Below are 229,870 nucleotides of genomic sequence, written 5' to 3'. Positions count from 1 at the left end.
GTCGCTGCCTGGTCCTCGTCGAGGGTGACCTTGCCACGGTTCTCGACCTCTTCGAGGAGGTCCTTGACGGTGTCCTCGTCGTCGACGAGTTCGGCGTGCTGGGCCGCGAGGGTGCGCTGGGTCTGCTCCAGGCCGTAGCGCTCCTTGCGGGCCTCCTCCAGACGGGCGGAGAGCTCGGCGATCTGGGCCTCGAGGACCTTCAGTTCGTCGTCGGCGTCAAGGATGTCGGCTCGACGCTGCTCCAACTCGTCGACGCGACGCTGCGAACCGTCGGTGTCGATGTCGTCGAAGCGGACCAGCACCAATGCTTCGTAGGCGGTGCGGCGCTGCTGCAGGACACGCTCGGAACGCTCGACCGCGGCCACGGCGGCGTCGATCTCCTGGAGTTCCTTCTCGATCGCCTCGAGTTCGGCATCGGCCTCGGCCACGGCCTCCTCGTTGGAGAAACCGATGATGTTGCGGATGTCGTTGCGACCGTGGGCACCGCGCGCACCGTTGCGGGTCTGGCCGGCCAGCGTCACGCGGAAACCGTCGCCGCGCAGGTCGTCGGCGGTCTCGACGCAGAGCGCGTTGCGTTCGGGGGAACGAACGAACCACTGCACCCAGCCGGTGAACGGGGAGTCCTTGTGGATCAGCTTGCCGGCGATCCGGGCCGGGTCGCCCTGACCCTGCTCGGACATGTTCAGCGGGACGCCCTCGAAGGTGAGGCGGCCCCGCAGACGCAGACCGTCGATCGCGGCGGAGAACTGGTCGAGCTTCTCCTCGGGCACCAGCATCAGACGCGCGGCACCGCCCAGGACCGTCTCGACGGCGTTGCGCCACCGGACGTCCTCGGGGGCGACGTCGATCAGTTCAGCGACGAACGGCAGCTCGTCCACGCCCAGACCGGACGCGGCCGCGACCTCCTCACGGAGCTCGTGCATGCGCGCCGGCACCCGACCACCGGTGTTCTCCAGCGCCGCACGCTCGCGACGGACGTCGGACTGACGCTGCTTGACCGGGTAGAGACGGTCACGGACCTCGTCGCGGACGCCCTTGAGGCGCGCCTGCTCGGCCGGGAGGGCGTCGAGCCACGCGGAGGCGTCGGCCTGCAGGCTCGCGAACGCTTCAGCGTCGGCGAACGCCGCGGCGAATCGGTCGGCGCTGCCGGTACCGGACTCCAACAGCGGCAGGACCCGCTGCTCCACCTCGGTGCGACGACGGCGACGCTCCTCCAGGACCGCCTCCTCCTGCGCGATGGAAGCAGCCAGCGACTCCAGCGTCGCGCCACCAGCAGCGCGGTGCGCGGCCTTGGCGTTCTCGACGTCCACCTCGAGGGCACGTTCGGTCCCGACGCAACTGGCCAGCGTCTCAGCGGTGTGTTCGCGGTCGGCCTTGTTGCCGGCCAGCGACTTCTCCAGCAGACGCAGGTGCGTGCGGTAGAGCCACAGACGCAGCGGGGTGTCGCCCTCGGACGTCACACCGTAGGAGTCGAGAGCGTGACGACGACGACGCGCCTGCTGCTTGCGCTCGTTGAGGTCGACGATCGGGCCGAGCAGTTCGAGCTTGCGCTCCTCGGTCCGCATCGCGGTGTAGGCGGCATCGAGGTCGTCGAAGTGCTCGACAGCACGGTCAGCAGCCGCATACGTCGCGGGCCGCTCCAGCACCATCTCCTTGTAGAGCTCGTCGACACTGCGGACCTGGTTGCCGGCCTGGATCCGGGCCAGCAGACGCAGCGCCTTCGCGCCGTCGCCGTTGGCACCGATGCCGAGGCGCGCGTGCAGGACGGCGGCGAACTCGGCGTAGGTGCGGTGCACCCGGATGCCGGGGAACAGCTTCTTGAGGGTGTTGGCGTGGAAACGCTCGGCCACCGCGAGCTCGGCGTTCTCCAGGGCCAGCGGGCCCTCGAAGGTCGTCAACTGCATCTGGACCTCGCCGGAGCGGGTCGCACGACGCGGCACGTAGTAGGTGCGCAGCGCGGTGAACTGGCCGCCCTGGTCGTTGACGAACGTCATCGCCACCGCACCCCAGGTGTCGGCGCCCTTGCCGCGCAGCAACTTCTCCACCGGACGTCCGGTGCGGGGGTCGTCGACGACGTCGACCGCGCCACGCAGGTAGGAGAGCAGGTTGCGCTGACCGGCCGAACGGGCACGACCGGCGACGGCGTCGTTGGAAGCACCGTTGAACTTGGTGTCCGAGGTCATCATCAGCGCGGTGTAGGCGTCGAGGATCGTCGACTTACCGGCGCCCGAACCACCGGAGATCATGGTCGCGTCGCCGCCCAGCGGCACTCGGGTCAGGCCGGAGAAGCCGCCCCAGTTGACCAGCTGCATGAGATGGGCGCGCCACTGCATGGTGTCGTCGGAGGGGGTGGCGACCACGGCGGAGTCGAAGAGTCCCTCGCCCTGCTCGGCCGCGATCTCGTCGGAGAAGGTGGTCTCGTTCTCGCCCACGCTCATCGCGTCTCGTCCTTCGCGTCGTCAGTGTCGGTGCCCGTGGCGGCGTCGGCGCCGGACGGGGTGCCTTCGACGGTGTGCTCGTCACCGAACAGGTCGTCGATCTTCTCCGGCTCGACCGGCACCGTCTCGTTGGCCCGCTGAAGTGCGGCGAGCAGTTCCTTGAGCAGCTCCAGCGGCAGCAGCGGCTCGACGGCCTCGCTGATCTCGAACCGGTCGTCGGTGCCGGTGGAGATCAGCAGACCTGCCTTGGCGACGGCGGCCACCGCGTTGCGGGCCCGCTTCTCGTCGCCGGCCGGGTCGGTGGCGTGCAGCGGGCGGAAGCTCTCGACGTAGTCGAGGACGTCGTCGGTGTCGACGAAGACCTTGCTCTCACCGCTGGCCAGACCGGCGCGGAGGCGGTCGCGCAGGTGCACCAGGACCAGGGTCTCCTCGCGCGACCACGCGGTGTCGTGGAGCAGCGTCGGGAACTTCGCCGCGGTCTCGGAGGTGGCCTGACGCTTCCAGGCGACCTCGCGCTCGCGGTCGACCTGCAGTTCGAGGAAGAGGTCGTTGAGGCGCGAGCGCAGCAGGCCCTCGTGCTCGACGAGGGTGCGCCAGTCCCGCGGGTGGGTGCGGGCGGAGATGAAGCGCTGCTTGAGCAGCGTCACCAGTGCGTGCCGCTGGGCGACCTCCAGGGTGCCCTCGTCGCCCTCGAACAGGGAGACCGAGGCGGAGTCGTGGGCGAACTCGTGGCTGGCCACGCCGTCCTCGTCAGGGCCGGACTGGGCGTCGGGGTCGATGGCGTCGTCGAGGGCGCTCTCGACGGGCTCCATCACGTCGTCGGGGGTGAGGTCGTCGTCGCTCATGAGTCACTCTCGTCACGGGTCGGGTCGGGGGTCGCGTCAGGGGCGAGGTCAAGGTTGACGTCGGGGGCGACATCAGGGGCGGTGCCGAGCTCGGTGCCCAGTTCAGTGCGCGGCACCTCGAAGACCCGCGTCGTGCCGTCGGGACGTCGGGTCACATAGGTCTCGAGGTCGTCGCCGCCGCTCCAGCCACGCTCTGCGGCGAGGTGCAGCAGGCCGAAGATCTCGACCGGACGACGCATCGACTCCTCCAAGGAGTCGAAGACGCCGCCGAGGGTGCCGGTGGGGACGAGGCCGGCGAGTGCTGCTTCAAGACGTTCGCGCAGGTCACCGAGTTGCGGACCGCCTTGGGCGCGGACCGCCTCGAGCGAGAGCCTCGGGTTCGCCTCGGGGGCCTCGTTGGTCCCGATGCGTTCTGGCAGGACGTCGTCGGCGGGGTCGTGGAAACGCTCACGCAGGTGGTCGACGACGACGCGTGAGGGCAGCAGGCCGACGTCGTGGGAGGCACGCGGACCGGTCCTGGCCATCCACGTCATCATCTCCGACTCGACCGCACGCAGGGTCTGCTCCAGTTCGCGGTCGCGGGCCGCGTCGTGGGAGACGATGTACTCCTTGAGCGTCGCGGTGACGCGGGAGCGTTGGGTGAGCACCCGGTCGAGACCCTCACGGACCAGCTTGACGGTGCCGCGCAGTTCGGCGCGGTCGGCGTCGTGCAGGATCCGGTCGGCAGTGGGGTGTTCGAGCAGATCGTTGAGGTCCTCGCGGAGCTGGGAGACCAGGCCCTCGTCGCGCAGCAACGCGAACGCCCCCTCGAAGGCGCGACCCTCGTGGGTGGCGGTGATGAGCGCGTCGGCTCGTTCCAGGTAGGTGTCGATGACGTCACCGGCGGGGCGGTCGTCTGCGCGGAACGCGGTAAGGATCTCGCCGCGGATCTGGGCGAAACGCTCCTCCACGCGGGCGAAGTCACTGGGCAGCGCCGAGATCAACGACAGCAGTTCGGTGAAACCCTCCGACATGTAGTCGTCGGTGGCGGTGACCAGGTCGGCGCCGCCGAGGAGACGGTCCCGTTCGGCGGTCATCCGCGCGATCTCCTCGTCGAGGATCGTGACGCGCGCGGACCGGTCGGGGTTGGCCTCGGAGTTGAAGCGGCGCACGGTGCCCAGGATCGTCGCGATCCGGTGTTCGCTCAGCGTGGCGCGTTCGCGGGTCATGTTCTTGACCAGTTCGAGCGCCTGCTGGGCGTGCGAGGTCAGCGTGTAGACCTCCTGGCCGCGCTCGTCGAGGGAACGGACCAGCCACTGGTCACGCATCCACTTCTGGCACAGGTCTCGCCCGGGGGCGGACGGGACGTCCTTCTCCCCCGCGACGCGCACCTGGGCCAGGTGTTCCTCGACCTGCGTGTGCAGGCGGGCGGTGGGGATCGGTCGGTTGCTGCGGCCGAACGCCGCGCGGAAGACCGAGATCACCACCGGGGCCTGACGTTGGTGCAGGAGTGTGAGGGTGGGTTGGTCGAACGCGTTCTTCACGCGCGCCAACTCGGCAGCGATCTCGCTCAAGCTCAGTGCCTCTCCCGCGCCGCCTCCGGCGCCTCGTCCACAACCGTCCCATCGTCTCAGAGAACAGGGTTGGAGGTGATCATCACCTCCGCTCCCGCACCCCCGAAGGTGGGCATGCCCACACCCGGTCGGTGTCGATCCCATGACGATGCCTGACGTTCGTCGGCGGGCCGGGGCAGACTGACCGCAGGCCCTCCCCCTGACGGGCCACACCTTCCACAGGAGGCCCCATGCCCCGAGGCGGACCCGCGGTCACGCACCTCAGCGACGAGGAGATCAAGGCCGACAACAAACCCGCGTTGGGCCGGATCGTCCGGCTCCTCGCGCCCTACCGCTCCCAGATGGCCGCCGTGGGTGGCGTCGTGGTGCTCTCCGCGGTGCTGTCCTCGCTGGTGCCGTTCCTGACCAGGGCGACGTTCGACGACGCGCTCTTCGTCGAGGGCGGTCCCCGGATGGACCTGCTGGGCTGGCTGGTGGCCGGCATGTGTGTCCTGCCGATCCTGTCGGCGATGCTCGGGATCGTCCAGAACTGGTTGACGTCGTCGATCGGCAACTCGGCGATGGCGGACCTGCGCAGCGACCTCTTCGCGCACCTGCAGAAGATGGAACTGGCGTTCTTCACCACCACCAAGACCGGTGCGATCCAGTCGCGTCTGGCCAACGACGTCGCCGGTGTCCGCACGGTCCTGACCGACACGATGACGTCGATCCTGCAGAACTCCGTCACCGTGATCGCGGCGCTGATCTCGATGCTGGTGCTGAGCTGGCAGCTGACGATCCTGACGGTGGTGCTGATGCCGCTGTTCATCTGGTTGCAGAACAAGGTCGGCAAGCGGCGTCAGGTGCTGGCGCGCAAGACCCAGGAGAACCTGTCGGAGATGACGGCGATCACCGAGGAGTCGCTGAGCGTCTCGGGGATCCTGCTCTCTAAGGTCTTCAACCGCGGCGAGTCCGAGGTCGACCGCTACCGTCGCGCCAACCAGCTGCAGACCAAGCTGCAGGTGGAGCAGGCGATGACCGGACGGCTCTTCTTCGCCACCGTCCAGACGTTCTTCGCCATCACCCCGGCGATCATCTACCTCGTGGCGGGCTTCCTGATCCAGGGCCGTTTCCCCGGTGCCGACCAAGGCATCACCGCAGGCACGCTGGTGGCGTTCACGACCGTCCAGGCCCGGCTGCAGATGCCGCTGATGCAGTTGATGCGGGTCGCGCTCGACGTCCAGACCTCGTTGGCGCTGTTCCGTCGGATCTTCGAGTACCTCGACCTGGAGCCGGCGATCGTCGACCGTCCCGGTGCCCGCACGATCAGCCCCGACGAACTCCGCGGTGACGTGGAGTTCCGCGGCGTCTTCTTCCGTTACCCCGAGGCCCGTGCCCTGACCGGTGCACCGCGCAGCGACCGGTTCGCGGACGGTTCGGGCAAGGTGGAGGCTGTCTCCACCGCGCAGGCCGACGCCTGGACGCTCTCCGACCTCGACCTCACGATCCCCGGCGGCACGATGGCTGCGATCGTCGGGCCGTCCGGCTCGGGCAAGACCACGGCCACCTACCTGGTGCCTCGCTTCTACGACGTCTCACAGGGTCAGGTCCTGATCGACGGGATCGACGTCCGCGACATCACCCTGGCCTCGCTCGCGGACTGCGTCGGGATGGTGACCCAGGAGCCGTACCTGTTCCACGGCACCATCGGCGAGAACATCGCCTACGCCAAGCCCGGCGCGAGCAGCGAGGAGATCGTGCAGGCTGCCCGCGACGCCAACATCCACGACCGGATCATGAGTTTCCCCGAGGGCTACGACACCGTCACCGGCGAGCGCGGCTACCGGCTCTCGGGTGGCGAGAAGCAGCGGATCGCGATCGCGCGGGTGCTGCTGAAGAACCCCCGGATCCTGATCCTCGACGAGGCCACCTCCGCGCTCGACAACGAGACCGAGCGCCTCGTCCAGGAAGCGTTGGAGCGGGCCACGCACGGGCGCACGACGCTGGCGATCGCGCACCGGCTCTCCACGATCCACAACGCCGACGTGATCTTCGGGCTCGTCGACGGGCGTCTCGTGGAGCACGGGACGCACGCCGAACTCCTCGCCGACGAGAACGGGCTCTACGCCCGCCTCTACCGCGAGCAGTTCTCCACCCGGACGCCGCAGGCCACCGGCGAGGGACGCGACGGGGACCTGCGCGCCGACGTCTCGTTCTGAGCAGTCGGCCCGGCCGGAGTAGGGCTTACTTACGACGAGCGGCGTTGAGCGCCTTGAGCGAGACGTCGAGCATCTTGAAGGTGAGCTTGCCGCCCGAGAGCGCGACCACGGCCCGTAGCGGCAACTGCTCCAGGGCGGCGGCCAGCATCGCGGAGTTCTCCTCCTGGCCACCCTCCACGCGCGACACCGCGGCGTTCTCCAGCACCTTGCGAGCCTGACGACCCAACCAGGTGTCGTCGAGGTCGCCGACGGTGGAGTCCTCGGTGAACGGGGTGACCGGCGTCGGGAGCGGCACCGGACGTCCGAGCAGTCCCACGAACTCCGCACTGGTCGCGACCGCACCAGCAGTGCCCTCGACCGGCGTGACGACGTCGTGGGAACCGATCTCGATCACCTGGCGCAGCGGCAGGTCGACCGAGGAACAACGGCCCACCCGGATCTCGTAGTCGCCCGCCTCGACCGCCCAGGCGTGGCTGGCGACGTCCCAGACCGCGAACGCACGGGAGTCGAGCATGAACTCGATCCGACGCGACTCGCCCTGGATCAGGTAGACCCGCTCGAACGCCTTGAGCTCCTGCTCGGGACGTGCCACCGACGAGACGACGTCGTGGACGTAGACCTGCACCACCGACGCGCCGGTGCGCGGGCCGGAGTTGGTGGCCGTGACGCCCACCTTGATCTTGTCGCCGTCGAACGCGACCACGAGGTCGCTGAGCTCGACGGTCGTGTAGCCCAGGCCGTGGCCGAACGGGAACCGGGCCGGGAGCACGGCTCCGTCGAACGCCGTGTCGTGGAAGCGGTACCCGACATGGTGGGTCTCGCGGTACTGGACCTGAGCGGGCACGCGGGCGAAGTCGGCGTCGGCCGGCACGTCGTGGATCGAGTACGGGATCGACTCGGCCAAACGACCGCCGGGCTCGACGTCACCGACGAGCACGTCGGTGATCGCGGCGCCGGCGGCCTGACCGCCGAGGTAGGCCTCCAGCAGAGCGGCGGGGCGGTCAGCCCACGGCGTCGTGACCGGCGCGCCGTTGACGAGGACGACGACGGTGCGCGGGTTGGCGGCGCAGACCTGCTCGACGAGGGCGTCGTGCGAGGACGGCAGACGCAGGTCGGTGCGGTCGACACCCTCGGTCTCGTAGCTGGCGGGAAGGCCCACGACGAGCACGACCACGTCGGCCTCGCTCGCGACCTTGCGGGCCTGGGCAAGCAGCGTGTGGTCGGTGGAGCCGGTGCGGGCGTCGTAACCGGGCGCGAAGGTGATCTCGTGGCGGCCGCCGAGGCGGGCAGCGAAGGTGTCCTTGAGGCTGTCGACGCGGGTGGCGTTGACCAGCGAGGAGCCGGCGCCCTGGAAGCGTGGCGTCTCGGCGAACGCACCGATCAGGGCGATCTTCTCGTGCGTGGGCGCCAGCGGCAGGATGCCGTCGTTGGTCAGCAGGGTCGCTGCCTGGGCGGCGGCGCGTCGGGCCAACTGGTGGTGGGCGTCGAGGTCGGACAGTTCCGCGGCGTCGGCCCGGCGACCAGCAGCTGCGGTGACCTTCTGGGCCAGTGCGACGACGCGTTCGCAGGCGCGGTCGAGGTCGTCCTCGGAGATCCGTCGGGCGTCGAGCGCGGCCTTGGTTCGTGCGTCCCAGGCTCCGTTGCTCGACGGCATCTCGAGGTCGAGCCCTGCCTTGAGCGCGGCCGGACGGTCGGTGACGCCGAGCCAGTCGGTCATGACGACGCCGTCGAAGCCCCACTCGGTGCGCAGGACGTCGGTGAGCAGGTGCTTCGAAGCACCGGTGTACTCGCCGTTGAGCTGGTTGTAGGAGCTCATGACGCTCCACGGCTTGGCGCCGCGCACGGCGATCTCGAAGCCGGTCAGATAGATCTCCCGCAGGGTGCGCTCGTCGACGAGGGTGTCGACACGCATCCGGTGGAACTCCTGGTTGTTGGCGGCGAAGTGCTTCAGACACGCACCCACCCCCTGCGACTGCAGACCACGCACCATTGCGGCGGCCAGGTGGCCCGACAGAAGCGGGTCCTCGGAGAAGTACTCGAAGTTGCGGCCACCGCCGGGGTGACGCTTGATGTTCAGACCCGGCCCGAGCACGACGCCGACGCCCTGAGCGGCTGCCTCACGACCGATCGCGACCCCGATCTCCTCGACCAGGTGCGGGTCCCACGTGGCACCGAGCGCCGAGGCAGTGGGGAAACAGGTCGCCGGGACCGAACCGCCGAGTCCGAGGTGGTCACCGCTGGCGACCTGCTTGCGCAGCCCGTGCGGACCGTCGCTGAACAGCACCGACGCGAATCCGGGACCGGACTCGGTGTTCCAGAAGTCGCGTCCCGACAGCATCCGGATCTTGCGGTCGGTGCTCAGGCGAGCGACGACGGCGGCCGGGGTCGGTTCGGGTTCCTGCCCGCGGACGGGAACGGGGAGCGACTGGTGGGCGGGGACGGTCATCGAAAAGGGTTCCCTCTCACTGCGTGTGCTGCTGGTCCGGGCCACCTCGTCGTGCCGTGGACCTCCGGGCCAGAGTACGAGCCGGGCCGCCGTGCGGCACACCGGTACCACTCGACGGGCTGCGAGGTTCCACCTTGCGTCCACCCGCACGGCACCTGAGGGGGAGGTGCGGCCCCCGGCCCGACGACGACGCTGGTCCCATGACCGCCACGCTGCTCTTCCCCGTTGACACCCCGACCCCGATCTCGACCTCGAACTCGACCCCGGTCCCGGGTACCCCGAACCGCCGCCGGCGTCGGTCCCTGGTCGGCCTCGTCCTCACCGCTGTCACGGCCGGGGTCGCGATGGCCGCGTCGTGGCCCTCATCAGGCGAGGACTCGACTCGGAACCCGATCACTCTGGAGGGGATGCAGGTCGAAGGGCTGCACTCCTCCTTCGAGTCGGGCCGGGACGCCGTGGACCGCCTCGACCCTGATCTGCTGGGCGCTGTCCGGCTGGCTGCCGGGGACGCCGCCACGTCCGGGATCGGACTGAGGCTCAACTCGGGGTGGCGTAGCGCCGCCCACCAGCAACGCCTCCTCGACGAGGCCGTCGCCACCCACGGCTCCCTCACCGAGGCCCTGCGGTGGGCCGCGACACCAAAGACCTCACGCCACGTCACTGGCGACGCCGTCGACGTCGGTCCCCCACCGGCTGCGGCGTGGCTCCACGACCACGGCGCCGACTACGGGTTGTGCCGCACCTTCGCGAACGAGGGCTGGCACTTCGAGCTGGTGACCACGCCCGGTGGGAACTGCCCGCCGATGCAGCGTGACGCCAACCGCCGATGACCGCTCACCCGCACTCCTTGTGGACCTGAGCCGGGAGGGGCATGGTGGAGAGACAACCGGAACCATTCCGGCACGGACCTCCCCCAGGAGCCCCAGATGAGCGACAACTCCCCCGACCACCGCGACACGAGTCAGGCCGCCCACGGTGACACCTCAGGTCTGCACGACTACTCCGGCGAGAAGACTGACGGGTTGCGGCACGCCCACGAGTCCGTCCACGACGGCTTGGCGTCCGCGGACCCGACCGGTTCGAAGGGCAAGCCCCTCCTGATCGCGGGCTTCATCATCGTGATGCTGCTGGTGCTGGCCGCGATGCTGCTGATCGGCGTGGTCAAGAACTGATCGTGTCGCCTGCGTGAACCAGGAATCTTCGTCCTCCAGCACCGTCGCCGATCTCGAGGCGACCGCTGACCGGGACGACGACTCGCGCAATGGCCGCGGACTGCGGCTCTGGCGGACCGTGGCGCTGGGATTCTTCGCCGCCGTCACGGTGCTGGCCTGTGCCCTCTCGCTGTGGCCCGAGGCCGAACCCGTTGCCCCGCTCGCTGCTGGCGAGGTGCAGCTGGCCCACGAGGCCTTCGTCCGTGCGGGCACCGAGTCCGAACTCCGGGTCGAGGTCCCCGGCGACGCAGACACCGACGGGTGGGTGCAGGTGTTCCTGCCCCGCGACCTCGTCGACGTCATCGGTCCGACAGCGGTGCGTCCCCGGCCCGTGGCCGAGCACGCGAGCGCCGACGGCTGGGCACTCACCTTCCCGGCCGGGACGGCCGCGACGGTGAGCGGTCGGGTGCCGGTGGACCGCAATGCCGGCCGGGTCCGAGAGACGGTCTCTGCCTGGGTCTGGAGCAGGATCCCCGACGCACTCCCCGAACGTGCACCGGACGCCTCCCTCGAGACGACGGTGTGGGTGCTGCCGTGACCAGCACGGTGTTGCACACCCTGGCCGCGTTCGTGCTGGTGATGCTCGCGTTGCGGGCGTTGGGCAAGCGTGAACTCGCCCAGATGTCACCGGTCGACCTGGTGGTCATCTTCGTCGTCGGGGACCTGATGGCTGGTGCGATCACTTCCGAGGACACCTCCCTGACCGGCGCGGGCGTCGCGATCGCCACGTTGGTCTGTCTGAACGCCGCTCTGGCGTGGGCGTCGCTGCACTTCCCGCGGCTGCGGCCTCTGCTCAACGGGCGAGCGACGGTGCTTCTCCGCGACGGCGTGCCCGACCGGGACGCCATGCGACGTGAGCGCGTCACCCTCGACGACCTGCACGAAGCAGCCCGTGCCGAGGGCGTCGCCGACCTCGCCGACGTGCGACTGCTCGTCTTGGAGGCAGACGGCGGGTTCTCGTTCATCCTCGCCTCGGGCACCCAGCACTAGGCAGACGCGCTGGAACGTCGTCGGGCCGCCCCGTTCCCAGGGGCGACCCGACGACGTTCACAGCGCCGGTGTACGACGAAGCACCAGGATCCGGGCTCAGGTGAGGGTGAGCCCTGCCGCCGGGCTGATCCGGGCCGCCTTGCGGCTCGGCACCACGCTGGCCAGTACTCCTGCGGCCAGGGCGACAGCGACGATCACGACGATCTGGATCACCGGGACGCTGAACTCACTCGCGATCGGGAATCCGCCGAGGAGGACCTTGACCCCCACCCACGCGAACGTCAGCCCGATGACGATGCCCAGGAGGGTGGCGACAGTTGCCACCAGGACGCCTTCCCAGGCGAGCGTGCGACGCATCTGGGCCTTCGTGTAGCCCATCGCCCGCAGCAGCGAGTTCTCGCGGGTCCGCTCCAGGACCGAGAGACCCAGGGTGTTGCCGATGCCGATCAGGGCGATCACCACGGCGACGCTGAGGAGGCCGACGACGGCTGCCGCGATCACGGTGAACTGGGAGTCGAAGTAGCTGCGGTCGGCGTGGCCTCCGCTCTGACTGACTGCCATTCCTGCCTCGACGCCAGCTCGGGACACGGCGGTCTGGACGTCGGTGGCCGCTGCGCCGTCAGCTGCTCGTGCGAAGACGGCAGTGGGAGTCAGATCGGCCACCGTGCTGAGCACGTCGGGACGCACGGCTGCGCTCTCGGCCCCGTAGGCGTCGTTGGCTCGCACCAGGACGTCGACGCTTCCCCGCGGGCCGGTCAGGGTGGCCTTCACACCGTTGCCCTCGTACTCGACGTCGTCGTCCATCAGGCTGGTGTACGCCTGACCGTCGACGAGGACGTCAGCGCCGTTGAACTGGTCGTCGTGGTTGCGCAGGGGACCCTCCTGGCCGGTCACGGCCAGAGCGCGGATCTCCGTCGTCCCGAGGGTGACCAGGGCGCCGTCGACGAGGACCGCGTCGTCGATCTCGTCCTGGGCGCCGAGAGCCGTCAGCAGGGATCGTCCGGAGTCGCCGGCGAGGTCGCGGTCGCCGGGGGTGGCCAGGACCGCCACGTCCAGCGGGTAGGAGCCCTCCATCTCGGTGTTGAGTGTGACGCGCACCGAGTTGAGTCCGGCCAGCACCGCGGTGGTGAGGGTGACCCCCACCATCAGCGACGCAGCGGTGGTCGCCGTGCGGCGGGGGTTGCGGACCGTGTTGGACGTGGCCAGACGGGTGACGGCGCCGGCGGAACCGCGTCGGGTGACGACACGGCCCACGAGACGCACCAGGCCGGGCACCAGCCAGGGCCCCAGCAGCAGGACGCCGACGAACGCGACGCTGCCTCCGGCCAGCATCACCAGCAGCACGACGTTGGCGTCGACGGCGTCGGATCCCTTGTCGGCCTCCAGCACACTCCACGCCAGCACTGCGCCACCAGCCAGGACCACGACGGCGCCCAGGAGCAGGCGCAGCACTCCGGCGCGGCTCTTCGCGTTCACGCCCTCGGTGGGGCGCAGCGCGGCGAGCGGGGAGATCCGGGTGACGGCTCGGGTGGGCAGCCAGGCAGCGGCCAGGGTGACACCGACTCCGATCACCGTCGCAGCGACCAGCCATGCCGTACTGAAGCTGGCGGTGCCCAGGACGTCCACCCAGTTCCCGGCCAGCGCGGCGATGCCGAAGGCGAGAGCGACACCGAGCGCCACACCGAGCACGGAGGCGACGACACCCAGGACCAGCGCCTCGACCCGGACCGATCGGCGCAGCTGCTTGGCGGTGACGCCGACGCAGCGCAGGAGCGCGAAGTCGCGGGCCCGCTGGGCGAAGAGGATCGCGAACGTGTTCGTGATGACGAGGATCGCGACCATCAGGGCGATGGCGGCGAACAGACTCACCAGGATCGCGATGACGTCGACGCCCTGGGTGACCGACGTCTGGTCGTCGAGGATCTGCTGTTGGGCGCTGATCTGGCTCAGCGCGAGGTCGACGTCGTCGATCCACGCGGTCTCACCGCCCACGAGCATCGTCCACGGCTCCAGACCGGCTCGTTCGGCATCCCCGGCACGCACGAAGAAGTTGGTGTAACCCATCGTGATGTCACCCGAGATGCCGACGACCTCGACGGTGAGCGGTGCAGCGTCGTCGCTCTGAGGGAGCGTGATCCGGTCGCCGACGGTGAGGCCGGTCTCGACGGCACGCTTCTCGCCGATCAAGGCCTCGCCGTCGCGCTGGGGCATCCGGCCCTCGCGGATCTCCTGCCACTGCATGGAGGCGTCGTCGGCGACGGCCCCGACCACGAGGTCGACTGCCTCGTCGTCGTGTTCGGCGGTGATCCACCTGGTGATCTGTGGGGTGACGACGGCACCCTCACGCGCGGCCCGGGCCAGGAACGTCGCGCGGTCCTGGCCGGAACCCTCGAGGGTGACCACGACGTCAGCACCGGTGTAGGGGACGGCGACGTCCTTGGTCATGCCCGCGCCCAGCGCACCGGCAAGGCCGTTGGTGGCCACGATGAACGCCACACCGAGGACGACGGCGATGGCGGAGGCGACGTAGCGGCGCCGGTTGTGCCTCAGGGAGGCGAGCAGGACGGTACGCATCACGCCACCTTGCGTCGCAGCACGGCGACGAGCTGGTCCTGCGACGGTTCGATCAGGTGGGCGTCCACCCGGCCGTCACGGATGACGACGACGTCGTCGGCGTAGGCAGCGGCCTCGAGCTCATGGGTGACCATCACAACCGTCATGCCGCGTTCCTTGACCGAGCGACGCAGGTGGCCGAGCACCTCTGCGCTGGAGTCGGAATCGAGGTTTCCGGTCGGTTCGTCGGCGAAGACGACGTCGGGCTGGGCCACCAGGGCGCGCGCGATCGCCACACGCTGCTGCTGACCACCGGACAGTTCGCTGGGCAGGTGCCCGAGGCGATCGGTGATCCCGAGCATCGCGGTGACCTCGTCGAAGTGGTCACGGTCGACCTTGACGCCGGACAGCTCCAGCGGCAGCAGGATGTTCTGACGGGCCGTCAGCATCGGGAGCAGGTTGAACGCCTGGAAGACGAACCCGATGTGTTCGCGGCGGAACAGGGTCAGCGCGGTGTCGTCGAGCCCGGAGAGTTCGCGTCCCGCGACCTCGACGGTGCCCGCGGTGGCGGCGTCGAGGCCGGCCAGGCAGTGCATCAGTGTCGACTTGCCCGAACCCGAGGGCCCCATGATGGCGGTGAACCGGCCCTCGAGGAGGGCGAGGTCCACGTCGCGCAGGGCGTGGACGGCCGACTCCCCGTGGCCGTAGGTCTTGGTGAGGCCGGTCGCGCGGGCCGCGACGACCGATCCGGGCTGGTGCTGGTCGAGCTGAGTGGTGGTCATGGTGACCAGAATTCCGTCTTTCACCGCCTCACACATCCACCCACGGACCCCACCTGCGGCCGGTCCGTGTCCTACCTGAGGATGACGCGGGGCACTCCCGCGTCACCTCACGGGACGACGAGCCCGGTCTCGTAGGCCAGCACGACCAGTTGCACCCGGTCGCGGGACCCGGTCTTGGCGAGCAGACGTCCGACGTGGGTCTTGACCGTGGTCTCCGCGACAACGAGGTCGGAGGCGATCTCGGTGTTGGAACGGCCCGCGGCGACCAGCCGCAGGACGTCGAGTTCGCGTTCGGTGAGGTCGGCCAACCGGGACGTGTCCGGCTGCCCCGTGCCCTCTCCCCCGCCGCTCCCGACCTCCTCCGGCAGGGACGCGAAGTGGTCGAGCAGGCGACGGGTGGTGCTGGGGGCCACCACCGAGTCACCTCCGTGGACGGCCCGGATCGCCCCGAGCAGGTCAGGCGGGGTGGCGTCCTTGAGCAGGAACGCGGAGGCCCCGGCACGGATGGCGGCGAAGGCGTACTCGTCGAGGTCGAAGGTGGTCAGCACCACCACGCGCGGTGCGTCGGGGCGCTCCAACAGACGCCGGGTCGCCTCCACGCCGTCCATGCGGGGCATCCGGACGTCCATCAGCACGACGTCGGCGCGCGTCACGGCGAGTTGTTCCAGGGCGACTGCGCCGTCGCCGGCGTCGCCGACGACGTCCATGTCGTCCTGGGAGTCGACGAGCATCCGGAACCCGGCCCGGACCATCTCCTGGTCGTCGACGAGGAAGACCCTGATCGGGGCGTCGGAGACGGATTCGGGGGACGGGTCGACGAAGCTGCTCACAGAGGAATCCTCGCACCGACGTGCCAGCCGCCACCCACGCGTGGCCCGGAGACCACCTCACCGCCGTGGACACCGACGCGTTCGCGCATGCCCATCAGCCCCAGCCCGCCTGAAGGCTGGGCGGGCCGCGCGCTGGCCCCTCGGCCGTCGTCGGTGACGTCGACGCAGAGGGCTCCGCCCTGCACAGCGAGCCTGACGTGAACCTTCGCCTCCGGCCCGGCGTGCTTACGGACGTTGGTGAGCGCCTCCTGGACGCACCGGTAGGCGGCCAGTCCGACGCCGTCGGGGACGTGCGGGAGGACATCGGGGATCTCGGCAGTCACCTCGGTCCCGGCCGCAGCGGCCTCGGAGACGAGGTGCGGCACGTCGGCCAGGGTCGGTTGGGGGCGGACCCCGGAGTCACCGGTGCGGAGCACGCCGAGCAGGCGGCGCATCTCCTGGAGCGACTCGCGTCCGGTGGAGGCGATGGTCTCCAGGGTGGAGACGGCGACGTCGGGGTTCTTCGCGGCGGCGTAGCGGGCGCCGTCCGCCTGGACGACGATGACGGAGAGCCCGTGGGCCACGACGTCGTGCATCTCGCGGGCGATCCGGGCGCGTTCGTCCTGAGCAGCGAGGGCGACGTCACGATCGGCGACGCGCTGGAGCTGGTCGGCGCGGTCCTTCAGACCTGCGAGGTAGCGGTCCCGTTGGCTCCCGGCCAGGCCGATGGCCCACGCAGCGAGCGTGGTCGCCGCGCACAGGGCCGCGATGAACACCACCGTGCGCAGGTCCGGATGGGGCAGCGTCCAGACGACGCCGGCCACCCCTGACCCGAAGAGCGTCATCGCCACGGCGCCGTAGCGGACCGCAGTGCTGCCCCACCGCGCTGCGGAGTAGGCGACGATCGGGGCGGCCACCTGGGTGGGCGCCACCACGAAGTCGGACAGCAGCACCGCCTGGGCGAACATCGCGACGCCGACCGCCAACAGCACCGCCCCGGGGCGCGAGCGGCGCCACAGCAGCGGCACCGTCTGTCCGCACAGGACCACGGCCACCAGCGCGAAGGAGTCCGCACCCGCCGCCGAGGCCAGGACCAGGAGCGTCAACAGTGCCGCCAGTGCCCGGTCGAACCAGGCGCTGGCGCGGGGACTCATCGTCCAGGGGCTACGGGTCTCCACCGGTGAATCGTAGGCGGGTGACTGCTGCTGCGTCGTCCTCCCACGGGAGGATCTCCGCCCCGGCTGCGCTAGGCCAGTGTCACCGTCCGCGCGGCGGCCGAGGTCAGGCGCACCCCGGCAGCAGTGGTGACCAGCAACGGTCCCGGCACGTGCTCTGCTCGGGTCGCCAGGTCGACGACGACGCGGGCGACGTTGGCGTAGGGCAGCATCGGCAGGCCGGGGACGCGGGCGACGTCCTCCCACGGCATCACTGCGAACACCTGGTGCGGTGCCCCCTCACGCAGCTTCACCGGCAGCAGCGTCGTCCATTCCAGGCCGGTGCGGTCAGTGACTTCGAGGGCGCGGGCATGGTCGGTGAGCCGGGCCCGGTCGAGGGAGGCGTAGATGCTGCGTGCGCGCCAGGAGGCGACACGGGCGGTCTCCCCCGCACCGAACTCCCCCACCTGGACGACGCGACGCACCCCGGCGGTGCGGGCAGCGTCGGCGATCACGGGCAGGGTCTCGCTGAGCAGGTCGCGGCGCGCGGGTTCGGAACGCAGCGCCACCGCGATCGCGTCGCACCCGGCGAACTCGATCGCGAGCACGTCGGGGTCGCGGAGGTTGACCGCAGCGACGCTCACTCCGGGGTGGCGCGGCACGGCTTCAGGACGACGGACCAGCGCGTGGACGTCGTGACCGTCCAGGACGGCGGCGCTGAGCGTCTCGGCGCCGACGCGGCCGGTGGCACCGATGAGGGCGATCTTCACTGCTTTCACTCCAGCTTCACTCCAGCCCGGTCATTCCCAGGCGATCGAGAGGTACTGGGTCTCGAGGAACGCGTCCATGCCCTCGCGGGCGCCTTCGCGTCCCAGACCCGACTGCTTGGTGCCGCCGAACGGGGCGGCGGGGTCGGAGACGAGTCCGCGGTTGATGCCGATCATCCCGATCTCGAGACGTTCGGCGATCCGCATCGCGCGTGCTAGGTCACGGTCGTAGACGTAGCCAGCCAGCCCCATCTCGGTGCTGTTGGCGTGGGCGATCATCTCCTCGACGTCATCGAAGACGATCACCGGCGCGACGGGGCCGAAGAGTTCGTGCTGGACGATCGCGGCATCGGGGCTCACGCCGGTCAGCAGCGTCGGCGGGTACCAGTACCCGGCGCCCTCGGGCACCGGCGCGGTGGTGTGGATCCGAGCACCGTCGGCGACGGCTGCGTCGACGACCTCCGCGATGGAGTCGCGGGCCTTGGCCGAGACCATCGGACCGATCTCGGCGCCGGAAGCTCCCGGCCCGACGTTGAGCGCCGCGATCCGAGCGGCGAACTTCTCCACGAACTCGTCGTGCACGTCGCGGTGGACGTGGAACCGGTTGGCGGCCGTGCAGGCCTGGCCGCCGTTGCGGAACTTGGCGATCATCGCGCCGGCGACGGCAGCGTCGACGTCGGCAGTGTCGGTGACCACGAAGGGGGCGTTGCCGCCGAGCTCCATCGAGGAGTTCACGATCCGTTCGGCGGCCTGGGCGAGCAGGATCCGCCCCACGCGGGTGGATCCGGTGAAGGAGATCTTGCGGACGTCGGGGTGGGCGAGCAGCGTCGTTCCGACCATCGCGGAGTCGTCGGACGGTACGACGTTGACGATCCCTGCTTCCATGCCGGCGTCACGGAGCACGTCGTCGATGAGTTCGGCGATGAAGAGCGAGGTCAGCGGGGTCTCGGCCGGGGGCTTCACGACGACGGTGCAGCCCGCGGCGAGCGCGGGCGCGATCTTGCGGGTCACCATCGCGGCGGGGAAGTTCCAGGGCGTGACGAGGGCTGCGACACCGACCGGACGGGACTGCACCAGGGTGCGGGTGCCACCGGCCGGGGCGACGCCGAAGCCGCCGTGGGTGCGGACCGCTTCCTCGGAGAACCAGCGGAAGAACTCTGCGGCGTAGGTGACCTCGGCCAGGGAGTCGGCCAACGACTTGCCGTTCTCGGCCGTGATCAGCTCGGCGATCTCGTCGCTGCGGGCGTGCATCGCCTCGAAGACGGCCCGCAGGATCTCCGAACGACGACGAGGCGCGGTGGCCGCCCATGCTGCACCGGCGGCCTGGGCGGCGTCGGCGGCAGCGGTCACGTCGGCGGCGTCAGCACCCTTGAGGGTGGCGAGCACCTGGGCGGTCGCGGGGTCGTCGACCACCACGTCCCCGCCGTGGCCGTCGCGCCACTGCCCCGCCACGAACACCGCACCGCGTGGATGCCAGGAACCGGGAACAGTGACGGGAGTGCCGTGCGGCGTGCCCGGGCGTGTGCTGTGGGGGGACATGAGTGCTCCTGCCGTCTGCTGCGGTGGTGTCGGACTCGGCGGGCCGTACGATGGCCGACGACGCCATGACCAGCACATCACACACCTCCGCCCCGGACCACCCGGCACCCGCACCGCCGCGTGGTGTCGTGGTGACGCCCTCCACCGACTGGACCTCCGGCCCCCAGGGTGGACGCCGGCTGCTGCTGGCCGTCGACGCGCCGTCGTTGCTGCACCGCAACCACCACGCCCGGGCACACACCCAGCACACGGACCGGGCCGGACGTCCGGCGTGGGCGTTGCACGGGATGCTGCGACAGATCATCGAGTCGATCGACCAGTTCGCTCCCGACGCGGTGATCTTCGGCATCGACGACCGCGCCCGGTCGTTGCGCACCGAGTTCTATCCCGACTACAAGGCGGGGCGCGCCCAGAAGGACCCCGACCTGGTCGAGCAGTTGGAGCGGGCCGGGGCGCTGCTGGACGCCCTGGGGATGGCGACCCTGACCCCGCCCGGTCTGGAGGCCGACGACGTCAACGCCTCCGCCGCGACGTGGGCGGTCGCCCACGACTGGGACTGCGTCATCGTGACGTCGGACCGTGACTCGTTCGCCCACATCAGTGACCACACCTCGGTACTGCGTCTGATCAACGGCGGCATCAACGCCTCTCCCCTGCTGACGCCGCGGTCGTTGAAGGCGATGTACGGGGTCGCGGCGGAGAACTACCTGGAGTTCGCGGCCCTGCGCGGCGACGCCTCCGACAACCTCCCCGGCGTGCCCGGGATCGGCGAGAAGACCGCCCCGGTGCTGCTCGACCTGATGGGGTCGATGCAGGCGGTGTGGAGCGACATCGACCACTGCGGCGGCGCGAACGTCGTGGCGACGATGGACGACTGGGCCGCCGAGACCGGTGGCCGCAAGATCGGCCGGGCGATGCTGAACAAGCTGATGGCGCCCGGTGCCCGGGAACGCTACGAGTTCAACGTGACGATGATGAGCGGTCGCGACGATCTCGACCTCGGACTCACCCCGGACGTCCCCGGAACCCCGGGGCTGCTGCCGTTGGACGTGGCTCGGGTCGAGCACGTCGTGGGGCACCTCAACTTCCCCGCGACCACCGATCTGGCCGTGCGGGTGCTGACCGGCCAGCCGGCCTCACGCAGCTCCCTCTGACTCCACCCAGTCTGGCTGCCGTTCAGACCACGCGCAGTCGGTCCCCTGAGGTGCGCGTACGCACCACGACGGTGACCACCAGGGCGAGCAGCGCAGCCGCGACGGCGGCCCAGCCCACGAGGTCGGAGGCGGGCTCGCCGTCCAGACGCTCGGCACCGACCCATGCCAGTCCCCAGCAGACCGCGAGACCGATCCCGAGGTTGCCCCCGGTGCTGAGCGCGAGGACGGCGGCGAGCAGCACCGCGACGGCGAGGACCGCCACCGTGATCCACTCCGAGGCGTCACCGACCGCGTCGGCGCCCCCGTCGACGAGGGTCGCTGCGACGTTCGCGCACGTCGCGACCGTCACCCAGCCCAGGTAGACGCCCAGGGTCCCGTCGGTGATGACCTGGTCCGCCAGGCCGGTGACCCGGGCCAGTCGCAGGCTGCGCAGCGCGGTGGCCAGGACGATGGCGAGCACCACGATGACGCCGACGCTGAACCACAGCAGGTCTTCACGCACCGTCAGCAGCCAGACCGCGTTGAGGATCATCGAGGCCGCGACCAGCCACCCGACCCGACGGTGACGCGCAGCGCGACGTTGACCGGGGAGCCACTGCCACACCGCATACGCCACCAGGCCGAAGTAGATGAGCCCCCAGATCGAGAAGGCCGGTCCGCCGGGGGCGATCAGGGTGGAGTCGGCGCGCAGGGCGCCGTCAGCCGCTTCGGGCACCGATGGGCCGCCGAAGACGCCCGATCCCCACATCGAGCCCACGACGCAGAGCACCGCCGAGACGCTCACCGTCACCAGCCGCGGCAGATCGTTGCGCCGCGCCCGGGGACGGGCCTCCGAACGGTCGTCAACGTCGTCACGGGGTCCGCTGCGCGTGTCTGCCATGTCGTCATGGTGGCCCGGCTGGACCGGCCTGGCAACGGCCCGAGCCCGAGCTTCACCCTCCTGGGTGGACGACGTCCGAGCCGTCCCGGCCAACGCACCGGGTCAGCGAACGATGTGGCGATTCTGGGTACCCCGGGCCACGAACCGGCCGTCGGCGCGGTGCAGGGTCGCGGTGTCGACGTAGAACGTGTCGTCGGCCCAGTCCGAGCGCATGACGCCGTAGAGCCACTCCCCCTCCTCGACCACTGCGTCGGCGTCGAGGTGCATGGAGAAGTCGACCGTGGGCACGAACTGTGGGTAGGGCTCACGCATGAACATGCCCGGCGGCAGGACGTCGAGCAGTGCCGCCAACGTGCCGTGCGGACCGAGACCGGTTCCGGGCTGGATCCGCACCCAGGCACGACTGGTGGGGACGCCGTCCTCCAGCGCGTGGGAGATCAGGCGGAAGCCGAAGTGGTGGTCGTAGGCCATCTCGCCCCAGGGTGCGTCGAACTCCTCGCACTCCTCGGGGTCAGGGCCCGCGGGGAGGGTGGAGTTGCCGAAGACGCGGCTGGTGCCGGGCGCGAGGAACTTCACCACGGCACCCACCACACGACGACGCTTCGGTGCCTCGGGCGTGCCCTGCTCCTGCCAGCACTCGACGTGGACGGTGGCTGTGGAACGTCCCCGGTGGACCAGCGTGCGGTGCAGTTCGGCGTCACCGACGACGCCGCCGCCGGTGAACTCGACGTGCACCGATCCCATCCGCAGACCCTCGGTGGCTGCGACCTCGCGGGCGGCCTCGGCCGCTGCAGCGATGACGCGGCCTCCGTAGACGCCGCGCACTCCTGCCCAGTCGGGGGCGAAGTTCACTGCGACGACGTCGGTGACGGGCTGTGCCGACAGATGGGCAGCAGTCTGGGGGGTGTGCGACACAGGTGCTCCGTGGGTGGATCCGGTGGGGCGAGGGGGACGGACGTTCAGCGGCGTTCGACGAGGAGCGCCTGGGTGACGCGCCCGATCGGACCGTGCGGAGAGTGGAGCACACCGGCGCTCATGCCGGCGCCGTCGGGTCCGACCGAACTCTCGGCCTCGATCCCGAACCACTCCCCTGACGGCGGCGCGAAGAGGTGCAGCGTCATCTCGGTGTTGAGGAAGGTGAACTGGGCCGGGTCGAGTCGGGCACCGACGCCGTTGGCGGTGTCGGCGAACGAGACCATCGCCTGCAACGGCGTGGTCTCCTCCCCCTCCACCAGCGCGACGTCGAGGCGTCCCCAGGCCAGGGTCGCGGCCCCGGACTGCTGATCGGCGTCGAGTTTCCAGCGCAGGGCATCGACGAAGCCGCCCTCCCACCAGGCGAACGACAGCGGGTGCTCGCTCAGCCGTGCGGCGTCGCTGGCCGGGAGGTCGCGGGCAGGATCGGCCGGACGGGCCACGTCCGTGGTGTCGGCGACGCGGTACCGCCACGCCCGGGCGGTGGCCACCAGTTTCCAGCCGTCCCCGTCGGGGGCCTCCATCGTCGACTCGAGCAACTCGACCCGACGCCCCGGACGTACGACACGCCCCGTCACCCGGACGGTGCCGACCGGGACCATGCCGAAGAGTTCGGTGGTGACACGGCTGATTCGACGCCCCGTCGGGTCACCGGCGTGTTCCAGAGCGCGCACGAGCAGACCGGTGACCGGGCCACCGTGCTGCATGTGCGGCCCCCAGGCACTCGAGGTGCGAGTGCTGGCCTCGAAGAGCTCGACGTCGTCACCGCCCTGGGCCCCGTCGATGTGCTCGCTGCTGGTGCGGCGGTAGCACCACGAAGCATCGGGCGTCGTCATGCGGACGTCACTTCACCTTCGGGGCGGTGATGGTGACCTTCTTGCCGTAGCCGGAGTACGTCGATCGGATGGTCTCCGACTCTCCGTCGAGCGTGATCCTGAGGACGTCGGTGATCGGGCGGAAGTACTTGTCGACCCACACGGTGTTGGTGACCGCGTCGACCTCCCCAAAGACGGAGGTGAGTTCGGGGGCCCCGACGTACTGCCACTGCTTGACGCCCTTGACCGTCTTGGTCTTGCCGGTGAAGTTCCAGTCGCTGCCCCACCGATAGACGGCCTGCTGGCTGGAACGCTTCGCGGTCCGGCGGATCTCGACGCCCATGCCGTGCACCTCACGCTGATCGGCGTTGCCCTTGGCCTTGCCCTGGATCCACGGCGACTTCTTGTCGGGACGCAGGTAGGTCTTCTTGCCGATGATCACGATGCGCATCCCGAAGACGCTCGAGTCCAGCGACATGGACTTGCCGTGCTTGTAGGTGGTCTTCTCGGTGAAGGACGACGTCTTGGTCTTCACGGTGAACGTCTTCGACGAGAAGGTGCCTCCCAGGACACAGCGGCCGAACTTCGCGCCGCTGAGCGGGACGGTGCGGTCCGCCGAGGCGGCCTTGCACTCGGCCGTGACCTTGGGCTTGGTGACCTTCGCGGCGTGGGCGCTCTGCGGAGCGACCAGCAGGGTTGTCGTGACGACCGCGGCGGCCATTCCGGCGATGATGCGCATGCTGCTCCTCGGGTGCGCTCCGGAGTCCCGTGCCCGGAGTCACGGCGCATCCTATGCGTGCGCTGTGACCCACCCGACACAGGACTCCGGAGGTGCCTCAGCAGGAGGTCGGTGCCTTCTTCCCGGCGAACCTCGCGTCGAGGTAGGCGTACACCTCGGTGGCGTTGTTGAGCATTCCACCGACGTGCAGCGGGCTGAGGTTGGGCGAGAACTTCACTGTGGCGCCCTTGCCGCACCAGTCCTTGACGAGCTGCTGGCCCACCTTGATCGGCACCACGTCGTCGAAGTAGCTGTGCGTCACCAGCACCGGGGCGCTGGGCTTGATCCTCCCGACGCGCTGGTCGTCGATGACGGTGCGGAACGGCTCACGGGTGATCAGTTCTGCCAGCCCGGCCCCGTCGACGGTGTAACGGCTCGACTTCTTGAAGGCACCGTTGAAGAGGTGCATGACGCAGTTCTCCTTCATGTCGTCGTAGACCTGGCGCCCCTCGGCGTTGAGGTACGGCGTCATGTCGATGTCGTAGGAGGCGGTGAGCCCGTGGATCGCGAACCACCCGAAGATCGAGAACAGCGAGCCGTCGATCGCGCCGGGCAGGTACGTGAGATCCGACGGCGCAGCGCCGGCCACGGTGCCCTTGACGTCGAGCCCCTTGCCGTAGGTGCCGGCGAGCTCGGCGGCCGACGCGGCAGCCTGACCACCCTGGCTGTAGCCGTAGAAGGCCACCGGGCTCGTGGCGTCGACGTCGTCACCGGGCAGCGCCTGCGCAGCACGCACGCCGTCGATCACTGCGCGCCCCTCAGCGACTCGGTCGGCGTAGGTGTGCATGCCCTCGGTGCCCAGACCCTCGTAGTCGGTCATCGCGATCGCCCAGCCCTTGGCCAGCATCCCGATGATGAAGAGGCCCTCGTACTCCAGTCCGCCGGTGAACTTCCGCGACGGTGCACAGACGTCGCCGATCCCCTGCGTTCCTGGCGCGTACCCGATGACGGGACGGCGCCCCGGCCCCTTCCATGCGGTCTTGGGCACGATCACGGTGCCGGAGACCGCGATCTGCTTGCCCGTGCGGGCGCGCGAGGAGTACAGGATCCGTTCGGCCGTGTACCGCACCGTGTGGACCTTGAGCGGGTCGAGAGCGAACTCCATCGGCTCCGAACGGATCAGCGCACCGTCGGCGGCAGGCAGCACCGCCGGAGTCTCGTAGAACGCAGGGTTCTTGAGCTTGACCGCGCTGGCTGTCGGAACCAGCAGGGCCGTGGCCAACAGCACCGGCAGCGCGGCCGCCGCGCATCGCAGGACACCTCCGGGACGTCTCTTCCTGAGTGATGCGTTCACTTCTGTCTCCCTCCGTCAGCCGACCCCGTTGGCGGCACCAGCACCACCCAACCCGTGACGTGAGTCACATGCAATACCCCTTTTCGAGATGATTCCCGCGCCGGCACACCGCAGGAGACCCTTCCCGCCGGGCGCGACATGAACGCAGGGTGAACCATCGGCGAACCGCAGGAGTATCGGCTGTGTCACTCCCTCGGATGACGATGAGCGCCGTGCCACACTGACAGGGGTCACGCCATGCCGGCTCCGGGCGCGGCCGCCTCACCGCCGCCGGCACACCTCATCCCAGGAGAAATACATGGACGTTCCCGCCTACGTGTGGGGCCTCACGATCGTCGGAATCATCGGCCTGCTGGCCTTCGACTTCTTCTTCCACGTCCGTCAGGCCCACGTGCCCACCCTGCGCGAGGCCGCCATCTGGTCCGCGCTCTACGTCGGGTTCGCGGTGATCTTCGGACTGCTGGTGTTCGCCTTCGGCGGCGCCCAGTGGGGCGGTGAGTACTTCGCCGGGTACATCACGGAGAAGGCACTCAGCGTCGACAACCTGTTCGTGTTCCTGATCATCATGTCGAGCTTCAAGGTTCCGCGTGAGGACCAGCAGAAGGTGCTGCTCTTCGGCATCGTGTTCGCCCTGATCGCCCGCACCGCCTTCATCCTCGTGGGCGCCGCACTGATCAACCAGTTCGCCTGGATCTTCTACCTCTTCGGCCTGATCCTGCTGCTCACAGCCGGCAACCTGCTCAAGGGCGAGGACGACGAGGAGGACGGAGCCGACAACTTCATCATCCGGATCGCGAAGCGCTTCCTGCACACCTCGGACAAGTACGACGGCGACAAGCTGTTCACGATCGAGAACGGCAAGAAGGTCATGACGCCGATGCTGCTGGTCATGGTGGCCATCGGCGGCACCGACATCCTGTTCGCCCTCGACTCGATCCCGGCGATCTTCGGACTCACCCAGCACACGTTCATCGTCTTCACCGCGACCGCGTTCTCGCTGCTGGGCCTGCGTCAGCTGTTCTTCCTGATCGACGGACTCCTCGACCGTCTCGTCTACCTGTCCTACGGTCTGGCGGCGATCCTGGCGTTCATCGGCGTCAAGCTGATCCTGCACGCCCTGCACGAGAACACCCTGCCGTTCATCAACGACGGCGAGCCCGTGCACGTCATCGAGGTCTCGATCGCGCTCTCGCTGAGCGTCATCATCGGCATCCTGGCGATCACCGTTCTGGCCTCCCTCCTCAGCCCGTCGGGCAAGGCCCACGCGGTCACCGCCAATGCCCACCGGGTGGCCAAGGCCTACCTCGACGACGCGGACGCCAGCGACGTCGGCGAACGTGAGCGCCTCTACGCCGAGGTGACCCACAGCCGTGCGGCCATCGCTTCCCTCGGCGACAAGCAGCGCGCCAAGGCGCTCGCGGACCCAGAGCTGACGCGACTGCTCGACCGGGTCGACCAGGCCCACGCGGCGTTCTCCGACGGATCACGGGGCTGATCGGCCACACCGATCCGCCTTCGCGCACCCATGCACCACGACGAAGGGCCCGACCTCCACGGTCGGGCCCTTCGTCGTGCAGAGGTGGCCGGTCGTCGACCGGCCGGTGTCACTGAGGAGCGGGGACCGGTTCCTCGGTCTCCTCGTACTCGTCAGCGTCGCTCACACGCTCGGGACGCACCAGGAGGTGGCGGGCGCCGGCCAGCAGCAGCACCATCGCACCGAGGTAGGGCAACAGCCTGGACCAGCCGTCCTGGCCCTCCGGGTCCGTGCCCACCAGGCCGTCCGCAGCGGACTGCCAGACCTGGTAGCAGACGGCGGCGAAGACCACGGCGACCACCACGGCGACCCCGGCCCGCAGGGCGCTGACGCGTGCCACGCGCGGGGCCGGTCGCGTGGGCCACGGGACGCAGCAGACGCCAATGAGGATGGCACCGACCGCGAAGCAGAAGCGTGAGGTGTTCTCGAGGTCGTGCGCCTCGACCGGGTTGAGCTGGGTGAAGAGCCAGGCCGAGCCCAGCAATCCCAGTCCGGCGAACGCCGTGCGAGACCGCACCGCCGAGGTGGAGGTGGGCAGCCAGACCAGCGCGCTGACGGTGGCGACGAGCAGCAGGACACTGACCAGGACGGCCAGCGGCAGCGCGTACTCGTAGACGACCGGTCCGCCCACGGCCGAGGACCTGAGCGCCGGGTCGAAGGCGATCAGCAGCCACAGGAAGCCGACCGCGAAGGCGATCCAGAGCAGGGGCTCCAGGATCACCCGGATCGGGCCCGAGACACGGGTGGCGTCCACCCGGATCTCGGTACTGACCTTCTTGCGGCGCACCGACACCGGTCGAAGACGCTCACTGGCGAGCGGCTCGAGGTGGACCGGTGATCCGTCGTACTCGCTGGCCATGTCAGCCCTTTCTCAGATGACGGGGAGCATCCGGTCGCGCTCGAAGGCGGAGACCTGGGTGCGGTACTCGTCCCACTCGGCACGCTTGTTGCGGAGGAAGAAGTCGAAGGTGTGCTCACCGAGGGTCTCGGCGACCAACTCTGAGCTCTCCGCCACCTGGATCGCCTCGAAGAGGTTGCGCGGCAGCGCCTTGATGCCCAGGGCGCGACGCTCCTTGTCGCTGAGGCGGGCCAGGTCGGTCTCGGACTCGGCAGGGAGCTCGTAGCCCTCCTCGACGCCCTTCATCCCGGCCGCCAGGATCACCGCGTAGGCGAGGTAGGGGTTGCAGGAGGGGTCGATGGTGCGGATCTCGATCCGCGCCGACTGGTCCTTGCCGGGCTTGTACATCGGGACCCGGATCATCGCGGAACGGTTGTTGTGGCCCCACGAGACGTACTGCGGGGCTTCACCGCCACCGATCAGACGCTTGTAGGAGTTGACCCACTGGTTGGTGACCGCGGAGATCTCGGCCGCGTGGTGCATGAGACCGGCGATGAAGCGGCGCCCGGTCTCGGACAGCTGGTGCTCGGCGCCCTCCTCGTAGAAGGCGTTGCGGTCGCCGTCGAAGAGCGACAGGTGGGTGTGCATGCCCGAGCCGGGCTGGTCGGTGAAGGGCTTGGGCATGAAGGAGGCCCACATGCCCTGGCCGAGCGCGACCTCACGCACGACGGTGCGGAACGTCATGATGTTGTCGGCCGTGGTGAGGGCGTCGGCGTAGCGCAGGTCGATCTCCTGCTGGCCCGGGCCGGCCTCGTGGTGACTGAACTCCACCGAGATGCCCATCGACTCCAGCATCGTGATGGTCTGGCGACGGAAGTCAGTGCCGGTGTTCTGCGGGGTGTGGTCGAAGTAACCGCTGCGGTCCACCGGGACGGGCATGGTGCCGGCCTCGGGGCTGTCCTTGAAGAGGTAGAACTCGATCTCGGGGTGCGTGTAGAAGGCGTAGCCCTTCTCCGCAGCCTTGGCGAGCTGGCGCTTGAGGACGTGGCGCGGGTCAGCGAGCGACGGCGAACCGTCGGGCATCTTGATGTCGCAGAACATGCGTGCGGTCGACGGGCTGTCGCCACGCCACGGCAGGATCTGGAACGTCGACGGGTCCGGGACGGCGAGCATGTCGGACTCCTGGACGCGGGCGAAGCCCTCGATCGCAGATCCGTCGAAACCGATGCCCTCGTCGAAGGCACTGTCGAGCTCGGCCGGCGCGATCGCCACCGACTTCAGGAAGCCCAGGACGTCGGTGAACCAGAGCCTGACGAACCTGACGTCACGCTCTTCGAGAACCCGGAGTACGAAGTCTTCCTGCTTGCCCATGCGGCCAACTATGACCCATCGACCGAGGTGTGTCTGACCCTTCTCCCCACATCTCGGTCACTTCCTGCGGGGAATCCCCGCAAGCCCGCAATGCGGAAACATGCACGAAACATGAATGTCATCTGTGCGTCATGCCATGGTCGGGTCCACGCTCAGGCGTCGGGAATGTTCTCCCACTCACGCAACCAGGCTGCAGAGGAAGCGTCAGACGGCATCCGCCAGTCACCGCGCGGCGACATGGTGCCGCCCGCCGACACCTTGGGCCCGTTCGGCAGGGCGCTGCGCTTGAACTGCGAGGAGAAGAAACGCCACAGGAAGACCCGCGACCACTTCTTGATCTCGGCCAGCGAGTAGGCCGGCCGGGCGTCGTCGGGGAAGCCGGGCGGCCACTCCCCTGCGTCGGCGTCACGCCAGGCGTGCATGGCCAGGAAGGCGACCTTGCTGGGGCGCTGGCCTCGGCGTACGAGGTGGAAGAGCGTGAAGTCCTGGAGGTTGTACGGTCCGACGGTGTCCTGGGTGGCCTGCGGCTTGACGCCCTCGGTGTCGGGGATCAGCTCGGGGGTGATTTCCTGGTCGAGGACCTCGCGCAGGATGTCGCCGACCTCGCGGGTCACCTCGTCCGAATCCGCGACCCAGCGGATCAGGTGCTGGATCAGCGTCTTCGGGACACCGGCGTTGACGTTGTAGTGCGACATCTGGTCGCCGACGCCGTAGGTGCACCAGCCCAGTGCGAGCTCGGAGAGGTCGCCCGTGCCGACGACCAGACCACCGGTGTGGTTGGCGAGTCGGAACAAGTAGTCGTAGCGCAGACCGGCCTGGACGTTCTCGAAGGTGATGTCGTAGACGGGCTCGCCGTCGGCGAAGGGGTGCCCCATGTCGGAGAGCATCTGGGTCGCGGCGGGACGGATGTCGATCTCGGCGAACGTGACCCCCAGCGCGGTCGCCAGACGCGTGGCCAGCGACTTCGAGGTGTCACCGGTCGCGAAGCCCGGCATCGTGTAGGCCATGACGTCGGAACGCGGGCGCCCCAGACGGTCCATCGCCTTGACCGCGACCATCAGGGCGTGGGTGGAGTCGAGTCCGCCGCTGACGCCGATGACTGCCTTGGGGCTGCCGATCGAGACCAGTCGCTGCTCCAGGCCGTTGACCTGGATGTTGTAGGCCTCGTAGCAGTCCTGGGCCAGTCGAGTGGCGTCGTCGGGGACGAACGGGAAACGGTCGACCTTGCGGCGCAGACCGACGTCACCGGTGGGCGCGTCGAGGGTGAACTCGATCGTGCGGAAGTCGCGCACGCCCTGCAGACGACCGGCGACCTCGCCACCGTTGGAGATGCCCAGAGTGCGTCGGTTGTCGTCGAAGGTGCCCTGACGACGACGCTCGAAGTCGAGGCGTTCGAGGTCGACGTCGGCGACGGCGCGGACCGGGGTCTGGGCGAAGCGAGGGCCCTCGGTGAGCAGTTCGCCGCCCTCGTAGACCATCGTCTGACCGTCCCAGGAGAGGTCGGTGGTCGACTCCCCCTGCCCGGCAGCTGCGTAGACGTAGGCGGCCGCGCACCGGGCCGACGCGGAGGCGACCAGGAGGCGACGGTCCTCAGCGCGCGCGATCGTGATCGGGCTGCCCGAGAGGTTCGCGAGCAGCGTCGCACCAGCCAGGGCGGCCTCGGCGCTCGGCGGCACCGGCACCCACATGTCCTCGCAGACCTCGACGTGCATCCGCAGCGTCGGGTGGTCGAGGGCGGAGAAGATCAGGTCCGGGCCGAAGGGGACGGCCTCGCCGTCGTTGACGCCGCGCAGGCGCAGGGACGCACCGCGCAGGTCGTCACCGGGAGCGAAGTGGCGTCGTTCGTAGAACTCGCCGTAGGTGGGCAGGTACGACTTGGGCGAGACACCCAGGACACGTCCGCGGTGGATCACGACGGCGCAGTTGTAGATCCGGTTGAGGTGGCGCAGGGGTGCGCCCACCACGACGACGGGCAGCAGATCGGCGGTGGCGTCGACGAGTCTGGCCAGCTCCACCTCCACCGACTCCAACAAGGTCTGCTGGAGGAAGAGGTCGTCGATCGCGTACCCGGTGAGGCCGAGCTCGGGGAAGACGGCGACGGCGACGGCGTCGTCATGGCAGGCGCGGACCTGCTCCAGGACGGTGTCGACGTTGCGGGCCGGGTCCGCGATCGCGATCGAAGCGGTGCAGGCGGCCACACGAGTGAGGCCCTGGGCGTAGGCCGAGTAGAAGTCCACGCAGCGAGTCTAGGCATGCAACGACGTCAAGGCTGCGGAGTGACGGCCGCCACAGCGCAGATCGGAGTGTTCAGCGGTTAGCCTGATCCTGTCCGTGGACTCCATCAGGGAGCTGCGAGATCTGTTCCACAGGAGAGCCCCATGAGCGAAGAGACCGCCCCGTACGGCTCCGGCGCCGCCGCCCCCTCCCCCACCTCGGCGGTGAAGAAGATCCGTACCCATCACCTGCGGGAGATGAAGGAGCGCGGCGAGCCGATCACGATGCTCACCGCCTATGACATGTACACCGCTGCGATCTTCGACGAGGCCGGCATCGAGATGCTGCTCGTCGGCGACTCGGCGTCCAACAACGTCTTCGGCAACGAGACCTCACTGCCGGTCACCGTCGACGAACTGCTGCCGTTGACCCGTGCGGTGGCCAAGTCCGCCAAGCGCGCGATGGTGGTCGGCGACCTCCCGTTCGGCTCGTACCAGGCCTCGCCCGAGCAGGGTTACCTGACGGCCGTGCGGTTCATGAAGGAGGGTGGCGCGCACTGCGTGAAGCTCGAAGGCGGCGAGGAGATGGCCCCGGTCATCACCAAGTGCGTCCAGGGCGGAGTCCCCGTCATCGCCCACATCGGTTTCACCCCGCAGAGCGAGCACACCCTGGGCGGCTACCGCGTGCAGGGTCGCGGCGACGCCGCGGAGCGCCTCAAGGCCGACGCCCGCGCGGTCCAGGCTGCCGGAGCGTTCATGGTCGTGATGGAGATGGTCCCGGCCGACATCGCGCGTGAGATCTCCGAAGAACTCGCCATCCCGACCATCGGCATCGGTGCCGGCAACGGCTGCGACGGCCAGGTGCTGGTGTGGACCGACGCGTTCGGGATCCGTACCGGCAAGATGCCCCGGTTCGTGAAGCAGTACGCGGACCTGCACGGCGTCCTGCTCGAAGGCGCCAAGGCGTACCGCGACGACGTCAAGGCCCGTACGTTCCCGGGCGAGGAACACCAGTTCTGATCTGCGCCGCTGCTGAGCGCTGACGACAGGCCTCGACGGCGACCCTCACCGGGCGGTGTCGGGGCCTTCGTCGTTGCCGCGCTGCTCAGCGCCGTCGTCGCCGGGAGCGTCGTCGTTCCAGTTGGGGTCGTTGGCCCACTCGTCGTTGCGTTCGGCGACGATCTCCAGGGCCCGCGCGGCCTCGGCCTCGCTCGCGTAGGGGCCGAAACGGTCAGCGTTCTTGCAGCCGTTGCGGGGCTCGACGGCCTCGTGCTTGAAGCACCACCAGAACTCCTGCTTGCGCGTGAAGATGCCCATGACCGGCACGCTACCGCGCCCGACACCAGCGCGGGCGGTGCGCTGGCTCCGCGTCCGGGGCACACCTCCCTAGAATGGGAGGCGTGAGTCACGTCGTCGCGCATGCCATCTCCCCCCGTCGTTCCGTCCCGGCCGCCATCGAGCGCCCCGAGTACGTCGACAAGCCGGCCCCGGCCAAGTTCACCGGCCGCGAGGTGAAGGACGCCGAGACGATCGAGAAGATGCGGATCGCCGGCAAGCTGGCCGCCCAGGCCCGCGAGGAGGTGGGCAAGGCCGTCGCTCCCGGCGTCACCACGGACGAGCTCGACCGGATCGGTCACGAGTTCCTCTGCGACCACGGCGCCTACCCCTCGACGCTGGGCTACCGCGGCTTCTCGAAGTCGCTGTGCTCCTCGGTCAACGAGGTCATCTGCCACGGCATCCCCGACGCGCGCGTCCTCGAGGACGGCGACATCGTCAACATCGACATCACCGCGTTCATCCACGGCGTCCACGGCGACACCAACGCGATGTTCTTCGCCGGCGAACCCGACGAGGAGTCGCGCCTGCTGGTCGAGCGCACCAAGATCTCGCTGGACCGCGCGATCAAGGCCGTGAAGCCGGGCCGCCAGATCAACGTGATCGGTCGCGTCATCGAGGCGTACGCCAAGCGCTTCAACTACGGAGTCGTGCGTGACTTCACTGGCCACGGCATCGGCACGTCGTTCCACTCCGGACTCGTGATCCCGCACTACGACCAGGACCACTACGCCGACACGATCGAGGTCGGGATGACCTTCACGATCGAGCCGATGCTCAACCTCGGCACCCACGAGTGGGACATGTGGCCCGACGGCTGGACCGTCACCACCAAGGACAAGAAGCGTTCAGCGCAGTTCGAGCACACGCTGCTCGTCACCAAGGACGGCGCCGAGGTGCTGACCAACCCCTGACAGACCGGTACTGACGAACGTCTCCGACGGCTAACGGTCGTTCGGACGAGGTGGTCACACAGGCGCCCTCTCGGCCCTAGAATCTCCCCATGCCCGAACGTCGCTCCCCGGAATCGCACCTGCTGAGCCTGATCGTTCACGTCCGCGACAATCGTCTTCCCGACCCCGAGGGAACCCGCCGCACCATCGTGCAGAAGGCGATGGTTCTCTTCACCCAGCTCGGGTACGGCGGCACGTCGATGCGTGCCATCGCGGCTGAGGTGGGCGTCCAGGCCGGCAGCATGTACGGACACTTTCCCCAAGGGAAGCAGCAGATTCTGGAGGAGGGCCTGCGTGACATCCTGCAGGAGTTCCTCGCCCATCTGTCGGCGACCCTGACACCGGAGATGTCGCACCGCGAGCAGTTCGAGACGTTGGTGCGCCGGCACGTGTCATGGCAGTTGGAGAACGGCTCGCGCGGTCTCGGATGGCAGGCCGCCTTCGGCGGTCTGGGAACGAACGACGCCCTCGACGAATCGGCTCGGGAGTCCTTCCGGGTCGGCCGACTCATGTACTACGGCTACGTGGAGTCGCTGATCGCGTCCTTGGGCGGCGAGGAGAACGCCTATCCCCTGTCGCGCGCCGTGCTGACGCTCTGTGACAACGCCAACCGGGTGCGGCCGCACCCGGGTGCCACCCACGACGAGGTGGCCGACCAGATCCTGTGGATCGTGAGCCGGATGACAGGCCTCACGCCTGCCTGAGCGTTCCTCACCCCCGGTAGGTCTCCCCCACCCATTTCAGGTGCCGGATCATCGCCTCGCCGGCGAGGTCGGCGTCGCAGGCTCTGACGGCGTCGACGATCTCCCGGTGGTCGTCGCGGACTTTCGTGCCGCACGGCGGTTCGGGATGGCGCGCCTGGACGACGAGGGCCCATTCGAACCACGGTTCCGCCATACGGGTCCACAACGGACCGCCGGTGGCCCGCAGGAGGCTCTCGTGGAAGGCGCGGTTGCGTTCGAAGGAGTAGCGCTCGTCGTCGACCAGTTCGTTCCAGCGGTCGGCCACCCGTGGATCGACGGCTGCGGCCCGCACCGCCGAGACCTCAAGGGCCATCCGTCCGGCCATGGCCGCGTCGACCGTGACTGCTTCTGCATCCGGGTCAGCTGCGCGGGCCGGGCTGGTGTCGACCACGAACGTCCCCCCGCGGGCCCCACGACGGGACTCGACAATGCCTTCGGCCGCGAGACGTCGCAGGGCCAGTCGGAGAGATCCGCGGCTGATGCCCAGCTGCTCGGCAAGTTCGGTCTCCGGGGGGAGCTTGAGAGCCCCGACACGGGCGCGTTCCCGGAGTTCTCCGCGCAACGCATCGGCCACCTGGTCCGCGACGCTGCGGACCCGGAGCGGCTGCCACCCGACGCGGCTCATCCGATCGCTCCCAGAACCCTCGGAACACGGCCGCCGGACCACTCATTCTCGCCCTTCGCTGGGCGCCACGAAAGTCCGTACTTTGCACTTCGCAGGCGGGTCCGCGCGTTCCTAGGGTGACGCCACCTCCCCTCGCCGAGGGGTCTGCGACAGGAGTTGACATGTCTCGAAGATGGCTCGCCCCACTCACGTCCTTGACCCTGGCCCTGAGCGGTACGTTCGCTCTCAGTGCCACCAGCACGGCCGTCGCCACGCCGGCCACCACCACGCTGTCGAGCGACGCATGCGTCGCACTTCTCTCCCACGAGGACCCGTCCGTCAGCGGCGCCAGAATCACCTCCGCCGAGATCATCACGGCCGCGGGCACCATGCCGGAGCACTGCCGTGTGACCGGCACCGTCACCAACAAGGCAGGCGGTCTGGCGACGTTCCGTGTCAATCTGCCCACCGCCGGCCACGACGGCCGCATGTACTTCCGTGGATGCGGCGGATCCTGCGGATCCCTGATCGGCCCCGACCCGACGTGGCTGGCGCGCGGGCACGTCGTGGCGACCACCGACATGGTGACCCACTCCTACGGCTCGCTCTCCTTCGCATGGGCGCGCAACAATCGCGAGGCGGAGATCGACTTCTCCTACCGCGCGACGCACGAGGCGACCGTGATCGCCAAGAACCTCACGAAAGCTGCCTACGGAGCCCGCCCGTCGCACTCGTACTTCTACGGCGGTTCGACGGGAGGCCGTCAGGCTCTCGTCGGCGCCCAGCGCTATCCCTACGACTACGACGGCATCATCGCGCTCTACCCGGCCAGCAACGAGACCTCCATCGGCACCCTGCACCTGTTGTGGAGTGCGGGTGCGAACCTCGACGCCCAGGGCGAGCCGATCATGACCAACGCGGACGCGGAGATCCTGCACGCTGACGTGATCGCCTACTGCGACCCGAAGGACGGCCTCACCGACGGCCTGATCGAAGACCCTCGCGCATGTAATTTCAAGGCGTCCCAGTCCCGCCTGAGCCCCGCCAAGGCTGCCGTGGCCCAGCTCATCTACGACGGACCTCGCGACTCCAGTGGCAAGGCACTCACTCCGGGTGGCCCCGAGCTGGGTTCGGAGCTCAACTGGCGCAACAACTACATCCAGGCCGACGGTGCTGCCGAGTCCGTCTACACGTCGTTCGGCAAGTCCTTCACCCGTGACGCCGCGTTCGAGGACGACCTGCCGGAGGACTGGACTCCCGACCAGTTCGACTGGGACACCGACCCCGCCCGCTTGGGCTTCATGGAGCAGTTCTACACCTCCACCAACACCGATCTGAGCACCTTCCACCGCGCCGGCGGCAAGCTGCTCCTGTTCCAGGGATGGTCGGACCAGTCCGTCGTGCCAGCCTTCACCCTCGACTACCACGCACGTCTGGTCGCCCACATGGGCAAGGCCACCACCGACGAGTTCCTGCGCTTCTACACCGTTCCGGGCCTCGGCCACAGTGCTCTGCCCTTGGACCCGACCCTGGAACTGCACGACTGGGTGGAGAACGGCAAGGCTCCGCACGCGTTCGTTGCCCGGAACCTGACCGGTGCCACGAAGGCTGCCACCCGGCCGCTGTACCCGTTCCCGCTGGTCCCGCGCTGGAGCGGCAAGGGCAACATCAACGACCTGGCCACGTGGCGTTCGTTCGACCCCACGGCCCGTCCCATCGCTCCTGTCCGGCCCGCCGAGCCGGTGGCGAAGGCCCCGGGCAAGGTCTCCAAGGTCAAGGTCAACGGCAAGACGCGAGCTCGCACCCGCACGGTCTCCTGGCGTGCCCCGGCCGCGGTGAAGGGTGCTCCTGTACTCCGCTACCGCATCACCGTCTCCCAGAAGGGCAAGGTGACCTCGAACCGGACCATCCGCTCGTCGGTGCGGTCGATGAAGTTCTCCACCTCCAAGCTGCGCAGCGGCCGGGCCAAGGTCACCGTCCGGGCAGTCAACAACACCGGTTCCAGCGCCCCCGCTTCTGTGGTGTTCCGGATCAAGAAGTGATCCCCAAGGTCTGAAGGCATCTGCCCGGTCACCCCTCGGGGTGACCGGGCAGATGCGCGTGGTCTCCGGCACCGTCACAACGCGTCGACGACGCGCCGGTTCTGGGTACCACGCGCCACGAAGGCCCCCTCAGTGGTACGGATCTCGCCGGTGTCGCAGCAGAACGCGCCGTCGGACCACTCGGTGCGCATCTCGCCCCAGTACCACCGTCCGGCCTCGGCCCGGTGCGAAGGATTGAGGTGCATGGCGAAGTCGACCGTCGGGACGAAGGCTGGCTTGTCCTCCAGGGCGAAGAGGCCCGGCGGCAGCAGGTCGAGAAGGACCGCTTCGACACCGCCCTCCCCGAGGTCGTCACCATGGCCGGGACGCACCCGTAGCCAGGCACGGGTGGTGAGGACGCCGTCGCGGGTCTCCTGGTCGATCACCTTGAGCTGCAGCTTCGGGTCGTAGGGCAGGTGGCCCCACGGGGCGTCGTAGTCGACGACGTCGGCCGCCGGAGGTGCCGGCGGCAACGTCCGGGGGGAGAGCTTGTCGCCCTGGCCCGCGGCGGCGAACTTGGCCACAGCGCTGGCCTTGGCGCGGCCGTCCTGTCGCAGGGCCGCCCGCACCAGAGCGGTGCTGCGCCCCCGGTGCAGCACCTCGACGGTGCCCTCGGTCTCCCCCGGAACCACAGCGCCGGTGAACTCGGCCCACACCGATGCCAGGGCCAGCCGGTCACCGACGTCGGTCGCGGTGAGGAGGTCGGCGAGCATCGCGACGACCTTGCCGCCGTAGAGCCCTTCCTGACCTCGCCAGTCGTGGGGCGCGATCATCGCCGCGTCCGCACCAACGAGGCACCTTCACCGACGGCGGGGGCAGCCTCGACGGTCCACCGGGTGAGGCCCACGTCGACGCACTCTCCCTGAGCGCCTGCGGCCAACGTCCAGTGGGCCTCGGGAGTGGCCAGGACGGCTCCGGTCGGCGTGGTGTCGTCGACGCGTTCAGTGCTGACGGCCAACGTGCACTCGCCGAGTTCGTCGGGCGTGAGGAACGTCGCCGGACCGGAGAACCAGGCCAGCGCCGTGCAACCGCCGGCGGTCGACATGCCGTTGCGCACGATCTCTGCCGGGACGTGGGTGAGGTCCCCGCGACGCACGGTCGTCCCGTTGAGCTGGAGCTCTCCGTCGAGGACCAGGAAGGTCTCCGCGGCGTTGTACCCCCCGGCCACCGGACGTTCGAACCCGGCGGGGAATCTCGCCAGGATCACGAAGTCGTCGGGGTGCGAGGCGAGCGGAACGACGTCGATGCCGACGTTGGCACCGTCCATCGGGACTCGACGCCACCGCTGGCCCGCGTCGGAGAGGTCGGTCAGGTCGAGCGAGGTGGGGCGTGCCATCGGCGTACTCCTGGCGATCGGGGGGGATGTTCCGGGTCAGGCGGGCTCGATGCGGGCAGCGACGTAGTCGTCCTGGATGACGCGCTTGAGCACCTTTCCGCCGGCGTTGCGGGGCAATGCGTCGAGGGTGTGCCACTCACGGGGCAGCTTGAACTTCGCGACCCCAGCGGCGACGTGCTGCTGGAGTGCCTCGACGTCCACGACTGCGCCGGCGGTGGGCACCACGAACGCGGCGATCCGTTCGCCGTATGTCTCGTCGGGGACGCCGACCACGGCGACCTCGTCGACCGAAGGGTGACGTCCGATGACCTCTTCGATCTCGCGCGGGAAGATGTTCACGCCTCCGGCGATGATCATGTCCTTCTTGCGGTCCACGATCGAGATGAAGCCCTCCTCGTCGGCCACGGCGACGTCACCGACACTGATGAATCCTTCGTCGTCGGTGGCCTCGGCGGTCGCCTCGGGGTTGTTGAGGTACTCCTTCATCAGCATCGGCGAACGAGCCCACAGTTCACCGGGTTCACCCGGCGCGACCGGGTTGCGGTCGTCGTCGAGGAGCTTGACCTCGTTCATGAACCACGGGTGGCCCACCGATCCGGCCTTGCGCATCGAGTCCTCGGGGCGCAGGTCGGTCACCAGGGAACACTCGGTGGAGCCGTACAGCTCGTGGATGCCCACCCCGGGGAACGCCTGGTGCACCCATTCCTTCAGCTCGACCGGCAATGCGGCGGCGTTGAAGTAGAGGGTCTCCAGCGCCGACAGGTCGTAAGCACCAGCGGGCTCCTCGACGATCCGCCGGATCTGCTGCGCATGGGTGGGAACCAGGAAGACCGTCGACGTGCGCGAGGACTGCAGCAGCGACAGGAACTCCTCGGGGTCCCATTTCGTCTGGACCGTCACCTGACCGCCCAACTGGGGGCCGGCGAAGCCGAACGAGAATCCGGCACCGTGGTAGAGCGGCGCCACGGCCATGGTCTGCTTGCCAGGCCCGAGTCCGTACTCGATCGCGGCACCGTAGGCGGTGAGGAGTCGGCCCCTGTGGGTCAGGACGACGCCCTTGGGGCGGCCTGTGGTCCCTGAGGTGTAGGTGATGCAGAAGACGTCGTCGTCACCGACCTGCGCCTTCGGGTCGACGGCACGCTGGGTGTCGAGGAACAGTTCGTAGTCACGACCGACGTCGCCCGCGCCCGACCCGGCGAACGCGATCACGGCGTCCATCGACTCGATGAACGTCGAGGCGTTGTGGGCGAGCGCCGGGTCGACGATCAGGACCCGTGCACCCGAGTGGGCGACGATGAACTCGTTGTCGAGGCTGGAGTTGCGCGAGTTGAGCGGCACCACGGGCACACCGGCCTTGGCCATGGCCGTCATGATCTCGAAGTACTCGATCCGGTTGCCGGCGAGCACCGCGACCGGCTTCTCCGGTCCGCAGCCCAGCGCGAGGACGCCCTGGGCGAGGCGGCTGGACCGGTCGTCCATCGCTGCGAAACTCAGGCTCCGGTCGCCTTCGACGGCGGCGATCCGGTGCGGGGCGGAGCGAGCGAACTCGCGCACGCCGTTGGCCATGTTCAGTTTCAGGGACACTCAGACTCCTGGGACGGGTGTGTTCATCAACATGACGATGTCCGCCTCGGCCACCGTGTCGACGCCGTGAGGGGACGCGACGACGACGATCTGCCAGGCGAACTCCTGGACGTGCTTGCCGCTGCTGGTGGCACGGTGGGAGCCGGGCGTCACCCGGACCCGCAGGGTGTCGCCGGCGCGGACCATCTGGGTGAATCGGACCGACTTCATCTCCAGCAGTGCGACGGCGTCGTCGAGCACGCCAGACTGTTCGACGAGTCCGCCGGCCAGCAGCAGGACGCCCTGGCCGGGGAGCGGTGTGGACTCGCCGTGGGTGGCGACGTCGAAGAGCGGGTGGGTGTATCCACCGCGCCCCACGACGGTGCTCACGAGGTCGGCGTCGACCTGGACGGAATCGGTCTCAACGTAGGTGGCTGACATCAGCGTCTTCCCATCTCGGTTCACGTTTCTCCACGAAGGCCAGATATCCCTCCGCTGCGCCCTCACTCGTGAGGAACTTCGCGAAGATCTTCCGCTCGTAAGCCAGACCATCGGCCAGCGAAAGGTCCTGAGCTGCCGCGACGGTCAGCTTGGTGGCCGCGATTCCGGGTCGGGAGAGGCCACGCAGCGTGTCGACGAGGGCCTCGGCAGCAGCCATGAGGTGAGTCCGCGGGACGGCTTCCAACGCGAGCCCCCACGCCACGGCGGTGGCGGCGTCGAGCCACTTCGACGTGAGCATCAGCGCCTTGGCCTTCTGGTCGCCCAGCTTGCGGGCGGCCCGCTGGCTGGCACCGGCACCGGGCGGCACGCCGAACTGCAGGTGAATGTCACCGATCTTCGCTTCCTCCGCGACCACCACGAGGTCGCTGGCCAGGATGATCTCGAAGCCACCGGCGCGAGCCAGTCCGTTGACCGCCGTCACGACCGGCACCGGAAGCAGTTCGATGCGCCGCAGGACTGCGTGGAAGCGGTCCAGATAGGGCAGGAAGACGCCTTGGGGATCCCCGAAGCACTCCCCCAGAAAGGTGATGTCGATGCCCACGCTGAAAGCGCGCTCGCCGGACGCGGTGATCAGCACCGCTCGCAACGAGGTGTCAGCCTCGGCCTCGTCGAGTGCTTCCTCGAAACCGGTCATCGCCTCGGGCGTCATGCTGTTGAGCGTCTCGGGGCCGTGGAGGGTCAGGTACATGACCTGGTCACGGACCTCGCGCAGCACCACGGTCATCGGGCGACCTTGTCGACGAAGGTACGCAGGTGCTGGGCGTACTCAGCGGGCGCGCGCAGGTGTGGTTGGCCGTGGAGCCCGGGCAGGACGACGAGTCGAGCGTCCTTCGCGGTGGCCAGTGCGACGGCGTCCTTGTCGGCGAGCAGGTCGAACTCCGCGTCGAGCAGCAGTACGGGGACGTCGAGGGCGGCCAGTGACTCGGCGGGGTCGTGGCGGAACGCAGCGCGGTACCCCCAGTGATAGCGCGGTAGCACGCGGAGCGCCTCGAGCGATGCCAGGTGCAGCATCTCCTCGTCGAGACCGGGCCAGATGCGTCGATAGCGTTCGACTGCCCACGAGAACTGATCGCCGTGCATCGTCTTCTCGACGTCGGGCGCCCAGTTGGCCAGGTGTTCGGCGCGTTCCTCGGCGTCGTAGAGGGCGACGCCGCTGAGGACGACGCCCGGGCAACGTTCGCCGAAGAGCCGTGCTGCCTCGATGGCGATCGATGCGCCGGTGTGGAGGCCGCAGAAGACCGGGTCGGTGACACCGAGGTCGAGGGTGGCTGCTGCGAGCACAGCCGCGTACTCCGGGATCTCGGTGTCGGGCCCGGCCGGAGCATTCGACGCCCCGTAGCCGGGGGTGTCGAAGGCGATGACGCGCACGCCGTCGCCGAGGTGCGACATGACCTTCTCCCAGACGACCGAGGAGAGCGGCGACTCGTGGAAGAGAACCACCCATGGGCCGCGGATTCCGCTGCTGCGGTAGTGGATCTGGCCCCAGGGGCCGTCAACGTACCCGGACTTCATCACAACTCCTTGGGCGGCGCAGCGGTGTGCTGTGCAGGGCAGGTCTTGACCATGGCCACGACTGTGTCGGGGGCAGCGAAGGCAGGCAGCTCTTCCCCACCGGCCGCTCGGAGCAGCGAACCTGCGCCGAGGCGACGGCCGTCGTCGAGGACGACTTCGCCGTCGACGATCACCACGAATCGTTCATGCGGGCCGGCCTGAGGTGTGGCCGCCGTGCCGGCCACGAAGCGCACCAGTGAGGTCTCGGTGCCGGTCTCCGGGTTGTCGCTGAGCACCTTGGACTCAAGCCCTGCAGCACCCAACAGTGTCCCGGAATCGTCGTGGGCGCGCCACGGCATGTGGCGTGACTCCGCCCGTCGGACGTAGCCGCGGGGACCGACGGGGTCGGCCACTGCGACGTGCTGTCCGGCGTCGGCGTCGGGTCGCACCACACGGCTGACGTGGAGGGATCCCTCACACGGCTGGGTACCTTCCATCATCAGGACGGCCTCGAAGCCCCTGGGGCTCTGCGCGGAGTGGACCCAGCCCGGCGGACGCCAGAAGTAGTCCCCCGGCTCGAACCAGCCCTCCGCGGTCAGCTCCACCGAGCCGCCCAGCACCAGGCACTCCTCGACGGAGTCGTGGTAGGCCTCCGACAGGTCCCGGTAGCCGGCTTCGCACCGGATGTGGTCGATCCGGCGTCCGGTCGACTCATCCTTCCAGAGACACTTGGCATGGTACGTGGCCAGCAACGCCAACGCTGAGGCTTCGTCGGTGCCGATGTTGTCGCGGAATGCGGGATCCATCGTGGCGAACACGTCCGCACCGTTGACCCACTCCAGGGCTGCCGTATCGACGACGGAGGCATTCACGCGGTGCTCGCCTGACGGACAGTGGTGTCGCCGCTGAACGCCTTGTAGGCGTGACGTTCGCGGGGGTCGGCGGAGAGCCGGGCCGAGAGCAGCGTCCGGGTGTACTCGTGACCGGGAGCGTCGAAGAGCTGCCGGGTGGGGGCCGTCTCGACGATCTCACCGAGGTACATGACCGCGATCCGGTCGCTGATCCACTCGACGGTGTGCATGTCGTGGGAGACGAACAGGTACGCCATCCGCGACTCCTCCTGCAGCTCGGCCAGCAGAGCCAGCACCTGTGCCCGGATGGAGAGGTCGAGCGAGCTGGTGGGCTCGTCGAGCACCAGGAACCGGGGACGGGTGATGACGGCGCGGGCGATGCCGACGCGCTGTTGCTGGCCACCGGAGAGTTCTCCGGGCAGACGCGTCGCGGACGACTCGGGCAGGCCCACCTTGTCGAGCATCTGGACCACCTGGGAGCGGATCTCGGTGGTACTGAGGTCGGGGCGGTGGATCTGCAGCGGCTCCGCGATGATCGAACCGATGGCGAGCCGCGGGTTGAGCGACTCGAACGGTTCTTGGAAGACGACCTGCATGTCTGCGCGCTTGGCCCGCAGACGCTTGGCGTCCAGCGCACCGATCTCGTCACCGGCGACGGTGATGGTGCCGGAGTCGACGTCGAGCAGACGCAGGGCTGCCTTGCCCAGGGTCGACTTGCCCGAGCCCGATTCGCCGATGACGGCAACGGTCTCGCCTTCGTCCACGCTCAGGCTGACGCCCTTGAGCGCCTGGACGGGCTCGGCGCCGCGCTGGCGGGCGGCGAAGGTCTTGACGACCTCGGAGATCTCAACGAGCGACATTCAGCTTCTCCCCCGGCTTGGGAACGGATCCGATGAGCTTCTGGCTGTAGGGGTGCTGCGGCGTGACCATGACGTCGTGCACGGTGCCCTCCTCGACCACCTCACCGCCGTACATGACGACGACGCGCTGGCAGTACTGCGCGATGACGCCGAGGTCGTGGGTGACCAGCAGCATCGAGCGTCCCTCCTCGCGGACCTTCGACGAGATGAGGTCGAGGATCTGCGCCTGAACGGTCGCGTCGAGGCCGGTGGTGGGCTCGTCGGCGAAGAGGAGCGGAGGTGACAAGGTAGTGGCCAACGCGATGACGACGCGCTGGGCCATGCCGCCCGAGAGCTGGTGGGCGTACCCGTCCAGCACCCGTTCGGGACGCACGATCCCGACGCCGTCGAGCATCGCCAGGGCGATCTTGCGAGATTCCTTGCGCGGCACCTTCGTACCGTGCGCCTTCTGCAGCTCGAAGAACTGGCGTTCGATCGTGTAGATCGGGTTGAGCGAACCGAACGGGTTCTGGGCGACGAATCCGACGGCGCGCCCACGCACCTTCTGCATCTGCTTGCTCGAGTAGCCGGCGATGTCTCCGTGCCCGGCCAACTCGATCCGGTCGGCGGTGACCGTGCTGTTGGGACCGAGCAGGTTGAGCACACCCTTGATGGTGGTCGACTTGCCGCAGCCGGACTCGCCGACCACACCGACGATCTCGCCCTTGCGGACCGAGAAGTCGACACCCTTGACGGGGTTGACGACGCCGTCGGGGGTCCTGATGGAGACGGCCAGGTTGCGGACGTCGAGCACCGTCTCGGGCGCTGAGGGGACGGTGGTGGAGGTGGTTTCACTCATCGGTAGGTCCTCGCGGTGCGGTCACCGATCGCGTCGGCGAGCTGGTTGAAGGCGAGCACGCAGAGGAGCACTGCGATGCCGGCGAAGCCTGCGATCCACCACTCCCCGGACGCCATGTTGCCGGCACCGTCGCGGATCATTCCGCCCCACGAGGGAGTCGGGGCCGCGACGCCCACGCCGAGGAAGGAGAGCGAGGCGATCACGACGATCGCGTTGGCGATGGTGAGCGAGGTCTGCACCAGCACGATGCCCCACACGTTGGGGAGCAGGTGCCGGAACGTGATTCGGCTGGGCTTGGCCCCCATCGCGATCGCGGCCTCGATGAATCGGCTCTCGCGCAGCGACAGGATCTCGCTGCGCATGAGCCGGATGTAGCGAGGAACGTTGATGAGGGCGATGGCCACCACCACCATGTAGAGGCGGTTGCCCGACAGGGAGACGAGCGCCAGAGCGAGGATCAGCAGCGGGAACGCCTGGAAGGCGTCGAGGCCACGGACCAGCCATTCGCTCCCCCGGCCCTTGCCGGACGCCATCAGCCCCAGGGGCAGACCCACCGCCAGGGAGAGCAGGGTTCCGGCCAGGGCGAGCGAGAGGTCGATCTGGGCGGCGTCGATGACGCGGGAAAAGACGTCCGCGCCGGTGCCGTCGGTGCCGAACCAGTGCGCGCCGCTGAGGCCCTGGAGGGAACTAGAACCGTCCGTGGCGGTGGGGTCGTACGGGAGGGGCGCGAAGAGGCTCGCCAGGAGCAGACCGATGATGAAGGTGACCCCGACGGTCGCCCCCTTGTTCTCGGTGACGATTCGGCGTAGCTGTCGCCCCTTCGGGGCCGCGAAGACGTCAGGCATGCTTGATCCTCGGGTCCAGGAGCCCGACGACGATGTCGAGCAGCGTGTAGGTGATCAGGGTCAGGGCACCGGCCACGAGGACCATGCCCTGGACGACCGGGAGGTCGAGGCGGAGGATTCCGTTGAGCGCCCAGGTGCCGATGCCGTCCCAGGCGAAGACCTTCTCGACGATCGCTTCGCCACCGAGCAGGGCGGCGAAGATGACGCCTGCGTAGGTGACGATGGTGGTGCGCGACTCGACGAAGGCGTACCGCAGGACGGTGCGTTCCTTGAGCCCCATGGCGCGGGCGAAGTGCACCTGCTGAGAGTTCAGGGCACGGCCGACGGTGGTGCGGGCGGTCTTGGCGAAGTAGGCCGCGTAGACGAGTCCCAGAGTCAGGACCGGCAGCACGAGGTGTTGCAGGGATGAGGCGAAGAGCGCCATGTCGCCTGCGATCAGGGCGTCGATCGGGATCGCGCCGGTGACCTTGGGCGGCGGGCTCTCGGAGAAGGCCAGCTGCCCGGCCGGTGCCGGCGCGATGCCGGCCACGAAGAAGAGGAGGTAGATCAGGATCAGGCCGAGGAAGAAGTCCGGGACGGCTTGGAAGATGCCCGTGAAGAGGCGGCCGACGGAGTCGGGCCAGCGTCCACGGAAGTAGGCGCCGACAGAACCGACGAGCACACCGATCACCGCAGCGAGCACGACCGACAGCAGGACGAGGGTGAGCGTGGCGGGAAGCTTCGAGGCGATCTCGTCGACGATCGGCTGCTTGGAGTAGTAGGAGACACCCAGGTCGCCCCTGACCAGACCGGACACGTAGTCGACGTAGCGCTCCCCCAGGGGGCGATCGAGACCGAGTTCGGTCTCGATCGCCTCAACCTGGGAGTCGCTGGCCAACGGGCCGGCGATCAGACGGGCCGGATCTCCGGGGGTGACGCTGACCAGGAGGAAGGACAGCGTCATCACCCCGAAGAGTGCGGCCACGAGGAACCCGAGGCGTCCGAGGACGAGGCGCCACGGCGCGTTCACCCCTCGCGGGGTGCGCAGTACGGCGCCCTTCACCGGAGCCAGGGCCATGGGTCAGCCTCGCTTGAGTTCGTCGAACTTCATGCCACCGGTGGGCAGCGACACGTAGCCCTCGAGGTCGTCGCTCATGCCGACGAGGTCGGGGACCTCGACCAGCGAGATGATCGGCTCCTCGTCGACGACGATCTGCAGCGCTTCGTCGATTGCGGCGTCACGTGCGGGACCGGCCTCGGTGATCAGCACCTTGTTGATGATCGAGTCGAACTCGTCGTTGGCGTAGCCGATCTTGTTGAGCGCGGATCCGCTGTGCAGGTAGAGGAACAGCGAGAAGCCGAGGTCGGGCTGCGACGGGCGCTCGGTGTAGAGGTAGGCCGGCATGGTGCGCTCGGCGACGGCTGCCTCGAAGTCGGCCGGCGACGGGACGGCCTTGACGGTGGCGTTGACGCCGACGGCCTTGAGGTCGGACTGCACGAGGCGGGCGAGGTTCTCCGCGAACGGGCCGGGGCGGGCCGTCGAGAAGGAGAGTTCGATGTCGAGGCCGGATGCGTACCCTGCCTCGGCGAGCAGCTTCTTGGCGAGTTCGGGGTCGTACTTGCCGGTCTCGGGCTGGCCCGCGAGGAGGCCCGAGGCCTGCGGGGAGTGGGCCGGCTCGGCGTAGCCCTGGTAGATGGAGGCTGCGATCTCCTCGCGGTTGATCGCGTGGCTGATCGCCTTGCGGACGCGCGCGTCGGCCACCTTCTTGTCGCCCAGGTTGAACGAGATGTTGTGACGGTTGGAGTCGGGCTGGATCGAGACGACGGCGTTGGCGCTCTCGTCGATCTTCTTCAGCTGGTCGAGCGGGGGCTCGGTGATCGCGTCGACGTCACCCGACATCAGCAGCTGGGCGCGGGCCGACGCATCCGGCACGGCCTTGGCGATGATCTCGGTGATCTCCGGCTTCTCGCCGTAGTAGTTCTCGTTGTACTCGAGACGGATCTCCTTGCCCGGGTCGAGCGTCTTCAACTTATAGGCACCGAAGGAGGCGGAGTTGTTGGCGAGCCACTTGCCGGCCCACTCGTCGTCGGCGGTGGCGTGCTTCTTCGCCTCGACGGAGTCGAGGATGCCGTCGACCGGGTAGGCCAGGACGGAGAGCGCGATCGCGGACGGCTTGAGCAGGTTGACCCGCACGGTGAGGTCGTCGATCTTGGTGACCGGCTCGTCCGGGTCGACGTTGGCCGACTTCAGCAGGACACCCGAGGACAGTGCTGCCGGGTTGGAGTACATGCGCTCGAAGGACCACATGACGTCGTCGGCGCTGAGCACGTTGCCGTACTGCGACTTCACGCCCTCGCGGAGCTTGAAGGTGTACTGCAGGCCGTCCTCGCTGATCTCCCACGATTCCGCGAGACCCGGCTTGACGGCGTCGACGCCCAGGACGGCGTCGTCGGAGGCCTTGGAGGTGTCGTACTCAACCAGGTTCTCCATGAACCCGTCGACCGCGTGCACCCAGCTGAGGCCGGTGTAGACGTTGGGGTCGAGCTGGGTCGGGGTGGAACTCCACGCGAGGGTCAGGGTGCCGTCGGCACCCTTGTCGGCGGCAGTGTCACCGGAACCACCACAGGCCACCAGGGCCGAAGCAGCAAGGGCCATCGTGGCCACTCCTGCGACGCGACGCATCACTCGTGAACGCATGTCGACTCCAAATCAAGTGCTCCGGCCCGGAGGCCGCTCGTATATGTCGGACGTAAACGTATGTGAGCCCGGCCACACGAACAACGGTTTCAGAACAATTGTTCGGAAGATTTTTGAATCTCTGTTGAATCTCAGCGAATCGAGCACCACCCAGACGCGTTTTGCCTAGCGTGTAAGGCGAACGATCGTTATGTTTCGTGTTCATCAGACGCGTAACCTCCCCGATCCAGAGCGTTGACGGAGAACTGCCATGCTGACTACCCGGCCCCTCCTCGAGAGCGAGGACCGCGCTGCCCTGCGCGCCCTGGTGACCGAGATTCTCGACCGCCACCTGACACCGCAGGAGGCCCTGGAGCACGACCGGACCGGCACCTTTCCGAGGCCGACCTGGGAGGCGCTCGGAGCCGCAGGACTGCTCGGCATCGGCGCCGACGAAGCACTGGGCGGCAGCGGCGGCACCGTCGGCGACGCGGTGGCGGTCACCGAGGAGATCGCCCGGCGCCTACCCAGCCTCTCCGTCGACCACGTTCTCAGCGGCATGGCGATGCGGATGCTCGCCGACCCCGCCTGCGGTTCGATCTCGGAGGCGCTCCCCCGGGTTGCGTCAGGGGCGTCCATCGGAAGCTTCGGCCTCTCCGAACCAGGCGTCGGCACCGACCTGCTCGCGCTGCGCACCCGGGCCGAGCTCCGGGACGGACAGTGGCATCTGGACGGCCAGAAGACCTGGATCTCCCTCGCCCAGGAAGCCGACGTCATCCACGTCCTGGCGCGCACCGATCCCGCCCCCGAGGGCCGCAGAGCCCGCGGGCTCAGCCTCATCACAGTCCTCGTCGACCAGCCCGGCGTCCAGATCCGGCGCGTCCACCTGGCCGGAATGCGTGCGGCCGGCACCTGCGAAGTCTTCCTCGACGACGCTGTCGCTCCCGAGTCCCACCTGGTCGGTGAACGCGGCAAGGGCCTACGCATGCTTTCGCAGGCACTCGACGTCGAGCGCGTCATGGCCGCAGCAATCAGCCTCGGCATCGGTCGTGCAGCCCTCGACGCAGCCCTCACCTACGCCGGGGAACGCGAGGCCTTCGGTGCGCCCATCGGTTCGCTGCAGGCAGTGGCCCATCCCCTCGCCGACAGCCTGGCCGAACTACAGGCCGCCCGCGCCCTCGTCGACCAGGTCGTGGACCGCATCGAGAGCGGGCACGAGGCGATCACCGCGGCCGGCATGGCCAAGCTCGTCGCCAGCGAGACCACCGCCCGGATCGTCGACCGCTGCATGCGGGTGATGGGTGCCATGGGCCTGGCCGAGGAGTCGTCGATGCAGATGTACTTCCGTGACGCCCGCCTCCAACTCTTCAGTCCGATCAGCAACGAGATGATCCGCAACCTCGTGGCCGAGGACGCCGGCCTCCCCAGGAGCTACTGAGATGTTCGACGGCATCGACGAGCTGGTCCTCCCTGTCGCTTCGCTGGACGAGCCACTGCACCTCTACCGCGACCTCATGGGCTTCACCCTTGCCTCCCGCCACCCCGCCAGCCCCCACCTGGCAGAGCTGTGGGATCTCCCTGCTGCAGTCACCGAAGAGGTGTTACTCACCAAGCCGGGGGCATCGGGCGGCGCACTTCGCCTCGCCCTCACCCCCGGCCTACCCCCCGCCGACCCCGCTGGACGCCCCGACCGCGCCGGGCCCTACGCACTGGACTTCTATCTGCGCGACGCCGCGGCAGTGGAGGACCGGTGCACCACCGCGGGCCGGAGGTTCGTGACCGAGGCCGTCCACTACGAGCTGCCCGGCACCACGATCCCCGTGCGTGAGCGGATGCTCATCCAAGATGACTCAGGCCTCCTGCATGCCTTCGTCCAGCACCGTCCCCGCGGCACCCGATGTGTCCTGGACCAGGCACCGGCCGAGGACATTTCCGAGGTGGCGGCAGCCGTCTTCATGACCGACCGGTTCGAGGACGCCCGCGCCTTCGCTCGCGAGATCCTGGGCGGCCAGGAGTACTTCGTGGGCCGCTTCGACGGCCCCGGCGTGGAGGCCATGCTCGCTCTCGATCCCGGCGAAGGGTTCATCGGTGCGCTCTACCGCGGCGCGACGTCCGCCAATGCTCGTCTCGAGTTCGGCGAGGCGATCACCTCCGAACGCTCCCCCGATCCCGTGCACCGTGTGATCGCACGCGTGGCGGTCGACGACCTCGATCGGGTCGAGGCACAGCTGGCGGGTGGCGTCCACGGACGGGTCACCGGACGTCACGTCGTCGACGGCGTCTCCCGTCTGGGTCTGGTCTCCGCCTACGGAGCGGTCTTCGACCTGCACCAGCGCCGATGAGGCCCTCCTCGACGTCCCCCCGTGGCACGCGAGCCCTGCTCAGCGCCGGAGCAATCGCGCCCGGCGTCATCATGCTGGCCAGTTTCACGCCCACCCCTCTGTATCCCGACTACCAGGAGCTCTTCGACATCGGCAGCGGCGGAGTGTCGCTGATCTTCGCCGGTTACCCCGCCGGCGTGGTCTTCTGCCTGACTCTGCTCGGCGGACTCTCCGACGTCATCGGGAGACGCCGCACCATCCTGTTCGGCGGAACGGTGTTGATCACGGGTCTGATGCTGCTCTCCGTCGCACCCTCCTTGGGCGTGATGGTGGTCGGCCGGTTCATTCAGGGCCTCGGTGTCGCCCTGGTCTCCACCGCGGCCGCGTCCGCCCTGATGGAGCTCCACCCGAAGGGCGTCGAGGCAGGCTCGCAGTTCAACACCGCATCAGTGAGCCTCGGAGTCGCCTTCGGTCCCTTGGTCGCAGGACTGGTGGCCGACCAGATGCCGAACCCGCTGCGCTCCCCGTACTGGGTGGTTGCGCTGATGGTGCTGGTGCCGATGGTGCTCGCCGCGTTCTCCCCCAGGACGCCACGCACCCCGGGTGCCCCACTGGTGCGCCGCGTCCGGGTACCCCGCGAACTCGCGCGCCCGTTCGTGGCGAGTGCGGCGGCCGTGGCGATCACCAACCTGTGCACCGGGCTCATGGGGGCGTTCAGCCCCGAGGTGGCTCGTTCGGTGGGCTGGCAGGGCAGCACTCTCAACGGAGTGTTCGTCTCGGTGCTGCTGTTCTCGATCGCCGTGGCCCAGATGGCAGGCGGCTCCTGGCCCCCGCGGCGCGCCATGGTCGGCGGTGGCATGGTCGCCGTGACGGGGTGGGCGTTGCTCGCCGTCGGCAGTTTCGTCGGCTCACCCGTGCTCGCGCTCGTGGCGGTGGTGGTACTGGGAGCCGGAACGGGTGCCACCCTTCTGGGCTCCGCAGCGGCGATGTCCTCGTGGGCTCCCCCGGAGCGCCGGGCCGAGCTCTACGCAGCATGGCTGCTGGTCCCGTTCACGACGCTGGGCCTGTCCGCATTCCTCGCCGCGCCGCTGGTGGCGTCGACGTCGGTGGCCTTCGCCCTGCTGGGTGCTGGTGCACTGACCGTCGGCCTGACGGCTCTGGTGCGCCACACGGCCGTCAGGACCTGATCCGGCGCAGCCTTCAGCTGAACAGGCGCAGGGTGGCCTCGACCTCGGCTCGATAGAGCGCGGCGACGCGACGACGCTCGCCGTCACCGAACAAGTTTCGGGCTGCGGCCCGGGCAACCGGGTCCTGGTCAAGGCATCGACGTGCCAGTTCGGTGGCACGTTCCAGAACCGATGGCGGCTCCACGACCTCGACACCTCCGTGCACAGCGACCTCCCGGGCCGGGCACCACGCGCCGGTGAGGCTCAGACGTCGGGCAGCGGGGTTGCCGACCAGCCTGGCCAGGACAGAGGCGCCCAACGGCATGCCCAGTTCGAGTTCGGGCACGCGCAGCCGTGCGTCGTCGGCCAGCACCACCAGATCGGCGGCGGCCGCCACGAGAGCGCCACCGCCGACAGCGGCACCGTTGACGCCCACGACGACGGTCGCCGGCGTCTCCAGGAGCCCGAGGACGGCATCGGTCCCGCGGCGCAGGATCTGGGCGGTCATGCCGGCACTCAACCCGTGATTCCACTCCTCGAGGTCCTGACCGGCACTGAAGTGACGCCCTGCGGCAGTGACGAGCAGGACGTGCCCCTCGTCGAGCCTCTGCAGGGTCTCGACGAGGACGTCGTACCGGTCGGCCCCGAGCGCGTTGGCTCGGGTGCCGTCCCACCGCAGATGGACCAGACGGTCGTGAGTGGTGACCGTGCAACCGCGATCCGAGGACGAGGCGGTCATCAGTAGGACCGGGGAAGCTTCAGGGCCTTGTGCGAGATGTGGTTGAGCATCATCTCGGTGCTGACCGGAGCAATGCGGAACAAGCGCACGAGGCCGGACAAGGTGCTGAGCCCGTACTCACGCGCCATGCCGTTGCCGCCGTGGGTCTGGATCGCGGCGTCGAGTGCCATCGCGGCGGTCTCGGACGCCTCCACCTTCGCCATCGCTGCTGCAACTCCGCCGGGTTCACCGCGATCGGCGGCGCGGGCCGACTCGAGGGTGAGCAAGCGCGCGGCCGCGAGTCGCGTCTCGGCGCGAGCGAGGGGGTGGGCGATGGCTTGGTGTGCACCGATCGGCTGGCCCCACACCGAGCGTTCACGGGCGTAGGCGACAGCCTTGTCGATGGCGTAGCGGCTGATGCCATTGAGGAGTGCGGCACTGAGGATGCGCTCAGGGTTGAGCCCGCTGAAGAGAACACCGAGGCCCTTCTCGCCGCCCACGATGGCGTCGCCAGCGACCTGGACTCGGTCGAAGAAGAGCGAGTACTGGCTCTCGGGCGAGGTGATCTCCACCGGGATCTCGGTGCGGGTCAGGCCGGGCGCGTCCGAAGGCACCAGAAAGGCCTTGGGGCCGGCGGGGAGCCCATCCGGACCACCTTCGGCCTGGGCGATGACGACCAGAGCATCGCTGTTGTCGACATGGGAGACGTAGTACTTCTGACCCGTGATCACCCATTGACCGTCCTCGAAGACGGCCTTGGTGGTGATGTTGTGGGTGTTGGACCCGGCGTCGGGTTCGGTGATCGCGAAGGCGAGGATCTTCTCCCCCGTTGCCAGGTCGGGAAGCCATTCCTGCTGCTGAGCCGCGCTGCCGTGGTCGGCGAGCATCGTGGCACACACCGCGGGCGAGAGTGCGATGAGCATCATCGGTAGGCCGTTGGCAGCAATCTCCTCAGCCACGACGGCGAGCGCTTCGAGCCCTTGGCCGCCGCCACCGAACTCCTCGGGAATCGCGACGCCGAGCGCGCCGATGCTTCCCAGTTCGCCCCAGAACGCACGGGCGTTGCTCCCGTCCCCGCTGCTGGTCACGAAGTAGTCGTGGCCGTACTTCTGGCTCACGGCGCGCACGGCGTCGCGCAGCGCGGAAAGCTCCTCGGGCGAGGCGGTCTGAGTAGGGCTGATGGGCATGGCAGAGTCCCTCGGATCGAGGTGACGCGTGGTCGCATCACCGTGGCCTGTCGAGCGACAGTGTTACATAACGATCGTTAGGCAATGAAGAAAATCGATCGAACGATTCTTGCGCCTAAGCCCGCCTCGCAGGGTGAATCGTGAATCAATCGACCTCATTTTCAATCTAACGAACGTTCTGACACCTCCATTGGTGCAGGCAAGGCGTGCTCCGCAAGGGAGCGAACGCCCAGATGCTTCCTGTCCGCCCCAGTGGTACTTCCACACGCATGAAAGGCTCGACGGAGTGCCGACGACGCACGGCACGTCAGGGAACGGTCGCTAGCGTCGTGGGCATGTCTCGCCACCACCGCATCGACTACGTGGAACTGGCCGCCCCCGATCTGGAGGCGTCCAAGCGCTTCTACGGCGACGTCTTCGGGTGGACGTTCGTCGACTACGGACCCGGGTACGCCGGGATCGCCTGCCCCGACTCGTCAGGAGAGATCGGCGGCCTCGACGCTGCCGGCACGCCCGGCGTCGGGTCTCCGCTGGTGATCATCTACTCCGACGACCTCGACGCGACCCACGCCGAGGTCTCAGCCGCGGGTGGCAAGCCGGCCGAGCCGTACACGTTCCCCGGTGGACGTCGGTTCCACTTCTCCGACCCGGCCGGCAACGAACTGGCGGTCTGGGCGACGCACTGACGGGCGCCCCGTCTCATCAGCGGTGACGGCTCAGAGCCAGCCCATCGCCGAGACGATCATCAGCTGCGTGGCCAGGAAGCCGGCCAGGAAGTTGAGCCAGAGGAAACGCTTCCAGCCGTCATTGGCGCGCTCGCAGTCGCCGTCGGTGATGCCCAGGTAGGGCACCACGTTGGCGACGTAGGGCAGCACCAGCACCGCGGCCAGCGTCCCGGGCCACGGCATCGCCAGCAACGCCAGACCGCCCACGACGTAGCACCCGAGCGCGAACCAGACGGTGGTGCGCGCCCCCATCACAGTGCCGATCGAGGCGAGTCCGCCCTCACGGTCGGCGCGCACGTCCTGGACGGCGCCAAAGGCGTGCGAGCCCATGCCCCACAGGAAGAACCCGACCAACGCACCCCACACGCCCAGCGACCAGTCCGCTGCGACGCCGCGGTCAGCGGCCAGCACGAGGCCGTAGGCAGCCGGGCTGACGAAGTGGGTCGCGGAGGTGACCGAGTCCAGGAACGGCTTCTCCTTGAACCGCAGTCCGGCCATCGAGTACGCCACCACCGCGAAGAGGCTCACGGCCAGCACCAGAGCGGAGGTGAACCCACCCAGCGCGAGCAGGACGACGACGAACGGCAGGCAGCTCAATGCGGCTGACCACAACGTCACCCGGTGGATCGAACGGTCCAGGACGACGCCCTCGACGCCTCCCTTGCGCGGGTTGCGCAGGTCGGACTCGTAGTCGAAGACGTCGTTGATCCCGTACATCGCGAGGTTGTAGGGGACCAGGAAGAAGACGACGCCGACCCAGAAGGCGATGTCCACCTCTCCTCCGACGAGCAGGTAGGCGGCACCGAACGGGAACGCGGTGTTGACCCAGGACAACGGACGCGACGACCCCAGCACCGTCCCCACCGTGCTCCAGATGCCACGCTGCCGCGTCACGGAAGCCTCCAGAGCGGTGGTCGTGCTGGTCATGCGTCCTCCTGGGAACGTGCGGGAAGGTCCCCCGCGGTGCGGTCGAGGAGCAGCGTCAGCGACGGAACCACCATCACCGCGGCCAGGGGCCAGGCGAAGTCCTCGACAGGAGCCAACCAGACGTGGAGGCCCGACAGGTGGCTCTCCTCGTAACGGAACAGGTCGGCAGCGATCATGAGGGAGTCGAAGACGGCCGTGAGAACCCCCAGGGCCAGCAGGGTGAGCCCTTGGGCGGCCCACCACCGTCGCCCCGGGCGTCGCAGCAGCACAGCGGCGACGAACGGGACGGCGGAGGCGGCCAGGAACAGGGCGACGAGTCCGGCGTAGGTCATCGCTTCCCCTGCCCCTCTGCCACGGCCCGCGGAAGCAGGCCGACGTCGAGAAGACGCAGGAAGCCGAAGTGGATGACGCCGGTGATGTAGGTCAGGAAGGTGATGAAGACCAGTTCCTCGATCGGGAGGTGCGGGGCGACGTCGATCCCGGTCATGGCGCGGGACTCGCCCTTGGCGTACATGTCGGTGGCGATCGCGACCAGGTCCCAGACCACGAAGAGCACGAACCCGGCGACGACGACCGGCAGCGCCACCCGCGGACGTCGGAAGAGGAAGAGCTTGAACCGGGCGTCGATCGTCCCCATGCAGACCAGGGAGACGAGCAGGAACGTGAGGTAGAGCAGACTCACGCCTCCACCCCGGCGTTCTCGGGAACGTCCGTCCCCCGGCTCGGCATCTCAGGGCAATGGGCGAACGGCTCGGGCAGGGCTCCTCCGCGACGGTCGCCACGGACCCGCTTGAGCACCAGTTCGGCGCTGATCAGGCACATGGGCAGTCCGATGCCGGGCAGAGTGCTGCAGCCGGCGTAGAGAAGGCCGTCGACCTTCCTGGATGCGTTCTTCGTCCGGAAGAAGGCGCTCTGCGACAGCCGGTGTCCGGGGCCGAGCATCGTCCCGGACCAGGCGTTCAGGTCCGCGGCGAAGTCCCCAGGACCGACGGTGCGGCGCACCACGATCCGCTCGGCGAGGTCTGGGACGCCGGCCCACTCGGCGATCTGGGCGATCGCAGCGTCGGCGATCTTCTCGACCTCCGGGTCACCGGCACCGTCTTCACCGCCGCGTCCCAGGGTGACGTCGGCGGGCACAGGGACGAGGACGAAGACGTTCTCGTGACCCTCGGGCGCGACACCGGCGTCGGTGGCGCTGGGCTTGCAGACATAGGAGGACGCAGGAGTGGGGACATACTTGTTGCGGCCGCGACGGTCGCCCAGGACGCCGTCGAAGTTGGTCTGCCAGTCGGTGGTGAAGAACATCGTGTGATGGGTCAGTTCGGGGAGCTCGCCCTGCACGCCGAGGTAGAGCAGGACCGCCCCGGGGCCCGGGTCCTGCTTCTCCCAGTAGGAGGCCGGGTAGCTCTGCAACGCCGCAGGGAGGAGCTGCGTCTCGACGTGGTGGAGATCGGCGGCTCCGACGACGAGATCGGCGGGGCTCCAGACCTGTCGGCCGCTGTCGTCGGTCCAGCGCACACCCGTCACCGAAGGCGTCGCGGAGCCGTTCTCCCCGGCCGTGGTGGTGATGGCCGTCGCGGTGGCACCGGTCTGGATGACGACGCCGTTGGCTTGAGCGAGCGCGACGAGGGTGTCGACGAACGCGGCGAATCCGCCCTGGGGGTAGAGGACGCCGTCGTCGAGGTCCATCCGACTCATCAGGCTGTACAGAGCGGGGATCCGTTCGGGCGCCCCGCCCAGGAAGACGGCCGGGTAGCCCAGGACCTGGCGCAGCCGCTCGTCGGAGAACTGCGACCCGACGTACGACTTCAAGCTGCGCAGCAGCATCGGCGCGAGCGTCTTCGCATGCCGCAGGACGTCAGCGTTGACGACGTCACCGACGTGCTCGAAGGACGTGTAGAGGAAGTGCTCGATCGCGAGCCGGTAGGTCTCCTCGGCTGCATCGAGATACTTCTCCAGTGCTGCCCCGGCGCCGGGCTCCACGGCGTCGAAGACCGCGACGTTGTCACCTCGGGACACGCGGGTCTCCAGCGGGGCGTCGTGGTCCTGGTAGTAGACCCGGTAGCCGGGGTCGAGGACGGTGAGGTCCAACTGTTCGGCGGCGCTGGTGCCGAGCAACTTGTAGAAGTGATCGAACACCTCGGGCATCAGGTACCACGACGGGCCGGTGTCGAAACGGAACCCGTCCTTCTCCCAGGAGCCTGCCCGGCCGCCGAGTTCGTCGCGCTGTTCGAGGAGTTCGACCTCGAGTCCGTCCGCGGCGAGCAGGGCGGCGGTGGCGAGGCCCGCGACTCCCCCACCGATGACCACGGCGCTGCGGGCGCCGGTGACGTCGTGGCGGGGACGGCGCAGCGGGGTGGTGCGGCGGCTCATGCGTCGCCCCGGGCGGCGAACGCGAGCGCGACCAACTGGACCTTGCGCGGGGACGGGACCCGGACGCGTCGGGTGCGGATGGCGTGGGGCGAGGTGCGGCGCAGGCGGTGGGCCAGATCCGCGAAGAGGGCGTGGGCGGCCCGCACGGCACGGCGGCTGGAGGCGGGCAGCTGCCCCAGAGCCGCGGCGGCGACGGCGAGGTCCGCGTCAATGTCGTCGAGCAGCCGGTCACGGGTGGCGGTGTCGAAGGCGTCGACGTCGAGGCCCGGGAAGTAGCTGCGTCCCAAGGTGTCGTGGTCGGCGGCGAGGTCGCGCAAGAAGTTGACCTTCTGGAACGCGGCTCCGAGGGCCTTCGCGCCGTCGTACAGCCGGTCGTACTCTGCCTCGGGGGTGGCGTGTTCGAGCAGGAAGACGCGCAGGCACATCAGCCCGATCACCTCGGCCGAGCCGTGGACGTAGGCGTCGAACGAGGCCTGGTCGTGGACGGTGCGGTGCAGGTCCATCGCCATCGAGGCGAAGAACGGGGCGATCAAGGTGGCGTTGATCCCAGCCGTGCGGGCGGTGCGCGCGAAGGCATGGACCACCAAGTTGGCCGAGTGACCGGTGTCGAGCGCACGCAGGGTCTCGGCGTGCAACTCCTCCAGCAAGGCGGCGCGGGCAGCGTCGTCACCGCCAGGACGCGGGGCGTCGACGATCTCGTCGGCGACCCGGACGAGTGCGTAGATGTTGCGGACGTGGGTGCGCACCGGCGCGGCGAGCAGTCGTGACGCGACCCCGAACGACGTCGAGTAACGGCGGATCACGACGTCGGCGGCGGCCTCGGCCACCTCGTCGTAGAGCTGGTACGGGCTCTGTGCAGCAGGGACGGAGCGGGGTCGACCGAAGGTGATGTTCATGCCACTCCTGCAGTGGAAATGCTGCCGGACGCGGCGATCCGGGCGTCGACGGGGACGGGCTGCCAGGTGGCGGTGAGCGGGTCGACCACGGTCTCGGTGAGACCGAGCCGGGCTGAGTGCCGCCGCGCGAGACGCAGGTGGCGGGCCACCAAGCCTTCAACGTGCTGCACCGACCCGGCCGCGACGAGTGCGCGGCGGACGTCGTCGGCGTGGGCCGGGGTGAGGTCGGGGTCGCCGAGGTGCGGCTCGATCCGGGACCAGTGAGCGCTCGCGGCGGCGTGCACGACGAGCGGGGTGCGCTTGCCCTCGCGGAGGTCACCGTCGGGGTCCTTGCCGAGCGTGTCGGCCGCAAAGGTGCCGAGAAGGTCGTCGCGGAGCTGGAAGGCGATGCCGAGGTGGCGCCCCAGCTGGCCGATCTGCTCGACCACGTCGTCGTTCGCCCCGGCAACGATCGCGGCCGCGCGCAGCGGGAGCACGAACGAGTACGCGGCAGTCTTGAGCTCGGCCACGGCCAGTGCGTCGTCGCTGGTGGGCAGGTGGCCGTTGAGGGTGAACCGGACGTCGGCGAGCTCACCGACGGCGGAGTCACGCAGGGTCGCGTCGAAGAGGTCGAGGAGTGCTGTGGTGACGGCCGGCGAAGCACCACAGGTCGCGATCCCGCGGATCGCTGCGGCGAGAGCGAGGTCCCCGGTGAGGATCGCCCCGGCGCGGGGGTACTCGGGCGAAGGGCTGGTGGTGGAGCCGCGGAACCATCCGGGGACGCTGGTGCGACCGCGGCGCGTGTCGTCGTTGTCGATCACGTCGTCGTGGACGACGAATGCGGTGTGCATCAACTCGATCGCGGCGCCGATGCGGTCCAGAACGTCGGTCTCGACCTGAGGTGAGGCGTCGCTGGCCAGTGCTGCGTGAGCGGTGGTGAAGAGCCAGGGACGGAAGCGTTTGCCCCCTTCGGTGGCGGAGCGCAACGCGATCCCGAGCATGGAACGGTCCAGTCCGAGGCCCCCGAGGAGGTAGGGCGCGGAGGCGGCCGGGAGGGTGAGGTCGTCGATCTGGCCCTGGAGGCTCATGCTGCTGCTCCTTCGCTGGCGGCGTTGCCGCGGTCGGACTCGAGCGCAGCCCAGGTGGCGTCGTCGAGGAGTGCTGCCTGCTTGCGGAACCACGGGCTCAGGGACCACGGCGCCACGTCGAGGGCAGAGCGCAGGTCGGCGAGGCTCACCCAGACGTGCTCGGCGACCTCGTCGGGGTGGGGTGCCAGCTCGGCGGCTTCGTCCGCGTCGAGGCGAGCGAGGAAGACAGGGCAGACCTCGTTCTCGACGATCCCGGCGGCGTCGACGGCGCAGTAGGCGAAGTCGGGCAGCAGAGGCTTCACCTCAGTGACGGTGACTCCGAGTTCGGTACGACTCCCCCGGACGACGGCAGCGGCGAGTTCCTCCCCCGGGCGCGGGTGTCCGCAGAACGAGTTCGTCCACACGCCGGGCCAGGAGCGCTTCGACAGTGCCCGGCGGGTGAGCAGGAAACGGCCGTCGGGTCCGATCACCCAGCAGGAGTACGCCAGGTGCAGGGGCGTGGACGTGCCGTGGACGCTCTCACGGGGCGCGGTGCCGGCAGGACGTCGTTCAGCGTCCAGCAGGACGACGAGGTCGGCGGGGTGGGGATGCATGCGCACTCCTGGGTGGCTCGTGCGTGTGGCGCCCAGTACAACCGGACGAACGGCGTGTGAACAGCGTCTCGTGACCTTGTTCACCGAGACGTTATCCAGCGTGTTCATGCTTCGTCAAAGGTTTGACAAAGGTTTGCACAAGGTTTTGCTCTGGTCTGGACCACATGCGGGTGCCCCTGCGCATGCCGAATGAGTACTGGAGCCCATGCCCACGCCGCCCATGGGACGCCATGCTCGACCCATGCGAATCACCACGACCTTCCAGCTCGCCACCCTTGCTCTCGCCGTCGCGGCCTCTGGGGCTCTCACCGCGTGCTCCGCCGTCGACGACGGCCAGGAGCTCAACCTCGCGGTCGAGAAGCGGATCGCGGACCGCCCCCTGGTCGGCGACGTCCAGCGCTCCTACGTCCCCGCCGACCAGGGATCTTCTGAGGATCTGCACGGATATGCCGTGACCCTGACCGATGACGCCACCCTGGACGACGCCAAGGAACTCGTTCGCGCCGTCCACGCCGAGTACTCCGGCACGGACCAGCGCTGGCTCGGCGAGATCTCCGTCAGCCTCGGGGACGACCAGATCACCCTCGAGACGCGACCGGAGGAGGTGGGAGCGGACGAGGCCGTGGCCCGTCTCGATGCCGCCACCGAGGTTCTGGAGGCAGCCGCGGTGCGCACGACCATCGACGCGAAGACCCCTGACCTCGCCTCCCCCGCACTCGCCCTCGGGTTCACCGAGATGACCGTCGACGGTGGGGCCGCCGAGGTCGTCGCCGCCCTGACCGATGCAGAGGAGGCCTACGCCACGACCTTCCCCGACGCGCGGTGGTCGGCAACCACCTCCCAGTCACAGGCCTGGACCCTGACCGGTGCCGCAGCCTTCCCCGACGCCGAGGAGCGTGCCCAGTTCCTTGCCCTGGCTGCGCTGGCAGGCAAGGACGGCGTCGTCGCCACCGACGGCGACGTCACCCAGCTGACCTTCGCCGCCAGCACCCCCGACGCACGGGTCCTCGACATCACCCTGGAGCAGCTCGACGTTCTGGGAGGCGTCGCTCCGGCCTACGCGCACGTCTCTCGGGAGTCCGCCTTCGCCGCCTGGCTGGATCGCGGCTCCTGCTCCTTCGAGGACGACCACCTGGGGCGCCTGTTCAGGGAGCGGCTCACCTCCGAGTGCTCCACCGTCGAGGAACAGAGCTCCTGAGTCACCGCTGCCCCACCCGCCGTCGTGCACGGCGGAGGCCAGAGGCATAGAGTGGGGCTCGCGAACAGGCCGGCCGGGCGACCGCGTTCTCGAGGGGCAACTCTCGGGGCCGAGGAAAGTCCGGGCTCCACAGGGCAAGGTGGTGGCTAACAGCCACCCGGGGCAACCCGCGGGACAGTGCCACAGAAAATAGACCGCCTCCCTCCGGGGAGGTAAGGGTGAAACGGTGGTGCAAGAGACCACCAGTGGTCCAGGTGACTGGATCAGCTAGGTAAACCCCACCAGGAGCAAGGTCAAGAAGCCGTCCGCAAGGACGGTGCGTGCACGTTCGAGGGCTGCTCGCCCGAGTGCACGGGTAGACCGCACGAGGCGTCAGGCAACTGGCGTCGTAGATGGATGGTCGCCCCCACGCAAGTGGGACAGAACCCGGCTTACAGGCCGGCCTGTTCGCCTGCCCTCATGTCGGCCGAAGAATGTGCGGAGAACGCTTCCGAACAAGTCGGACGCTGCATCATCGGCACATTCTTCTCGGGCTCACTGCCCGTCGGTCAACGTCATCCCTCGCGCAGAATTCGCGTGACCGTCACGACGCACACCTCGAGAGCACTTCGAAAGACTCAGGACATGCCGGCTGGACAATGTGTAACTTCTGACTGATCCCCCATGCAGGCGATGCCGGCCTCCGACGAGCCAGAGCCCCGGAGCACGCCATGACCCACGACGACACCGACAACACACTTGCCCCCGGGGCGTCGTCCGACGCATCGGGACGCGGACTGACGCGGCGTTCCGCCGTGACCACCGCAGCGTGGTCGATGCCCGCTCTGGTCATCACCGCCGCTGCGCCAGCGTTCGCCACCTCGGGCGCACTGTCCCTGACGCCGCTCTCACCTGGGGCATCCGACTTCTCCGAGGACACCGCTGCATCCCGTCAGGTCATCGCCGTCCTGCGCCGCGACGGGTCCCCGCTGAACGGAGCCACCGTGACGTTCAGCCTCACCGACGACTCATGGCTGGAAGTCGTGTCCCCCACCGTCCTGACCACCTCGGGCGGACAAGCCTCGACCGTGCTGCGTGCAGTACCCGGCGCCCGCCCCGACCTCGGCGCACAGACCGTCCTCACCGCCAGCCACGGTGGCGCGAGCGCCGTGTGGACCGTCACCTACCGTCCCTTCACCGCCTTGGCCGCAGGCGGCAGCGGACGTCATATCGTGGCCGTGGCGGACGGACGCCTCTACGCGTGGGGTCGGTCCGGCGGTGCCGGCGGCAACGAACACACCATCGCACTGAGCTCCACCGGTCGGCTCTACGGCTGGGGCGGCAACTCCTTCGGGCAGGTGGGCCCGACCGCTCTGGGGTCCCAGATCCTGACCCCGACGGAGCTCGACCGCGGAGAGATCCCTGCCGGTGTCACCGTCCGCGCCCTGGTCTCGGGGCGAACCACAACATCGCCCTCGGCAGTGACGGTTGGGCGTACGCCTGGGGACGCAACACCGCCGGACAGGTCGGCGCGGGGAGCCCTCCGGCCCGCGTGGGCGCCCCCTGGCCATCTCGCACGGCGCGATCCCGACGACTGTCGCCCTCGTCGCCGTCGCTGCAGGAGCGAACCACACCCTCGCCCTGGACAGCGACGGATTCGTCTACGCCTGGGGCACCAACTCGTGGGGAGAGGTCGGGAACGGCGCCACCGGCGACCCGGTTCTGGAGCCGACCAGGGTCCTTGCGGGTGCGCTCCCGGGGGGTGTCCGGATCATCGACGTCGCGGCTGGGAGCCACCACTCCGTGGCCTTGGGCTCGGACGGACGCCTGTACGCCTGGGGCCGGAACGACCTCGGACAACTCGGCGAGGGCACCACCGATTCCCGCGCAATCCCGGTGTCCGTGAACCTCGGCGCCATGCTCCCCTCGAGCCGCGTGGTCACGCTGGCGGCAGGAGCCTTCAACACCTACGCCATCACCGATGACCGGCTCACCTATGCCTGGGGGGTGGGTAGTGATGGCCAGTTGGGCAACGGCAACGCGTCCCCGTGGGCCACCTCACCCGCCAGGGTCACCGTGGTCCCCTGAACCGGAATCATCACGCCCCGGTCACACCCGGCCTCAGTTCCCTGCCTCGGTGAGGGCCGTCGCAGGGAGCCAGTCGGCCCCGAGCAACTGCGCGACGTCGGTCAGCCCGGCGGTGTCGCTGCCGACGGTGTCGGATGCCGCCGCGATGCGTTCGACCATCACCTTGCCGACCTGCTCCTCAACGGTGTCCTCGGCGTAGGCGATGTGCCACGGGGAGACCTGGTGGTCGCGGTGGGTACGGCCGGTCACCTGACGTCCGGCGATCCCGGAGAACCGGGCCTGGTGGAAGACTCCCACCCGCGGGGTGAGCGACGCCTGTCGTCCGTCGGGCAGGGTCTCGCCGGCGTGCAGACTGATCGAGGCGACGGTGGTGAAGACGCAGACCTTGGCCTCGCCGGTCTGGAAACGCAGGCGTTCGGCCTCGACGTCGAAACGGTCGCGGCCGTAGATGCTGGCGACCTCGATCCCGGCCTCGCGCAGACGCTCGGCGATCGGGTCCGCGGCGGTGGTGACGAACTCGACCGAGCAGGCCACCTGACGTTCGGCTGCGACCTGCTGCGCGATCCACGCGACCGTCGCGTCGACCCGGATCAGGCCGGCCTTCTGCCGGAACCGGAGCAGCGCGGCACGGCCCTTGGCGGTGTTGCGTCCCCGCCGGGCCAGGTCCATCTCACGGCAGAACTCGCCCCACTCGGCCTCGTAGGCAGCGCGCTCGGCAGGCGTCAGCGTCACCGGCATCCCGGAGATCGGCACCGGTCCCCACGGAGCGGCACGGTGCAGCATCGCCGCCGGTTCGGCCTCGGCGAGCCACCCCCGCACCCGGCTCAGGTCTTCGGCGCGACGACGCGGATCGGTGGTCCAGGTGGCGCCGTAGCGGCCGTGCTCCACCTCGACGCCGTGGCGTTCGAGGGCAGAGGCGAACGTGGCGTCGGCCTTGGTGGCCGAGGTCCATTCCTTCATGGGTTCGTCGTGGACCTGCGCGTAGGCGGGCGCGAGGTAGGGCAGTTCCAACGGCGTGTGCCCCGGGGTCGCAGTCGTGGCGATGACGAACGGAGCCTGGTCGTGCGGCAAGCCGTGCCCGGAGACCTTCGCCCAGTGCTTCCAGCGCTTCGTCGACGTGCGGCGCAGCGCATGCGCCTCGTCGGCGATGATCACGTCCCAGTCGTGGTCGACGACCTTCTCCAGGCGGTCCCAGGTGATAACCACCCAGTCGAGGCCACCGTCGCCGAGGGCGGTGACGGTGCGGCACCAGTGCCCGATGGTGATCGCGGCCGGACGGTCCGCGACCACGAGCACCCGTTCCGCGCCACGCAGGTCACCGACGGCGCAGGCTCCGAGGACGGCGGAGATCGTTTTCCCGACGCCCGGCTCGTCGGCGAGCAGGAACATCCGTCCGCCCGACGCAGCCCGTTCGGCAATCGCGTCGGCGGCCTCGAACTGGATCCGGCGCGGCTCGAGGGCATCGGTCGGTTCAGGGTTCGGTGTGGGGGCGTCGGGGTTGAGGGTGTTCTCGACGAAGCGCCCCAGCGTGTACGGCCCCGGCGAGTACGGCGCGAGGTGAGCCGGCAGTGAACATCCGACGTACAGGTGGTTCTTGACCGCCGAGTGCCACGTCGCGCCGTCCACCTGCGTGCCGTAGGGGACGTCGAGCACCCAGTACCGCTCCCCCGGCCCGAGTACGGGCAACGGACGGTCGGGCGTCGTCCTCCCTCGGCGGGACGACGAACTCTTGCGGCGCGAGCTGGAACGACGAGTGGTGGCCACTCCCGGACGGTACCCGGACGGCCACCACTGCAGTGCGACTCAGTCGCAGATGTCGCACTCGCCGTTGAGCGAGCGCACGACGAAGTGGATCTCGCACACCTCGCCGTACAGGTCCTCCTTGACGACCGTGGTGGCGGCGACCGGCCGGAACCACGGGAGTTCGGTGGTGCCGCCCACCTTCGTGGACACCGATCCCTTCCCGATCCAGGCGACGCCTTCACCCTCGGCGCCGAGAGCGACGTAGGCGCTGCTGGCGGGAACCCACACGACGTCGTGCTCGACGCCGGAGAGTGCCTCGTCGATGAGGCGGCGTGCCTCGTCGGTGCCGTGACCGAAGTCGCTGAGTGCAGCGGTGAGGTCGGTGAAGTAGGTGCGGCCCTCACCGTTGATCTCGCGGGCGCAGTGGACACAGAGGCCGTTGGCCTCGACCTGTTCGGCCGTCGCCTCGGTCAGCGTGGAGCTGGCGTTCAGGTGCGGGCACGGGCGGACGTGGACCTTGCCGTGAGCGTTGGTGACGTACATGGTCTCGCGCACTTCGGTCTGGGTCATGGTCTGAACCTACGGGGCCGCGGCCCAGACGGTGGTACTTACGCGATCACCGGTGAGACGACCGCTGAGGTGTCAGCCGCGCGGGCGGGGGTTCTTGACCCGCGCCGTGGCCTCGGCAGTGCGGGGGTCCTCAGGCCAGGAGTGCTTCGGGTAGCGCCCGCGGAGGTCGGCGCGCACACCCGGGTAACCGTTGCTCCAGAAGGAGTTGAGGTCGGCGGTGACGGCGGCCGGACGGCGTGCCGGGGAGAGCAGGTGCAACAGCAGCGGGACCCGTCCGTCGGCCAGTTTCGGGACGTCCTTCCAGCCGAAGACCTCCTGCAGACGGACGGCGAGGACGGGCTGTTCGACGGAGTAGTCGATGCGCACCACCGATCCGCTGGGCACCTCGACCCGCTCGGGGGCGAGCTCGTCGAGTCTGGACGCGACCTGCCACGGCAGCAGCGCCCGCAGCGCGGACGTGATGTCGATGCGGCGCAGGTCGGCGGCAGAACGCACGCGCGCCAGCTGCGCCCCCAGCCATGCGTCGAGGTTCGCGGTGAGGGCGGCGTCGCTGACGTCGGGCCACGGGTCGCCCAGTGCCCGGTGCAGGAAGTCGAGGCGGTCCCGGAGCGCTACCGCTGACTCCGACCACGCGAGGAGGTCGATTCCTTCGGCGGCGATGGCGCCACGGATCGCGTCGGCCACGGCGTCGGCAGGCGGGTCGCTGAGCCGTGCCGAGGAGAGTTCGATCGCGCCGAGCATCGTGCGGCGCCGGGCGAGGACGCGACCCTCGGCCCAGACGACCTCGTCACTCTCGTCCCAGAGCGATCCGGCAGCTTCGAGCGCGAGATCTTCGGTCAGGGGCGCGGCAGCCCTGATCCGGGCTTCACGCTGCCCGGCTCGTCGGTCGGCGTCGGCGACGGCCAACCATTCGAGGCCGGTGAGCGCGCCGTCGTCGCGGGCGTCGAGCGCGGCTCCGGTGCCTGAGGTCATCAGGTACGTCGATGACCCGGGACGCTTCCGTGCGATCCGGTCGGGATGAGCCAGAGCGACGACGAGTCCGACGGCAACGTCGTCGGTCAACGACTGCGCTCCCGGCCCCTCATGTTCGCGGGCGATCGCTTCGAGGCGCTTCACCTGCGCCCGCCAGGAGCCCGAACGGTCCTGCGAGCGCATCTGGCGCAGCGCTGCCACCAGGTCGCCGCCCGGAGCACGGACGTCCTCCGACAGCAGGGCCACCACTTCGGCGGCACGCCGGGCACCGACCAGTGAAGCCCCGTCGAGCAGTGCCCGGGCCAGGCGTGGGTCGACCGGGACACCGGCCATGGCGCGCCCCCGTGGTGTCGTCCTTCCGTCGTCGGTGAGCGCACCGAGTTCGGTGAGCACGGTGCGGGCAACGGTGAGGGCGTGCGCCGGGGGCTGGTCGAGCAGGGCGAGTTCGTCCACTGAGTCGCTGCCCCAACAGGCCACTTCGAGGGCGAACGACGTCAGGTCGGCGGTCGCGATCTCCGGCTCGGGGTGGGGTGCGAGGTGGGCATGTTCGGTCTGGGACCAGCAGCGCAGCACGACACCCGGCCCGAGTCGTCCGGCGCGGCCGGCGCGTTGCTGCGCCGAGGCACGGCTGACCGTGACGGTGACGAGGGAGGCGAGGCCGCGACGGTGGTCGGTGCGGGGTTCGCGGGAGAACCCGGCGTCGACGACGACGCGGACCCCGGGCACGGTCAGCGAGGATTCAGCGACCGCGGTGGAGACGACGACGCGACGTCGAGGCCCTGCGGTGAGTGCTCGGTCCTGCTCGGCGCCGGGGAGTCGGCCGTGGAGCGGGTGGACGTCAGCGTCCAGACCGCCCAGACGTCGGATGACGGCGTCCACCTCGGCGACGCCCGGGACGAAGACGAGGACGTCGCCGGGGTGGTCGGCCAACGCACGTCGCACGGTCGCGGCGACATGGTCGTGAAAAGCGGGAGTGATGCCGCGCTCGTCGGTGCGGCGCTGGCCGGCAGGGAGCGGGCACCAGACCTCCTCGACCGGGTGGAGCGCACCGGGGACGGTGACGACGGGTGCCGAGGCGGGGCCGGAGGCGAGCAGCGCGGCGGTGCGCTCGGCTTCGATCGTCGCCGACATCGCGACCAGGACGAGGTCGTCGCGCAGGTTGGCTCGGACGTCGACAAGCAGCGCGAGGGTCAGGTCGGCGTCGAGGTGGCGTTCGTGGACCTCGTCGAGGACCACGGCACCGACGCCGGAGAGTCCTGGGTCGTGCTGGAGGCGACGCAGCAGCAGGCCGGTGGTGACGACCTCGATCCGGGTCGCCGGCCCGGTACGGCGTTCGCCGCGCACCGAGTACCCGACGCTCTCCCCCACCGGCTCACCCAGGAGCCCGGCGAGACGTCGGGCTGCGGCCCGGACCGCGATCCGGCTCGGCTGGGTGACGACCACCCTCCCGGTGACGGCACACGCGACCGCCGGCGGGACCAGCGTCGTCTTGCCGCTGCCCGGGGGCGCCTGCAGCACCGCGACCCCGTCGAGGCGGAGTGCGTCGGCGAGCTCGTCCAGCCCGGACGCAACCGGGAGGTCGGGCGGGGAGGCGAGCAGGGTGCGCAGCGGATCAAGCGGGGGGTCGGGCAGGGGGTCGGACACCGGACAAGTCTGCCCGACGCCGCACGCCGGTGCTGCAGCGTGCGCGAACAACGGTTCCGCGGCGTCCCCGTGGGAGGATGCCCCCATGAGTTGGGGCGATGTCTGGGTCAGCGGCGGCAACGAGCGTCCTGAGGTCGGCCCCGGGTCACCGAAGGCTCCTTGGGTGAAGGCCGGCGTCATCACGCGCGAGGAACGTGCGTTCATCGAGGCGATCCAGAAGATGCGCGGTACCCGCAAGGGCCAGCCGCGTGCGGTCGACTTCTCCCTGCAGATGCAGAACTACGACGTCGCCCTGACGCGCGAGGACGCGAAGAAGGGTGCGCTCTCCTTCGCCCCCGACGGCCTGTGGCTGCTGATCGACGTCAGCCCGGCCGGTGCCGAGGAGCCGCGCTACGTCGTGACCGCGAACCGCGTGCACGCCGTCACCGGTCGTCGCAACCCTCCGGCCGCAAAGATGGAGCGTCGTCCCGTGGCGACGTTCCCGCTGCGTGCCAAGGCCGGCCACATGGGCATCAGCGCCTTCGAGTCGGTGCGCAACGCCTCGGACTACTGAGCCGAACCGTCAGCGGTCCTCACCGTTGTTCGCCACGATCACGGCGATCGGTGGGATCACCGCAGCGATCATCGACATCACCACGGCCGCGGTGATCGAGAAGAACCGCACCACGTTCCAGGCCAGGACGATCAGCACGATGCAGGTGCCCATCAGCCACAGGTAACGGCGCATGCGGCGGTGCAGGCGCGCGTCCTTCGTCTCCCGTGCGTCGTCGCGACCGTTCTCGTCCTCACGGACGTGGTGCTCCACCTCTCCAGTGCACCACTTCTTCCTCTTCGGCGCACTCCCATCGGCTGACCGGTTCTGCCATGCTCAGGGATGGCCTCTTCTCCCTTCCTCCCCCGAGCTCTCTCCTCCTCGATCGGCAGCGTGCGCAGAAGGTACCGGGCCAGCGGCGCAGACCTGCCGTGGAGCGACCCTCTGCCCGCTCACGGAGTGGCGATGGAGGGTTACTTCTGGCGCTTCACCGATCCTTCGTCTTCCCGGACGTTGATCGCTCTCAACGGCGTCAACCGGGCCGCCAACGGCACCTGGGCGACGCTCGGGCTGGCCTCGCACCCCAACGGATTCCTCCGCACCACCGTCCACCCCACCGCTCACGCCGACCCGCGCAGGCTCGGCGTCGAGGCCGGGGATGCCTTCATCGCGACGCCGGACCGCGTGCGGGTCGACCTCGCGCCTGATGCGCGGCTCGACGTCCGGATCGCCGCATCCGTCCCGTGGCCGCGGCGCTCCCTCGGCGGTTCGAGCGTCTTCCAGAGCGTGCCGGGGCTCAACCAGTACTGGCACCCGTGGCTGCTCGGTGGGCGTGCCACAGGCACCGCCACGGTCGGCGAGGAGACCTGGGAGCTCGACGGGTGGCAGGTGTACGCGGAGAAGAACTGGGGCAAGGGCGGGTTCCCCGACGCGTGGTGGTGGGGGCAGGCGCACGGGTTCGACGAGCCACGTGTCTGTGTGGCCTTCGCCGGAGGTGAGGTGAGCGCCGGTCCGCTGCGCACCACCGTCACCGCGGTCGTGGTGCTCCTGCCCGACGGCACCTTGGTCCGTCTCGGAGACCCCGTGGTCTCACCGGTGCACGCCGATGTCAGCGACGAACGGTGGTCGTTGCGGGGTCGCAGCGCCCGCTGGAGCATCGAGATCGAGGGGACCGGACATCTGGGCGACGCCCACGTGCTGCCGGTCCCGTTGCCCGCCGAACGACGCAACGTGCCCGGCGCGATCGAACACCTGGGAGCAAGCATGACGGTCCGTGTACGTCGCGACCGGAACCTGGTCTGGGAGGGCACCTCAGCCGTGGCTGCGCTGGAGCACGGGTCGATCGCACGGGCGCGCGCCGAGGTGATCCGACGCGGGTGGGGGCCTGACGCCGTCGACGCGGCGCCCGGACAGAACGACGCGTGACGTCGTCCTGTCGACCCCTCAGCCTGCAGCGTTGGTCTGGGCATGCACCTGGGCGACGAGCTGACTGATCCGGTTGTCCCGGTCGTGAGCCAGGTGCTCCAGCATCCGGGCCCGCGCGAGGTCGGCGTCACCGGCGAGGATCGCCTCGAGGATCGCGTCGTGCTCGGCGAGGGAACGAGCCAGCCCCTCGTCGGACTCGTCGGTCTTCCACGGCGCGGAGAGCTTGATCTGCGCACTCAGAGTGGTGACCAGCGAGGAGACCGTCGCGTTGTGTGCGGCGTCGAGCATGCAGTCGTGGAAAAGGTTGAAGAGCCGACGCTTCTCCTTGGGATCACAGGTGGCGTGCGCGCGCTCGGAGAGTTCGGCAAGCCGGGCCCGGTCAATGGCGGTGGCCCGGGTGGCCGCTGCGTGCGCGGCGTTGGACTCGAGGATCCCGCGGACCTCGAAGATCTCCAGCATCTCCTCGTCGGGACGCTTGCGGATCATGAATCCGCGCGAGGTGGAGACCAGCAGACCGTCCCGCTCGAGGAGCCCCAGGGCTTCCCGCACCGGGGTGCGGGAGACCTCGAACTCCTCGCTCAGGGCCTGCGGAACGAGGGAGTCCTCGTGGGTGTAGTGCCCGGCGAGCAGGCGGGCCAGCAGGGCGTCGTGGACGACGTCGCGCACGCTTGCCATCTGGTCTCCTCTCCCCCGCACGTCGGCAGGTGGTGGATGAATTCGTCGTAGTGTTCCAGAGCCACCCCGATAAACCGGTACGTGCTGTCCCGGGGCGGCTCCGTGTCGGTACAGCGCAGTCGTCAGCGCGGCCAGCGCCGCGCCAGGTCCACGAGGTCCTTGGCCGTGACGTCGGCGAAGTCCACCAGGACCAGCACGGCGTCGTGGTCGAAGCTGCACGCTCCCGTGGCCAGCCCGACGAACGGGATCCCCAGACCAAGCGCGGTCTTCTCGTCCCAGGCACCGTCACCGAGGATCACCACGTTGAGACGGTCGTGACCGACCCGACGCACGGTCTCCTCAATCGCCCCGCGGACGATCTCCTCACGGCTGTAGTGCTCCAGCGACGTCGACAGCACAGCGGAGTCCGCGTCGACGCCGACCAGTCCGAGCTTGCGCCGCGCCATGCCGCGCAGCGACCCGGTCGCGAACGCCACGTGGACGCCCGCCATCGCGTCGAGTTCGGCGAGCAGGGCCCGGGCACCCGCGACCTCGGCCACCTCGGTGGTGGCCAGATGGGCGTCGAGTGCTGCGGCGTACTCGTCGTCGAGACGGGCCAGCAGCTCGGCCGGAGCCGGGGTGCCGTGCGTCGCGGTGTGGACCTCGTCGATCACACACCAGTCGGTGTAGTGCGTGTAGGTGCCGAACGGCTTGATCGTGGCGTCCAGACCGTGACGCGCCTGGACGACGGTGATCAGCTCGTTGTGAGCACCGTCGGAGTGCAGCAACGTGCCGTCGATGTCGAAGACCACCAACACCTCCCGAGCCGGTGCCGGCTGCACCGGGCTGGGACCGAGGACGACGGGCAACTCGATATGGGCACGCCACTCGTTCATCGAGGCGTCGTAGACACGCGGCAACGGCAGCCCGGCCTCCGCGAAGGCGACCGCGAGGCCTGACGCGTTCACGCCACCGCCGCAGTAGGCCAGCACCGGGACGTCGGAGTCGAGGTCCCGTGCAGCGGCGAGCGCGCGGGTGCGCTCGACGGAGACGGTGCCGTCCTCGTTGAGCAGGTCCGGGTAGGGGACGTTGACGCTGCCGGGGATGTGGCCCGAGCGTTCACGCGCGGGGTCGCCCTCGAACTCGGGACGACGCAGCGCGCAGACCAGCCGGGCCGCCTCAGCACGGTCGCCGAGAGCAATCGCACGGACCTCGTCGAGATCGGCGAAGAGACCGGCGTCGACGGGGGCGAACCCTGACCCGGGCGTCGGGAGCACGAGGTCGCCGGACTCCACCGGGCCACCGGCTGCGGTCCATGCCGCGAAGCCACCGTCGAGCAGCTTCACTCCGGTGAAGCCCCATGAGCGCAGCACGAACCAGAGCCGCGCGGCGTAGGCCCCGCTGAGCTGGTCGTAGACGACGACGGTGGAGTCGGGCGAGATCCCGGCGGCACGCGCCGCGGCCTGCACCTGCTCGGCGCTCGGCCGGGTGAAGCCGTACTCCCCCTCGGGGTCGGACCAGACGCGGAACAGGTCGGCGAAGACCGCGCCTGCGATCCGGGCGGCGCGCACCGTCGCCGATCCGTCGCTGAAGACGGTGGCGCCGGTGGCGTCCTCGCCGCGGGTGATGCTCGCGTCGAGGACCACCACGTCAGCGTCCTGCAGGTGGTTCAGGAGCCAGTCGGCGGAGACCAGCGGGGACTCGTGGACCGAGCCCATCAGTTCACTCGCCGTCCTTGGCTGCAGCCTTCGCGGTGAGCGCGGAGGCGGCGCGGTTGCGCCACTCGCCACGCTCGGGACGGTTCAGGCCGAGGTTCTCGCGCAGGGTGGTGCCCTCGTAGGCGGTGCGGAAGATGCCGCGTCGCTGCAGCTCGGGGACGACCTCGTTGGCGAAGTCCTCGAAGGCGGCCGGGACGTGGGAGGCCTGGATCATGAAGCCGTCGGCGGCACCGGCGGCCATCCACTGCTCCATCGTGTCGGCGATGTCGGAGGCCGAACCGATCATGTTGCCCTCGGTGCGGGCGCCGTACCAGCGGCCGATCTCGCGAACGCTGAGCTTCTCGCGCTCGGCGAACTCCACGACCTCGCGGTAGTGACCCTCGACGCCGACGACCTCGAGCGACGGCAGCGGGCCGTCCAGGTCGTACTGCGTGAGGTCGACGTTGACGTGGTACGCCAGACGCGACAGGCCAGCCATCGGGTCGACGAGTTCGAAGAACGACTCGTGCTTCGCCATCGCGTCGCGAACGTCCTTGCCGACGACGGTGGTGGCCGCCGGGAGGATGAGCAGCTGCTCGGGGTCGCGGCCGTGCTCGGCGGCGCGCTTCTTCATGTCGGCGTAGAACGCGATGCCGGACTCGAGCGACTCGTGGGAGCAGAAGACGACGTCGGCCCAGCGCGAGGCGAAGTCGCGACCCGACGGGGAGGCGCCGGCCTGGATCAGGACGGGGTACCCCTGCGGGGTGCGCGGCACACCGAGGGGGCCCTGCACCTGGAAGTACTCGCCCTTGTGGTCGATCGCCTCGACGGTCTCGGGACGACCGAAGACACCCGACTCCTTGTCGCGGACCAGGGTGTCGTCGCCCCAGGAGTCCCACAGACGAGTGGTGACCTCAAGGTGCTCCTCAGCGCGGGCGTACCGCTCCTCGCGACCGGGCAGCTTCTCCTGGTTGAAGTTCTGCGCCTCGGCGTCCTGGAAGGAGGTGACGATGTTCCAGCCCGCACGACCGCCGGAGAGGTGGTCGAGGGTGCCGAACTGACGCGCGACGTTGTAGGGCTCGTTGTAGCCGGTCGACATGGTGCCCGCGACGCCCAGGTGGGTGGTGACGGCGCTCATCACCGACAGGACCGTCATCGGGTCCAGGCGGGGGCTGCCGGAGCCGTAACGGATCGCGGGGTCGAAGGAGTCACCCAGGCTGCGGGGCACGGCGAGTGCGTCGGGGACGAACGCCATGTCGAAGCAGGCGTCCTCGAGGACCTTCGCGATGTGGGTGTAGTGAGCGGCGGTCAGGAAGCCGTCGCCCGCGTCGGGGTGGCGCCAGCCGACGGTCCCCTGCGGACCGGCGTTCATGAACGCTGCCAGGTGCATCTGCTTCTTCGACACGGGATCTCCTCAGGAGGGGGTGAGGTGACGCCGGACCCGAGTGTCCGACGTCGGGGAATGTCTGGGGTGAGACGTCAGAGGTTCGAGAGCTCGTCGACGAACGCGACCGCGAACGATCCGGTGCCGGTCGAACGGGCACCGGCACGTTCACCGGCCTCGGCGTAGACGACGTGCGCAGCGACGGCGGCGTCGAACGGGTTGGTGACGGCCAGGAAGGCGGCGTTGACGGCGCCGAGGCTGCAGCCGGTGCCGGTGACGCGGGGCATGAACGCCGAGCCGCCGGGGACGGCGACGGTGCGGGTGCCGTCGGAGATGTAGTCGACCGGGCCGGAGACGGCGACGACCGCGCCGAGCTGGGAGGCGAGCTGGGCGACGACGTCGACGACCTCGCTGGAGTCGAGGGTGGAGTCGACGCCGGAGCCACCGGCACCACCGGCCAGGGCGGCGACCTCGGAGGCGTTGCCACGGATGATCGAGGGCTTGTGAGCCAGGAGCGCCGTCATGACCTCGTCGTAGGCAGGGGCGCCCGCACCGACGGCGACCGGGTCGAGCACCCACGGGGTGCCGGCGGCCTGCGCGGTCGCGGCCGCCTCGAGCAGCTGCTCAGGGGTCGCGGCGGACATCAGCGAAGCGCCGTTGATGAAGACACCGGACGCGCCGGCCGGGAAGGAGGCGGTCCAGCCGGGAGCGGCACCGAAGGCCGGGCCTGCGCCGAGCGCGAGCAGGGCGTTGGCACTCAGGTTGGCGGCCACGAAGTTGGTGAGGCCGTAGATGAACGGGCTCTGCTCGCGGACGGCGGCCAGGTCGGCGCGGACGGTCTCGTCAGCCCAGGTGATGGTGTCCATGTGGTGCGCGCTCCTCGGGAGGTGTGATCAGGCTCTGCGCCGCAACACCCCCCGTGTCGCATGCAACTGTATGCAGTTTTATTCATTCGTGACCATTAAGTCAAGTGACACCGTGGACTTTGGTGAGATTTTGCGAAGCCATCCACTCCGAACCTTGCGTCCCGGCGTCGTCCGGCCATGATGGAGGGCGTGTTCGAGCGGATGACGGAGAACGTCCGGCGCCAGCGGTTGGCGCAGGATCTCGACGCGCCTCCCGACGACGACCGCAGGACGTCACCGCTGCTGGCCGGGAGCCTGCTCGCCTGCAGCGTCGTGCTCGGCACGATCGCACTCTCCCCGGGCGCCAGCTTCGAAGGCCTCCAGCGCCTCGTCGCCCGGACCGTCCCCTGGGTGGAGGAGCCCACCGGTTCCTACGCCTTCATGCAGACCCAGGACGACGGTCGCCCGGTCACCTATCCACCGTGCGAGCCAGTCCGCGTGGCCCTCAACCCGGCGGGCGCACCAGCCGACCACGAGGAACTGCTCTCCACCGGCCTGCGCACCGTCTCCGAGGCCACCGGACTGAGGTTCGAACGCGTCGGGACGACCACCGCGAACGACATCACCTGGCGCGGCTACGGCGCACCCCCACCCGTGCTGGTGCGATGGGCCGACGCCGAGGAGGTCCCCGAGTTGGCCGGCGACGTGGCGGGCATCGGCGGCAGCACCGCGACCTCACACCACGGTCTGCTGCGCTACGTCACCGGCAAGGTCGTGCTCGACCGTGACGCGTACGACGGGCCCGACCCGCTCGAGGGCAACCAACGTCAGGCGATCGTCGACCACGAACTCGCCCACCTCGTCGGCCTGGCGCACGTCGAGGACCGCGGCGAACTCATGAACGCCGAGAACACCGGCAGGACCTCGTTCGGGCCCGGCGACCTCGCCGGCCTGGCGCAGCTGGGGCGCACCGACTGCTGAGCAACGCCCCGGGGCCAGCACTCACCACCAGTAGGTGGGGTATCCCGTCCTCGTGAAGCGTCCCGAGATCCATGCCGTCAGCGTCAGCACCACGGCAGCGGCGAGCGCACAGAGGACGAACGTCGCCTGCCCCGTGGTCGTCTCGACCGCGAGCACGCAGGTCGCGGCAGCCGGAGCGTGGGCACTGCGCAGGAGCAGCATCACGCCCACCGCGAGCGCCGCAGCCACCGCGGCAGCCCACAGCGAATGACTCATCCACCCCACGCCGACCCCGATCAGCACCGAGACCGTCTGACCGATGACGATGTTGCGGGGCTGGGCCAGCGGCAGCGCGGGCGCAGCAGCGACCAGCGCCATCGTTCCTGCCATTGCCGGGATCAGCAGGAGGTGGCCGCTCCACTCACCGAGACCGGCCAGGAGCAACAGGCCCACGGCCACGGTGACCGTCACCGCGGCGACCTTGCCCCACGGCGGACGCGGCGGAGCCTGACTGGCGAAGCGAGCACGACGTGGGGCGTCGTGGACCGGCCCGCTGACGCCCGCGGGCTCCCTCAGTGCAGTGCGGGGCTGTTCCAGAGTCATGCAGGGTCCTTCGTCGCGGCAGGGAAATTCGGCTCCCCGCCTCTACGCTAGGAGTTCCCCCACTCCTGCGACGAACCGAGGTTCTCCGTGCCCGCCAGCCGTTCCGCCCGACAGAGGAAGGCCGGCGTCGAGGCCGGTCCGCTGGCCGTGGCCCGCATCGACCTCGCCGACGACGACTCGTTCGTCTACAAGTTCACCTGCACCGAGTGCGAGGTTCCGCGCCCCGGCACGGGCACCCGCGCCTGGGGCACCTACCGCCGCGGCGAGGACAACGGCTACATGGCGTCCATGGACCGCTGGATCCTCCACCTGGAGTCGAAGCACGCCGACCTCACCGCCGACGACGCCCCCTGCCTGCGCTACCTGGCCGAGGCCCACGAGCGTCTTGACGCCCAGCGCAGCGCCCGTACGGAGCAGCAGGACTCCTGATGTCTTCACTCCGCAGGGTCGGAATCCTGGTCTTCGACGACGTCGAGGTGCTCGACGCCTGCGGGCCCTTCGAGGTCTTCTCGGTGGCGTCGCGGATCGCTGAGGAACCGCTCTTCGAGGTCCTCTGCGTGGGCACCGACCCCGACTTCACCAGCGTCCAGGCCCGCGGCGGCCTGACGCTGGGGGTGCACACCCCGATCGACACCTGCCCGGACCTGGACGTGCTCCTGGTCCCGGGCGGGGTCACCGAACTGGTCGAGTCCGACGACGACGTCCTGGCGTGGCTGCGCGAACGGTCCGCGTCGGCCGAGGTCGTCGCGTCGGTCTGCACCGGTGCCTTCGTGCTCGCGCAGGCAGGGCTGCTGGCCGGTCGCAGCGTCACGACCCACCACGACGATGCCGCAGCACTGGCCGCCCGCTTCCCCGACCTCGACGTCGTCACCGACCGGCGCTGGGTGGGCGGCGACGGGCTGTGGACCTCGGCCGGCATCTCCGCCGGCATCGACCTTGCCCTGGAGCTCGTCGCCGAGCTCGTGGGGCGCGACCACGCCCGGCGCACGGCCGCCCAGATGGAGTACCGCTGGATCGAGGACCCGCGCGCCTGAACGACGCGGGCCGGGCCAGGCGGGGCCGGGATCAGTCCAGGACGACGCCCGCCCGGTGCGTCTCCCGGTGCGCTTCGTAGACGGCGCCGTTGCGGTGCAGTCCAGCGACCTCGTCGTGGCTGAGTTCGCGACGGACCTTCGCCGGCACGCCGGCCACCAAGGTGCGCGGCGGCACCACCATGCCCTCGGTGACGAGCGCACCAGCAGCGACGAGCACCTCGTCGCCGATGACGGCCCCGTTCATGACGGTGGCGCTCATCCCGACCAGGACGTGGTCGCCGATGGTGGCGCCGTGGATCACCGCGCCGTGCCCCACCGAAACGCCTTCGCCCAGGGTGAGCGGCTTGCCCGGGTCGACGTGGAAGACGCAGTTGTCCTGGACGTTGGAGTTCTTCCCGACGGTGATCGGCTCGTTGTCGGCCCGGAGCACTGCTCCGTACCAGACCGAGGCGCCCTCGGAGAGGACGACGGAACCGACGAGGGTGGCATTGGGCGCCACCCAGGCGGTGTCGTGGACGAGGGGGCTGCGGTCACCGAGTGCGATCTTCATGAGCGCGAGGCTAGTGCCCGCACCGCGCCGGGGTCAGCGCGGCCAGGGACGTTCCTGGCGTGCCTCGATCTCGGAGTTGAACCGACGCAGGTGTGCCACGAACGACGTGACGTCGGCCGAGTCCCAGTCGGCGACGAGGTCGGCGAAGAGTTCCTGGAGGTGGGCACGGTGCGCCACCAGCGCCCGCTCGCCTTCGTCGGTCATCCGGAACCGGCGCACCAGACGACCGGTGGAGTCGGCGAACCGTTCGACGAGGCCCCCCTTGAGCAGCGCCGTCATCTGCCGGTGCACGGTGGAGGTGTCGAGGAGGAAGACGTCGGCGAGCTCGGCGGTGGTCAGCGGCCCGTCGACCTCGAGGCGACTGAGCAGGATGTAGGCGCTGCGTTCGAGACCGCTGCCCGAACGCTGTCGACCGAGCGCCGAGCTGTGCCGCGTGAGGAGCATGTGCTCCAACACCAGCGCCTCGATGCCTGCGTCCATCCCTGACTCCCTCGCCCTGCTCGTCGTCGGGCTGCATCACCCGCGCCCGTCCATGGTTTCACGGCTCAGGCACCGCCTCAGCACCCGAGGCATTTTTATTGCAGCATGCAATTTCTTTGTAGCATGCAAAGAAAAGAGCCGATCCAGGAAGCCTCATGTCCTCATCCCCCACCCCTTCGGGAGCCACGGACGCGCGCCGCGTCGGCCCCGTCGTCCCCGTGCTCGCCTTCTCCGGCATCCTCGCCGCGATGATGCAGAGCGTCATCACTCCCCTGATCTCCGACCTCCCCGAGATCCTCGACACCAGCGCCTCCAACGCCGCCTGGGTGGTCACCGCGACCCTGCTCGTCGGCGCGGTCTGCATGCCGATCGCCGGACGCCTCGGCGACATGTACGGCAAGCGCCGCATGATCGTCGTCTGCACCGTGCCGCTCGCCCTGGGCTCCGCGATCTGCGCCCTCTCGACCGCGCTGGTCCCGATGCTCGTGGGTCGCTGCCTGCAGGGCATGGGCATGGGCATCGTCGCACTGGCCGTCTCCTTGATCCGCGAGGTCGTCAGCGCCGAGAAGGTCTCGGCCTCCCTCGCGCTGGTCAGCGCCTCCCTCGGCATTGGCTCCGGCCTGGGCATGCCGCTCTCGGCCGCCGTGTCGCAGTACGCCAACTGGCGCGTCATGTTCTGGATCTGCACCGCGCTGGCCGCCCTCGCCGCCGTCGCAGTGATCAAGGTGGTCCCCGAGGGCAAGATCAGCGCCAAGGGCCAGACCTTCGACGGCCCCGGTGCCGTCGGCCTGGCTGTCGGCCTGATCTCCCTGCTGCTCGGCGTCTCCAAGGGCGCCGACTGGGGCTGGACGTCGGGCGCGACGCTCGGATCGTTCACCGTCGCCGTCGTTGCCCTGCTCGTGTGGGGCTGGTGGGAACTGCGTGCCACTTCGCCGCTGGTCGATCTCCGCACCACCGCACGACCGCAGGTGCTCACCACCAACGCCGCTTCCCTCTTCGTCGGCTTCGGCATGTATGTCTCCATGCTGGTGACGCCACAGATCATGATGCTCCCCACCTCGACCGGCTACGGACTGGGCCAGAGCATGCTCGCCTGCGGCATGTGGATGCTGCCCGGCGGCCTCATCCAGGTCTTCCTGTCCCCGGTCGGCGGCAAGCTGCTCGACCTGCGCGGGCCGAAGTTCACCCTCATTCTGGGCTCGGGGATCATCGCCGTCGGCTACGTCGTCGCCATGTTCTCGATGAGCGCAGCGTGGTCGCTGATGATCTCCCACACCGTGGTCAAGGCCGGCGTGGGCATCGCCTACGGCGCCATGCCGACGCTGATCATGGGAGGCGTCCCCCGCACCGAGGTGGCGGCCGCCAACGGCTTCAACTCCCTCATGCGCACCCTGGGCACCTCGACCGGCGCCGCGGTGATCGGCGTCGTGCTCGCCCAGACCACCGTGAGGTTCGGTGACGCCGACCTGGTCTCCCAGCACGGCGCGCGCATCGGCTACGGCATCGGCATCGGCGTCGGCGTGGTCGCCGCGGCAATCGCCGTGCTGATCCCGCTCACCCGTCGCCCGAAGGCAGTCGACGCCGACGCGAACCGCGCCTGATTCACCCCCCCCACCAACGGGGCCGAGCACCACAGAGGCGCTCGGCCCCGTCTTCGTTCCCACATGTTTGAGAAACGAAGAAGCACTTTCGGGCCATTCCGGGGATAAAACCCACATATTCCAACATGTTCAAACAAGAACCCACCCGTTGGGGGGAGAGTTCGCCTCTAACAGGGACGCGCGTTCCCGTCCCGGCGATGACATGCGTAGCGTGGGCCTGGTGAGTGAGGAAAAGACCGCCGCGTCGACCGTCCCCCAGCAGATCATCGTGATGGGGGTCTCGGGCGTCGGCAAGACAACCGTGGCCCATGGCATCGCTGAGGCGACCGGTTGGCAGATCGCCGAGGGAGACGAGTTCCACCCCGAGGCCAACGTCGCCAAGATGGCGGCCGGCATCCCCCTGAACGACGGCGACCGGTGGCCCTGGCTGCGCACCATCGCCGACTGGATGGACACCCAGATCGCAGCAGGCAAGCCCTCGGTCATCACCTGCTCGGCACTGCGCCACGCCTACCGCGACCTGCTCCGCGAGAACCGTCCCGAAGTGGTGTTCCTGCACCTCACTGCCGACGCGACACTCGTCGAGGACCGCATCAACGGCCGGAGCGGCCACTTCATGCCGGCCTCACTCCTCCCCACCCAGTACGCCACCCTCGAGCCTCTCGGGCCGGACGAGCCGGGCGTTGTCGTCTCGGTCGAGGGTGACGTCCCCCAGGTCGTGGCCCGAGCCATGGCCGCCCTCAATCTCCCCTTGGAAGAACGGAGCGCCTGATGGAGCCGTTGACCGACGCGTCGAACACGCAACTGCTGATAGCCGCCCTGCTGGGCATCGCCACCGTCGTGGTCCTGATCGTGTGGGCGAAGTTCCACCCGTTCCTGGCCCTCGTGCTCGGAGCCGCCGTGATGGGCGGCAGCGCCGGGGTGGCCCCCGGTGACATCGTCACCAGCTTCACCTCCGGCTTCGGCGGAACCGTCGGATCCGTGGGCCTCCTGATCGCGCTCGGCGCAATGGTGGGCAAGATCCTCGCCGACTCCGGCGGCAGCAACGCGATCGTCGACACGATCATCAACAAGGTGGGCCGCAAGGGCCTGCCGTGGGCGATGGCACTCGTCGCCGCGATCCTGGGCCTGCCGCTCTTCTTCGAGGTCGGCGTCGTCCTGCTCGTCCCCGTGGTCATCCTGGTCGCGAAGACCACCAACCTGCCGGTCATGCGCGTCGGCATCCCCGCCCTGGCCGGCCTCTCCGTCCTGCACGGCCTCGTGCCGCCGCACCCGGGCCCACTCGTCGCCATCGGCAACCTCGACGCCGACCTCGGCATGACCCTGCTCCTCGGCCTCGCCGTTGCCATCCCCACGCTGATCATCTGTGGACCGCTGCTGGCCGTCCTGATCGAACGCTGGGTTCCCACCCAGGTCAACGAGGTCGCCCTGGCACGCCTCGGCGCCACCGGTGGTTCCACCACCGACACCAAGGGTGAGGCCTCCTTCTCCGCACCCGTGGCGGCCGGCGTCGTGCGTCGCCCGTCCTTCGGCGCAGCCGTCTTCTGCATCCTGCTGCCGGTCATCATGATGCTGGTGCGCGCGATCGCCGAGATCACCATCGACGACAAGGAGAGCACCCTGCTGAAGACCTTGGTCTTCATCGGTGAGCCCGCCGTCGCGCTGCTCGCGGCCGTCCTCGTCTCGATGTTCTTCCTGGGCTTCCGCACCGGCATGAACCGCACCCAGGTCGAGTCCTCGCTCGGTTCCGCCCTGCCCGGCATCGCCTCGATCCTGCTGATCGTGGCCGCCGGCGGTGGCTTCAAGCAGATGCTGGTCAACGCCGGCGTCGGCAACGTCATCGGCGACTGGGCCGAGGGCGCTGGCATCTCCACCATCCTGCTCGGCTGGCTCGTCGCTGTCGGCGTCCGCCTGGCCACCGGTTCGGCCACCGTCGCCACCATCACCGCCTCGGGCATTGTCGCCGGCGTCGCCACCGACCTCGACTCCCCCGAGCTGGCCCTGCTGGTCCTGGCCATCGGCTGTGGTTCGGTCTTCTTCAGCCACGTCAACGACGCCGGTTTCTGGCTCGTCAAGGAGTACTTCGGCCTGACCATCGGTCAGACCCTGAAGTCCTGGTCGCTCATGGAGACCGCGATCTCCGTCGTCGGCCTGGTGATCATCCTGCTGCTCAACCTGGTCGTCTGAGCGGAGGTCACCCTCCCCGGACGACGACGAGGGCCGGACACCATCAATGGTGTCCGGCCCTCGTCGCATTCCTTCGCTCAGCCCTCGCTCAGGCCTTCGCTCAGCCCTCGCTGAGCCTGACGAGCGAAGCGCCCAACGCGTTCAGGGCGTCCTCCACGACGCGGTAGTAGGCCCAGCGGCCACGCTGCTCGCGCGTGACGAGGCCGGCCTCGACGAGCTGCTTCATGTGGTGCGAGACGGTGGGCTGGCTCAGCCCGACAGGATCGACGAGGTCACAGATGCAGGCCTCCCGTTGGGGCTGGGCCGCGATCAGGGAGAGCAGCCTGACCCGGGTCGGGTCCCCGAGCGCCTTGAAGACACGGGCCAGGGTCTCGGCCGCGGCCGCGTCGAGCGCACCCGCGGTGACCACCGAGCAGCAGCTCTCCGACGCGGACAGCAGAGTGGTGGATTCAGACGGCGAGGTACTCACGCCTCCCACCCTACGGCTCGATTGACATCGGTCGACGCATTGACGACGATCGATGTATCGATTGACATCAATGCGTCTGGAGTTCTCGTGACCGACCAGCCCGGCTGCTGCGGCAGCACCACCTCGACCAGTGCCGACACCCACCCGGCCTCTCCCACCGACGTCACCGCCGAGGTTCGCCACCGCTACGCACAAGCCGCCGTCGCCGTCGGCCAGGGCGCCGCCAACACCGAACTCAACACCGCCCTGCAGGACGGCACCACGATGCCGTCCCTCCTCGTCGCCGAGGGCGACTCCGGTTGTTGCGGCGGCGACGCCTCCGTCGTCGAGCAGTCCTTCGGCGCCGGGCTCTACGCAGGCGACGACACCTCCTCACTGCCTGCGGAGGCCTTGGCTGCGTCACTCGGATGTGGCAACCCGACCGCAGTCGCCTCCCTCGTCGAGGGTGAACGCGTCCTCGATCTCGGGTCGGGCGGAGGCATCGACGTCCTGCTCTCTGCACGACGCGTCGGCCCGACCGGATTCGCGTGGGGCGTCGACATGACCGACGAGATGCTGGCCCTGGCGCGCGAGAACGCAGCGAAGACTGGGGCCACCAACGTCGAGTTCCTCCGCGGCAGAATCGAGGACGTCCCCCTGCCCGACGCCAGCGTCGACGTGGTGATCTCCAACTGCGTCATCAACCTGTCGGTCGACAAGGCCCGCGTGATGCATGAGATGTACCGCGTGCTGGTGCCGGGCGGACGCATCGGCGTCTCCGATGTCGTCGCCGAGGATCACCTCTCCCCCACCGATCGCGCCGAGCGAGGCTCCTACGTGGCCTGCATCGCCGGGGCACTGTCACGCGCCGAGTACGTCGACCTGCTGTCCGCAGCCGGCTTCGTCGACGTCGAGGTGGAGTTCACCCACGAGACGGCCCCGCAGATGCACGGCGCGATCGTGCGGGCCCTCAAGCCGCTCACCGCATGAGCCCCACGACGACCTCTCCCGAGCCAGGAGCCATCGCGCCGGAGCGGCTCGCCGTGCTCGACCGGTGGCTCCCGGCGTGGATCGTGCTGGCGATGGTCGCCGGACTGACCTTGGGGCGTCTGGTTCCGGGCATCGCGGAGGCCCTCGACGCGGTGCAGGTCGGAGGGATCTCGCTGCCGATCGCCGTGGGTCTGCTCGTGATGATGTACCCGGTGCTGGCCAAGGTCCGCTACGACCGGCTCGGCTCAGTCACCCGTGACCGCCGCACCCTGTGGCTCTCGGTGGTCCTCAACTGGGCGGTCGGGCCGGCGCTGATGTTCGCCCTGGCGTGGACGTTCCTGGCAGACCTGCCCGAGTACCGCACCGGCGTGATCCTGGTCGGGTTGGCCCGCTGCATCGCGATGGTGATCGTCTGGAACGACCTCGCGTGCGGCGATCGTGAAGCGGCCGCGGTCCTCGTGGCACTCAACGCCGTCTTCCAGGTGGTCGCGCTGGGCGCCCTGGGATGGTTCTACCTCGACGCACTGCCGTCGTGGTTGGGGCTGGAGGACGCATCACACACCCTTGACGTCTCCCCCTGGACGCTGGCCGGCAGCACCGTCGTCTTCCTCGGCCTCCCCCTGCTGGCCGGGTTCCTGACCCGTCGTGTCGGCGAGGCGCGTCGTGGGCGCGACTGGTACGAGGAACGCTTCCTGCCGCGTCTGGGGCCGTGGGCCCTCTACGGTCTCCTCTTCACGATCGTGGTCCTGTTCGCTCTCCAGGGCGACGCGATCACCCGTGCACCGTGGGACGTGGCCCGGATCGCGGTGCCGCTGCTGGCGTACTTCGCCCTCATGTGGGGCGGCTCGATGTGGGCAGCGCGACGCCTCGGCCTGGGCTACGCCCGCGCCACCTCGGTGGCGTTCACTGCTGCGGGCAACAACTTCGAGCTCGCCATCGCCGTTGCGGTCGCAGCCTTCGGAGTCACGAGCCCCCAGGCGCTGGCGGGCGTCGTGGGACCGTTGATCGAAGTGCCGGTGCTGGTCGCACTGGTGCACGTCAGCCTGCGCCTGCGGCCCCTCTTCCCGCGCGCGGTCAGCTGAGCGCGTCGAGTGCGGCCTGCACCGCGGGCCGCACTCCGGCAGGCACGTTGGACCGCGGGCTCCAGTGGCTGAGCGGCTGGTAGCCGAACTCCTGCACGACGTGGGTGATGTTGGACCACATTCGCTCCAGCGCGTCCCCACTGCGTCCGGTGGCCTCGACCACACCGGCCACCGCCTCGCGGCGACGCACCGGGCGTCCTTCGTGGTCGTCGAGCAGCATCGCGACGTAGGCATCGACGACGACCTGGATCTCCTCGGGCTGCCACGCACCGGTCGGGGCAGGGGCCGCGACGGCGCCGTCGGCCAGTGCCCACCGGGGTCCGTCGACGACGAGGCGGCCTCCCGACGCGAGCGCGGTCGCGGCCTCGCGCAGGTCCACCTGCCAGGTCCAGAACAGGTCGCCGTTGGCCCGCAGATCGGGTTCGTGGCGTTCCCACACGAACCGGGAGACCGCGAGGACGTCGCCAGCGCGACCACTGGCGGAAAGGGCTTCGAGGATCCACTGCTGCAGGAGTTCGGCGTTGCTCACGTCACCAGCCTGCCACTCCTCGGTCTGGGAGTTCGGCCCACCCGGATCGGGATCTCCGAGACGCTGGCCGCGATCACACGCGTCCTCGAGGCCTGAGCGCCCCGTTCTTCCGCCGGACGTCATAGGAATCGAGGCCCAGAGGCCTCGATTCCTATGACGTCCCGGGGAGGGAGAACGCTCCTCCGGACATGAGAGAAGGGCCCGGCGCCTTCCCCGACGTCGGGCCCTTCTCGATCCATGGTGACCCCTTCAACGGGTCAAAGGCGAACTCAGAGTTCGATGACGGCCTCGTCGCGCTCGAGGCGCGGCAGGCGGTCGAACCAGGCGTTCTCGCCCGGGTGGCCGATGTTGACGACCATGACGGCCTTGAGGTGGTCCGGCAGGACGTCGGCGTTGATGCCGGCGACGTCCATGCCGGTCATCGGACCGGCGGCCAGGCCTGCGGCGCGGACCCCGACGATGAAGTAGCCGGCCTGCAGGGTCGCGTTGAAGAGCGCGGCCTCGGTGCGGGCGTCGTCGTCGAGGAACATGTCGCGGGCGCCCGGGAAGTGCGGGAACGTGCGCGGCAGGGTGTCGTGGAAGTTGGTGTCCGCAGCGAGGATCACGGTCAGCGGTGCGGTCTCGGTCTTGTCGCGGTTGCCGCCAGCCATGTGCTTGAGCAGCTTCTCCTTGGCCTCGCCGGAGCGGATCGCGACGACGCGCAGCGGCTGGGTGTTCATCGCGGAGGGGCCGAACTTGGTCAGCTCGTAGATCGCGGCGAGCTGCTCGTCGGTCACCGGCTCGTCGGTGAACGAGTTGGCGGTGCGGGCCTCACGGAAGAGGAGGTCCTGGACGTCAGCGGGGATCGCAAGCAGATCGGTCATGTCGGGTCAACGACCCTTCCGTCCGGACCCTTCCCGTGCGGCGCCGTGAGGTATCTCACGGGGCATGGGTGAAGGAGACCTTCCGCGTCACGGGGTCGGCCTCGGCGAGCTGCACGCGCACCTTCTGGCCCAGCGGAAGATCGCCTTCGGAACGGACGCGGGCCTCGACGGCCGGGACCGCGACGGTGACATCACCCCGTCCGGGACGGTCGTCCTCGACCTCGGTGACCACCGCGTCGAACGTCTCTCCCACCCGGTCCTGCAGGACGACGGCTTCGGTGAGGTCAAGGACGCCGCGTTCGTACTTGCCGGCCAACGATCCCGTCGAGCGCATCGTCGCGGGCAGCTCGGGCAGGCGCTCGAGCACCCATGCCGGCACGGGTTCTCCGGCGTGCAGCGCGAGGCAGACCTCCGTGCCGTAGCGGTCGACGAGACGCCGGAGCGGCGCGGTGACATGGGCGTAGACCGACGCGACCGCTGCATGCTCCACCACCTCGGGCATCTCACCGTCCGGCAGTCCACCGGTGAATGCCGCGTAGCCGGAGCCGCGGAAGAGGCGGGTGCAGGCCAGGACGACGGCCGCGTGGGACGGGATCGTGGGGTCCAGGGAGCGGACGAACTCGGGGTAACTGACACCTGCGTCCCACGCGACCCCCAGCCCAGCTGCAGTCCGACGCAGACGCTGGACGTCGCGGTCCTGGGCAGGCGGCAGCGTGCGGACGATCCCGACGCGCGCCTGCACCATCGTGGTGGCAGCGCAGATCCCGGTGAGCAGCGAGATCTGGGCGTTCCACTCCTCCACCGGCGTCATCGACCGGAAGACCAACTCCCAGCCCTGGGGCCCGGTCACGATCTCCTGCTCAGGCAGAGGAAGGCTGACCCCACCCCGGGCCGCCTCGGCGGCGAGGCGCAGCGGGCCGACCTCACGCAGTAGCCGCACCGTCTCCGCTCCGGACGGCAGGGCGTCGAGGGTGTCGGCGTCGAGCGCGGTCTGCACCTGCCCGTAGGAGAGCTGTGCCCGCGAGCGCACCAGGGCGCGTTCCACCCGGAAGGTGGTCACGGCACCTGCGGCGTCGAGTTCGATCGTCCACAGCGCTGCCGGACGGACTTGGTCAGGCAGCAGCGAACCGGCGTCCTCGGAGATCACCTTCGGGTGCAGCGGGATCTTCGAGTCGGCGCCGTAGAGGGTCTGGCCGCGCCGGTTGGCCTCGACGTCGACGGCGTCACCGGGCGTGATGAAGGCTCCGAGGTCGGCGATCGCGTAGTGCACCACGAACCCGTCGTCGGCCTCCTCTCCGGAGCGGCGGGCGATGTGCACGGCCTGGTCGAGGTCACGGGCACCGTCGGGGTCGATCGTGACGAACTCCAGGTCGGTGCGGTCCAACTCCGGTAGCCGCGGCGACGCAGCAGCCCGTGCAGCGGTCTCCTCCACCTCGGCCGGGAACTCCTCGACCACCTCGAGTTCGGTCCGCAGCGCGGCGATCCCGTCACGCAACTGCTGCTCACCGGGGAAACCGGTGGCCTCCGGAGCAGCGGTGGGCAGAGATCCGTGACGCACCAGACGGGGAGAAGTCATGCCCGCACCCTAACCAGCGGCCCCGAGTCCCACACCGCCTAGAGTTCCTCCGTGCTGATCCTGTTGCCGCCCAGCGAGGGCAAGTTCGCTCCCACCCGGGGCAAGAACCTCGATCTCGACACCCTCTCCCACCCGTCGCTGACGGCGGCACGCTCCCAGGTGCTCGACGCCCTGGTGACGCTGTGCTCGGTCTCCGACGAGGCCGGGACCGACGCTGCAGCTGCGACGCTGGGGCTCGGCCCCAAGCAGCGCGACCTGGTGGCTCGCAACGCGTCGCTGCGTGAGGCCGCGACCGCACGCGCCGACGCCGTCTACACCGGTGTGCTCTACGACGCCCTCAACTTCGAGACCCTCTCGGCGGCTGCGAAGCGCCGCGCCACCACCCGGGTGGGGATCGCCTCGGCGCTCTTCGGCCTGCTCTCCCCCGCCGACCGGATCCCCGCCTACCGCCTCTCCGGAGACGCGACACTCCCGGGCGTCGGTGCGCTGGGCAGCGTCTGGCGTCCGGTGCTGGGTGAGGCTGTCGAGGCCACGAACGGCGACGGCCTGCTGGTCGACCTGCGCTCGGGCATGTACGCCAACCTGTGGCGTCCCGCGACCGCCGACCCCGAGAAGGTGGCCGGCGTGCGGGTCCTGCATCAGCACAACGGTCAGCGCAAGGTGGTCAGCCACTTCAACAAGGCGACCAAGGGGCGCATCGTCAGGGCGCTGATGGAGGACGGCGGCACCCCGCGCACCACCACCGAGTTCGCCGACGCTCTGCGCGACCTGGGCTGGTACGTCGAGACCGGCAAGGTCAGCAAGAAGGGCACCGAGCTCGACGTCGTCGTCCACGAGATCTGATCGCACCCCACCGGTTCGAGTCGTGTTCGGGACGAATTCACGACCCACACCGGTGGGGTCTGGCGTCCCCACGGGCAGCCGGCGCAGCAGAACGTCACGAGGGCCTCACCGCAACCGCGGTGAGGCCCTCGTGACTGTCAGGGGGTCAGGTCAGAGACCGGACTCCTCGTTGCGGACCAGGATGCGCGAGCACTCCTCGCACCGCACGACGTCGTCGGGCGCGGCCGCGCGGGCCTCCTCGATCGCGTCGTGGTCGAGGGTGAGGCGGCAGCCGCCGCACTCACGACGCGTCAGCAGGGCGGCGCCGAGGCCGGCCTTCTGCTCACGCATCCGGTCGTAGAGAGCCATCAGGTTCTCCGGCATGCCTGCGGTGGCGGGACCACGGGTGATCTCGACAGCCTTGATCTGCTTGTCGATCTCGGCCCACTCGGCGTCACGCTCGGCCTCGAGGTCGGCGACACGCTGCTCGAAGGCGGTGAGCTCCTGGGTGACCTGCTCGAGCGCGGCACGGGCCTGCTCGAGGTTCTCCATCACCTCGAGCTGCTCGTCCTCGAGGGTCGTGACACGACGCTCCAGCGACTCCAGCTCGTAGTTGAGGCGGGTGAGGTCCTTCGCGGGGACGAGGCCCTCGTCGACCCGCTTGCGGTCGCGCTCGCGGCGGACCCGCACCTGCTCGACGTCGGACTCGGCCTTGGCGGCATCGATCTCGAGGTCCTCGACCAGGATCTGCGCATCGCGGAAGCGGTTGACGACCTCTTCGTGCTGGTCGGCCAGGCCGGCGATCTCAGCGAGCTGCGGCAGCGTGTTGCGTCGGTGACGCAGCTGCAGGAGTCGGGAGTCGATCTCCTGGATCTCGAGCAGCTTCAACTGGGCTTTCGGGTCGGCTTTCAGTGGAGGCTCCTCGTTCAGGCGTCACACGGGGTGTGAAACAGATTTTGTTCTCAGATGGGGGCAGACGAGCTGCGCGGGTCGCGCGTCACTCAGCCTGGACCAGCATTCTCCACGGATCTGTGCGCAGCGTGGAAACACGGGTCTCCACCGTAGCGCCCAGATGTGTCGTGAGTCGCGCCTCGACGGCCGGCAACCACGTCCACTCCGCCGCCCAGTGGGCGACGTCGAGCAGCGCCGGGCCGCCCTTCTCCAAGAACTCGCCTGCGGTGTGGTGGCGCAGGTCGGAGGTCACGTAGACGTCGACGTCGCTGCTGGCGAGGCGGTCGAGGAGGAAGTCTCCGGCCCCGCCGCAGAGCGCAACGGTGCGGACGCTGCGCTCGGGGTCTCCGGCCACGCGCACCCCGGTGGCGGTCTCGGGCAGGGCCTTGGCCACGACGGAGGCGAACTCGCGCAGCGTCATCTCCTCGATCGTGCCGATGCGGCCGGTGCCGGTGCCGCTCAGGCCGGCGTCGGCCTGCTCGACGACGTCCCAGGCGGGCTCCTCGTAAGGGTGTGCGCCCAGGAGGGCCTTCACCACGGCGGTGCGACGACGACGCGGCAGCACCACCTCGATGCGCTCCTCGGCGACGGTCTCGGCGACGCCGACCTCACCGATGGTGGGGTGAGCGCCGTCGAGCGGACGGAATCGTCCCTCGCCGGGCGTCGAGAACGAGCAGCAGTCGTAGTCGCCGATCGCTCCCGCGCCGGCCTCGGCGAGCGCAGCACGCACCCGCTCGGCGTCGGCGAGCGGGACGTAGGTGGTCAGCTTGTCGAGCTGCTCGGCCGGTGCCGCGATGATCGGACGCAGGTCGCGCAGGCCCAGCGCCAGGGCCATCGACTCGCTGACTCCGCTGACGGCCTGGTCGGCGTTCGTGTGGGCTGCGAGCAAGGCGCACCCGCCGCGGGCCAGCGTCTGCAGGGTGCGGCCCTTGGGGGTGGTCGCGGCGACGGAGTTGACGCCCTTGAGGAAGAGCGGGTGGTGGACCACCAGCAGGTCGGCACCCCACGCGACGGCTTCGCGGGCGACCTCCTCGGTGGGGTCGACGGCGAACATCACCTTCGCGACGTGGTCCTCGGGGTCGCCCAGCACGAGGCCCACGGCGTCCCAGGAGTCAGCCGTGTGCGGCGGGTACCAGGTGTGGATCAGGTCGACGACGTCACCGAGGCGGGGCATGGAGCGAGCCTACCGAGCCCCGACGCGTCCTCATGAGAGTGCTCTCATCCATGCCTCATCACCGCTCCACCGTGGTGGAGGATGGTGGACAGGTGTCGTACGGAGTCACTCGAGGTCAGCGCGGTCAGCGCCGAAGCACGTGGTCAGGAGTCACTGTGGGGTTGTTCGCTCGTCTTGCCCTGGGACTGGCGTTGGTGCTGCCGCTGGGCGGGTACGTGGTCGGCTCACTGCTCGCCACCGAACCAGCTCCCGTCGATCGTTCCCCGATCGTCCTGCGTGACGCCGCGGCCACCCCGGACCCCGATCTCGTGGACCCCGACGCCACTGCCTCCCCCCTGCCCAGCCCAGGCACCACGCCGTCCGCTCCCGTCCCCACTGCCCCCGTCCCCACTGCCCCCGTGCCCGGGCCGTCGTACGCCCCTGACCCGGACGACGACGAGGATGACGACGACGACCCGGACGAGGTGTGGCCCGGCACCGTCGACCCTGACGACGACTCCGACGACGACGAGGACGACGACCGGGACGACGACCGGGACGACGACCGGGACGACGACCGTGAGGACGACGACCGGGACGACGAGGACGACAGGGACGTGCGGCCGAGGTCCGGCGCGTGAACGACACCACCGAACTCCCAGCCGTCCCTGACGACCTGCCCGGCGACGACCTGTCGAGCCCGGGCCAGGCACGGTCCCTCGCCGCGTCCCGCTCCCGTCAGGCGCGTCTGGTCAAGGCCGTGCGTTCGCCTTCGGTGCGAACCCGCCTGACGACGTCGATGGCGGTGCTCACCGCCCTGGCGCTGCTGGCGGCCGGTGTCGTCATCTGGACTCTGGAGAGCAACCGCCGCCATGCAGCGACCGTCGACGACGCCTCCCAGCAGATCTCCGAACTGCGTTCCTTCGCGGCCTCCGGCACCGACCCCGAGACCGGTGAAGCGTTCGCCGACGCCACCGACCTGGTCTCGACGTTCATGGGCCGCAGCGTCCCGGGCCCGGGCGAGATGCTGGCCCTCTGGGACGGCGTGACGGTGCCGCTGGTGACCGCCTCCAAGCACCGTCGCGTGGTGCGCGAGGACGCCTTCGTCGACGCGGTCTCCGGTCTCGCCGGCGTCGGCGGGTCGGCGGAGGTCGACACTGCTGCCGGGCCCGCGCTGGTCACCGTGCAGCCGGTCTCCACCACGAGCGCGGCGGAAGCGACGACCGCACTGGTGGTGGTCTCGTTCCTCGACGAGCAACGCGATGCCCTGATCTCGTTGATGCGCACCTACACCGTGGTCTCGTTGCTGGCGCTGCTCCTGATCACCGGCATCGCAGCGTGGCAGAGCCGCAGGCTGCTGATGCCGCTGCGTCGTCTGGCCTCCGCGGCCCGTGAGGTCAGCGGCAGCGACCTGTCGAGCCGCGTCCCCGAGACCGGGAACGACGACCTCACCGACCTCGCACGCACGGTCAACGCAATGCTGGACCGCCTGGAGACCTCCTTCGAGGGTCAGCGACGTTTCCTCGACGACGCCGGGCACGAGCTCCGCACTCCGTTGACCGTGCTCTCGGGCCACCTCGAGCTCCTCGATCCCGACGACGCGGACGAGGTCGCGGCGACCCGTGACCTGCTGCTCGACGAGGTCGACCGGATGAGCCGTCTCGTCGACGACCTGATCCTGCTGACCAAGAGCCGACGTCCGGACTTCGTCACCCCTACCCCCACTGACCTCGACGATCTGGTGGCCTCGGTGCTCACCAAGGCGCGCCCTCTGGCCCCCCGCGACTGGCGTCTGGCCCCCCTCCCGGCGGTGCAGGCCGAGGTCGACGCCCAGCGCATCACCCAGGCGCTGCTGCAGCTCGTCGACAACGCGATCAAGCACACCGGGGACGGGGACGTCATCACGCTGGGCTGTGACGATCACGCGAACGGCACGGTCAGCGTGTGGGTCGCCGACACCGGCGACGGCATCGCTCCCGAGCACCGCGAACTGGTGCTGCAACGCTTCGGCCGTTCGGCCACCCGTCCCGGCGACGAGGGCTTCGGTCTGGGTCTCTCGATCGTCGCTGCGATCGCCGACGCCCACGGGGGTACGGTGCGGCTGGAGGACACTCCCGGCGGCGGCGCCACCGTCACCCTCGACCTCCCCGTCCACCACCTTCCCGCCGCAGCACCCCAGGAGCACTCGTGGCCAACATCCTGATCGTCGAGGACGAGGCGCGGATCGCGTCGTTCGTCTCCAAGGGCCTCACCGCCCAGGGGTACGTGGTCACCGTGCGCGAGGACGGCCCCTCCGGGCTCGACGAGGCCCTGTCGGGCGCCCACGACCTGATGGTGCTCGACGTGGGCCTGCCGGGCATGGACGGCTTCGAGGTGCTCGACGCCTTGCGCGGCCAGGGCAGCCGGCTGCCGGTGATCGTGCTGACCGCCCGCGACTCCGTCACCGACACCGTCGCCGCGCTGGAGGGTGGAGCCGACGACTACATGGCCAAACCGTTCCGGTTCGCCGAACTGCTGGCACGGGTGAAGGTGCGGCTGCGCCAGGCTCCCGGCAACGACGGCGCCTCCGGCCCGGTGGCCGACACCCTCGAAGCGGCGGGGGTGCGTCTGGACCTGCGCACCCGGCGGGCCCGGATCGGTGACACCGAGGTCGATCTCTCCTCGCGGGAGTTCGTGCTCGCGGAGATCTTCATGCGCAACGCCGGTCACGTGCTCTCGCGCGAACAACTGCTCGACCACGTCTGGGGCATCGACTTCGACCCCGGTTCCAACGTCGTCGACGTCTACGTCGGCTACCTGCGCAAGAAGTTCGGCGCCGGGGCGATCAGCACCGTGCGTGGCATGGGCTATCGCTTCGAGCGCTGACGTCCCGGCCCGCCCCTGGCGTCCGGCTCAACGCACTCGGTAGGTCAGCTGGCCGACCGGCTGGGCCGCGAGCACCGGTTCGAGGGCGTCCGCGATCTCGGCCGCCTGCGGGCGGTCCTCGCAGCGCAGCGCGAGGCAGGCCTCCACGACCTCACGCACCGGCGCGGGGACCCGGGCGTCCAGGCGCGTCGGGGCCAGTGCCAGCTGCGGGAACCTGTTCTCGGGCGAGGCGTCGGGAAACGGACGCGTCCCGCTGATCGCGGTGTGCAGCGTCGCCCCGAGCGCCCACACGTCACTGGCTGCTCCGGGCACGGCCCATTCCCGTGGAGCGCACTGTTCGGGTGCCATCCACGGGTCGGTGCCCACCGGGGTGGTGAGGGCTGCGGCGTCGGTGGCCCGACGGGCCACCGACAGGTCGATCAGACGGGCAGGGGCGCCCATGATGATGTTGGACGGCTTCACGTCCAGGTGGACCCAGCCGGTGCGCCCCAGGTAGTGCAGGGCGGCTGCGAGGTCGATGCCGAGCGTCAGGTACTGCTGCGGCTGCAGGGGTCCGTAGCGGCGCACCAGCGTGGAGAGCCGCGGGCCGTCGATGTTCTCCAGGACGACGTGGGGACGTTCTCCCTCGAGGTCGTGTCGCAGGCCGCGCACGACGACGGGATGGTTGATCTCGGCCAGCGCCCGGACCTCGCGCGCCAGGGCCTCACGTGCGACTGCGTTGCTGCGCAGATCGGGGCGCAGCACCTTCACCACCACCGGCAGGTGGGTGAGTTCGTCGAAGGCGAGCCAGGCCTCGAATGCGGACCCGCCGCCGAGCAACCGCACTGCGGTCAGGTCGGGCGTGATGCGGTCACCGACGTCCAGGTCAGGACGACGACGGGGCTCGGCGGCGGAGGCGGTCATGCGCGGGTGGTCTGGTCGTTGGTCACGTCGTTCGTCACGTCGTTCGTCACGTCGTTCGTCACGTCGTTCGTGACGTCGTTGGTCACGTCGTTCGTCACGTCGTTGGTCACGTCGTTCGTCACGTCGTTCGTCACGTCGTTCGTCACGTCGTTCGTGACGTCGTTGGTCACGTCGTTGGTCACGTCGTTCGTGACGTCGTTGGTCACGTCGTTCGTCACGTCGTTGGTGTCGTCGTCGTCCATGTCGACCACCAGCGACACCTCCGGGGTGTCCTCGTCGCGCAGCGCGGCCTCGTCGGCCGAGGCACTGGCCTGGACAGCGAGTGCGCCGACTGCCAGCAGGCCGGCAACGGACAGGGTGAGACCGGTGTACAAGGTGCGGGTCATGGGGGAACTCCTCGTCTGCAGCGGCACCCACACTGAGCGCCGTTCGTTGAGGACGAGCCTCGCCCAGCGCGGTGAGCGATCGGTGAGTCCTCGATGAGACGCCTCTCATCGCCGTGTCCGTGCGCCAGAACCACGAACGGGCCGCCGTGGTCTCCCACGACGGCCCGTCGTCACCCGCTGGGGGCGCTGGTGCGTCGGGAGGGATTCGAACCCCCGACCGCTCGGGTGTAAACCGAGAGCTCTACCGCTGAGCTACCGACGCATCGGGAGGAGCCTACGTGAGGCTGCGTCCGAGCGCAGATCGGGACCGCAGGATTGGACCTCTCCCGTTCCCCGGAGGCGCGCCTCAGAACTGGGCGGACGTGGTCACGACCTCGAAGTCGTCGTCGCCGAAGAGGGCGGTCACGTCGAGGTCGGCGTCGAGGAGCTCGCCTGCCCGCAGCACGGTGGCAGCGACGTCGGCCGGGCTGACGCGGTCCGAGGCCCACTCCCCTGCCTCGTGGTCACCGACGCACCACGACCAGTTCGCCACCTCGAAGAGGCTCTGGTCGTTGGCGTCGTTGCCCATCGCCACGAAGTCGCGCGGCCCCTCCCAGAGACGCAGCAGACCGGTCGCCTTGTCGACGGAGCCGGGCGACACGTCGAGGGTGCCCTCGGAGCGGTGGACGTTGACCACGACGTCGAGCGCGGAGAGTTCGGCGACCAGTGCGTCGTCGTCGGCGAAGAAGAGCACCTTCGACCACGCCTCGAGGTCATCCATGTCGACCTGCTGGGCGTCGACCCGGTTGACCCGGCTGTAGACGAGGTGGGTGCCGTCACCGGTGTAGGCGAAGTCCCAGGAGCCGTCGACGAGGACGGGGGTGCCACGGCGTGCGATGACGTCCTGCAGCGCTGCCCGGGTCTCCTCGGGAAAGTGCAGGCAGTCGACGACGCCGGCGCGACGCCACAGGGCGCCGTTGCCACCGACGAGGTCGATGTCACGCAGTTGCTCCGGGAGAACCGGGAGCAGGTCGCGGGGCGGTCGGGCCGAGGCGATCACCACGTCGTGACGGGCGGCCACGGAGACCAGCGCCGCCACCACGTCGTCAGCGACGGTGTGGCCGTCGAAGCACAGAGTTCCGTCGAAGTCGCACACAAGAGTTCCCACGCAGGAATGGTGCGACAGCGAGTCGGCGCATCGGAAATCTGTCAGACCGCGGACAGAGCGTCATCGCGGGCATCAGTACCCCCACAAAGCGTTGAGCCGCCGGCGTCTCGGGTCGCCAGCGGCTCAACACGGATGATTCTAGGAGCCCTTCGGAAGGCTTGTCCGGGAATCACACGAAAATTTCATTGAAATCTTCTCGACCTTGCCGAAGTGCCCTGAACTCACGCGTGCAGGGGCGTGAGGGCAGCGTCCAACTGGCGCAGGTGCTCGTCCAGGTCGCGTCCTTGAGGCATCGCGTTGTGGACCGACCAGCGAATCAGTCCCTCCTTGTCGATGACGTAGGAGGAACGTCGCGGCATGCCCTTGGCCTCGTCGAACACCTCGTAGGCGCGGCTCACCTCACCGTGCGGCCAGAAGTCGCTGAGCAGCGGGAAGTTGAGGCCGTCGCCGTCGGAGAAGGCACGCAACGAGTACACCGGGTCGCAGGAGATTGCCAGAACCTCGGTCTCGAAGGTCATGAACTCCGCCAGACGGTCCCGGACCCCGGCCATCTCGCCGGTGCACACACCGGAGAAGGCGAACGGGAAGAACAACACGGCCACGGCCTTGCGTCCTCGGAAGTCCGCGAGGCTCACGTCCTGCCCGAACTGGTCGCGCAGGGTGAAGTCGGGTGCCGGTCCGCCACAGATCAGTCCACTCATGATGGGCTCATCCTCGCACCGAGCACCACACGACCGACAAGCGCGGTGGGCCCCCGGCCCGAGGGCGCCCCGATCCTCAGGGTTGGGCCGCCAGGACTCGCTTGAGGACCTTGCCGGTCGCGTTGCGGGGCAACTCGTCGAGGAAGACGATCTCGCGAGGGACCTTGTACCGGGCCAGGTTGGTGCGGACCCAGTCCTTGAGGATCCGTTCGTCGGCCACGGCGACGTCGTCGACGAGCACCACGAAAGCCCGCAGACGACGCCCGTAGTCGGGGTCGTCGACGCCCACCGCGGCAGCCTCGACCACCGCGTCGTGCCTGGTCAGACAGTCCTCGACCTCACGCGGGAACACGTTCTCCCCGCCGCTGACGATCATCTCGTCGTCGCGACCCTCGACGTACAGACGCCCCGCGGCGTCGAACCGCCCGACATCGCCGGTGGCCATCAGCCCGTCGGCGAGCTCCTTGTTGCCGCCTCCGGTGTAGCCGTCGAAGAGCATCTTGTTCCCGACGAAGATCAGCCCGCTCTCCCCGTCGGGAACTTCACGACGGTGGTCGTCGAGGATCTTGACCGTGGTGGCGAACGGAGGTCGTCCGGCCGACTCCGGTGCGGCGCGCAGGTCCTCCGGCGTCGCGATCGAGGCGTAGGCCACCTCGGTGGAGCCGTAGATGTTGTAGAGGTTGTCACCGAAGGCGTCCATCCATTCCACGGCGAGGTCGCCGGGCAGGGACGAACCCGACGCCGCGACCACCTCGAGGCGAGCGGTGTCGTACTTCGCCCGAACGTCGGCGGGCAGCGCGAGGATCCGCTGCAGCATCACCGGGATGACGATGAACGACTCACAGCGGTCGTCCTGCAGGGAGCGCAGAGCTTCCTCAGGGTCGAACCTGCGACGCAGCACGAGGGTCGATCCCAGCAGCATCGCCATGTACATGTGCGCCAGTCCCCAGGTGTGGAACAGCGGTGCGGCGACGTGGGTGCGCCATTCCGAGCGCAGCGGGAGTCGACTCATCAGGGAGACGCCGTTGTTGATCCCGGCCTCCTTGCGAGGAGCTCCCTTGGGTGTGCCGGTCGTGCCGGAGGTGAGGATGATCGTGCGCGCATGATGCTGCGGCGGTGTCAGGTCAGCGGTGGGACCACCAGCGATCAACTGCTCGAGGTGCTCCCCCACGGTCGTGGCGTCATCGACCCACGCCACGACGCGGCGCTCGACGGACGCCTCGGCCAGCATCGAGGTGAACTCCTGGTCGTGGATGACCAGGACGGGCTTCTCCCGCGCCACGACGTCGATCAGCTGAGGGGCCGCGAAGGCGGTGTTGAGGTAGAGTAGGTCGGCACCCAACTTGGCCACCGCGATGCTCGCCTCGACGAAGCCGCGGTGGTTGCGGACCATGACAGCGACCTGGTCGCGTTCCTTCACGCCCCGCTCGGCGAGGGCGTGGGCCAGGGCATTGGTGCGGGACTGGAGCTGGGCGAAGGTGACCTCGCCCAGCTCGTCCACGATCGCGGCTGCATCGGGACGGGTGTGCACCTGCTGGGCGAATCCGCCTGCAGGTCCCGTCCCCCAGGTCCTCACCGTCCGCACGATCCTGCCCAGTGCAACAGGGTTGATCGGGCGGACCACTCGCGCGGAGCGGAGGACCTTCAGGGTCGTCGAAATGTCGGTTGCACGGCTCACTGCGTAGTCCTAGGGGTGATGGCCCCGTCGACCGCCCTCCCTCCCCAGGGCGGCGGACTCCGGCGCTCGCGGCGCGACGACTGCTGTCAAGCAGGCGTCTTCGGGGTGACCAGTCGCGTCGCCTGCCAGTCCTTGCTGACAGCTGCTGCGGTGGTCTGTGCCAGGCCGGCAATGGGAGCCGCCTCGGCGATGTCTGCAGGGTCGACATGGTTGGGGCGTCCCACCTTGGGGGTGAGCAGCCAGATCACGCCACCACCGACCAGATCGGCCTTGGCGTCCACCAACCCGTCGACGAGGTCTCCGTCCTCGTTGCGCCACCACAGCACGACGGCCTCGACCACGTTGCCGTGGTCACCGTCCACCATGTCGGCGTCGATGGAGTCCTCGATCGCAATGCGGAGGTCGTCGTCGGTGTCCTGGTCCCATCCGAGCTCCTGGACCACCTGGCCGGGGCGGAACCCCAACTTTGCGGCCAATCCGGTTGCCTGGCTCTGGGTGGACTCGCCGCCCACAGTCGCGTTCAACGCACTCTCCTCGTCCTGCACTGCTGCTTCATTTGCATGGGTGTCTGCATGGGTACTGCTCGGACCTGCCGATCAGGCAGGTTGTGTGTAGTCCAGCGCAGAGGGGACGCTATCGCAAGCCCAGCAACTCGGGAGTAGCAATTTTTCAACCCCTCCGAGTGTGGTCCCGGTCTCTCTCGTGGGACAATGTGACAGTGACTGACCAGACGCAACCCGAACGTCCACACATTCCTTCGGTCATCCACGAGGGCCTCCCGACCCAGCTCCCGGACATCGATCCCGAGGAAACGCTGGAGTGGCTCGGTAGCTTCGACGCACTGCTCGAAGGCCGAGGACGGGACCGCGCACGCTACGTGATGCTTCGCCTCCTGGAGCGTGCCCGTGAGAAGGCGGTGGGGGTTCCGGCCCTCCGCTCGACCGACTACATCAACACCATTCCCCCGGAGCGCGAGCCGTGGTTCCCCGGCGACGAGCAGGTGGAGCGACGCATCCGTGCGTTCATCCGCTGGAACGCCGCCGTCATGGTCTCGCGGGCGAACCGCAAGGGCCTGGAGGTCGGCGGCCACATCGCCACCTACCAGTCCTCCGCCAGCCTCTACGAGGTCGGCTTCAACCACTTCTTCCGCGGCAAGGACCACCCCGGCGGCGGCGACCAGATCTACTTCCAGGGCCACGCGTCCCCGGGCATCTACGCCCGCGCGTTCCTCGAGGGTCGTCTCTCCGAGGTCCAGATGGACCGCTTCCGTCAGGAGGCGCAGCACGGTGCCGGCGAGGGTCTCTCCTCGTACCCGCACCCGCGCCTCATGCCCGAGTTCTGGGAGTTCCCCACTGTCTCGATGGGCCTGACGGGCATCAACTCCATCTACCAGGCCCGCTTCAACCGCTACCTGCACAACCGTGGCATCAAGGACACCTCCCAGCAGCGTGTCTGGGCCTTCCTGGGCGACGGCGAGATGGCCGAGCCCGAGTCGCTGGGCGCGATCCGTGTCGCAGCCCGCGAAGAGCTCGACAACCTCACCTGGGTCATCAACTGCAACCTGCAGCAGCTCGACGGCCCCGTCACCGGCAACGGCAAGATCATGCAGGAGCTGGAGTCCAACTTCCGCGGCGCCGGCTGGAACGTGATCAAGGTCGTCTGGGGTCGCGAGTGGGACGAGCTCCTCGCCCGCGACGTCGACGGCGTCCTGGTCAACAAGATGAACTCGACCCCGGACGGCGACTTCCAGACCTACTCGGTCGAGGACGGCGCCTACACCCGTGAGCACTTCTTCTCGGGTGACCCGCGCCTGCGCAAGATGGTCGAGCACATGAGCGACAAGCAGATCGAGAAGCTGCCCCGCGGCGGTCACGACTACCGCAAGGTGTACGCCGCGTTCGAGGCCGCGACCAAGCACGTCGGTCAGCCGACCGTCATCCTGGCCAAGACCGTCAAGGGCTGGACGATCGACGCCCTCGAGGGCAAGAACGCCACGCACCAGATGAAGAAGCTGACGCCCGAGGACATCAAGAAGTTCCGCGACCGTCTGCAGCTCCCGATCTCCGACACCGACCTCGAGCGTTCCTACGCCGAGACCGGCGCCCCGCCGTTCTTCCACCCCGGCGCGGACTCCCCCGAGATCACGTACATGATGGAGCGTCGGGCCCAGCTCGGCGGTTCGATCCCCCGTCGTGTGAACCGTTCCAAGAACCTCGTCCTGCCCGGCGACGACGCCTACAAGGACCTCAAGCGCGGTTCGGGCAAGAACAAGATCGCCACCACCATGGCGGTCGTGCGTCTGCTCAAGGAGTGGATGCGTGACTCCGAGATCGGCAAGCGCATCGTCCCGATCGCTCCCGACGAGTACCGCACCTTCGGCATGGACGCGATGTTCCCGTCGGCAAAGGTCTACAACCCCGGTGGCCAGCAGTACGAGGCCGTCGACCGCAAGCTGCTCCTGGCCTACAAGGAGTCCTCGGCCGGTCAGATGCTCCACGAGGGCATCTCCGAGGCCGGCGCTCTCGCGTCGGCCACCGCTGCGGGCACCGCGTACGCCACCCACGGCGAGCACATGATCCCGTTCTACATCTTCTACTCGATGTTCGGTTTCCAGCGCACCGGTGACTCCATCTGGGCCATGGCCGACCAGCTCGGTCGCGGCTTCCTGGTGGGTGCCACCGCCGGTCGTACGACGCTCACCGGTGAGGGCCTGCAGCATGCTGACGGCCACTCCCCGCTGATCGCGGCCACCAACCCGGCCGTCGTGCACTACGACCCCGCGTTCGCCTACGAGGTCGCGCACATCATGCAGAACGGCCTGGAGCGCATGTACGGCGCCGACCAGGAGAACGTCATCTACTACCTGACGGTCTACAACGAGCCGGTCTCGCAGCCGGCCGAGCCCGCAGGCGTCGACGTCAACGGCATCCTCAAGGGCATCCACAAGGTGTCCGTGGCCGAGGGCACCGGACCGCGCGTCCAGCTCGTCGGTTCCGGTGTCGGTTTCCCGTGGGTCGAGAAGGCCGCCGAGATGCTCCGCGAAGAGTGGGGCGTCCAGGCTGACCTGTGGTCGGCCACGTCCTGGAACGAGCTCGCTCGTGACGCGATCGCTGCGGAGGAGTTCAACCTCCTCAACCCCGAGCAGGCCCCGCGCTTGCCGTACGTCACCCAGGCGTTCAACGGTGTCGAGGGTCCGGTCGTGGCGGTCTCGGACTTCCAGCGCGCAGTGCCGCTCCAGATCGCGAAGTGGGTCCCGGCCGACTACCGCGTCCTGGGCACGGACGGTTTCGGTTTCGCCGACACCCGCCCGGCTGCACGTCGCCAGTTCAACGTCGACGCTGAGTCCGTCGTCGTCCAGGCCCTCCTGGCCCTGGCTGACGCCGGCGAGATCAGTGTCGACAAGGTGATCGAGGCCAAGAACCGCTACAAGCTCGGTGACGCCACCGCGGTCAGCGGTGTCGCCCAGGAGGGCGGCGACGCCTGATCGGGTCGTCTCGACGTCGAGGCGTCCACCTCGCAGCGAGGCCCGTCGTGCTCCGGCACGGCGGGCCTCGCCGCATTCCGGACACCACCGTTCGCCGTGACCATTCCGTGCGGATGACGAGACCCCCACGGTCTGCACAGAGCTGGGGATGCTCCCTACGGTGAAGGAGTGGGGCGACTCGGAGGTGCCATCCGATCCCGCTGCTCACGCCCGGTCAGCGCAGCAGCGGTGCTGGGCCTTGCCGTGGCACTGCTCGGGGTGGCTGCTCCTGCCCAGGCTGGTTCCGCCCACAACGTGCGGGTCACCGATCAGGTCCGCGAACCCGGCACCTCGCACGTCGATGTCGCCCGGGCCGTGCTGAAGAACGGGCGCACCGCGATCGAGGTGCGCCTCCGATTCCGCACCCTGAAGCTCGCCTCCCTGCGCGAGGTCGTGGTGGGCATCGACGTCAACGCCTCCTCCCCCGGCTATCTCGTGCGGGTGCGACGCAGCGGCAACCAGGTCAGGGGAACACTGTCGACCGCCGTCCTCTTCTCCGACGGCAGCACCGAACGTCGGATCACCTGTCGCGGCCTGCGCATCGCGCTGAAAGGTTCCCGGACCGTCCGCGTCGTCGTACCGCGCTCCTGCATGCGGGTGGGCGGCAACCGTGCCCGCTTCCACTGGTTCGTGACCGACCGCCACGGCCACTACGACGAGAGTCCGTGGAACGGCACCGGCTTCTCGGCCTGGACCCGACGCGCCCGCTGACGAGGCCTCCGAGACCGGACGACTAATCTCGAACGGTGACCGACGACCCTCTCCCGTTCGACGACGCCCTCGACGAGCGTCAGGTCCCGGTGGCCCGCGCCCTGGCCCGCGCCACCGGCCACCTCAGCACCACCGCGACCTCGCGCATGGAGACGGACCTGCCCTGGTTCACCCAGCTGAGTGCCGAGGACCGTTCGTGGGTGGGTCTGATCGTCCACGCCGGCATCAAGAACTTCGTCGACTGGCTCGTCACCGACACCACCACCGGCAGCGCCCCGAGCGGTCACACCCTGGCCAGTGCGGTCTTCGGCGCGGCACCGCGTGAGCTGACCGGCGTGATCACGCTGCAGCAGACCGTCGACCTGATCCGGCTCAGCATCGACGTCGTCGAGTCCGACGTCGACGCCCTCGTCCCGGCCGAGCATGTCCCGGCGGTCAACAACGCGGTGCTGCGTTACGGCCGTGAGGTCGCGTTCGCCACCGCCGAGGTCTATGCCCGCGCCGCGGAGTCGCGCGGTGCTTGGGACGCCCGTCTCGAGGCCCTGGTCGTGGACGCCGTGCTGCGCGCCGAGACCGACGAGTCGTTGCTCTCCCGCGCCTCCGCCTTGGGCTGGCGTTCCCCCGACGGCGTCACGGTGGTCGTGGGCAGCGCGCCCCGCACGGCACCGCACCGTTCCGACAACGACGTCTTCACCGAGGTCCGACGGACCGCCCGGGCCGCCGGCATGGACGCGCTCTGCGGCACCCAAGGGACCCAGTTGGTGATCGTCCTGGGCCGCGTCAGCGACCCCGTCGCAGCGGCGGCCACCGTCGCACACCTGTTCGCCGACGGCCCCGTCGTGGCGGGACCACTGGCTCCTGGCCTCGCCCGCGCCCACGCCTCGGCGCACGCAGCCGCTCAGGGGCACCGCGCCGCAGCCGGCAAGACCGCCGTGACCCGCCCGGTGCACGCCGACGACCTGCTGGCCGAGCGAGTCCTGGTCGGGGACGAGGCCGCGCGAACGCACCTGGTCGAGCAGGTGTGGCGCCCCCTCACCGCCCGCAAGGAGCTCGTCGAGACCCTGGTCGCCTGGTTCGAGTCCGGGGGTTCGACGGAGGGTTCAGCCCGCGCCTTGTTCGTGCACCCCAACACGGTCCGGTACCGCCTGCGCCAGGTCGCGGAGGTCACCGGCCTCACGCCTGCCGCTCCCGAGGACGCGTTCACTCTCCAGGTCGCCCTCGTGGTGGGGCGTCAGGAGGACGCATCAGCGAGTTCCGACACACACAGCACTCCTTCCAACTGACGAGTAGCCGAAACATCGGCCGCTTTTTGTAGAAACCCCACAAAGAACACGGGTGAGATTTCGTCTCCAGTTGACGCGAAGCACAGCCGAACAGAAGGCAGAGTTCTACCCGTGCTCGTCATCGTCGCCCCGGGCCAAGGCGCCCAGACCCCCGGTTTCCTCACCCCTTGGTTGGAGGAGCCCACCTTCCGATCCCGCTTCGAGTGGTTGTCCACCGTCGCCGGCATCGACCTCGTTGCCCACGGCACGACGTCGGACGCCGAGACCATCCGCGCCACCGAGGTCGCCCAGCCGCTGCTGGTCGCCACCGGCCTGGTCGCTGCCCTCGAGCTCTTCCCCCACCCCACCGACGCGTTCTCGCGGATCGGCGCGGTCGCCGGACACTCCGTCGGCGAGATCACCGCAGCCGCCGCGGTCCGTGCGATCAGCGCCGAACAGGCGATGGTCCTGGTCCGCGAACGCGGCAACGCGATGGCTGCCGCCTCCGCCGTCACCCCCACCGGCATGACCGCCGTCCTGGGCGGCGACCGTGACGAGGTGCTCGCCAAGATCGCCGAACACGGCCTCACCCCCGCGAACGACAACGGCCCCGGCCAGGTCGTGGCCGCCGGCACCATGGAGCAGCTCGCTGCCTTCGCCGCCGACGCCCCCGCCAAGGCCCGCCTGATCCCGCTCAGCGTCGCCGGTGCCTTCCACACCGAGCACATGGCTCCCGCCGTGTCGCACGTCGCTTCGCTGGCCCGCTCGGTCTCCACCCACGACCCGCGCACCCGCATCGTCTCCAACCGCGACGGCAACGTCGTGCACGACGGCAACGACGTGCTCTCCCGCATCGTCTCGCAGATCGCGAACCCGGTCCGCTGGGACCTGTGCATGGAGACCTTCCGCGACCTCGGCGTCACCGGAATCCTCGAGATGCCGCCGGCAGGCACCCTGACCGGTATCGCGAAGCGCGCCCTCAAGGGTGTGGAGACCTTCGCCCTCAAGACCCCCGACCAGCTCGACGCCGCCCGCGAGTTCTGCGAGCGCCACGGTGAGTCGACCCAGATCCAGACCACTCCGGCCTGGCGTCTCGTCGTCGCGCCCAGCAAGGGCACCTTCACGCTCGCTCCGGAGGTCCGCGAGGCCACCGAGTTCGCCGCCGGCACCGTCATCGGTGACGTCGCCTCGAGCCGCAACCGTGCCGCCGTCACCGCCGTCCACGACGGCGAGCTCGTCGAGTGGCTCGTCGAGGACGGCGACCTCGTCTCCCCCGGTCAGCCGCTGCTGCGCGTGCACCCGAAGGGCGTCGCGTGAGCAAGGTCCTTCCCGTCCCACTGGCCATTCCTGTGGGGGCCCCGCACGCACGCATCATGGGACTGGGTTCGTACCGTCCCGAGCGCGTCGTGCCCAACTCCGAACTGGTCGACGCGATCGATTCCAGTGACGAGTGGATCCAACAGCGCACCGGCATCAAGGAGCGCCGCTGGGCCGGCGAGCACGAGACGGTGAAGTTCATGGCCGTCGAGGCCGCCCGCGGAGCCCTGGCTGCTGCCGGCGTCACCGGGGAGCAGATCGACGCCGTCGTGGTCGCCACGGTCAGTCACCTGATGCAGACTCCGGCCCTGGCGCCGATGGTTGCGCACGAGGTCGGTTCCACCGGTGCCGCCTTCGACGTCTCGGCGGCGTGTGCCGGCTTCTGCCACGGCGTCGCCCTGGCCTCGGACATGGTGCGCGGAGGCAGCGCCCGCCACGTGCTCGTCATCGGCGTGGAGCGTCTCACCGACATCCTCGACGTCACCGACCGTGGCAGTGCCTTCATCTTCTCCGACGGTGCTGGTGCCGCGGTGGTGGGTCCGAACGACGTCCCCGGCATCTCCCCCACCGTGTGGGGTTCGGACGGCGAGAAGTTCGACTTCATCACCCAGACCGAGTCGTGGCGCGACGCGATCGGTACCGAGGACGTCGCTGGTAGCGGCGTCCATCCGGTGCTGACGATGCAGGGCAACGCCGTCTTCCGATGGGCGTCCTTCGCGATGGCGAAGATCGCCCAGGAAACCCTCGACGCTGCTGGCATCGGCATCGACGACCTCGACGTCTTCGTCCCCCACCAGGCCAACATGCGCATCATCGACGCGATGGCCCGCACGATGAAGCTGCCCGCCTCGGTGAAGGTCGCCCGCGACATCGCCACCCAGGGCAACACCTCGGCCGCTTCGGTCCCGATGGCCCTGCACCGCATGATCGAGCAGGGAGAGGCCCGCTCCGGCGACCTCGCACTGCTGATCGCCTTCGGTGCCGGGCTCTCCTACGCAGCCCAGGTCGTCGTCGTTCCCTGACGGGCCTCGCGCTCAGCCGCAGGGGCCACCGCCCCGCGGCGCCCGGTTCCACCCTGTCTTCATCCCACCTTTTCCCACCGCACAGAACAGGAGGCCACCATGGCCACCACCGAAGAGATCCGCACCGACCTCGCCGAGATCGTCAACGAGGTCGCCGGCGTCGAGCCCGCCGACGTCCAGCTCGAGAAGTCCTTCGTGGACGACCTCGACGTCGACTCCCTCTCCATGGTCGAGGTCGTCGTGGCCGCCGAGGAGAAGTTCGGCGTGACCATCCCCGACAACGAGGTCAAGAACCTCAAGACCGTCGGCGACGCCGTCTCCTTCATCGAGAAGGCCCTGGCCTGATCGTCTCGGTCCGACTTCGGTCGCACTGAAACACCGTGACCGGGCGGGTCGGCGAACCCGACCCGCCCGTCGCGTCTCCGCCCGGACGGCCAGCAGGCCGCCGGGACCGCACCATCACCACCGTCACGACGAGGAGACACATGTCTGCCACCCGCGTCGTCATCACCGGCCTCGGAGTCACCTCTCCGGTCGGCGGTGACGTCCCCAGCACCTGGAACGCACTTCTTGAGGGCACCTCCGGTGTCCGTGCGCTCACCGAAGACTGGGCCGAGCAGCTCGGCACCCAGATCGCGGCCCGCGTCGCGGTCGAGCCCGACCAGGTGCTCGAGCGCGTGAAGGCTCGCCGCCTCGACCGTGGCGGCCAGCTCGCCCTCGTCGCCGCCACCGAGGCGTGGGCCGACTCCGGTCTCGACCAGGCCGAGACCGACCCTGAGCGGGTCGGCGTCGCGGTGGCTTCCGGCATCGGTGGCATCACCACCCTGCTCGCCAACTACGACACCCTCACCGAGAAGGGTCCGCGCCGCGTCTCGCCGCTCGCGATCCCGATGCTGATGCCGAACGGCCCCGCTGCTGCGGTCGGCCTCTCGATCGGTGCGAAGGCCGGTGTCCACACCCCCGTCTCCGCCTGCGCGTCGGGCAACGAGGCGATCGCCCTGGGCCTCGACATGATCCGCGCCGGTCGCGCCGACATCGTCGTCTGCGGCGGCACCGAGGCTGCGGTGCACGCCCTGCCGATGGCTGCCTTCGGCCAGATGATGGCACTGAGCAAGCGCAACGACGACCCCACCGCTGCCTCGCGTCCGTGGGACAAGGGCCGTGACGGCTTCGTCCTCGGCGAGGGTGCAGCCGTCGTCGTCCTGGAGTCCGCCGAGCACGCAGAGGCCCGTGGCGCTCGCGTCTACGCCGAGCTCGCCGGCGCCGGCATCACCTCCGACTCCCACGACATCGCCCAGCCCGACCCCACCGGTGCAGGCGTCATCCGCGCGATGCGTCTGGCCCTCAAGGACGCCGGTATGGGCGCCGACGAGGTCGCCCACGTCAACGCCCACGCCACCTCCACCCCGCAGGGCGACGTCGCGGAGGCCCAGGCCATCCGCACCGTCCTGGGCGAGGGAACCTCGGCCGTCGTCACCGGCACCAAGTCGATGACCGGTCACCTGCTCGGCGCTGCCGGTGCGTTGGAGACGGTCGCGACCGTCCTGGCCCTGCACCACCGCGTCGTCCCGCCGACGATCAACCTCGACGACCCCGAGGACGTCGGCCTCGACATCCCCACCACTCCCCGCGAACTTCCCGACGGTCCGCTCGCCGCGCTGAACAACTCGTTCGGTTTCGGTGGACACAACATCGTCCTTGCCCTTCGGAGCGTCTGAATGACCACCGCTGTCTCCCCCACCGTCAAGCCGGCGAAGCCGCCGCGCGAGGAGGACCCGCGCCACCCGGTGCACCGCCTCAACGCGATGTTCGACGAGGGCACGGTCGAGAACCTCACCCCCGTCGACGACTCCGGCATGCTCGCCGTCGTCGGTTCCTTCGGTGGCACCCGTGCCGTCGCGTTCTGCTCCGACCCCACCATCATGGGTGGCGCGATGGGCGAGCTCGGCTGTGACGTCACCGTCAAGGCCTACGAGTACGCCCTGGAGCACCAGCTGCCGATCATCGGCCTGTGGCACTCCGGCGGCGCACGTCTGGCCGAGGGTGTCCTGTCGCTGCACGCCGTGGGTCTGATCTTCCGGGTCATGACGCAGGCCTCGGGCAAGATCCCGCAGATCTCCGTGGTGCTCGGCCCCGCTGCCGGCGGCGCCGCCTACGGCCCGGCCCTGACTGACGTCGTCATCCTCGGCCCCGAGGGCCGTGTCTTCGTGACCGGCCCGGACGTGGTCCGCTCGGTCACCGGTGAGGACGTCGACATGCTGCGTCTCGGCGGCCCCGAGCCGCACGGACGTCGCTCCGGCGTCGTGCACCTGATCGCCGAGAGCGAGGCCGAGGCTTTCGCCCAGGCGCGCGACGTCACCACGCTCCTGGGAGCCCAGGGCTCGATGGACGTCTCCACCGTCGCCGACACCGACCTGGCCGCACTGTTGCCGGACTCGAAGAAGCGCGCCTACGACGTCCACCCGCTCGTGGAGAACGTCCTCGACGAGGGTTCGATGCTGGAGCTCCACGGCAAGTGGGCCCCCAACATCGTCACCGCTCTGGGCCGCATGGGTGGTCGCACCGTCGGTGTGGTCGCCAACAACCCGCTGCGGCTGGGTGGATGCCTGGACTCGCTCTCCGCGGAGAAGTCGGCGCGTTTCGTCCGTCTGTGTGACGCCTTCGGCATCCCGCTGGTCGTTCTCGTGGACGTCCCGGGCTATCTCCCCGGCGTGGGCCAGGAGTGGGACGGCGTCGTGCGACGCGGCGCCAAGCTCCTGCACGCCTTCGCCGAGTGCGTGGTCCCCCGCGTCACCCTGGTGACTCGCAAGACCTACGGCGGCGCCTACATCGCGATGAACTCGCGTGCTCTGGGTGCCACCAAGGTGTTCGCGTGGCCGGGCGCCGAGGTCGCCGTGATGGGCGCCGTCGCCGCGGTTCGGATCATCCACCGCCGCAAGCTGGCCGAGGTCGACGAGGACCTGCGCGGTCAGGTCGAGACCGAACTCGCCGCTGAGCACGAGCGGATCGCCGGCGGCGTCGACAAGGCCGTCGAGATCGGCGTCGTCGACGAGGTCGTCGAGCCTGCCGTCACCCGCTCCGCCATCGCCGCTGCGATCGCCGAGGCGCTCGCCGGCGGCGAGGTGCGTGGACAGCACGGGAACATCCCGCTCTGACGCACTGACTGCTCCCCGCTGACCGCTCCTCCAGGGCGCTCGACCTCCGGGTCGGGCGCCCTGCTGGCTTTCCAGCACCGGTGAACCCCGCAGCTGGCACACCCCGTGAAATGGCCGAGAGCCCCACCCGACCGAAGTCGTGTGGGGCTCTCGCTAACGTACGGGCGCCGGTTGCTCAGTCCGACGCGGAGGCGTCGGGCTCAGACCACCTGGTGCAACCAGCGGACCGGGGCTCCCTCGCCAGCGTGACGGAAGGTCTCCAACTCGTCGTCCCACTCCTTCCCGAGGAGCTTGTCGACTTCCAGTTCGAGGGTCGTCTCACCGCGAGAGGCCTTGATCATGGCTGCACGAAGGCGATCCTCCGGGATCATGATGTCGCCGTGCATTCCGGTCACGGCGTGAAAGACACCGAGTTCCGGGGTGAACGAATAACGCGAACCCTCCGTGGAAGGGGTGGGTTCTTCAGTGATCTCGAAGCGCAGGTGGCTCCAGCCTCGCAGCGCGGACGCCACGGCGGCAGCAGTACCTGCCGCGCCGGTCCACGAGAGCTCGGCGCGAAAGGTGCCCGGCTGGGCCGGCTGGGGGGTCCAGTCGAGACTCACGGCAGAACCGATCACGCCGCCGACTGCCCACTCGATGTGAGGGCACAGCGCGGTCGGCGCTGAGTGCACGAACAGAATTCCCCTGGTTGACGGCCCGTTGGGGCGGGGTGCAGTACGTGTGGTCACCGTGGCCTCCTTCATCTCCAGCGCGAGCTACGCCTTCCCCAGCGATCTCGAAACCCGAAACAAAAGCGGTGCACCGTGACACCTATGAAATTAATGAGTCCATTGTGACTGATGGGACAAGATTTTTCCAGCGAGTCAGGGTGTGACACGCCGGTGCCACCCTACCCAAAATCCGAGGCGGCGCACCACGAAACGTGGTGCGCCACCCCAGAGGGACGATCCGATCAGGAACGCGTCGCGCGCTCGAGCTGGTCGGCTCGGGCTGCAGCGTCGGTGATGTCGTCGGAGTCGATCGCGTGAGTGCGGTGGAACCAGGCCAGCGCCTCCTCGGTGCGGCCAGCCGCCTCGAGGGTGTCGGCGTAGGCGTAGCGCAGGCGCACGACCCACGACGCACGGCTCTTGTGCATCAGCGGCGACAGCTCGAGCGTACGCAGAGCAGCGTCCATCTGACCCATGTCGCGACGGGCGCCCGCCTCGACGATGGTCATCTCGGCCTTGGCCTCGGGGGCGAAGTTCTTGACCGACGGGCTCTTGGACAGCTTGAGCGCCTGCTCGGGCTGCTTCAGGGCACGGTGGCAGTCCGCCATGATCGGCAGGTAGTCCGGAGCACCGTTCATGCGCTTGGCGGCACGGAGCTCGGAGAGCGCCTCGGCGTAGTGACCAGCAGCGTAGGCGGCCTCACCGGTCGCCTCGCGGACGACGGCCAGACGAGCGGCACGGGCACGCGCAGCCAGCGTGTGCTGGTAGGCGGTCTCCGGGTCGGAGTCGATCATGGTGCCGGCAGCAGCCAGGTGACGCGCGACGCGGTTGGCCAGCTTGTCGGGAAGGCCCTTGAGCTGAGCAGCGATGTTGCGGTCGAGCTCCTTGCCGGTGATCTCCTCGGGGAGCGGCGGACCGTCGTAGCGGGCCTGCTCCTCGGTGCGCGGGATCATCTGCTCCTCGCGGTCGCGACGGAAGTCGCGTCCGGAGTCACGACCGCCGCGGAAACCGCCCTTGTCGCCGTCACGGCCTCCACGGTAGCCACCGCGGTCGCCGCCCTGGCCGCCACGCGACGGGCCACCGGAACGGAAGCCGCCCTTGTCGCCGTCACGGGAGCCGCGGTAGCCACCGCGGTCGTCCTCACGACGGGGACCGGAGGAACGGAAACCTGCCTTGTCGCCGTCGCGACGGGGACCCGACGAACGACGGTCGTCCTGGCCACCACGCGAGGGACCGCCGGAGCGGAAACCACCCTGGCCGCCGCCCTGACCACCACGCGACGGGCCACCCGAGCGGAAACCGCCCTTGTCGCCGTCACGCGAAGCGCCGCCGGAGCGGTAACCGCCCTGGCCGCCGCCCTGACCACCACGCGACGGGCCACCCGAGCGGAAACCGCCCTTGTCGCCGTCACGCGAAGCGCCGCCGGAGCGGTAACCGCCCTGGCCGCCGCCCTGACCACCCTCGCGGGAGCCGCGGTAGCCACCACGGTCGTCCTCACGACGCGGAGCGCCGGCGCGGTAAGCAGGCTTGTCGCCGTCACGGCGGGGACCCGACGAACGACGGTCGTCCTGACCGCCACGCGAGGGACCGCCGGAGCGGAAACCGCCCTGACCACCACGCGAGGGGCCGCCGGAACGAGCGCCACCGGAAACAGAGCCTCCGCGGCGGTCCTCGAACCCTCCCTTGCGCTCGTTGGAACGTCCGGAGCCGTTCCGCTCTCCGTTGTTGCCGCGCTCGGGGCGCTGACCTCGTCGCTCGTCAGCCATGGCTGGATCCACCTCTTCGTGTGTGTTGCGTGGGGATACGCCTCGTGGGCGTGTACTTCTAGTTTCGCGTGAACGCGAAATGGCGCAAGGGCCACCCTAGTCAGGGTGGCCCTTGCGTGAAAATTTGTCCGGCGGCGTCCTACTCTCCCACGACCTCTCGATCGCAGTACCATCGGCGCTGAAAGGCTTAACTTCCGGGTTCGGGATGGGACCGGGTGTTTCCCTTTCGCTATGACCGCCGTAACTCTAGCCCCTGTCCCACGACGCACAAGGGTCGTGGCGGGTAGATCTACGGGTCAACCTCTATTTTATTGGGGTTGAATCTCTAGTGCCTCAGACTTGTTGTCTGGGAACTGAACAGTGGACGCGTGGCAATAACTCTTGTTGGTCGAGTTGATTTGTACGGTGTTGGGACAAGCCCTCGGCCTATTAGTACCGGTCGGCTAGGCATTACTGCTGTACACCTCCGGCCTATCAACCCAGTGTTCTGCTGGGGGCCTTAACCACTCAAGGTGGTGGGAAACCTCATCTTGAAACATGCTTCCCGCTTAGATGCATTCAGCGGTTATCACTTCCGAACGTAGCCAACCAGCCGTGCTCCTGGCGGAACAACTGGCACACCAGAGGTTCGTCCACCCCGGTCCTCTCGTACTAGGGGCAGCCTTTCTCAAGTTTCCAACGCGCGCGGCGGATAGGGACCGAACTGTCTCACGACGTTCTAAACCCAGCTCGCGTGCCGCTTTAATGGGCGAACAGCCCAACCCTTGGGACCTACTCCAGCCCCAGGATGCGACGAGCCGACATCGAGGTGCCAAACCATCCCGTCGATATGGACTCTTGGGGAAGATCAGCCTGTTATCCCCGGGGTACCTTTTATCCGTTGAGCGACGCCGCTTCCACATGCTGGCGCCGGATCACTAGTTCCGACTTTCGTCCCTGCTCGACATGTCTGTCTCACAGTCAAGCTCCCTTGTGCACTTACACTCGCCACCTGATTACCAACCAGGCTGAGGGAACCTTTGAGCGCCTCCGTTACATTTTAGGAGGCAACCGCCCCAGTTAAACTACCCATCAGGCACTGTCCCTGATCCGGATTACGGACCTAGGTTAGACATCTAGTACGACCAGAGTGGTATTTCAACGTCGACTCCACAAACACTGGCGTGAATGCTTCACAGTCTCCCACCTATCCTACACAAGCCGAACCAAACACCAATACCAAACTATAGTAAAGGTCCCGGGGTCTTTCCGTCCTGCCGCGCGTAACGAGCATCTTTACTCGTAGTGCAATTTCGCCGAGTCCATGGTTGAGACAGCGCCCAAGTCGTTACTCCATTCGTGCAGGTCGGAACTTACCCGACAAGGAATTTCGCTACCTTAGGATGGTTATAGTTACCACCGCCGTTTACTGGGGCTTAAGTTCTCAGCTTCGACTTGCGTCTAACCGGTCCCCTTAACCTTCCAGCACCGGGCAGGAGTCAGTCCGTATACATCGTCTTACAACTTCGCACGGACCTGTGTTTTTAGTAAACAGTCGCTTGGGCCTGGTCTCTGCGGCCATCACCGCTTCACACCGCACGGGTGCTAACGGATCCGGCCCCCCTTCTCCCGAAGTTACGGGGGCATTTTGCCGAGTTCCTTAACCATGGTTCACTCGATCGCCTTAGTATTCTCTACTTGATCACCTGAGTCGGTTTGGGGTACGGGCGGCTCGTATCTCGCTAGAGGTTTTTCTCGACAGCATAGGATCACCCACTTCACCAAACGGCTCCCCATCAGGTCTCAAGCCTATGTGTGGCGGATTTGCCTACCACACGCCCTACACCCTTGGCCGCGGACTACCATCGCCGCGGTTGGACTACCTTCCTGCGTCACCCCATCGCTTGACTACTACTGAATCGGGTCCCGTGCTCCACACACACGCCTCCACCCCGAAGGGCTTTGGTCACGGTGCTTCGGACGGTTAGCATCAACAGCCTCATCATGGGCGATACTTCGCCGGTACGGGAATATCAACCCGTTGTCCATCGACTACGCCTGTCGGCCTCGCCTTAGGTCCCGACTTACCCAGGGCAGATTAGCTTGACCCTGGAACCCTTGATCATTCGGCGGAAATGTTTCTCGCATTTCATTCGCTACTCATGCCTGCATTCTCACTCGTGTGGCCTCCACAACTGGATCACTCCGCTGCTTCACTGCCCACACGACGCTCCCCTACCCATCCAGACGCCTGGACCACGAAGGCCTAGCTTAATATCTGAATGCCATAGCTTCGGCGGATGACTTGAGCCCCGCTACATTGTCGGCGCGGAATCACTTGACCAGTGAGCTATTACGCACTCTTTCAAGGGTGGCTGCTTCCAAGCCAACCTCCTGGTTGTCAATGCGACTCCACATCCTTTTCCACTTAGTCACCGCTTAGGGGCCTTAGCTGATGGTCTGGGCTGTTTCCCTCTCGACTACGGAGCTTATCCCCCGCAGTCTCACTGCCGCGCTCTCACTTACCGGCATTCGGAGTTTGGTTAACGTCAGTAACCCGCTAGGGCCCATCGGCTATCCAGTGCTCTACCTCCGGCAAGAAACACACGACGCTGCACCTAAATGCATTTCGGGGAGAACCAGCTATCACGAAGTTTGATTGGCCTTTCACCCCTATCCACAGGTCATCCCCTCAGTTTTCAACCTAAGTGGGTTCGGTCCTCCACGCGGTCTTACCCGCGCTTCAACCTGCCCATGGATAGATCACTTCGCTTCGGGTCTAGAGCGTGCAACTCAATCGCCCTATTCGGACTCGCTTTCGCTACGGCTACCCCACACGGGTTAACCTTGCTACACACCGCTAACTCGCAGGCTCATTCTTCAAAAGGCACGCCGTCACCCTTTAACAGGCTCCGACGGATTGTAGGCACATGGTTTCAGGTACTATTTCACTCCCCGCCAGGGGTACTTTTCACCTTTCCCTCACGGTACTTGTCCGCTATCGGTCACCAAGGAGTATTTAGGCTTAACGGGTGGTCCCGCCAGATTCACACGGAATTTCAGGGGTTCCGTGTTACTTGGGGTGACACTCCAGAGATGCTGACTTACACGTACGGGGCTATCACCCTCTACGGCCAGGCTTTCCAACCTGCTTCGGCTTCATCAACATTTTCTTACTCTGTACCAGCACGGCAGTACTGATCGAGTGGCCCCACAACCCCACACCTGCAACCCCTGCCGGGTATCACACAGATGCGGTTTGGCCTCATCCGATTTCGCTCGCCACTACTCTCGGAATCACTTTTGTTTTCTCTTCCTGAGGGTACTGAGATGTTTCACTTCCCCTCGTTCCCTCCACTCACCCTATGTGTTCAGGTGAGGGTAACTGGACATGACTCCAGCTGGGTTTCCCCATTCGGACACCCCCGGATCACAGTTCGTTTACCAACTCCCCGGGGCTTATCGCAGGTTACTACGTCCTTCATCGGCTCTTGGTGCCAAGGCATCCACCATGTGCCCTTAGTAGCTTGTTCCAACATCGTCAAAACAACTCGAACTACAAAGACCATACAATTCTGCTTATTGCACATACACACTCAATAAATTGAGCATGTGATGCTCGCGTCCACTATTCAGATCTCAAACAACAAACCCACCAACCCATCCAGCCAACCGCAAGCAGTCGTCCTTCAGCGAAAGAGGCCAGAGCAAACCAGTCACACCCCACAGGGTGTGGCCTGATCCCTCAGGACCCAACAGTGTGTCTCGACCCTCCCCCTACCAACAACACATCCACTTTCCACGCTCAAAGAGCAGTACTAAGAACAAGCTGCCAGCCAGGTTCAAGTCATTCATCGACGATTCCACTAGTGAGACACCACCATGCGCAACCAAACATTCGTTGGTTGTCGGGGTGTGTGCTCCTTAGAAAGGAGGTGATCCAGCCGCACCTTCCGGTACGGCTACCTTGTTACGACTTCGTCCCAATCGCCAGCCCCACCTTCGACGGCTCCCTCCACAAGGGTTGGGCCACCGGCTTCGGGTGTTGCCGACTTTCGTGACGTGACGGGCGGTGTGTACAAGGCCCGGGAACGTATTCACCGCAGCGTTGCTGATCTGCGATTACTAGCGACTCCGACTTCATGGGGTCGAGTTGCAGACCCCAATCCGAACTGAGACCGGCTTTTTGGGATTCGCTCCCCCTCACGGGATCGCAGCCCTTTGTACCGGCCATTGTAGCATGCGTGAAGCCCTGGACATAAGGGGCATGATGACTTGACGTCATCCCCACCTTCCTCCGAGTTGACCCCGGCAGTCTCCTATGAGTCCCCACCATTACGTGCTGGCAACATAGAACGAGGGTTGCGCTCGTTGCGGGACTTAACCCAACATCTCACGACACGAGCTGACGACAGCCATGCACCACCTGTATACCGACCAAAAAGGGGCACCTATCTCTAGATGTTTCCGGCATATGTCAAACCCAGGTAAGGTTCTTCGCGTTGCATCGAATTAATCCGCATGCTCCGCCGCTTGTGCGGGCCCCCGTCAATTCCTTTGAGTTTTAGCCTTGCGGCCGTACTCCCCAGGCGGGGCGCTTAATGCGTTAGCTGCGGCACGGAATCCATGGAATAGACCCCACACCTAGCGCCCAACGTTTACGGTGTGGACTACCAGGGTATCTAATCCTGTTCGCTCCCCACACTTTCGCTCCTCAGCGTCAGGTAATGCCCAGAGAACCGCCTTCGCCACCGGTGTTCCTCCTGATATCTGCGCATTTCACCGCTACACCAGGAATTCCGTTCTCCCCTGCATACCTCTAGTCTGCCCGTATCGGAAGCAGGCCAGGTGTTAAGCACCTGGTTTTCACTCCCGACGTGACAAACCGCCTACGAGCCCTTTACGCCCAATAATTCCGGACAACGCTCGCACCCTACGTATTACCGCGGCTGCTGGCACGTAGTTGGCCGGTGCTTCTTCTGTAGGTACCGTCACTTTCGCTTCGTCCCTACTGAAAGAGGTTTACAACCCGAAGGCAGTCATCCCTCACGCGGCGTTGCTGGATCAGGCTTTCGCCCATTGTCCAATATTCCCCACTGCTGCCTCCCGTAGGAGTCTGGGCCGTGTCTCAGTCCCAGTGTGGCCGATCACCCTCTCAGGCCGGCTACCCGTCGAAGCCTTGGTGAGCCATTACCTCACCAACAAGCTGATAGGCCGCGAGCACATCCTTCACCGCCGGAACTTTCCAACCACCTCCATGCAGAGGCAGTTCATATTCGGTATTAGACACCGTTTCCGGTGCTTATCCCGAAGTGAAGGGCAGATTACTCACGTGTTACTCACCCGTTCGCCGCTCGTGTACCCCGAAGGGCCTTACCGCTCGACTTGCATGTGTTAAGCACGCCGCCAGCGTTCGTCCTGAGCCAGGATCAAACTCTCCATTGAAATTTCAAAGAAAAGCCAATTCCCGACAGAACAAACCCCGACAATGTTGTTGTCAGAATTTATTGTCAAAAGAAATCCGTTAACTGTTCTTCCGAAGAAGACCAGTCGACGGGGCATATCAAACTAATTCGTCGACTATGACACACTGTTGAGTTCTCAAGGATCAAGCGCTACAGCGTCTCGACTTCGGAAAGTTCCGACTGCTGTGCTTGGTATTAGTTTATCAGGCGATCTCGTCGGTGTCAAACCGGCGATTCTTTCCCGATTCGCCCTCAGCCTCTCGGCATCGTGGCGACTCGAAGAAACTTACGTGAAACACCGCGCGGAACCAAATCCGCGTCAGCCTCACCGCTTCGAGCTGTGTGAGCGCCTGGCCGGAGCCAAGGTCTCGATGTTTGCCGTGTTCCGCCGCTCGTCCTTCTGGATCTGCGCCGGCCCGTTCTTGCTGGGCAACAAGAAGAACAGTAGGTCAGTTTCACCCCGAGTGCCAACCCGAACGGCGGTGAGGGCGGTCACATGCAGTGAGGGCCGCTCCCCTGCACCCGACAGGTGCGGTGGAGCGGCCCTCACGTGAGCCGTGCTGGTGCCGCGAGGCGTCAGGAAGCCTGGACGCCCGCGATCTTCTTCTTGCCACGGCGCAGGACGAGCCATCCGCCGGCCACCAGGTCCTCAGCCGTCGGAACGAACTCGGCGTCCTCGACACGCACGTTGTTGAGGTAGGCGCCGCCCTCGGTGATCGTCCGGCGGGCCTCGCCCTTGCTCTTGCAGAGACCGGTCTCGACGAGCAGGTCGACCACCGACGGGATCGCGTCGCGCGAGATCTTCGTCGAACCGGCCTCGGCCAGGGCGCTGGCCAAGGTGCTCGGCGGGAGCGAGCCCAGCTCGCCGGTGCCGAAGAGAGCCTGGGCAGCGCGCTTGGCCGCGTCGGTCTCCTTGGCACCGTGCACCAGCGTGGTGACGGCGTCGGCCAAAGCCTTCTGTCCCGCGCGCAGGAACGGCTTCTCCTCCGTCTGGGCGGCGAGCTCCTCGATCTCCTCACGCGAGAGGAAGGTGAAGATCTTCAGCAGCTCGACGACCTTCTCGTCCTCCACGTTCAGCCAGAACTGGTGGAACGCGTACGGGGACATCATCTCGGGGTCGAGCCACAGGGCGCCGCCCTCGGTCTTGCCGTACTTGGTGCCGTCGGCCTTGGTGATGAGCGGCGTCGTGAAGGCGTGGGTCTTGCCGCCCTCGGCGCGACGGATCAGCTCGACACCACCGGTGAGGTTGCCCCACTGGTCCGAACCGCCGAACTGCAGCGTCACGCCGTGGTCGCGGTACAGGTTCAGGTAGTCCATCGACTGCAGGAGGATGTAGGAGAACTCCGTGTAGGAGATGCCGTCCTCGAGGCGGGACTTCACGACGTCGCGAGCGAGCATCCGGTTGACCGGGAAGTGCTTGCCGACGTCGCGGAGGAAGTCGATCGTGGACAGCGAGGCCGTCCAGTCGTAGTTGTTCACCATCGTGGCGGCGTTGTCGCCCTCGAAGGAGAGGAAGGGCTCGATCTGGCCGCGCACGCGTCCGACCCAGTCCTTGACGGTGTCCAGGGAGTTCAAGGTGCGCTCCCCGGAGTCGCGCGGGTCACCGATCATGCCGGTCGCGCCACCCACGAGGATGAACGGCGTGTGGCCGGCGTCTTGGAGGCGCTTCGCGGTGACGACCTGAACCAGGTTGCCCATGTGGAGGCTCGGCGCGGTCGGGTCGAAGCCCACGTAGTACCGGACACTCCCGTCACCCAGGGCCGCGTACAGGGCCTCTCGGTCGGTCGAGTTCGCGATCAGTCCGCGCCACTCGAGGTCGTCCAGAATATTGGGGGTCGACACCGTATTTCCTTCCGGTTTGCGCCCGAGCCGGATGCACGAGGCTGGACCAAGCCTGCCAGATCGTGAACTCTGTCGCCGCTTCTGCCTAGGCTGTGCCCCGTGACATCGGGCAGGTACACCTTCGAACGCGAGATCGGTCGCGGAGCCAGCGGCGCCGTGCACCTCGGCAGGGACACCCTGCTGGGGCGTGACGTCGCGCTCAAGCGAGTGGGGTACGTGCCCGGCGGAACCTCTCCCGAGGAGGTACGTGCCGAGCGCGAAGCACGCATCGCGGCCTCCCTCACCCACCCCCACCTCGTCGGCGTCTACGACCTCGTCCACGTCGGAGACTCGTTCTGGCTCGTCATGGAGTACGTCGAAGGAACGAGCCTGTCCGCGCTCGCCAAGAGCCAGGGCGCCCTCGCGCCCGAACGCGCGCGCAAGCTGATCGGAAACCTCGCCGACGCCGTCGCGTACGTGCACGCCCACGGCGTCGTCCACCGCGACGTGAAGCCCTCCAACGTCCTGGTCCATGCCCCCGGCACCCCCGGTGAGATCGCAAAGCTGACCGACTTCGGCATCGCCCGTGGCGAGGACGACCGCGCCCTGACCAAGACCGGTCTCGTCACCGGCTCCCCCGCCTACCTCTCCCCCGAGGTCGTCACCGGCGGACGGGCCACCGAGGCCAGCGACGTCTGGGCGATCGGCGCCACCCTCTTCCACCTGCTCGCAGGCCGTGCTCCGTACGACACCAGTGAGAACGTGCTCAGCACGATGTACCGCATCGTCAACGAGCCTCCGCCGCGACTGGAGACCGATCCGCGTCTGGCCGAGGTCATCGAGCACACGCTCGTCATCGACCCGGCCGCGCGCTGGAGCACTCAGCAGGTGCGCGACCACCTGATCGGCCGCCCCACCCGGGGCAGCCGCCCGACCTCCCCGACACCCGTGCCCGCTACGGAACCGGCACCCGCCGCACCGGTCCCTGCGGCGGCGACGTTCCAGACCGCTGCCCGCGAACGTGCCGAAGCGGCCGTCGCCCGTCCGGTCTGGCACTGGGTCGCGCTCGCAGGCATGGTCACCGTGGCCACGGTCCTGGTGCTCGTCCTCGCACTGCGTGACGACTCCTCCGATGCCCGGGTCGACGGCGAACTCGCGTCGGCCGGGTCCACCCCGACCGGGGACGCGTCGGAACCCACGTCGCGCAAGAGCCCTCGTTCGACGTTGACCCACTCACCCAGCGTGCGTCCGGACGCAGAGGTCGAGCCCTCCGACGAGCCGAGTGAGGAGCCCTCCCCCACCGCCGAACCCGTCACGCAGGAGAGCCTGGAGCGGTTCGCGCGCTCCTACCTGGTCGCGGCACCGAACGATCCGGAGACCGCCTTCACACGGCTCACGCCCGGCTTCCAGTCCTCCAGCGGCGGCTTCGCCGGGTACACCCGCTGGTGGAACCAGGTCGACAGCGCTGAGGTGCTTGCCGTCTCCGGCGACCCCGCCACGCTGCGCGTCTCCTACACCGTGCGGTACTTCCTCTCCTCGGGTCGGACGTCCACCGAGAGCGTCCGTCTCCAGCTGGTGGAGAAGGACGGCGCGTTCCTGATCGCCGGCGAAGGCTGAGATTCCGGGTCGTTCCCGATCCACCACCCCGTTTCCGGGCCTAGGGTGGAACGATGGGAAAGCGACCTGCTGACGACGCCCGACCACATCCCGGCGACGAGATCCGCCGGCGACTCGGGCAAGCACTGAGCGAACAGTTCCCCGTGCGGGTGAGCAGCCACCACTGCGACGACGAGAGCCACGGCTTCGTGGTCGCGCTGGGCAAGCGGTGGGCCGCGATCGCGCTGCTCGACGAGGGACGCCGCCACGACGGCTGGGACCTCGTCCGGCTCCGTGACGTCTCCCGGGTGCGTCGCAGCCGACGTGAGAAGGTCGCCGAACGCATCCTCCGCGCCCGTGGCACTTGGCCGCTACTCGCCCCCGTCGGGCTGGACCTCGACCGCGCCAGCCGATTGCTGGGCACGTTGGCCGCGCGGGGGGACCTCGTGTCGATCCACTGTGAACGTGAGCGGCCCGACGCTCTTTGGGTGGGAGTTCCGCTGGCCGCGGAGGGGCGCGACGTCGTCGTGCACGAACTGAACACCGTCGGCGAGTGGGACAACGACCCGTCCTACTTCACCGCACGCGACATCACCCGGATCACCGTGGGCGACGCCTACATGGAGGGTCTGGCGCTGGTCGCACCCCCACGTCCACCCCTGACCGAGCACGGCTGACGCTGCGGAGGACCTGCGCGCACGCGGTGCGATCGCGATGGGAGTGGTGGTAGGGCGGGTGGGGCTCGAACCCACGACCCAAGGATTATGAGTCCTCTGCTCTAACCGACTGAGCTACCGCCCCGTGCCGGCACTTGTCCGGACACAGGGACGAGCCTAGTCGGATCGCCCCGCGAAAGCCGACGAGGGGGCAGGATGGGGCGCGTCGTCGCGTCCGCAAGAAGGAGACCTGCTTCCATGGGCCTGAGCACCACCCCGATCGACCCCCACCAGTGGTTCCTCTCGCGCAGTGCGCGCGGCAACACCAGCACCACGATCGACGACGCTCACCCGGGCGAGGCCTGGAGCCGCGGCAACCTGGCGCGCCCCCTCGTCCACGGTCACACCTACTTCACCGAACTGTGTGCCGCGGTGGAGGCCACGTCGGCGGGAGACATCGTCTGGTTCACCGACTGGCAGTCCAACGACGACCAGCAGCTCACCGACTCCCCCCACGACACCCTTCTCGCCGTCCTGGGACGCGCGATCGACCGAGGCGTCGACGTCCGGGCACTCGTGTGGCGTTCCCACGCGGGCTTCCTGGGCTACTCCCACGAGGAGCACCGCGACCTCGGACAGGCGTTGCAAGAGCTCGGCGCGGACGTCCAGCTCGACATGCGGGTGCGCCGCAACGGCGCCCACCACCAGAAGTTCGTCGTCATCCGGCACGCAGACGACTCCAGCCGAGACATCGCCTACGTCGGCGGGATCGACCTGTGCCACGGTCGTCGTGACGACGCCAACCACCACGGCGACCCCCAGGCCGAGGAGATCGCCTCCGAGTACGGCCCCCGGCCCCCGTGGCACGACGTCCAGGTGGCACTGCAGGGGCCGGTGGTCCACGACGTCGAGACTGTCTTCCGCGAACGCTGGAACGACTCCACCCCGACGAGCCGCAACCCGTTCCGTCGCCTGCGCGACTCCGCGGACGACCTGCACGACGAGGTCCGTCCCCTGCCCGAGCAGCGACCGGCTCCTGCAGCGCGCTCCGATGCCGACCATGCAGTGCAGCTGCTTCGCACCTACCCCAAGCTCGGTCACGGCTGGTCGTTCGACTTCGCTCCCGAGGGTGAGCGTTCCGTGGCCCGGGGCTACACCAAGGCGGTCTCCCACACTCGCCACCTGATCTACATCGAGGACCAGTTCCTGTGGGGCGGCGAGATGAGCACCGTCCTGGTGGATGCGCTCCGGGCCAACCCTGAGCTGCACCTGGTGGCCGTCCTCCCCCAGTTCCCCGACCAGGAGGGCTGGTTCGCCCGCGACCCGCAGATGCTGGGACGGATGCGGGGCGTGCTGCGCGTGATGGCGGCAGCCCCCGGCCGGGTGGCGTTCTACGGTCTGGAGAACCACGCCGGCACGCCGGTGTACGTCCACGCCAAGGTCTGCGTGCTCGACGACGCCTGGGCCTCGATCGGGTCGGACAACTTCTGCCGTCGCTCCTGGACCAACGACTCCGAACTCTCCGCGGCCGTGATGGACCTCGGCGGCGAAGGTCGTGCGGGGTACGCGCGCCGCCTGCGCCTGACTCTGGCCGCTGAGCACCTGGACCGACTCGACCCGGACCGACTCACCTCGATCGACGCGATGGAGGACGCCGACCTGCTCGAGGTGATGGACGACTGCGTGGATCCCGCGGCGCTGTTCGACAGGTTCGCGGAGAGCGCGGACGCCCTCGAGGCCTGGCACGCCGGCGGCCAGCAGGGCCCCCGTCCCCCGGGGCGTCTGCGACGTCTTCCCGATCCGTCCCTGGGGCTGGCGCGTCAGGCGTTGGCTGCTCCCATGTACCGGCTCCTTCACGACCCGGACGGCCGCTCCTGGCCGATGCGCTGGCGCAAGGAGTTCTGAGCGTTTTCAGATTCCCTGCGAAGTGAGAACTTGAACCACCCCACCCTCATCGAATAACAATCCAGTCAGTATCGGTTAACTGATCGGGCGTCCCGACACCGCCGATCCACGGAGGAGTTCTCGTGAGGACATCGACGGCGTGGAGGAACCGGCTCCTCGCACAGATCGGCGCCACCCCCCTGACCGTGCTCCACGGCCCGGGAGGCAGCGGCAAGACCACTCTCCTGCGGGCATGGGCCGACCTCCAGCGAGAAGCCGGACGTCCTGTCCTGTGGGTCACGCTCACGCCTGACGTCACCTCGGCCCAGGATGCGTGGGAAGCCGTGGTCGAAGCGGCCGCATGCGCAGGCGCACCTGACGACGTCATCGCCGCCCTGCGACGACCGACGTCGCGAGGAAGGCGACTCTCCTCCACCCATGCGCTCGCACGTGCCCTGCCCGGCGTCACCGTCGTCCTGGACCGGTGCGAGTACCTGACCGACCGCCCTGCTGTCTTCTGGCAGACACTCACCCTGGTGGCAAGTCTTCACCACGACAACCAGATCGTGGTCGCGAGCCGATGGATCGCACCCGACGTCGTCACCGGGCTGCTCCTCGACCCCGGCACCCACGTCATCGACCCGGTGACCCTCACCGCCTTGCCCGACGAGGTCACCGAGATCATCACCTCCGCCGGCCTCAGTGCGACCCCTGCACTGCTCGAGGCTTCTCTGGCCCATGCCGGGGGCGATCTCCGCACCCTGGGTGCTGCCGTCCTGCATCTCACTGCGTACCGCCCCAGCAGCGGCACCGACACCAGCACCGAGAACACGATCGAGATCGACTGGGCGGAACTGCGGGTCGCCCAGGCCCAACGTGACCTCGACCAACTCGACCTCACCGACCTCGTCCGGCGCACCGCCTGGTTGCCACACCTGGACACGACGACCGTCTCACTCGTCACTGGCGACTCCCCCGCTTCGGTCGAGCACGACCTCGGCCTCCTGGAGCACCAGGGCCTGTGTCACCGTGACCGGACCGCGCATGCGGCTCCGGTTCTGCGATGGAGCGAGCACGCCCATGCCTGTGCCGCCCACCGGAGCGGCCTCTCGGGGGTGGACGTCGATCCCGAGGTCGCCGACGCCGTCATCAACCAGATGGTCGCGATCGATGCGCCCGGCGCCGCCCTCGAGGCAGCCGTCCGCGCCCGTCGGCTGGACAGGGCCAGTTCCCTCTACCGGCGCCTGGCCATCAGTCGGCCCTCCGAACTGACCCCCGGCTTCGACGCCGCGCTGCGTGAGGTGCCCACCCGGCAACTGCTCGGCCATCCCCTGCTCTCCGTCGCTCGAGGCGTCGCCCTCATGGACAACCCTGCGACCCGCAGCGCGGCACAGCAGTTCCTCGAACCGATCGCGCACCGCGATTCCAGCGCCCTCAACGGAGACAGCGCCGAGGACCGCCTGATCGACCTCACGGTCCAGAGCGTCATCCTGGGCTCACTCGGGCGCCGTGACGCGAGCGTCGCCGCAGCCACCGACGCCGCCGCCCTCCTGCACAGCCCCGGATTCGCCGCTGCGTCCTGCCCGCTGGCCGATGTCCTGGCCTGCCAACTCAGCCGGACGCTGGTGGAGGCAGGAGAGACCGAGGCGGGGCAGCACCTGATCTCGCAGGCACTCGCCGCCGCTCGGCCCGAGAACGCGCCCTTGTGCGCCGTCCACGGCCGTGCCTACTACGCCATCGACGGCAGGATGCCAGAAGCCCTGGCCATGCACGCCCAGGCAGCCGCTGACGACGCGCTGCCGCCGAACGAGGCAGGCAGCATCTGGGGTCCGCGCACCGAGTCCATGGCACGCGTGGGCCAGGCCCTGATCAAGATCGACGACTTCGACGTGGCCGGAGCCAGCGCCCACCTCCGCGGGGACACCGAGGACTTCGACCCCACCGACCACTGGGTCCAGTTCCTGCGGGCCGCCTTCAGCCTCGCCAACGGATCCTTCAGCGCCATGGCACCCGTCCTCACCGCCGAACTCGAGGCGCGGCCGGTCGTTCCCTCCTTCGCCACGGCGCACTTCACCACGTTCCTCGCCCTCGCGTGGCTCGCCACCGGACAGGTCACCCGCGCCCACAGCGTCCTCGCCCTCGGTGGTGCTGAGACCGGGATCCAGACCCCCGCGCTCCTGGTCTCCGAGATGCTGACATCAGGGCCGGCAGCCGCACTCGACCTCGCTCCCCACCTCGACGCACTGCCTGGGCACACAGTGCGCTCCCGGGCCGCGCTGGAGACGCTGACCGCCGCGGTCGCCCTGCGCATCGGCAACCAGCAGACCGCCCGTGACCGGCTGTTGCGATCGGTCGCCCTGCACGCCAACCACGGCGTCCGCGCGCACCTGACGATGATGGACCGGGTCGACCTGCAGGCAGTGATCGACCTGGGCCGTTCCCTCGCGCTCCCCACGGTCGACGCCTTCCTCGAGGGATCCGAGACGCTCTTCATCGGCTCCACCGCCCGGCCGCTCATGCCGGTCCTGCTCACCGAGCGCGAAACGGCGGTCCTCTTCGCGCTCGTCCACGAGCCTTCCCGCCGCGCCATCGCGCAGCGTCTGCACGTCTCGGAGAACACCGTCAAGAGCCAGTTGCGCTCGCTGTACCGCAAGCTCGACGTCACCGATCGCGCCTCGGCGATCATCCGAGCCGTCGACCTCGCCCTCCTGCCTGGAGGCGTCCAGCCGGCCCCCGGGGCGGACGCACGATGACCTCGCCGACGGTGTCGACCTCGCCAGCGGCGGCCCCCCGCCCCGACCGGTCTCCCCATGCAGCCCAGGCGGTCTCGGTGCTGCTCGGTGCTGCAGCAGTGCTCGGCGTCGCGGCACTGCTCGGCGCGGTCGACGGGGTGGTCGGACGTCCGACGGTGGGTCTGCTCCGCGGCCCCGGCAGCGCTGCGGCCTGCGCGGTGCTGGCGCTGCTCTGTGCCGGGGTGGCGCTGATCCTGCGTCGGCGCCGCGCACCGGGTGCGCTTCCGCGCCCGGACGGAACCGACCTGCGCGTCGTCGCCCACGAACTGCGAGCTCCCCTGACCGTGGCCGTCGCGCACCTGGACACGGCACGCACCCCGCGGCGCGACCCCGATCTGGTGCTCGCCGACGTCGCACAGGCGAGCCGTGCCATCGATCGCACCGAAGCCCTGCTCCATCACCTCGTCGACGGCCCCGACGTGGCCGGCCGCCACGAGGAGGAGACCGCGCTCCTCGACGTCGTGTCCGAGGCGGCCCTCGACTTCGCCGCTCTCGCCTCACGCCGCGGGCTCAGCGTCTCCGTCCAGTGCGAGCCCGACACCGACACCCGCGTCCACGGTGATCCGGTGCAACTGCGTCAACTCGTCGACAACGTCCTGAGCAACGCCGTGAAGTACGCCGAGGAGGACGGGTGGGTCGACGTGGCCCTCACCTCCGACGACGACACGGTGACGTTGGAGGTCGCCAACCCCGGCACCACACTGGACCCGTCCGAGGCCGGTGGCATCTTCGCCTCCCGGGTGCGGGGCAGCGGGGCGGAGCTGCGGGCCGAGGGGCACGGTGTGGGACTGGCCGTGGTGGAGTCCGTCGCCGCGGCCCACGGCGGCAGCGCAGCGATGCTGGTCGACGCTGTGGCACAGACCACGTTGCTACGGGTGAGTGTCACCCGATTTCACCCCGGATTTCACCCCTAAATTACGACGCCGTCCAGAGGTGTCCTCCAGATTGGTGATGAACACCAGACACATTCTGTAGGGAGCGCCACGGGTGGACCACTCACCGACATCGACGGGCATCGCTCGGCGCCCCACCGACCCACCGGTGCAGGACGTCGACAGTCACGTCCTGCACACCACCCCGCGTGCCGCGCCCGCCCCTGCGTCGCTGTACCAGGCCACGGTCGGGTGCGTCATTCCGGCCTACAACGAGTCCGAGACCTTGGCAGCAGTCCTCGAGTCGCTGCTGGCCCAGACCCGGCTCCCCGACGTCATCCACGTGGTCGTCAACAACACCACCGACGACTCCGTCGAGATCGCAGCCCGCTACGCAGGACTCCACCACCGCGTGGTCGAGGGGCGCGACGAGACCACCGAGGTCTACGTCCACGACATCGGGGAGAACCCGGACAAGAAGGTCGGCGCCCTCAACTACGGGTTCGCGCTCGTCGAGGGGATGGACTACTTCCTCGGCGTGGACGGTGACACCACCGCTGATCCCCGCGCCGTCGAGCACCTGCTGGGCGAGATCGCCTCCGACGGCCGCATCGGCGGGATCTCGGCGATCTACAGCATCGACGACAGCGACCTGCCCGGCCCGTTGGCGAAGTTCCTCGTCGCCGGCCAGCGCCAGCAGTTCGCCTCCTTCAACATGCAGAACCTGCTCCGTGGCCGCCAGATGGCGGTGCTCGGCGGCCAGTACTCGATCTTCCGGATCGAGGCACTGCAGCGCGTCATCACCGAGTTCCACCAACTCACCCCGTGGGTGCGCGACAGCGAGATCGAGGACTCGCTCCTCTCCCTGCAGATCCGCAGCACCGGTTACCTGACCAAGATCAGCGCCTCGGCCCGGGCCGACGTCGGCGGCATGACGACCCTGCGTTCCCTCGACGCCCAGCAGGTGAAGTGGAACGTCGGAGCAGTCGACCTGATGTGGCCAGGTCAGCGCGGCGACACCCAGGGTCAGCCGTTCCACCCCAACCTGCGCCTGCGCTGGTTCGAGAACTTCTCGATGCTGCTCAACGCCCTGACCCGGTTCTGGTTCGTGACACTGCTGCTGTGCTCGGTGATCTTCGGCGCCCTCGTCTTCAACCCGATCTGGTTCGTCCCCCCGATCATCGCGACCTGGCTGAACCTGCGTGTGGCCCACTCCATGCACGACGCCAGCGCCCGCGACTATCTGTTCGCGTTGCTGTGGCTGCCCTCCGAGCTCTACATCTGGGCACGGATCGGGCACTTCGTCCGCGCCTGGACGAAGTTCTTCTCCGGCTCCGAGACCGACAACTGGGCGCTCCAGGCGAAGGCGGAGAGCGGCGGCGGTCGCGGCCTGTCGGTGCACTGGGTGCCCCACGTCGGCATGCTGCTCGCGATCGGCACGTGCGTCACCGTCTTCCTCCAGCTCTCCACCGGATGGCGTAGCAACGTGCTCTACGTCGGCTGGAACATCCTCGCCATCACCACGATCCTCCAGAGCGGCTGGCTGCTGATCAAGTGCCTGCGCCGCTACCGGGGGTTCACGGTCTGATGTCCACCGCCCGATCCCTCCACCCTTCGCGCGCCGCCCGTCGTGGCGCACACATCGAGGTACCCGTGACCGCTCCCGTCCCTGCTCGGCGTCGACTGACCCGCCTGGCCGTCCCGCTCCTCTGCCTCAGCGCTGCGCTGGCCGGGTGCTCGTCCACGGCGCAGGAGGCAGCTCCCGACGAGTCCACCGTCCTCGGGGCGGCGACTGCGGCCGAGATGCCGTTCAACTCCGAGTTCTCCCGGGACGGGACCTACCAGTCCCACACCAAGGTCGACGGCATCGACTTCGTCTTCAACATCTGGGCCTCCAAGGCCACACCCCGCATGGGCGAGTGGTACCCCAAGGGCGACAAGTACTTCTCGTTCACCTTCCAGGGGTACGACACCGCCACGCCGATGCGTTCAGCGTTCGCCCGCAAGCGTCTGGTCTGGCTGGAGAAGGTGCAGGTCACCTCCACGAGCACCACGGCATCCGGACGCGTCGAGACGCCGTACACGCTCGACGCGTGGGCCCCCGACGTGACCTTCGACCCCGAGGCGCGCACCCTGGGCCGCAAGGGAATGCTCATCACCTCACCCAAGGGCGCCTTCGAACTGCGCAACCAGGTGATCAAGGACCTCGCCGACGACACCGAGGGCGTCACCCTGACCTTCCGTGCCACCGCGCACGTCCAGGAACGTCGCAACTCCAAGAACTACCGGAGCCACGAGATCACGCTGCAGATCCCGGTCGCGATCTTCGCCTCCGGGACTCCGACCGTCCCGCAGCCCGTCCCCTTCAACGCCTCGTGAGGACCTCGACCATGACGATCCTGAGCCGCCGCGCAGCGTTCGCGGCCGCGACCGTGAGCGCGACGTTGCTGCTCAGCGGCTGCACACTCCCGTTCGGTGAGAGCCCGGGCGCGACCGCCACCGAGCGCGCCACCACCACCGACGCCACGGACGCCCCGGACTCGCCGACCACTGGCACCACCGCCGGTGACACCGGAACGGGCGCTGCGTCGGAGCCGACTCCGGTGACCGCACCCAGCCCGCTCCAGTACGTGACCTCGGATGCTCCCGCCTGCACGGTGGTGTGGTCGCCCGGGGCGCTGCTGGCCAAGGACTACGAATGGTGCCGTGACGCCGACGGTGCTCCCGTGGCCGGGGTCCGTATCGGCTCCTGCGAGGTCGTCACCCATCTCAACCAGATGTACGCCGTCCCCGGCCACCCGATCATGGCGGCCCTGGGCGACATCAACCTCGACACCCAGTTCGCGCAGTTGCTCACGTCCTGCAAGCGCCATCCCTTCGCCCGCTGACCTGACACCCCGGAGTCACCCATGTCTGGAACGACCGCCACCTCGGCCTGTGCCGTGGTGATCGACGACGATCCGTCCATCCGGGCGTTGTACCGCCCAGTCCTGGAGCAGATCGGGCTGGAGCCGGTGATGACCTCGAACGCCGCGGACGGGATCGAAGCAGTCCGCGAGTTCACCCCCGTCATCGTCTTCCTCGACGTCACCATGGGCGGGATGGACGGATTCGCCGCACTGGCCCGGATCCGGGAGTTCTCCGACTCCCCCGTGGTGATGATCAGCGCGCACTCCGACGAGATCGACGTCATCCAAGGGCTGGGGACCGGCGCCGACGACTACGTCTTCAAACCGTTCCGCCCCCGGGAGCTGCGCGCCCGCGTGGAAGCCCTCCTGCGTCGCGCAGCAGGCCGCTCGCACCCGGCCGCCGAGACCGCTGCTCCCGAGGACGTCGTGTGGCGGGCTCCGAACCCTGCGACCAACCGTCCCGGTCCCGCCTTGCTCCGCCGCGTGGAGACCCTGGCAGAGCCGGCCCGATCCGCACGCCCCGATGTCGTCGCCGACAACCTGGTGGCCGGGGCGAACGCCGTCGCGCTGGTCGCCGACACCACGGCCCTCACCGTCCCGGTCCCCGCTCCGTTCGATCCCGCCTCCGCCACCGTGCCGTTCCGGCTGACCTCGCCCCTGACCACTCCGTCCGCGAATGTGCCGGTGCCTGCACCCCTGGCCGACGAAGCCAGCGTCCATGCCAACTCGCCGGCCAGCTCGCCAGTCGCGTCGCGCGTCAACACCGCCACAGCCCTTCGCCACGGCGAGCTCCTGCTCGACCTCTCCACCGGCCGCGCGGTCGTCGGGGACCAGGAAGTGTCACTGCCCGGGGACGAGGTCAACCTGCTGGCTTCCCTGATGGAGACCGGCACCCGGGTGCGTTCGACCGCCAACCTGGTGCTGGCGCTGCGCGGTGAGTCCTACGTGACCACGTACTTCGTCAACGATCACGACAAGCGCACCGTCATCGACGTGATGGATACCCTGCGTCGCCGCCTCGGCGACACCGGTCCTGCACCCCGTTGGATCGAAGCCGTCGGTACGGTCGGTTTCAGGATGACCCCGGCGTGACCACCAGGCCGCTCAGGAGAGCGGCAGCGCCCCTCCGGCCCCACCTGCGGGGCTCACCAGCCCGCGGCGCGGACCAGCTCCAGTGCACGCTCGGCCCAGAACTGCCCGGCGGCCGGGCCGCCGCCGCACTCCCCATCGCTCTCGCCGGGAGGCTTGACCCAGAGGCGTGCATCCATCGCGCTCCCGTCGTCCACCCTGCCGGGCAGGGCCCCGACGGCCTGACCTGCGGGGTTGCACCATCCCCGACCAGGTCCGGCACCCCCCGCGCGGCCGGTGTCGACGACGAAGTGGCTCCCGCCCAAGGCCTGCGACACCGCGGATCCGTAGGCACGTTCCGCGCTCTCGGCACCGTAGTTGGCCACGTTGAGGGCGAAGCCGCGCACCTTCTCCACACCGACCTGACGCAGCCGCGAGATCATCGTGGCCGACGACTGCCAGCGCGAGTGGCCGGCATCGACGTAGGTCACCGGCCCCTGCGACAGCACCTCGACGGCGTCACGCAGCAGCGTGACCCGTTCTTCGTCGCCGCTGCAGGACCCCAGGGAGGCCAAGGCATCGGGTTCGAGGATGACCACCGAACCGTGTCCGGCCGCATCCGAGATCTCGCGGATCCAGGTCGGGTAGTCGGCAGCCGTCGTTCCGCCGGAGGAGTGGGAGTCGATGCAGTCGCGCCCCGGGACGCCGTAGACCACGAAGACCGCGATGGTGCCCTGCTTCTGGGCGCTGAACACGAGACTCTCGACGTGGGCGCCCACTGCGCCGACCGGGTAGGCCTCCGGAAGCAGCCAACTGGCGGTCGGCACCTCGGCGAGGCGCTCGAGCAGTTGCACGTCCGCCCGGGGCCCCGTCACGGCGTGCGCGGCGTCAGCCACCGAGGTGTACTCGTCCAGGAACGGCGCCGCATCGGCGAACGGATTGCCGCGCACCACCGGGACCGCCGTCGGAGTGACGCGGTCCAGCGGCGTGCTCCACGAACGCGCGCCCCAGACGGGGTTGCCCATCGAGGCACGAGGGTCCTCCTGACCCACCTGGGCCGGGACCGTGGGCCGGGTCTCCGAGCTGCAGCCCTGGAACACACCGAGCGAGGCGCTGAGCAGCACCGCCCCTGCACTCCTGGCCAGCCACTTCATCCCCAGATTCTAGTTGAATTCCCACCTGTCCACCGGTCTACCGGAGGAGAAGGACGAGACGATGACGGAACCACGCCCCCACATGCACCCATCGCCCGCGCGCACGAATCCCCCGCATCCCTCCGGAGCGACGCAGGAGACCACTGCCCAGCCCCGTGACGCCCGACGTCACGCGCTCGTGGCCGCCGTCGCTGCGCTCGTGATGGCATGCGTGGCCGCTCCGTGGGCCGCTCCGTGGGCCGCCACCGCTACGGCCGCCCCCGTGACCGCCGCCGTGACCGCCGCCGGTGTCCAGGCCACCTCGGCGGCCGCTGCTGCCGCCACCGCTCCGCCCCCTGCTGCGGCCACTGCTGCGGCCATCACCACGGGACGCGTCGTGGGACGCGCCGTCGACGCGACCGGCGCCGGAATCCCCCGCGCCCATGTCGCCGTCTTCGACACGGACTGGAACTGGATCCGGGAGGTGAAGGCTCGCTCCACCGGACGGTTCACCCTCACCGGCCTCTCCCCGGGACGCTACATCGTCCAGGTCAGCGACTCCCGGCCCGCGTGGCGCACCGATCGCCGTGCGCCCTCTGACGCCCGGGTGCGGGTGGTCGCCGGCCAGGACTCGGTCCGCACGATCACGCTGCGCCGCGGAGGATTCATCACCGGCGCCGTCACCCGCGGCACCGCGAACAAGAAGGCGTCGCGTGCCATGGTGCGGGCCACGGACGCCGTGGGACGCAGTTACACCGTCACCGCGGACCGATCCGGTCAGTTCGCGCTCGGCGGTCTGCCGCGCGGGACCTACCGACTCTGGGGGTACGACGCGGGCAAGAAGTGGGTCGGGCGCACCGTCAAGGTCTCGGTCACCACAGCAGCCCACGCCGGACACGTCACGATCCGCCTCCGCACCCGCGCCGGCGGGGTCAACGGCTACGTGCTGGAGGGATCAGCGCTGGCGCGGCACACCACCTGGGTGACGGCGGTCAACCGCAGCACCGGCCAGTGGTGGGTGGTGAAGGTACGCGGGGGCGACCTCTCCCTGCGCGGGCTCTCCCCTGGGCGCTACACGTTCGTGGTGCAGGCAACCCCCACCCACGCCGGCGCCTCGCTGCGTCCGTCGTTCCGGGTGAAGGCGGGACGTACCAAGAACACCACCCTGCGCCTCACTCGACGGGTCCCGCAGATCACCGATCCTGCGTGAGCGCAGTCCGAGAACGTGAAAGGGCCCAGGTCAGTGACCTGGGCCCTTCTTCACCAGCTCCCCCGGTTGGACTCGAACCAACAACCCTCCGGTTAACAGCCGAATGCTCTGCCAGTTGAGCTACAGGGGATCGCTGCCACCAGCGCGGCAACGGGAAGAATCGTAGCAAGAAGTCGTCCCAGGACGTAACTTCCCCACCCCTCACCTCCACCAGGACACCCGAACGGGGAGAGTGGCCGCCCCGACGAGTGCCGGACGCCGTCGGGCCAGGAAATGCGGAAGGGCCCAGGTCAGCGACCTGGGCCCTTCCTCACAAGCTCCCCCGGTTGGACTCGAACCAACAACCCTCCGGTTACCTGTATGACGAGGCCAGCGACGGTGAGGTGACGTTAGGGCCACCCGAAGGGCCCCAGCCGCTAGGGCGAGTCCTGACGTTCCGGCTGCGGCGGGCATGATCTAGAAACCGAGAGCGCGGGGGCTGTCGATTTCTGACGATCCCCGCATGACCCCCCAGAACTGGCACACAGCCACCCAGAAGTACTCCACCCACCTCGCAGCCGCTGGACGATCCCCAGGCACCGTGCGGCTGCACATGCACTACCTCTCGCTGTTGCAGCGCACCCCCACCACCCCCGCGAACCCGTGGGCGACCACGGTCGATGACCTCTCCGCATTCCTGTCGCGTCGAGACTGGTCACCCGAGACCCGGAAGTCTGCCCGCAGCGTCATGCGCGGGTTCTTCCGCTGGGCGCACGCTCGAGGATGGGTGGACCGCGACCCCGCGACGACGCTGGCCGCCGTCGCGGTGCCGCCCCCGCGGCCACGCCCCACCCCGGAGCACCTGGTCGAGATGCTGGTACGTCGCCCCGACCGGATCGGGCTCATGGCGCTACTCGGCGCCAGGGCCGGCCTACGCGCCGCCGAGATTGCCCAGGTCCACCGCACCCACTACACGGGCGGGCGGCGCTCTGGTGACCTCGTGGTGCTCGGGAAGGGCGGGAAGACCCGCGTCGTGCCCGTGGAGTCCCCCGAGCTCGCCACACGACTGTGGCGGGTCGAGGGATGGGCTTTCCCCAACGGCCGAGGATCGCACCTTTCCCCAGGGCACGTGACGCGGCTGATCTCGAGGGCCCTCCCGGACGACTGGACGGCCCACACCCTGCGGCACCGCATGGCAACCAGGGCGTATGCCGGCACGCGTGACCTACTCGCGGTCGGCGAGGTGCTCGGCCACAGCCGCCCGGAGACCACCCAGAGGTACGTGCTACTTCCGGATGATGCTCGACGGGCAGCTGTGGCCGCTGCGGGGTGACGCTTTACCGGGCGCTGACGGCGGCGCGGACGGCGCAGTCCTTGGCTTCCAGCAGTTTGCGGACAGCGACCGTGGCCTCGGGGCCGTCGAGCGTGGCGGCGACGTCGTGCGCCAGGTCGTGGAACTTCTCCGAGACCTTGGCGAGGTGCGGCGGCAGGTGCTCGAACTCGAAGAAGTCCAGGAGTGCGGTCGTTGCGGGGTGAGCCATGATGGCTCCTTTCGTGAGTGGGTAGTGGTGCGCTTTACCGGGCAAGTGCGTCAGGCGCGGAGGACGCCGCCTGCCGAGGCGAGCAGCCGCTCAAAGGTGGTGACCTCAAGCCACCCGGCTGCCACGGCAGCGTCGATCTTGCCGAGTAGGTAGGTCAGCCGCGCCGGGGTCATGTCGCCTGCGGACACCGTGGAGATTCCGTGGGTGTACCCGAGGCACAGGCCCCGAGTCTTCTCCAGGCGGTTGAAGATGTCATCAATGAAAGCGTCGGTGGAGAAGTGCAAGCCCACGCGAGCCACGTCGAGACGGTTCATCGGGGGCCACGTAGCGATCTGGGAATCCCTCTCCGTCGAGGTCGCCAGCATCGCGTGATAGGGTGCACAGCCCCTCGCATTCGGCGCGAGATTCTGAAGGAATGCCCCTCGGAAGAGGTAGCCCTTACCCCACCCCTCGGCCTGCGCGACAGCGATGGACTTGAGGGAGTCATCGCGGACCTGCTCGCGGGTCATGGTCGCCATCAGTTGCCCGTCATTACCTGCGACCCACGAGTGGAAAGAGATCTCGTCGCCAGCCGCCTTGAGGGTAGCGACGTCGGCGACAGTGATCGTCTCGTTGAAGGCACCAGGGCGCTTGCCGAGCCAGCCCGGATTGAGTGCCCACACCGTCGGGTATTTGCGCGACCGCAGTTCCGGGATCGCGTGGGTCATGTACGACTTGTAGCCGCCGTCCTGAATGAGCAGGAGCGACGCCTTCTTGGGGCACTCGAACCACGTCGAGTCCACCGACACGCTGGTGGCCTTGGTGGTCTGGAAGATGTAGCGGGTCGAGTAGATGCTGCCCCATCCGGCAGCGCTGTACATCCCGAGAGTGTCGTCGGAGATCAGATTCCATCCGGTGCGGAGCGACGAGACGGGGACTTGCTTCACCCATCGCTGGTCGGCGGGCGGAGCGACGGTGTCGATCACAGCGCCGCGCGTGTGGATGATCTGGAAGTACCCGGTGAGTGCCGTGACATCCTCGATCCATACCCACGTGCGCCAGATGGACGCGGGACCGTGAGTGAGGGCGGTGGCGGGCGAGTGGGTCGCTACGGCAGTCGCGGCCCCGGAGGTCGTGAAGCGCCGCGACTGAGTGCCCGTCTTCTTCCGCAGGGTGTCATCCGAGACGGCGCAGCCGGAGACAGTGAAAGTCTGGCTGCTCTCGCCGGTCACCATGTAGACCGCTGTGCGTCCGTCCGGCGTGAGGGTGGCGCGCTCGTCATCGCCAGACCGGACCACCAGTGCAGCCTCGGAGACGGCCTGCTGTCCCGCAAAAGTCAGCGTCTCCAGAGGCGTGACCTGATCGCCGATGGCGGCGTAAAGCGCACGGCCGATCGGGGTGCCTGCGTCGCTGGCAGCTGCGGCCACGTGCTCGTCGATGACGGTCCGGCCGGGCTGGCCGTCGCCAAGGGCGTGCGCGACCGCGAGGGCGGTGGGCACGGTGCTGGGGCCCGGCTCGCCCTGCGGGCCAGGCGAGCCCTGGGGACCGGGTGCGGTGATGACGATTCGGTTAGACACGGGTGGCCTCCCGGCATTCGAGGACGCCGACGACGAGGCGGTCGGGTCCGGTGATGGTTTCGTGGTCGACGTGGTAGGCGAGCCGACCTGCGGGCAGCGCCGCGGTGACGGTGGCCGCGAGGGTGAAGTCAAGGCGGCCGTCGTCGACACCGTCGACGGTGTGGGATGCCAGGACCTTGCCGTCCTCGTCGAGGACGGTGAGGGTGGCGGTGGTCCCGGTCATGTCGACGCCCTCGGTCGAGGGCTGCTGGTAGAGGATGGTGAGGTCGAAGCGTGCGCCCTGGTCTACGCGCAGCTGGTGGTACGGGGCGCTCATCGGGCGCGTCCGAAGATGCCGCGGGGCTTGGCTGCCTCGAGGACGTCGACGCGGGCGGCGAGGTCGTCGACGGCTGGGACGAGTCGTGCCTCGACGAGCTCGCGGGTCGCGGCGGCATCGGCCGCGATGGAGTCGCGCTGGTCCTTCACGGACCCGCCACCGTTGTTGGTGGTGAGGGTGGTGTCGAGCGCCTTGACTCGGCGGTTGGTGAGGTATGTCAGGACTGCGGGGATGACGAGGACCGCGAGGATCAGGACGATCGCGGTCGCGGCCTGGGGCCAGGTCACGACGTCGGCGGGGTCGACGGGGAGCGGGGTGGCGGTGTCGGTCATGTCTGGTCTCACTTCTTCGGCAGGGAGCGCAGCGCGCCGAGGGCGGTCTTGAGAGTGCGGTACCGCTTGGTCTGGCCGCGCTTCTTCGCGATGCGGGCGGACTTCGCGGTGGCCGCGATCGCGTCGTCAACGTGCTTGCCGCGGGTGGTCTTGGGCCAGGGCAGCGTGGGCGTGGGGACGGAGACCTTGGGGCCGTCGTCGGGTCCGGTGCTGGCCAGGCCGTTGCGTCCCTTCTCACCTGCGGTGACCTGTCGCGCGGCAGCCGGCGCAAGGTTGGGGTGCCCCTTGACGACGGCGTGGATGTGGTCCTTCCACTTCCCCTGGGCAGGGGTGCGGTGCCAGGCCCAGAACCCGGCGCGGCGCAGGTGGCCCACACAGGCGTCGTGCCCGCACCACGCGAGGTCGACGACGCCGCCCTTGTCGTGGGTGCCAGCGGAGGCCACGACGGTGGACTGGTAGCTGCCCTGGGTGACGGTGAACTGGTGGCCCGCGAGGGCTTCGGCGTGCTCGAGCGCGGCGATGGTGAGCGCGTCGACGTTGCTTCGGCCGCGCCAATTGGGGCGGTGCAGCGGGTTGGTCGCCATGGTCTTCCTTCAGTTGAGTGGGAGCGGGACAGCGGTCGCGGACCCGAGGACGAAGTCGGTGTGCCAGGTCGCGGGGCGGCGCAGGTCGCCGGCGCGGGCGGTGATGCGGTGGGTGACCTGTAGGACCCGGCAGGAGTAGGTGGTGTCGCGGTGGATGACCGAGACGCGGCGCTGCGGGGCGGCTGCGATCGCAGCAGCCCGGATCGTGGGCGTCGAGTTGTAGGTGGTGATGCTCTGCACTTTCATCGCGGGCGAGGCGTTGCTGTCGAGGACTGTGGACGCGAGCCCTGCACCGGCCGTGGGCGAGAGAGGGCTGTTGGCGTCATAGGTCTTGTAGGTCGCGGCCCTGGTGCCCCATGCCGCGACCGAGGCGAAGTTCACCCACGGGCCGTTCGTGACGGTCTCGGCGCCGTTGCTGACCTCGACATAGACGGTGTTGATGCAGTCTTCGGAGTCGAAGCCGCGCTGCACGTCGACGTAGCGGGCGGCGGTGCTGAGTGCGGGGCTGTCAGTGAAGGTGGCCGCGATGCCGTCGAACCCGGACGTGCCGTACACCTGCAGGACCCCGAAACGGTCGATCCATGCACGGACACGGCTGATGGTGGCAGTGGTGACAGTGCGGATGACCTGGTCAAGTGCGGACGCACCAGGGGTGGAGAGCGTCGCCGCGACAGCCACGGAGTCGCTGACGCCCTGCACCACCCACGGGGTCGTGCCGCGGTCCAGCGACGCGGGCAGGTTGACGAAGGAGGTGACCCCGCGGGGGGCGGGCGTACCGGCGAGCTGCGTCACGGCGTCGGTCGCGGTGATCGTGACGATCGGCTTGAGGTCGACGCCGGCGCGCTTGGCCTTGCGAGACTCCGAGACGACGCGGCTCACGACGCCGGTCCAGAGCCGTTGCCCGCCGACCTCGACCCGGATCTGGTGCCCTGGACGGGCGGCGAGCACTGCCCACTGGTCATGGGCGCGGACGGTGAGGGTGCCCACTGAGAGCCCGGCGAGCGTCGCGGTGATGTCTTCGCACCAGTCGCTGATGTCGTTCCACGTGAGGCTGCCCACGGTGGCGTCTCCGGGGGCGGTCGCGGCGGAGGTCAGCTTGAAGTCAGTGAGGACGTGACTGGTGCCAGCACCAGACGCCGTGAAGGACATTGACAGCACGCAGGTACGCGCACCGGCAGGGGCCGGCGCGGCGGGCAAGATCGCGAACCGTGTCCGCGTCGTGCCAGCGGGCACTACGTGCGTGGATGATGTGCCGATCCACGTCCCGGCAGCGTCGGTGTAGGTGAACGTGCAAGCCAGGTCAGCCGACGTGAAAACGGCTGTGAAGTAGGCGTAGGGGCGGTGCCCCGCGGCGCCGTCGACGGGGAACTCGACCGACTGCCACACCTGCGCCCCGGCCGCGGACGAGACGTAGGCCAGTGCCTCGGGTGCTCCCTCACTGGACGCGTCGACGCTCTGAATCCGAGACCCAGGAATCAGGGTGCGCCACCCGACTCCACCGACGGCCCCGTTGGGATTGAGGCAGTAGTTCGGGTGGGCGCTGGCGTTGTACCCCAGGAGCACGGCAACACTGTCGGGGTCGATCATCCCGGCACCCCCGCTCCGAGACCGCGACCGCCTGCGAGACGGAAAGCGTCGAGGACCTTCTGCAGCTCCCTGCCGACCGCGACCGGGTCGCTGGTGGGGTGCATGTAGATGTTCACGTCCCCGCCGCCGAGGCCGCCGAGCCGGTCGAGCGGAAGAATGGCTTCCGGACGTCCCTCACCGGCGGTGATCGTGGTGGCGCGGGTGACGATGCCGCCCATGTTGAGGCGCGGAATGTCGGGGGTGTTGAGGGTGAAGCCGCCGACCTGTCCGAGGCCAGGCACCTTGACACCGGGCAGCGAGATCGAGAAGTTGTTCCACTTGTCGATGACCCAGTTGATCGCGCCCTTGAAGCCGTCCTTGATGCCGTTCCACAGACCCGACACGGCCTGCGTCATTCGGCCCGGCAGTTTCTTGAAGAAGTCGATCAGCCCGGAGATCTTGTCTGACACCCAGTCGATCGCGGCGCCGACGCCGTCCTTGACTGCCTCCCAGACCTTGATGACGGCCTTACGGAATCCTTCGTTGTTCTTCCACAGGACGGTGACGATCGCGATCAGGGCGGTGATCGCGATCATGATCAAGCCGACCGGCCCCATGGCGAACCGGATCGCGACACCGAGGGCACGCTTGGCGGCGGCGAGGCCCTTGGTGGCTGCGGTGGCCACCTTGTGAATCCCAGGGATCTTCTCGGTGGCCAGGTTCATGAGGTCGGCTGCACCGGTGACACCCATGATCGCCTGTGACGCGGTGTCGAAGGCGGCTGCGGTGTCTTCGGAGATGAAGCCGGCCGCGGCCATACCACCGGCGAGGTCACCCAGACCACCGGCGAGCTGCGACGACGCCGACGCCGTTGCGTCTGCCGACTCGGCGGTCGCGCCCAGGGCAGCCTCGACGCGGCGGCCGTTGTCGACAGCGGTGTCGCCGACGTCGTCGAGCGCGGCCTCGGCCTGCGACAGCGCGCGGCGCAGGTCGCCGGAGTCGCCGACGACGGCGACGCGTACTGGTCGTCCAGCACTCATGGGTCACTCTTCTTTCAGGTCACGGGCGGCGTCGTGGAACGCTTGCTTCTCCAAGACGGTGAGGCTGCGCCACTCGGTGGGGCTCATCCGGTAGGCCAGGCAGGCGCGGGCGGTTTCGTAGGCGATGCCCCTCAGGGCATGGAGTCTTTTCCCAGGTCGGTGGCGGGGTCGTCGGGGGTGACCTCGTCCTCTTCGGCCGGGAAGTAGGTGCCGAGCTCGGTGATGGTGATCTCCATGCACGTCTGCCAGGCGGCGGCGTCCTTGGCGCCCTGGCGTCGCTGGTCGATGAAGATCAGCGCACGCAGGCTGACACTGCCGTCGACGTCCCGCTCACCGTTCTCGTCGCGGGATGCCATCTGGGAGAAGGACTTGCCGAAGTACTTCGCGACGGCGAGGTCGTCGAAGCCGTTCACGGAGGCCGCGAGTTCGCGGGGTCCTACGGTGGTGCGGGTCATAGGAGGCCGTTCCTTTCAGCGATTTCGTTCCACCCGTCGGTCAGGATCTCGACGGCGCGGGTGCCCATGACGTCGTCGGCACGGGCGATGAAGTTGGCGGGCTTGATGCCCCTCTTGGGCCAGCCGTAGTTGATTGCGCCGGCGTAGGGGACACGGGCGCGTCCAATGAGGACCTGGGCGCGACCCTTGGCGCGGTTGCCGCGCACGGAGTCCCGCAGGGCGCCAGGGCGCTTGGAGCCCCGCGCCGCGCTGCCGACTGGCACGAGCCGGGCGAGGGTGTCGGCGTGCTCGCCCGCCACCCGACCCATGACGTCTTTGAGGTCCTCGACGTCGACGCCGGCACGCTCGAACGCCCGCGTCGTTTCACGCAGCCCCTCGATGTAGATGCCGGACGGACTGGCCATGGCTCAGGCCGTGACCTTGACGGGGGCGCCGTCGAGAGGCCACACGAGCTCCATGCTCGAGCGGGCATTGCGGGACCGGGTCGCGGTGCCGCCCATGGTTCGGCCCTCGATCGGCTGCACCGTCGCCATCTGGGTGTAGTGCGGCTCGGCCGGCGTGGCGGTCGCGTTGCCGTGGGGGCGGTACACGACCTCGACCTTTGTGCCAGGGCTGTTGAGCGCGAGCTGGTAGGCGGTGCCGGCCGTGCCGGTTTCCTTCACGGTCATCTGCACCGACCAGTCCCGCTCCCCGCCCTGGCGTGCGGTGGCGAAGGTGACGAACTCGTCGGCACTGGGAACGGAGTGGAACTCGAAACGGGCGAGCTCTGCGCCGGCTTCCTCGTCGTCGATGAGGACGTCGATCAGGTGCGGCCTTACGTCGGTCATGGTGTGTGGTCCTTACTGGGTCTCGGTGATGCGGACGAGAAGAGCGTTCAAGGTGGCGCCGCCGAGGGCGATCTCGGCGGGCTCAAGGTCGGTGATCCGGAGGGCGCGAGACGGCAGGACCGCGTCGAGCTGCGGGATCAGCTCGTCAATGCGGCGCTCCGACGCGGCGACGTCGGCGGTGAGGTTGATCCGGACAACCCACTGCGTGAGCCACCCCTCTCGGAATTCGTCGTCCGACTCTGTGCGGCCTGCCCAGAGCAGGGACGCGGCTCCGGGCTTGGTGGTCTGGGTGTAGTACGGGGCGCACTTGATGCCCTCGATGGTCGAGATCGCGTCCGCGATCGCGTGCCGCATGGACGGCTCCCCAGGCCGCTTCGTGAGGGAGACGGGGTTCATCCGAGCACCAGCTTCACGTGCGGTGCCTCGAGGCGACGCACGACGGGGTCGAGGCCACCGACACGGTCGGTGGAGACACCGAAGTCGGTGACCGACACCGCGACTCCGAGCGGGTTCGCGCGCATCGCGAGGGCTGCGAGCGTGCGGCGTAGGAGCGCCTCGACCAGGTCGGCGGGCCACTCCCCCTCGGTGGGGACGCGGCAGCGGCGTGCCTGGGCGGCACGCTCGGCGGCGAGGACCGTCGTCACCTCGGCGAGGGTGTAGTCAGCCCTGCCGACGTACTTGTGTGCCTGGTCAGGTGTGGGTGCAGTCACGGTGTCTCCAGTGAGGTGGTGCCACTGCACCGGGACGTGAGGGCGCCCCGGTGCAGTGGAGCCGGTCAGTCGCTGTCCGGGGTCTCCGGGACGGCGACGCGGTAGACGGCCAGGGTGAGGCCGTCGTCGTTGACGAACCGGTGCTCGCCGGGTACGGCAAGCACGTGCTCACGGCGAACGGTGGTGACCGTGCCGTCGTCGAGGGCCACGAGGGTGGCTCCGGACGGGACCTCGATGGTCTCGCCGAGTGCGAACGCCTGGGGCGTGCTCTTCTTGGTTGCCATGGTCATCACGCCGTGGGGTCGTAGGAGATCTTGCGGAGACCGGTGACGTCGTACATGAGCCCGGCGAACCAGCCGAAGCAGCCGATGTCCCAGCCCTCGACGTCCTGGCCGAGCATGTCGAGCTCGGTGAGACCGGAGGCCCAGACGTGGACTGCGGCGGGGTCGGCGACGTAGGACAGCGACGCGCTGGCGCTGGTCGCGCCGAGGGTCGCGGTCGGGGTGAAGCGGTAACCGGCCACGTCGATGAACGAGTACTTGTCCCCCGCGATGCCGTCGCGGTTCTGCGGGTTGATGATCGGGTAGACCGGCTCACCGTCACCGTTCTCGACGAGCGCGAGGGTGGTGTAGAGGTCTTCGTGACCGAAGCCCTGGACGAAGCGGGACCCGTCGGCCTGGAACTGCAGCTTCAGCAGCCCCGTCTTGAGGGCCAGGCCGAGCGCCTTGCCGTCTGCGCCGGCTGTGATCGCCGCGGTGAGGGAGGTGATCGAGGCCGAGGCGGCGGAGATGATCGCGTGGGTCTTGGTCTCGAGCGCGATCCCGAAGGTGCGGTGGAACTCGTCGCGTGCCAGGGCGGAGGCGGTCGGGGTGCCTCGACCGGCTGCGACCTCGCGGGTGATGTGGACCTTGCCGGAGACTGCGGACGGGGTGACCGTGGTCCCCTTGGCGGTGGACACGTTGGTGGCCGTGGGTTCGACGCCCTCGACGTGGTTGGCGACGGTCGCGGTGGTGGCGACGCGGTCGAGCTTGGCGTAGTCGAAGGTCTGCGGTCCGTCGATGGAGCCCTTGCGGAAGAAGTCGAACAGCGGGCTCGACGGGGCCGGTGCCTGGCCCAGGAACATGTCGGGGCGGTGCTCGACGGGGTTCACTGCGGCGGTGTCGCTGGTGGTGGCGAAGGTGAGTCCGCCGCGGTCCTCGGCAGCGAACCGGATGACGCGGTCCTTCGCGGCCTGGTCGCCGAAGCGGGCGGCCTTGAACAGGTCCTCGGCGAAGTCGAACCCGGACGGGGCGCGCACGGAGCCCTCGAAGCGGTACATGGGCTCTTCGCGGACGGTGAGCCGCGATGCCGCGGAGCCGGCAGCGAAGGTGGCGACAGGGGTCTTGATCTTGCTGAGCGTCGCGATCTCACCGACGGTTTCCTCGACGGTTTCCTCGACCTGGTTGACGGTGGTCTCGAGCGTGGTGACCCGGTCCTCAACCGCCGTGAGGCGGTCCTCGACCGTGGCAGTGGTGGTTTCGTCCTCGTCCATGAGGTTCCTTCCGGAGGTGGTGCCCGACGCCGAGGCGGCGACGGAGCGGATCTGGGCGTTCTCGAAAGCGGGGATGGGGGTGGTAGAGGTCTCGATGACGACGCCGCGGGAGACCTCGTGGACGCCGTCGACGAGGTCGAAGTCGATGTCATCGGCGAGGCCGATGGACAGGCCGTCGATCGCGCCGATCTCGGCCAGAGACAGGACCTCGTCGCCGAGGCGGGTCTGGGCGACGCTGGCCGCCATGAGCAGCCCCTCGTCGGTGTCCTCGAACTTGACAACGCCGATGGTCTGGTCCCAGTCGTGGGCGTTGAGCAACTTGACCTTGTCCCAGGTCAAGGACCCACGCTTGAACCGGAACCGGCCGCGGCCGTTGTCGCCGATCTCGCCCCACGGGACCGCGAGACCGCGGATCGTGCGGGTCTCCCGGTTGACCTTGAAGGTGACCGCGGCAGGGTTGTCGAAGCGGTGTGTCTTGGGGATCACGACGCGGAAACCTCTTGGGCAGTGGTGGTCTTGGGCAGCGGGCCGAGGCCGCGCTCGGCGCGGATCTCGTCGCGGGTGACGATGTCGGCGTAGACCAGGGCGGCATCGGTGGTGGCCTGCGTGGCGTCGTCGGCGCGGGAGAACTCGCGGGTGTCGAAGCGGACGCTGTAGCCGGGCGGGGCGATGTCCTCCATGGAGAGGCGGTCCTCGATCGCGCGGCGGTACGGACCGAAGGTGAAGTCGAGCATCGCGCGGCGGCGGTCCTGCGCATTGAAGTACGTCCGCGAGGTGGTGGAGACGCCGAGGTCTTCGGCGTCAATCCCGGTGAGTCGGCCGATCTCGGCGATCGCTTCGGTACGCAGCTCGACGAGCTGCAGTTGCTTGGGGTCGAACCCGTTGGTCTGGTACTTCACGCCGCTAGGGATGAAAGCGGTTGAGCGAGCGCGGCGGGCAGCGGCCCAGGAGTCGAGGAATTCCTTGGCTTCCTCATCCGACTCGAAGGGGTCGACGTTGGGGTCGGTGGACTCGAAGTAGTCCTGCGGGGGCACGCCTGAGACGGCGTTGAGGCCCGCGGCGCTGATGAGTGAGAGAGCCCGGATCGCGCCGGCGCCAGCGTCGAGGATCGCGTCGTTCGGGGACTCAATCTCGATGACCTGTTCTTCGGGGACCCAGTCGGCATCCTTACCGGGCACGTTGACCCAGTACCCGCCCCGCAGGTCGTCGCGGGTGTAGGAGCCGGGCTTCATGCGGGTGACGTGTGCGGGGCGTCCGTGCCATGCCAGGTCGGTGACCCGGAGCCGAGCGAACTTCTCGAACAGCAGATCCTCGAGGACGTCGGCCCAGGTGTTGATCGGGGCCCGCTTGACCTCGGGCTGGAGCAGCAGCGTCCAGTCCGTTCGGTTGTAGGCCCTGGTGACGTCGGCGCCGGTCTCGTCGCGCATCACGAGCGGCGACTGTGCCAGCGAGCAGATCAGGTCACGTGCGCGCTTGATCGCCGGGGTGGCGATCGCTTCACGACGGGTGACCCGGCCGAACCCCGAGAGGTAGGTGATCGCGGCGTCGACCGTCGACACACCGTGGATGGGGTCGATGTGCGTACCCGAGAACACCGGCCCCGACTGCCTCTTGGGAGGAAGGGCAGCCGGGACCAATGCGGTCGGGTCGACACGGTGCCAAGTGCCCCACAGTCCCTGTGTCGCGTCGGTGTCCATGCGTCAAGACTGCGGGCGAAACACGCGCCCCGGACGCCGTTAAACTCACGCGGATTCGCAACGTTCCTAGGACGACGCAACAAGCACGCGCATCTTGGACTTCCGAGCGGGTCGGTTGCGCGCTGCCGAGGCTGCCCAGGCGGCTGCCTTGATCGCATCGGCGCGGGCGTGGGTGGCGAGTCGCGGGCCACCTGCACCGGGCACGGTGCGCTGGGCGAGGATCTGCCGAGTCAGGGCGTCCCCACCGGCGTGGGCCAGCTGCCCGTCTCGGAGCAGCTGCGCGATGTCGAGGACCCCGGCAATGGGAGTGGCGCGGACGGGGTCGAGCGGGAGGCCACGAAGTTCGACGTGGTCAGCGATGGATGCACCGACCGAGACCCGGCCCCGGTACCCGGAGGCGTCGACTGCCTCGCGGGCGGTCGCAAGGTCGGGACAGTCGACGACGTGGACCAGGGCGGCGCCGTCCTCGAGCGTCCAAGCCAGGGCAACCGAAACACCGGAGTCGAACCAGGACTCGACCGCGCAGCCGGTCGGGGTCGACGACGGCGCGGGCACGGTGAGCTCGTCCCACGCAGCCCGGTCCACGATCGCGGTGCCGCGCGCGAGCTTGGCAGCCTTGAGCGCCCACACGTTGAGGTACTGGGCACGGAAGCCCTCCATGGGGTCGGGGTCGTCGGCGTCGGGGTCGTCCTCACCGAGCAGTGCACGCTCGTACTTCGTGGCCAGCATCTTCTCGCGCTCGGCCGACCAGTGCGGGGACGCCTTGCGATGCACCTCAGGGTCGCCGGGGTCGTCCTGCGGGAGCGCGCCCCACCACAACAGAAGGGTGCGGCCGTCGTCGGATGCCAGGGCGGCGGAGATCTTGCCCTTGAGCAGAGACGTGGCCTTGCGGTGAGCGGTCGAGGTGATGTGCAGCTGCGACCAGAGCCGCTCCATGAGCGCGGGCTCAAGTCCCTCGGTGATCGCGGCAGGCTTGACATCCCACGCCTCGTCGACGACGCCGAGCCCAGCGTCGTACCCGTACACCGAGTCTTGTGCCTTGACGAGCCACCGAGACCCGTCCGCGCCCTCGATCTGCTCCTTGCCGTTCGCGGTGGTGACGGACTTGTCGCCCCAGCGGGCGCGGGCCCAGGGCCACGCGCCGCGCTGGATCTCGCGACAGATCGGGAGGTCGTTGCCACAGTGGACGACGGTCTGGATCTCGCCGATGAGGTCGGCGTGCGCCATGCGCCACAGCGCCATGACCCGGATGCGCACCGACTTGCCAGAGCGGCGCGGCGCGGTCTCGTCGACCTCTTCCCAGCACGGGGTGCCGTCGGCACGGTGCTCCATCTGACGGACGATCGCCAGGCGCTGCCACCACCGCAGATCGACCTTCACCGACTCCCGCGCCCACCGCACGATCTGGTGTCCGGGGTCGACGTGGGTGCAGCCGTCCCATCCGTAGGAGCACACAGCCTCGGGGTGAGGCGGCGTCATCGCCAGGGGCGGCGCCGCGTCGTCCGGCACCAGGGCGAATTCCTCGAGCCACGAGTACTCCCGCAGCCGGGCCGAGTCCCACACCAGATCCTGGCGGAGGATCAGCGGCTCACGCGTCTCGATCGACGGGGCTGCCTTGCTGGTGGCGGTAACTCGGGGTCGAGTGGTGGCGGGGAGAGAGAAAGGAAGGGGCGGCGACTGCCTGGGGGCGCGGGGCTCGGGAAAAAGTCCGCCGTCCGCGACGAGCTCGGCTGCGTCCGCGCGATCGACGCCGACCGCGACGAGCGCGGTGACCGCCGCGTTCTTCTGCACGACGGACTGCGACGACGAGTTCGAGCAGTCGCGGTGCTCGCGCTGCCAGTTGGTCGGCTGCCACATGAGTTCCGGGAACAGTGCTCGATCCTTGATGTGCCCCAGCACCCACCCCTGGGCGGGCTTGATGGGCCCCCCACACTTGCCACAGGTGGCCGGGAGGTGACCGAGTGCCCACTCCCGGGCCTCGGTCACCCTCCGGCCGGACCACTCGTTCACACGTCATCCCAGAAGTCGCTGATGACGCTGCCGGTCGGTGCGATCGCGGAGCACATGGCACGGCAGAGCGGGCCGTCGTGGGGCGTGCCCTTGGTGGTGACCGCGTATCCGGCGCGGTGACCGCCACCGATGTCGGTCCGGATCCTGACGATGCGGGAGCCGTGCCAGCGCCGAGGCGACTGGATACGCCCCACCGCGACGAGGACGGGGCTCCCGCTTTGGTAGTTAAGCGGGTTAGTGATCTCAGCCACGGTTGGTCACCTCACGAGCCACGTTGGACCACAGTCGCATCCCGGAGGACCCAGGGCGGAGCAGACCGGAGTAGACGCCCTTGCGGATCGCGTTGGACACCTCAGCGGCGGACGAGTCAGGAGCGACAGCGTCACGCAGCTCACGACGTGCCAGGGCGCGGCCGTGGTTGTACTCGGCGTACGCGCAGACACGGACCCAGAGCGGCAGGGAGCGGCACTGGTAGGAGTACTCGACCGCAGCAGCCTGGACACGGACGCAGGCGCCCTCGGTGTGCTCGACACCGCGGATCGTGCGAGTGGCGACGTCGTCCAGGCGTGCCCCGCGGCAGGCACAGAGCGGGATCAGTACGGGTGCCGTGCTGCGGGGTGTGGCGGTGGTGCTCAGTGTCGCGGTGGTCATCGGGTCCCCTCCGGTGAGGTGTGGTTGTGGTGATGTGACAGGCGGTGCTGCATAGGTATGCGGTGCTACGCGTGGATTCAGAGCAAGGGCGAAGATCGAGACCCCTTGGGCCCCGCGCCTCTGAGCCCCCCCAGAGTCCCCCCACTCAGAGTTCGCACCGCCGTTACGGGTCGCTGACGGACCCGACAAGCCCCAGAGGCTCGGGTTGGCAGTCAATGGCCGCCTCGACGCGTTCGAGACCTGGTCACTGACGACGCGGGCTGTAGCGCGTCGAGCATTTCCCTCGGGGGTCGATCTCTCAGCTCACGCTTCGACCCTGGTTCCGGTTCAGCCCCACAGAGTTGTGCCGCCCCCTACGGGCGCCCCGGTCGTGCGTCTCGTGCTCCACCGGGATTGGTGCATGTCAGCGGACTACCACCGCCGCTCTGCGCTCGGCAGGACTCCACTTGTGGTCGTTACCCCAGCGCTGCATGTGCAGCGGGTAGGGCAGCGAGCAGATGGTGCAGGAGCGGGTGTCTTTGGGCCCCGCGCTCTTCGGCGCGGGCAGCGCGACGTCGACGCCCTTGAGGACGTCGAGCAGCTGCGCTTCGGGCAGCGCCTTGAGGAGCGAGACCAGGGCAGCGGTCTGACGGGCTTCACGAGACGCCACGAGTCACCTCCGGGCCACAGGTCGGGTGGGTGTTGGTACGCGCGATCAGCGGCACCTGGTGGCGGCAGTAGCGGCACACCGGGCCGAGCATCTCGGGCGTGAAGTAGCGGACGTTGCTCACGAGCGGGCCACACATTCGGTGGTGCCGTCGCCCTCACAGGAAGCACAACGGTCGTCCAGGCACTCGGTGCAGTGGTCGTGGCCGCCCATGTCGTGCTTCCAGCCCTCGGGCATGAGCCCGGACGGACGGAGCACCGGTACACGGCAGAAGTCGCACTCGAAAGCGACGGAGGTCATGCGGCGACGGCTCACAGTGCCTCCACCACCCACAGGCCGGCCACACGGCGAACTGCCTGGCGAACGCCAGTCAGCGACTCCCTGTAGTAGGCCAGGCGCAGGGCAGATGCCCACGCCTTGCGGCCATCCGGTGCAGTACTCATGTGCGAAGCGTGACATACACAGACTGAATATCGCAATGTTTCAGCAAGACTCTTGCTGATTGACGCATCACAGACCGCTAAGCCGCCTAGGCAATCTCCCCCCAAAGTGCCTATGCTGAGTGCATGACTCAGCAAGTCGTTTCAATCTCAGCGGATACGCCGTCGCGTAAGATCGCGGCCGAGTTCCGGGCCCAGCTCGCGCGTCGAGGGCTCCGACAGGCCGACATCGGCGCCGCCCTGGGCAAGCCCCAGGCGTGGGTGTCTCGGCGGCTGAGTGCCACCGGCGATCACGTGTTCACCATCGAGGAAGTCCTCGAAATGGCGAACGTCCTCGGCCTACAGGCCGAGGACGTCCTCCGTACTGTGCTCCCCCGGTTGGACTCGAACCAACAACCCTCCGGTTAACAGCCGAATGCTCTGCCAGTTGAGCTACAGGGGAACGTCTCACCTCGTTTCCGAGGCCCGCTCTCGCGGCGACAGGTGAAACAATAGCAAGCCCTCGCGAACGGGCCAAACCGGGTGCCCCAGGAGCCCCTGCGGGCGATCAGGCACTGCCCAGATCTGCGCTCAGCTCACTGCGCGAAGCCCTTCGTGCGGAGCGCCCGACGACGCTGCTCGAGCGTCATCAGCTCGGCGAAGAGGCGGCCGTGCTCACCCGAGGGGTCGCTGGGGTCGCTGCGCTGGAGCCGGGACTTCAGGTCACCGACCCGTCGGTCCACCGAGAGCTCGAGCAAGCGGTAGAGGAAGGAACGCACGTAGGTGTCGGTCGGCTCACCGGCCGACCGGATGGGTTCCACCCCCAGCTCGGTGATCGCAGAGGCGACCACGGGGTGCGGGGCCGTCTGGGGCAGCTTGCTCACCCAGTAGGCGTCCTCGCGAGCGGCCAGCATGCCGCCCGCAGCCAGCACCGTCTCCCACACGGCCCGGTAGACCGGGTGCTGGAAGTCGGCCGGCGTCACCTGGTCGGCAGGGCGGTCCACGAGGTGGGTGTACTGCAGTACGAGTTTCAGGGTCTCGCGTTCGATCGCGAAGCGCGGATCGCGCAGGTGCGGCATCGGAGGCCGACGCGGTGTCTCCGGCTGGGCCGCCTGCTCGGCCTGGGCAGCACGCTCGGCACGACGTGCCTCCGGGCTCGGGGTGCGGCCCTTGTCCTCGGCGCCCCACTTCTCCGCGCGGCGGACCTGAGTCAGGGCGTCCTCGGGGTCGACCCCCACCAGCGAAGCGAGCTCACGGGCGAAGGCGTCGACCTTGGAGCGGTCACGGACACTGGAGACGAGTCGGGCCGCCTCCCGCAGCGCGTCGACCCGGCCGTCAGCCCGGTCGAGGTCGTGCTTGGACACGACGTTGCTCAGCACGAACCGGTACAGCGGCTGGCGGGAGTCGATCAGTTCGCGCACTGCCGCATCGCCCTGTTGAATTCGCAGGTCGCAGGGGTCCATGCCGCTCGCCTCGACCGCGACGTACGTCTGGGAGACGAAGTTCTGGTCACCCTGGAACGTGCGCAGCGCCGCCTTCTGGCCGGCTGCGTCGCCGTCGAAGGCGAAGATGACCTCGCCGTGGAACTTCTTGTCGTCACCGAGGAAACGGCGCAGGACGCGGGCGTGGTCGTCACCGAAAGCGGTTCCACAGGTCGCCACGGCCTGGGGGACGCCGGCCAGGTGGCAGGCCATGACGTCGGTGTAGCCCTCGACGATCACCGCGCGCGAGGACTTCGCGATGTCGCGACGGGCGAGGTCGAGGCCGTAGAGGACCTGCGACTTCTTGTAGATCGGGGTCTCGGAGGTGTTGAGGTACTTGGCCTCGATCCGGTCGTCGTCGAAGATCCGTCGCGCGCCGAAACCGACGGTGTCGCCGTTGGACTCACGGATCGGCCACAGCAGGCGCCCCCGGAACCGGTCGTAGAGCGAACGTCCCTGAGCCACGAGGCCAGAGACCGTCATCTCCTCGACACTGAATCCCTTCTGCGTGAGCAGACGGTGCAGGGCGTCGCCGTCGCGCGGCGCGAACCCGATGCCGAAGGTCTCCGCCGCGTCCTGGTCGAAGCCGCGGTCCGAGAGGAACTTACGAGCCGTCAGCGCGTCGGGCGTCAGGAGTTGGTCGGAGTAGAACTCCTGGGCGATCTTGTGCGCGTCGACGAGACGGCTGCGCTGCGGCCCCCGCGGACGCTGCGGCTCGTCACCTTCCTCGCGGCGGACCTGGACACCGAACTTGTCGGCCAGGTGCTCCACCGACTCGGAGAACGAGAGGCCGTCGATCTTCATCAGGAAGGAAATCGCGTCGCCGCCCTCCTGACAGCCGAAGCAGTGGAAGAAGCCCCGCGAGGGGGTCACGTGGAACGACGGTGAGCGTTCGTCATGGAAGGGACACAGCCCCTTCATCGATCCGCCCCCGGCCCGGCGCAGGGTCACGTACTCGGAGACGACCTCGTCAATGCGCGCCTTCTCCCGCACCTCTGCGATGTCTTCGTCACGGATGCGTCCAACCACGTCCGGAGTCTACGTCCACCCACCGCGGTGGACCGGACTCCGCGCGAAGGGTGTGGACAAGTCTCGGTGCACGTTGCATCGTGAACCCCAGTTCCCACTGCAAGCAGGAGTGACGCATGAGCGAAGTTCGGACGTCGAAGAAGTACGTCCTCAAGCGCACGTTGACCGAGTTCACCCGGCACCAGTGCACTGACCTCGCGGCGGCGTTGACGTACTACTCCGTGCTCGCGATCTTCCCCACCATCGTGGCCCTGGCCGCGCTGCTGGGCGTGGTGGGTCAGGCCGAGGAGTCGATCCAGTCGATCCTCGACCTGATCGACCCGCTGGTGAGCGACGACATGATGAACACCTTCGAACCGGTGATCCGGGACCTCGCGTCCTCGCGGGCCACGGGCGTCGCGCTCGTCGTCGGTCTGGGTGGTGCGTTGTGGTCGGCGTCCGCGTACGTGAACGGGTTCTCGCGCGCGATGAACCGGATCTATGAGGTCGAGGAGGGCCGACCGGTCTGGAAGCTGCGCCCGCAGATGCTGCTGGTGACCCTGGCGGCGGTGGTCGTGCTCGCCGCGGCGGCGCTGATGCTGGTGATCTCGGGGCCGCTGGCCGGACGGATCGGGGAGGTGCTGGGTCTGGGCGACACCGCGGTGACGGTGTGGAACATCGCCAAGTGGCCGGCCCTGGGACTGCTGGTGCTGTTCCTGGTGGCCCTGCTCTACTGGGCCACCCCGAACGTGCAGCAGCCGAAGTTCCGGTGGATCTCGCCGGGGACGGTGTTGACCTTGGTGACCGGACTGGTGGCGGCCGGCGGGTTCACGTTCTACGTCGCGAACTTCGGTTCCTACGACAAGACCTACGGGGCCCTGGCCGGTGTGATCGTGGCGTTGGTGTTCCTCTGGATCATGAACGTCGTGCTGCTCCTGGGCGCGCAGCTCGACACCGAGGTGCAGCGGATGCGTCAGATCGGCGACGGCATCGCCGCCGAGAGCCACGTCCAGTTGCCGTTGCGCGACGACACCGGCGTGCAGAAGGCGGCCCAGAAACGGCTCGACGCGGTCACTGAGGCGCGGGAGATGCGGGTCGAGAACGCCGAGGACCAGTTGGTCCCCGGGGAGGACATCTCCGCCGACGTCGAGTCGAGCGGCGCGAACACCCCCACGTCAGATTAAATTTTCACTTACATCGGGCATGTTCCGAGTCCCTCGCGCGTTGACGAGACGTGACGACGCACCACCTCTCCCCCGGCTCCGAGTTCCCCACCGCGACCGACGACGTTCCTGTCTGGGACGCCGTCGTGATCGGTGCCGGACAGGCCGGACTCTCCGCCGCCCACCACCTGCAGCGCCGGGGCGTGCGTGCCGTTGTCCTCGACGCCAACGAGGGCCCCGGCGGCGCGTGGCGGCACCGGTGGGACTCGCTGCTGATGAACGGCGTCCACGGCGTCTCCGACCTGCCCGACGCCCCCGCGCCGGAAGAGTCCACCGAGCAGGCCAACCAGGTGATCCCCGCATGGTTCGGCCGCTACGAACACGACCAGCACCTCGACGTCCGCCGACCGATCCGCGTCACGCGGGTCAGCGCCCTCTCTCCCGCCCCCGACTCGCTGCTGCGGGTCGAGACCGAGGGCGGAGCCGTCTTCCTCACCCGGACGTTGGTCAACGCCACCGGAACGTGGGACCGTCCGTTCGTCCCTCACGTCGCCGGCCGGGGGCTCTTCGGTGGCCGCGAGATGCACGCCGCCGACTACCGCGGAGCCGAGGAATTGCGCGGCCTCACTGTCGCCGTCGTCGGTGCAGGCGCCAGCGCTGTCCAGCTGATCGGCGAGATCGCACCCGTCACCACGACGCGCTGGTTCACCCGCCGCGAACCGCGCTGGGCCAACGGGTTCGACGGACTCGCCGCCGTCACCCGGGTGGAGGAACGTGTTCGCGCCGGCCTCCCTCCCGAGAGCGTCGTCAGCCTCACCGGCCTCACGCTGCGCCCCCAGGAGCAGGAAGCCGCAGCCCTCGGCGCCTACCGCCGGATCCCGATGTTCACCGCCCTCACCGAGCACGGCGTCGTGCTGCAGGACGGCACCGAACTCGACGTCGACGTGGTGCTGTGGGCCACCGGGTTCCGGCACGCCATCTCCCACCTCGCCCCGCTCAAGCTGCGCTCCGAGCACGGCGGGGTCGCCCTGCTGACCGGACCGTTCGGCCCGCAGTCCGCGACGACGGCAGCGACGGACCCCCGCATCCAGCTGGTCGGCTACGGGCCCAGTGCCAGCACCATCGGCGCCAACCGAGCCGGCATGGCTGCCGCGATCGCGGTGCGCAAGCACCTCGCGACGCTCGCCGCCTCAGCGTCCGGTCAGGACAGCGTGGCGTGAGACAGCGCTGGAGTCAGTCAACGACGCCACCTGGTCGATGACGACCCGCAACCGCGCTGCGTCGTCGTCGGCCTGACGGAAGTCGTCGGCGAAGTCGGGATCGAGCGCGTCCGGACCACGCTCCCCCATCACCACGACGAGGTCGTGGACGAGGTCGCGTTGGCGCTCCATCAGCGCCACCCGCTCGGCGGTGCTCATCACGTAGTGCGCAGCGATGCCCTTGAGCACCGCCATCTCCACCTCGATGCCCTCGGGCACCACCAGACGTGCCTCGTGCCGGACGAACGGACCGGGCCCCGAGGCGAACGTCGCCGCCTGGACCGCGCCGCAGAAACGCCCCACCAGGTCGCTGGTGAGGTTCTTCAACGACGCCAGCCCGCGTCGACTGCGGTCGTAGGGGCGAACCGGCCAGGAGTCCATCTGCGCGAAGTCGTCCAGCACCGCGTCGAGGCGGGCGTCCTCAGCACTGGGGAGGTACCAGGCACGGACCGAGTCGCGCACGGCGTCCCGGTCGAGGCGGGTCAGGTCGATCTTGCCGGCCACGATGCCGTCCTCGACGTCGTGCACCGAGTAGGCGACGTCGTCCGCGAGGTCCATCACCTGGGCCTCGAAGCACTTGCCACGCCCCTGCACCCCCTCGCGCATCCAGGTGAAGACAGCGAGGTCGTCCTCGTAGACCCCGAACTTGCGACCGGTGCGCGGCGTGCCGTCGCCGTGGACACCGCCGGGCGCCTCGGCCTCGCCGCGGCGCCACGGGTACTTGGTGCAGGCGTCGAGGGTGGCGCGGGTGAGGTTGAGCCCGACGCTGCGACCGTCCGCGTCGAACGTCTTGGACTCCAGACGCGTCAGCAGACGCAGGGTCTGGGCGTTGCCCTCGAAGCCACCGCAGGCTTCGGCGAGCTCGTCGAGGACTCGCTCACCGTTGTGACCGAACGGTGGGTGGCCGAGGTCGTGAGCCAACGCTGCGGTCTCAGCGATGTCCGGATGGCAGCCGACCGCACGAGCCACGTCGCGGGCCACCTGGGCGACCTCGAGACTGTGCGTGAGGCGGTTGCGGACGAAGTCGTCGGCCTGGGGGCCCATCACCTGCGTCTTCGCGGCAAGACGCCGCGTCGACGCCGCGTGGACCACGCGGGCACGGTCGCGTTCGAAGGCCAGGCGCACCGGAGCGTCGACCCGCTTGGGCGGCTCGGGAACCAGGCGGGCACGGGAACGTTCGTCGTAGAGATTCTCCATTGCCGGCCACGCTACCCCCGACCCCCGACAGGATCAGGGAGACGGCGAGCGGGACTCAGGCGACCTGCAGACCGATCAGTGCAGCGAGCACGCACCCCAGGGCTGTGCCAGCGGCGTGCACGATTCCCGACAGGAGGCCTTCGCTGCCTCCGGCCCGCACGCTCTGCACGATCGAGGAGCTGAACGTCGTGTAGCCGCCCAGCAGCCCGAGGCCGAAGACCTGCGCAGTGAATCCGCCCGGAGAGACCGCACCGAGCAGGACGCCCAGCAGGAAGGAACCCACGACGTTCACGACGAAGGTGCCCCACGGCAGGCGGTCACCGGTGACCGCCTGGACGCGCGTCTCGGTCAACCAACGCAGTCCGGCACCGACACCGCCGGCCGCACAGATGCAGATCAACGTCAGGAGGTCGAGGAAGAGGTTCATCGCTCCCCGTCCTGACGCACTCGCGGGTCCCGACCGCCGCGGCCACCGCCGAGCGAGGCCTCGACCTGCGGCATCAGGTCACGGTCGCCGACGAGGAGTCCGACCACCGCAGCGCAGACTCCGAGCACGATCTGGGCGCCCACCTGCCAGATGGCGGTCAGGACGTCACCGGCCTCCACCAACTGAGCGCCGTGGACAGCCAGGGTGCTGTAGGTGGTGAATCCCCCCAGCACGCCGGTTCCCAGGAAGACCTGCAGTCGACGGACGCGTGCCGGGTCGAGTCGGGAGCTGCCCAGACGAGCAGTGACGTAGCCGAGCAGGCCGGCGCCGATCACGTTGGCCATCACGATGCCCGCGCTGAGGCCGGAGGCGTCACCCAGCACGCTCGCCATCAACCATCGGCAGAACGTGCCCAGCGCCCCGCCGGCCGCGGCGAGCGTGAGGGCGTCCTTGGTCCCGAGGGGTTTCACCAGACGGTGACGTGCACGTGGTCGAAGTGGTTGGCCGTGGCCGAACCGCGGTCGGACATCGCACGCCAGCCTTCGCCGCCGCGCTCCACCGACCAGATCTTCTGCTCGTAGATCAGGTACTCGATGCCCAGTTCGGAGGCGTGGGCGCGCAGGTGGTCTGCGATCTCCCACCCCACCGGACCGGAGACCATCACGTCGACGGCGCGGCCCTGACCGTGCTCGCCGTCGGTACGCGTGGTGCCGTAGTCGGTGATCTGGGGCCAACGGGCGCAGACCGCCGCGTGAACCTTGCTCAGGCTCGGGTCGAGACCGGCAGGGATCGAGGTCCCGTTGGAGCAGGAGGTGCCCACCGTGCCGCCGGCCGCAGCGTTGCCGGCCTTCTTCTCGGCGACCTTCGGGGCGACCGGCTTCTCGGCGACGAGGTGACCGCTGGTGACCCAGCGCGCCTTGCCCTTGCGGACCACCTCGGTACGACCGTTCTCGGTACGACCGGTGACGAGCACGGCGGTGCCCTCGCCCAGGATGCCGAGGTTGTCGGCGTCTGCAGCGGCGGAGCTCCACAGGTTGAGGTCGGTGGTGGCCCAGCGCTTCTCCTTCGCGGCGGCGACCGCGGCAGCAGTGGCGGCGGCCTCCTTCTTCGCCGCGGCCCGGGCAGCGGCCTTCTTCTCAGCCTTACGCTTCTTCTTCGCCTCGGCCTTCTGCTCAGCCTTGAGTTCGGCGGCAGCAGCGGCGCGGGCCTCGCCCTGGAGGGCCAACTGCTCGGCGTCAGCGGTGCGGTCGGACGAACGGCTGACCGACTCGCGATGGGTCAGGTCCACGTCGACGGCCGACGAAGGCGCGCCAGCAGCGGGGGCGTCGGCGGTGGGGACCTCGTGTCCGAGCAGGCCCAGCGTGACCGCGGAAACGGTCGCGAGCACTGCGACGGGCGCCATGACGGCGGCGGCCCGAGGAAGCTTGCGGGCATTGGCGTCCCGCTGGTGGCGGTGATGGGCCACAGCGTTGATCCTTTGCTGTTGCGTGCAGGGTCAGCCCCACCCGGTGATGAGGGTGGGGACAGTGAGCGAGTCAAGCACAGGAACCAATGTCGGGGGCGATCCTGAGGAGACTTCTCGGAGTCCTGCGAAGCACTTGACAGCGCCCCGTCCAGGACCCGTGCGGATCAGCCGCCGCTGGCCTCGTCGGCGTCCTCGACGGTGTGGATGCCGCGGCCGTCGGCGTCGTCGAGCCATCCTTCCGGCATCACGATCCGCTTGCGGGGAGCGCCCTGGCGACCGCGCGGAGCGCCGAGCTCGGAGGCCGGGAACGGCTCGTTCCAGTCCAGGTCGGCCAGCATCTCGTCGAGGTGCTCCAGGGTGTCGACCAGGCCGAGGCTGTGGCGCAGACTGCCGCCGGCACCGAAGCCCTTGAGGTACCAGGAGATGTGCTTGCGGAACTCCTTGCAGCCCTTCTCCTCACCCATCAGGTCACAGAGGAGCTCGGCGTGACGACGCATCATGCCGGCGACCTCACCCAGGGTGGGGAGCGCGGTGGTCGGCTCACCGGCGAAGGCCGCCGCGAGGTCGCGGAAGAGCCACGGACGCCCCAGACAACCACGACCGACGACGACGCCGGCGGCCCCGGTGTGCTGGATCATCCGGACCGCGTCAGCGGCCTCCCAGATGTCGCCGTTGCCCAGGACCGGAATGTCGACGTGCTGGACCAGCTCGGCGATCGCGTCCCAGTTGGCGACGCCGGAGTAGGCCTGCTCCACGGTGCGGCCGTGCAGGGCGATCGCGGCGACGCCGCTCTCCTGCGCGATCCGGCCCGCGTCGAGGTAGGTCAGGTTGTCGTCGTCGATGCCCATGCGGGTCTTGATCGTCAACGGGACGTCGTACTTCGAGGTTGCCGCAACCGCGGACTCGAGGATCTCGGCGAGCAGGCCCCGCTTGTAGGGCAGGACACCGCCGCCACCCTTGCGGGTCACCTTGGGGACCGGACAGCCGAAGTTGAGGTCGACGTGCGCGACGCCGTACTCGTTGCAGAGGATCTCCGCAGCCTCGCCGACGTACTTGGGGTCGGTGCCGTAGAGCTGGACCGAACGGACGGTCTCCAGCTCGTCGAAGACGAGCATCTGCTTGGTGTGCTCGTCACCCTCGACGAGACCACGCGAGGTGATCATCTCGCAGACGTAGAGGCCGGCCCCCTGCTCGGCGCAGAGACGGCGGTAGGCGGCGTTGGTGATGCCCGCCATCGGCGCGAGCACCACAGGGGTGTCGACCCGGACGTTGCCCAGGACGAGCTCGGTGGGGAGAGCGGGTGCTGCAGAGACCATGCATCCATTCTCCGCCCGCCCTCGGGGCCACCCAAATCTCGCCCGTTCACCGCTCGTGCGGGAAGGTCAGCGTCCCGCCCAGCGAGGAGGCGCGTGTACAGCCGCCCTTCACCCGGCAGCGCACCAGCGCCGAGGCGCCACCGCGGTTGACCTCGAACACGACCCGGGTGTCGTTCTCGAAGGCCGCCGTGGTCTCTCGCCCGCCGCGCGCGCCGTAGGCCCACTTGCGCAGCACCGTGCCGTCCGACATCCGGCGCAGCTGCAGGACCTGGCGCCCGTGACTGCGGGTGATCTGGTGCCCCAGGACCAAGCGGCCGTCGGGCGAGACGTCATGCGGTTCGAAGTTCCTCGCCGTCCACGCCGGGACCCCGGGCGAGGAGATCTTCGTGGGCCCGTAGGACCAGCGTCCGGTCGCGACGAAGATGACGTCGTCCTCCATCATTGCGCCCGAGGACGCACCCACGGGGAGCTGACGAGCCCGCGCCGTGGTCGGGTTCCAGACGTAGGGAGCGCCGACCGCGACGAGGATCCGGTTGCCCTTCGCGTCGAGCGGCTGCGACGTGGGGAAGTGGTCCTCGTAGTTGAAGGGAGCGATCCCGAACACCTTGCCGTCGGCGAGGCGCACCACCGTGGTCTCCGTGCCGCCCCTGCTCTCGGCCGTCCACACGAGCAACTGCCCACCGCGGGAGAGCCGCACGGAGCGGATCAGCGACGGGTTCTCCTTCGGCTTCCCGCCGGGGACCAGCCGCGCCGCACGGCCACGGCGCACTGCGTGCACATGGCTCGCGGAGCGGTAGGTGGTGTGGACCACCCAGTCCTTGCCCGAGCGTCCGAGCAACGTCTGCCCCGAGGCCCGGACCGGGACCGAGACCTTGAGCGACCTCGGACCGACCCGGATCACCCCGTCCTGGAGGTGCGGGACCGTCGACTCCACGCCACGCACGAGGCGCCGCGGATCGATCTGTTCGGCCGCGCCAGCCGGACCGGCCTGGGACACGAGGCCCGCGCAGAGGACCCCCGCCATGGTGGAGCCGAGAAGGACGAGCCTGCCGCGCCGTTGAGTGCTCATGAGCCCACCGTCCCACCGGGCAGGGCCGGGCGGAAGAGTGCCGGACAGACGGACGAGCCCCCGTCCGGCAAGGCCGGGCGGGGGCTCGTGGAACGGACGTCAGACGTCCGTCGTGACCGGTCCTCGGTGCGTCAGCAGCCGATCAGCTTCGCGGCGAAGTACGCCGAGATGCCGTCGAGGGAGACGCGCTCCTGGTTCATGGTGTCGCGCTCGCGGACGGTGACCGCGTTGTCCTCAAGGGTGTCGAAGTCGACGGTGACGCAGAACGGGGTACCGATCTCGTCCTGACGACGGTAACGACGGCCGATGGCACCGGAGTCGTCGAACTCGACGTTCCAGTTGCGACGCAGTTCCTCGGCCAGGGCCTTGGCCTTGGGCGAGAGGTCGGCGTTGCGCGAGAGCGGCAGGACGGCGACCTTGACCGGAGCCAGGCGCGGGTCGAGCTTGAGCACGACACGCTTGTCGACGCCACCCTTGGTGTTGGGGGCCTCGTCCTCGGTGTACGCGTCGACGAGGAAGGTCATCAGCGAACGCGACAGACCAGCCGCCGGCTCGATGACGTACGGCGTGTAGCGCTCGTCGTTGGCCTGGTCGTAGTAACGCAGGTCAGCGCCGGAGTGCTGGGCGTGGGTCGAGAGGTCGTAGTCGGTGCGGTTGGCGATGCCCTCGAGCTCACCCCACTCCGAACCGGCGAAGCGGAAGCGGTACTCGATGTCCGTGGTGCCCTTGGAGTAGTGCGACAGCTTCTCCAGCGGGTGCTCGAAGAGGCGCAGGTTGTCGCGGTTGACACCGAGGTCGACGTACCAGTTGAGGCGCTCGTTGATCCAGTACTGGTGCCACTCGTCGTCCTCACCCGGCTTGACGAAGAACTCCATCTCCATCTGCTCGAACTCGCGGGTGCGGAAGATGAAGTTGCCCGGCGTGATCTCGTTGCGGAACGACTTGCCGATCTGCGCGATGCCGAACGGCGGCTTCTTGCGCGAGGAGGTCACGACGTTGGCGAAGTTGAGGAAGATGCCCTGGGCGGTCTCGGGGCGGAGGTAGTGCAGGCCCGACTCGTCCTCGGTGACACCGAGGTGGGTCTTGAGCATGCCCGAGAACTCCTTCGGCTCGGTCCACTGGCCGCGGGTGCCACAGTTGGCACAGGCGATCTCGGCCATCGGGACGTCGTCGGGGTTCTCGATGCCCTTCTTCTCCGCGACGGCCTCCTGGAGGTGGTCGGCGCGGAAGCGCTTGTGGCACGAGAGGCACTCGGTCAGCGGGTCGTTGAAGGTGGCGACGTGACCCGAGGCGACCCAGGTCTCACGCGGCAGAATGATGGAGGAGTCAAGGCCGACGACGTCCTCGCGGCCCTGGACCATGGCCTTCCACCACTGACGCTTGATGTTCTCCTTCAGCTCCACTCCGAGCGGGCCGTAGTCCCAGGCGGACCGGGTTCCGCCGTAGATCTCGCCGCACGGGAACACGAAACCTCGGCGCTTGGCGAGGGAGACGACGGTGTCGACGATCGATGCGGGGGCCTTGGCCACGTTCTTCACTCCTGCTGCAAGGGAAGGGTCGGCTGGCTGCCGACCCCTGAAGCCTCCAGCGTATCCACCCGCGCCCGGTTTCCCTTCCTCCGGCCGCCCGCGGTGCGTCGCGGGTGTGACCTGCGCTTCCCGGGGACGTGGCTCACGGCGTCCATCTCGAACCAATGCGTGTCACAGAATTGAAAACCGTTCTCACAAGTGTGAGAATCGTTCTCATGTCATCGCGTCGTTCCCTCCTGCACCGCCCCCTGACCACCACCGCACTCCTGGGTGCGCTCCTGCTCGCAGGGACCGGGTGTTCAGCCTTCGAGGAGGACGACACGGTCCGCGTGGCAGCCGGGTTCTACCCCCTGGCCTGGGTCGCGGAACAGGTCGGCGGCGACGACGTCGAGGTCGCCAACCTGACCCGCCCCGGCAAGGATGCTCACTCCTCGGAGCCCTCCCTGCAGGCCACCGCCACGTTGGCCCGCGCCGACCTCGTCGTCGTCAGCGGTGGTTTCCAGGCCGAGATCGACGCCTCGGTGAAGGCCAACGCCAAGGGCCGGGTCCTCGACGTAGCGAAGGTGCTGGAGTTCATCCCGTTCGAGGAGCACGACCACTCCCACGACCACTCCCACGAGGACGAGCACGCCGGCGAGACCGAGGCGGAACACGCCGACCACGCTGACTCTCACGACGGGCACGACCACGGCGACTCTCACGACGGGCACGACCACGGCGACACCGACCCGCACTTCTGGCTCAACCCGCTGATGATGGTCACCTACGCCGAGGCCCTGGCCGACGAGCTCAGCGACCTCGATGCCGACAACGCCGAGACCTACCGCGCCAACGCCGACGCACTCGTCGACCAGCTGACCGCCCTGGACACCGAGTACGCCGAGGGGCTCGCCTCGTGCGAGCGCTCCACCGTCGTGGTCAGCCATGACGCGTTCGGCTACCTGAAGCGGTACGGCCTCGAGTTCGAGGCGGTCGCCGGCCTCTCCCCCGGCGCCGAGCCGACCCCGGGCGACCTCAAGCACCTCTCCGAGGTGATCGCCGACGAGGGCGTCACCACCGTCTTCACCGAGACGCTGGCCCCCACCAAGCTGACCGAGCAGCTGGCCAAGGACGCCGGCATCGGCACCGCGGTGCTCGACCCGCTCGAGGGTCTGGTCTCCTCCGACAGCACCGACGACTACCTCTCCCTCATGCGCGCCAACCTCGGCGCCCTGCAGAAGGCGAACGCATGCTGAACGCCACCGCCCCCGAGTCCACGGACCCCTCCGACGCTCCCGTCGCGCCGCTCGTTCTGCGCGGCGGTTCCGTCGTCATCGAGGGTCGACCGATCGTCCGGGCCGTCGACTTCACCGTCCGCACCGGCGAGTTCGTCGCCCTCATGGGCGCCAACGGCTCCGGCAAGTCCACTCTCGTGCGTGCCCTCACCGGCCTGCGACCGCTGGCCTCGGGCACCCTGGAACTCTTCGGCACCGAGGTCTCGAAGTTCAGCGACTGGCACCGCGTCGGCTTCGTCCCCCAGCGTCCCGGCGCCGGGTCCGGCGTCCCGGCCAACGTGTGGGAGGTCGTCTCCGCCGGGCGCCTCACCCACCGCAAGCCGTTCCGCCCCCTGAGCCGCACCGATCGCGACCTGATCGACCGAGCCATCGAGGTCGTCGGCCTCACCGACAAGGCCCGTGCCGCGGTCTCCTCGCTCTCGGGCGGCCAGCAGCAGCGCGTCCTGATCGCCCGGGCCCTGGCCAGCCAGCCCGACCTGCTCTTCCTCGACGAGCCCACCGCCGGCGTCGACCTGCCCAACCAGCAGGTCCTGGCCGACACCCTCAAGGTGCTCCAGGGCCGCGGCGTCACCATCGTCCTGGTCGCCCATGAGCTCGGCCCGCTGGAGCCGCTCGTCGACCGCGCGGTGGTGCTGCGCGACGGCCGCGTCATCCACGACGGCGCCCCGCTGAGCCACGAGGCCGTGCACACCGCACATCTGGACACCGGTCACGCCCACCACGTCGACGAGACCCCCGCCCCCGACCACCTGCCCCACGTCACGTCGCCCTTCGAGGCAGCTGCCACGCGCGACGAGGAGAAGAACTGATGAACGACTACCTCGACCTGCTGTCGATGGAGTTCATGGTCCGAGCCCTGCTCGCGGCCTTCTTCACCGGCCTCGCCGTCCCGGCGGTCGGCACCTACATGGTCCAGCGCCGAATGTCCCTGATGGGTGACGGTCTGGGCCACGTCGCCGTCACCGGTGTCGCCATCGGTCTGGTCACCAGCGCCTCCCCCACCTGGACAGCGGTGGTCGCCGCGATCCTCGGTGCGGTCGCGATCGAACTGATCCGTGAACGCGGGCTCTCCGGCGGTGACGTCGCGCTCGCGCTGCTCTTCTACGGCGGTCTCGCGGGCGGCATCTTCGTCGCCGGTCTCGGCGGCCAGTCCACCTCCAAGCTCCAGCAGTACCTCTTCGGCTCCATCACCACGATCTCGTGGGGCGACGTGCTCGTCACCGTGATCCTGGCCGCGGTGCTGCTCGTGCTCTGCGTGGGTCTCGCACCGCAGCTCTTCGCGGTCGCCCACGACCAGGAGTTCGCCCGCGTCTCGGGTCTCAACACCCGCTTCTACAACCTGCTGGTCGCGATCCTCGCAGCCATCTCCGTCACCGTCGCGATGCGCACCGTGGGTCTGCTCCTGGTCTCGGCGCTCATGGTGATTCCGGTGGCCACCGCGCAGCAGGTGACCAGTTCCTTCCGCCGCACCCTGTGGATGTCGATGACGGTCGGCATGACCGCCGCCGTGGGTGGCCTCCTCACCGCGGCCGGCGCGCCGTCGAGTGCAGACGTCGCTCCGGGTGCTTCCATCGTCCTGGTCGCCCTGGCGATCTTCCTGGTGGCCTGGCCGTTCGGTGCCTGGATGCGGCGTCGGGACCGGTTGAACGCACCCTTCCCGCTGCTCGACGAGGCCCCCGACGCGGTCCCGCACACCGACCCCGACGACACTGGGCACACGCACCTGCACGGAGAGGACTGCGGTCACCGCGCAGTTCCGCACGGCGACCACGTGGACTACCTCCACGACGGCCACCGTCACGCACCGCACGGAGAGCACTATGACGAGCACTGATCCTGCCCCCAGTCCCAGCACCGGGCACGGCCACGGCCATGCCCACGGGGCGGTGGACGACGAACCCGCTGCACCCCCGATGCGTCCGACCAGGCAGCGCGTCGCCGTGACCGCTGCGCTCACCGATGCCCGCGAGTTCCGTTCCGCGCAGGAGATCCACGACGCCGTGACGTCGGCGGGCAACAAGGTCGGCCTGGCCACCGTCTACCGCACCCTGGCGGCGCTGGCCGACGCCGGGATGATCGACGTCCTGCGCCGTGAGGACGGCGAGTCCGTCTATCGCCAGTGCGAGGCGGACCGCCACCACCACCACCTGCTGTGCCGCCAGTGCGGTGCCACCGTGGAGATCGAGGGCCCGGCCGTCGAGGCGTGGGCCGAGTCGATCGCGAACGAGCACGGCTACAGCCAGATCAGCCACTCGATCGAACTGTTCGGCACCTGCCCGGACTGCGCTGCCTGATCCGTACCGCACGGCTCGAGCGTCAGAGCACGAGAGGCCGTCACCCCACGGGGTGACGGCCTCTTTGCGTGCGTGGGCGTTCAGGCGCCGCTCGGCGCTGCGACGGGGTTCGGCTCCGCGCCGCCGTAGCGACGGTCGCGGCGGGCGTACTCGTCGACGGCTGCCCACAGGTGACGACGGTCGACGTCGGGCCAGAGCACGTCGGAGAAGACGAACTCCGCATAGGCCGCCTGCCAGGTCATGAAGTTGCTCAGTCGCTGCTCGCCCGAGGTGCGCCAGACCATGTCGGCCTCGGCCAGCTCGGGCACGTAGAGGTGCGCGGCGATCGTCTTCTCGGTGATCTTCTTCGGGTCGAGTCGGCCTTCGGCGACCTTCTTGGCGATCGCCTGGACGGCGTCGGTGAGTTCGGCGCGACCGCCGTAGTTGACGCACATCGTCAGGGTGCAGACGGTGTTGTTCTTCGTGAGCTCCTCGGCCTCCTGGAGCTCCTTGATCACCGACTTCCACAGACGCGGCGCGCGGCCGGCCCACTTCACCCGGACGCCGAGCTCGTTCATCTCGTCACGACGGCGGCGGATCACGTCGCGATTGAAGCCCATCAGGAACCGGACCTCCTCGGGTGAGCGGGCCCAGTTCTCGGTCGAGAACGCGTAGGCGCTGATCGCCTTCACACCGATCTCGATCGCGCCCTCGACGACGTCGAAGAGAGAGGACTCGCCCTGCTCGTGGCCCTTGGTGCGCGGCAGTCCACGCTCCTTCGCCCAGCGTCCGTTGCCGTCCATGACCACCGCGACGTGGTGCGGAACCAGTTCGGCGGGGATCGACGGCGGGGTCGCGCCGGAAGGATGCGGGGTCGGCTGACGGACCGCCTGCGGTGCAGATCCCGAACGGGACGACCGGGAGGGAGTCTGGGGCGCTGCGAACTTCACGTCCAGAAGCCTACGACCCCCGGTGCGGAGCAGCCCATCGGCTCGGTGCGGAGCAGCCCATCGGCTCGGTGCGGAGCAGCCCATCGGGCCGGTGCAGCCGCCCCGTCTCGCTCAGCGCTCGACGTACTCCAAGGATCGCAGTCCACGCTCGAGGTGCCAGCCGAGGTAGGCCGCGACCAGACCACTGGCCTCCTTGGCACAGCGCGGATCCGCGGCGTGCACGAACGCCCAGTTGCCGGCCAGCAGCGCGCCCAGCAGTTCCAGGGTCTCGGGAGCAGGCGTCGCACAGCCCGGGACCCGACAGGTGACGCACAGGACGCCGCCGGCCGCCGGGCTGAAGAAGCGGTGCGGGCCTTCGACACCGCACCGGGTGCAGTGCAGGAACGACGGCGCGTAACCGGCCACCGACATCGAGCGCAGCAGGTAGGAGTCCAGGATCTGGTGGGGTGCGTGCACCCCGTCGACCATCGCCCGTAGGGCACCGACCAGCAGCAGGAACTGCTGGATCGCGGGCTGCTTCTCCTCCACCACGAGACGTTCGGCGGTCTCCAGCATCACTGTCGAGGCGGTGTAGCGCTCGTAGTCCAGACCGAGCTCGGACTGGAAGGGGCTGATGGTCTCGGCCTGGGTGATGGTGTCGAGGCTGCGTCCCTCGGCCAGCTGGAGGTCGACGTGGGTGAAGGGCTCCAGCCGTGAACCCCAGCGCGACGTGGTGCGCCGCACCCCCTTGGCGACAGCACGGACCAATCCGTGGTGGCGGGTCAGGAGGGTGATGATGCGGTCGGCCTCGCCCAGCTTGTGGGTGCGCAGCACGACCGCCTCGTCGCGGTAGAGAGGCACCCCTCCATTGTGCCTCCTGCCCCCGACATCGCGTCGCATCAACGGCTCGCGCCACCCCCCGGTGCCCGGTCACCGCAATCTCTCATTCGGGGTACGCAGGTAATGCACGACTGCCAGACTCCCCACCGTGACGTGGAGGGGACTGTGTCGTGGAGGACCGTGGTGGGCCGTGCTGCTGGTGGTCGCATCGGCGGTGTTCACCTGGGCCTCCCTCTCCCAAGCGCCCCTCGGCGCCCCCTCCCCGGCCTGGTCCTCGACCGCAGTCCCCCTCGTCGTCGTCGCGCGCACGGCCCCTCGGTGGTGGCCGCCGTTGCTGGTCCTCGTCGCCGGAGCCGTGGCCGTCCCCCACCTGCTGGTCGGGGACAGCCCCGAGATGACCACGGCCGTGACCCTCGGTTCGGTCCTGACGGTCCTCGTCTCCGCGATCGTCCTCAGCAACGGACGTCGCCCGTCCGAGGTGATCCTCTTCGCGCCTGCTGACCTGGGACGGATCGTGGTCGCGGCCGTCTTCGGCGGCATGTTCGCCGGGGCCGTGGACTCACTCGCCATCCATCTCGACGGTGCCTCCACTCTCTCGGGCTGGGACGTGCTCGCGATCGCCGGCCCCGCCCACGTCGCGTGGACCCTGCTCGCCGCCTCAGCATTGCTCCCCGTCAGCCGTGAACGTCAGCGTGCAGGTCGGGTGGAGAGCGTCGCACTGGCGGTTGCTCTCCTCGGGGTCCTCGCGCTGCTGCGCCTGGAGAGCATCCCGGTCTCCGCGATCGCGCTCTCCATCCCGATCGTGGTGCTGGCCGCGCTCCGCGGCAGTGTCCGCGGAACCACCCTGCACCTCCTGGCTCTGGGCACGTGGGTCAGCGTGCTCACCACTGCCCATCGCGGCCCCTTCGCACTCCCCGACGAGGTGACACTGGAGTCCCTGGGCGTCAGCGTCGTCGGTCAGGGCTACGTCGTGGTGACGGCGATGATGGCTCTGCCTCTCGCAGTGGCCACCGCCCAGGGATCGCTGCTGCGCCGCGAACTCCGCTCCGAGCGCGACCTGTCCGAGATGACACTGGCCACCGCGGGGTGTCTGGTGCTGGTCACCGACCTCAAGGGCAGCATCCTGCGGGTCAACACCGCAGCCACGCGTGTCCTCGGCGTCGACGCCGCAACCCTGCTGGGCACTCCCGCCTGGGGACTCGTACCCCGCGAACACCGGAGCGTGGCACGGCGCATGTTCGCCGCCCCCGACGGCTCCTTCCTGCCGGAGTCGGTGGAGGGACGTCTCGTCGACCACACCGGCGAGGAGCGTCGAGTGCTGTGGACCACCGGCATTGTCCGCGACCACGCCGACTCCCCCACCCATCTGGTCCTCACCGGACTCGACGTCACCGCCGAACTCAACGCCGCCGGCCACACCGAGCACCTGCTCCGGGCACCGATCGACACCGCCATCATCGGGATCGACCGCCAGGGCCGGATCACGCTGGCCAACGCCGGAGCCGAAGCAGTCCTGGGAAGCAACGCGAGCGATCTCGTCGGCAGCCCGTTCATCCGGGTGCTCTCCGCAGCCGAACTGGCCGAGTGGGCCGGGGGCCTACGGATCAAGCCCGACTTCGCGTCCTTGCTCGCCCAGACCGTCGACGCCGGCCCCCGCGACTGGCACTGGCTCGGCGACGGCACCGCCACCCTGGTGTCGATGGAGCTCTCCCAGATCGTTGACAACTCCGGCACCCTGATCGGCTACCTCTGCGTCGCCAACGACGTCACCGAGATCCGCACCCGCCAGCAGCTCCTCGTCGACGCCCTCGACACCGAACGCCACGTCGTCGACCGGCTCCGCGAACTCGACGCCACCAAGGACCACTTCGTCACGACCGTCAGTCACGAACTGCGCACGCCGGTCGCCACCATCGTCGGGTACACCGAGATGCTCACCGCGGGCGAGCTGGGCGATCTCACCCCCGCCCAGATCCGGGCGATGGAGGCGGTCAACCGCAACGGTGAACGTCTGGTGACCTTGGTCGACAACCTCCTCGCCCTCGCCGGACCCGGCCCCGAGAACGCAGGGTCCTCGAAGGTGCGGGTCGATCTCGTCGACCTCGCGAAGGAAGCCGAACGACAGGCCGGCGCACTGCTGCAGGGACGCCGCCTCTCCGCGATCTTCTCCTTCCCCGGACGTCCGGTCCCGGTCTCGGGCGACCGGCGCCAGCTCGCGCTGGTCCTGTCCAACCTGCTGAGCAACTCGGTGAAGTTCACCGAGGACGGTGGCGAGATCCGCTGCACCGTGGTCCTCGACGGCGAGGACGCCGTGCTGGAGGTGACCGACAACGGCCTCGGCATCCCCGAGGACGAGCAGGACCAGGTCTTCACCCGGTTCTGGCGCTCCCGCACCGCCATCGACCGGCACATCCAGGGAACCGGCCTGGGCCTGGCCACCGCCCAGGCGATCGTGACCGCCCACGGCGGCTCTGTGACGCTGGAGTCCACGCATCTCGACGGCACCACCGCCCGGGTACGACTGCCGCTCCTGGCCGAGCCCACCCTGCGCGAGGAGGGGCCACGTCCTGAACGGGTGCGCCGCGACCGGAGCGGTCCGATCCGGCCGAACCGGCCCGGCCTGCCCGAACTGACCCGGCGATCCTCACGCGGGCCCGAGCAGCAGTTCGAGTCCCACCCGGACTCCCTGTTCGAGCGCCCCGACGACCTCGACGCCGGCCGGGAAGCCGAGACCGACGCTGATCCGGCCGACGCTGATCTGGCCGTCGCTGTCGCGGTCGACGCCGAGGAGACGACAGCGGCGCCCTGAACGACGAACGGCCCGGGGCCGGGGAGAACACTCCCCGGCCCCGGGCCGTTGCTGTTGCTGTTGCTGTGGCTGGGTGTCGCGGTGGGCGTCAGGAAGCGCGGTTGACGGCGCTGATGACTGCCTTCAGCGAAGCGGTGACGATGTTGGCGTCCAGCCCGACGCCCCAGACGATCTTCTCGCCCACGGCACACTCGACGTAGGCCGCAGCGATTGCGTCGCCACCCTCGCTGAGGGCGTGCTCGGCATAGTCCAGGACGCGGACGTCGCCACGGGACGCGTAGACCGGGTTGCCCTGCGCCTGCTCGTCGGCGGCCAGCTCGTTGAGGGCCGCGACGAAGGCCGCGATCGGGCCGTTGCCCTCACCCACCAGCTCGCGCAGCTCACCGTCGACGAAGACCTGGGCCTTCAGCTGGTCCTTCTCGCCCGCAGCCGAAGAGGTGTGAACGGAGTCCAGCTTGAGCGGCGTCTCCTTGTTCAGGTACTCGGCCGAGAAGACGTCCCAGATCCGCTCCGGGGTGATCTCGCCACCCTCGGTGTCGGTGTAACCCTGGATGACGCGGGAGAACTCGATCTGCGCACGACGCGGCAGGTCCAGCTTGTGCTCGGCCTTCAGCACGTAGGCGACACCGCCCTTGCCCGACTGGGAGTTGACGCGGATGACGGCCTCGTAGGAACGGCCCACGTCCTTGGGGTCGATCGGCAGGTACGGGGCCTCCCAGGCGATGTCGCGCACCGAGATGCCCTGCTCCTCGGCCTGACGCTCCAGGTCTTCCAGACCCTTCTTGATCGCGTCCTGGTGGGAGCCGGAGAAGGCGGTGTAGACGAGGTCGCCGGCGTAGGGGTGACGCGGGTGCACGGGCAGACCGGTGCAGTACTCCACCGTGCGACGGATCTCGTCGATGCCACCTTCGACCGCGAAGTCGATCTGCGGGTCGATGCCCTGGCTGAACAGGTTCATGCCGAGGGTGACCAGGTCGACGTTTCCGGTGCGCTCACCGTGGCCGAACAGGCAGCCCTCGACGCGGTCAGCACCGGCCATCATGCCCAGCTCGGCGGCCGCGACACCGGTGCCCCGGTCGTTGTGCGGGTGCAGCGAGATCGCCGAGTGCTCACGACGGGTCAGACCGCGCGAGAAGTACTCGATCTGGTCGGCGTAGGTGTTCGGCGTCGACATCTCGACCGTCGCGGGCAGGTTCAGGATGATCTCGCGACCGGCCTCGGGCTGCCACACGTCGGAGACGCGCTCACAGACCTCGAGGGCGAAGTCGGTGTCGGACTGGGTGAAGATCTCCGGGCTGTACTCGTAGCCGAAGTCCTGCGAGCCGACCAGCTCGGGAACGAACTTCTCGGCGTACTTCATCACCAGCTCGGTGCCGCGCACCGCGATGTCGATGCACTGTTCGTCGGTGACGCCGAAGACGACACGCTTGAACATCGGCGCGGTGGCGTTGTACATGTGGATCGACGCGCGGGGCGCGCCGGCCAGCGACTCGGCGGTGCGCGAGATCAGGTCCTCGCGGGCCTGGGTCAGCACCGAGATCTGGACGTCGTCGGGGATCCGGTCGCCTTCGATCAGCTCACGCACGAAGTCGAAGTCGGTCTGCGAGGCCGACGGGAAGCCGACCTCGATCTCCTTGTAACCCATCTTGACCAGCAGGTCGAACATCTTCAGCTTGCGGGCCGGGGTCATCGGGTCGATCAGGGCCTGGTTGCCGTCACGCAGGTCGGTGGAGAGCCAACGGGGAGCGCGGGTGATCTTGTTCGACGGCCAGGTGCGGTCCGGAACGGTCACGGGCTCGAAGGCCTTGTAGCGCCCGAACGGCATCGGGCTGGTCTTCTGCTGGTTGGTGGTGTTGCTCAGGTTGGTCATGAAGGTGCCTCACAGAGATACGGAATGGGCGACCGGCACGCGCACGCACTCCGCAACGAGGGGGCCGGCTGTTCAGGCCTCGTTGCGGCAGCGAAGGAGAAGAAGACTCATCATGACGGAACCAAATGTACGCCTCCTCGTGACCTTTCCACAGCCGGGGTGTCGCAGGACACGGTGCGTAGGCTCGTGCCATGCCTCGCCTGCTCCTCGTCCAGCACTGCCCCACGGCCGCCACGCGCCGCCTCGGTGACGCCGTCCTGGCAGGCGCCCGTCACCCTGACCTGGAGGGCGTCGTCGTCGTGGTGCGCGAAGCCCTCGACGCAACCGCGGACGACGTCCTCGCCGCCAACGCGGTGGTGCTGGGGACGCCGGCCAACTTCGGCTACATGAGCGGCGCGTTGAAGCACTTCTTCGACCGTTCGTTCCTGGCCCTGGGCGGCGCCCTGGACGCCGACGGTTCCGGCAGCACCGGACCTGCCTCCGGCCCTCGGGTGCCGTGGGCGCTGTGGGTGCACGGCAACTACGACACCGTCGGCGCGGTCCGATCGGTGGAGTCGCTCGTCGCGGCCCTTCCCTGGCGTCGTGCGGCGCCCCCGTTGGCGTTGACGGGCGAGGTCACCGAGGATCATGAGGCCCGGGCCTTCGAACTCGGGGCCACCCTGGCCGCACTCACCTTGGAGGACGCATGAGCTCCCGCCCCCGGACCGTCACCCGCGCTCTGGCCCTGTGGGGTGCCGCCCTGCTGGTGAGCGTCTCTGCCTGCAGTGGAGAGGACTCCACGCCCGAGGCCGGCGACTCCCCCGGCCCGACGGCCTCCGCGACGCCGACGCCCACTCCTGAACCGACTCCCCCGCCGAAGCCGAAGGTCGGGTCCTGCCACGTCCTGAGTTGGAACGACGCTCTGGCGCCGACCGCGACGGTGGCTGGCGAGTCGTGCACGAAGTCGACGTCGTTGACCTTCCACGTCGGGACGTTGAAGGCAGACCAGGTGGACTCCACCTCCGCTCAGGAGCAGATCGCCAAGGCGTGCCCGAAGAAGCTCCGCTCCTACCTGGGCGGGACGTCGGAGCAGCGTCGCCTCAGCGTCCTGACGACAGTGTGGTTCACCCCGACGATCGAGGAGGAGGAGCAGGGTGCCGACTGGTACCGCTGTGACCTCGTCGCCCCCAGCAACGGCAAGCTGCTCAAGGTGAAGCGCGGCATGCGCGACTCGATCGGCACCGAGAGGGCAGCCAAGTACGAGCTCTGCGCGAAGGGATCGATCGGCTCGAAGACCTTCACCCACGTGGCCTGCGCCAAGAAGCACTCGTGGAAGGCGATCTCGACGGTCAACCTGTCGGGTGAGAAGTACCCCGGACGCAAGGCCATCGCTGCGACCCTGACCCAGCCCTGCACCGACGCCGCCACCGCGGTGGCCAGCAACAAGCGCGACGTCACCTGGGGCCAGGAAGGCCCCACGAAGGCGCAGTGGAAGGCCGGACAGCGGTACGGGTACTGCTGGGCACCCGCCTGAAATGAGCCACGCACCAGTCAGAAGTGCTGCCGGAACGGACGTTCCGCAGCACTTCTGACTGGTGCGTGAGTGGCCTGAGGCTGTGTTGGCTGAGGCTCAGAAACCCAGGCGACGGAGCTGACGCGGGTCGCGCTGCCAGTCCTTGGCCACGCGCACGTGCAGGTCGAGGTAGACCGGCGAACCGAGCAGGGCCTCGATCTGCTGACGGGCCTCCTTGCCGACGGCGGAGAGGCGTGAGCCCTTCTTGCCGATCAGGATGCCCTTCTGGGAGTCACGCTCGACGTGGATCGTGGCGAACACGTCCAGGAGCGGCTTCTCGGGGTCGCGGTTGGCGCGCATGCCCATCTCCTCGACCGTGACGGCGATGGAGTGCGGGAGCTCGTCGCGAACACCCTCGAGGGCGGCCTCGCGGATGAGTTCAGCGGCCAGGATCTCCTCGGGGGCATCGGTGAGGTCGCCGTCCGGGTAGAGCTGCGGGCCCTCGGGCAGCAGTCCGACGAGGAGGTCGGCGAGCAGACCGATCTGGTCGCCGGACTCCGAGGAGACCGGGATGATCTCGGCCCAGTCGGTGTTGGTCTCCTTGCCGAGCGCCTGGATGGCGAGCAGGTGCTCACCGAGCTGCTCGGGGTTGACGAGGTCGGTCTTGGTCGCGATCGCGACCTTGATCTTGCGACGCACCTTGGACAGCTCGTTGACGATGAAACGGTCACCGGGGCCCGGCTTCTCGTTGGCGGGGAAGCAGACCGCGACGACGTCGACCTCGGCCCAGGTGGTCTTCACGAGGTCGTTGAGGCGCTCACCCAGCAGGGTGCGCGGGCGGTGCAGGCCGGGGGTGTCGACGAGGATCAGCTGGGCGTCGGGGCGGTGCACGATGCCACGCACGACCGTACGGGTGGTCTGCGGCTTGTTGGAGGTGATGACCACCTTCTTGCCGACCAGCGCGTTGGTCAGCGTCGACTTGCCGGCGTTGGGGCGGCCGACGAACGAGACGAACCCGCTCCGGTGCTCGGGGGTGGTGTTCTCGTTCATGCGTCGTCCTTGCTGGTGGAGGTGGTCTGGGCCTGGTCGGCCTGACTGGAGGTGGCCGCCGAGGGGCGGACCGGGTCGATCTTGCGGGGCTGTCGTCCGGCGACGGATCGCCAGTAGCCCATCACGTCGTAGGCGCTGGTGGGAAGCTTGCGCTCGCGCATCAGGTGCTTGCGGATGGCGCGCATCTGGGCGGACTCGCCGGCCATCCAGAAGTACCCCTCGCCCTCGGGCCAGTCGATCTTCTCGACGGCCTCGGCCAGGGCGGAGGTGCCGTGTCCGGGCTGGTCCAGCCAGGTCACGTCGGTCGCGGCGGCGAGGTAGGAGGCGAGGTCGTCGGGGACCTCGGCCCACATCCGGGTGGGGAGGTCGGTCTCCTCCGCGATCCGGGCCATCGCCGGCAGCGCGGTGAGGTCGCCGACGAGCATCAGCCACTGCGCGCCTTCGGGGAGCTCGAAGGAACCCTTGGCCTCCTGGACGGTGACCTCGTCACCGACGCAGTCGCCAGCGGCCCATTCGGTGACCAGACCGACCTCGTGGACGACGATGTCGAGAACCATCTCGACGCCGTCCCACGAACGCACCGTGTAGTAGCGCGACTGGAACTGACCGGGCACCACCAGACCGACCCATTCGTCAGGAATGCCGGTCGAGGTGAAGCCGCTCAGGCCTTCACCGCCCAGGACGATCCGGACGAAGTGGTCGCTCAACTGCTCACGGCGCAGGACCGTGGCGGTGTACTGCAGTGCTCGGGTGCTCACCGTTCAAGCCTAGTCGGCGCCCGCCCACCCACGAACTCACCAGCCCGTCGCCCTCGGCTCACCAGTGCGGACGCAGACCCAGACCGTCGTCGCCGTCCTCGGTGCGCACCGCCAGGACCTGGTGCAACTGGATCTTGTCGCGCTCGAACCCCAGTCGCGACGCCGCCAGGTAGAGACCCCAGATCCGGGCGGTCCCTGCCCCGGCCTCGGCGACGCACTCGTCCCAGTGCTCGACGAGGTTGGCGTTCCAGTCCCGCAGCGTCATCGCGTAGTGCTTGCGCAGGTTCTCGGTGTGCACGACCTCGAGTCCGGCGTCCTGGGCCTCGGTGACGATCCGCCCCGAACCGGTGAGTTCCCCGTCGGGGAAGACGTAGCGGTCGATGAAGGCACCGGCCTCCTCGGGGTGGTTGTGCGGCCGGGTGATGCAGTGGTTGAGCAGCCGCCCCTGCGGCTTCAGCTTGCCGCGCAGGAACGTGAAGTAGGAGCCGTAGTTCTTCACCCCGACGTGCTCCATCAGCCCGATCGAGCTGATCGCGTCGAAGTCCCCTTCGGTCACCTCGCGGTAGTCCTGGTGACGGATCTCGACCAGGCCCTCCAGCCCTGCCTCGCGCACGGCCCGCTGTCCCCATTCCGCCTGGGACGGCGAGAGGGTGACGGCGGTGACGTGGACGCCGTACTCCCGCGCCGCGTGCATCGCCATCCCACCCCACCCACAGCCGACGTCGAGGAGGCGCTGGCCGGGCGCGAGCTCGAGCTTGCGGGCCACGAGGTCGAACTTGTCGTACTGGGCCTGCTCCAGCGTCCGGTCCGCGTCGGTGTAGAGCGCACAGGTGTACGCCATCGACTCCCCTAGCACGTGGGAGTAGAACGCGTTGGAGACGTCGTAGTGGTGCTCGATCGCCTCGGCGTCACGCGCCTCGGAGTGACGCATCCCCTCCACCAGACGACGCCACCGCGGCAGGTGCTCCTGCGGCGGCGGGGTGGGCGGGACGAAGGTGCGTGGGCCCAGGGTGCGCACCAGCCGGACCAACTCCCCCGGCCCGGGGACCCGCAGCGCGATCCGGTCCAGGAGCAGCAACAGAAGGTCGTAGGGGTCACCGGGGTGGGCACCGGAGATCTCCAGGTCTCCCGACGCCCAGGCGCGCGCCATCCCGAGGTCACCGGGAGCGGTGACGAGGTAGGAGAGCGCTCGTTCTGAGCGTAGGTGCAGGCCCAGCAGGCTGTCGGCAGGGCCGGCGCTGCTGCCGTCCCAGGCCGTGAGCCGCACCGGCATCCCGTCCCGGAAGAGGCTGGCCAGAGTGCCCGCGACGTCGCTGGTGCCGCCCTCGTCCCGGGCTCCTCCGCCGGAGCCTCCTCCGGACGATCCGTGCGGGTCAGCGGTACGGAAGAAGGCGCTCATCGTCGCCTCACCACCTTGTCGTAGGCGTCGGTCAGTCGGTGTTCGGGATCGAAGCGTTGCTTCACCGCAGCAAGATGGGCCCCGCCGTAGAGACGGTCGAAGGTGGCACGGTCGTAGAAGGCCTCGGAGTAGAGCGACTTGTGCCCTCCCAACTCCGCGACCTTCGCCTCGACGGCGCGGTTGCGGGGGGCGTGCGGGGCGTCGGGCCCCACCTGCACCGTCCCCCAGAAACCGAGGTTCACATAGGTCCGCCCTGCCTCGAGGGGGTAGAGCGGCCAGGTGTGCTCCCCACGCAACCGGAGCGGGCACAGCCACAGCGGACGCATGCCCACCTCGGCGTCGAACCAGTCGAGGAACTCCCCGGTCCGTTCGATCGGCACCTCGACGTCCTGGACCACGCGTTCACGCTGGGGGCGTCCGGCACGCGCGTCGAGACGTCGGATCACGCCGAATCGGTGGTCGAGGCCGACGAGGCGCTGGTACACGTCGGAGCGGCGCCACCGCCGCGGCCACATTCGACGGATCTTGGGGTCGTGGAGGCCGAAGGCTCCCGAGCACCAGAACCAGTCGGTGTCCCAGCGCCACAGGTACTGCTCGGCGGTGACGAGGTCGGTGAGCCGGTCCCGCACGGAGTGGAAGTAGATCTCGTCACCGGTGAAGTCGGACGGTTCGTGCTGTCCGTGCCAGTCGTGGCCCTCCACCTCGACGTCGAAGGTGGCCAGGCTCAGGCGCAGGTCGTCGGGGGCGAAGGCCACTCCGTCGACGGCGTCGACCCGCAGCCCGGCGTGGGCTCCGGTGCGGGAGATCTCCGCCACCGCACGGACCCAGTCGGCCGACGAGCGGAACCGGAGGTGACGCAGGCCCACCAGGTCACCGATCGGCTCCAGATCGATCAGGAGCCGCACGACGTAGCCGAGCGAACCGTAGGAGTTGGGGAAGGCGTCGAACAGCTCGTCCCCGGGGTAGCACGTGACCAGACGGCCGTCGCCGGTGAGGACGTCCATCTCCAGCACCGATTCGTGTGGGAGGCCGTTGCGCAGGCTGGTGGACTCGATCCCCAGACCGGTGACGGCTCCGCCGATGGTGATCGTGCGCAGTTGCGGCACCACCAGCGGCATCAGCCCGTGGTGCAGCGTGGCCTCGGTGAGCGTCTCGTAGGTGCACATCCCCTGGACGAGTGCGGTGCGGGTGACCGGGTCGACCTCGATCACACCGTCGAGGCCGGAGACGTCGAGCCCGCGCACCGCTCGGTCACGGGGTCGGAACAGGTTGGTGGTGCGTTTGGCGAGCCGTACCGGCTCCCCCGCAGCGATCGCGGCGTAGGACGCACGCAGCCGGTCCACGGCCGCCTCGTGAAGACGGTGGGCTTCCTGGCGGTCGTGGCTGATGGGTGACGCTTCCGTCTGGCTCACCCTTCGACCGTAGGACGATCAGCGGCAACGGTCGAGGGCGTCGAGGTCTCGAATTGGTGTGTTCCCGCAACGCGAACGACCCGGCCACCGCAGTGCGGTGACCGGGTCGACGACTCGTACGGTGTCCGGGATCAGACCGCCGCGACGCTGCTGGAGGAGACGGCACCCTTGGGGTCGCCCACGTGCAGGATGACGGAGTCGCCGCCGAACTCGACCAGCGCGGCCACGTCGGCGCCGGTGACCTCCGCAGTCTCCGAGAGACGCACGGCCGCCTCGAGGCCGGCGGAACCGGACGCGAACGCCATCGCGACGCAGACCTGCAGCGCGGAGACCTTGAGGGAGTCGAGGTCCACCGATGCGGCGGCGTAGGTGCGGCCGTCGGTGTCACGCACGGCAGCGCCCTCGGCGGCACCGACCCGGGCGCGGGTGGCGCGGGCCAGGGTGACGAGCTTCTTGTCCTCGGCGGAGAGGGGGGTCACGTCGCTCACGCCTGACCGCCCTCGACGGGCTCGTCGTCGACGACGTCGGGGCCGGCGATGGCTTCCTTGTCGGCAGCCGGGAGCGCACGCCACTTGGCGAGGAGCTGGTCCTGGAGACCGAACATCTCCTTGTGCTCCTCGGGCTCGTAGTGGTCGTAGCCCAGCAGGTGCAGGATGCCGTGGGTGGTGAGGAGCTCGACCTCGGCCCAGTAGCCGTGACCAGCGGTCTCACCCTGGGTCTCGGCGATCGTGGGGCACAGGACGAGGTCGCCCAGGACGCCCTCCTCGGGCTCCTGGTCGACCAGGCCGGGACGGAGCTCGTCCATCGGGAAGGCCAGCACGTCGGTGGGGCCCTCCTTCTCCATCCAGTTCTCGTTCAGCTCGGCGATGGTCGCCTCGTCGACGGCCTTGATGCAGAGCTCGGCCTGGGGGTGGACGCGCATGGCGTCCATGACGAAGCGGGCCAGTCGGGCCAGCTCGATGACGTCGAGCTGCTGCTCGGACTCGTTGAGGATCTCGATGCTCATGCGTCAGCGCTCCTTGGCGGGACGGGGGTTCTGGCTGGAGGTGCCGGCGGCGTCCTTGGACGCGGCGTCGGACTTCGCCGCGCGGGCCTCACGGTGCTCCTGGACGCGGAGTCGCTCGACCTCCTTCGCGGCGTCGAACTGGTCGTAGGCGGCCACGATCTTGCCGACCAGCGCGTGCCGGACGACGTCGTGGGAGGTGAGGCGGTGGAAGGAGATGTCCTTGACGCCGTCAAGGATCTCCTCGATGACCTTGAGTCCTGAGCGGACGCCGCCGGGGAGGTCGACCTGGGTGATGTCGCCGGTGACCACGATCGTGGATCCGAATCCCAGACGGGTCAGGAACATCTTCATCTGCTCCGGCGAGGTGTTCTGGGCCTCGTCAAGAATGATGAACGCGTCGTTGAGGGTGCGGCCACGCATGTAGGCCAGCGGTGCCACCTCGACGACACCGGTCTCCATCATCTTCGGGATCGCTTCGGGGTCGACCATCTCGTGCAACGCGTCGTAGAGCGGGCGCAGGTAGGGGTCGATCTTCTCGGTCAGTGTGCCGGGCAGGTAGCCCAGACGCTCGCCCGCCTCGACTGCGGGACGGGTCAGGATGATCCGGCTGACCTTCTTGGCGTTGAGTGCCTGGACGGCCTTGGCCATCGCGAGGTACGTCTTGCCGGTACCGGCGGGGCCGATGCCGAACGTGATGGTGTTGTCGTCGATCGCGTCGACGTACTTCTTCTGGTTGAGCGTCTTGGGGCGGATCGTGCGACCGCGGTTGGTGAGGATGTTCATCCCCAGCACGTCGACGGGACGTTCCTGCTTGCGACGCAGCAGCATGATCGACTGCTCGACGCCGTCGTTGGTGAGCACCTGTCCGCGACGAACCATCTCGACGAGCTGGGCGATCAACTGGTCGGCCAGGTCGACCTCGCGGTAGTCACCGCGCAGGGTGATCCGGTTGCCGCGCACGTGGACGTCGCAGGTGAACGCACCTTCGATGATGCCCAGGTACTCGTCGCCGGGCCCCAGGACCCGGACCATGTCGACGTCGGGAGGGATCACCACGACGTGCTTGCTGCTGAGGGGACTCTCGCTCATGCCTGCCCGGACGGGCGACCTTCCTTGGGAGGAACCGAACCCCCATCGTAGCGAGGGCCCGGTCCCGACCCCATTCGATCAGGCGTGGCGCGGGCGTGGGTTCAGCCGGGGGGCCAGTTGAGGGGGCGTCCGCCGAGGACGTGCAGGTGGGCGTGGAAGACGGTCTGACCGGCTCCGGCACCGGTGTTGAAGACGGTGCGGTAGTCGCCACCCAGGCCCTCGGCCTCGGCCACCGCGCGAGCGGTGGTGAAGAGGTCGGCGACGACGCCGGGCTCGGCCTCGGCCACCGCGGCGGCGTTCTCGTGGTGGCTGCGCGGCACCACGAGGACATGGGTGGGGGCCTGTGGGGAGACGTCACGGAAGGCGAGCGTGGTCGCGGTCTCGGCCACCACGGTGGCCGGGATCTCGCCGGCCACGATCTTGCAGAAGAGGCAGTCAGCCTGGGGCTGGCCCGTCGGTGCTTCGGTCATGGGCACACCCTACGCAGGCTCGCGAACACTGTCTCGGGCCGCGTCGACGCTTCTTTCGGGTCCTCGGCGACCCCTCCCACAGGCACCTCTGGACTACTCTCGTCACATGAACGCGCTGCTTCTTCCCCGCCGTGCCACCACTCTGGCGCTCGCCGCGACCCTGGCTCTCGGTCTGACCGCGTGCGGCACCGACGAGCCCGAGCCCACGGGCAGCACCCCGCACGCCGGTGCCACCACCACGCCGGCCCCCACCGACGAGGCACCGGAGGACGCAGCCACTCCCAGCACTCCCTCCACGGGCGACGACGCCGGCAACACGTCCGCCGCGCCCCGCGCCGTGGCGGTGTACTTCGTCGGCAGCACCCCGGCCGGGCCCCGCCTGTTCCGTGAGTTCCGCAACGTCACCGGCGATGCCCTGACCGAGGCCGCCCGCCTGGTCGACGGCGGCGGCGCCCTCGACCCCGACTACCGCACCCTGTGGCCCGGAATGGCGCTCGACTCCGTCGCCACCGGCGACGGCACGATCACCGTCACCCTGAAGGCAGACGCCTTCACCCAGGCCCCCGACGGGATGGAGACCGACGAGGCCGAGCTCGCGATCCAGCAGCTCGTCCACACTCTCCAGGCCGTGGCTGGGGACCGCCTCCCGGTCCGGTTCGAGCGCCCCTCCGGTCCCGCGACCCTGTTCGGTGTCGACGTCTCCGAGCCCGTCACCGCGGCCGACCCGCTCGACGTCCTCGCCGGGGTCAACCTCACCACTCCCGCGCAGGGCGCGAGCACCGCGCGCGGAACCCTGGCCGTGGCCGGCGTCGCGAACGCCGACGAGGCCACCGTCCAGTGGCGGATCGAGGCCGACGGTGAGGTCGTGCTGAACGGCAGCGCCACCGCCGAGGGCTGGATGGACAAGCTCTACCCCTTCGAGACCTCCGTCGACGTCTCCTCCCTCGAGCCGGGCCAGTACGTCTTCGTCGCCGCGAACGGCGAGACGGGCGAGGGCGAGGAGGGCTTCGGCCCCACCGAGGACAGCAAGGCGTTCACGGTGCGCTGAGCGACAGCGGCGCACGACGACGCAGGGCCCGACCGGTGACCGGTCGGACCCTGCGTGTGTCTCACGACGGCGTTCGGAGCCCCTGGACGCTCAGGCTCCCCAGCGGGGCGAACGCGCCAACAGGGCGCCGACCGCCACGACGCCGGCGGTCGAGGTCCGCAGGACCTCGCTGCCCAGACGGACCACGTGCGCACCAGCCTCACGCAGGGCGGTCACCTCGTCGGGGGCGACACCGCCCTCGGGGCCGACGACGAGCAGGATCCGTCCGGTGGCGGGCACCGGGACCGCGGCCAGAGGTTCGGTGGCCTCCTCGTGGAGCACCAGCGCCACGTCAGCCTCGGCGACGAGACGCAGGACCTCTTCGGTCGACGCCATCGGCGTCACCTCGGGGTGCCAGACGCGGCGCGACTGCTTGGCCGCCTCGCGCGCGGCGTTGGACCACTTGGCGTGCGACTTCACCGCACGCTCACCACGCCACACCGCGACCGAACGGGACGCGGCCCACGGCACGACGGTGTCGACACCGACCTCAGTGAGCACCTCGACGGCGAGCTCACCGCGTTCCCCCTTGGGCAGGGCCTGGACGACGGTGAAACGAGGCTCGGGGTGCTCGTGCACCTCGCGCTCCTCGACGCTCACGGTGAAGACCTTCTTGCCGGTGCTGGCCACCGGTCCGGTGACGGCGGTGCCCCGACCGTCGGTGAGGACGACGCGTTCACCGGCCGTCATCCGACGGACCTGGACGGCGTGGTGCGCCTCGTCGCCGCGCACCTCGACCTCACCGCCGACGACGGCGCCGGTGAGGTCGTCGACGACGTGGACCGGGAGGCTCATCTCAGTGTCCCCGGAAGGCGTCGCGCAGGCGTCCGAAGGCGGACTTGGAGGAGTCGCGCATCTTGCCGCTCACGCTCTCCTCGCCACGCAGGGCGGCGAGCTCGCGCAGCAGTTCCTCCTCGCGACCCGAGAGCTTGGTCGGGGTCTCGACGACCACGGTGACCACGAGGTCGCCGCGGCCGCCGCGCAGGCCGGGAACACCCTTGCCGCGCACCGTGAACTCGGTGCCGGACTGGGTGCCGGCCTTGATCTCGAACTCGTGGGTGGCGACGAGCTCCTCGTCGCCCTCCTCGAGCTTCACCTCGGCCTCGAGCAGGTCGAGGGTGACGGTGGTGCCGAGCGCGGCAGCAGTCATCGGGACCGAGAGGGTGCAGTGCAGGTCGTTGCCGTTGCGGACGAACGTCTCGTGCTCCGCGACCCGGATCTCGACGTACAGATCGCCCGAGGGGCCGCCACCGGGACCGACCTCGCCCTGCTCGGAGAGCTGGACACGGGTGCCGTCGTCGACACCGGCGGGGATGCGGACCTTGAGGGTGCGCTGGGAACGGACGCGACCGTCACCGGCGCACTCCCGGCACGGGTCGGGGATGATCGAGCCGTGGCCCTGGCAGGCCGGGCAGGCACGCAGAGTGCGCATCTCGCCGAGGAACGAGCGCTGCACCTGGGCGACCTCACCGGCGCCGCGGCAGGTCTCACAGGTGACCGGCTGGGTGTTGGGGGCGGTCCCGGCGCCGTGGCAGGAGTCGCACAGCACCGCGGTGTCGACCTTGATCTCGCGGGTCACACCGAAGGCGGCCTCGGCGAGCTCGACCTGGATCGCGATCAGGGCGTCCTGCCCACGGCGGGTGCGCGGACGGGGACCGCGGCCACCGCCGGCACCACCTTGGCCGCCGAAGAAGGCGTCCATGATGTCGGTGAAGGAGAAGTTGCCGCCTTGGCCGCCGAAGCCGCCCTGGCCACCGAACGGGTCGCCGCCGCGGTCGTAGTGGGAGCGCTTCTGGGGGTCGGACAGCACCTCGTAGGCGGTCGAGACCTCCTTGAACTTCTCCTGTGCCTCCGGGTCGGGGTTCACGTCCGGGTGGTACTTCCGGGCGAGACGGCGGTACGCCTTCTTGATGGCGTCGGCGTCCGCGTCGCGGTCGACACCGAGGAGTTCGTACAGATCCTGGCTCACGTGAGTCCTTGTCGTGCGTGTGTGACTGGTCGGAAAGGGGGTCAGGGGTGACGCGGTGGTGGGGCCGGGGGCCTCACACGTCGCCGAGCACCCGGGAGAGGTAGCGGGCCACGGCGTGCACCGAGGCCATCGTGCTGGGGTAGTCCATGCGGGTGGGCCCGACGACGCCGAGGCTGGCCATCGCTTCCTGGGGGCCGTACCCGGAGGCGACGACGCTGGTCGCGGAGAGCTCGCTGTAGGGACCCTCCTGACCGATGGTGACGGTGAGGGCACCGTCGGCGCTGGCCTCGCCGAGCAGCTTGAGCATCACCACCTGCTCCTCGAGCGCCTCGAGCAGCGGCCGCACCGAGCGGTCGAAGTCGTCGCCGTACCGCGCCAGCTGGGCGGTGCCGGAGACGGCGACGCGCTGGTCACGGCGGTGGTCGCTCATCGCCTCCACGAGCGCCTCGGCGACGACGCCGTAGACGGGCGCGTCGGCGGGGACGACCTCGTCGACGAGCGCACGCAGGGCCGTGGTGGCGTCGGAGATGCGCTGGCCGGCGGCGACCCGGTTCACCCGGGTGCGCAGGTCAGCGAGGAGCCGATCGTCCAGGCCCGAGGTCAGCAGGTCTCCCCCGGGAACGTCGACGAGCCGCTGCTCGACGCGCCCGCTGGAGAGGATCAGCACCATCAGGGCCTTGGTCGGGGCCAGTGCCACGAACTCGACGTGGCGCACCGTGGAGCGTGACAGCGTCGGGTACTGGACCACTGCGACCTGGTGGGTCAGTTGCGACAAGGTGCGGACCGAACGCTGCACGACGTCGTCGAGGTCGATCGCGCCGTCGAGGAACGACGAGATCGCGCGCTTCTCGGCGCTCGACATCGGCTTGAGCGTGGCGAGGCGGTCCACGAAGAGTCGGTAGCCCTTGTCGGTGGGCACACGTCCGGCGCTGGTGTGGGGCTGGTGGATGTAGCCCTCGTCCTCCAGCACCGCCATGTCGTTGCGCACGGTGGCCGGGGAGACCCCGAGGCCGTGACGCTCCACCAGCGCCTTGGACCCGACGGGCTCCTCGGTGGCGACGTAGTCCTCCACGATCGCCCGGAGCACGGCGAGCTTGCGGTCGTCCACCATGGTGCTCTCCTCGTCGTACGTCCTGCACTGGATGACCGGGTCGGGCCCGGCGTCTGGTCCGGGGCGCGCCACTGGCCTCAACCTCTGGCACTCCACACGGACGAGTGCCAGTCTAGCGTCCGGACCCACCACTACGCTCACTCCGTGACGTCCAACCCCTCTGCCCCCACCCCTGCTGACGAGCCACGACGCGGCGCACTGCGCGAGGTCGCCGACCGGGTGTGGGTGGTGCGTCACCCATGGCTGGACGTCAACGTCACCGTCGTGGGCAGCGCCGCCGGACTCGTCGTCGTCGACTCACTCGGCTCCGCCGCTGCGGCCCGCGCCCTGGTCGAGACCCTGCGACCGCTCGCCGGAGCATCGGGCGTGCACACGGTGCTCAACACGCACTGGCACTTCGACCACACGTTCGGCAACGACGAACTCCTCCACACCTGGCCCGACGCGGTGCTCGTGGCCCACGAGGCGGCTGCCGCCGAACTGGCCCGGGACGGTGAAGCGATGCGCCGCACTCTCTCCGAGCCCGGACATCCTGACTCCGACGGCCACCACGACGACGTCGCTGCCACCATCCTCCGGGTACCGACCGAGACGTTCTCGTCCGCGCGGGTCCTCGACCTCGGCGACCGCGTGGTCGAGGTGCTGCACCTGGGCGCCGGGCACACCGCTGGCGACGCCGTGGTGCACGTCCCGGACGCCGACCTGCTCGTGGCGGGTGACCTGGTCGAGGAGTCCGGGCCACCCTGCTACGGCGACGACTCCCATCCGCTGGCGTGGCCCGGCACCGTCGACTCGCTCCTGGGGCTGTTGCGTCCGGGCACCGTCGTGGTGCCCGGGCACGGCGACGTCGTGGACCGCGCCTTCGTCGAGGCCCAGGCCGACGACGTGCACCGGGTCGCGGACACCGTGCGCGGGCTGGCGTCCTCAGGCGTCAGCGTCGACGACGCACTTGACGCGGCGCAGTGGCCGTGGCCGCGTGAACACCTCGTCGAGGCGGTGCGTCGGGGGTACGCCCACCTGCCTGCGACGGCGTTCGGGCCTGCGCGGCGCCTGCCGCTGGCGTGAGCGGGAGAGCAGGGTCCCGATCCCGGCGTTGCAGGCGAGTCGCGCTCAGAGCCGTCGCCGTCACCCCCTAGCGTTGTCCCGTGTCTTCCCCCACCTCCCGCTACGGAAATGACGTGCTCGCCGGCGACTGGCGTGCCCCCAAGAACGGACGCGCCACCGAACGTCCCGCCGAACTCGGCCTGGTGATCGAGGAGGTCACCAGCGACTGGTGCGGCGAGATCGTCGGCATCGACCGCGACCTGCGCACCATCACGCTGGAGGACCGCCGCATGAAGCGGAAGGTCTTCCCGATGGGCCCCGGCTTCATGCTGGAGGGCAAGCCGGTGATCCTCACTCCCCCGGTGCAGGTCAAGGCACCCGAGAAGGCGACCCGGACCGCGTCGGGTTCGATCGCCGTGCACGACGCCAAGGCGCGCGTGGCGCGACAGTCCCGGATCTACGTCGAGGGTCGCCACGACGCCGAGCTGATCGAGAAGGTCTGGGGCGACGACCTCCGGATCGAGGGTGTCGTCGTGGAGTACCTCGGTGGTGTCGACGACCTCGCCGACCACCTACGTGACTTCAAGCCGGGCCCCGGACGACGCGTGGGTGTCCTGGTGGACCACCTGGTCAAGGGCTCCAAGGAGTCCCGGATCGCACACAACATCATGCGTTCCGACGTCGGCAAGGACGTCCTGATCGTGGGCCACCCGTTCATCGACATCTGGCAGGCCGTGAAGCCGCAGCGTCTTGGGTTCGCCGAGTGGCCGAAGGTGCCGCGCACCATCGACTGGAAGAAGGGCACCTGCCAGCAGCTGGGCTGGCCGCACCGTGACCAGGCCGACATCGCCCGGGCCTGGAAGCACATCCTGGGTGGCGTGCGTGGCTTCCAGGACCTCGACCCGGCCCTGCTGGGACGGGTCGAGGAACTGATCGACTTCGTGACTGCACCGGGTTCCTGACAATGCCGGGTTCCTGACGGCGCCGGGGCTCAGTCCTCGAGCAGGTCGCGGACCACGGCGTCGGCGAGCAGGCGTCCGCGCAGGGTGAGCACCATGCGCTGGGCGCCCTCGTCGCCGGCCACCTGGACGAGTCCGTCGGCGGTGAGCTGGGCGACCCGCGACCGGCCGTAGGCGTCGAGGTCGGACAGCGCGATGCCGCGGGCCAGTCGGACTTCGAGCAGGACCCGCTCGACGTACTGGTCGCCCGTCTCCAGGACCTCGCGGCCGGCGGCCGGGGTGACTCCCTCGGCGAGACGCTTGCCGTAGGCGGCGGGATGCTTGACGTTCCAGAACCGGGTGCCGCCGACGTGGGAGTGCGCCCCCGGCCCGACGCCCCACCAGTCCGCACCCGTCCAGTACAGGACGTTGTGACGGCACTCGGACGCTTCGTCACGGGACCAGTTCGAGACCTCGTACCAGTTCAGACCGGCGGCCGTGAGCCGTTCCTCGGCGATCAGGTACTTGTCGGCGAGGTCGTCGTCGTCGGGCATCTGGATCTCGCCGCGGCGGATCCGGCGTGCCAGGGCGGTGCCGTTCTCCACGATCAGGGCGTAGGCCGAGACGTGGTCGGGCTCGCTCTCCAGAGCGACGTCGAGCGACTTCTTCCAGTCGTCGTGGCTCTCGCCGGGGGTGCCGTAGATCAGGTCGAGGCTGACCTGGTCGAAACCGGCCTCACGCGCCCAGGCCACCGCCTGGGGGACGCGGTCAGGGTTGTGGGTGCGATCCAGGGTGGCCAGCACGTGCGGGACGGCGGACTGCATGCCGAAGGAGAGGCGGGTGAAGCCGCCCTCGCGCAGCGCGGCCAACGACGCCGGGGTCACGGAGTCAGGGTTAGCCTCGGTGGTCACCTCGACGCCGTCGGCCAGACCGAAGCGGTCACGCACGGCGTGCAGCATCTTCACCAGGTCGGCGGCCGGCAGCAGCGTCGGCGTTCCACCACCGAAGAAGATGGTCTCCACCTGGCGGGTGTCGGCGGCCAGAACCCGGCGGGCCAGGTCGACCTCAGCCACAGCGGCGTCGGCGTAGGTCGCGATCGAAGCCCCGGTGACGTCACCGAGCTCGGGGGCGGTGTAGGTGTTGAAGTCGCAGTACCCACAGCGCACCGTGCAGAACGGGACGTGCAGGTAGACGCCCAGGGGTCGGGTGTCAGCACCGTCGAGGGCGTGGGCGGGCAGCGATCCGTCGGTGGGGACGGGCTCGCCGTCGGGCAGGGCTGAAGGCACGACTCCAGTCCATCACAGGCCGGACAGCACCGGAGAACCGCGAAGGGCGCCGCCCTGACCGGTGCTGGTCAGGACGACGCCCTCGTGGCCTCGCGGGTGCGGCGAGGATCAGTTCTCGGCGTACATCGCTTCGATGATGTCGGAGTAGTTGTTCTCGACGACGTTGCGCTTGACCTTCATCGAGGGGGTGAGTTCACCGGACTCGATCGTCAGGTCGTGGTCGAGCATGCGCCACTTCTTCACGGTCTCCCAGCGGTTGAGCGCCGCGTTGGTCTCCTGGACGTGACCGTCGATGAGTCGCTGGACCTCCGGGAGGTTGACGAGCTCGGTGTAGGACTTGCCGGCGTGACCGTTCTCCTGGGCCCAGCCCGCGATGGCGTCCGGGTCGAGGGTGACCAGTGCGACGCAGTAGTTGCGCTCCGCACCGAAGACCATGAACTGGCTGGCGTAGGGACACACGGCCTTGAACTTCGCCTCGATCGCCGGCGGGGCGACGTACTTGCCGCCTGAGGTCTTGAAGAGCTCCTTGATGCGACCGGTGATGGAGAGACGGCCCAGCTCGTCGAGCGAGCCCTTGTCTCCGGTGTGGAACCAGCCTTCGGCGTCGAGTTCCTTCGCCGTGGCCTCGGGGAGGTTGTGGTACCCCTCCATGACGCCGGGACCACGCACGAGCACCTCGTCCCCGGGACCGAGCTTGACCTCGGTGCCGGGGAACGGGAACCCGACGGTGCCGAACTTGTTGTGGTCGGGGTGGTTCACGAACGCACCCGCGGAGACCTCGGTGAGGCCGTAGCCCTCGAGGATCTGGATGCCTGCGACGTTGAAGAACTGGGCGATGTCGCTGTTGAGCGCGGCGGCACCGGAGATGAAGAACCGCACCCGGCCACCGAAACGGGCCCGGATCTTGGAGTAGACGAGCTTGTCGAAGAGCTTGTGCTGGAAGCCCAGGCCACCGGGGATCGGCTTGCCGGCCTCCTTGAGTGCCTCCACCTCGCGGCCGACGGCGAAGGCCTTGGTGAAGATCTTCTCCTTGAGGCCACCCTCCGCCTCCTGCATCGTGATGATCCGGCTGTAGGCCTTCTCGAAGATGCGGGGGGCCGCCCCCATGAAGGTCGGCTGGACGACGGCGAGGTTGTCGACGATCTTGTCGACGCGGCCGTCGATCGCGGTGGCGAAGCCGCAGGCCATCTGGGTGGAGAGCAGGACCTTGCCGAAGACGTGGGCCATCGGCAACCACAGGAACTGCAGGTCGTCCTCGCTGAGGATGCCGAGCGACGCGATCGCGGAACCCTCGTAGACCCAGGAGCGGTGCACGAGGCGCACGCCCTTGGGACGCCCGGTCGTGCCGGAGGTGTAGACGAGAGTCGCGAGCTGGTCGGGAGCGATCTCCGAGGCGATGCGCTCCAGGACGCCGGGGTTGGCATCGAGGTAGGCCTGTCCGAGAGCAACGAGCTCGTCCAGGGTGATGATCCAGTCGCCGTCGGCGGTCCCCTCGAAGGTGACGACCTTGGCGACGTAGGGCAGTTCGGCCTTGCGGTTGACGAGCTTCTTGACCTGCTCGTCGTCCTCGGCGAAAACGACCCGACACTCGGAGTCGGCCAGGATGTAGGCCGTGTCCTCCTCGTGGGTGGTCGGGTAGACGGTGGTGGTGGCGCCCGCCGCGGCCATCACGGCCATGTCGGCGAGGATCCACTCGTAGCGGGTGCTGGAGGCCAGACCGACACGCATCTCGGGCTGGAGGCCCAGAGCGAGCAGACCACCGGCGATCTTGGCGACCGAGTCTCCGGACTGGGCCCAGGTGACCGACTCCCAGGTCTCCGCCTTGGTGACGTACCGGAACGCCTCTCGTTGCGGTGTCTTGGCCACGCGGTCCCAGAACTGCACCGCGACGTTCGGGTGCATCGTCTCCAGGAAACTGGTGTCGAACGTGATCGGCTGCTGCATGTGTCTCCCCTGCACTTGCGTCAAAACGCCCTCCGCGTCCTGAGCTGTTTGCTTGCGACGTAACCTAGATCACTCCGGCGACGAGCAACAGGCCATTCCAAACGCTTGACGCATTTGGCCGGACCACTCCCCCAGACTGGGTACGTGCGCAGGACCGCACCTCGAAATGCACGAAGCCCCTCCCCGAAGGGAAGGGCTTCACGCTCGCGGCAGGTCAGAGGACCGCCACAGGGCTCACTTCTTGGTCTCGGCTCCAGCGGTCGCGCCGCCACCACCGGTGGCCAGAGCAGCCACGAAGGCCTCTTGGGGGACCTCCACGCGTCCGACCATCTTCATGCGCTTCTTGCCCTCCTTCTGCTTCTCGAGCAGCTTGCGCTTACGGCTGATGTCGCCGCCGTAGCACTTGGCGAGGACGTCCTTGCGGATCGCGCGGATGTTCTCGCGGGCGATCACGCGGGCACCGATGGCCGCCTGGATCGGCACCTCGAACTGCTGGCGCGGGATGAGCTCCTTGAGCTTGGCGACCATCTGGACGCCGTAGCCGTAGGCGGAGTCGCGGTGCACGATCGCGCTGAACGCGTCGACCGGCTCGCCCTGGAGCAGGATGTCGACCTTGACCAGGTCGGCCGCCTGCTCGCCCTTGCGCTCGTAGTCGAGGGAGGCGTAGCCCTTGGTGCGCGACTTCAGCTGGTCGAAGAAGTCGAAGACGATCTCACCCATGGGCAGGGTGTAACGCATCTCGACGCGGTCCTCGGAGAGGTAGTCCATGCCGAGCAGGTTGCCGCGCTTGGTCTGGCACAGCTCCATGATCGTGCCGATGTAGTCGGACGGCGACAGGATCGTCGCTCGCACGACCGGCTCGAGGATCTCGTGGATCTTGCCCTCGGGGAACTCGCTCGGGTTGGTCACCTCGACGCGGGAGGTGTCCTCCATGACGACCTCGTAGACCACGTTGGGTGCGGTCGAGATGAGGTCGAGGTTGAACTCACGCTCCAGGCGGTCGCGGGTGATCTCCATGTGCAGCAGGCCGAGGAAGCCGCAACGGAAACCGAAGCCGAGTGCGCCGGAGGTCTCCGGCTCGTAGGTGAGGGCGGCGTCGTTGAGCTGGAGCTTCTCCAGCGCCTCGCGCAGGTCACCAAACTGGTCGCCGTCGATCGGGTAGAGACCGGCGTAGACCATCGGGTTGGGGTGCTTGTAGCCGCCCAGGGACTCGGTGGCAGCACCGTTCTGGGTGGTGATGGTGTCACCGACGCGGGACTGACGGACGTCCTTCACCCCGGTGATCAGGTAGCCGACCTCTCCGACGCCGATCTTGTCGGACTTGACCTGCTCGGGGCTGATCACGCCGAGCTCGAGGAGCTCGTGGGTGGCGTTGGACGACATCATCTTGATGCGGTCGCGGTGGGTGAGCTCACCGTCGACGACACGGACGTAGGTGATCACGCCGCGGTAGGTGTCGTAGACGGAGTCGAAGATCAGGGCACGGGCGGGAGCGTCCGCGTCACCGACCGGGGCCGGGATCTGCTTGACGATCTCGTTGAGGAGCTCCTCGACGCCGACGCCGCTCTTGGCGGAGACACGCAGGACGTCCTCCGGCTCACAGCCCACGAGGCCGGCCAGCTCGGCGGCGTACTTCTCGGGGTTGGCGCTCGGGAGGTCGATCTTGTTGAGGACCGGGATGATGTGCAGGTCAGCGCTCATCGCCAGGTAGAGGTTGGCCAGCGTCTGGGCCTCGATGCCCTGGGCGGCGTCGACCAGCAGGATCGCGGCCTCGCACGCCTCGAGGGAACGCGAGACCTCGTAGGTGAAGTCGACGTGACCGGGGGTGTCGATCATGTTGAGGACATAGGTGCCGGCCTCGGTGTCGTGCGCGGCGGCGGCCTCGTCGGTGATCGTCCACGGCATGCGGACGGCCTGCGACTTGATCGTGATGCCACGCTCGCGCTCGATGTCCATGCGGTCGAGGTACTGCGCGCGGGCAGCACGGGCGTCGACGACGCCGGTGAGCTGCAGCATGCGGTCGGCCAGCGTCGACTTGCCGTGGTCGATGTGCGCAATGATGCAGAAGTTGCGAATGATCGACGGCGGGGTCGAGCCGGGCTTCGGCGCGGAGTTGAGGCTCATCTGCTGCTTTCTCACAGTCCACGACGGGACAACTACGTACGGATCACCCATTGTCCCACGCCCGGACGCAGCCACGGAAACACCGGGGCACCGCTGGCCACGGTGACGGCGCACCCCAGGAGCCCGGGGAGACTCGCCACGGGAACCGATGAGCCCGGCCCACGCCCCTCGCGACGGCAGGATGGGGGCGTGCCGACGTCGTTCCCCCCGTACCCGGTCCCTCCCCTGGACAGCGCCCGCCGCCTCGAATGGGCCCACCTCCCACCCCTGCTGCGCGACCGGATCGAGCAGCGCTGCGGCGCCCCGGTGCTGGGCGCGGAGTCGATCGAGGCCGGCTTCACTCCCGGGATGGCGTCGGTGCTGACCTGCGCCGACGGCTCGCAGCATTTCGTCAAGGTCGCCTCTCACCGCGCTCAGGCCTCCTTCGCAGCGTCCTACGCCGAGGAGCTCGCCCGGTTGCGTCAACTGCCTCCCGACGCCCCGGCGCCGGCTCTGCTGTGGTCGCAGGAGGACGACGAGTGGGTGGTCTTCGCGACCGAGTTCGTCGACGCCGAACCGGTGGCCCGCCCGTGGTCGCTCGCGGATCTGGAGGCCTGCCTGGACTCGTTGGCCGAGATCGCGGAGCGGTTCACCCCCGCCCCCGCCGCGATGAACCTGCCGACCTTCGCCGACGAGACCGCCGCCTGGGCCGGTGCGTGGCGTGGGCTCACTCCCCCGACGTCGGACGAGAACGCCGCCGAACTGGCGGCCGAGGCGGCAGTACTGGCCCGACGTGCTCGTGACCTGCTCGTCGGAGAGACCCTCGTGCACGGCGACCTGCGCGCCGACGACGTGCTGCTGCCGCCAGACTCGGCTGCACTCTTCTGCGACTGGAACTGGCCCGCCAGAGGCCCGGAGTGGCTGGACTCGTACATGCTGCTGGTGGCTGCACGTGGTGACGGAGTGGACGTCGACGCGGTGATCGCAGATCGCCCCCTGCTGGCCTCGGCGCCCGCGGAGGCCGTTGATTCGCTCCTTGCCCTGATGGCGGGCTATTTTGTCCGGGCAGGGTGTGGCTCGGTTCCGCCGAACTCACCGCACGTGCGTGACCACCAGTACTGGACGGGATCGGCTTGCTGGCAATGGCTGGCCGATCGTCGCGGGTGGTGACAACCGGCGTCATTGCGGATCGGACTCGTTCGAACCGCTGTGAACCCCGCTGGCAATGTCCGCAACCGCGGGCACTCACCTTCCAGATGAAGAGGTAACTCTCATGGCGAACATCAAGTCGCAGATCAAGCGCAACAAGCAGGCCATCAAGGCCCAGGAGCGCAACAAGGCCGTCAAGTCCGGTCTCAAGACCGCCGTCCGCAAGTTCCGCGTTGCCGCCGAGGCTGGCGACAAGGACGCTGCTCTCGCTGCTGCTCGCGAGGCCGGCAAGAAGCTGGACAAGGCTGCCTCGAAGGGCGTCATCCACAAGAACCAGGCCGCGAACCGCAAGTCGGCCATCTTCAAGAAGGCTGCTGCTCTCTGAGCCAGCTCTCCTGAGCGCTGAAGGCGCCGTACTCCTCACGGAGTGCGGCGCCTTCGTTATTTCTCGACCCCGCAGGAGCGGCCGGGACAGGCGGGACTCAGCGACTGCCGCGGCGCAGTTCGGTGAGGGTCAGCACGAGACGTTCCAACGTGTAGTGGGCGTCGTATCCGGCCCCCTTGATGTCGGCGTCGGCCGCGGCGACGGCACGCAGTGCAGCCGAGATCTGCACGTCGTCCCAGCCGCGGGCCTGGGAACGGATCGACTTCACCTTCCACGGCGGGACGCCGAGGTCACGGGCCAGGTCGGCCTCACGTGCACCGCGCGAACTGGTGCCGAGGAACTTCGCCACCGCCCGGACCGCACCGGCCAGCGCGGAGGTCACCAGGACGCCCGGGGTGCCGCCGTCGAGAGCCCAGCGCAGCTCCTCGATGGCGGCGTCGGTGTTGCCGACCATGACGGCGTCGGCCACCGCGAACGACTTCGCCTCGGCGCGGCCACCGAAGTAGCGCTTGACGACGTCCATGCCGATCGACTCCCCGGGGAAGTCACTGACCAGCTGGTGGGCCGCGGCCGCCAGGGAACGCAGGTCCTGTCCGACGGCGGCGACCAGGAACTCAGCGGCCTCCGGAGCCACGCGGGCGCCCAGGGCGGCGAACTCGCTGCGGGCGAACTCCTGGAAGCCGGAGGCGTACTTCACCTCGGCAGCCTTGACCTCCGTCACCGTCGCGGCCTTGCGCAGCTTGTTCAGCAGACCGCTGCCCTTGGAGCCGCCACCGTGCATCAGCACCAGCGCGACGTCCTCGACCGGCGCGGCGGCGTAGGCCAGGACGCGGTCGTAGAGGTCGTCGGGCAGGTCCTCGAGACCACGCACCACTGCGCACCGGGTGGAGGAGAACAACGACGGGGCCGACATCTCCTCCAACGACGACGCGGTCAGCGTCGAGGCCAGTGCCTCGGAGAACTCGGCCTCGGAATCGAAGGCCATGACCGCCCGACGCACCGAAGTGACGGCCCGTTCGTTGAGGAACTCCTCCTTGCCGGTCACCAGTGTGATCCGGCCGAGAACCTGCTGGGCGCTGACGTTCTGGACGCCGGTCGGGACGGAGTTCTTGGGAGCTGCAGCCATGGTGTTGCAAGCCTGCCACAGGACGCCGACACCCACGGTCACCGCAATCACCTCCGCGACACCTGTCCGAGTCGACCGTCACGCACGGTCAACGCCACGTCCCCGCCCTCGTCGGTGCGCAGCACCTGGGCCCCACGTGCTTCCAGGCCCGCGACGAGGTCGGGGTTCGGGTGTCCGTAGGTGTTGTCGGCACCGGAGCTGACCACCGCCACCCGTGGCGCGACGGCTTCCAGGAAGGCGTCGTCCTGGTGCCGGCTGCCGTGGTGCGGCACCTTGAGGACGTCCACCTGCCGTCCGGACAGGATCCGCCGCAGGTGACGTTGCGCCGGAGGCTCGACGTCACCGGTCAGCAGGATCTCCACCCCGGCGACAGTGGCCAGCAGCACCACACTGGAGTCGTTGTCGACCGCGTCAGGGCAGGGTTCTCCGAGCGTGCACACAGGCCAGATCCGCTCGATCCGCACCTCTCCCACCTCGCTCACGGTGCCGGCCACCGCCGGAACCACGGCCACCCCGGCACGGGCCGCGACCGCCTCCACCTCGGCGCTGCGATCACCCGGTTCGCGGACCGGGGTCGTCTCCACCTTCCCCACCCGACGGCCTGCCAGCACTCCCTCCAACCCGTCGACGTGGTCGGCATGGAAGTGGGTCAGTACCGCCAACGGCACCTCTTCGACACCCAACCGGTCCAGGCACCGTTCCACCGCACGAGGCTCGGGTCCTGCGTCGACGACCACCGCAGCACCGTCCCCTGCCCGCAGCACCAGGGCGTCTCCCTGCCCCACGTCGCAGGCCACCATCACCCAGCCGCGCGGTGGCCATCCCGGCGTCGGGACACCACGCAGGATCACGACGACGAGCAGCAGCGTCACCGGGACGCAGACCATCGGTCGCGCCAGCACCCACGGCACCACCGGCAGCGACAGCACGACCAGCAGCGTCAGCAGGCCGAGAGCCAGCGCCCCGCTCCCCCACGGCACCCCAGGCATGGTCAGGTCCGCACCGCGGTGGGCCACCACTGCGATCCATCCCACCGCCCAGCTCGCCGGCAACGCGATCCGGCTCCCCACCGTCACCGAGACCAGACCCACCAGGCCAGCGACCAGGCCCAGGATCGTGGCCGGTGCGACCGCCGGTGCTGCGGCGATGTTCGCGAAGACCCCCACCAGGCTCACCTCGCCCTGCAGCGCCACCACGACCGGGGTGCAGGCGACCTGCGCCGCCAGTGGCACCGCCAGGGCCAGTGCCACCCACCGTGGCATCCACCGTTCCGCTGCCGTGGCCCACCCAGGTGTCAGGAGCAGAATGCCTGCGGTGGCGAGCACCGAGAGAGCCAACCCCACCGAACGCGCCATCCACGGGTCGACGACGAGAACGGCCAGGACGGCCAACGCCAGACAGCGCAACCCTCGGCCGGTGGCGTGACGTTCCAACGCGAACAGTGCGACGGTACCCATCGTGGCTGCCCGGACGACGCTCGGTTCGCTGCGGGCCACCAGCACGAACCCGGCGATGCAGGCCGCACCCACCAGCCAGCGCCACCGTCCGCGCACCCCGCACCGCTGCGCCACCCAGAGCGCGAGTCCCAGCAGCAACGTCAGGTTGGTCCCCGAGACAGCCAGCAGATGGGTGAGTCCGGTGGTGCGGAAGTCAGCGGCGAGTTCCTCCCCCACGCCCGCGTCGTCCCCGACCACGAGAGAGGGCACCAACGCGCGCTGGTCCTCGGGACGCTCCGCCACGACGGCGCGCAGTGAGGCGCGCACCGCAGCAGCACCTCGCCACCACACGTCTGGCTGCTCCGTCACTTCAGGCGCGCCTCTCACCCTCCACGCAGTGCGTTGTCCTCGTTGATCGGGAAGGGGCGATGCGGTGAGGCTCACCCGTGCCCCCAGCACTGCGTCCGCGGGCCACGACGACGCCAGCAGCAGCACCTGGTCGTCGACGGCGAAGACCGCACTCGTCGTCTCCACTGTCTCGACGTTCATCCGGACCGAGACCTGGTCCCCGACACCGGACGCGACCGAGCGCGGGTCGGAGGCGACCTGACCGTGCAGGGTGACCGGTCTACCGGCATGAGCCAGTTCCGCGACGACCCGGTGATCGGCCACGGTGGCCCGGCCCAGTCCGAGCAGCACTCCCAGCACGAGGGTCACGGCCACCACCAGCACCTGCACTCCCACATGGCAGGTAGGGCGGCGGTACAGCCGCGCCACCACCGTGAGGACGACAGCCCCACCCACTGTCGCGAACGCCCAGCCGCCCCCGGCCAGACCGGCGAGCGCTCCCACCCAGAGCCCCGACGCGGCCACCGGCAGCCGGAGGTCGTGCACCTCACGGGGTACGCCTGCCGGGACGTCGGGGGCGAGGTCGACGACGGTGATCTCGCGACGGGAGGTCACAGGGTCACGTGCGGCAGGAGGTCCGCGAGGGTGGCCTCGCCGATCCCCTTGACCTCCAGGAGTTCACGCACGTCGCTGAAGCCACCGTGCTCGGTGCGCCACGCGATGATCGCCGCCGCCGTCACCGGGCCGACGCCGGGCAGGGTGTCGAGCAGCGCCTCGTCCGCAGCGTTGAGGCTCACCGGGCCGCTCCCGCCCTTCGCCCCGGCCCCCGGTCCCCCACTGGGCTGCGTCGCCGTCTGGGCACTCGGATCGGGATCCACCCCGACCAGGATCTGCTCCCCGTCGACGAGGACCCGCGCGAGGTTGAGTCCGGTGAGGTCCACGCCCTTCTGCGCTCCCCCGGCACGCTCCACCGCGTCGGCCACCCGGGAACCGGCCGGAAGGACGGCGAGCCCAGGCCGTTTCACCTTCCCGGCGACGTCGACCACCACCTCGACCACCCCGTCGCCGGGGCCCTTCGCCCCCTGCTCCGTCGGGGAGGCGGATCCGGAGGCGGACACGGAGGCGGACACGGGGGCGGGAGTGCTGGACGTCGCTGGCGCCGCCTCGCTGCGTGCTGCCACCGGGGTCACCTCGTCCTGGGCGGTCCCGAAGAGCAACCACAGGCAGGTCACCGCCAGCGCGAGGACGACACCCCCGAGTACGACGCCCACCTGTCCTGGCCCCCAGCCCCCGGCCCCGGTCTCGTCCCCTGTCTCCTCCCGGGCACGGCGGCGGGCGGCGTGGCGTCCCGGCACGGCGCCTGGAGGCACCTCTCCCCGGTCGGACGAGGACGATCCTTCGGATCCGCTGAACAGTTCCTGCGGAGCCTCAGGGATCCGCACGACAGCACGCTCGAGCGTTCGTTCCACTTCCTGCTCGTCGGCTGCGTTGCCTTCAGCGGCTCCGCCGTCGGCACCGTGAAGTGCGGATGCAGCCGCCCGCTCGGCCTCGAGTTCGGCGCTCAGCGCTGCCAGCCGTCTCGCCACGGCCTCGGTGTGGTCCAGAGCAGGTCGTCGGGTGCGCATGGGCACGACGGTAGGGAAAAGGACGGCTGTCGCGCCGGCGTCGCCGTCCTACCTGTGGAGAACTCAGGTGCAGACGGTTCAGAGAACCGGCGCGAGCGCTCCCGCCACCATGCCGGGGCCCACGTGGGCACCCACGACGCCACCGACCTCGGCGACCCGGACCTCGCGGTCTCCGAGGTTGTCGGCGAGGCGTTCGCGGAGGCGTTCCGCCAACTTCTCGGCACGCTCGGGGCTGTCGAGGTGGGCGATGCAGAGCTCCACCTGCTGCTCACCGGCAGCGGTGACGATGAGTTCCTCCAGGCGCGCCAACGCCTTGCCGGCGGTGCGCACCTTCTCCAACGAGGTCACCTTGCCCTCGCGCAGGGTCAGCAACGGCTTGACCGCGAGCGCTCCACCGAGGAAGGCCGAGGCGGCGTTCACCCGGCCACCACGGCGCAGGTACTCCAGGGTGTCGACGTAGAAGTAGGAATGGCTCAACGCGGCCCGGCGACGGGCGGCACGGGCCGCCTCCAACGCAGTCCCGCCAGCGGCGAGCACGTCGGAGGCAGCCAACGCTGCGTAGCCGGTGTTGGCCGAGACCTGCCGGGTGTCCACGGTGTGCACCGGGATCGGCGAGTTGCGGCCCGCCACGACGGCGGAGTCGTAGGTGCCACTCACCATGCCCGAGATGTGCACCGAGACGATGGCCTCGGCACCCTCTGCGGCCAGACGGCGGTAGAGCTGCGTCAACGTCTCCGGGGTCACCCGCGAGGTGGTGACCCGGGAGCCGCCCTTCAGCGCCGCCGCAACCGCGGTGGGGCTGACCTCGTCAGTGCCCTCGTCGTGGCCGACGTCGTCGATCACGACCTGCAAGGGCACGACCACGATCCCGCGCTGCTCGGCCAGGTCGGCCGGCAGGCAGGCGGTGGAGTCGGTGACGACGACCGTGCGCGCTCCCATGGCGGAGACCCTAGTGGGTGGGAGCGGCACGGCGGGCGGTTGTCCGGAGCAAGTCAGACGACGATGTTGACGAGCTTGGGAGCCTTGACGATGACCTTGCGGACCGTCAGACCTTCCAGGGCACGCTGCACGCCTGCGTCAGCCATCGCTGCGGCCTCGAGGTCGGCCTCGGAGATGTCCGGAGCGACGTCGAGACGAGCCTTGACCTTGCCCTTGATCTGGACCACGGCCGTGACCGTGTCCTCGACCAGGAGGGCCTCCTCGACGGTCGGCCAGGCGACGGCGGCGATGCCGGGAGCGTGACCGAGACGCTCCCACATCTCCTCCGCGGTGTACGGGGCGATCAGGGAGAGCAGCGTCGCGACGGTCTCGACCGCCTCACGCACGGCCGGGTCGGCCGCACCACAGCCGGAGTCGATCGCCTTGCGGGTGGCGTTGACCAGCTCCATGGTGCGGGCGATGACCACGTTGTAGCGGTGGTTCTCGATCAGCTGCTCGGCGTCGGCGATCGTCTTGTGGGTGACCCGGCGCAGAGTCACGTCGCCGCCCTCGGCCGGGGTGCCGGCCGCCGAGGTGACGTCGCCGGAGAGACGCCAGGCGCGCTGCAGGAACTTCAGCGACGAGGCCGGCGAGACGTCGGCCCAGTCGATGTTGTCCTCCGGCGGGGAGGCGAAGACGAGGGTCAGGCGGACGGCGTCGACACCGAACTGGTCGAGCTGGTCGCCCAGGTTGACGCCGTTGCCGAGCGACTTGCTCATCTTGCGGCCCTGGTTGAGGACCTTGCCCTGGGACAGGTACGCCGAGAACGGCTCGTCCCAGGTGACCAGCCCCATGTCGCGCATGGCCTTGGTGAAGAAGCGGGAGTACAGCAGGTGCAGCACCGCGTGCTCGTCGCCACCGACGTACAGGTCGACCGGGCCCCACGCGTTGGCGAGCTCGGAGTCGAAGGCCTGGGTGTCGTCCTGCGGGGAGATGTAGCGGAAGAAGTACCAGGACGAGTCCACGAAGGTGTCCATGGTGTCGGTGTCGCGCTCGGCGGGACCACCACAGGTGGGGCAGGTGGTGTTGACCCACTCGGCCACGCCACCCAGGGGCGAGGTGCCCTTGGGCTTGAGGTCGGCGCCCTTGAGGTCGGGGAGCAGCACCGGGAGCTGCTCGGCGGGCACGGCGACCTCACCGTCGACGGGGCAGTGCACGATCGGGATCGGGGCACCCCAGTAGCGCTGACGGCTCAGCAGCCAGTCGCGCAGACGGAAGTTGACGGTACCGGTGCCACGCTCGTCGGCCTCGAGGATCTCGATCGCCTTGCGGATGCCGGTGCCCTTGTCCTCCAGGCCGTCGAGCGGACCGGAGTTGACGTAGACGCCGTTGCCGGTGGTGGCGACGAAGGTCTCCTCGGGGTTCTCCTCGCCGGTGTCGATGACACGACGCACCGGGAGGTCGAACGCCTTGGCGAAGTCGAGGTCGCGCTGGTCGTGGGCCGGGACGGCCATGATCGCGCCGGTGCCGTAGTCGGCCAGGACGTAGTCGGAGGCCCAGACCGGGATCTGCTCGCCGGTGACCGGGTTGGTGGCCGTCACACCGAGGTCGACGCCGCTCTTGGGGCGGTCGGTGGCGAGACGGTCGATGTCGGAGGCCTTGCGGACCTCGACGAGGTAGTCCTCCAGCGCCTGCTTCTGTGCGGCGGAGACCAGGGTGTTGGCCAGCTCGGCGTCGGCGGCGACGACCATGAAGCTCGCGCCCCACAGGGTGTCGGGGCGGGTGGTGAAGACGGTGACCTTCTCGGTCTCGCCGGAGTCGAGGGTGACGTCGAAGGTGACGTGGGCGCCCTCGGAGCGACCGATCCAGTTGCGCTGGGCATTGACGACCTTGGACGGCCAGGTGGGGGCCAGGTCGTCGAGGGAGTCCAGGAGCTCCTGGGCGTAGGCGGTGGTGCGGAAGTACCACTGGGTCAGCTCGCGCTTGGTGACCTCGGCGCCGCAACGCTCACAGGCACCGTCGACGACCTGCTCGTTGGCGAGCACGGTCTGGTCGTTGGGGCACCAGTTGACCGGGGAGTTCTTGCGGTAGGCCAGACCCTTGGCGTGCATCTGGGTGAACAGCCACTGCGTCCACTTGTAGTACTCCGGGTCGGAGGTGTTGAAGCGACGCGACCAGTCGAAGGAGGTGCCGTAGCGCTTGAACGACTGGTACTGGGTCTCGATGTTGCCGTAGGTGTACTTCGCCGGGTGCTCGTCGTTCTTGATCGCGGCGTTCTCGGCGGGCAGGCCGAAGGAGTCCCAACCCATGGGGTTGAGGACCTCGTAGCCCTTCATCCGCCAGAAGCGCGACTTCACGTCGTGCAGCGCCATGACCTCGGCGTGACCCATGTGGAGGTCACCGGAGGGGTAGGGGAACATCGTCAGGGCGTACTTCTTCTCGCGCGACGAGTTGTCGTCGGCGCGGAAGGTGTCGAGCTGCTCCCAGACGGGGAGCCACTTGGCCTGGATCGCCTCGACGTCGTAGGTGACCTCGTCGTCGTGCTGGGTCTGGCCGTTCGCTTCGCTCATCGCTCCTGCGTTCCTCTCGCGTTCTCGTCCGTGCCCCACATGGAAAAACCCCTCGTCGCGAGGGGCTCCGCCCGGCGGTGAGACCGGGCTTCCCGAAGAGATCGGGACGTGTTCTGCACGCGGGTCATCCTAGCCCCGCGCACCACCGGCACGCACGACGCGGGGGCGCAGGCGCGAACCGGCTGGTGCTCATCGCACGAAGGGGATGGTGAAGTGGGGACGGTACGGCTCACCGCTCCACGCCCTGAGCGCTCCGACGCAGTGCACCCACAGCACCAACGCGTAGGCGAAGGCCGCGATCGCGAAGCCCACCAGGATCAGCATCAGCGGCAGTGCCACCACCATCAGCACCAGGAAGGTGAGCTGGACGTTGAGCGAGTTGGCCGTGTGCAGCCGGACGAACGGGCCGCGGTCCTTGTACACGAGGTGGATGACGATCGAGGCGACGAACCCGAGTGTGCCGGCGCTCAGGACGAAGGCCACACCGGGCACGACATGGGCCAGCGCTCCCCAGGTGCGTTCCTCCGAGGGGCTGAGGGCGCCGTGCCCCCGGCGGTGGTCGCCGAAGCGATCGGCGCCGATGGGGTCGTGGGGGGTCACGTGGGACATGGGATTCCTCCGAGAGCTGGGGGGACGCAGCCACCGGAACGGGTGCCTGCTGGTCCAGTGAAACCCCGAGCCGCAGCGGGGTTCAAGGGCTGCGGCCCACGACGCGGGGTGGCCCCGGGGAACCACTGGTCGGGTTCTCGGGGTTCCCCTGAGGAGAACCCCGAGAACCGCACACGTCAGTCCCGTGCGGCGACGTCGGCGACGAACCGCTCCCAGGCCGCGACCACGTCGGCGGGGCGTTCCTGGTGCACGAAGGACCCGGCGTCAGGCACGACCTCGAACGTGACGTCGGCGAGCAGTTCGGCAACCCGAGCGTCGTAGCTCCGATATCCGGCGTTCTCACCGTTGAGCGAGAGCACCGGCACGGTGATCCGCGACAACAACTGCTCCACGCCAGCCAGACCGACACCGCGCTCGCTGGCCCGGACCCAGCGCCCACCGCGGGCACGGGAAGCGTTCTGGTCCTCGGCGATGCGCGGGTCGGATGTTCCGGCCCGCGCGTTCTGTCCGGGCCGCGGCATCCAACCGGGACCGAAACCGGGTCGGACCATGTCGTCGATCTCGCGCGTACGGCGGGCGCTCAACGCCGGAGTGGCCGAGGTCGCCACCACCGTCAACGAGACCACCCGGTCAGGATGCGCAGCAGCGACGTGCATCCCGACCACGCCACCCATCGAGCACCCCATGAGGTGGAACCGATCGAGGCCGAGCTGATCGAGGACGTCGAGGACCTCGGCCGCGGAGACGTCGGGCCAGTGCACCCACGGGGCGTTCCCCTCACGGGTGGAGCCGCCGTGTCCGGGAAGGTCCAGGACGACGACACGGCGTCCGTGGGCGAGTGCAGTGGCGACCTCGCGCCACTCCGCGACCCAGCCACCCAGTTTGTGCAGCAGGACGAGGGGCGTCGCGTCGTCGGCGGCGCGCGCGGCGGACGGGAGGTCGACGACGTGCGCGTACCCCAGGCGGGCACCGTCAGCACGCTGCACTCCGACGAGGCGTCCCACGACGCCGGGCCAGCGCTCCACCTCGGTGGGGGCGGCTGGGGCGACGGCGTGGGGGGAGCCGTCGCGGCGGGCCGTGTGCCACGCGTGCGTGCGCCGGGCGACATCGGCACGGAGCACGTCGGCCAGCACCTGCACCTCGGCATGGTGCAGGCGACCGTCCGACAGTGCGGTCGTGTGCCACTCCCCCACCCGTTCCGGGGAGAGCAGCAGCACACCACCGTCACGGGAGACGCCTTCCGGCGAGCCGAGCGCCGTGGGGGCGACGCAGAGACCACGCAGGACGGAGGCAGCGGGCGCGTCCGCGACGCCTGCCTGGTAGGCGACCAGCACTCCCACGTCGTCGACGCCCGCGGCGAGGGGCGTCAACGCCACGACAGGGTCGTCCACCTCGAGGTCGATGCCGATCGCGTAGGCCGCGACGAGACGTTCGGCGATGCCGGGGTGCTCGACGTGGTCGAGCAGCAGTTGACGCACGTGTCGAGCACCCTGGCTGTGGCCCACCAGCACCAACGGTCCCCGCGGCCCGGGGGCACGTGACTCGTCGGCGAGGAACTGGGTGAAGGCAGCCGCCACGTCACGATGCGCGAGGTCGTAGGCCTCCTCCCCGCCCGCGTCACGCTCGGCGAAGGCCCGGGTGGAGGCGGCCCGGTAGTGCGGAGCCCAGAGCTCGCCGGGGAACGCGGCTGCCTGTGCTGTGACCACCTCCTCCACCGCACTGCGCACGCCGGCGTCTTCAGGGTCACCGAACCAGTCGGTGTCGCTGCGGTGGGTGGTGGGGTGGACGAGGAAGATCGCCGGACCGGCCGTCCCCGTCGGACGGCCCCGGGTCACCCAGGCGTCGTCGTGGGCATGGTCAGGAACGTCGAGGGCGTCGAAGGCGGCACGAACGCCGTCGGCCACGGTCCGGGGTGCGTCCCCCTCGCCGTGGCCGACATGCTGTGCGTCCTGGTGAGGACCGGTGCTCATGCCTGTCCTGCCACCTCGGACAGGTACTCCTTGACCTGGGCCATGGACCGGACTTCGCCGATCTTGGCCGCGATGTCACGGAGGTTCGACTCGTGCGGGTCGACGTGGCGGTCACCGACGGCCTCACGCACCACCACCGGCACGAAACCGGACTGGAGAGCGTCGAGGGCGGTGGCGCGCACGCAGCCGCTGGTCGACCAACCACCGATCAGCAGGGTGTCCACCCGCAGCGCGTTGAGGGCCGCCGCGAACGAAGTGCCTGCGAACGCGCTCGGGTAGTGCTTGGTCACGACCGTCTCGTCGTCGCCGGGCTCGAGCCCTTGGGCCCACTCGCCCATCGGGTTGCCCTCGACGAACGCAGCCAGGGCAGGAACCTTCTGGAAGAAGAGACCACCCAGGGTGCCGGATGCGTTGTCGTAGAGGACCCGGGTGAGGAACACCGGGATGCCTGCGGCACGGGCCGCCTCACGCAGCTCGATCATCCCGGCCTGGGAAGCCTCGACGCCCGCGTACAGCGACGACTCGGGGTCGACGTAGGCGCGAGCGGGGTCGATCAGGACCAGGGCAGGGCGGGCGCCCAGCTGGAGGCCGCCGCCGAAACCGGCCGCTGCGTAGTCCTCGGCGAGCGAGGATCCACGCAGCGGCGCGGCGCCGGACTGTTCGGTGCTGGTCACGCAAGGTCTCCGGACGAGACCACGGCGGCGTCGTCGTACTGGACGAACGCCTTCGAGCCGAGGACCGGACCGATGTGGTTCTTCACCACGGCGACGTGCGCGGGGTGCGTGCGGTACGCCTCCCACGACGCCTGGGTGTCGAAGCGCATGTGGAAACGCACGTTCGCGTTGCCCTCGGTGAGGCCGGCGTCGCGCACGACCTGGGCCGAGAGGAGACCGTCGATCTGGCCGTACAGGGCGACGAGACCGTCGACGATGCCGGCGACCTGCTCGTCGGTGACGTCAGCAGCAAGGGTCAGGTGACCCACGTGGTTGAAAGCCATGGTGCTCAGTGCTCCTCGAGGAGGCGGCCGTAGCCGGAGATCTTGTCGTCGATGCCGTTGACGCGGAAGGCGTGCCAGGCGGTGGCGATGTTGATGGCGATGACCGGCTTGCCGATCTCCTTCTCGAGCTCAGCCGCGGTGGCGGCACACTCGAGGTTGGTGCCGCACTGGATCAGTGCGTCGACGTCGTCGCCGTTGACGGAGAGGAACGCCTCGCGCAGCTTCTCCGGGGACTCGGTCGCGATCGAGGTCGCGGACTCCGAGCAGAGACCGGTGATGCCGGCGACCTCGAAGCCGAGCTCGGTGAAGTAGGCCACGACCTGCTCGTCACCGACGGGCTGGTAGGGGGTGATGATGCCGATCTTCTTGGCGCCGAAGGCCTTGAGGGCCTCGCCGGCGGCGGTCGCACCGGTGGTGACCTCGCGACCGGTGAGGTCGCGCACGCGCTGCTCGAACTCGGCGTTGCCGGCGACGCCGCCCCAGAAGGTCTCGGCCGACATGCCCATGACGATGTAGTCGGGGTCGCAGGTCATGACGATCTCGAGAGCCGACGGCATGGAGGCGTTGAGGCCCTCGCGGAAGGCGCCGAAGGCGTCCGCGGAGTCGAGGGCGGGGGCCTCGATCATGATGCGTCCGGTGTGCCAGGAGCAGTCCTGCGGACGGAGGTCGTGGAGCTCGCGCTCCACCGACGTGTTGGTGGACGGCAGGACCAGGGCGAACTTCTTGCCCTTCTTGTCCTGCGGGGTGATGACGGCACCGGTACCGACGGGCATGGCGTGCTCCTCACACTCTGTGTTGCCTGGGTGGTTCTGCATGACGCGAACCGGCTCTCGGGGCCGGGCCGCGTGGTCTGGGGTCGTGCTGGGTGCTGCTGCTGGGGAGACGGACGCCGGCGTGGGCCGGCGTCCGTCGCCCTCGGGTCTGTGTCAGGCCTGGCCCTGGGCGAGCTGCGCGGCCCGCTCCAGCTGCTCGTCCTGGCCCAGCACGGTGGTGAATGCCTTCCAGTCCTCCTGGCCCTTGCCGGACGTACCGGTGGCGAGCAGACGCTGGTAGGTGGCCGCGATCGACTCGGCCGCGGCGAGGACCGCCGAGACCGGGTGGATCAGCAGACCGACGCCGGCCTCGTGGGCGAGCTCGATCGGCGGCAGCGCGGAGCTGTCACCGGCCTCGGAGAGATTCACCATCAGCGGGCGACCCTGGGCGGCGTCGCGCAGTGCGGTGAGCTCCTCGGCGGAGTAGACGCCCTCGGCGAAGACGAGGTCGGCACCGGCCTCGGCGTACGCGGCGGCACGCTCCAGGACGGCGTCGAAACCGTCGACGCCCTTGGCGTCGGTGCGAGCGATGATCACCGCGGAGGTGCGCTCGGCGACGGCGATCTTGATCTTCGCGACCATCTCGTCGAGCTCGACGAGCTCCTTGCCGGCCAGGTGACCGCAGCGCTTCGGGGCCAGCTGGTCCTCGAACTGCACCGCAGCCGCGCCGACCTGCTCGAGGCGACGCACGGCTTCGCCGGCCTGCAGGACGCCGCCGTAGCCGGTGTCACCGTCGACGATCACCGGGAGGGTGGTCGCCGAGGTGATGCGACGCACGGCCTCGGCCATCTCGGCCAGGCCGATGTACCCCAGGTCGGGCTGACCCATCACCGAGGCCGACACCGCGGACCCGGGGACGTAGACGGCCTTGAAACCGGAGTTCTCGACCAGCTTCGCCGAGACCGCGTCGTAGGCACCGGCCGCGTAGACCGGGCCCTGGCCCAGGAGCTGCGAGAGCTTCTGGCCACCGGACAAGTTCGGCGCCTTGACGGCGTGCAGCTCCCGCTTGAGGCGACCCAGGGTGAGACGCAGCGAGGTGAACATGGCCGAGTTGCGCTGGTGCTCGCGCTTCTCGAACAGGTCGCGGTCCAGCGCGGAGAGCTGGTCGGCCTGCTCCGCGCGGGCGCCGTCGTCGTCCTGACGCATGTTGTCGTAGTTCTTCTGCGCACGCGCCTGGACGTGGTTGATCGCAGCGTCACGACGCAGCTCGGAGTAGAGCGAGGCGGCGTGCGTGGCGTCGACTCCCTCGGTGAGGACGGCGTTGATCACCTCGACCGCGGCCCATGCGTCGTGGATGCCGGAGTTCATGCCCATGCCGCCGAGCGGGTTGTTGCAGTGCGCGGCGTCGCCGGCCAGCAGGATCTGGCCCGAGGCGTACGTGGAGGCCGATCGCATGTTCACCGCGTAGACGTTGCGGTGGACGATCTCGTACGGCGTGTCCTTGGGGTTGAGGCGCTGCATGCGCGCCTCCATGTTCTCGGCCGACATGACCTCTTCGTCGGTCTCTGCGTCGGTGACCGGGAAGAGCGCACGCCAGTGGTTGGGCGTGCGGAGCAGGACGCCCCACTCGGTGGGGTCGTAGATGTACGAGACGTAGGCCAGGTCCTCGCCGAGGTCCTCACGGAACTCGTGCGTGGTGGAGATGACCAGGAAGCGGTCGTCGTACGTCGTGCCCTCGAAGGCGATGCCGAGCGACTTGCGGGTCGGCGAGGCGGCACCGTCGGCGGCGATCATCCACTGGGCCAGGATCGGCTCGTCGCGGTGACCACCCTCGAGGTGGATCCGGACGTGACGGTCGCCGCGCTCGACGCGGGCGACGGGCGAGTTGAAGCGCAGCGTCACGTTCGGCATCTCCTGCAGCTTGCGCAGGATGATCTCGGTGAGGTTGTTCTGCTCGCTCTGCAGGCGGTAGGGGTACTTGGTCTCCCCTGCCAGCAGCGTCATGTCCATCTGCGACAGCACCGCGCCGGAACGCTCGCGGTACTGGTAGATCGGAGCCTTGAGACCGACGGCGTGCAGTTCGTCGACGACGCCGAGCTGCTCGAGCAGCTCCAGCGAGGACGGGTGGAACGTCGAGGCACGCGCCTCCGCCGAGAGCCCGCCGAGCGCCTCGAAGACGATGACGTCGTGACCCATCTGGGCCAGGCGCAGGGCGGCAACCATGCCGACCGGGCCCATGCCGGAGATGGCGACGGTGTGCATCTTCTCGAACGGCGGGTTGTCCCGCATCGCGAGCAGGGTGGGGATGTCGGTCTCAGTCATCACTGTCCTCCGGTGGCAGCCTGCAGGAGCGGGCCGTACAGGTTCGGCTGACGGGAGCCCACCGGGTCAAGGTGGAAGCCCATCATCTTGTTGTGGGACTCGCGCAGGTCGAGGCGCTGGAACAGCTGCTCCTCGAAACCGGGGCGGGTCCACTGGGCAGACGGGTAGCGCATGAGCGCGACCGGCTGGCCCGGGACGAACGGGTCGGAACGCACGATCTGCGAACCGATCGCGACGGGCGAGTCGAGGCGGTTGACCGAGAGCAGGTGCACCCGGTTCTCCTCGGTGCGCTCGACAGCGGCACACTCGGCTGCCTCACGGCGGTCCCAGTTGGTGGGGTGCGCGATGAGCTCGGCGCCGCGCAGGGTGAGCAGGCGCGCCACCTCGGGGAGCCAGACCTCAGTACCGAGCATGATGCCGATGCGGCCGATCTCGACGTCGGCGACACCGATCTCGTCACCGGCGACGGCCCAGGCGTCGTTCGCGTCGAGGTGGGTCTTGCGGTAGGTGTGGCGCACGACGCCGTTCTCGTCCACCAGGTAGGCGGTGGAGTGGAAACCGGCCTCGGACTTCTCGACCAGGTTCACCACGGTCCAGAAGGAGTGCTCGGCGCACGCGGCCTTGATCGTCTCCAGCACGCCCTCGGAGTAGGCAGCTGCCTTGGCGGGGTCGGCTGCGACCTCGCCGGGCTTGAAGCAGAACAGCTCGGGCAGGACGCCGAACTTCGCACCCTGCTTGGCGGCGTAGGCGATCTGCGCGACGGCGCGGGTGACGGTGTAGTCCTGGTTGTGGAACCAGGAGACCTGCAGGGTGACGACGTCGAGCGGCTTGGCCGGCATCTCCGGGTCGACCGGGCCGAGCATCACGGCGACCGGGAGGTCGGCGTGCGGGGTCATCAGGTCGGCGTACAGGTCGGTGCGGCGCCACTTCATGACGTCGGCGAAACCGGGGACGTCCTTGTCGTCGGCGACGGCGACCTCGATGTCGGCCCAGACCATGCCCTCGGACTCCTCGCCGGCGCCGACGAGGACCTCGCCGCGCGGGTGCACGATCTGGGAGCCCCCCATCCAGGGCCACGCGTCGGCGGGACCGCCGACGGTGTTGGAGGAGATGTGCCAGACGTGGTTCTCCAGGGTGCGCAGCGGCACGTGGACGCGGACCTCGTCGGGACCACGGGAGTTCAGGGAGTTGCAGAAGATCTGGGCGCCGAGGGTGCCCAGGACGCGCGGCACGTCGGGGACGATGCCGTCGGCGCACATGAGCAGACCGATCTTGCCCAGCGCGGTGTCGACGACCTCGAGCGGCTTCTCACCGGCGGTGAACAGCGTGTACTCGTAGTCCCAGAAGACCGTCTTGTGGTGGACGTGGATGATCTCGCCGTCAGGACCGATCAGGATCGAGGCGATGCGCACGATCGGCTTGACGTCCTCGGACACGTCGACACCGACGACGGCGTGGACACCGTGCTCCTTGCACGCTTCACGCACACGGGTGACGAACGCACCGTCGAGGCGCTCGCTCTTCTCCCAGCACTCGTCGCGGTCGGCGTAGTCGCGGACCCGGTTGGAGTTCTCGGGGAAGACCACCAACTGCACGCCGTTCTCCGCAGCGACGCGGAGGTAGTCGGCGACGAGCTCGGCGTTGGCCGCCACGTCCGTCCCGGAGAAGAACTGGGCAGTGCCCACGCGCACGCTGGTGGCGCTGCGGTTCTCTCGGGAATTCAAGACCTTGGTTTCCATGATGTGGAAATGCTCCTTTTATGATGTGGCAACAGATTAATGAGATGTGAAAAAGTGCGCAACCACTTCGCGCAATGTGGCGCTCAGGCTGCGCTTCTTCTCCACATCGGTGGAAAACTTGTTCTCAGCTCCGGACGTCGGTGAGCACCAGGCCACCGCCAGAACCCGGACCTCTCGGAGGAGATCCATGACCCAGGACGACACTCGTCCCGACACCCCGCGTGTGCAGGGCGCGAGCAGCAGCCGGAAGCTGCTGCACATGCTGTTGTGCTTCACCGAGGAACGGCCCACCTGGACGGTGGCCGAACTGGCGGGAGAGCTCCACCTCTCGGTCACCTCGGCCTACCGCTACCTCGGGCTCCTGCGCGAGGTCGGTCTGATCGACGGCGCCGGCGGCAAGAGCTACCGCGTCACCGACCTGGCCGTGGGCCTGGCCCGAGCAGCCGAAGCCGCCCAGGGGCCGCTGGCCGAAGTCTCGGTACCGGTGATGGAGCGGCTCCGCACCGAGTTCGACGAGACCGTCCTGGTCGCTCGCCGTGGCGGCGGTGCCGTCTACTGCGTCGACCGGGTGGAGTCGCGTCGCCCGGTGCGTCTGCAGTTCGACCGGGGCCAGGCGATGGACCTGCACGCCGGATCGCTGTCCCGCGTGCTGCTCTCCTCCATGCCCGCCGCGGAACGCCGTCGCTACGTCGAGCGTGTCGTTGGTCAACTCTCGCCCGACCGTGCCGCCCTGCTCACTCCCACCGCACTCAACGAGGTCGCCGAACGCGGATGGACCGAGAGCTTCGAGGAGGTCGACGAGGGCATCTGGGGTTGTGCCGCTGCGATCCGCGTCGGAGAGACCGTGATCGCCGCCATCGGAACCGCGGCCCCCGTCTACCGCACCGGCGAGACGCGCCGAGCGGAGATCATCCGCCTGGTGCGCGACGCCGCCGACGAGATCGCTGCCGCTCTGGGCTGAACGTCCCGCACGGACCGGCCCCCGGTGGGGGCCGGTCCACGACAGCGAACTCGTCAGCACGGTTCGTCGTTCCTGAGTCCGAGGACTCAGACCAGCTCGGGGTTGTTCGGCTTGAGGGCCGAGCTCGGGTTGAAGGCGTCGCGCAGAGCGTCACCGATCATGTTGAAGGCCAGGACCAGCATCAGCAGTGCACCGCCGGGCGCCAGCGCAGCCCACCAGGACAGACGCAGCGCGACCTGACCGTCGGAGAGCATCGAACCCAGCGAGAAGCCGGGCGCCTGGACACCGAGGCCGAGCAGCGACAGACCCGACTCGGCCAGCACCAGGACACCGGCACTGGTCGACCACAGCACCACGACCGGAGCGAGGACGCTCGGGGCCACGTGCTTGAACATGATGCGCGGGGTGCCGGCTCCCAGGGTGCGCGCGGCAGTGACGAAGTCAGCACGCTTGACCTGCGCGACCGAGTTGGCGATGGTGCGGGCGTAGGTCGTCCAGCCCCAGACCGAGAGGATCACCAGCACCGGGGCGAGACCCGGTCCGAGCGCAGCGGTCAGCGCGATACCGACGGCCACGAACGGGACGGCGAACTGGATGTCGGCCAGACGCATCAGCACCTTGCCCAGGGTGTCCTCGTACCAACCGGCCAGGATGCCCAGGGTGAGACCCAGGATGGCCGAACAGGTGGCGGCGACGATGCCGACCAGCAGCGAGAGGCGCAGACCGTGCATCGTACGGCTCAGGACGTCACGCCCCAGAGAGTCAGCACCCAGCAGGTAGCCGTTCTCGCCACCCAGCCACACCGGCTTCTCGTTGCTGGAGGTCAAGGTCTGACGGACCGGGTCGTGCGGGGCGATCCACGGCGCCAGCACGGCAACCAGGACCAGGAGTCCCAGGAGGATGAACCCGAAGCGACCGCTCGGGTTCTTCCAGGCCTTGCGAAGGATCTCCTTCATCCGGCCGGGGGTCTTGCGCGGCGGCACGTGAGTGTCCGGCACGTCAGGGGTCTTCACGTTGCTCATCACGAGACCTTCGTTCGCAGACGGGGGTCGAGGACCCGGACGATCGTGTCCATCACGATGTTCACCACGGTGATCAGAACGGCCATCACGATGACGGCGGCCTGGACGATCGGGAAGTCACGCTGGTTCACCGCGCGGACCAGGAGCTGGCCCAGACCCGGGTAGTTGAGCATCGACTCCAGGATCAGCAGCGAGCCGATCATGAAGGAGAACAGGATGCCCAGGAACGCGATGAGCGGCGGGACTGCCAGCGGCACCGCGTGCTGGAACAGGACAGTGCGGGCCGGAAGGCCCTTGGCCTTGGCCATCGTGACCGGCCCCTGGCTCAGCGAGTCGATCAGCTGACCACGAGTCAGACGCGACAGCGTCGAGAATCCCTGGACGGTGAGCACCGCGATCGGGATCACCAGCGCCTCTCCCCCGGAGCCTCCGGTGGCCGGCAGCCAGCCGAGGTTGATGGCGAAGACGAGGACGAGCAGCAGCGCCACGAGGAAGTACGGCAAGCCGTCGAGGACGAAGGCGATCGCCATCAGGACGCGGCCCTTGGCGTCGGCCTGGTGCAGCGCGGCATAGGTACCGATGACGCCGGCCAGCACAGCCGCGAGGACGATGGCCGGGACGACGAGCTTGAGGCTGGGGAGGATGCGCTCGAAGACGAGGTCACCGACGTCCGTGCCCAGGCTGTACGAGGTGCCCCAGTTCAGGGTGAAGGTGTTGATCAGGGCGTCCCAGAACTGCTGCAGGAGGGGCTGGTCCAGCCCCAGGCGCACACGGGTTGCCTCGATGACGTCTTCGGATGCCTCGGGCGGAGACATGAGCACGGCCGGGTCGCCGGTCGCGCGGGTGAGGAAGAACATGAGTGCAGTGACACCGACGAGCACGGTGAACAGCAGCACTGCCTTCCAGAAGAGGAAACGCAGGATGTTCATCAAAGTCACCCAGCGTCCACGACGGGCTCGGCGTCGACCGGGGGCACAGCCGCGGCGAGACGCTGAACGAGCAGCTTGCGGTCGGCGTCCAGTCGAGCGGCGACGTCGTCGCGGAAGGCGACGAGTTCCAGCTTCTCCTCGTTCACCAGACCGTGGTCGGCGAGCACCGTCTCGAGCAGGACGAGACGGTCACGGGTCACGGAGAGCTCACTGGTCACCTCGAGGAGGAGCCGGTAGAGGGTCTCGGCGTCGACGGCACCGTCGATGTAGCGCGGGCGGTCTTGGGCGTGTCCAGGCATTGGGTTCCTCCTAGATGGCCGAGGGGGCCGAGGTGACGACGGGGAGCGGCGCAGGCACGGTCTGACCGTGGTCTCCGGCTGCTGCCAACTGAAGTTCTCCCGGGAAGTGGCAGGCGAACGAACGAGGCTGGCCCGAGACCACGTCGGTGGTCTCCTGCAGCTCCGGACGCTCGGTGGCGCACTGCGGACGGGCGATCGGGCAACGCTGGTGGAAGGCACAGCCGCTCGGCGGATTGGACGGCGAGGGCAGTTCGCCCTCCGGGATGATGCGGTCCTCGGGCTCGAGCTCCATCGAGGCCAGCGACGTCGTGTAGGGGTGCAGGGGACGGCTGAAGACGTCCTCCGCGGTACCGAGCTCGACGATGCGTCCGAGGTACATGACCGCGATCCGGTGACTGATGCGCCGCACCAGAGCCAGGTCGTGGGTGATGAAGAGGTAGGACAGACCGCGCTCGGCCTGGATGTCCTCGAGCAGGTTGACGATCTGCGCCTGGACCGAGACGTCGAGCGAGGCGGTCGGCTCGTCGGCCACGATCAGCGACGGGTCGAGCATCAGCGCGCGGGCGATGCCGACACGCTGGCGCTGACCGCCGGAGAGCTCGTGCGGGTAGCGATCCGCGTAGGCAGCCCCGAGACCGATGACGTCGAGGATGTCAGCGACCTTCTGCTTGCGCTCCGCCGGAGTGCCGACCTTGTGGATGTCCAGCGGTTCACGCAGGATCTCGCCCAGTCGCATGTAGCCGTTGAGGCAGGTGGTGGGGTTCTGGAAGACCATCGAAGAGCGGCTGCGCAGGATGCGGCGCAGCTTGGAGCCCTTGATCCTGGAGACGTCCTCACCCTCGAAGGTGATGGTGCCCGAAGTCGGGGTGTAGAGACGCAGCGCCGCACGGCCCACGGTGGTCTTGCCCGAACCGGACTCCCCCACCAGGCCGATGGTCTCGCCACGAGCGATCTTCAGGGAGACGCCGTTGACGGCGTGCACCTTCAGTCCGCCCTTGACGTTGAAGGTCTGGACGACGTCGTCCAGCTCGAGCACGACGTCGGTCGGGTCGACCGGCGTCTTGCCCGTGCGGACGGTAGTGGCCTCGGTCATCAGGCCTCCTCGCTCACGGTCTCGACGGGGGTGGTGGTCACCGGTGCGCGGTGCTTGCCGCCGGCCGCGGCCTGGACCCGGAGGCAGGCGGTGCGGTGGACGGCGGACTCATCGACGAGGACCAGTTCGGGACGGGTGCCGTGGCACTCGTCAGTGGTGAACTGGCATCGGGCGGCGAAGGAGCAGCCCGACGGCAGCGCGTCCAGAGCCGGGGGGCGACCCTCGATGGTGCGCATGCGCTGGCCGGTGTTGTGCTTGGGCGCGGTCTGCAGGAGCGCCCAGGTGTAGGGGTGCTGCGGGTTGGCCATGACCTGCTTGGTCGGGCCCTCCTCGACGACGCGCCCGGCGTACATGACGACCAGGCGGTCGGCCAGTCCGGCGATGACGTCGAGGTCATGGGTCGCGATGACGATGGTGAGACCCATCTCGCGGTTGAGCTCACGCAGCAGGTCCAGGATCTGTGCCTGGGTGGAGACGTCGAGCGCGGTGGTCGGCTCGTCGCAGAGCAGCAGCTTCGGCTTGGCGACCAGTGCCATCGCGATCAGCACCCGCTGCAGCTGCCCACCGGACATCTCGTGCGGGTAGGCCTTGAGACGGCTCTCGGGGTCAGGAATCCTGACCTTGGCCATCATCTCGACGGCCAGCGAGCGCGCCTGCTCCTTGCTCAGGGACGGATCGGCAGATCGGGCCGACTCGACCATCTGCGCACCGACCGACTTCATCGGGTGCAGCGAGGACCACGGATCCTGCAGGATGATGCGGGCCTCCGAGGCACGGAAGCGACGCAGTTCTTCCTTGCCCATGGCCGCGACATCGCGATCGCCGGCCATGATGCGGCCGCCCACGCGGGCGCCCCACGGGAGCAGACGCATCAGGGAGAGTGCAGCGGTCGACTTGCCCGAGCCGGACTCGCCGGCCAGGGCCACGACCGAACCCGCCGGCACCTTGAAGGAGACGCCGTGCAGGATCTGCAGGTCTCCTCCGGCTCGGGGCAGGCGGACGGTGACGTCGTCGAGCTCGACCGCTGGGGCAGCGGGCTCGAGTCCGACAGTGGTGGGGGTAGTGCTCATCAGGCTCCCTCGGGCTTGCGGGCAGTGGTGCCCATGGGGTGTCCACCCGGCAGCAGCTCGTAGCGCTCGACGTCGACGAATCCGACCTCACGGGCGATCTCCGCGATGTCGGTGGTCGCGGCCAGGCGCCACCACGGCTCGTTGCCGTGCTCGGCGTCCCAGTCGTCGTTCCAGGCGTCGTAACCCGAACGGGTCTCGTAGGCGCCGACGTCACCGAAGTGGACGTGACCACCCGGCTCCAGAAGCCGGAACGCCTCGGCGAAGACCGCCTTGATGGCGTGCGGGGGCATCTCGTGGAGCAGGATGTAGGAGGTGACCAGGTCGGCGGAGCCGTCCGGCAGGCCGGTCTTCTCGGCCGCCGCGCGACGGAACTCGACGCGCCCGGTCAGGTCGGCGTCCTCGGTGCGACGCTGGGCGTAGTTGACCTCGGAGGCGGACAGGTCGAGGCCGACGATCGTGGCCTCGGGGTAGGCCTCGGCCAGCTTCAGGGTGTACTGACCGGTGCCGCAACCCAGATCGACGATCGAGGAGTAGGACTCCTTCGGCGCCTTGTCGGCGAACTTGCGACGCAGGGCGAAGATGTCACCTCCGCCGCCGTAGATCTTGGTCAGCAGGTAGTGGTACACCATCTCGTGGTGGACGAAGCCCATGTGGTCGTGTCCGTCCCAGCCACCCTCGGTGGCGTGGAACTCGTACGTCCAGTAGCGCGGGACGTCGTCACCGGCCACGTCGACGACCTGGCCAGCGGGGGTCGCCAGGGACTCGAAGAACTCACGACGACGGTCGAAGGCCTCGACGCCGCGCGGCGTCTGGATCTCGCGGCTCCAGCGCAGCGTGGCTGCCTGGAAGCGGTGCGCGGCGGTGGCCTCGACGACCGGGTCGACCGCTGCCCGGAGGGCAACGATGTCGGTGGTGTCCTGCGGCAGGACTCCGCTCTCCTCGATCCGACGACGGACCTGGCTGCGCAGGGCGCTGGTCATGCCGGTGCGCAGGGCCACGACGAACTCAAGTTCGGCGCGACCTCGCTGGTCGATGAGCTGTCCGGGCGCGCGAGTGTCGCTCTGGACGGTCTCCGTGCTCATGATGTGCCTTTCCGGATCGGGAAGCGGGGGATGGTGGGTGGTGGAGGGGGACGACGACACACCTGCCGATGACGTCGTGGAGGCCCGATCGCCCCGCTGCCGGACGAGACACGGGGTCTCGTCCGGCAGCGGGTCACGCCGAGGTGCTGGGATCAGCTCGTCACTTCTTGACGGCGTCGTCCAGGAGGAGCATCAGGCCGTTGTCGAAGGTGAGGCCGGAGACCTCGTCGATGGTGGCGTTGACGCTCGGGCGGCCGTAGGTCCACAGGACGAAGTCCTTGTCGGCGACGTACTCGCTGACCGCCTGGATGGCCTGCTCACGCTTGGTCTCGTCGAGTTCGGTGCGCTGGGCAGCGTAGAGCTCGGAGTACTTGGCGTCCTTGACCATGGCCTTCTCGCCGCGGGCAAGCTGCGAGAGGGAACGGTCGGCGTCGAAGAAGCCCATGTCCGAGACGCCCTTGTAGAAGACGTCCGCGTTGGAGCCGTTGCGCAGTCCGTCGAGCCAGACCGAGGTCTCCAGGGAGTCGACGACCGGCTTGAAGCCAGCCTCGCTGAGCTGAGCAGCGACCACCTCGAGGAGCGGCTTGTAGAGCGACGGGCCGGCGATCACGATCTTGGCACCCTCGGCACCGGCCTTCTTGACGGCAGCCTTGGCGGCGGCGGCGTCGTAGGCGGGGCGCTTGATGTCGGCGGAGTAGCCGAAGATGCCGTCGATGGGAAGCTGACCGTCCTCGAGGAGGCCCTGGCCGTAGGTGAGGGCTTCGATCAGGCCCTGGGCGTCGATCGCCTTGTTCGCTGCCTCGCGCACGGCCTCGTCCTTGAAGACGCCCTTGGTCGAGTTGAAGGTGATCATGTTCTGGTTGCCGGCGTAACCGGACTTCACGACGAAGTCGTCGTTGCCCTCGAGGGTCTTGAGGGCGGTCGGGGGCAGCTCGTGGGCCACGTCCACCTGGCCGGACTCGAAGGCGGTCGCCAGCGCGTTGCCGTCGGCGAAGTACTGGAGCTCGACCTTGGGGGTCTTGGCCTTCTCGCCCCAGAAGTCGTCGTTGACCTCGAGGGTGACCTTCTGGTCACCGTCGATGGTGGCGACCTTGTACGGGCCGGTGCCGATCGGGGCCTTGGCGAACTCGACGCCGCCCTTGGCCTCGTAGACCTTGGCCGGGACGATGGAGATCTGACCGACCGACTTCAGCAGCAGCGGGTCGGGCGACGCGGTGGTGATGCGGACGGTCTTCTCGTCCACTGCCTCGACACCGGTGATCGTCATGATCAGGGTGGAGGCGAGGGTGGCGTTCTCCTTCGGCTCGTTGAAGGAGTAGACGACGTCCTCGACGGTGACGTCGGTGCCGTCGTGGAACTTCACACCCTCGCGGAGGGTGAAGTCGACGGTGGTGTCGTCGACCCGGGTCCACTCGGTGGCGAGTCGACCCTCGACCTCACCGGTGGGGGTGACGCGGACGAGACCGTCGAAGACGTTGTGCTGGATGGTCTTGTACTGCATCGCCATCGGGTCGATCTGACCCAGGGAGATGGTGGTTCCGACCTTGATCAGGTCGGCGGCGGAGCCCGAGTTCTCGTCCGAACCGCCGCAGGCGGTGAGGGCACCGGCAAGGGTGGCGCCGACTGCCAGTGCGGCAAGAGAACGCTTCAGGGTGTTCTTCATGGGGGGTACCTCGGGATGTCAGTGGGGGGATGTCAGTGGTGCTCGGCTGGGCCGACGCGTGTGGTGACGCGACGGTGGGACCCGAGCGGGTGGTGCGGTTCTGGGCCCCGGCGTGGTGGACCGGGGACCCAGATGGAGCGAGTCAGCGCTCGACGGTGCCGAGCTCTCGCTCCAGACGCTTCTCGTTGTCGAACACGGCACCGAAGATCCGGGCCGAGAACGCAGCGCGCTCCTTGGCGATCGCCTGGGCGGTCTCAGGGGACGGCTGGTAGGCCTCGACGGCGGCCGGAGTGGTGACGCCGGCCTCGGCGAGAAGCGCCTCCAGGACCATGGTTCGGTCCTTGAGGATCCAGAGTTCGGATGCGACCTCGGTCAGCATCCGGGTGATGTCGTCGAGTCGGTCGGAACCGAGGTACGACGGGCGGGTGGGAACGTCGCCACCGGACATGGCGGGCCTCCTGGGGGGAAAGTGGGGTGGGCTCGTCTCGGGGAAGGTGCGAGCCCGGTTCTCAGGGGTTGCGTCTGGCGAGGCTCAGACGGCGGGCTTGGTGGCGCGGGTGACCCAGGGGTACACGCCGCCGCCGACGCCGTAGGCCTCGATGTCGACGAAGCCTGCCGCTGCGAGCTCGGCAGCCCAGTCGTGGTCCATCACCTGTCGCCAGTACGGCTCACCGCGGTTCTCGGTCTCCCAGTCCAGGACGACGGAGCGGAAGGCGTCCTGGTGCTCGTAGGGAGCGATCTCGGAGATCAGCAGGTGACCGCCGGGCTCGAGGAGTCGGAACATCTCGGCGACGATCTTGAGGTTCTCCTCGACCGGCACCTCGTGCATGAGGGTGTAGGCGGCGACGAGGTCTGCGCACCCGTCCGGGAGGCCGGTGGCCTCGGCGGGCGCGTGGACGAAGTCGATCTCGACGCCCTTGTCGCTGGCCAGCGCGTGACCGTGCTTCAGCGCGGAGGCGGAGAGCTCGACAGCGGTGATCTTGGAGTTCGGGAGACGACGCTTGAGCGCGAACGTGAAGCGACCCGAGGAAGCACCGAGCTCGACGACGTGCTTGTAGTCAGTGCGCGGGGTCTCGCCGGCGACCTGGTCGCGCTGGCTCATGAGGTTCTCGCCGGCCTTGACCGCGCCGACACCGCCGGGGGTGAGGACGTAGGCGAAGACGAGCTCGGAGATGGCGGGGCCCATGAGGTCGTGACCGTCCCAGCCGCCGGGAGCGAGGTGGAAGCCGCCCTCCCAGTAGGCCGGGGGCACCATCTCGGGGTTGAGCGTGAGCGAACCGACCGGGTTCTTCACGTCCAGCCAGGCCTCGACGGAGTCACGCTTCTCCTCGATCGCGGGGAGGGCACGGACGTAGATCTCCTCGGCGACCCAGCGGGTGAGGAAGCGGTCGAACTCCCAGCCGGAGTGGCCCTCGAGGACCTCGTAGACGGACGCCCGACGCGAGTCGAGGTCGAGCGGCGGCTGGGGAACGGCGGAACGGTAGGCCTCCCCCGCAGCTGCCTGGAGGGTCTTGCCGGCGTAGTTCTGCACCGATCCGAGGAACTCCAGGCCGGCTCGGCGGCGCTGACGCAGTGCGATGTCCATCGCAACTCCTATCACTATCTGGGAACCCCCACCCCGCCCCGTGGAAGTTGATAACTGAAATTTAAGCGCCAATCAACGATTGGTCAACGATTCACTCGTTGAATTAACAGTTGGGTAACTGGGGGCCGAGGAAGTGTCACACAGATGACACCTTCACCCCCATTCGGGGTGCCTGTCAGGACGGCGTGGAGCCGCGGCTCACGCCCTCCCGGCAAGCACCCCGGAACGGCCCCCACTCACCCCACCGGGTGGCCGATCAGGCGGTCACGGTGGCGCGCGCCGCGACGTGGTCCGCAGCCAGGAAGGCCAGGCCGAGCGCCGGGAGCAGGCCGTTGCCCGCGAGGTAGCCGCTGGAGCCGTGACCCGAGATGCCGTTGGCCGCGCCGCCGGAGGCGTAGAGACCCTCGATGACTCCCCCGCTCGCACGACGGACACGGGCATGCTCGTCGACACACAGACCACCCTGGCTGTGGAACAGCGCCGGGATGATCTTGATCGCCGCGTAACGCGGCGCAATGGCGTGCGGGAACGACGTCCGGCCGAACTCGTCCTCGGCCTCCCCTGCGCTCACGGCAGCAACGGCCGCCAGCTGCGCCTCGACGACGTCGAGGGGAAGCTTGGTGACCTCCGCGAGCCCGGTCACGTCGTCGGCCCAGAGAACGGCTCCGGCCTCGACGCAGTGCTGGTAGTCAGTGAAGGCGAGGCAGCGCTCGTGGATCTCGGCGTCGACGACGATCCAGCCCTCTGCGCCCGGCTGGGCAGCCAGGAGCGGAGCGAACTCGGAGTAGCCCTGGGTCTCGTCACCGAAGCGCTTGCCCTCGGAGTTCAGGACGATGCCGCCGTGCATGATCGTGGCCCAGCCGACGAGGGTGCTGGCGTGCTTGGAGAGCGCCGCGTGACCCTGGTAGGCGTCCAGGTAGGCGACCTCGGCACCGAGACCGGCGCCGATGCGCAAGGCATCGCCCTTGGAGTGCTCAGAGCCGTGGTACTGGGCCGTGGCGATCTCAGGCATGTGGTGGCCCACGAGACCAGCGTCGCCGGCGTAACCGTTGGTGGAGAGCAGGACGGCGTCGGTCGGGATCTCCTCGCGCGAGCCGTCGGGCATCTCGATGACGACGCCAGCCACCTTCTCGGTCCCGTCGACGAGGACCTCGACCAGGCGGGCCGGGACGAAGAGATCGATGTTCTCCTCGGCCTCGACAGCACGCACCAGGAGGTCGAGCAGGACGCTGCCGTGGCGACCCTCGAGGGTGTGGCAGCGGAACGCGGTGTGACCCGGGTACTGGAAGTCGGTCACCAGGGAGAGCGGGAACCCGAGGTCGTCGGCCATCCACTCCAGCATCGGCGACGAGACGCGCGCCAGGGTGCCGGCAAGCGCGAGGTCACCCATGCCCTTGGTCTTCTTCGAGACGTCTCCGACGAAACGCTCGACACTGTCGTCGACGCCGGCCTCGGCCTGCCAGCGCGAGCCGATGCCCGGGATCATCGCCGTGGAGATTGCCGTGTTGTTGCCCTTGCGGAAGTGCTCGCTCGCCTCGACGACGAGGACCTGGAGTCCGCTGCGTGCGGCCCGGAGGGCTGCAATCAGTCCGCCGCCAGCACCGGCGACAACGAGGTCGGGACCATCACTCATGGGAGTTCTCCTGCGATTCGGCTCAATCCCCCCACGGGAGACCCCAGTACCCCCGGTTGGGGACACACGAACGGGTCAGTCCTCTGCGCCAGCAGAGCATCACAGACCGCAGCACGGCCCGTCAACGAGTTTCGTGGAATTGTCCAACAATCGGACGAGGTGCGCAGGGAGGACCCTCCTCCATGAGCCGTCGGGAGGACCCTCCTCCATGAGCCGTCGGTCCGGGGGCCGAGATGACAGCCGAAATGACGAAAGGCCCGGACGCAATGTCCGGGCCTTTCGTTGCGGTGGAGGTGAGGGGACTCGAACCCCTGACCCCCTGCATGCCATGCAGGTGCGCTACCAGCTGCGCCACACCCCCGCTGGGGTTTGCCCCCGCTCTCGCGGCGACATGGAAAACATTAGTACACCACCCGCCCCAGATCCCAACCGGGGCCACGGACACGCACCGGAGAAGCACCGCCAGGCCCCCGGAACCACGCCGAAGCAGACACGACGCCCAACGACGCCCGAAGTGACAGCCGCAATGACAGCCGCAATGACGAAAGGCCCGGACGCAATGTCCGGGCCTTTCGTTGCGGTGGAGGTGAGGGGACTCGAACCCCTGACCCCCTGCATGCCATGCAGGTGCGCTACCAGCTGCGCCACACCCCCGCTGGGGTTTGCCCCCGCTCTCGCGGCGACATGGAAAACATTAGTACACCACCCGCCCCAGATCCCAACCGGGGCCACGGACACGCACCGGAGAAGCACCGCCAGGCCCCCGGAACCACGCCGAAGCAGACACGACGCCCAACGACGCCCGAAGTGACAGCCGCAATGACAGCCGCAATGACGAAAGGCCCGGACGCAATGTCCGGGCCTTTCGTTGCGGTGGAGGTGAGGGGACTCGAACCCCTGACCCCCTGCATGCCATGCAGGTGCGCTACCAGCTGCGCCACACCCCCGCTGGGGTTTGCCCCCGCTCTCGCGGCGACATGGAAAACATTAGTACACGCCCGCATGCGTGGGAAATCAGGGGGTACCGGACGCAAGCGCCCTCGCACCGCTCCGGCCTCCGAGCCCTGCAGCAGGCTCAGGCGTGCCGGTTCCAGGCGACCAGACGCAGGCCACCGGCAAGGTTCTCCGGCGCCCCGGAATCGTCGATCTCGACCCAGTGACAGTTGCCCAGGGCGTGCATCGTGCCCACGGCCTCCGCCGGCCAGCCCAGCAGCGCGGCGACCGCCACCTTCAGCGCGGCGCCGTGCGCCACCACCACGCCCAACTCCCCCGGGCGCAGTGCACGCAGCGCGTCCTGCACCGCGGGCACGAAACGCTCGACGAGCTGCTCCCTGCTCTCCCCACCGGGCACGACGTCGTAGCGACCCGCACGGAACGCTGCGTACTCGTCGGCGTGGGCCGCGGCATAGTCGGTGAGCCGGGCTCCCGCGCGCTCCCCCAGGTCGAACTCCCGCAGGCGGGAGTCGAGTGAGACCTCCACCCCACACGCGTCGGCCACCGCCTCAGCAGTCACCCGCGCGCGAGCGAGGTCGGAACTTCGCACCAGGACCGGGGCGTACTTGGCCAGCGCCGGCGCGACCAACCGGGCCTGCTCGACCCCGACCTCGTCCAGGGGAACGTCGGTCTGTCCCTGGACCCGTCCTTCGAGATTCCAGGAGGTGCGTCCGTGACGCAGAAGGAGCAGGCGCCTCGGCGCGCTCTCGCTCACCGTGGTGCCTGCTCCCATGTCAGTGCTCCGCTCGTTCGTCCGGATCAGACGATGGCGGGAGCGAGTGCGTCCGGGTCGTCCTCGGAGTCGTCGACAACGTGCTCACCGGCGTGCGGCCCGACCTCGGCCGGCAGCTCGATGGCCGGGCAGTCGCGCCACAGACGCTCGAGGGAGTAGAACGCACGCTCCTCGGTGTGCTGGACGTGGATGACCACGTCAGCGAAGTCCAGCAGGATCCAACGACCCTGACGGTGACCCTCGCGGCGCAGCGGCTTCTCGCCGTGCTGCTCACGGATCTGGTCCTCGATCTCCTCGGCGATGGCCCGGACCTGGCGGTCGTTCGAGGCCGAGGCGAGGACGAACGACTCGGTGATCGCGAGGGTGTCGCTGACGTCGAACGCCATGATGCGGTCGGCGAGCTTGTCAGAGGCAGCGATCGCTGCGGTGCGCACGAGGGCGAGGGCGTGATCGGTGGCGCTCACGAAGGGTCCTTCTGCTCCGCGACCCGAGGGGCGGAGTCGGTGTAGAGGTGGTGCTTGGCGATGTACTGGACGACCCCGTCAGGCACGAGGTACCAGACCGGCTCGCCGCGTTGGGTGCGACGACGGCAGTCCGTCGACGAAATGGCCAACGCAGGGATCTCCCCCATCGTCACACGGTCGGCGGGGATCGCCGCCAACGTCGCGGGATCCATCTCGTACCCGGGACGCGTGCAACCGACGAACTGAGCCAGGCTGAAGAGCTCCGTGGCGTCGCGCCAGGTGAAGATGTCGGCGAGTGCGTCGGCGCCGGTGATGAAGAACAGTTCGGCGTCGGGCATCTGCGCCCGGAGGTCGCGCAGGGTGTCGATCGTGTACGTCGGCCCGTCGCGGTCAATGTCGACGCGCGAGACCTTGAACCGCGGGTTGGAGGCAGTGGCGATGACCGTCATCAGGTAACGGTGCTCGGCCGGCGAGACCTGGCGGTCAGCCTTCTGCCACGGGTCACCGGTGGGCACGAAGATGACTTCGTCGAGGTCGAACTTCGACTGCACCTCCGAGGCGGCCACCAAGTGGCCGTGATGGACGGGATCGAACGTCCCGCCCATCACGCCGACCCGACGTGGGGTGTTCAACTCAGCTGTGCTCGCGGCCGTTGCCGAAGGCGATCAGAGCGCCGATCATGCCGAGCATGATCACGAGGACGGTTGCGCCGACCCAGTACGGGTCAGCCCCGCCCCAGGCGTGGGCTTCTTCGGAGGATGCGAGGACGATGGCAGAGTTCAGCATGGGAGGGATCCTATCGGGTGTTCAGGTGATCAGCGGACGTGGCCGTCGCCGACCACGACGTACTTCGTCGAAGTCATCTCGGGCAGACCCATCGGGCCGCGGGCGTGGAGCTTCTGGGTGCTGATGCCGATCTCGGCACCGAACCCGAACTCGCCGCCGTCGGTGAAACGGGTGGAGGCGTTGACCGCCACGGCAGCGGAGTCGACCGCCGCGACGAAACGACGGCTGGCCGCCATGTCCTCGGTGACGATGGCGTCGGTGTGCCCTGAGGAGTAGCGACGCACGTGCGCGATCGCCTCCTCGACGTCCACGACGACCTTCGCCGCGATGCGGGCGGCGAGGAACTCCTCGGCGTAGTCCTCCTCGGTCACCGGCAGGACGCCGTCGAAGTCGGCGAAGTGCTCGTCGCCGTGGATGGTGACACCGGCACCCTGAAGGGCCTCGACCACGCGCGGCAGGAATTCGCTGGCTACGTCCTCGTGGACGAGGAGCGACTCGGCGGCGTTGCAGACGCTGTTGCGCTGGGTCTTGGAGTTCATGACGATCGCCAGGGCCTTCTCGAGGTCTGCGGCGGCGTCGACGTAGACGTGGCAGTTGCCGACGCCGGTCTCGATGACGGGGACGATCGACTCGGTCACGACCGAGTTGATCAGGCCTGCCCCACCACGCGGGATCAGCAGGTCCACCAGACCGCGAGCACGCATCAGGGCCTTGACGGAGTCGTGGGTCTCACCCGGCACCATCTGGACGGCGTCAGCAGGCAGGCCGGAGGCGACGACGGCGCCGCGCAGGGCCTCGACGATCGCAGCGTTGGACGAACGGGCGTTCGACGATCCGCGCAGAAGCACCGCGTTGCCCGACTTCAGGCAGATGCCGGCCGCGTCGACCGTGACGTTGGGACGGGCTTCGTAGATCATGCCGATGACACCGAAGGGCACGCGGACCTGACGCAGTTCGAGGCCGTTGGCCAGCGTCGATCCGCGAACGACCTCACCCACGGGGTCCGGAAGCCCGGCGACGTCACGCAGGCCCTGCGCCATGCCCTCGAGGCGCTCGGGGTCGAGGCGCAGACGGTCGATGATGTTGGGCGAGGTGCCGTTCGCCTCGGCGCGGGCCACGTCCTCGGCGTTGCCGGCCAGGATCGAGTCGGTGGAGGCCAGGAGCGCATCGGCCATCGCGAGCAGCGCTGCGTCCTTCACCGTCCGGGTCGCAACGGCAAGGTCGTAGCTGGCCTCACGGGCCTTGACTGCGACCTCCTGGACGGCGGTGACGACAGAGTGCTCAACGGTGCTCATGGCAACGAATTCTAGGTCGCCGACCAGCATGCGAGAGATTCCGGTCCACGCCGTCCTCATCCGTCCCACGATGCGGTCATCAGCGTGCCCCACGTTGCGTGCCAGCACGCACGCTGGAACGACGAGACCCCGCCACCCACCGGGTGACGGGGTCTCGGAACGACCGTGGTCGATCAGCCCTTGCGGGCCTCGATCTGCGCGGTGGCAGCCGGGAGAACGGCGTGCAGGTCGCCGACCACACCGAAGTCGACCAGCTCGAAGAGGGGAGCCTCTTCGTCCTTGTTGACCGCGACGATGGTCTTGGCGGTCTGCATGCCGGCACGGTGCTGGATGGCACCGGAGATGCCCGCCGCGACGTAGAGCTGCGGCGAGACGGTCTTGCCGGTCTGGCCGACCTGGAAGGTGTGCGGCTTCCAGCCGGAGTCGACGGCGGCGCGCGAGGCGCCGACAGCGGCACCGAGCGAGTCGGCGAACGCCTCCACCGAGGTGAAGTCGCCACCGGTGCCACGACCACCGGAGACCACGACGGCGGCCTCGGTGAGCTCGGGGCGACCCGATGCCTGACGCGGCTGCGACGCCACGATCTGGGCAGTCTTGGCGGCGTCGGAGATGACGGCGTCGAACTGCTCGACGGCGCCAGCTGCAGCCTTCTCCACCGGGGCGGCAGAGTTGGGCTTGACCGTGATCACCGGAGTGCCCTGGGTCGCCTTGGCGTTCACCGTGAAGTTGCCGGCGAACACGGACTGGGTGGTGATGCCACCAGCCTGAACGTCGACGGCGTCGGTGATCAGACCGGAGGAGATCTTGACCGACAGGCGAGCCGCGATCTCCTTGCCCTCGGCGGAGGACTGGATCAGCACGGCGGCCGGGCTGGTCTTGGCGACGAGCTGCTGGAGGACCTCGGCCTTCGGGGCGACGAGGTAACCCTTGATCTGCGCGTCGTCGACGACGTAGACCTTCTCAGCACCGTAGGCCTTGACGGCCTCGGCAACCTGCGCGCCCTGAGCAGCGGAACCGATGAAGACGGCCGACGGCTCACCCAGACGGGCAGCGATGGTCAGCAGCTCGTAGGTCGGCTTCTTGACCGCACCGTCGACGTGGTCGACGACAACGAGAACTTCAGACATGTTCAGGCTCCTCAGATGAACTTCTTCGAGGCGAGGAACTCGACGAGCGCCGTGGCGCCCGAGCCGTCCTCGTCCTTGACGATCTCGCCGGCGGTGCGCGGCGGGCGGGCAGCGGTGGCCTCCACCTGCGTCCACGCGGCGGCCAGGCCTACCTGACCGGCGTCGATGCCGAGGTCGGCGACCGAGAAGGTCTCCAGCGGCTTCTTCTTCGCGGCCATGATGCCCTTGAAGGACGGGTAACGAGCCTCGCCCGACTGGTCGGTCACCGAGAGGACCAGCGGCAGCGTGCCGCCGATGACCTCGGTGGCCGCGTCGCCGTCGCGCTTGATGCGGACCTGGTTGCCCTGGGTCTCGACCACGGAGGCGAGAGTGACCTGGGGCAGGCCGAGGCGCTCGGCGACCATGGCGGGGACGACGCCCATGCCGGCGTCGGTCGAAGCCATGCCGAAGACGACGAGGTCCACGGGGCCGACCTTCTCGACAGCCTTGGCGATGACGAGCGAGGTCGCGGCGGCGTCAGAGCCCGCGATCGCGTCGTCGAGCACGTGGACGCCCTTGTCGGCACCCATCTGCAGCGCCTTGCGGACGGCGTCGACGGCCTTCTCGGGGCCGACGCTCAGCGCGGTGACGGTGATCTCTTCGCCGTCGCGCTTCTCCTTGACCTGGAGCGCCTGCTCGACGGCGTACTCGTCGAGCTCGGACAGCAGGCCGTCGACGCCGACGCGGTCGACGGTGTTGTCCGACTTGAACTGCCGATCGGCAGTCGCGTCGGGGACGTACTTCACGCAGACAACAATGTTCATGGCGGTTCGCCCGAAGGCTCCTCCTGTGCACTCGAATGTGTGAGCGAGAGTACAACCGCGAAACCCCACCGTGGAACGGAGGTCCACGGTGGGGCATTTCACAGTTCACTGCCACGCGGGCCGAAACCCGGCGAGCAAGGCAGGATCAGTGCTTCTTGAGCACTGCCTTCAGCAGATCACGCAGGATCGTCAGCGCCACCGTGATCAGCACCGTGACGGGCGTCCACTTCGACGGCGCCGGGCTGGGCGTACCCGGAGCAGTGGTCGGCGTCGGGGTGGCCGTGGGGCTGGGCTTCGGCGTCACAGTCGGGGTCGCCGTCGGGGTCGGGGTCGGGGTCGGGGTCGCGGTGGGCTCCGGCGTGGGCGTCGGCTCCGGCGTCGGCTCCGGGGTCGGCTCCGGGGTCGGCTCCGGCGTCGGCTCCGGCGTCGGCTCCGGGGCCGGGGCGCTGACGACGGTGGAACCGATCGCCTTGTTGCCCGCGGCTGCCTTGCACGACGCAGCCGCGGCCTGGCTGGTGCCGTCGGCCTTGGTCATGGTGAGCGGCGCCTCGAAGCCCTGGATGGTGAGCTCCTGGGTGCCGGTGGTGTCGGCGACCCACGTTCCGGAGCCACTGACGGGGATCTGGAGCACGCCGCCTGACGGGAGCGCGGTCTTCGGCAGGGAAGCGGTCAGCTCGATCGGCTTGTCGCCGAACTTCGCCTGGATCGTGGCGGTGCCCTCCAGCGCTCGGCCGTTCAGGAACGCGTAGGCAGCACTGACGGTGCTGTTCGGCACACTGACGCTGCCCGAGAAGGTTCCGGTGATGCTGTCACCCTGGGTGACGGCCGCCGGGAGATCAGGCGTCACGTCAAGCGTGAAGGCCTGGTCAGTGAGAATCGAGACCGCACAGTTGAAGCTCTGCGTGGGTGCCGCAGCAGCGTGGGCCGTGCCAGCCATGCCGACGAGACCGGCGGCCGTGAGAGCGGTCGAGGCCACGAGCGTGACAGGGCGATTGAAGAACGAACGCATTGAGTTTCCCTCCCTAGGAATGTGCGTTGCGAGCCCGAGAATGCGCACCCGCAACAACCTGTGACCTTAGCCACAAGAAATGCATGGAAACCACCGCTGACCTGCGATTACCCAAAATCAGTCAGCCCCGTCCGGCGTCGCCGGACGGGGCTGCTGCGGTTCACTTCGGAGCAGCACGGAACGCCCCGTCGCCGGGAGGCCGTGCCGCGCTCGGAGCGGATCAGATCTTGCCCATGACCGACTTCTTCGAGCCCTTGGTCTTGGCATTCCCGGCATAGGTCGCCTTCACGGTGAACTTGCCCTTGGCGAGCTTGGAGAAGGTGGCCTTGCCGACGCCCTTGGCATTGAGCTTGACCGTGACCTTCTTGGTCTTCTTGCCCTGCTTGAGCGAGACGCTCACCTTGCCCGCGGCGGCCTTCTTGCCAACCTTGACCGTGACGGTCGCAGTGGCCTTCTTGCCCTTCTTGGCGATCTTGACCGTGGTCTTCGACGTCGCCTTGACCGGCGCCTTGGGGGCGGCAGTGACCTTGACCGTGGCGATCTCGACGGCGCTCGCAGCGCTGCACTTGATCTTGAACGGGCTGCCGTCGACACCGTTCTTGTTGAAGACCAGCGCTGCGTCGAAGTCCTTGACCGTGACAGCAGCAGTGCCCGCTGCGGGAGCAACGAAGTTCCCCTTGCCCTTCACCTGGACGACCAAGGGGCCCTCGGTCGTCGGAATCTCGACAGTGGGAATGGTGGCGGCGACGGTGAGCGCCTGCGAACCCAGGGTCGACGGGACAGTGGCACTTCCGCTGACCTTCTCACCCAGCAGCCCTCGCGCGTCACGGCGCACATCGTCGGGAATGGACACCGTGGCGACGAACTCGTAGGAGCTCGCCTTGCCGGCCTGCACCTTGGCAGGGAAGGTCGCATCGGCGCTCACCGTGAAGACCTTGGCGCCCAGGAATGGCAAGGCGCAGTTGAACGGGACGTCGGAGGCCGCGGCAGAGGCGGCCGGCGAGAGAGCCACGAGGCCCGAAGCGGCCACGGCGGACGTGGCGAGAGCGGCGAACGAACGGCGGATGCGGAGCATGGACAAGGTTTCCTCCCAGATGCTTGTCAGCAGACGTTGTTACCTGTGCGTAACAACGTCTCGTGACTGTAGTCACATCCGAGTCCGCCCGGCACCCCTCGCAGCCGTCCTGACTGCACACTCCCCAAGATGGGTGACGCCGACCGAGCACCCTCGCCGGGTCCCTCACCTCCGCCTGCGGCCGCCCGAGATCCACCCCAGCACGCTTCCGAGCAGCACACCGAGAACGAGCCAGCCCAGGGCGGCCACGCTCCATCGCGCCGCGGACTCCCGCAGCCCCTCACCCACGAAGGCAATCCCCGGCCCGAGCCCCTCCAGAACCGACGGCGAGACCGCGTCCGCCCCTCGGGCGACGTACGTCCACCCCGGCAGGTCGCCCTCAGCGCCCAGGAGCAGCAGGAGCACGCTCACGGCCAGCAGGACCGCCACGACGGAACAGAGCCCCCGGAGCGTGCGCGCAGCACGACCCCGGGGGCCCCGGACCGACGACGGCCGTGCGCCGTCAGATCGACTCATCGGCCGACGAACTGGGCCTTGCCCGGGCCGTGCTCGACGAACGAGCCCATGCCGATGGCGCGGTCCTCGGTGGCGAAGAGGGCGGCGAACTGCTGGCGCTCGATCTCAAGGCCGGTCTCGAGGTCGACCTCGATGCCCTTGTCGACGGCTTCCTTGGCGGCGCGCAACGCGAACGAAGCGGCGGCGGTGAACTGCGAGGCCCACTTCACCGCCTCGTCGTAGACCTCCTCGGCCGGGACGACGCGGTCGGCCAGGCCGATCGCCAGCGCCTCGTCGGCCTTGACGAAACGACCGGTGAAGATGAGGTCCTTGGCCTTGGAGGGCCCGACCAGACGCGTGAGGCGCTGGGTGCCACCGGCGCCGGGGATGATGCCGAGCAGGATCTCGGGCTGACCGAAGACTGCATTCTCGGCAGCGATCCGGACGTCGGCACAGAGTGCGAGCTCGCAGCCACCGCCGAGGGCGTACCCGTTGACGGCGGCGACGACGGGCTTGGGAATCTTCGCGACGGCCGAGAAGCAGGCCTGGAGCTCACCGGAACGCTTGACCATGTCGGTGTACGACATGTCGGCCATCTCCTTGACATCGGCGCCGGCGGCGAAGACGCGCTCACCTCCCCACACCACGACGGCCTTCACGTCGTCGCGCTCGGTGGCCTCGCGGGCAGCCGCCCGGATCTCCTCCTGCATCGCCGAGTCGAGGGCGTTCATCTTGGGACGATCCAACCTCAACGTCGCGACACCGTCGACGACCTCGAGCCTGACGAACTCACCCATGTGACATCACTCCTGCTTCCGTGCACGTTGACCGGCCTCGGCCGGCGGACGGGGCGAGCCTAACGACACCCTCTCCCGCGAAGTTCGCACTCCCCCGACCCGTGTGATGGGTGCACATCCCACCCAGAAGGGTGTAGGCAAGGGGTATGGCCATCACTCGACGTCTTGCCCGCCCTCTTCTCGCCAGCGTCTTCGCCGTCGGCGGCGCTCAGGTCCTGCGCGATCCCGCCA

Annotated in this window: 215 protein-coding genes, 7 tRNA genes, 3 rRNA genes, 1 other RNA gene and 1 pseudogene (2 of these 227 only partly in view); 69 read left to right on the top strand and 158 right to left on the bottom strand. The window is 68.9% G+C overall.

Features of this window, described 5'->3' with window-relative positions; genetic code table 11:
* The 3 genes in view from EOV43_RS06210 to EOV43_RS06200 are tightly spaced (each overlapping or abutting the next) and all read right to left on the bottom strand, a layout consistent with a single transcriptional unit that may run on beyond the window.
* A protein-coding gene (locus tag EOV43_RS06210) for an ATP-binding protein (protein WP_128220220.1) crosses the window boundary here: on the bottom strand, positions 1–2,438 show its 5' portion. The gene continues 1,060 nt to the left of window position 1, outside the view; the window shows 2,438 of its 3,498 coding nt (coding positions 1–2,438); the start codon lies at positions 2,436–2,438; the stop codon falls past the left edge of the window.
* Positions 2,435–3,283, bottom strand: coding sequence for a DUF4194 domain-containing protein (locus tag EOV43_RS06205; protein ID WP_128220218.1), 849 nt, complete (start codon positions 3,281–3,283; stop codon positions 2,435–2,437). The genes EOV43_RS06210 and EOV43_RS06205 overlap by 4 nt, the downstream gene beginning before the upstream one ends.
* Positions 3,280–4,836 carry a DUF3375 domain-containing protein gene (locus tag EOV43_RS06200; RefSeq protein ID WP_128220216.1) on the bottom strand — a complete coding sequence of 519 codons (1,557 nt, stop codon included), beginning with the start codon at positions 4,834–4,836 and terminating at the stop codon, positions 3,280–3,282. The genes EOV43_RS06205 and EOV43_RS06200 overlap by 4 nt, the downstream gene beginning before the upstream one ends.
* 230 nt (positions 4,837–5,066) lie before the next feature.
* Here EOV43_RS06200 and EOV43_RS06195 point away from each other — a divergent pair, with 230 nt between their 5' ends.
* Complete coding sequence (locus tag EOV43_RS06195) at positions 5,067–7,034, top strand: ABC transporter ATP-binding protein (RefSeq protein WP_128220214.1); 1,968 nt, start codon at positions 5,067–5,069, stop codon at positions 7,032–7,034.
* A gap of 25 nt (positions 7,035–7,059) precedes the next feature.
* Here the strand turns inward: EOV43_RS06195 and EOV43_RS06190 are convergent, their stop codons facing one another.
* A complete protein-coding gene (locus EOV43_RS06190) occupies positions 7,060–9,480 on the bottom strand; it encodes a beta-glucosidase family protein (protein WP_128220212.1) in 2,421 nt (806 codons plus the stop codon).
* A gap of 200 nt (positions 9,481–9,680) precedes the next feature.
* Between EOV43_RS06190 and EOV43_RS06185 the strand changes: the two genes are divergently transcribed.
* The 4 genes from EOV43_RS06185 to EOV43_RS06170 all read left to right on the top strand — a co-directional run bounded on the left by EOV43_RS06185 (position 9,681) and on the right by EOV43_RS06170 (position 11,681).
* Entirely contained in the window at positions 9,681–10,310 is a 630-nt protein-coding gene (locus tag EOV43_RS06185; protein ID WP_206611404.1) for a M15 family metallopeptidase, read from the top strand.
* Between the two features lie 96 nt (positions 10,311–10,406).
* Positions 10,407–10,652 carry a hypothetical protein gene (locus EOV43_RS06180; RefSeq protein ID WP_128220210.1) on the top strand — a complete coding sequence of 82 codons (246 nt, stop codon included), beginning with the start codon at positions 10,407–10,409 and terminating at the stop codon, positions 10,650–10,652.
* Positions 10,653–10,665: 13 nt separating this feature from the next.
* A complete protein-coding gene (locus EOV43_RS06175) occupies positions 10,666–11,229 on the top strand; it encodes a hypothetical protein (RefSeq protein WP_128220208.1) in 564 nt (187 codons plus the stop codon).
* A complete protein-coding gene (locus tag EOV43_RS06170) occupies positions 11,226–11,681 on the top strand; it encodes a DUF421 domain-containing protein (RefSeq protein WP_128220206.1) in 456 nt (151 codons plus the stop codon). The genes EOV43_RS06175 and EOV43_RS06170 overlap by 4 nt, the downstream gene beginning before the upstream one ends.
* Positions 11,682–11,777: 96 nt before the next feature.
* On the opposite strand, the gene EOV43_RS06165 is transcribed toward EOV43_RS06170, so the two are convergent.
* The 6 genes from EOV43_RS06165 to EOV43_RS06140 all read right to left on the bottom strand — a co-directional run bounded on the left by EOV43_RS06165 (position 11,778) and on the right by EOV43_RS06140 (position 19,285).
* Positions 11,778–14,255 (bottom strand): ABC transporter permease, encoded by a 2,478-nt coding sequence (locus tag EOV43_RS06165; protein WP_128220204.1) that lies wholly within the window; start codon positions 14,253–14,255, stop codon positions 11,778–11,780.
* Positions 14,255–15,016: an ABC transporter ATP-binding protein gene (locus EOV43_RS06160; protein WP_128220202.1), complete on the bottom strand. Its 762-nt coding sequence runs from the start codon at positions 15,014–15,016 to the stop codon at positions 14,255–14,257. Before EOV43_RS06160 ends, EOV43_RS06165 begins: the two co-directional genes overlap by 1 nt.
* Before the next feature lie 107 nt (positions 15,017–15,123).
* Positions 15,124–15,768, bottom strand: coding sequence for a response regulator (locus EOV43_RS06155; RefSeq protein ID WP_128222174.1), 645 nt, complete (start codon positions 15,766–15,768; stop codon positions 15,124–15,126).
* Positions 15,769–15,842: 74 nt separating this feature from the next.
* Positions 15,843–17,003: a sensor histidine kinase gene (locus EOV43_RS06150; protein ID WP_128220200.1), complete on the bottom strand. Its 1,161-nt coding sequence runs from the start codon at positions 17,001–17,003 to the stop codon at positions 15,843–15,845.
* Positions 17,004–17,071: 68 nt separating this feature from the next.
* On the bottom strand, positions 17,072–17,749 hold the full coding sequence (locus EOV43_RS06145; RefSeq protein WP_164878787.1) for an NAD(P)-dependent oxidoreductase: 678 nt from the start codon (positions 17,747–17,749) through the stop codon (positions 17,072–17,074).
* A gap of 30 nt (positions 17,750–17,779) precedes the next feature.
* Positions 17,780–19,285 (bottom strand): NAD-dependent succinate-semialdehyde dehydrogenase, encoded by a 1,506-nt coding sequence (locus tag EOV43_RS06140; RefSeq protein ID WP_128220196.1) that lies wholly within the window; start codon positions 19,283–19,285, stop codon positions 17,780–17,782.
* Between the two features lie 65 nt (positions 19,286–19,350).
* Here EOV43_RS06140 and EOV43_RS06135 point away from each other — a divergent pair, with 65 nt between their 5' ends.
* Positions 19,351–20,439 (top strand): 5'-3' exonuclease, encoded by a 1,089-nt coding sequence (locus EOV43_RS06135; RefSeq protein ID WP_128220194.1) that lies wholly within the window; start codon positions 19,351–19,353, stop codon positions 20,437–20,439.
* Positions 20,440–20,461: 22 nt separating this feature from the next.
* On the opposite strand, the gene EOV43_RS06130 is transcribed toward EOV43_RS06135, so the two are convergent.
* From EOV43_RS06130 to EOV43_RS06110, 5 genes are all read right to left on the bottom strand, one after another.
* Positions 20,462–21,319: a TspO/MBR family protein gene (locus EOV43_RS06130; protein ID WP_128220192.1), complete on the bottom strand. Its 858-nt coding sequence runs from the start codon at positions 21,317–21,319 to the stop codon at positions 20,462–20,464.
* Positions 21,320–21,421: 102 nt separating this feature from the next.
* The gene (locus EOV43_RS06125) at positions 21,422–22,234 is read right to left on the bottom strand and encodes a thioesterase family protein (RefSeq protein WP_164878788.1); all 813 of its coding nucleotides are present in this window, start codon (positions 22,232–22,234) and stop codon (positions 21,422–21,424) included.
* Positions 22,235–22,278: 44 nt separating this feature from the next.
* Entirely contained in the window at positions 22,279–23,127 is an 849-nt protein-coding gene (locus tag EOV43_RS06120) for a thioesterase family protein (protein ID WP_128220188.1), read from the bottom strand.
* A gap of 7 nt (positions 23,128–23,134) precedes the next feature.
* The gene (locus EOV43_RS06115) at positions 23,135–23,845 is read right to left on the bottom strand and encodes a hypothetical protein (RefSeq protein ID WP_128220186.1); all 711 of its coding nucleotides are present in this window, start codon (positions 23,843–23,845) and stop codon (positions 23,135–23,137) included.
* Positions 23,846–23,942: 97 nt separating this feature from the next.
* Positions 23,943–25,178, bottom strand: coding sequence for a lipase family protein (locus EOV43_RS06110; protein WP_128220184.1), 1,236 nt, complete (start codon positions 25,176–25,178; stop codon positions 23,943–23,945).
* A gap of 298 nt (positions 25,179–25,476) precedes the next feature.
* Here EOV43_RS06110 and EOV43_RS06105 point away from each other — a divergent pair, with 298 nt between their 5' ends.
* Positions 25,477–26,673, top strand: coding sequence for a TerC family protein (locus tag EOV43_RS06105; RefSeq protein WP_128220182.1), 1,197 nt, complete (start codon positions 25,477–25,479; stop codon positions 26,671–26,673).
* Between the two features lie 109 nt (positions 26,674–26,782).
* Here the strand turns inward: EOV43_RS06105 and EOV43_RS06100 are convergent, their stop codons facing one another.
* The 3 genes from EOV43_RS06100 to EOV43_RS06090 form a co-directional block, all read right to left on the bottom strand.
* Entirely contained in the window at positions 26,783–27,571 is a 789-nt protein-coding gene (locus EOV43_RS06100) for a hypothetical protein (protein ID WP_128220180.1), read from the bottom strand.
* 12 nt (positions 27,572–27,583) lie between these two features.
* Positions 27,584–28,921, bottom strand: coding sequence for a glutamine synthetase family protein (locus EOV43_RS06095; RefSeq protein ID WP_128220178.1), 1,338 nt, complete (start codon positions 28,919–28,921; stop codon positions 27,584–27,586).
* Positions 28,922–29,073: 152 nt separating this feature from the next.
* Positions 29,074–31,158, bottom strand: coding sequence for an NAD(+) synthase (locus EOV43_RS06090; RefSeq protein ID WP_128220176.1), 2,085 nt, complete (start codon positions 31,156–31,158; stop codon positions 29,074–29,076).
* 141 nt (positions 31,159–31,299) lie between these two features.
* Between EOV43_RS06090 and panB the strand changes: the two genes are divergently transcribed.
* Entirely contained in the window at positions 31,300–32,154 is an 855-nt protein-coding gene (gene panB, locus EOV43_RS06085) for a 3-methyl-2-oxobutanoate hydroxymethyltransferase (RefSeq protein ID WP_128220174.1), read from the top strand.
* 45 nt (positions 32,155–32,199) lie between these two features.
* Here the strand turns inward: panB and EOV43_RS06080 are convergent, their stop codons facing one another.
* Positions 32,200–32,451, bottom strand: coding sequence for a hypothetical protein (locus tag EOV43_RS06080; RefSeq protein ID WP_128220172.1), 252 nt, complete (start codon positions 32,449–32,451; stop codon positions 32,200–32,202).
* 74 nt (positions 32,452–32,525) lie between these two features.
* On the opposite strand from EOV43_RS06080, the gene map reads away from it, so the two are divergent.
* Positions 32,526–33,383: a type I methionyl aminopeptidase gene (map, locus tag EOV43_RS06075; protein WP_128220170.1), complete on the top strand. Its 858-nt coding sequence runs from the start codon at positions 32,526–32,528 to the stop codon at positions 33,381–33,383.
* Between the two features lie 89 nt (positions 33,384–33,472).
* On the top strand, positions 33,473–34,126 hold the full coding sequence (locus tag EOV43_RS06070) for a TetR/AcrR family transcriptional regulator (RefSeq protein WP_128220168.1): 654 nt from the start codon (positions 33,473–33,475) through the stop codon (positions 34,124–34,126).
* A 7-nt stretch (positions 34,127–34,133) separates the two neighbouring features.
* On the opposite strand, the gene EOV43_RS06065 is transcribed toward EOV43_RS06070, so the two are convergent.
* Positions 34,134–34,790 carry a FadR/GntR family transcriptional regulator gene (locus EOV43_RS06065; RefSeq protein WP_128220166.1) on the bottom strand — a complete coding sequence of 219 codons (657 nt, stop codon included), beginning with the start codon at positions 34,788–34,790 and terminating at the stop codon, positions 34,134–34,136.
* A gap of 161 nt (positions 34,791–34,951) precedes the next feature.
* On the opposite strand from EOV43_RS06065, the gene EOV43_RS06060 reads away from it, so the two are divergent.
* Entirely contained in the window at positions 34,952–36,811 is a 1,860-nt protein-coding gene (locus tag EOV43_RS06060; protein ID WP_128220164.1) for a tannase/feruloyl esterase family alpha/beta hydrolase, read from the top strand.
* A gap of 74 nt (positions 36,812–36,885) precedes the next feature.
* Here the strand turns inward: EOV43_RS06060 and EOV43_RS06055 are convergent, their stop codons facing one another.
* The 12 genes from EOV43_RS06055 to EOV43_RS06000 are packed head-to-tail and all read right to left on the bottom strand — an operon-like array spanning position 36,886 to position 47,812.
* Positions 36,886–37,623, bottom strand: coding sequence for a thioesterase family protein (locus tag EOV43_RS06055; protein WP_128220162.1), 738 nt, complete (start codon positions 37,621–37,623; stop codon positions 36,886–36,888).
* On the bottom strand, positions 37,620–38,186 hold the full coding sequence (locus EOV43_RS06050) for a pirin family protein (protein WP_128220160.1): 567 nt from the start codon (positions 38,184–38,186) through the stop codon (positions 37,620–37,622). Before EOV43_RS06050 ends, EOV43_RS06055 begins: the two co-directional genes overlap by 4 nt.
* A gap of 36 nt (positions 38,187–38,222) precedes the next feature.
* A complete protein-coding gene (locus tag EOV43_RS06045) occupies positions 38,223–39,770 on the bottom strand; it encodes a class I adenylate-forming enzyme family protein (RefSeq protein WP_206611403.1) in 1,548 nt (515 codons plus the stop codon).
* Positions 39,771–40,190, bottom strand: coding sequence for a hotdog family protein (locus EOV43_RS06040; RefSeq protein ID WP_164878789.1), 420 nt, complete (start codon positions 40,188–40,190; stop codon positions 39,771–39,773).
* The gene (locus EOV43_RS06035; protein WP_128220156.1) at positions 40,171–40,974 is read right to left on the bottom strand and encodes an enoyl-CoA hydratase/isomerase family protein; all 804 of its coding nucleotides are present in this window, start codon (positions 40,972–40,974) and stop codon (positions 40,171–40,173) included. Before EOV43_RS06035 ends, EOV43_RS06040 begins: the two co-directional genes overlap by 20 nt.
* On the bottom strand, positions 40,971–41,762 hold the full coding sequence (locus EOV43_RS06030; protein ID WP_128220154.1) for an alpha/beta fold hydrolase: 792 nt from the start codon (positions 41,760–41,762) through the stop codon (positions 40,971–40,973). The genes EOV43_RS06035 and EOV43_RS06030 overlap by 4 nt, the downstream gene beginning before the upstream one ends.
* A complete protein-coding gene (locus EOV43_RS06025) occupies positions 41,762–42,613 on the bottom strand; it encodes a cupin domain-containing protein (protein WP_128220152.1) in 852 nt (283 codons plus the stop codon). Before EOV43_RS06025 ends, EOV43_RS06030 begins: the two co-directional genes overlap by 1 nt.
* Positions 42,610–43,452, bottom strand: coding sequence for an ATP-binding cassette domain-containing protein (locus EOV43_RS06020; RefSeq protein WP_128220150.1), 843 nt, complete (start codon positions 43,450–43,452; stop codon positions 42,610–42,612). The genes EOV43_RS06025 and EOV43_RS06020 overlap by 4 nt, the downstream gene beginning before the upstream one ends.
* Complete coding sequence (locus tag EOV43_RS06015) at positions 43,439–44,290, bottom strand: ABC transporter ATP-binding protein (RefSeq protein ID WP_128220148.1); 852 nt, start codon at positions 44,288–44,290, stop codon at positions 43,439–43,441. Before EOV43_RS06015 ends, EOV43_RS06020 begins: the two co-directional genes overlap by 14 nt.
* Positions 44,287–45,135 (bottom strand): ABC transporter permease, encoded by an 849-nt coding sequence (locus EOV43_RS06010; RefSeq protein ID WP_128220146.1) that lies wholly within the window; start codon positions 45,133–45,135, stop codon positions 44,287–44,289. Before EOV43_RS06010 ends, EOV43_RS06015 begins: the two co-directional genes overlap by 4 nt.
* The gene (locus tag EOV43_RS06005; protein WP_128220144.1) at positions 45,128–46,192 is read right to left on the bottom strand and encodes an ABC transporter permease; all 1,065 of its coding nucleotides are present in this window, start codon (positions 46,190–46,192) and stop codon (positions 45,128–45,130) included. Before EOV43_RS06005 ends, EOV43_RS06010 begins: the two co-directional genes overlap by 8 nt.
* A 3-nt stretch (positions 46,193–46,195) precedes the next feature.
* Positions 46,196–47,812: an ABC transporter substrate-binding protein gene (locus EOV43_RS06000; RefSeq protein WP_128220142.1), complete on the bottom strand. Its 1,617-nt coding sequence runs from the start codon at positions 47,810–47,812 to the stop codon at positions 46,196–46,198.
* Positions 47,813–48,062: 250 nt separating this feature from the next.
* Here EOV43_RS06000 and EOV43_RS05995 point away from each other — a divergent pair, with 250 nt between their 5' ends.
* The 3 genes from EOV43_RS05995 (at position 48,063) to EOV43_RS05990 (ending at position 51,299) form a co-directional block, all read left to right on the top strand.
* Positions 48,063–49,229 carry an acyl-CoA dehydrogenase family protein gene (locus tag EOV43_RS05995; RefSeq protein ID WP_128220140.1) on the top strand — a complete coding sequence of 389 codons (1,167 nt, stop codon included), beginning with the start codon at positions 48,063–48,065 and terminating at the stop codon, positions 49,227–49,229.
* 1 nt (position 49,230) lies between these two features.
* Positions 49,231–50,133, top strand: a complete 903-nt coding sequence (locus EOV43_RS15380) for a VOC family protein (protein ID WP_164878790.1) — start codon at positions 49,231–49,233, stop codon at positions 50,131–50,133.
* Positions 50,134–50,204: 71 nt separating this feature from the next.
* Entirely contained in the window at positions 50,205–51,299 is a 1,095-nt protein-coding gene (locus EOV43_RS05990) for an MFS transporter (protein WP_164878791.1), read from the top strand.
* A 13-nt stretch (positions 51,300–51,312) separates the two neighbouring features.
* Here the strand turns inward: EOV43_RS05990 and EOV43_RS05985 are convergent, their stop codons facing one another.
* Together EOV43_RS05985 and EOV43_RS05980 are read right to left on the bottom strand one after the other, a co-directional pair.
* Complete coding sequence (locus tag EOV43_RS05985; protein ID WP_128220135.1) at positions 51,313–52,017, bottom strand: enoyl-CoA hydratase/isomerase family protein; 705 nt, start codon at positions 52,015–52,017, stop codon at positions 51,313–51,315.
* Positions 52,017–53,183, bottom strand: a complete 1,167-nt coding sequence (locus EOV43_RS05980) for an acyl-CoA dehydrogenase family protein (protein WP_128220133.1) — start codon at positions 53,181–53,183, stop codon at positions 52,017–52,019. The genes EOV43_RS05985 and EOV43_RS05980 overlap by 1 nt, the downstream gene beginning before the upstream one ends.
* 335 nt (positions 53,184–53,518) lie before the next feature.
* Between EOV43_RS05980 and EOV43_RS05975 the strand changes: the two genes are divergently transcribed.
* Positions 53,519–53,869 carry a VOC family protein gene (locus EOV43_RS05975; protein ID WP_128220131.1) on the top strand — a complete coding sequence of 117 codons (351 nt, stop codon included), beginning with the start codon at positions 53,519–53,521 and terminating at the stop codon, positions 53,867–53,869.
* A 30-nt stretch (positions 53,870–53,899) separates the two neighbouring features.
* On the opposite strand, the gene EOV43_RS05970 is transcribed toward EOV43_RS05975, so the two are convergent.
* From EOV43_RS05970 to idi, 7 genes are read right to left on the bottom strand one after another with little or no spacing between them, the layout of a single operon-like run.
* The gene (locus tag EOV43_RS05970) at positions 53,900–54,835 is read right to left on the bottom strand and encodes a prenyltransferase (RefSeq protein WP_128220129.1); all 936 of its coding nucleotides are present in this window, start codon (positions 54,833–54,835) and stop codon (positions 53,900–53,902) included.
* The gene (locus tag EOV43_RS05965; protein ID WP_128220127.1) at positions 54,832–55,167 is read right to left on the bottom strand and encodes a lycopene cyclase domain-containing protein; all 336 of its coding nucleotides are present in this window, start codon (positions 55,165–55,167) and stop codon (positions 54,832–54,834) included. The genes EOV43_RS05970 and EOV43_RS05965 overlap by 4 nt, the downstream gene beginning before the upstream one ends.
* Positions 55,164–55,517 carry a lycopene cyclase domain-containing protein gene (locus tag EOV43_RS05960; protein WP_128220125.1) on the bottom strand — a complete coding sequence of 118 codons (354 nt, stop codon included), beginning with the start codon at positions 55,515–55,517 and terminating at the stop codon, positions 55,164–55,166. The genes EOV43_RS05965 and EOV43_RS05960 overlap by 4 nt, the downstream gene beginning before the upstream one ends.
* A complete protein-coding gene (gene crtI / locus EOV43_RS05955; protein WP_164878792.1) occupies positions 55,514–57,208 on the bottom strand; it encodes a phytoene desaturase family protein in 1,695 nt (564 codons plus the stop codon). Before crtI ends, EOV43_RS05960 begins: the two co-directional genes overlap by 4 nt.
* On the bottom strand, positions 57,205–58,104 hold the full coding sequence (locus EOV43_RS15375; RefSeq protein WP_164878793.1) for a phytoene/squalene synthase family protein: 900 nt from the start codon (positions 58,102–58,104) through the stop codon (positions 57,205–57,207). The genes crtI and EOV43_RS15375 overlap by 4 nt, the downstream gene beginning before the upstream one ends.
* Entirely contained in the window at positions 58,101–59,171 is a 1,071-nt protein-coding gene (locus EOV43_RS05950) for a polyprenyl synthetase family protein (RefSeq protein WP_128220123.1), read from the bottom strand. The genes EOV43_RS15375 and EOV43_RS05950 overlap by 4 nt, the downstream gene beginning before the upstream one ends.
* Positions 59,168–59,764 carry an isopentenyl-diphosphate Delta-isomerase gene (gene idi / locus EOV43_RS05945; protein ID WP_128220121.1) on the bottom strand — a complete coding sequence of 199 codons (597 nt, stop codon included), beginning with the start codon at positions 59,762–59,764 and terminating at the stop codon, positions 59,168–59,170. Before idi ends, EOV43_RS05950 begins: the two co-directional genes overlap by 4 nt.
* A 241-nt stretch (positions 59,765–60,005) precedes the next feature.
* Between idi and EOV43_RS05940 the strand changes: the two genes are divergently transcribed.
* From EOV43_RS05940 to EOV43_RS05925, 4 genes and pseudogenes are all read left to right on the top strand, one after another.
* Positions 60,006–60,962: a hypothetical protein gene (locus EOV43_RS05940; RefSeq protein ID WP_128220119.1), complete on the top strand. Its 957-nt coding sequence runs from the start codon at positions 60,006–60,008 to the stop codon at positions 60,960–60,962.
* Between the two features lie 65 nt (positions 60,963–61,027).
* Positions 61,028–61,412: RNase P RNA component class A (gene rnpB, locus EOV43_RS05935), an RNA gene on the top strand.
* 260 nt (positions 61,413–61,672) lie between these two features.
* Positions 61,673–62,287, top strand: a pseudogene (locus EOV43_RS15950) (RCC1-like domain-containing protein); the annotation flags it as partial.
* 142 nt (positions 62,288–62,429) lie between these two features.
* Positions 62,430–63,029 carry an RCC1 domain-containing protein gene (locus EOV43_RS05925; RefSeq protein WP_128220117.1) on the top strand — a complete coding sequence of 200 codons (600 nt, stop codon included), beginning with the start codon at positions 62,430–62,432 and terminating at the stop codon, positions 63,027–63,029.
* Positions 63,030–63,062: 33 nt separating this feature from the next.
* Here EOV43_RS05925 and EOV43_RS05920 read toward each other — a convergent pair whose 3' ends face one another.
* From EOV43_RS05920 to hrpB, 3 genes are all read right to left on the bottom strand, one after another.
* Entirely contained in the window at positions 63,063–64,793 is a 1,731-nt protein-coding gene (locus EOV43_RS05920; RefSeq protein ID WP_128220115.1) for a DEAD/DEAH box helicase, read from the bottom strand.
* 39 nt (positions 64,794–64,832) lie between these two features.
* Complete coding sequence (locus EOV43_RS05915; protein WP_128220113.1) at positions 64,833–65,342, bottom strand: hypothetical protein; 510 nt, start codon at positions 65,340–65,342, stop codon at positions 64,833–64,835.
* A gap of 72 nt (positions 65,343–65,414) precedes the next feature.
* Positions 65,415–67,946 carry an ATP-dependent helicase HrpB gene (gene hrpB / locus EOV43_RS05910; protein WP_239022290.1) on the bottom strand — a complete coding sequence of 844 codons (2,532 nt, stop codon included), beginning with the start codon at positions 67,944–67,946 and terminating at the stop codon, positions 65,415–65,417.
* A 97-nt stretch (positions 67,947–68,043) separates the two neighbouring features.
* Here hrpB and EOV43_RS05905 point away from each other — a divergent pair, with 97 nt between their 5' ends.
* A complete protein-coding gene (locus EOV43_RS05905) occupies positions 68,044–68,511 on the top strand; it encodes a hypothetical protein (protein ID WP_128220110.1) in 468 nt (155 codons plus the stop codon).
* A gap of 9 nt (positions 68,512–68,520) precedes the next feature.
* Here the strand turns inward: EOV43_RS05905 and EOV43_RS05900 are convergent, their stop codons facing one another.
* Entirely contained in the window at positions 68,521–68,763 is a 243-nt protein-coding gene (locus EOV43_RS05900; protein WP_239022248.1) for a DUF3099 domain-containing protein, read from the bottom strand.
* A 69-nt stretch (positions 68,764–68,832) separates the two neighbouring features.
* On the opposite strand from EOV43_RS05900, the gene EOV43_RS05895 reads away from it, so the two are divergent.
* Entirely contained in the window at positions 68,833–69,915 is a 1,083-nt protein-coding gene (locus tag EOV43_RS05895; RefSeq protein ID WP_128220108.1) for a tocopherol cyclase family protein, read from the top strand.
* Positions 69,916–69,933: 18 nt separating this feature from the next.
* Here the strand turns inward: EOV43_RS05895 and EOV43_RS05890 are convergent, their stop codons facing one another.
* The 4 genes from EOV43_RS05890 to thiM form a co-directional block, all read right to left on the bottom strand.
* Complete coding sequence (locus EOV43_RS05890; protein WP_128220107.1) at positions 69,934–70,590, bottom strand: GntR family transcriptional regulator; 657 nt, start codon at positions 70,588–70,590, stop codon at positions 69,934–69,936.
* Positions 70,591–70,712: 122 nt separating this feature from the next.
* Entirely contained in the window at positions 70,713–72,287 is a 1,575-nt protein-coding gene (locus tag EOV43_RS15370; protein ID WP_128316363.1) for a rhodanese-like domain-containing protein, read from the bottom strand.
* 4 nt (positions 72,288–72,291) lie between these two features.
* Positions 72,292–73,671, bottom strand: coding sequence for an LLM class flavin-dependent oxidoreductase (locus EOV43_RS05880; RefSeq protein ID WP_128220106.1), 1,380 nt, complete (start codon positions 73,669–73,671; stop codon positions 72,292–72,294).
* A 74-nt stretch (positions 73,672–73,745) separates the two neighbouring features.
* Positions 73,746–74,516: a hydroxyethylthiazole kinase gene (gene thiM, locus EOV43_RS05875; RefSeq protein ID WP_128220104.1), complete on the bottom strand. Its 771-nt coding sequence runs from the start codon at positions 74,514–74,516 to the stop codon at positions 73,746–73,748.
* A gap of 189 nt (positions 74,517–74,705) precedes the next feature.
* On the opposite strand from thiM, the gene EOV43_RS05870 reads away from it, so the two are divergent.
* The gene (locus EOV43_RS05870; RefSeq protein WP_128220103.1) at positions 74,706–75,476 is read left to right on the top strand and encodes a zinc metalloprotease; all 771 of its coding nucleotides are present in this window, start codon (positions 74,706–74,708) and stop codon (positions 75,474–75,476) included.
* Positions 75,477–75,497: 21 nt separating this feature from the next.
* Here the strand turns inward: EOV43_RS05870 and EOV43_RS05865 are convergent, their stop codons facing one another.
* Positions 75,498–76,058 (bottom strand): HPP family protein, encoded by a 561-nt coding sequence (locus EOV43_RS05865; protein ID WP_128220101.1) that lies wholly within the window; start codon positions 76,056–76,058, stop codon positions 75,498–75,500.
* Positions 76,059–76,145: 87 nt separating this feature from the next.
* Here EOV43_RS05865 and EOV43_RS05860 point away from each other — a divergent pair, with 87 nt between their 5' ends.
* Positions 76,146–76,487, top strand: a complete 342-nt coding sequence (locus EOV43_RS05860; RefSeq protein ID WP_128220100.1) for a hypothetical protein — start codon at positions 76,146–76,148, stop codon at positions 76,485–76,487.
* Positions 76,487–77,092, top strand: coding sequence for a DJ-1/PfpI family protein (locus EOV43_RS05855; RefSeq protein WP_128220098.1), 606 nt, complete (start codon positions 76,487–76,489; stop codon positions 77,090–77,092). The genes EOV43_RS05860 and EOV43_RS05855 overlap by 1 nt, the downstream gene beginning before the upstream one ends.
* Positions 77,093–77,123: 31 nt before the next feature.
* Here the strand turns inward: EOV43_RS05855 and EOV43_RS05850 are convergent, their stop codons facing one another.
* Both EOV43_RS05850 and EOV43_RS05845 read right to left on the bottom strand, forming a co-directional pair.
* Entirely contained in the window at positions 77,124–77,642 is a 519-nt protein-coding gene (locus EOV43_RS05850) for a gamma carbonic anhydrase family protein (protein WP_128220097.1), read from the bottom strand.
* 33 nt (positions 77,643–77,675) lie between these two features.
* On the bottom strand, positions 77,676–78,122 hold the full coding sequence (locus EOV43_RS05845; RefSeq protein ID WP_128220096.1) for a MarR family winged helix-turn-helix transcriptional regulator: 447 nt from the start codon (positions 78,120–78,122) through the stop codon (positions 77,676–77,678).
* Between the two features lie 155 nt (positions 78,123–78,277).
* Here EOV43_RS05845 and EOV43_RS05840 point away from each other — a divergent pair, with 155 nt between their 5' ends.
* From EOV43_RS05840 to EOV43_RS05830, 3 genes are all read left to right on the top strand, one after another.
* Positions 78,278–79,723 carry an MFS transporter gene (locus EOV43_RS05840; protein WP_128220095.1) on the top strand — a complete coding sequence of 482 codons (1,446 nt, stop codon included), beginning with the start codon at positions 78,278–78,280 and terminating at the stop codon, positions 79,721–79,723.
* 220 nt (positions 79,724–79,943) lie between these two features.
* Positions 79,944–80,495 (top strand): gluconokinase, encoded by a 552-nt coding sequence (locus EOV43_RS05835; RefSeq protein ID WP_239022247.1) that lies wholly within the window; start codon positions 79,944–79,946, stop codon positions 80,493–80,495.
* Entirely contained in the window at positions 80,495–81,910 is a 1,416-nt protein-coding gene (locus EOV43_RS05830) for a GntP family permease (RefSeq protein ID WP_128220093.1), read from the top strand. The genes EOV43_RS05835 and EOV43_RS05830 overlap by 1 nt, the downstream gene beginning before the upstream one ends.
* 100 nt (positions 81,911–82,010) lie before the next feature.
* Here the strand turns inward: EOV43_RS05830 and EOV43_RS05825 are convergent, their stop codons facing one another.
* Entirely contained in the window at positions 82,011–82,379 is a 369-nt protein-coding gene (locus EOV43_RS05825; protein WP_378528379.1) for an ArsR/SmtB family transcription factor, read from the bottom strand.
* An 87-nt stretch (positions 82,380–82,466) separates the two neighbouring features.
* Between EOV43_RS05825 and arsM the strand changes: the two genes are divergently transcribed.
* Together arsM and arsB are read left to right on the top strand one after the other, a co-directional pair.
* Positions 82,467–83,348 (top strand): arsenite methyltransferase, encoded by an 882-nt coding sequence (arsM, locus tag EOV43_RS05820; RefSeq protein ID WP_128220092.1) that lies wholly within the window; start codon positions 82,467–82,469, stop codon positions 83,346–83,348.
* Positions 83,345–84,430 carry an ACR3 family arsenite efflux transporter gene (gene arsB, locus EOV43_RS05815; protein ID WP_128220091.1) on the top strand — a complete coding sequence of 362 codons (1,086 nt, stop codon included), beginning with the start codon at positions 83,345–83,347 and terminating at the stop codon, positions 84,428–84,430. The genes arsM and arsB overlap by 4 nt, the downstream gene beginning before the upstream one ends.
* On the opposite strand, the gene EOV43_RS05810 is transcribed toward arsB, so the two are convergent.
* The 3 genes from EOV43_RS05810 to EOV43_RS05800 all read right to left on the bottom strand — a co-directional run bounded on the left by EOV43_RS05810 (position 84,423) and on the right by EOV43_RS05800 (position 87,398).
* A complete protein-coding gene (locus EOV43_RS05810; RefSeq protein WP_128220090.1) occupies positions 84,423–84,959 on the bottom strand; it encodes a hypothetical protein in 537 nt (178 codons plus the stop codon). The genes arsB and EOV43_RS05810 overlap by 8 nt on opposite strands.
* 269 nt (positions 84,960–85,228) lie before the next feature.
* Positions 85,229–85,822 (bottom strand): malonic semialdehyde reductase, encoded by a 594-nt coding sequence (locus EOV43_RS05805; RefSeq protein ID WP_128220089.1) that lies wholly within the window; start codon positions 85,820–85,822, stop codon positions 85,229–85,231.
* A 55-nt stretch (positions 85,823–85,877) separates the two neighbouring features.
* Entirely contained in the window at positions 85,878–87,398 is a 1,521-nt protein-coding gene (locus EOV43_RS05800; protein WP_128220088.1) for an RNB domain-containing ribonuclease, read from the bottom strand.
* Positions 87,399–87,449: 51 nt separating this feature from the next.
* Here EOV43_RS05800 and yaaA point away from each other — a divergent pair, with 51 nt between their 5' ends.
* Positions 87,450–88,241: a peroxide stress protein YaaA gene (yaaA, locus tag EOV43_RS05795; protein WP_128220087.1), complete on the top strand. Its 792-nt coding sequence runs from the start codon at positions 87,450–87,452 to the stop codon at positions 88,239–88,241.
* Between the two features lie 150 nt (positions 88,242–88,391).
* Here yaaA and EOV43_RS05790 read toward each other — a convergent pair whose 3' ends face one another.
* Positions 88,392–89,108, bottom strand: coding sequence for a zinc ribbon domain-containing protein (locus EOV43_RS05790; RefSeq protein WP_239022246.1), 717 nt, complete (start codon positions 89,106–89,108; stop codon positions 88,392–88,394).
* A 109-nt stretch (positions 89,109–89,217) separates the two neighbouring features.
* A complete protein-coding gene (locus EOV43_RS05785; protein ID WP_128220086.1) occupies positions 89,218–90,345 on the bottom strand; it encodes a Nif3-like dinuclear metal center hexameric protein in 1,128 nt (375 codons plus the stop codon).
* Positions 90,346–90,500: 155 nt separating this feature from the next.
* On the opposite strand from EOV43_RS05785, the gene EOV43_RS15365 reads away from it, so the two are divergent.
* Genes EOV43_RS15365 through EOV43_RS05770 form a run of 3 tightly spaced genes read left to right on the top strand, consistent with a single transcriptional unit; the run spans position 90,501 to position 93,189 of the window.
* Positions 90,501–90,965 carry a hypothetical protein gene (locus tag EOV43_RS15365; RefSeq protein WP_164878794.1) on the top strand — a complete coding sequence of 155 codons (465 nt, stop codon included), beginning with the start codon at positions 90,501–90,503 and terminating at the stop codon, positions 90,963–90,965.
* On the top strand, positions 90,962–92,527 hold the full coding sequence (locus EOV43_RS05775; protein ID WP_128220085.1) for a sensor histidine kinase: 1,566 nt from the start codon (positions 90,962–90,964) through the stop codon (positions 92,525–92,527). Before EOV43_RS15365 ends, EOV43_RS05775 begins: the two co-directional genes overlap by 4 nt.
* A complete protein-coding gene (locus EOV43_RS05770) occupies positions 92,512–93,189 on the top strand; it encodes a response regulator transcription factor (protein WP_128220084.1) in 678 nt (225 codons plus the stop codon). Before EOV43_RS05775 ends, EOV43_RS05770 begins: the two co-directional genes overlap by 16 nt.
* 27 nt (positions 93,190–93,216) lie before the next feature.
* Here EOV43_RS05770 and EOV43_RS05765 read toward each other — a convergent pair whose 3' ends face one another.
* The 7 genes from EOV43_RS05765 to EOV43_RS05735 form a co-directional block, all read right to left on the bottom strand.
* Positions 93,217–94,092 carry a serine/threonine-protein kinase gene (locus EOV43_RS05765; protein WP_128220083.1) on the bottom strand — a complete coding sequence of 292 codons (876 nt, stop codon included), beginning with the start codon at positions 94,090–94,092 and terminating at the stop codon, positions 93,217–93,219.
* Entirely contained in the window at positions 94,089–94,478 is a 390-nt protein-coding gene (locus tag EOV43_RS15360) for a hypothetical protein (protein ID WP_164878795.1), read from the bottom strand. Before EOV43_RS15360 ends, EOV43_RS05765 begins: the two co-directional genes overlap by 4 nt.
* A 187-nt stretch (positions 94,479–94,665) precedes the next feature.
* A tRNA-Val gene (locus tag EOV43_RS05755) sits at positions 94,666–94,740 on the bottom strand.
* An 84-nt stretch (positions 94,741–94,824) separates the two neighbouring features.
* A complete protein-coding gene (locus EOV43_RS05750) occupies positions 94,825–95,625 on the bottom strand; it encodes an HAD hydrolase family protein (RefSeq protein WP_164878796.1) in 801 nt (266 codons plus the stop codon).
* A gap of 221 nt (positions 95,626–95,846) precedes the next feature.
* Positions 95,847–96,326 carry a peroxiredoxin gene (locus EOV43_RS05745; protein WP_128220081.1) on the bottom strand — a complete coding sequence of 160 codons (480 nt, stop codon included), beginning with the start codon at positions 96,324–96,326 and terminating at the stop codon, positions 95,847–95,849.
* A 76-nt stretch (positions 96,327–96,402) separates the two neighbouring features.
* Entirely contained in the window at positions 96,403–98,004 is a 1,602-nt protein-coding gene (locus EOV43_RS05740) for an AMP-binding protein (RefSeq protein WP_128220080.1), read from the bottom strand.
* 86 nt (positions 98,005–98,090) lie between these two features.
* Positions 98,091–98,528 carry a DUF3052 domain-containing protein gene (locus EOV43_RS05735; protein WP_128220079.1) on the bottom strand — a complete coding sequence of 146 codons (438 nt, stop codon included), beginning with the start codon at positions 98,526–98,528 and terminating at the stop codon, positions 98,091–98,093.
* Positions 98,529–98,716: 188 nt separating this feature from the next.
* On the opposite strand from EOV43_RS05735, the gene aceE reads away from it, so the two are divergent.
* The 8 genes from aceE (at position 98,717) to EOV43_RS05695 (ending at position 108,994) form a co-directional block, all read left to right on the top strand.
* The gene (aceE, locus tag EOV43_RS05730; RefSeq protein WP_378528375.1) at positions 98,717–101,488 is read left to right on the top strand and encodes a pyruvate dehydrogenase (acetyl-transferring), homodimeric type; all 2,772 of its coding nucleotides are present in this window, start codon (positions 98,717–98,719) and stop codon (positions 101,486–101,488) included.
* Between the two features lie 168 nt (positions 101,489–101,656).
* Positions 101,657–102,238, top strand: coding sequence for a hypothetical protein (locus EOV43_RS05725; protein WP_128220077.1), 582 nt, complete (start codon positions 101,657–101,659; stop codon positions 102,236–102,238).
* Between the two features lie 35 nt (positions 102,239–102,273).
* Positions 102,274–103,521, top strand: coding sequence for a PucR family transcriptional regulator (locus tag EOV43_RS05720; protein ID WP_239022245.1), 1,248 nt, complete (start codon positions 102,274–102,276; stop codon positions 103,519–103,521).
* A 111-nt stretch (positions 103,522–103,632) separates the two neighbouring features.
* The gene (locus tag EOV43_RS05715; RefSeq protein WP_128220076.1) at positions 103,633–104,817 is read left to right on the top strand and encodes an acyltransferase domain-containing protein; all 1,185 of its coding nucleotides are present in this window, start codon (positions 103,633–103,635) and stop codon (positions 104,815–104,817) included.
* Positions 104,814–105,839 carry a beta-ketoacyl-ACP synthase III gene (locus tag EOV43_RS05710; protein WP_277745813.1) on the top strand — a complete coding sequence of 342 codons (1,026 nt, stop codon included), beginning with the start codon at positions 104,814–104,816 and terminating at the stop codon, positions 105,837–105,839. Before EOV43_RS05715 ends, EOV43_RS05710 begins: the two co-directional genes overlap by 4 nt.
* Positions 105,840–105,938: 99 nt before the next feature.
* Positions 105,939–106,184, top strand: a complete 246-nt coding sequence (locus EOV43_RS05705) for an acyl carrier protein (RefSeq protein ID WP_128220075.1) — start codon at positions 105,939–105,941, stop codon at positions 106,182–106,184.
* A gap of 140 nt (positions 106,185–106,324) precedes the next feature.
* On the top strand, positions 106,325–107,557 hold the full coding sequence (gene fabF, locus EOV43_RS05700) for a beta-ketoacyl-ACP synthase II (protein ID WP_128220074.1): 1,233 nt from the start codon (positions 106,325–106,327) through the stop codon (positions 107,555–107,557).
* Entirely contained in the window at positions 107,558–108,994 is a 1,437-nt protein-coding gene (locus EOV43_RS05695) for an acyl-CoA carboxylase subunit beta (RefSeq protein ID WP_128220073.1), read from the top strand.
* A 200-nt stretch (positions 108,995–109,194) separates the two neighbouring features.
* Here EOV43_RS05695 and EOV43_RS05690 read toward each other — a convergent pair whose 3' ends face one another.
* From EOV43_RS05690 to tyrS, 6 genes are all read right to left on the bottom strand, one after another.
* Entirely contained in the window at positions 109,195–109,737 is a 543-nt protein-coding gene (locus EOV43_RS05690) for a DUF3145 domain-containing protein (RefSeq protein WP_128220072.1), read from the bottom strand.
* A 209-nt stretch (positions 109,738–109,946) separates the two neighbouring features.
* Entirely contained in the window at positions 109,947–111,467 is a 1,521-nt protein-coding gene (locus EOV43_RS15680; protein ID WP_239022332.1) for a tetratricopeptide repeat protein, read from the bottom strand.
* A gap of 126 nt (positions 111,468–111,593) precedes the next feature.
* Positions 111,594–111,710: ribosomal RNA gene (rrf, locus tag EOV43_RS05680) — 5S ribosomal RNA — on the bottom strand.
* 166 nt (positions 111,711–111,876) lie between these two features.
* A 23S ribosomal RNA gene (locus EOV43_RS05675) occupies positions 111,877–114,979 on the bottom strand.
* 395 nt (positions 114,980–115,374) lie between these two features.
* Positions 115,375–116,891, bottom strand: a 16S ribosomal RNA gene (locus EOV43_RS05670).
* The 16S, 23S and 5S rRNA genes sit together here, the layout of an rRNA operon.
* Before the next feature lie 596 nt (positions 116,892–117,487).
* The gene (tyrS, locus tag EOV43_RS05665) at positions 117,488–118,753 is read right to left on the bottom strand and encodes a tyrosine--tRNA ligase (protein WP_128220071.1); all 1,266 of its coding nucleotides are present in this window, start codon (positions 118,751–118,753) and stop codon (positions 117,488–117,490) included.
* A 99-nt stretch (positions 118,754–118,852) separates the two neighbouring features.
* Between tyrS and EOV43_RS05660 the strand changes: the two genes are divergently transcribed.
* Complete coding sequence (locus tag EOV43_RS05660) at positions 118,853–120,349, top strand: serine/threonine-protein kinase (protein WP_164878729.1); 1,497 nt, start codon at positions 118,853–118,855, stop codon at positions 120,347–120,349.
* Between the two features lie 53 nt (positions 120,350–120,402).
* Complete coding sequence (locus tag EOV43_RS05655) at positions 120,403–121,005, top strand: hypothetical protein (protein ID WP_128220069.1); 603 nt, start codon at positions 120,403–120,405, stop codon at positions 121,003–121,005.
* 47 nt (positions 121,006–121,052) lie between these two features.
* Here EOV43_RS05655 and EOV43_RS05650 read toward each other — a convergent pair.
* A tRNA-Ile gene (locus EOV43_RS05650) sits at positions 121,053–121,129 on the bottom strand.
* 113 nt (positions 121,130–121,242) lie between these two features.
* On the opposite strand from EOV43_RS05650, the gene EOV43_RS05645 reads away from it, so the two are divergent.
* From EOV43_RS05645 to EOV43_RS15830, 7 genes are all read left to right on the top strand, one after another.
* Positions 121,243–122,889 (top strand): phospholipase D family protein, encoded by a 1,647-nt coding sequence (locus EOV43_RS05645; protein WP_128220068.1) that lies wholly within the window; start codon positions 121,243–121,245, stop codon positions 122,887–122,889.
* 122 nt (positions 122,890–123,011) lie between these two features.
* Entirely contained in the window at positions 123,012–125,621 is a 2,610-nt protein-coding gene (locus EOV43_RS05640; protein WP_128220067.1) for a helix-turn-helix transcriptional regulator, read from the top strand.
* Positions 125,618–126,574 carry a sensor histidine kinase gene (locus EOV43_RS05635; RefSeq protein WP_128220066.1) on the top strand — a complete coding sequence of 319 codons (957 nt, stop codon included), beginning with the start codon at positions 125,618–125,620 and terminating at the stop codon, positions 126,572–126,574. Before EOV43_RS05640 ends, EOV43_RS05635 begins: the two co-directional genes overlap by 4 nt.
* Before the next feature lie 127 nt (positions 126,575–126,701).
* Positions 126,702–128,120: a glycosyltransferase family 2 protein gene (locus tag EOV43_RS05630; protein WP_239022244.1), complete on the top strand. Its 1,419-nt coding sequence runs from the start codon at positions 126,702–126,704 to the stop codon at positions 128,118–128,120.
* Positions 128,121–128,185: 65 nt separating this feature from the next.
* Positions 128,186–128,911, top strand: a complete 726-nt coding sequence (locus EOV43_RS05625; RefSeq protein ID WP_128220065.1) for a hypothetical protein — start codon at positions 128,186–128,188, stop codon at positions 128,909–128,911.
* 11 nt (positions 128,912–128,922) lie between these two features.
* Positions 128,923–129,420, top strand: a complete 498-nt coding sequence (locus EOV43_RS05620; RefSeq protein WP_128220064.1) for a hypothetical protein — start codon at positions 128,923–128,925, stop codon at positions 129,418–129,420.
* A gap of 21 nt (positions 129,421–129,441) precedes the next feature.
* The gene (locus EOV43_RS15830) at positions 129,442–130,533 is read left to right on the top strand and encodes a response regulator (RefSeq protein ID WP_128220063.1); all 1,092 of its coding nucleotides are present in this window, start codon (positions 129,442–129,444) and stop codon (positions 130,531–130,533) included.
* Positions 130,534–130,586: 53 nt separating this feature from the next.
* On the opposite strand, the gene EOV43_RS05610 is transcribed toward EOV43_RS15830, so the two are convergent.
* A complete protein-coding gene (locus EOV43_RS05610) occupies positions 130,587–131,663 on the bottom strand; it encodes a glycoside hydrolase family 6 protein (protein WP_128220062.1) in 1,077 nt (358 codons plus the stop codon).
* Positions 131,664–131,724: 61 nt separating this feature from the next.
* On the opposite strand from EOV43_RS05610, the gene EOV43_RS05605 reads away from it, so the two are divergent.
* Positions 131,725–132,852: an MSCRAMM family protein gene (locus EOV43_RS05605; protein ID WP_128220061.1), complete on the top strand. Its 1,128-nt coding sequence runs from the start codon at positions 131,725–131,727 to the stop codon at positions 132,850–132,852.
* A gap of 57 nt (positions 132,853–132,909) precedes the next feature.
* Here EOV43_RS05605 and EOV43_RS05600 read toward each other — a convergent pair.
* Positions 132,910–132,982 (bottom strand) — tRNA-Asn (locus EOV43_RS05600).
* Between the two features lie 372 nt (positions 132,983–133,354).
* Between EOV43_RS05600 and EOV43_RS05595 the strand changes: the two genes are divergently transcribed.
* Positions 133,355–134,164, top strand: coding sequence for a tyrosine-type recombinase/integrase (locus EOV43_RS05595; protein WP_128220060.1), 810 nt, complete (start codon positions 133,355–133,357; stop codon positions 134,162–134,164).
* 4 nt (positions 134,165–134,168) lie between these two features.
* On the opposite strand, the gene EOV43_RS05590 is transcribed toward EOV43_RS05595, so the two are convergent.
* The 22 genes from EOV43_RS05590 to EOV43_RS15820 all read right to left on the bottom strand — a co-directional run bounded on the left by EOV43_RS05590 (position 134,169) and on the right by EOV43_RS15820 (position 148,736).
* Complete coding sequence (locus EOV43_RS05590) at positions 134,169–134,372, bottom strand: hypothetical protein (protein WP_128220059.1); 204 nt, start codon at positions 134,370–134,372, stop codon at positions 134,169–134,171.
* Positions 134,373–134,422: 50 nt separating this feature from the next.
* A complete protein-coding gene (locus EOV43_RS05585) occupies positions 134,423–135,928 on the bottom strand; it encodes a polysaccharide deacetylase family protein (protein WP_128220058.1) in 1,506 nt (501 codons plus the stop codon).
* Positions 135,921–136,244 carry a hypothetical protein gene (locus tag EOV43_RS05580; protein ID WP_128220057.1) on the bottom strand — a complete coding sequence of 108 codons (324 nt, stop codon included), beginning with the start codon at positions 136,242–136,244 and terminating at the stop codon, positions 135,921–135,923. The genes EOV43_RS05585 and EOV43_RS05580 overlap by 8 nt, the downstream gene beginning before the upstream one ends.
* Positions 136,241–136,576: a hypothetical protein gene (locus EOV43_RS05575; RefSeq protein WP_128220056.1), complete on the bottom strand. Its 336-nt coding sequence runs from the start codon at positions 136,574–136,576 to the stop codon at positions 136,241–136,243. The genes EOV43_RS05580 and EOV43_RS05575 overlap by 4 nt, the downstream gene beginning before the upstream one ends.
* Before the next feature lie 8 nt (positions 136,577–136,584).
* On the bottom strand, positions 136,585–137,160 hold the full coding sequence (locus EOV43_RS05570) for a hypothetical protein (RefSeq protein WP_128220055.1): 576 nt from the start codon (positions 137,158–137,160) through the stop codon (positions 136,585–136,587).
* 9 nt (positions 137,161–137,169) lie between these two features.
* Positions 137,170–138,747, bottom strand: coding sequence for a hypothetical protein (locus EOV43_RS05565; RefSeq protein WP_128220054.1), 1,578 nt, complete (start codon positions 138,745–138,747; stop codon positions 137,170–137,172).
* Positions 138,744–139,766, bottom strand: coding sequence for a phage tail protein (locus tag EOV43_RS05560; protein WP_128220053.1), 1,023 nt, complete (start codon positions 139,764–139,766; stop codon positions 138,744–138,746). The genes EOV43_RS05565 and EOV43_RS05560 overlap by 4 nt, the downstream gene beginning before the upstream one ends.
* A gap of 131 nt (positions 139,767–139,897) precedes the next feature.
* Positions 139,898–140,221, bottom strand: coding sequence for a hypothetical protein (locus tag EOV43_RS05555; RefSeq protein WP_128220052.1), 324 nt, complete (start codon positions 140,219–140,221; stop codon positions 139,898–139,900).
* Complete coding sequence (locus EOV43_RS05550; RefSeq protein WP_128220051.1) at positions 140,218–140,625, bottom strand: hypothetical protein; 408 nt, start codon at positions 140,623–140,625, stop codon at positions 140,218–140,220. The genes EOV43_RS05555 and EOV43_RS05550 overlap by 4 nt, the downstream gene beginning before the upstream one ends.
* Positions 140,626–140,628: 3 nt before the next feature.
* Entirely contained in the window at positions 140,629–141,048 is a 420-nt protein-coding gene (locus EOV43_RS05545) for a hypothetical protein (protein ID WP_128220050.1), read from the bottom strand.
* 12 nt (positions 141,049–141,060) lie between these two features.
* On the bottom strand, positions 141,061–141,402 hold the full coding sequence (locus EOV43_RS05540; protein WP_128220049.1) for a hypothetical protein: 342 nt from the start codon (positions 141,400–141,402) through the stop codon (positions 141,061–141,063).
* Between the two features lie 38 nt (positions 141,403–141,440).
* Positions 141,441–141,758 carry a hypothetical protein gene (locus EOV43_RS05535; protein WP_128220048.1) on the bottom strand — a complete coding sequence of 106 codons (318 nt, stop codon included), beginning with the start codon at positions 141,756–141,758 and terminating at the stop codon, positions 141,441–141,443.
* 65 nt (positions 141,759–141,823) lie between these two features.
* Positions 141,824–142,042, bottom strand: coding sequence for a hypothetical protein (locus tag EOV43_RS05530; protein WP_128220047.1), 219 nt, complete (start codon positions 142,040–142,042; stop codon positions 141,824–141,826).
* 5 nt (positions 142,043–142,047) lie between these two features.
* Positions 142,048–143,775, bottom strand: a complete 1,728-nt coding sequence (locus EOV43_RS05525) for an HK97 family phage prohead protease (protein WP_128220046.1) — start codon at positions 143,773–143,775, stop codon at positions 142,048–142,050.
* Positions 143,772–144,986, bottom strand: coding sequence for a phage portal protein (locus EOV43_RS05520; protein WP_128220045.1), 1,215 nt, complete (start codon positions 144,984–144,986; stop codon positions 143,772–143,774). Before EOV43_RS05520 ends, EOV43_RS05525 begins: the two co-directional genes overlap by 4 nt.
* A 66-nt stretch (positions 144,987–145,052) precedes the next feature.
* Positions 145,053–146,996 (bottom strand): HNH endonuclease, encoded by a 1,944-nt coding sequence (locus tag EOV43_RS05515; RefSeq protein ID WP_128220044.1) that lies wholly within the window; start codon positions 146,994–146,996, stop codon positions 145,053–145,055.
* Positions 146,993–147,247, bottom strand: a complete 255-nt coding sequence (locus EOV43_RS05510; protein ID WP_128220043.1) for a hypothetical protein — start codon at positions 147,245–147,247, stop codon at positions 146,993–146,995. Before EOV43_RS05510 ends, EOV43_RS05515 begins: the two co-directional genes overlap by 4 nt.
* Positions 147,240–147,647 carry a hypothetical protein gene (locus tag EOV43_RS05505; RefSeq protein ID WP_128220042.1) on the bottom strand — a complete coding sequence of 136 codons (408 nt, stop codon included), beginning with the start codon at positions 147,645–147,647 and terminating at the stop codon, positions 147,240–147,242. The genes EOV43_RS05510 and EOV43_RS05505 overlap by 8 nt, the downstream gene beginning before the upstream one ends.
* A 403-nt stretch (positions 147,648–148,050) precedes the next feature.
* Positions 148,051–148,296 carry a hypothetical protein gene (locus EOV43_RS05500; protein WP_128220041.1) on the bottom strand — a complete coding sequence of 82 codons (246 nt, stop codon included), beginning with the start codon at positions 148,294–148,296 and terminating at the stop codon, positions 148,051–148,053.
* A complete protein-coding gene (locus EOV43_RS15825; protein WP_277745792.1) occupies positions 148,283–148,417 on the bottom strand; it encodes a hypothetical protein in 135 nt (44 codons plus the stop codon). Before EOV43_RS15825 ends, EOV43_RS05500 begins: the two co-directional genes overlap by 14 nt.
* Positions 148,414–148,593, bottom strand: a complete 180-nt coding sequence (locus EOV43_RS05495) for a hypothetical protein (RefSeq protein WP_128220040.1) — start codon at positions 148,591–148,593, stop codon at positions 148,414–148,416. Before EOV43_RS05495 ends, EOV43_RS15825 begins: the two co-directional genes overlap by 4 nt.
* A gap of 11 nt (positions 148,594–148,604) precedes the next feature.
* Positions 148,605–148,736: a hypothetical protein gene (locus tag EOV43_RS15820; protein ID WP_277745791.1), complete on the bottom strand. Its 132-nt coding sequence runs from the start codon at positions 148,734–148,736 to the stop codon at positions 148,605–148,607.
* A 123-nt stretch (positions 148,737–148,859) separates the two neighbouring features.
* Here EOV43_RS15820 and EOV43_RS15945 point away from each other — a divergent pair, with 123 nt between their 5' ends.
* Positions 148,860–149,141: a helix-turn-helix domain-containing protein gene (locus EOV43_RS15945; RefSeq protein ID WP_421905670.1), complete on the top strand. Its 282-nt coding sequence runs from the start codon at positions 148,860–148,862 to the stop codon at positions 149,139–149,141.
* Here EOV43_RS15945 and EOV43_RS05490 read toward each other — a convergent pair.
* Together EOV43_RS05490 and dnaG are read right to left on the bottom strand one after the other, a co-directional pair.
* A tRNA-Asn gene (locus EOV43_RS05490) sits at positions 149,103–149,175 on the bottom strand. The genes EOV43_RS15945 and EOV43_RS05490 overlap by 39 nt on opposite strands.
* Positions 149,176–149,308: 133 nt before the next feature.
* Positions 149,309–151,222: a DNA primase gene (gene dnaG / locus EOV43_RS05485; RefSeq protein WP_128220039.1), complete on the bottom strand. Its 1,914-nt coding sequence runs from the start codon at positions 151,220–151,222 to the stop codon at positions 149,309–149,311.
* Between the two features lie 116 nt (positions 151,223–151,338).
* On the opposite strand from dnaG, the gene EOV43_RS05480 reads away from it, so the two are divergent.
* Together EOV43_RS05480 and EOV43_RS05475 are read left to right on the top strand one after the other, a co-directional pair.
* The gene (locus tag EOV43_RS05480; RefSeq protein ID WP_128220038.1) at positions 151,339–152,385 is read left to right on the top strand and encodes a YihY/virulence factor BrkB family protein; all 1,047 of its coding nucleotides are present in this window, start codon (positions 151,339–151,341) and stop codon (positions 152,383–152,385) included.
* Between the two features lie 50 nt (positions 152,386–152,435).
* Positions 152,436–153,584: an FAD-dependent oxidoreductase gene (locus EOV43_RS05475; protein ID WP_128220037.1), complete on the top strand. Its 1,149-nt coding sequence runs from the start codon at positions 152,436–152,438 to the stop codon at positions 153,582–153,584.
* Here EOV43_RS05475 and EOV43_RS05470 read toward each other — a convergent pair.
* The 7 genes from EOV43_RS05470 to EOV43_RS05440 form a co-directional block, all read right to left on the bottom strand.
* Positions 153,555–154,820: a deoxyguanosinetriphosphate triphosphohydrolase gene (locus EOV43_RS05470; RefSeq protein ID WP_128220036.1), complete on the bottom strand. Its 1,266-nt coding sequence runs from the start codon at positions 154,818–154,820 to the stop codon at positions 153,555–153,557. The two genes, EOV43_RS05475 and EOV43_RS05470, sit on opposite strands and share 30 nt — an antisense overlap.
* Before the next feature lie 55 nt (positions 154,821–154,875).
* Complete coding sequence (locus EOV43_RS05465) at positions 154,876–155,247, bottom strand: fluoride efflux transporter FluC (RefSeq protein ID WP_128220035.1); 372 nt, start codon at positions 155,245–155,247, stop codon at positions 154,876–154,878.
* A complete protein-coding gene (locus EOV43_RS05460; protein ID WP_128220034.1) occupies positions 155,244–155,717 on the bottom strand; it encodes a fluoride efflux transporter FluC in 474 nt (157 codons plus the stop codon). The genes EOV43_RS05465 and EOV43_RS05460 overlap by 4 nt, the downstream gene beginning before the upstream one ends.
* Positions 155,714–156,712, bottom strand: a complete 999-nt coding sequence (locus EOV43_RS05455; protein ID WP_128220033.1) for a VldE C-terminal domain-containing protein — start codon at positions 156,710–156,712, stop codon at positions 155,714–155,716. Before EOV43_RS05455 ends, EOV43_RS05460 begins: the two co-directional genes overlap by 4 nt.
* Before the next feature lie 164 nt (positions 156,713–156,876).
* Positions 156,877–158,028, bottom strand: a complete 1,152-nt coding sequence (gene dusB / locus EOV43_RS05450; protein WP_128220032.1) for a tRNA dihydrouridine synthase DusB — start codon at positions 158,026–158,028, stop codon at positions 156,877–156,879.
* Positions 158,029–158,074: 46 nt separating this feature from the next.
* Positions 158,075–159,097 (bottom strand): hypothetical protein, encoded by a 1,023-nt coding sequence (locus EOV43_RS05445; protein WP_128220031.1) that lies wholly within the window; start codon positions 159,095–159,097, stop codon positions 158,075–158,077.
* 131 nt (positions 159,098–159,228) lie between these two features.
* Positions 159,229–160,626 carry a glycine--tRNA ligase gene (locus EOV43_RS05440; protein ID WP_128220030.1) on the bottom strand — a complete coding sequence of 466 codons (1,398 nt, stop codon included), beginning with the start codon at positions 160,624–160,626 and terminating at the stop codon, positions 159,229–159,231.
* Positions 160,627–160,841: 215 nt separating this feature from the next.
* Here EOV43_RS05440 and EOV43_RS05435 point away from each other — a divergent pair, with 215 nt between their 5' ends.
* The 4 genes from EOV43_RS05435 to EOV43_RS05420 are packed head-to-tail and all read left to right on the top strand — an operon-like array spanning position 160,842 to position 164,194.
* Positions 160,842–161,861, top strand: coding sequence for a metal ABC transporter substrate-binding protein (locus tag EOV43_RS05435; protein WP_128220029.1), 1,020 nt, complete (start codon positions 160,842–160,844; stop codon positions 161,859–161,861).
* The gene (locus tag EOV43_RS05430; RefSeq protein WP_128220028.1) at positions 161,855–162,709 is read left to right on the top strand and encodes a metal ABC transporter ATP-binding protein; all 855 of its coding nucleotides are present in this window, start codon (positions 161,855–161,857) and stop codon (positions 162,707–162,709) included. Before EOV43_RS05435 ends, EOV43_RS05430 begins: the two co-directional genes overlap by 7 nt.
* Positions 162,709–163,734 (top strand): metal ABC transporter permease, encoded by a 1,026-nt coding sequence (locus EOV43_RS05425; RefSeq protein WP_128220027.1) that lies wholly within the window; start codon positions 162,709–162,711, stop codon positions 163,732–163,734. The genes EOV43_RS05430 and EOV43_RS05425 overlap by 1 nt, the downstream gene beginning before the upstream one ends.
* Positions 163,721–164,194 (top strand): transcriptional repressor, encoded by a 474-nt coding sequence (locus EOV43_RS05420; RefSeq protein ID WP_128220026.1) that lies wholly within the window; start codon positions 163,721–163,723, stop codon positions 164,192–164,194. Before EOV43_RS05425 ends, EOV43_RS05420 begins: the two co-directional genes overlap by 14 nt.
* Positions 164,195–164,274: 80 nt before the next feature.
* Here the strand turns inward: EOV43_RS05420 and EOV43_RS05415 are convergent, their stop codons facing one another.
* Both EOV43_RS05415 and recO read right to left on the bottom strand, forming a co-directional pair.
* On the bottom strand, positions 164,275–165,123 hold the full coding sequence (locus EOV43_RS05415; RefSeq protein WP_277745790.1) for an isoprenyl transferase: 849 nt from the start codon (positions 165,121–165,123) through the stop codon (positions 164,275–164,277).
* 111 nt (positions 165,124–165,234) lie between these two features.
* Positions 165,235–165,963, bottom strand: coding sequence for a DNA repair protein RecO (gene recO / locus EOV43_RS05410; protein ID WP_206611401.1), 729 nt, complete (start codon positions 165,961–165,963; stop codon positions 165,235–165,237).
* A 127-nt stretch (positions 165,964–166,090) separates the two neighbouring features.
* On the opposite strand from recO, the gene EOV43_RS05405 reads away from it, so the two are divergent.
* Positions 166,091–168,751: an ATP-binding protein gene (locus EOV43_RS05405; RefSeq protein ID WP_128220023.1), complete on the top strand. Its 2,661-nt coding sequence runs from the start codon at positions 166,091–166,093 to the stop codon at positions 168,749–168,751.
* 88 nt (positions 168,752–168,839) lie between these two features.
* On the opposite strand, the gene leuA is transcribed toward EOV43_RS05405, so the two are convergent.
* A complete protein-coding gene (gene leuA / locus EOV43_RS05400; protein ID WP_128220022.1) occupies positions 168,840–170,621 on the bottom strand; it encodes a 2-isopropylmalate synthase in 1,782 nt (593 codons plus the stop codon).
* A 191-nt stretch (positions 170,622–170,812) separates the two neighbouring features.
* Between leuA and EOV43_RS05395 the strand changes: the two genes are divergently transcribed.
* Together EOV43_RS05395 and EOV43_RS05390 are read left to right on the top strand one after the other, a co-directional pair.
* The gene (locus EOV43_RS05395) at positions 170,813–171,310 is read left to right on the top strand and encodes a flavodoxin family protein (RefSeq protein WP_128220021.1); all 498 of its coding nucleotides are present in this window, start codon (positions 170,813–170,815) and stop codon (positions 171,308–171,310) included.
* Entirely contained in the window at positions 171,307–172,134 is an 828-nt protein-coding gene (locus EOV43_RS05390; RefSeq protein WP_128220020.1) for a septum formation family protein, read from the top strand. The genes EOV43_RS05395 and EOV43_RS05390 overlap by 4 nt, the downstream gene beginning before the upstream one ends.
* Before the next feature lie 96 nt (positions 172,135–172,230).
* Here EOV43_RS05390 and era read toward each other — a convergent pair whose 3' ends face one another.
* From era to EOV43_RS05350, 8 genes are all read right to left on the bottom strand, one after another.
* Positions 172,231–173,163 carry a GTPase Era gene (gene era, locus EOV43_RS05385; RefSeq protein WP_128220019.1) on the bottom strand — a complete coding sequence of 311 codons (933 nt, stop codon included), beginning with the start codon at positions 173,161–173,163 and terminating at the stop codon, positions 172,231–172,233.
* Positions 173,160–173,921, bottom strand: a complete 762-nt coding sequence (locus tag EOV43_RS05380; protein ID WP_128220018.1) for a siderophore-interacting protein — start codon at positions 173,919–173,921, stop codon at positions 173,160–173,162. Before EOV43_RS05380 ends, era begins: the two co-directional genes overlap by 4 nt.
* Positions 173,922–173,979: 58 nt before the next feature.
* The gene (locus EOV43_RS05375; protein ID WP_206611400.1) at positions 173,980–175,320 is read right to left on the bottom strand and encodes an SAM-dependent methyltransferase; all 1,341 of its coding nucleotides are present in this window, start codon (positions 175,318–175,320) and stop codon (positions 173,980–173,982) included.
* The gene (locus EOV43_RS05370) at positions 175,317–176,732 is read right to left on the bottom strand and encodes an FAD-binding oxidoreductase (RefSeq protein ID WP_239022243.1); all 1,416 of its coding nucleotides are present in this window, start codon (positions 176,730–176,732) and stop codon (positions 175,317–175,319) included. Before EOV43_RS05370 ends, EOV43_RS05375 begins: the two co-directional genes overlap by 4 nt.
* A 131-nt stretch (positions 176,733–176,863) precedes the next feature.
* Positions 176,864–177,220, bottom strand: a complete 357-nt coding sequence (locus EOV43_RS05365) for a cytidine/deoxycytidylate deaminase family protein (protein WP_206611399.1) — start codon at positions 177,218–177,220, stop codon at positions 176,864–176,866.
* Complete coding sequence (gene ybeY / locus EOV43_RS05360) at positions 177,217–177,738, bottom strand: rRNA maturation RNase YbeY (protein ID WP_128220017.1); 522 nt, start codon at positions 177,736–177,738, stop codon at positions 177,217–177,219. The genes EOV43_RS05365 and ybeY overlap by 4 nt, the downstream gene beginning before the upstream one ends.
* A gap of 3 nt (positions 177,739–177,741) precedes the next feature.
* Positions 177,742–178,827, bottom strand: a complete 1,086-nt coding sequence (locus EOV43_RS05355; protein WP_128220016.1) for a PhoH family protein — start codon at positions 178,825–178,827, stop codon at positions 177,742–177,744.
* 101 nt (positions 178,828–178,928) lie between these two features.
* Positions 178,929–179,297, bottom strand: a complete 369-nt coding sequence (locus tag EOV43_RS05350; protein ID WP_128220015.1) for a histidine triad nucleotide-binding protein — start codon at positions 179,295–179,297, stop codon at positions 178,929–178,931.
* 106 nt (positions 179,298–179,403) lie between these two features.
* Between EOV43_RS05350 and EOV43_RS05345 the strand changes: the two genes are divergently transcribed.
* Positions 179,404–180,345 (top strand): Gmad2 immunoglobulin-like domain-containing protein, encoded by a 942-nt coding sequence (locus EOV43_RS05345; RefSeq protein WP_164878728.1) that lies wholly within the window; start codon positions 179,404–179,406, stop codon positions 180,343–180,345.
* A 90-nt stretch (positions 180,346–180,435) separates the two neighbouring features.
* On the opposite strand, the gene EOV43_RS05340 is transcribed toward EOV43_RS05345, so the two are convergent.
* From EOV43_RS05340 to hrcA, 3 genes are all read right to left on the bottom strand, one after another.
* Positions 180,436–181,179, bottom strand: coding sequence for a 16S rRNA (uracil(1498)-N(3))-methyltransferase (locus EOV43_RS05340; RefSeq protein WP_128220013.1), 744 nt, complete (start codon positions 181,177–181,179; stop codon positions 180,436–180,438).
* Between the two features lies 1 nt (position 181,180).
* Positions 181,181–182,353 carry a molecular chaperone DnaJ gene (gene dnaJ / locus EOV43_RS05335; RefSeq protein WP_128220012.1) on the bottom strand — a complete coding sequence of 391 codons (1,173 nt, stop codon included), beginning with the start codon at positions 182,351–182,353 and terminating at the stop codon, positions 181,181–181,183.
* Positions 182,354–182,426: 73 nt separating this feature from the next.
* Positions 182,427–183,464, bottom strand: a complete 1,038-nt coding sequence (gene hrcA, locus EOV43_RS05330) for a heat-inducible transcriptional repressor HrcA (protein WP_128220011.1) — start codon at positions 183,462–183,464, stop codon at positions 182,427–182,429.
* Between the two features lie 144 nt (positions 183,465–183,608).
* Between hrcA and EOV43_RS05325 the strand changes: the two genes are divergently transcribed.
* On the top strand, positions 183,609–184,529 hold the full coding sequence (locus EOV43_RS05325; RefSeq protein ID WP_239022242.1) for an MBL fold metallo-hydrolase: 921 nt from the start codon (positions 183,609–183,611) through the stop codon (positions 184,527–184,529).
* Between the two features lie 80 nt (positions 184,530–184,609).
* Positions 184,610–185,470 carry a DUF3097 domain-containing protein gene (locus tag EOV43_RS05320; RefSeq protein WP_128220010.1) on the top strand — a complete coding sequence of 287 codons (861 nt, stop codon included), beginning with the start codon at positions 184,610–184,612 and terminating at the stop codon, positions 185,468–185,470.
* 29 nt (positions 185,471–185,499) lie between these two features.
* On the opposite strand, the gene hemW is transcribed toward EOV43_RS05320, so the two are convergent.
* From hemW to lepA, 3 genes are all read right to left on the bottom strand, one after another.
* Positions 185,500–186,732 carry a radical SAM family heme chaperone HemW gene (gene hemW / locus EOV43_RS05315; protein WP_128220009.1) on the bottom strand — a complete coding sequence of 411 codons (1,233 nt, stop codon included), beginning with the start codon at positions 186,730–186,732 and terminating at the stop codon, positions 185,500–185,502.
* Between the two features lie 108 nt (positions 186,733–186,840).
* Positions 186,841–188,676 carry an AMP-dependent synthetase/ligase gene (locus tag EOV43_RS05310; RefSeq protein ID WP_128220008.1) on the bottom strand — a complete coding sequence of 612 codons (1,836 nt, stop codon included), beginning with the start codon at positions 188,674–188,676 and terminating at the stop codon, positions 186,841–186,843.
* A 234-nt stretch (positions 188,677–188,910) separates the two neighbouring features.
* Positions 188,911–190,800 (bottom strand): translation elongation factor 4, encoded by a 1,890-nt coding sequence (lepA, locus tag EOV43_RS05305; RefSeq protein WP_128220007.1) that lies wholly within the window; start codon positions 190,798–190,800, stop codon positions 188,911–188,913.
* 189 nt (positions 190,801–190,989) lie between these two features.
* Between lepA and EOV43_RS05300 the strand changes: the two genes are divergently transcribed.
* Positions 190,990–191,949: a phosphotransferase gene (locus tag EOV43_RS05300; protein ID WP_128220006.1), complete on the top strand. Its 960-nt coding sequence runs from the start codon at positions 190,990–190,992 to the stop codon at positions 191,947–191,949.
* A 103-nt stretch (positions 191,950–192,052) separates the two neighbouring features.
* Positions 192,053–192,313: a 30S ribosomal protein S20 gene (rpsT, locus tag EOV43_RS05295; protein WP_128220005.1), complete on the top strand. Its 261-nt coding sequence runs from the start codon at positions 192,053–192,055 to the stop codon at positions 192,311–192,313.
* 97 nt (positions 192,314–192,410) lie between these two features.
* On the opposite strand, the gene holA is transcribed toward rpsT, so the two are convergent.
* The 12 genes from holA to EOV43_RS05235 form a co-directional block, all read right to left on the bottom strand.
* Positions 192,411–193,439: a DNA polymerase III subunit delta gene (gene holA, locus EOV43_RS05290; RefSeq protein ID WP_128220004.1), complete on the bottom strand. Its 1,029-nt coding sequence runs from the start codon at positions 193,437–193,439 to the stop codon at positions 192,411–192,413.
* 47 nt (positions 193,440–193,486) lie between these two features.
* Complete coding sequence (locus EOV43_RS05285) at positions 193,487–195,838, bottom strand: ComEC/Rec2 family competence protein (RefSeq protein ID WP_128220003.1); 2,352 nt, start codon at positions 195,836–195,838, stop codon at positions 193,487–193,489.
* The gene (locus EOV43_RS05280) at positions 195,835–196,848 is read right to left on the bottom strand and encodes a ComEA family DNA-binding protein (RefSeq protein WP_128220002.1); all 1,014 of its coding nucleotides are present in this window, start codon (positions 196,846–196,848) and stop codon (positions 195,835–195,837) included. The genes EOV43_RS05285 and EOV43_RS05280 overlap by 4 nt, the downstream gene beginning before the upstream one ends.
* Positions 196,849–196,926: 78 nt before the next feature.
* A complete protein-coding gene (locus tag EOV43_RS05275; protein ID WP_128220001.1) occupies positions 196,927–197,787 on the bottom strand; it encodes a DegV family protein in 861 nt (286 codons plus the stop codon).
* 53 nt (positions 197,788–197,840) lie between these two features.
* Positions 197,841–200,336, bottom strand: a complete 2,496-nt coding sequence (gene leuS / locus EOV43_RS05270; protein WP_128220000.1) for a leucine--tRNA ligase — start codon at positions 200,334–200,336, stop codon at positions 197,841–197,843.
* A gap of 189 nt (positions 200,337–200,525) precedes the next feature.
* Positions 200,526–200,945, bottom strand: a complete 420-nt coding sequence (locus EOV43_RS05265; protein WP_128219999.1) for a DUF4870 domain-containing protein — start codon at positions 200,943–200,945, stop codon at positions 200,526–200,528.
* Positions 200,946–201,121: 176 nt separating this feature from the next.
* Positions 201,122–202,915, bottom strand: coding sequence for an alpha/beta fold hydrolase (locus EOV43_RS05260; RefSeq protein WP_128219998.1), 1,794 nt, complete (start codon positions 202,913–202,915; stop codon positions 201,122–201,124).
* Positions 202,912–203,589 (bottom strand): isochorismatase family protein, encoded by a 678-nt coding sequence (locus EOV43_RS05255; protein WP_206611398.1) that lies wholly within the window; start codon positions 203,587–203,589, stop codon positions 202,912–202,914. The genes EOV43_RS05260 and EOV43_RS05255 overlap by 4 nt, the downstream gene beginning before the upstream one ends.
* Positions 203,586–203,912: a Dabb family protein gene (locus EOV43_RS05250; protein ID WP_128219997.1), complete on the bottom strand. Its 327-nt coding sequence runs from the start codon at positions 203,910–203,912 to the stop codon at positions 203,586–203,588. The genes EOV43_RS05255 and EOV43_RS05250 overlap by 4 nt, the downstream gene beginning before the upstream one ends.
* 5 nt (positions 203,913–203,917) lie before the next feature.
* Positions 203,918–204,685 (bottom strand): maleate cis-trans isomerase family protein, encoded by a 768-nt coding sequence (locus EOV43_RS05245; protein ID WP_128219996.1) that lies wholly within the window; start codon positions 204,683–204,685, stop codon positions 203,918–203,920.
* 153 nt (positions 204,686–204,838) lie between these two features.
* Entirely contained in the window at positions 204,839–206,986 is a 2,148-nt protein-coding gene (locus EOV43_RS05240; protein WP_128219995.1) for an FAD-dependent monooxygenase, read from the bottom strand.
* Positions 206,986–208,725 carry a carbon-nitrogen hydrolase family protein gene (locus tag EOV43_RS05235; RefSeq protein ID WP_128219994.1) on the bottom strand — a complete coding sequence of 580 codons (1,740 nt, stop codon included), beginning with the start codon at positions 208,723–208,725 and terminating at the stop codon, positions 206,986–206,988. Before EOV43_RS05235 ends, EOV43_RS05240 begins: the two co-directional genes overlap by 1 nt.
* A gap of 187 nt (positions 208,726–208,912) precedes the next feature.
* Between EOV43_RS05235 and EOV43_RS05230 the strand changes: the two genes are divergently transcribed.
* Positions 208,913–209,686: an IclR family transcriptional regulator gene (locus EOV43_RS05230; protein ID WP_128219993.1), complete on the top strand. Its 774-nt coding sequence runs from the start codon at positions 208,913–208,915 to the stop codon at positions 209,684–209,686.
* 86 nt (positions 209,687–209,772) lie between these two features.
* Here the strand turns inward: EOV43_RS05230 and EOV43_RS05225 are convergent, their stop codons facing one another.
* The 24 genes from EOV43_RS05225 to EOV43_RS05115 all read right to left on the bottom strand — a co-directional run bounded on the left by EOV43_RS05225 (position 209,773) and on the right by EOV43_RS05115 (position 229,639).
* Complete coding sequence (locus EOV43_RS05225) at positions 209,773–210,708, bottom strand: ABC transporter permease (protein WP_128219992.1); 936 nt, start codon at positions 210,706–210,708, stop codon at positions 209,773–209,775.
* A complete protein-coding gene (locus EOV43_RS05220; RefSeq protein ID WP_128219991.1) occupies positions 210,708–211,637 on the bottom strand; it encodes an ABC transporter permease in 930 nt (309 codons plus the stop codon). Before EOV43_RS05220 ends, EOV43_RS05225 begins: the two co-directional genes overlap by 1 nt.
* 5 nt (positions 211,638–211,642) lie before the next feature.
* Entirely contained in the window at positions 211,643–211,936 is a 294-nt protein-coding gene (locus tag EOV43_RS05215; RefSeq protein ID WP_128219990.1) for a hypothetical protein, read from the bottom strand.
* A 10-nt stretch (positions 211,937–211,946) separates the two neighbouring features.
* Positions 211,947–213,029, bottom strand: coding sequence for an ABC transporter ATP-binding protein (locus EOV43_RS05210; protein ID WP_128219989.1), 1,083 nt, complete (start codon positions 213,027–213,029; stop codon positions 211,947–211,949).
* Positions 213,029–214,099: an ABC transporter ATP-binding protein gene (locus tag EOV43_RS05205; protein ID WP_128219988.1), complete on the bottom strand. Its 1,071-nt coding sequence runs from the start codon at positions 214,097–214,099 to the stop codon at positions 213,029–213,031. The genes EOV43_RS05210 and EOV43_RS05205 overlap by 1 nt, the downstream gene beginning before the upstream one ends.
* Positions 214,099–215,181, bottom strand: a complete 1,083-nt coding sequence (locus EOV43_RS05200) for a class I SAM-dependent methyltransferase (protein WP_128219987.1) — start codon at positions 215,179–215,181, stop codon at positions 214,099–214,101. Before EOV43_RS05200 ends, EOV43_RS05205 begins: the two co-directional genes overlap by 1 nt.
* A 160-nt stretch (positions 215,182–215,341) precedes the next feature.
* Entirely contained in the window at positions 215,342–216,844 is a 1,503-nt protein-coding gene (locus EOV43_RS05195) for an ABC transporter substrate-binding protein (RefSeq protein ID WP_128219986.1), read from the bottom strand.
* A gap of 142 nt (positions 216,845–216,986) precedes the next feature.
* On the bottom strand, positions 216,987–217,292 hold the full coding sequence (locus EOV43_RS05190; RefSeq protein ID WP_128219985.1) for a hypothetical protein: 306 nt from the start codon (positions 217,290–217,292) through the stop codon (positions 216,987–216,989).
* 84 nt (positions 217,293–217,376) lie between these two features.
* Positions 217,377–218,429 (bottom strand): class I SAM-dependent methyltransferase, encoded by a 1,053-nt coding sequence (locus tag EOV43_RS05185; protein WP_128219984.1) that lies wholly within the window; start codon positions 218,427–218,429, stop codon positions 217,377–217,379.
* Positions 218,430–218,685: 256 nt separating this feature from the next.
* A complete protein-coding gene (locus tag EOV43_RS05180) occupies positions 218,686–220,062 on the bottom strand; it encodes an FAD-dependent oxidoreductase (protein WP_128219983.1) in 1,377 nt (458 codons plus the stop codon).
* 288 nt (positions 220,063–220,350) lie between these two features.
* Positions 220,351–220,423, bottom strand: a tRNA-Ala gene (locus EOV43_RS05175).
* A 220-nt stretch (positions 220,424–220,643) separates the two neighbouring features.
* Positions 220,644–220,716 (bottom strand) — tRNA-Ala (locus tag EOV43_RS05170).
* 220 nt (positions 220,717–220,936) lie between these two features.
* A tRNA-Ala gene (locus tag EOV43_RS05165) sits at positions 220,937–221,009 on the bottom strand.
* A gap of 128 nt (positions 221,010–221,137) precedes the next feature.
* Positions 221,138–221,788 (bottom strand): histidine phosphatase family protein, encoded by a 651-nt coding sequence (locus tag EOV43_RS05160; RefSeq protein ID WP_128219982.1) that lies wholly within the window; start codon positions 221,786–221,788, stop codon positions 221,138–221,140.
* Between the two features lie 26 nt (positions 221,789–221,814).
* Entirely contained in the window at positions 221,815–222,252 is a 438-nt protein-coding gene (rsfS, locus tag EOV43_RS05155) for a ribosome silencing factor (RefSeq protein WP_128219981.1), read from the bottom strand.
* Entirely contained in the window at positions 222,249–222,884 is a 636-nt protein-coding gene (gene nadD / locus EOV43_RS05150; protein ID WP_277745789.1) for a nicotinate-nucleotide adenylyltransferase, read from the bottom strand. The genes rsfS and nadD overlap by 4 nt, the downstream gene beginning before the upstream one ends.
* Before the next feature lies 1 nt (position 222,885).
* Positions 222,886–223,038, bottom strand: a complete 153-nt coding sequence (locus EOV43_RS15355) for a hypothetical protein (RefSeq protein WP_164878713.1) — start codon at positions 223,036–223,038, stop codon at positions 222,886–222,888.
* A 29-nt stretch (positions 223,039–223,067) separates the two neighbouring features.
* Positions 223,068–224,333 carry a glutamate-5-semialdehyde dehydrogenase gene (locus EOV43_RS05145; protein WP_128219980.1) on the bottom strand — a complete coding sequence of 422 codons (1,266 nt, stop codon included), beginning with the start codon at positions 224,331–224,333 and terminating at the stop codon, positions 223,068–223,070.
* 173 nt (positions 224,334–224,506) lie between these two features.
* Positions 224,507–225,460 carry an electron transfer flavoprotein subunit alpha/FixB family protein gene (locus EOV43_RS05140; RefSeq protein WP_128219979.1) on the bottom strand — a complete coding sequence of 318 codons (954 nt, stop codon included), beginning with the start codon at positions 225,458–225,460 and terminating at the stop codon, positions 224,507–224,509.
* Positions 225,461–225,471: 11 nt separating this feature from the next.
* Complete coding sequence (locus EOV43_RS05135; protein WP_128219978.1) at positions 225,472–226,263, bottom strand: electron transfer flavoprotein subunit beta/FixA family protein; 792 nt, start codon at positions 226,261–226,263, stop codon at positions 225,472–225,474.
* A gap of 145 nt (positions 226,264–226,408) precedes the next feature.
* Positions 226,409–227,272 carry a hypothetical protein gene (locus EOV43_RS15545; protein ID WP_206611397.1) on the bottom strand — a complete coding sequence of 288 codons (864 nt, stop codon included), beginning with the start codon at positions 227,270–227,272 and terminating at the stop codon, positions 226,409–226,411.
* Positions 227,273–227,492: 220 nt separating this feature from the next.
* On the bottom strand, positions 227,493–228,347 hold the full coding sequence (locus tag EOV43_RS05125; protein ID WP_128219977.1) for a DUF6801 domain-containing protein: 855 nt from the start codon (positions 228,345–228,347) through the stop codon (positions 227,493–227,495).
* A 165-nt stretch (positions 228,348–228,512) separates the two neighbouring features.
* Positions 228,513–228,776, bottom strand: coding sequence for a hypothetical protein (locus EOV43_RS05120; protein WP_128219976.1), 264 nt, complete (start codon positions 228,774–228,776; stop codon positions 228,513–228,515).
* 83 nt (positions 228,777–228,859) lie between these two features.
* Entirely contained in the window at positions 228,860–229,639 is a 780-nt protein-coding gene (locus tag EOV43_RS05115; RefSeq protein WP_128219975.1) for an enoyl-CoA hydratase/isomerase family protein, read from the bottom strand.
* Positions 229,640–229,785: 146 nt separating this feature from the next.
* Here EOV43_RS05115 and EOV43_RS05110 point away from each other — a divergent pair, with 146 nt between their 5' ends.
* Positions 229,786–229,870: the 5' portion of a DoxX family protein gene (locus tag EOV43_RS05110; protein WP_128219974.1), read on the top strand. The gene runs 449 nt beyond the window's last position; the window shows 85 of its 534 coding nt (coding positions 1–85); the start codon lies at positions 229,786–229,788; its stop codon lies off the right edge, out of view.

Source organism: Nocardioides yefusunii (genome assembly GCF_004014875.1).
In the GTDB taxonomy this organism is placed as follows: Bacteria; Actinomycetota; Actinomycetes; order Propionibacteriales; family Nocardioidaceae; genus Nocardioides; species Nocardioides yefusunii.
This window is presented reverse-complemented; position numbering and strand designations above follow the sequence as displayed.

Coding starts and splice junctions, on each gene's coding strand:
- EOV43_RS06205 (WP_128220218.1), bottom strand. CDS start 3,283: ATGAGCGACGACGACCTCACCCCCGACGACGTGATGGAGCCCGTCGAG.
- EOV43_RS06195 (WP_128220214.1), top strand. CDS start 5,067: ATGCCCCGAGGCGGACCCGCGGTCACGCACCTCAGCGACGAGGAGATC.
- EOV43_RS06190 (WP_128220212.1), bottom strand. CDS start 9,480: ATGACCGTCCCCGCCCACCAGTCGCTCCCCGTTCCCGTCCGCGGGCAG.
- EOV43_RS06185 (WP_206611404.1), top strand. CDS start 9,681: ATGACCGCCACGCTGCTCTTCCCCGTTGACACCCCGACCCCGATCTCG.
- EOV43_RS06180 (WP_128220210.1), top strand. CDS start 10,407: ATGAGCGACAACTCCCCCGACCACCGCGACACGAGTCAGGCCGCCCAC.
- EOV43_RS06165 (WP_128220204.1), bottom strand. CDS start 14,255: ATGCGTACCGTCCTGCTCGCCTCCCTGAGGCACAACCGGCGCCGCTAC.
- EOV43_RS06160 (WP_128220202.1), bottom strand. CDS start 15,016: ATGACCACCACTCAGCTCGACCAGCACCAGCCCGGATCGGTCGTCGCG.
- EOV43_RS06155 (WP_128222174.1), bottom strand. CDS start 15,768: ATGGTCCGGGCCGGGTTCCGGATGCTCGTCGACTCCCAGGACGACATG.
- EOV43_RS06140 (WP_128220196.1), bottom strand. CDS start 19,285: ATGTCCCCCCACAGCACACGCCCGGGCACGCCGCACGGCACTCCCGTC.
- EOV43_RS06135 (WP_128220194.1), top strand. CDS start 19,351: ATGACCAGCACATCACACACCTCCGCCCCGGACCACCCGGCACCCGCA.
- EOV43_RS06130 (WP_128220192.1), bottom strand. CDS start 21,319: ATGGCAGACACGCGCAGCGGACCCCGTGACGACGTTGACGACCGTTCG.
- EOV43_RS06120 (WP_128220188.1), bottom strand. CDS start 23,127: ATGACGACGCCCGATGCTTCGTGGTGCTACCGCCGCACCAGCAGCGAG.
- EOV43_RS06115 (WP_128220186.1), bottom strand. CDS start 23,845: ATGCGCATCATCGCCGGAATGGCCGCCGCGGTCGTCACGACAACCCTG.
- EOV43_RS06105 (WP_128220182.1), top strand. CDS start 25,477: ATGGACGTTCCCGCCTACGTGTGGGGCCTCACGATCGTCGGAATCATC.
- EOV43_RS06100 (WP_128220180.1), bottom strand. CDS start 27,571: ATGGCCAGCGAGTACGACGGATCACCGGTCCACCTCGAGCCGCTCGCC.
- EOV43_RS06095 (WP_128220178.1), bottom strand. CDS start 28,921: ATGGGCAAGCAGGAAGACTTCGTACTCCGGGTTCTCGAAGAGCGTGAC.
- panB (WP_128220174.1), top strand. CDS start 31,300: ATGAGCGAAGAGACCGCCCCGTACGGCTCCGGCGCCGCCGCCCCCTCC.
- EOV43_RS06080 (WP_128220172.1), bottom strand. CDS start 32,451: ATGGGCATCTTCACGCGCAAGCAGGAGTTCTGGTGGTGCTTCAAGCAC.
- map (WP_128220170.1), top strand. CDS start 32,526: ATGGGAGGCGTGAGTCACGTCGTCGCGCATGCCATCTCCCCCCGTCGT.
- EOV43_RS06070 (WP_128220168.1), top strand. CDS start 33,473: ATGCCCGAACGTCGCTCCCCGGAATCGCACCTGCTGAGCCTGATCGTT.
- EOV43_RS06065 (WP_128220166.1), bottom strand. CDS start 34,790: ATGAGCCGCGTCGGGTGGCAGCCGCTCCGGGTCCGCAGCGTCGCGGAC.
- EOV43_RS06060 (WP_128220164.1), top strand. CDS start 34,952: ATGTCTCGAAGATGGCTCGCCCCACTCACGTCCTTGACCCTGGCCCTG.
- EOV43_RS06055 (WP_128220162.1), bottom strand. CDS start 37,623: ATGATCGCGCCCCACGACTGGCGAGGTCAGGAAGGGCTCTACGGCGGC.
- EOV43_RS06050 (WP_128220160.1), bottom strand. CDS start 38,186: ATGGCACGCCCCACCTCGCTCGACCTGACCGACCTCTCCGACGCGGGC.
- EOV43_RS06040 (WP_164878789.1), bottom strand. CDS start 40,190: ATGTCAGCCACCTACGTTGAGACCGATTCCGTCCAGGTCGACGCCGAC.
- EOV43_RS06035 (WP_128220156.1), bottom strand. CDS start 40,974: ATGACCGTGGTGCTGCGCGAGGTCCGTGACCAGGTCATGTACCTGACC.
- EOV43_RS06030 (WP_128220154.1), bottom strand. CDS start 41,762: ATGAAGTCCGGGTACGTTGACGGCCCCTGGGGCCAGATCCACTACCGC.
- EOV43_RS06020 (WP_128220150.1), bottom strand. CDS start 43,452: ATGTCGCTCGTTGAGATCTCCGAGGTCGTCAAGACCTTCGCCGCCCGC.
- EOV43_RS06015 (WP_128220148.1), bottom strand. CDS start 44,290: ATGAGTGAAACCACCTCCACCACCGTCCCCTCAGCGCCCGAGACGGTG.
- EOV43_RS06010 (WP_128220146.1), bottom strand. CDS start 45,135: ATGCCTGACGTCTTCGCGGCCCCGAAGGGGCGACAGCTACGCCGAATC.
- EOV43_RS06005 (WP_128220144.1), bottom strand. CDS start 46,192: ATGGCCCTGGCTCCGGTGAAGGGCGCCGTACTGCGCACCCCGCGAGGG.
- EOV43_RS06000 (WP_128220142.1), bottom strand. CDS start 47,812: ATGCGTTCACGAGTGATGCGTCGCGTCGCAGGAGTGGCCACGATGGCC.
- EOV43_RS05995 (WP_128220140.1), top strand. CDS start 48,063: ATGCTGACTACCCGGCCCCTCCTCGAGAGCGAGGACCGCGCTGCCCTG.
- EOV43_RS15380 (WP_164878790.1), top strand. CDS start 49,231: ATGTTCGACGGCATCGACGAGCTGGTCCTCCCTGTCGCTTCGCTGGAC.
- EOV43_RS05990 (WP_164878791.1), top strand. CDS start 50,205: ATGCTGGCCAGTTTCACGCCCACCCCTCTGTATCCCGACTACCAGGAG.
- EOV43_RS05985 (WP_128220135.1), bottom strand. CDS start 52,017: ATGACCGCCTCGTCCTCGGATCGCGGTTGCACGGTCACCACTCACGAC.
- EOV43_RS05980 (WP_128220133.1), bottom strand. CDS start 53,183: ATGCCCATCAGCCCTACTCAGACCGCCTCGCCCGAGGAGCTTTCCGCG.
- EOV43_RS05975 (WP_128220131.1), top strand. CDS start 53,519: ATGTCTCGCCACCACCGCATCGACTACGTGGAACTGGCCGCCCCCGAT.
- EOV43_RS05970 (WP_128220129.1), bottom strand. CDS start 54,835: ATGACCAGCACGACCACCGCTCTGGAGGCTTCCGTGACGCGGCAGCGT.
- EOV43_RS05965 (WP_128220127.1), bottom strand. CDS start 55,167: ATGACCTACGCCGGACTCGTCGCCCTGTTCCTGGCCGCCTCCGCCGTC.
- crtI (WP_164878792.1), bottom strand. CDS start 57,208: ATGAGCCGCCGCACCACCCCGCTGCGCCGTCCCCGCCACGACGTCACC.
- EOV43_RS15375 (WP_164878793.1), bottom strand. CDS start 58,104: ATGAACATCACCTTCGGTCGACCCCGCTCCGTCCCTGCTGCACAGAGC.
- EOV43_RS05950 (WP_128220123.1), bottom strand. CDS start 59,171: ATGAGCCTCCAGGGCCAGATCGACGACCTCACCCTCCCGGCCGCCTCC.
- idi (WP_128220121.1), bottom strand. CDS start 59,764: ATGCATCCCCACCCCGCCGACCTCGTCGTCCTGCTGGACGCTGAACGA.
- EOV43_RS05940 (WP_128220119.1), top strand. CDS start 60,006: ATGCGAATCACCACGACCTTCCAGCTCGCCACCCTTGCTCTCGCCGTC.
- EOV43_RS05915 (WP_128220113.1), bottom strand. CDS start 65,342: ATGACCCAGACCGAAGTGCGCGAGACCATGTACGTCACCAACGCTCAC.
- EOV43_RS05905 (WP_128220110.1), top strand. CDS start 68,044: ATGAGTTGGGGCGATGTCTGGGTCAGCGGCGGCAACGAGCGTCCTGAG.
- EOV43_RS05895 (WP_128220108.1), top strand. CDS start 68,833: ATGGCCTCTTCTCCCTTCCTCCCCCGAGCTCTCTCCTCCTCGATCGGC.
- EOV43_RS05890 (WP_128220107.1), bottom strand. CDS start 70,590: ATGGCAAGCGTGCGCGACGTCGTCCACGACGCCCTGCTGGCCCGCCTG.
- EOV43_RS15370 (WP_128316363.1), bottom strand. CDS start 72,287: ATGGGCTCGGTCCACGAGTCCCCGCTGGTCTCCGCCGACTGGCTCCTG.
- thiM (WP_128220104.1), bottom strand. CDS start 74,516: ATGGACACCATCACCTGGGCTGACGAGACCGTCCGCGCCGACCTGGCC.
- EOV43_RS05865 (WP_128220101.1), bottom strand. CDS start 76,058: ATGACTCTGGAACAGCCCCGCACTGCACTGAGGGAGCCCGCGGGCGTC.
- EOV43_RS05855 (WP_128220098.1), top strand. CDS start 76,487: ATGTCTTCACTCCGCAGGGTCGGAATCCTGGTCTTCGACGACGTCGAG.
- EOV43_RS05850 (WP_128220097.1), bottom strand. CDS start 77,642: ATGAAGATCGCACTCGGTGACCGCAGCCCCCTCGTCCACGACACCGCC.
- EOV43_RS05845 (WP_128220096.1), bottom strand. CDS start 78,122: ATGGACGCAGGCATCGAGGCGCTGGTGTTGGAGCACATGCTCCTCACG.
- EOV43_RS05840 (WP_128220095.1), top strand. CDS start 78,278: ATGTCCTCATCCCCCACCCCTTCGGGAGCCACGGACGCGCGCCGCGTC.
- EOV43_RS05830 (WP_128220093.1), top strand. CDS start 80,495: ATGGAGCCGTTGACCGACGCGTCGAACACGCAACTGCTGATAGCCGCC.
- arsB (WP_128220091.1), top strand. CDS start 83,345: ATGAGCCCCACGACGACCTCTCCCGAGCCAGGAGCCATCGCGCCGGAG.
- EOV43_RS05805 (WP_128220089.1), bottom strand. CDS start 85,822: ATGACCGATCTGCTTGCGATCCCCGCTGACGTCCAGGACCTCCTCTTC.
- EOV43_RS05800 (WP_128220088.1), bottom strand. CDS start 87,398: ATGACTTCTCCCCGTCTGGTGCGTCACGGATCTCTGCCCACCGCTGCT.
- EOV43_RS05785 (WP_128220086.1), bottom strand. CDS start 90,345: ATGCCCCGCCTCGGTGACGTCGTCGACCTGATCCACACCTGGTACCCG.
- EOV43_RS05765 (WP_128220083.1), bottom strand. CDS start 94,092: ATGACCGCCTCCGCCGCCGAGCCCCGTCGTCGTCCTGACCTGGACGTC.
- EOV43_RS15360 (WP_164878795.1), bottom strand. CDS start 94,478: ATGACCCGCACCTTGTACACCGGTCTCACCCTGTCCGTTGCCGGCCTG.
- EOV43_RS05745 (WP_128220081.1), bottom strand. CDS start 96,326: ATGAGTGGACTGATCTGTGGCGGACCGGCACCCGACTTCACCCTGCGC.
- EOV43_RS05705 (WP_128220075.1), top strand. CDS start 105,939: ATGGCCACCACCGAAGAGATCCGCACCGACCTCGCCGAGATCGTCAAC.
- fabF (WP_128220074.1), top strand. CDS start 106,325: ATGTCTGCCACCCGCGTCGTCATCACCGGCCTCGGAGTCACCTCTCCG.
- EOV43_RS05695 (WP_128220073.1), top strand. CDS start 107,558: ATGACCACCGCTGTCTCCCCCACCGTCAAGCCGGCGAAGCCGCCGCGC.
- EOV43_RS05690 (WP_128220072.1), bottom strand. CDS start 109,737: ATGAAGGAGGCCACGGTGACCACACGTACTGCACCCCGCCCCAACGGG.
- EOV43_RS15680 (WP_239022332.1), bottom strand. CDS start 111,467: ATGGCTGACGAGCGACGAGGTCAGCGCCCCGAGCGCGGCAACAACGGA.
- EOV43_RS05655 (WP_128220069.1), top strand. CDS start 120,403: ATGGGAAAGCGACCTGCTGACGACGCCCGACCACATCCCGGCGACGAG.
- EOV43_RS05645 (WP_128220068.1), top strand. CDS start 121,243: ATGGGCCTGAGCACCACCCCGATCGACCCCCACCAGTGGTTCCTCTCG.
- EOV43_RS05635 (WP_128220066.1), top strand. CDS start 125,618: ATGACCTCGCCGACGGTGTCGACCTCGCCAGCGGCGGCCCCCCGCCCC.
- EOV43_RS05620 (WP_128220064.1), top strand. CDS start 128,923: ATGACGATCCTGAGCCGCCGCGCAGCGTTCGCGGCCGCGACCGTGAGC.
- EOV43_RS15830 (WP_128220063.1), top strand. CDS start 129,442: ATGTCTGGAACGACCGCCACCTCGGCCTGTGCCGTGGTGATCGACGAC.
- EOV43_RS05610 (WP_128220062.1), bottom strand. CDS start 131,663: ATGAAGTGGCTGGCCAGGAGTGCAGGGGCGGTGCTGCTCAGCGCCTCG.
- EOV43_RS05605 (WP_128220061.1), top strand. CDS start 131,725: ATGACGGAACCACGCCCCCACATGCACCCATCGCCCGCGCGCACGAAT.
- EOV43_RS05595 (WP_128220060.1), top strand. CDS start 133,355: ATGACCCCCCAGAACTGGCACACAGCCACCCAGAAGTACTCCACCCAC.
- EOV43_RS05590 (WP_128220059.1), bottom strand. CDS start 134,372: ATGGCTCACCCCGCAACGACCGCACTCCTGGACTTCTTCGAGTTCGAG.
- EOV43_RS05580 (WP_128220057.1), bottom strand. CDS start 136,244: ATGAGCGCCCCGTACCACCAGCTGCGCGTAGACCAGGGCGCACGCTTC.
- EOV43_RS05575 (WP_128220056.1), bottom strand. CDS start 136,576: ATGACCGACACCGCCACCCCGCTCCCCGTCGACCCCGCCGACGTCGTG.
- EOV43_RS05570 (WP_128220055.1), bottom strand. CDS start 137,160: ATGGCGACCAACCCGCTGCACCGCCCCAATTGGCGCGGCCGAAGCAAC.
- EOV43_RS05565 (WP_128220054.1), bottom strand. CDS start 138,747: ATGATCGACCCCGACAGTGTTGCCGTGCTCCTGGGGTACAACGCCAGC.
- EOV43_RS05560 (WP_128220053.1), bottom strand. CDS start 139,766: ATGAGTGCTGGACGACCAGTACGCGTCGCCGTCGTCGGCGACTCCGGC.
- EOV43_RS05555 (WP_128220052.1), bottom strand. CDS start 140,221: ATGACCCGCACCACCGTAGGACCCCGCGAACTCGCGGCCTCCGTGAAC.
- EOV43_RS05550 (WP_128220051.1), bottom strand. CDS start 140,625: ATGGCCAGTCCGTCCGGCATCTACATCGAGGGGCTGCGTGAAACGACG.
- EOV43_RS05545 (WP_128220050.1), bottom strand. CDS start 141,048: ATGACCGACGTAAGGCCGCACCTGATCGACGTCCTCATCGACGACGAG.
- EOV43_RS05540 (WP_128220049.1), bottom strand. CDS start 141,402: ATGCGGCACGCGATCGCGGACGCGATCTCGACCATCGAGGGCATCAAG.
- EOV43_RS05530 (WP_128220047.1), bottom strand. CDS start 142,042: ATGGCAACCAAGAAGAGCACGCCCCAGGCGTTCGCACTCGGCGAGACC.
- EOV43_RS05520 (WP_128220045.1), bottom strand. CDS start 144,986: ATGGACACCGACGCGACACAGGGACTGTGGGGCACTTGGCACCGTGTC.
- EOV43_RS05505 (WP_128220042.1), bottom strand. CDS start 147,647: ATGACCACCGCGACACTGAGCACCACCGCCACACCCCGCAGCACGGCA.
- EOV43_RS05495 (WP_128220040.1), bottom strand. CDS start 148,593: ATGACCTCCGTCGCTTTCGAGTGCGACTTCTGCCGTGTACCGGTGCTC.
- EOV43_RS15820 (WP_277745791.1), bottom strand. CDS start 148,736: ATGAGTACTGCACCGGATGGCCGCAAGGCGTGGGCATCTGCCCTGCGC.
- EOV43_RS15945 (WP_421905670.1), top strand. CDS start 148,860: ATGACTCAGCAAGTCGTTTCAATCTCAGCGGATACGCCGTCGCGTAAG.
- EOV43_RS05480 (WP_128220038.1), top strand. CDS start 151,339: ATGAGCGAAGTTCGGACGTCGAAGAAGTACGTCCTCAAGCGCACGTTG.
- EOV43_RS05470 (WP_128220036.1), bottom strand. CDS start 154,820: ATGGAGAATCTCTACGACGAACGTTCCCGTGCCCGCCTGGTTCCCGAG.
- EOV43_RS05465 (WP_128220035.1), bottom strand. CDS start 155,247: ATGAACCTCTTCCTCGACCTCCTGACGTTGATCTGCATCTGTGCGGCC.
- dusB (WP_128220032.1), bottom strand. CDS start 158,028: ATGGTCTCTGCAGCACCCGCTCTCCCCACCGAGCTCGTCCTGGGCAAC.
- EOV43_RS05445 (WP_128220031.1), bottom strand. CDS start 159,097: ATGAGCACTCAACGGCGCGGCAGGCTCGTCCTTCTCGGCTCCACCATG.
- EOV43_RS05435 (WP_128220029.1), top strand. CDS start 160,842: ATGTCATCGCGTCGTTCCCTCCTGCACCGCCCCCTGACCACCACCGCA.
- EOV43_RS05430 (WP_128220028.1), top strand. CDS start 161,855: ATGCTGAACGCCACCGCCCCCGAGTCCACGGACCCCTCCGACGCTCCC.
- EOV43_RS05425 (WP_128220027.1), top strand. CDS start 162,709: ATGAACGACTACCTCGACCTGCTGTCGATGGAGTTCATGGTCCGAGCC.
- EOV43_RS05420 (WP_128220026.1), top strand. CDS start 163,721: ATGACGAGCACTGATCCTGCCCCCAGTCCCAGCACCGGGCACGGCCAC.
- leuA (WP_128220022.1), bottom strand. CDS start 170,621: ATGACCAACCTGAGCAACACCACCAACCAGCAGAAGACCAGCCCGATG.
- EOV43_RS05395 (WP_128220021.1), top strand. CDS start 170,813: ATGCCTCGCCTGCTCCTCGTCCAGCACTGCCCCACGGCCGCCACGCGC.
- EOV43_RS05390 (WP_128220020.1), top strand. CDS start 171,307: ATGAGCTCCCGCCCCCGGACCGTCACCCGCGCTCTGGCCCTGTGGGGT.
- era (WP_128220019.1), bottom strand. CDS start 173,163: ATGAACGAGAACACCACCCCCGAGCACCGGAGCGGGTTCGTCTCGTTC.
- EOV43_RS05375 (WP_206611400.1), bottom strand. CDS start 175,320: ATGAGCGCCTTCTTCCGTACCGCTGACCCGCACGGATCGTCCGGAGGA.
- ybeY (WP_128220017.1), bottom strand. CDS start 177,738: ATGAGCATCGAGATCCTCAACGAGTCCGAGCAGCAGCTCGACGTCATC.
- EOV43_RS05355 (WP_128220016.1), bottom strand. CDS start 178,827: ATGAGCGAGAGTCCCCTCAGCAGCAAGCACGTCGTGGTGATCCCTCCC.
- EOV43_RS05350 (WP_128220015.1), bottom strand. CDS start 179,297: ATGACCGAAGCACCGACGGGCCAGCCCCAGGCTGACTGCCTCTTCTGC.
- EOV43_RS05345 (WP_164878728.1), top strand. CDS start 179,404: ATGAACGCGCTGCTTCTTCCCCGCCGTGCCACCACTCTGGCGCTCGCC.
- EOV43_RS05340 (WP_128220013.1), bottom strand. CDS start 181,179: ATGAGCCTCCCGGTCCACGTCGTCGACGACCTCACCGGCGCCGTCGTC.
- hrcA (WP_128220011.1), bottom strand. CDS start 183,464: ATGGTGGACGACCGCAAGCTCGCCGTGCTCCGGGCGATCGTGGAGGAC.
- EOV43_RS05310 (WP_128220008.1), bottom strand. CDS start 188,676: ATGCAGCAGCCGATCACGTTCGACACCAGTTTCCTGGAGACGATGCAC.
- lepA (WP_128220007.1), bottom strand. CDS start 190,800: ATGAGCCTCAACTCCGCGCCGAAGCCCGGCTCGACCCCGCCGTCGATC.
- rpsT (WP_128220005.1), top strand. CDS start 192,053: ATGGCGAACATCAAGTCGCAGATCAAGCGCAACAAGCAGGCCATCAAG.
- holA (WP_128220004.1), bottom strand. CDS start 193,439: ATGGCTGCAGCTCCCAAGAACTCCGTCCCGACCGGCGTCCAGAACGTC.
- EOV43_RS05280 (WP_128220002.1), bottom strand. CDS start 196,848: ATGCGCACCCGACGACCTGCTCTGGACCACACCGAGGCCGTGGCGAGA.
- EOV43_RS05275 (WP_128220001.1), bottom strand. CDS start 197,787: ATGGGAGCGCGCACGGTCGTCGTCACCGACTCCACCGCCTGCCTGCCG.
- leuS (WP_128220000.1), bottom strand. CDS start 200,336: ATGAGCGAAGCGAACGGCCAGACCCAGCACGACGACGAGGTCACCTAC.
- EOV43_RS05265 (WP_128219999.1), bottom strand. CDS start 200,945: ATGTCCCACGTGACCCCCCACGACCCCATCGGCGCCGATCGCTTCGGC.
- EOV43_RS05260 (WP_128219998.1), bottom strand. CDS start 202,915: ATGAGCACCGGTCCTCACCAGGACGCACAGCATGTCGGCCACGGCGAG.
- EOV43_RS05250 (WP_128219997.1), bottom strand. CDS start 203,912: ATGGCTTTCAACCACGTGGGTCACCTGACCCTTGCTGCTGACGTCACC.
- EOV43_RS05245 (WP_128219996.1), bottom strand. CDS start 204,685: ATGCCCGTCGGTACCGGTGCCGTCATCACCCCGCAGGACAAGAAGGGC.
- EOV43_RS05240 (WP_128219995.1), bottom strand. CDS start 206,986: ATGACTGAGACCGACATCCCCACCCTGCTCGCGATGCGGGACAACCCG.
- EOV43_RS05235 (WP_128219994.1), bottom strand. CDS start 208,725: ATGGAAACCAAGGTCTTGAATTCCCGAGAGAACCGCAGCGCCACCAGC.
- EOV43_RS05230 (WP_128219993.1), top strand. CDS start 208,913: ATGACCCAGGACGACACTCGTCCCGACACCCCGCGTGTGCAGGGCGCG.
- EOV43_RS05225 (WP_128219992.1), bottom strand. CDS start 210,708: ATGAGCAACGTGAAGACCCCTGACGTGCCGGACACTCACGTGCCGCCG.
- EOV43_RS05220 (WP_128219991.1), bottom strand. CDS start 211,637: ATGAACATCCTGCGTTTCCTCTTCTGGAAGGCAGTGCTGCTGTTCACC.
- EOV43_RS05215 (WP_128219990.1), bottom strand. CDS start 211,936: ATGCCTGGACACGCCCAAGACCGCCCGCGCTACATCGACGGTGCCGTC.
- EOV43_RS05210 (WP_128219989.1), bottom strand. CDS start 213,029: ATGACCGAGGCCACTACCGTCCGCACGGGCAAGACGCCGGTCGACCCG.
- EOV43_RS05205 (WP_128219988.1), bottom strand. CDS start 214,099: ATGAGCACTACCCCCACCACTGTCGGACTCGAGCCCGCTGCCCCAGCG.
- EOV43_RS05200 (WP_128219987.1), bottom strand. CDS start 215,181: ATGAGCACGGAGACCGTCCAGAGCGACACTCGCGCGCCCGGACAGCTC.
- EOV43_RS05195 (WP_128219986.1), bottom strand. CDS start 216,844: ATGAAGAACACCCTGAAGCGTTCTCTTGCCGCACTGGCAGTCGGCGCC.
- EOV43_RS05190 (WP_128219985.1), bottom strand. CDS start 217,292: ATGTCCGGTGGCGACGTTCCCACCCGCCCGTCGTACCTCGGTTCCGAC.
- EOV43_RS05185 (WP_128219984.1), bottom strand. CDS start 218,429: ATGGACATCGCACTGCGTCAGCGCCGCCGAGCCGGCCTGGAGTTCCTC.
- EOV43_RS05180 (WP_128219983.1), bottom strand. CDS start 220,062: ATGAGTGATGGTCCCGACCTCGTTGTCGCCGGTGCTGGCGGCGGACTG.
- EOV43_RS05160 (WP_128219982.1), bottom strand. CDS start 221,788: ATGGGAGCAGGCACCACGGTGAGCGAGAGCGCGCCGAGGCGCCTGCTC.
- EOV43_RS15355 (WP_164878713.1), bottom strand. CDS start 223,038: ATGCTGAACTCTGCCATCGTCCTCGCATCCTCCGAAGAAGCCCACGCC.
- EOV43_RS05145 (WP_128219980.1), bottom strand. CDS start 224,333: ATGAGCACCGTTGAGCACTCTGTCGTCACCGCCGTCCAGGAGGTCGCA.
- EOV43_RS05140 (WP_128219979.1), bottom strand. CDS start 225,460: ATGTCTGAAGTTCTCGTTGTCGTCGACCACGTCGACGGTGCGGTCAAG.
- EOV43_RS05135 (WP_128219978.1), bottom strand. CDS start 226,263: ATGAACATTGTTGTCTGCGTGAAGTACGTCCCCGACGCGACTGCCGAT.
- EOV43_RS15545 (WP_206611397.1), bottom strand. CDS start 227,272: ATGCGTTCGTTCTTCAATCGCCCTGTCACGCTCGTGGCCTCGACCGCT.
- EOV43_RS05125 (WP_128219977.1), bottom strand. CDS start 228,347: ATGCTCCGCATCCGCCGTTCGTTCGCCGCTCTCGCCACGTCCGCCGTG.
- EOV43_RS05115 (WP_128219975.1), bottom strand. CDS start 229,639: ATGGGTGAGTTCGTCAGGCTCGAGGTCGTCGACGGTGTCGCGACGTTG.